General features: G+C 57.5%; 217 protein-coding genes, 3 tRNA genes, 1 pseudogene and 2 riboswitches (1 of these 223 cut by a window edge). Of the genes and pseudogenes, 102 read left to right on the top strand and 119 right to left on the bottom strand.

Annotated elements, in window-relative coordinates; all coding sequences use genetic code 11:
* The 3 genes in view from edd to ACR0CA_RS03775 are tightly spaced (at most 51 nt apart) and all read left to right on the top strand, a layout consistent with a single transcriptional unit that may run on beyond the window.
* On the top strand, positions 1-347 hold the end of the coding sequence (edd, locus tag ACR0CA_RS03785; protein ID WP_480548835.1) for a phosphogluconate dehydratase. 1,459 nt of this gene lie to the left of the window's left edge; the window shows 347 of its 1,806 coding nt (coding positions 1,460-1,806); the start codon falls outside the window, past its left edge; its stop codon occupies positions 345-347.
* A 3-nt stretch (positions 348-350) separates the two neighbouring features.
* Positions 351-983, top strand: coding sequence for a bifunctional 4-hydroxy-2-oxoglutarate aldolase/2-dehydro-3-deoxy-phosphogluconate aldolase (locus ACR0CA_RS03780; protein ID WP_480897481.1), 633 nt, complete (start codon positions 351-353; stop codon positions 981-983).
* A 51-nt stretch (positions 984-1,034) separates the two neighbouring features.
* Complete coding sequence (locus tag ACR0CA_RS03775; RefSeq protein ID WP_480897480.1) at positions 1,035-2,225, top strand: pyridoxal-phosphate-dependent aminotransferase family protein; 1,191 nt, start codon at positions 1,035-1,037, stop codon at positions 2,223-2,225.
* A 106-nt stretch (positions 2,226-2,331) separates the two neighbouring features.
* Here ACR0CA_RS03775 and ACR0CA_RS03770 read toward each other — a convergent pair whose 3' ends face one another.
* Positions 2,332-3,441 (bottom strand): pyridoxal phosphate-dependent aminotransferase, encoded by a 1,110-nt coding sequence (locus ACR0CA_RS03770; protein ID WP_480897479.1) that lies wholly within the window; start codon positions 3,439-3,441, stop codon positions 2,332-2,334.
* A gap of 95 nt (positions 3,442-3,536) precedes the next feature.
* On the opposite strand from ACR0CA_RS03770, the gene ACR0CA_RS03765 reads away from it, so the two are divergent.
* Together ACR0CA_RS03765 and ACR0CA_RS03760 are read left to right on the top strand one after the other, a co-directional pair.
* A complete protein-coding gene (locus tag ACR0CA_RS03765; protein ID WP_480897478.1) occupies positions 3,537-4,607 on the top strand; it encodes an SMP-30/gluconolactonase/LRE family protein in 1,071 nt (356 codons plus the stop codon).
* Positions 4,608-4,671: 64 nt separating this feature from the next.
* Positions 4,672-5,454: a crotonase/enoyl-CoA hydratase family protein gene (locus tag ACR0CA_RS03760; RefSeq protein WP_480897477.1), complete on the top strand. Its 783-nt coding sequence runs from the start codon at positions 4,672-4,674 to the stop codon at positions 5,452-5,454.
* On the opposite strand, the gene ACR0CA_RS03755 is transcribed toward ACR0CA_RS03760, so the two are convergent.
* From ACR0CA_RS03755 to ACR0CA_RS03745, 3 genes are all read right to left on the bottom strand, one after another.
* Positions 5,455-5,787: a DnaJ family domain-containing protein gene (locus ACR0CA_RS03755; protein ID WP_170790418.1), complete on the bottom strand. Its 333-nt coding sequence runs from the start codon at positions 5,785-5,787 to the stop codon at positions 5,455-5,457.
* Between the two features lie 93 nt (positions 5,788-5,880).
* Complete coding sequence (locus ACR0CA_RS03750; protein ID WP_480897476.1) at positions 5,881-9,033, bottom strand: valine--tRNA ligase; 3,153 nt, start codon at positions 9,031-9,033, stop codon at positions 5,881-5,883.
* A 78-nt stretch (positions 9,034-9,111) separates the two neighbouring features.
* The gene (locus ACR0CA_RS03745) at positions 9,112-9,801 is read right to left on the bottom strand and encodes a dienelactone hydrolase family protein (protein ID WP_480897475.1); all 690 of its coding nucleotides are present in this window, start codon (positions 9,799-9,801) and stop codon (positions 9,112-9,114) included.
* A gap of 158 nt (positions 9,802-9,959) precedes the next feature.
* Between ACR0CA_RS03745 and ACR0CA_RS03740 the strand changes: the two genes are divergently transcribed.
* The 3 genes from ACR0CA_RS03740 (at position 9,960) to ACR0CA_RS03730 (ending at position 15,429) form a co-directional block, all read left to right on the top strand.
* Positions 9,960-12,251 carry a xanthine dehydrogenase family protein molybdopterin-binding subunit gene (locus ACR0CA_RS03740; RefSeq protein ID WP_480897474.1) on the top strand — a complete coding sequence of 764 codons (2,292 nt, stop codon included), beginning with the start codon at positions 9,960-9,962 and terminating at the stop codon, positions 12,249-12,251.
* The gene (locus ACR0CA_RS03735; protein ID WP_480897473.1) at positions 12,229-13,305 is read left to right on the top strand and encodes a DUF2235 domain-containing protein; all 1,077 of its coding nucleotides are present in this window, start codon (positions 12,229-12,231) and stop codon (positions 13,303-13,305) included. The genes ACR0CA_RS03740 and ACR0CA_RS03735 overlap by 23 nt, the downstream gene beginning before the upstream one ends.
* Before the next feature lie 516 nt (positions 13,306-13,821).
* Complete coding sequence (locus ACR0CA_RS03730) at positions 13,822-15,429, top strand: BCCT family transporter (RefSeq protein WP_170770029.1); 1,608 nt, start codon at positions 13,822-13,824, stop codon at positions 15,427-15,429.
* 77 nt (positions 15,430-15,506) lie between these two features.
* Here the strand turns inward: ACR0CA_RS03730 and ACR0CA_RS03725 are convergent, their stop codons facing one another.
* Complete coding sequence (locus ACR0CA_RS03725; RefSeq protein ID WP_170770030.1) at positions 15,507-15,920, bottom strand: universal stress protein; 414 nt, start codon at positions 15,918-15,920, stop codon at positions 15,507-15,509.
* Between the two features lie 242 nt (positions 15,921-16,162).
* Positions 16,163-18,109: a DUF3604 domain-containing protein gene (locus tag ACR0CA_RS03720; protein ID WP_480897472.1), complete on the bottom strand. Its 1,947-nt coding sequence runs from the start codon at positions 18,107-18,109 to the stop codon at positions 16,163-16,165.
* A gap of 253 nt (positions 18,110-18,362) precedes the next feature.
* Here ACR0CA_RS03720 and ACR0CA_RS03715 point away from each other — a divergent pair, with 253 nt between their 5' ends.
* A complete protein-coding gene (locus ACR0CA_RS03715) occupies positions 18,363-19,799 on the top strand; it encodes an arylsulfatase (protein WP_480897471.1) in 1,437 nt (478 codons plus the stop codon).
* Between the two features lie 195 nt (positions 19,800-19,994).
* Here the strand turns inward: ACR0CA_RS03715 and ACR0CA_RS03710 are convergent, their stop codons facing one another.
* Positions 19,995-20,573, bottom strand: a complete 579-nt coding sequence (locus tag ACR0CA_RS03710) for a GcrA family cell cycle regulator (protein ID WP_170770617.1) — start codon at positions 20,571-20,573, stop codon at positions 19,995-19,997.
* 126 nt (positions 20,574-20,699) lie between these two features.
* Between ACR0CA_RS03710 and ACR0CA_RS03705 the strand changes: the two genes are divergently transcribed.
* Positions 20,700-21,503, top strand: a complete 804-nt coding sequence (locus ACR0CA_RS03705; RefSeq protein WP_170790423.1) for an ABC transporter permease — start codon at positions 20,700-20,702, stop codon at positions 21,501-21,503.
* Here the strand turns inward: ACR0CA_RS03705 and ACR0CA_RS03700 are convergent.
* A complete protein-coding gene (locus ACR0CA_RS03700) occupies positions 21,485-22,375 on the bottom strand; it encodes a DMT family transporter (protein WP_480897470.1) in 891 nt (296 codons plus the stop codon). The two genes, ACR0CA_RS03705 and ACR0CA_RS03700, sit on opposite strands and share 19 nt — an antisense overlap.
* A gap of 292 nt (positions 22,376-22,667) precedes the next feature.
* Here ACR0CA_RS03700 and ACR0CA_RS03695 point away from each other — a divergent pair, with 292 nt between their 5' ends.
* Positions 22,668-23,855, top strand: coding sequence for an acetylornithine transaminase (locus ACR0CA_RS03695; RefSeq protein ID WP_480897469.1), 1,188 nt, complete (start codon positions 22,668-22,670; stop codon positions 23,853-23,855).
* A gap of 111 nt (positions 23,856-23,966) precedes the next feature.
* Entirely contained in the window at positions 23,967-24,893 is a 927-nt protein-coding gene (gene argF / locus ACR0CA_RS03690) for an ornithine carbamoyltransferase (RefSeq protein ID WP_170782824.1), read from the top strand.
* Here argF (ACR0CA_RS03690) and ACR0CA_RS03685 read toward each other — a convergent pair.
* Both ACR0CA_RS03685 and ACR0CA_RS03680 read right to left on the bottom strand, forming a co-directional pair.
* Positions 24,890-25,489: a ferric reductase-like transmembrane domain-containing protein gene (locus ACR0CA_RS03685; protein WP_480897468.1), complete on the bottom strand. Its 600-nt coding sequence runs from the start codon at positions 25,487-25,489 to the stop codon at positions 24,890-24,892. The two genes, argF (ACR0CA_RS03690) and ACR0CA_RS03685, sit on opposite strands and share 4 nt — an antisense overlap.
* A complete protein-coding gene (locus ACR0CA_RS03680) occupies positions 25,490-25,969 on the bottom strand; it encodes a twin-arginine translocation pathway signal (RefSeq protein ID WP_480897467.1) in 480 nt (159 codons plus the stop codon). It abuts the gene before it with no gap.
* 292 nt (positions 25,970-26,261) lie between these two features.
* On the opposite strand from ACR0CA_RS03680, the gene ACR0CA_RS03675 reads away from it, so the two are divergent.
* Positions 26,262-27,224, top strand: a complete 963-nt coding sequence (locus tag ACR0CA_RS03675; protein ID WP_480897466.1) for a pirin family protein — start codon at positions 26,262-26,264, stop codon at positions 27,222-27,224.
* 66 nt (positions 27,225-27,290) lie between these two features.
* Positions 27,291-28,265, top strand: coding sequence for a 2-dehydropantoate 2-reductase (locus tag ACR0CA_RS03670; RefSeq protein ID WP_480874701.1), 975 nt, complete (start codon positions 27,291-27,293; stop codon positions 28,263-28,265).
* Here ACR0CA_RS03670 and ACR0CA_RS03665 read toward each other — a convergent pair.
* The 3 genes from ACR0CA_RS03665 to hrpB all read right to left on the bottom strand — a co-directional run bounded on the left by ACR0CA_RS03665 (position 28,262) and on the right by hrpB (position 32,813).
* Complete coding sequence (locus tag ACR0CA_RS03665; RefSeq protein WP_480897465.1) at positions 28,262-29,740, bottom strand: inorganic phosphate transporter; 1,479 nt, start codon at positions 29,738-29,740, stop codon at positions 28,262-28,264. The two genes, ACR0CA_RS03670 and ACR0CA_RS03665, sit on opposite strands and share 4 nt — an antisense overlap.
* A 92-nt stretch (positions 29,741-29,832) precedes the next feature.
* The gene (locus tag ACR0CA_RS03660) at positions 29,833-30,291 is read right to left on the bottom strand and encodes an NUDIX hydrolase (RefSeq protein ID WP_170770042.1); all 459 of its coding nucleotides are present in this window, start codon (positions 30,289-30,291) and stop codon (positions 29,833-29,835) included.
* An 89-nt stretch (positions 30,292-30,380) separates the two neighbouring features.
* A complete protein-coding gene (gene hrpB, locus ACR0CA_RS03655; RefSeq protein WP_480897464.1) occupies positions 30,381-32,813 on the bottom strand; it encodes an ATP-dependent helicase HrpB in 2,433 nt (810 codons plus the stop codon).
* A 265-nt stretch (positions 32,814-33,078) separates the two neighbouring features.
* Between hrpB and meaB the strand changes: the two genes are divergently transcribed.
* From meaB to ACR0CA_RS03635, 4 genes are all read left to right on the top strand, one after another.
* Entirely contained in the window at positions 33,079-34,050 is a 972-nt protein-coding gene (gene meaB / locus ACR0CA_RS03650; RefSeq protein ID WP_480897463.1) for a methylmalonyl Co-A mutase-associated GTPase MeaB, read from the top strand.
* A 231-nt stretch (positions 34,051-34,281) separates the two neighbouring features.
* A complete protein-coding gene (rpmB, locus tag ACR0CA_RS03645) occupies positions 34,282-34,569 on the top strand; it encodes a 50S ribosomal protein L28 (protein WP_170326827.1) in 288 nt (95 codons plus the stop codon).
* A gap of 432 nt (positions 34,570-35,001) precedes the next feature.
* Positions 35,002-35,319, top strand: coding sequence for a hypothetical protein (locus ACR0CA_RS03640; RefSeq protein WP_480897462.1), 318 nt, complete (start codon positions 35,002-35,004; stop codon positions 35,317-35,319).
* A gap of 44 nt (positions 35,320-35,363) precedes the next feature.
* On the top strand, positions 35,364-35,837 hold the full coding sequence (locus ACR0CA_RS03635; protein WP_480502743.1) for a copper chaperone PCu(A)C: 474 nt from the start codon (positions 35,364-35,366) through the stop codon (positions 35,835-35,837).
* Positions 35,838-35,913: 76 nt separating this feature from the next.
* Here the strand turns inward: ACR0CA_RS03635 and ACR0CA_RS03630 are convergent, their stop codons facing one another.
* On the bottom strand, positions 35,914-36,522 hold the full coding sequence (locus tag ACR0CA_RS03630; RefSeq protein WP_170782814.1) for an HdeD family acid-resistance protein: 609 nt from the start codon (positions 36,520-36,522) through the stop codon (positions 35,914-35,916).
* A 61-nt stretch (positions 36,523-36,583) separates the two neighbouring features.
* On the bottom strand, positions 36,584-37,279 hold the full coding sequence (locus ACR0CA_RS03625) for an NAD-dependent deacylase (RefSeq protein ID WP_480897461.1): 696 nt from the start codon (positions 37,277-37,279) through the stop codon (positions 36,584-36,586).
* Between the two features lie 28 nt (positions 37,280-37,307).
* Between ACR0CA_RS03625 and ACR0CA_RS03620 the strand changes: the two genes are divergently transcribed.
* Positions 37,308-37,751 carry a low molecular weight protein-tyrosine-phosphatase gene (locus tag ACR0CA_RS03620; protein WP_480897460.1) on the top strand — a complete coding sequence of 148 codons (444 nt, stop codon included), beginning with the start codon at positions 37,308-37,310 and terminating at the stop codon, positions 37,749-37,751.
* On the opposite strand, the gene ACR0CA_RS03615 is transcribed toward ACR0CA_RS03620, so the two are convergent.
* Entirely contained in the window at positions 37,748-38,689 is a 942-nt protein-coding gene (locus ACR0CA_RS03615; RefSeq protein ID WP_480897459.1) for a LysR family transcriptional regulator, read from the bottom strand. The two genes, ACR0CA_RS03620 and ACR0CA_RS03615, sit on opposite strands and share 4 nt — an antisense overlap.
* Before the next feature lie 66 nt (positions 38,690-38,755).
* On the bottom strand, positions 38,756-39,064 hold the full coding sequence (locus ACR0CA_RS03610) for a hypothetical protein (RefSeq protein ID WP_480494433.1): 309 nt from the start codon (positions 39,062-39,064) through the stop codon (positions 38,756-38,758).
* Positions 39,065-39,230: 166 nt separating this feature from the next.
* Between ACR0CA_RS03610 and ACR0CA_RS03605 the strand changes: the two genes are divergently transcribed.
* Positions 39,231-39,857, top strand: a complete 627-nt coding sequence (locus ACR0CA_RS03605; RefSeq protein ID WP_480897458.1) for an RNA ligase family protein — start codon at positions 39,231-39,233, stop codon at positions 39,855-39,857.
* 82 nt (positions 39,858-39,939) lie between these two features.
* Positions 39,940-41,739, top strand: coding sequence for a translation elongation factor 4 (lepA, locus tag ACR0CA_RS03600; protein ID WP_170355008.1), 1,800 nt, complete (start codon positions 39,940-39,942; stop codon positions 41,737-41,739).
* A 34-nt stretch (positions 41,740-41,773) separates the two neighbouring features.
* Here the strand turns inward: lepA and ACR0CA_RS03595 are convergent, their stop codons facing one another.
* A complete protein-coding gene (locus tag ACR0CA_RS03595; RefSeq protein ID WP_480897457.1) occupies positions 41,774-42,721 on the bottom strand; it encodes an aldo/keto reductase in 948 nt (315 codons plus the stop codon).
* Positions 42,722-42,912: 191 nt separating this feature from the next.
* Between ACR0CA_RS03595 and ACR0CA_RS03590 the strand changes: the two genes are divergently transcribed.
* Both ACR0CA_RS03590 and ACR0CA_RS03585 read left to right on the top strand, forming a co-directional pair.
* Complete coding sequence (locus ACR0CA_RS03590; RefSeq protein WP_237215608.1) at positions 42,913-43,227, top strand: hypothetical protein; 315 nt, start codon at positions 42,913-42,915, stop codon at positions 43,225-43,227.
* 116 nt (positions 43,228-43,343) lie between these two features.
* Positions 43,344-43,793, top strand: a complete 450-nt coding sequence (locus tag ACR0CA_RS03585; RefSeq protein WP_480897456.1) for a hypothetical protein — start codon at positions 43,344-43,346, stop codon at positions 43,791-43,793.
* 1,078 nt (positions 43,794-44,871) lie between these two features.
* On the opposite strand, the gene ACR0CA_RS03580 is transcribed toward ACR0CA_RS03585, so the two are convergent.
* From ACR0CA_RS03580 to ACR0CA_RS03565, 4 genes are all read right to left on the bottom strand, one after another.
* Positions 44,872-45,021, bottom strand: coding sequence for an entericidin A/B family lipoprotein (locus tag ACR0CA_RS03580; protein WP_480897455.1), 150 nt, complete (start codon positions 45,019-45,021; stop codon positions 44,872-44,874).
* Between the two features lie 62 nt (positions 45,022-45,083).
* Complete coding sequence (locus tag ACR0CA_RS03575) at positions 45,084-45,878, bottom strand: iron chelate uptake ABC transporter family permease subunit (RefSeq protein ID WP_170770052.1); 795 nt, start codon at positions 45,876-45,878, stop codon at positions 45,084-45,086.
* On the bottom strand, positions 45,878-46,621 hold the full coding sequence (locus ACR0CA_RS03570; RefSeq protein ID WP_480897454.1) for a metal ABC transporter ATP-binding protein: 744 nt from the start codon (positions 46,619-46,621) through the stop codon (positions 45,878-45,880). Before ACR0CA_RS03570 ends, ACR0CA_RS03575 begins: the two co-directional genes overlap by 1 nt.
* A complete protein-coding gene (locus tag ACR0CA_RS03565; protein ID WP_480502737.1) occupies positions 46,618-47,097 on the bottom strand; it encodes a Fur family transcriptional regulator in 480 nt (159 codons plus the stop codon). The genes ACR0CA_RS03570 and ACR0CA_RS03565 overlap by 4 nt, the downstream gene beginning before the upstream one ends.
* A 93-nt stretch (positions 47,098-47,190) precedes the next feature.
* Here ACR0CA_RS03565 and ACR0CA_RS03560 point away from each other — a divergent pair, with 93 nt between their 5' ends.
* Entirely contained in the window at positions 47,191-48,321 is a 1,131-nt protein-coding gene (locus tag ACR0CA_RS03560; protein ID WP_480897453.1) for a zinc ABC transporter substrate-binding protein, read from the top strand.
* 7 nt (positions 48,322-48,328) lie between these two features.
* On the opposite strand, the gene ACR0CA_RS03555 is transcribed toward ACR0CA_RS03560, so the two are convergent.
* Entirely contained in the window at positions 48,329-48,670 is a 342-nt protein-coding gene (locus tag ACR0CA_RS03555) for an ArsR/SmtB family transcription factor (protein WP_170790441.1), read from the bottom strand.
* Positions 48,671-48,990: 320 nt separating this feature from the next.
* Here ACR0CA_RS03555 and ACR0CA_RS03550 point away from each other — a divergent pair, with 320 nt between their 5' ends.
* From ACR0CA_RS03550 to ACR0CA_RS03525, 6 genes are all read left to right on the top strand, one after another.
* Positions 48,991-49,623, top strand: coding sequence for an ATP-dependent Clp protease proteolytic subunit (locus ACR0CA_RS03550; protein ID WP_170770057.1), 633 nt, complete (start codon positions 48,991-48,993; stop codon positions 49,621-49,623).
* Positions 49,624-49,758: 135 nt separating this feature from the next.
* Positions 49,759-51,024 (top strand): ATP-dependent Clp protease ATP-binding subunit ClpX, encoded by a 1,266-nt coding sequence (gene clpX / locus ACR0CA_RS03545; RefSeq protein WP_170770058.1) that lies wholly within the window; start codon positions 49,759-49,761, stop codon positions 51,022-51,024.
* 62 nt (positions 51,025-51,086) lie between these two features.
* The gene (locus ACR0CA_RS03540; protein ID WP_480548771.1) at positions 51,087-51,446 is read left to right on the top strand and encodes a RidA family protein; all 360 of its coding nucleotides are present in this window, start codon (positions 51,087-51,089) and stop codon (positions 51,444-51,446) included.
* A 79-nt stretch (positions 51,447-51,525) separates the two neighbouring features.
* The gene (locus tag ACR0CA_RS03535; protein WP_170770060.1) at positions 51,526-51,909 is read left to right on the top strand and encodes an NADH:ubiquinone oxidoreductase subunit NDUFA12; all 384 of its coding nucleotides are present in this window, start codon (positions 51,526-51,528) and stop codon (positions 51,907-51,909) included.
* A 12-nt stretch (positions 51,910-51,921) separates the two neighbouring features.
* Positions 51,922-52,371: an outer membrane lipid asymmetry maintenance protein MlaD gene (mlaD, locus tag ACR0CA_RS03530; RefSeq protein WP_170770061.1), complete on the top strand. Its 450-nt coding sequence runs from the start codon at positions 51,922-51,924 to the stop codon at positions 52,369-52,371.
* Positions 52,371-52,739: a DUF2155 domain-containing protein gene (locus tag ACR0CA_RS03525; protein ID WP_170770062.1), complete on the top strand. Its 369-nt coding sequence runs from the start codon at positions 52,371-52,373 to the stop codon at positions 52,737-52,739. The genes mlaD and ACR0CA_RS03525 overlap by 1 nt, the downstream gene beginning before the upstream one ends.
* On the opposite strand, the gene aat is transcribed toward ACR0CA_RS03525, so the two are convergent.
* From aat to ACR0CA_RS03505, 4 genes are all read right to left on the bottom strand, one after another.
* Entirely contained in the window at positions 52,694-53,326 is a 633-nt protein-coding gene (aat, locus tag ACR0CA_RS03520; RefSeq protein ID WP_480548769.1) for a leucyl/phenylalanyl-tRNA--protein transferase, read from the bottom strand. The two genes, ACR0CA_RS03525 and aat, sit on opposite strands and share 46 nt — an antisense overlap.
* A gap of 48 nt (positions 53,327-53,374) precedes the next feature.
* Positions 53,375-54,724, bottom strand: a complete 1,350-nt coding sequence (gene accC, locus ACR0CA_RS03515) for an acetyl-CoA carboxylase biotin carboxylase subunit (RefSeq protein WP_170782801.1) — start codon at positions 54,722-54,724, stop codon at positions 53,375-53,377.
* Between the two features lie 9 nt (positions 54,725-54,733).
* Positions 54,734-55,234 (bottom strand): acetyl-CoA carboxylase biotin carboxyl carrier protein, encoded by a 501-nt coding sequence (gene accB / locus ACR0CA_RS03510; protein ID WP_170770065.1) that lies wholly within the window; start codon positions 55,232-55,234, stop codon positions 54,734-54,736.
* 149 nt (positions 55,235-55,383) lie between these two features.
* Positions 55,384-55,920 (bottom strand): LuxR C-terminal-related transcriptional regulator, encoded by a 537-nt coding sequence (locus ACR0CA_RS03505; protein ID WP_170770066.1) that lies wholly within the window; start codon positions 55,918-55,920, stop codon positions 55,384-55,386.
* Positions 55,921-56,097: 177 nt separating this feature from the next.
* Here ACR0CA_RS03505 and ACR0CA_RS03500 point away from each other — a divergent pair, with 177 nt between their 5' ends.
* The 5 genes from ACR0CA_RS03500 (at position 56,098) to ACR0CA_RS03480 (ending at position 61,972) form a co-directional block, all read left to right on the top strand.
* Positions 56,098-57,393: a helix-turn-helix domain-containing protein gene (locus tag ACR0CA_RS03500; RefSeq protein WP_480548765.1), complete on the top strand. Its 1,296-nt coding sequence runs from the start codon at positions 56,098-56,100 to the stop codon at positions 57,391-57,393.
* 77 nt (positions 57,394-57,470) lie between these two features.
* A complete protein-coding gene (locus ACR0CA_RS03495; protein WP_170770068.1) occupies positions 57,471-57,851 on the top strand; it encodes a response regulator transcription factor in 381 nt (126 codons plus the stop codon).
* The gene (locus ACR0CA_RS03490; protein ID WP_170770069.1) at positions 57,848-58,159 is read left to right on the top strand and encodes a hypothetical protein; all 312 of its coding nucleotides are present in this window, start codon (positions 57,848-57,850) and stop codon (positions 58,157-58,159) included. The genes ACR0CA_RS03495 and ACR0CA_RS03490 overlap by 4 nt, the downstream gene beginning before the upstream one ends.
* Positions 58,147-60,825 (top strand): ATP-binding protein, encoded by a 2,679-nt coding sequence (locus ACR0CA_RS03485; RefSeq protein WP_170790447.1) that lies wholly within the window; start codon positions 58,147-58,149, stop codon positions 60,823-60,825. Before ACR0CA_RS03490 ends, ACR0CA_RS03485 begins: the two co-directional genes overlap by 13 nt.
* A 73-nt stretch (positions 60,826-60,898) precedes the next feature.
* Positions 60,899-61,972, top strand: a complete 1,074-nt coding sequence (locus tag ACR0CA_RS03480; RefSeq protein WP_170770071.1) for a FliM/FliN family flagellar motor C-terminal domain-containing protein — start codon at positions 60,899-60,901, stop codon at positions 61,970-61,972.
* A 9-nt stretch (positions 61,973-61,981) separates the two neighbouring features.
* Here ACR0CA_RS03480 and ACR0CA_RS03475 read toward each other — a convergent pair whose 3' ends face one another.
* From ACR0CA_RS03475 to ACR0CA_RS03460, 4 genes are read right to left on the bottom strand one after another with little or no spacing between them, the layout of a single operon-like run.
* Positions 61,982-62,413, bottom strand: coding sequence for a protein tyrosine phosphatase family protein (locus ACR0CA_RS03475; RefSeq protein WP_170790448.1), 432 nt, complete (start codon positions 62,411-62,413; stop codon positions 61,982-61,984).
* A 9-nt stretch (positions 62,414-62,422) separates the two neighbouring features.
* Positions 62,423-62,854, bottom strand: a complete 432-nt coding sequence (locus ACR0CA_RS03470; protein ID WP_170770073.1) for a DUF6691 family protein — start codon at positions 62,852-62,854, stop codon at positions 62,423-62,425.
* Positions 62,854-63,276: a YeeE/YedE family protein gene (locus ACR0CA_RS03465; RefSeq protein WP_170770074.1), complete on the bottom strand. Its 423-nt coding sequence runs from the start codon at positions 63,274-63,276 to the stop codon at positions 62,854-62,856. Before ACR0CA_RS03465 ends, ACR0CA_RS03470 begins: the two co-directional genes overlap by 1 nt.
* Positions 63,277-63,298: 22 nt before the next feature.
* Complete coding sequence (locus ACR0CA_RS03460) at positions 63,299-64,162, bottom strand: MBL fold metallo-hydrolase (RefSeq protein WP_170770075.1); 864 nt, start codon at positions 64,160-64,162, stop codon at positions 63,299-63,301.
* A gap of 244 nt (positions 64,163-64,406) precedes the next feature.
* On the opposite strand from ACR0CA_RS03460, the gene ACR0CA_RS03455 reads away from it, so the two are divergent.
* Positions 64,407-64,622: a hypothetical protein gene (locus ACR0CA_RS03455; RefSeq protein ID WP_170770076.1), complete on the top strand. Its 216-nt coding sequence runs from the start codon at positions 64,407-64,409 to the stop codon at positions 64,620-64,622.
* A 9-nt stretch (positions 64,623-64,631) separates the two neighbouring features.
* Here ACR0CA_RS03455 and ACR0CA_RS03450 read toward each other — a convergent pair whose 3' ends face one another.
* Positions 64,632-64,850 (bottom strand): hypothetical protein, encoded by a 219-nt coding sequence (locus tag ACR0CA_RS03450; RefSeq protein WP_170770077.1) that lies wholly within the window; start codon positions 64,848-64,850, stop codon positions 64,632-64,634.
* A gap of 163 nt (positions 64,851-65,013) precedes the next feature.
* Between ACR0CA_RS03450 and ACR0CA_RS03445 the strand changes: the two genes are divergently transcribed.
* Positions 65,014-65,283: a DUF2312 domain-containing protein gene (locus ACR0CA_RS03445; protein WP_170614681.1), complete on the top strand. Its 270-nt coding sequence runs from the start codon at positions 65,014-65,016 to the stop codon at positions 65,281-65,283.
* Between the two features lie 48 nt (positions 65,284-65,331).
* Here ACR0CA_RS03445 and ACR0CA_RS03440 read toward each other — a convergent pair whose 3' ends face one another.
* The gene (locus tag ACR0CA_RS03440) at positions 65,332-66,240 is read right to left on the bottom strand and encodes a hypothetical protein (RefSeq protein WP_170790451.1); all 909 of its coding nucleotides are present in this window, start codon (positions 66,238-66,240) and stop codon (positions 65,332-65,334) included.
* A gap of 163 nt (positions 66,241-66,403) precedes the next feature.
* Between ACR0CA_RS03440 and ACR0CA_RS03435 the strand changes: the two genes are divergently transcribed.
* The 6 genes from ACR0CA_RS03435 (at position 66,404) to ACR0CA_RS03410 (ending at position 71,265) form a co-directional block, all read left to right on the top strand.
* Positions 66,404-66,479: transfer RNA gene (locus ACR0CA_RS03435), tRNA-Thr, on the top strand.
* Positions 66,480-66,643: 164 nt separating this feature from the next.
* Positions 66,644-67,849: a tyrosine-type recombinase/integrase gene (locus tag ACR0CA_RS03430; RefSeq protein WP_108861800.1), complete on the top strand. Its 1,206-nt coding sequence runs from the start codon at positions 66,644-66,646 to the stop codon at positions 67,847-67,849.
* On the top strand, positions 67,842-68,861 hold the full coding sequence (locus ACR0CA_RS03425; RefSeq protein WP_480897452.1) for a hypothetical protein: 1,020 nt from the start codon (positions 67,842-67,844) through the stop codon (positions 68,859-68,861). Before ACR0CA_RS03430 ends, ACR0CA_RS03425 begins: the two co-directional genes overlap by 8 nt.
* Before the next feature lie 116 nt (positions 68,862-68,977).
* Entirely contained in the window at positions 68,978-69,178 is a 201-nt protein-coding gene (locus ACR0CA_RS03420; protein WP_170753919.1) for a helix-turn-helix transcriptional regulator, read from the top strand.
* Positions 69,179-69,238: 60 nt separating this feature from the next.
* Entirely contained in the window at positions 69,239-69,655 is a 417-nt protein-coding gene (locus ACR0CA_RS03415) for a helix-turn-helix transcriptional regulator (RefSeq protein WP_170753921.1), read from the top strand.
* Positions 69,652-71,265: a tyrosine-type recombinase/integrase gene (locus tag ACR0CA_RS03410; protein ID WP_480897451.1), complete on the top strand. Its 1,614-nt coding sequence runs from the start codon at positions 69,652-69,654 to the stop codon at positions 71,263-71,265. Before ACR0CA_RS03415 ends, ACR0CA_RS03410 begins: the two co-directional genes overlap by 4 nt.
* Positions 71,266-71,625: 360 nt before the next feature.
* On the opposite strand, the gene ACR0CA_RS03405 is transcribed toward ACR0CA_RS03410, so the two are convergent.
* Positions 71,626-74,670 (bottom strand): efflux RND transporter permease subunit, encoded by a 3,045-nt coding sequence (locus ACR0CA_RS03405; protein WP_480857769.1) that lies wholly within the window; start codon positions 74,668-74,670, stop codon positions 71,626-71,628.
* A gap of 3 nt (positions 74,671-74,673) precedes the next feature.
* On the bottom strand, positions 74,674-75,933 hold the full coding sequence (locus ACR0CA_RS03400) for an efflux RND transporter periplasmic adaptor subunit (RefSeq protein WP_480897450.1): 1,260 nt from the start codon (positions 75,931-75,933) through the stop codon (positions 74,674-74,676).
* Positions 75,934-76,378: 445 nt separating this feature from the next.
* On the opposite strand from ACR0CA_RS03400, the gene ACR0CA_RS03395 reads away from it, so the two are divergent.
* The 3 genes from ACR0CA_RS03395 (at position 76,379) to ppk2 (ending at position 80,384) form a co-directional block, all read left to right on the top strand.
* The gene (locus tag ACR0CA_RS03395; RefSeq protein WP_480897449.1) at positions 76,379-77,596 is read left to right on the top strand and encodes an MFS transporter; all 1,218 of its coding nucleotides are present in this window, start codon (positions 76,379-76,381) and stop codon (positions 77,594-77,596) included.
* A 261-nt stretch (positions 77,597-77,857) separates the two neighbouring features.
* Entirely contained in the window at positions 77,858-78,907 is a 1,050-nt protein-coding gene (locus tag ACR0CA_RS03390) for a patatin-like phospholipase family protein (protein WP_480897448.1), read from the top strand.
* A gap of 673 nt (positions 78,908-79,580) precedes the next feature.
* Entirely contained in the window at positions 79,581-80,384 is an 804-nt protein-coding gene (gene ppk2, locus ACR0CA_RS03385) for a polyphosphate kinase 2 (RefSeq protein WP_480897447.1), read from the top strand.
* Positions 80,385-80,519: 135 nt separating this feature from the next.
* Here ppk2 and ACR0CA_RS03380 read toward each other — a convergent pair whose 3' ends face one another.
* Positions 80,520-80,969 carry a hypothetical protein gene (locus tag ACR0CA_RS03380; RefSeq protein ID WP_480897446.1) on the bottom strand — a complete coding sequence of 150 codons (450 nt, stop codon included), beginning with the start codon at positions 80,967-80,969 and terminating at the stop codon, positions 80,520-80,522.
* 77 nt (positions 80,970-81,046) lie between these two features.
* Here ACR0CA_RS03380 and gltS point away from each other — a divergent pair, with 77 nt between their 5' ends.
* Positions 81,047-82,282, top strand: a complete 1,236-nt coding sequence (gene gltS, locus ACR0CA_RS03375) for a sodium/glutamate symporter (RefSeq protein WP_480897445.1) — start codon at positions 81,047-81,049, stop codon at positions 82,280-82,282.
* Between the two features lie 437 nt (positions 82,283-82,719).
* On the opposite strand, the gene ACR0CA_RS03370 is transcribed toward gltS, so the two are convergent.
* The gene (locus tag ACR0CA_RS03370) at positions 82,720-83,157 is read right to left on the bottom strand and encodes an ion channel (RefSeq protein ID WP_170355052.1); all 438 of its coding nucleotides are present in this window, start codon (positions 83,155-83,157) and stop codon (positions 82,720-82,722) included.
* Positions 83,158-83,494: 337 nt separating this feature from the next.
* Here ACR0CA_RS03370 and ACR0CA_RS03365 point away from each other — a divergent pair, with 337 nt between their 5' ends.
* Entirely contained in the window at positions 83,495-84,754 is a 1,260-nt protein-coding gene (locus tag ACR0CA_RS03365; RefSeq protein WP_480897444.1) for a BamA/TamA family outer membrane protein, read from the top strand.
* A gap of 393 nt (positions 84,755-85,147) precedes the next feature.
* Here ACR0CA_RS03365 and arcC read toward each other — a convergent pair whose 3' ends face one another.
* The 5 genes from arcC to ACR0CA_RS03340 are packed head-to-tail and all read right to left on the bottom strand — an operon-like array spanning position 85,148 to position 91,240.
* On the bottom strand, positions 85,148-86,086 hold the full coding sequence (gene arcC, locus ACR0CA_RS03360; protein WP_480897443.1) for a carbamate kinase: 939 nt from the start codon (positions 86,084-86,086) through the stop codon (positions 85,148-85,150).
* A gap of 3 nt (positions 86,087-86,089) precedes the next feature.
* Complete coding sequence (gene argF, locus ACR0CA_RS03355; protein WP_480897442.1) at positions 86,090-87,088, bottom strand: ornithine carbamoyltransferase; 999 nt, start codon at positions 87,086-87,088, stop codon at positions 86,090-86,092.
* A 55-nt stretch (positions 87,089-87,143) separates the two neighbouring features.
* Complete coding sequence (locus ACR0CA_RS03350; RefSeq protein WP_170782787.1) at positions 87,144-88,367, bottom strand: arginine deiminase; 1,224 nt, start codon at positions 88,365-88,367, stop codon at positions 87,144-87,146.
* Positions 88,364-89,743, bottom strand: coding sequence for an amino acid permease (locus ACR0CA_RS03345; RefSeq protein WP_170756249.1), 1,380 nt, complete (start codon positions 89,741-89,743; stop codon positions 88,364-88,366). The genes ACR0CA_RS03350 and ACR0CA_RS03345 overlap by 4 nt, the downstream gene beginning before the upstream one ends.
* Positions 89,744-89,752: 9 nt before the next feature.
* Positions 89,753-91,240: a YfcC family protein gene (locus ACR0CA_RS03340; protein WP_480897441.1), complete on the bottom strand. Its 1,488-nt coding sequence runs from the start codon at positions 91,238-91,240 to the stop codon at positions 89,753-89,755.
* Positions 91,241-91,427: 187 nt separating this feature from the next.
* Between ACR0CA_RS03340 and ACR0CA_RS03335 the strand changes: the two genes are divergently transcribed.
* The 4 genes from ACR0CA_RS03335 to ACR0CA_RS03320 all read left to right on the top strand — a co-directional run bounded on the left by ACR0CA_RS03335 (position 91,428) and on the right by ACR0CA_RS03320 (position 97,940).
* On the top strand, positions 91,428-94,166 hold the full coding sequence (locus ACR0CA_RS03335) for a cation-translocating P-type ATPase (protein ID WP_170752263.1): 2,739 nt from the start codon (positions 91,428-91,430) through the stop codon (positions 94,164-94,166).
* A 432-nt stretch (positions 94,167-94,598) separates the two neighbouring features.
* A complete protein-coding gene (locus tag ACR0CA_RS03330; protein WP_068340474.1) occupies positions 94,599-95,072 on the top strand; it encodes a phosphate-starvation-inducible PsiE family protein in 474 nt (157 codons plus the stop codon).
* Positions 95,073-95,175: 103 nt separating this feature from the next.
* Entirely contained in the window at positions 95,176-97,308 is a 2,133-nt protein-coding gene (locus ACR0CA_RS03325; protein WP_480897440.1) for an adenylate/guanylate cyclase domain-containing protein, read from the top strand.
* A gap of 272 nt (positions 97,309-97,580) precedes the next feature.
* Positions 97,581-97,940 (top strand): group I truncated hemoglobin, encoded by a 360-nt coding sequence (locus tag ACR0CA_RS03320; protein WP_480897439.1) that lies wholly within the window; start codon positions 97,581-97,583, stop codon positions 97,938-97,940.
* A gap of 114 nt (positions 97,941-98,054) precedes the next feature.
* On the opposite strand, the gene ACR0CA_RS03315 is transcribed toward ACR0CA_RS03320, so the two are convergent.
* From ACR0CA_RS03315 to ACR0CA_RS03300, 4 genes are all read right to left on the bottom strand, one after another.
* Positions 98,055-98,981 (bottom strand): DMT family transporter, encoded by a 927-nt coding sequence (locus tag ACR0CA_RS03315; protein ID WP_480897438.1) that lies wholly within the window; start codon positions 98,979-98,981, stop codon positions 98,055-98,057.
* 483 nt (positions 98,982-99,464) lie between these two features.
* Entirely contained in the window at positions 99,465-99,662 is a 198-nt protein-coding gene (locus tag ACR0CA_RS03310; RefSeq protein ID WP_480874651.1) for a tyrosine-type recombinase/integrase, read from the bottom strand.
* A 197-nt stretch (positions 99,663-99,859) separates the two neighbouring features.
* Positions 99,860-100,393 carry a hypothetical protein gene (locus ACR0CA_RS03305; RefSeq protein ID WP_480897437.1) on the bottom strand — a complete coding sequence of 178 codons (534 nt, stop codon included), beginning with the start codon at positions 100,391-100,393 and terminating at the stop codon, positions 99,860-99,862.
* A gap of 616 nt (positions 100,394-101,009) precedes the next feature.
* Positions 101,010-102,605 carry a GMC family oxidoreductase gene (locus ACR0CA_RS03300; protein ID WP_480874645.1) on the bottom strand — a complete coding sequence of 532 codons (1,596 nt, stop codon included), beginning with the start codon at positions 102,603-102,605 and terminating at the stop codon, positions 101,010-101,012.
* A gap of 107 nt (positions 102,606-102,712) precedes the next feature.
* Between ACR0CA_RS03300 and ACR0CA_RS03295 the strand changes: the two genes are divergently transcribed.
* From ACR0CA_RS03295 to ACR0CA_RS03280, 4 genes are all read left to right on the top strand, one after another.
* Positions 102,713-103,951: a TRAP transporter substrate-binding protein gene (locus ACR0CA_RS03295; protein ID WP_170770083.1), complete on the top strand. Its 1,239-nt coding sequence runs from the start codon at positions 102,713-102,715 to the stop codon at positions 103,949-103,951.
* Between the two features lie 67 nt (positions 103,952-104,018).
* A complete protein-coding gene (locus tag ACR0CA_RS03290; protein WP_170770084.1) occupies positions 104,019-104,684 on the top strand; it encodes a TRAP transporter small permease in 666 nt (221 codons plus the stop codon).
* The gene (locus ACR0CA_RS03285) at positions 104,684-106,042 is read left to right on the top strand and encodes a TRAP transporter large permease (protein WP_170770085.1); all 1,359 of its coding nucleotides are present in this window, start codon (positions 104,684-104,686) and stop codon (positions 106,040-106,042) included. Before ACR0CA_RS03290 ends, ACR0CA_RS03285 begins: the two co-directional genes overlap by 1 nt.
* A gap of 11 nt (positions 106,043-106,053) precedes the next feature.
* Positions 106,054-106,833: an IclR family transcriptional regulator gene (locus ACR0CA_RS03280; RefSeq protein WP_170788973.1), complete on the top strand. Its 780-nt coding sequence runs from the start codon at positions 106,054-106,056 to the stop codon at positions 106,831-106,833.
* A 236-nt stretch (positions 106,834-107,069) separates the two neighbouring features.
* Here the strand turns inward: ACR0CA_RS03280 and ACR0CA_RS03275 are convergent, their stop codons facing one another.
* Entirely contained in the window at positions 107,070-107,588 is a 519-nt protein-coding gene (locus tag ACR0CA_RS03275; RefSeq protein ID WP_480897436.1) for a Crp/Fnr family transcriptional regulator, read from the bottom strand.
* A 122-nt stretch (positions 107,589-107,710) separates the two neighbouring features.
* Here ACR0CA_RS03275 and ACR0CA_RS03270 point away from each other — a divergent pair, with 122 nt between their 5' ends.
* A complete protein-coding gene (locus ACR0CA_RS03270) occupies positions 107,711-108,301 on the top strand; it encodes a hypothetical protein (protein ID WP_480897435.1) in 591 nt (196 codons plus the stop codon).
* 147 nt (positions 108,302-108,448) lie between these two features.
* On the opposite strand, the gene ACR0CA_RS03265 is transcribed toward ACR0CA_RS03270, so the two are convergent.
* From ACR0CA_RS03265 to ACR0CA_RS03255, 3 genes and pseudogenes are all read right to left on the bottom strand, one after another.
* Positions 108,449-108,955, bottom strand: a complete 507-nt coding sequence (locus ACR0CA_RS03265) for a zinc-binding dehydrogenase (protein WP_480502894.1) — start codon at positions 108,953-108,955, stop codon at positions 108,449-108,451.
* A 138-nt stretch (positions 108,956-109,093) separates the two neighbouring features.
* A pseudogene (locus ACR0CA_RS03260) lies at positions 109,094-109,402 on the bottom strand (alcohol dehydrogenase catalytic domain-containing protein); the annotation flags it as partial.
* Positions 109,403-109,537: 135 nt separating this feature from the next.
* Entirely contained in the window at positions 109,538-110,410 is an 873-nt protein-coding gene (locus tag ACR0CA_RS03255) for a TauD/TfdA dioxygenase family protein (protein ID WP_480897434.1), read from the bottom strand.
* Positions 110,411-110,477: 67 nt separating this feature from the next.
* On the opposite strand from ACR0CA_RS03255, the gene ACR0CA_RS03250 reads away from it, so the two are divergent.
* A complete protein-coding gene (locus ACR0CA_RS03250) occupies positions 110,478-111,419 on the top strand; it encodes a LysR family transcriptional regulator (RefSeq protein WP_480897433.1) in 942 nt (313 codons plus the stop codon).
* Positions 111,420-111,552: 133 nt separating this feature from the next.
* On the opposite strand, the gene ACR0CA_RS03245 is transcribed toward ACR0CA_RS03250, so the two are convergent.
* On the bottom strand, positions 111,553-111,747 hold the full coding sequence (locus ACR0CA_RS03245) for a hypothetical protein (protein WP_214646781.1): 195 nt from the start codon (positions 111,745-111,747) through the stop codon (positions 111,553-111,555).
* 429 nt (positions 111,748-112,176) lie between these two features.
* Here ACR0CA_RS03245 and ACR0CA_RS03240 point away from each other — a divergent pair.
* A tRNA-Leu gene (locus ACR0CA_RS03240) sits at positions 112,177-112,262 on the top strand.
* A 398-nt stretch (positions 112,263-112,660) separates the two neighbouring features.
* On the opposite strand, the gene ACR0CA_RS03235 is transcribed toward ACR0CA_RS03240, so the two are convergent.
* Positions 112,661-113,170, bottom strand: coding sequence for a hypothetical protein (locus ACR0CA_RS03235; protein ID WP_170782774.1), 510 nt, complete (start codon positions 113,168-113,170; stop codon positions 112,661-112,663).
* Positions 113,151-113,900 (bottom strand): helix-turn-helix transcriptional regulator, encoded by a 750-nt coding sequence (locus ACR0CA_RS03230; RefSeq protein WP_237217234.1) that lies wholly within the window; start codon positions 113,898-113,900, stop codon positions 113,151-113,153. Before ACR0CA_RS03230 ends, ACR0CA_RS03235 begins: the two co-directional genes overlap by 20 nt.
* Before the next feature lie 595 nt (positions 113,901-114,495).
* Between ACR0CA_RS03230 and ACR0CA_RS03225 the strand changes: the two genes are divergently transcribed.
* From ACR0CA_RS03225 to ACR0CA_RS03200, 6 genes are all read left to right on the top strand, one after another.
* Complete coding sequence (locus tag ACR0CA_RS03225) at positions 114,496-116,895, top strand: CDK5RAP3 family protein (protein WP_170770099.1); 2,400 nt, start codon at positions 114,496-114,498, stop codon at positions 116,893-116,895.
* A 135-nt stretch (positions 116,896-117,030) separates the two neighbouring features.
* Positions 117,031-118,968, top strand: a complete 1,938-nt coding sequence (locus tag ACR0CA_RS03220) for a type I secretion protein (RefSeq protein WP_480897432.1) — start codon at positions 117,031-117,033, stop codon at positions 118,966-118,968.
* A 37-nt stretch (positions 118,969-119,005) separates the two neighbouring features.
* Positions 119,006-121,240: a type I secretion system permease/ATPase gene (locus tag ACR0CA_RS03215; protein WP_480897431.1), complete on the top strand. Its 2,235-nt coding sequence runs from the start codon at positions 119,006-119,008 to the stop codon at positions 121,238-121,240.
* Complete coding sequence (locus ACR0CA_RS03210) at positions 121,237-122,589, top strand: HlyD family type I secretion periplasmic adaptor subunit (RefSeq protein WP_170782772.1); 1,353 nt, start codon at positions 121,237-121,239, stop codon at positions 122,587-122,589. Before ACR0CA_RS03215 ends, ACR0CA_RS03210 begins: the two co-directional genes overlap by 4 nt.
* A gap of 80 nt (positions 122,590-122,669) precedes the next feature.
* The gene (locus ACR0CA_RS03205) at positions 122,670-123,047 is read left to right on the top strand and encodes a rhodanese-like domain-containing protein (protein WP_480897430.1); all 378 of its coding nucleotides are present in this window, start codon (positions 122,670-122,672) and stop codon (positions 123,045-123,047) included.
* Positions 123,048-123,135: 88 nt separating this feature from the next.
* Complete coding sequence (locus ACR0CA_RS03200; protein WP_480857735.1) at positions 123,136-123,324, top strand: hypothetical protein; 189 nt, start codon at positions 123,136-123,138, stop codon at positions 123,322-123,324.
* On the opposite strand, the gene ACR0CA_RS03195 is transcribed toward ACR0CA_RS03200, so the two are convergent.
* Entirely contained in the window at positions 123,325-124,125 is an 801-nt protein-coding gene (locus ACR0CA_RS03195) for an alpha/beta fold hydrolase (RefSeq protein WP_480897429.1), read from the bottom strand.
* 49 nt (positions 124,126-124,174) lie between these two features.
* On the opposite strand from ACR0CA_RS03195, the gene ACR0CA_RS03190 reads away from it, so the two are divergent.
* On the top strand, positions 124,175-124,549 hold the full coding sequence (locus ACR0CA_RS03190; RefSeq protein ID WP_170770121.1) for a hypothetical protein: 375 nt from the start codon (positions 124,175-124,177) through the stop codon (positions 124,547-124,549).
* Positions 124,550-124,598: 49 nt separating this feature from the next.
* Here ACR0CA_RS03190 and glyA read toward each other — a convergent pair whose 3' ends face one another.
* Positions 124,599-125,894 (bottom strand): serine hydroxymethyltransferase, encoded by a 1,296-nt coding sequence (glyA, locus tag ACR0CA_RS03185; RefSeq protein WP_480502698.1) that lies wholly within the window; start codon positions 125,892-125,894, stop codon positions 124,599-124,601.
* A 167-nt stretch (positions 125,895-126,061) separates the two neighbouring features.
* Here glyA and ACR0CA_RS03180 point away from each other — a divergent pair, with 167 nt between their 5' ends.
* Positions 126,062-126,823, top strand: a complete 762-nt coding sequence (locus ACR0CA_RS03180; protein WP_237215598.1) for an NAD kinase — start codon at positions 126,062-126,064, stop codon at positions 126,821-126,823.
* A gap of 259 nt (positions 126,824-127,082) precedes the next feature.
* On the opposite strand, the gene ACR0CA_RS03175 is transcribed toward ACR0CA_RS03180, so the two are convergent.
* The 3 genes from ACR0CA_RS03175 to ACR0CA_RS03165 form a co-directional block, all read right to left on the bottom strand.
* Positions 127,083-128,522, bottom strand: coding sequence for an amidase family protein (locus ACR0CA_RS03175; RefSeq protein ID WP_480897428.1), 1,440 nt, complete (start codon positions 128,520-128,522; stop codon positions 127,083-127,085).
* A 178-nt stretch (positions 128,523-128,700) separates the two neighbouring features.
* Positions 128,701-130,590, bottom strand: coding sequence for a propionate-CoA ligase PrpE (gene prpE / locus ACR0CA_RS03170; RefSeq protein ID WP_480897427.1), 1,890 nt, complete (start codon positions 130,588-130,590; stop codon positions 128,701-128,703).
* Positions 130,591-130,845: 255 nt separating this feature from the next.
* Positions 130,846-133,119, bottom strand: coding sequence for an NADP-dependent malic enzyme (locus ACR0CA_RS03165; protein WP_480857729.1), 2,274 nt, complete (start codon positions 133,117-133,119; stop codon positions 130,846-130,848).
* Between the two features lie 186 nt (positions 133,120-133,305).
* Between ACR0CA_RS03165 and ACR0CA_RS03160 the strand changes: the two genes are divergently transcribed.
* From ACR0CA_RS03160 to upp, 7 genes are all read left to right on the top strand, one after another.
* Complete coding sequence (locus ACR0CA_RS03160; RefSeq protein WP_170770132.1) at positions 133,306-133,989, top strand: hypothetical protein; 684 nt, start codon at positions 133,306-133,308, stop codon at positions 133,987-133,989.
* The gene (locus tag ACR0CA_RS03155; RefSeq protein WP_480897426.1) at positions 133,964-135,055 is read left to right on the top strand and encodes a cupin domain-containing protein; all 1,092 of its coding nucleotides are present in this window, start codon (positions 133,964-133,966) and stop codon (positions 135,053-135,055) included. Before ACR0CA_RS03160 ends, ACR0CA_RS03155 begins: the two co-directional genes overlap by 26 nt.
* A gap of 89 nt (positions 135,056-135,144) precedes the next feature.
* Complete coding sequence (locus ACR0CA_RS03150; RefSeq protein WP_480897425.1) at positions 135,145-135,531, top strand: cytidine deaminase; 387 nt, start codon at positions 135,145-135,147, stop codon at positions 135,529-135,531.
* A gap of 3 nt (positions 135,532-135,534) precedes the next feature.
* On the top strand, positions 135,535-136,842 hold the full coding sequence (locus ACR0CA_RS03145) for a thymidine phosphorylase (protein ID WP_480897424.1): 1,308 nt from the start codon (positions 135,535-135,537) through the stop codon (positions 136,840-136,842).
* The gene (locus tag ACR0CA_RS03140; protein WP_480897423.1) at positions 136,839-138,050 is read left to right on the top strand and encodes a phosphopentomutase; all 1,212 of its coding nucleotides are present in this window, start codon (positions 136,839-136,841) and stop codon (positions 138,048-138,050) included. Before ACR0CA_RS03145 ends, ACR0CA_RS03140 begins: the two co-directional genes overlap by 4 nt.
* Positions 138,047-139,033 (top strand): adenosine deaminase, encoded by a 987-nt coding sequence (locus tag ACR0CA_RS03135; protein ID WP_480897422.1) that lies wholly within the window; start codon positions 138,047-138,049, stop codon positions 139,031-139,033. The genes ACR0CA_RS03140 and ACR0CA_RS03135 overlap by 4 nt, the downstream gene beginning before the upstream one ends.
* Positions 139,030-139,662, top strand: a complete 633-nt coding sequence (gene upp, locus ACR0CA_RS03130) for a uracil phosphoribosyltransferase (RefSeq protein WP_170770144.1) — start codon at positions 139,030-139,032, stop codon at positions 139,660-139,662. Before ACR0CA_RS03135 ends, upp begins: the two co-directional genes overlap by 4 nt.
* 6 nt (positions 139,663-139,668) lie before the next feature.
* Here the strand turns inward: upp and ACR0CA_RS03125 are convergent, their stop codons facing one another.
* A complete protein-coding gene (locus tag ACR0CA_RS03125) occupies positions 139,669-140,682 on the bottom strand; it encodes a hypothetical protein (RefSeq protein ID WP_480897421.1) in 1,014 nt (337 codons plus the stop codon).
* Positions 140,683-140,837: 155 nt separating this feature from the next.
* Here ACR0CA_RS03125 and ACR0CA_RS03120 point away from each other — a divergent pair, with 155 nt between their 5' ends.
* The gene (locus ACR0CA_RS03120; RefSeq protein ID WP_480897420.1) at positions 140,838-141,773 is read left to right on the top strand and encodes a DMT family transporter; all 936 of its coding nucleotides are present in this window, start codon (positions 140,838-140,840) and stop codon (positions 141,771-141,773) included.
* Positions 141,770-142,417, top strand: coding sequence for a sulfotransferase family 2 domain-containing protein (locus ACR0CA_RS03115; protein ID WP_480897419.1), 648 nt, complete (start codon positions 141,770-141,772; stop codon positions 142,415-142,417). The genes ACR0CA_RS03120 and ACR0CA_RS03115 overlap by 4 nt, the downstream gene beginning before the upstream one ends.
* 79 nt (positions 142,418-142,496) lie before the next feature.
* Here the strand turns inward: ACR0CA_RS03115 and ACR0CA_RS03110 are convergent, their stop codons facing one another.
* The 8 genes from ACR0CA_RS03110 to ACR0CA_RS03075 all read right to left on the bottom strand — a co-directional run bounded on the left by ACR0CA_RS03110 (position 142,497) and on the right by ACR0CA_RS03075 (position 150,498).
* On the bottom strand, positions 142,497-144,698 hold the full coding sequence (locus tag ACR0CA_RS03110) for a 3-hydroxyacyl-CoA dehydrogenase NAD-binding domain-containing protein (protein WP_480897418.1): 2,202 nt from the start codon (positions 144,696-144,698) through the stop codon (positions 142,497-142,499).
* Entirely contained in the window at positions 144,691-145,179 is a 489-nt protein-coding gene (locus tag ACR0CA_RS03105) for a cupin domain-containing protein (protein ID WP_480548659.1), read from the bottom strand. Before ACR0CA_RS03105 ends, ACR0CA_RS03110 begins: the two co-directional genes overlap by 8 nt.
* Complete coding sequence (locus tag ACR0CA_RS03100; RefSeq protein ID WP_480897417.1) at positions 145,179-146,390, bottom strand: acetyl-CoA C-acetyltransferase; 1,212 nt, start codon at positions 146,388-146,390, stop codon at positions 145,179-145,181. Before ACR0CA_RS03100 ends, ACR0CA_RS03105 begins: the two co-directional genes overlap by 1 nt.
* Before the next feature lie 11 nt (positions 146,391-146,401).
* Entirely contained in the window at positions 146,402-147,040 is a 639-nt protein-coding gene (locus ACR0CA_RS03095; protein ID WP_480502685.1) for a glutathione S-transferase family protein, read from the bottom strand.
* A gap of 316 nt (positions 147,041-147,356) precedes the next feature.
* Positions 147,357-147,569, bottom strand: a complete 213-nt coding sequence (locus ACR0CA_RS03090; protein ID WP_170770159.1) for a hypothetical protein — start codon at positions 147,567-147,569, stop codon at positions 147,357-147,359.
* 54 nt (positions 147,570-147,623) lie between these two features.
* The gene (locus tag ACR0CA_RS03085) at positions 147,624-149,405 is read right to left on the bottom strand and encodes an acyl-CoA dehydrogenase C-terminal domain-containing protein (RefSeq protein WP_170788953.1); all 1,782 of its coding nucleotides are present in this window, start codon (positions 149,403-149,405) and stop codon (positions 147,624-147,626) included.
* 46 nt (positions 149,406-149,451) lie between these two features.
* Positions 149,452-149,853 carry a MerR family transcriptional regulator gene (locus ACR0CA_RS03080; RefSeq protein ID WP_170770163.1) on the bottom strand — a complete coding sequence of 134 codons (402 nt, stop codon included), beginning with the start codon at positions 149,851-149,853 and terminating at the stop codon, positions 149,452-149,454.
* Between the two features lie 276 nt (positions 149,854-150,129).
* Positions 150,130-150,498 carry a MerR family transcriptional regulator gene (locus tag ACR0CA_RS03075; protein WP_170770165.1) on the bottom strand — a complete coding sequence of 123 codons (369 nt, stop codon included), beginning with the start codon at positions 150,496-150,498 and terminating at the stop codon, positions 150,130-150,132.
* A gap of 113 nt (positions 150,499-150,611) precedes the next feature.
* Here ACR0CA_RS03075 and ACR0CA_RS03070 point away from each other — a divergent pair, with 113 nt between their 5' ends.
* Genes ACR0CA_RS03070 through ACR0CA_RS03060 form a run of 3 tightly spaced genes read left to right on the top strand, consistent with a single transcriptional unit; the run spans position 150,612 to position 152,871 of the window.
* Positions 150,612-151,031, top strand: coding sequence for a PaaI family thioesterase (locus ACR0CA_RS03070; protein WP_170770167.1), 420 nt, complete (start codon positions 150,612-150,614; stop codon positions 151,029-151,031).
* Positions 151,031-151,549 carry a PaaI family thioesterase gene (locus ACR0CA_RS03065; RefSeq protein WP_170782752.1) on the top strand — a complete coding sequence of 173 codons (519 nt, stop codon included), beginning with the start codon at positions 151,031-151,033 and terminating at the stop codon, positions 151,547-151,549. Before ACR0CA_RS03070 ends, ACR0CA_RS03065 begins: the two co-directional genes overlap by 1 nt.
* A 5-nt stretch (positions 151,550-151,554) precedes the next feature.
* Positions 151,555-152,871, top strand: coding sequence for an MATE family efflux transporter (locus tag ACR0CA_RS03060; protein WP_170788952.1), 1,317 nt, complete (start codon positions 151,555-151,557; stop codon positions 152,869-152,871).
* Here the strand turns inward: ACR0CA_RS03060 and arsC are convergent.
* Genes arsC through ACR0CA_RS03040 form a run of 4 tightly spaced genes read right to left on the bottom strand, consistent with a single transcriptional unit; the run spans position 152,868 to position 155,027 of the window.
* Entirely contained in the window at positions 152,868-153,209 is a 342-nt protein-coding gene (arsC, locus tag ACR0CA_RS03055) for an arsenate reductase (glutaredoxin) (RefSeq protein ID WP_480897416.1), read from the bottom strand. The two genes, ACR0CA_RS03060 and arsC, sit on opposite strands and share 4 nt — an antisense overlap.
* A complete protein-coding gene (locus ACR0CA_RS03050) occupies positions 153,206-154,264 on the bottom strand; it encodes a quinone-dependent dihydroorotate dehydrogenase (protein WP_480897415.1) in 1,059 nt (352 codons plus the stop codon). Before ACR0CA_RS03050 ends, arsC begins: the two co-directional genes overlap by 4 nt.
* Positions 154,261-154,692, bottom strand: coding sequence for a DUF1330 domain-containing protein (locus tag ACR0CA_RS03045; RefSeq protein ID WP_480897414.1), 432 nt, complete (start codon positions 154,690-154,692; stop codon positions 154,261-154,263). The genes ACR0CA_RS03050 and ACR0CA_RS03045 overlap by 4 nt, the downstream gene beginning before the upstream one ends.
* Positions 154,689-155,027 carry a DUF952 domain-containing protein gene (locus ACR0CA_RS03040; RefSeq protein WP_170770179.1) on the bottom strand — a complete coding sequence of 113 codons (339 nt, stop codon included), beginning with the start codon at positions 155,025-155,027 and terminating at the stop codon, positions 154,689-154,691. Before ACR0CA_RS03040 ends, ACR0CA_RS03045 begins: the two co-directional genes overlap by 4 nt.
* 108 nt (positions 155,028-155,135) lie before the next feature.
* On the opposite strand from ACR0CA_RS03040, the gene ACR0CA_RS03035 reads away from it, so the two are divergent.
* Positions 155,136-156,713 carry a bifunctional metallophosphatase/5'-nucleotidase gene (locus tag ACR0CA_RS03035; RefSeq protein ID WP_170788949.1) on the top strand — a complete coding sequence of 526 codons (1,578 nt, stop codon included), beginning with the start codon at positions 155,136-155,138 and terminating at the stop codon, positions 156,711-156,713.
* 61 nt (positions 156,714-156,774) lie between these two features.
* On the opposite strand, the gene ACR0CA_RS03030 is transcribed toward ACR0CA_RS03035, so the two are convergent.
* A complete protein-coding gene (locus tag ACR0CA_RS03030) occupies positions 156,775-158,427 on the bottom strand; it encodes a tetratricopeptide repeat-containing sulfotransferase family protein (RefSeq protein ID WP_170788948.1) in 1,653 nt (550 codons plus the stop codon).
* 45 nt (positions 158,428-158,472) lie between these two features.
* Here ACR0CA_RS03030 and ACR0CA_RS03025 point away from each other — a divergent pair, with 45 nt between their 5' ends.
* On the top strand, positions 158,473-159,138 hold the full coding sequence (locus ACR0CA_RS03025; RefSeq protein ID WP_170782744.1) for an SOS response-associated peptidase: 666 nt from the start codon (positions 158,473-158,475) through the stop codon (positions 159,136-159,138).
* A 44-nt stretch (positions 159,139-159,182) separates the two neighbouring features.
* Positions 159,183-160,235, top strand: coding sequence for a tRNA 2-selenouridine(34) synthase MnmH (gene mnmH, locus ACR0CA_RS03020; protein ID WP_480897413.1), 1,053 nt, complete (start codon positions 159,183-159,185; stop codon positions 160,233-160,235).
* Here mnmH and selD read toward each other — a convergent pair.
* From selD to ACR0CA_RS02985, 7 genes are read right to left on the bottom strand one after another with little or no spacing between them, the layout of a single operon-like run.
* The gene (gene selD, locus ACR0CA_RS03015) at positions 160,226-162,385 is read right to left on the bottom strand and encodes a selenide, water dikinase SelD (RefSeq protein ID WP_480897412.1); all 2,160 of its coding nucleotides are present in this window, start codon (positions 162,383-162,385) and stop codon (positions 160,226-160,228) included. The two genes, mnmH and selD, sit on opposite strands and share 10 nt — an antisense overlap.
* A gap of 5 nt (positions 162,386-162,390) precedes the next feature.
* Positions 162,391-162,777, bottom strand: a complete 387-nt coding sequence (locus ACR0CA_RS03010; protein ID WP_170770191.1) for a Na+/H+ antiporter subunit G — start codon at positions 162,775-162,777, stop codon at positions 162,391-162,393.
* Between the two features lie 7 nt (positions 162,778-162,784).
* On the bottom strand, positions 162,785-163,054 hold the full coding sequence (locus tag ACR0CA_RS03005; protein WP_170770632.1) for a K+/H+ antiporter subunit F: 270 nt from the start codon (positions 163,052-163,054) through the stop codon (positions 162,785-162,787).
* On the bottom strand, positions 163,054-163,554 hold the full coding sequence (locus ACR0CA_RS03000) for a Na+/H+ antiporter subunit E (RefSeq protein ID WP_174839409.1): 501 nt from the start codon (positions 163,552-163,554) through the stop codon (positions 163,054-163,056). Before ACR0CA_RS03000 ends, ACR0CA_RS03005 begins: the two co-directional genes overlap by 1 nt.
* Positions 163,551-165,095, bottom strand: a complete 1,545-nt coding sequence (locus ACR0CA_RS02995) for a monovalent cation/H+ antiporter subunit D (RefSeq protein ID WP_480897411.1) — start codon at positions 165,093-165,095, stop codon at positions 163,551-163,553. Before ACR0CA_RS02995 ends, ACR0CA_RS03000 begins: the two co-directional genes overlap by 4 nt.
* Positions 165,092-165,451, bottom strand: coding sequence for a Na+/H+ antiporter subunit C (locus ACR0CA_RS02990; RefSeq protein ID WP_170770195.1), 360 nt, complete (start codon positions 165,449-165,451; stop codon positions 165,092-165,094). The genes ACR0CA_RS02995 and ACR0CA_RS02990 overlap by 4 nt, the downstream gene beginning before the upstream one ends.
* Positions 165,451-168,321, bottom strand: coding sequence for a monovalent cation/H+ antiporter subunit A (locus ACR0CA_RS02985; RefSeq protein ID WP_480874564.1), 2,871 nt, complete (start codon positions 168,319-168,321; stop codon positions 165,451-165,453). Before ACR0CA_RS02985 ends, ACR0CA_RS02990 begins: the two co-directional genes overlap by 1 nt.
* Before the next feature lie 221 nt (positions 168,322-168,542).
* On the opposite strand from ACR0CA_RS02985, the gene ACR0CA_RS02980 reads away from it, so the two are divergent.
* The gene (locus tag ACR0CA_RS02980; protein ID WP_170770199.1) at positions 168,543-169,016 is read left to right on the top strand and encodes a rhodanese-like domain-containing protein; all 474 of its coding nucleotides are present in this window, start codon (positions 168,543-168,545) and stop codon (positions 169,014-169,016) included.
* Positions 169,013-169,837, top strand: coding sequence for a CE1 family esterase (locus tag ACR0CA_RS02975; protein ID WP_480897410.1), 825 nt, complete (start codon positions 169,013-169,015; stop codon positions 169,835-169,837). Before ACR0CA_RS02980 ends, ACR0CA_RS02975 begins: the two co-directional genes overlap by 4 nt.
* Here the strand turns inward: ACR0CA_RS02975 and mdoH are convergent, their stop codons facing one another.
* The 7 genes from mdoH to ACR0CA_RS02940 all read right to left on the bottom strand — a co-directional run bounded on the left by mdoH (position 169,838) and on the right by ACR0CA_RS02940 (position 179,330).
* A complete protein-coding gene (gene mdoH / locus ACR0CA_RS02970) occupies positions 169,838-171,706 on the bottom strand; it encodes a glucans biosynthesis glucosyltransferase MdoH (protein ID WP_480897409.1) in 1,869 nt (622 codons plus the stop codon).
* Positions 171,703-173,202, bottom strand: a complete 1,500-nt coding sequence (locus tag ACR0CA_RS02965) for an OpgD/OpgG family glucan biosynthesis protein (protein WP_480897408.1) — start codon at positions 173,200-173,202, stop codon at positions 171,703-171,705. Before ACR0CA_RS02965 ends, mdoH begins: the two co-directional genes overlap by 4 nt.
* The gene (locus tag ACR0CA_RS02960; protein WP_480897407.1) at positions 173,199-174,416 is read right to left on the bottom strand and encodes an OpgC family protein; all 1,218 of its coding nucleotides are present in this window, start codon (positions 174,414-174,416) and stop codon (positions 173,199-173,201) included. The genes ACR0CA_RS02965 and ACR0CA_RS02960 overlap by 4 nt, the downstream gene beginning before the upstream one ends.
* A 35-nt stretch (positions 174,417-174,451) precedes the next feature.
* Positions 174,452-175,822: a tetratricopeptide repeat protein gene (locus ACR0CA_RS02955; protein ID WP_480897406.1), complete on the bottom strand. Its 1,371-nt coding sequence runs from the start codon at positions 175,820-175,822 to the stop codon at positions 174,452-174,454.
* Between the two features lie 180 nt (positions 175,823-176,002).
* Entirely contained in the window at positions 176,003-177,187 is a 1,185-nt protein-coding gene (locus ACR0CA_RS02950) for a CaiB/BaiF CoA transferase family protein (RefSeq protein WP_480897405.1), read from the bottom strand.
* The gene (locus ACR0CA_RS02945) at positions 177,174-178,793 is read right to left on the bottom strand and encodes a thiamine pyrophosphate-binding protein (protein WP_480897404.1); all 1,620 of its coding nucleotides are present in this window, start codon (positions 178,791-178,793) and stop codon (positions 177,174-177,176) included. The genes ACR0CA_RS02950 and ACR0CA_RS02945 overlap by 14 nt, the downstream gene beginning before the upstream one ends.
* A gap of 78 nt (positions 178,794-178,871) precedes the next feature.
* Positions 178,872-179,330 carry a DUF302 domain-containing protein gene (locus ACR0CA_RS02940; RefSeq protein WP_170770214.1) on the bottom strand — a complete coding sequence of 153 codons (459 nt, stop codon included), beginning with the start codon at positions 179,328-179,330 and terminating at the stop codon, positions 178,872-178,874.
* Between the two features lie 127 nt (positions 179,331-179,457).
* Here ACR0CA_RS02940 and ACR0CA_RS02935 point away from each other — a divergent pair, with 127 nt between their 5' ends.
* Complete coding sequence (locus ACR0CA_RS02935; protein ID WP_480857669.1) at positions 179,458-179,814, top strand: DUF1636 family protein; 357 nt, start codon at positions 179,458-179,460, stop codon at positions 179,812-179,814.
* On the opposite strand, the gene ACR0CA_RS02930 is transcribed toward ACR0CA_RS02935, so the two are convergent.
* The 9 genes from ACR0CA_RS02930 to cbiE form a co-directional block, all read right to left on the bottom strand.
* A complete protein-coding gene (locus ACR0CA_RS02930) occupies positions 179,811-180,305 on the bottom strand; it encodes a hypothetical protein (protein ID WP_170752354.1) in 495 nt (164 codons plus the stop codon). The genes ACR0CA_RS02935 and ACR0CA_RS02930 overlap by 4 nt on opposite strands.
* Before the next feature lie 66 nt (positions 180,306-180,371).
* Positions 180,372-181,070, bottom strand: a complete 699-nt coding sequence (locus ACR0CA_RS02925; RefSeq protein WP_480897403.1) for a CbtA family protein — start codon at positions 181,068-181,070, stop codon at positions 180,372-180,374.
* Positions 181,071-181,074: 4 nt separating this feature from the next.
* On the bottom strand, positions 181,075-181,245 hold the full coding sequence (locus ACR0CA_RS02920; RefSeq protein ID WP_480897402.1) for a CbtB domain-containing protein: 171 nt from the start codon (positions 181,243-181,245) through the stop codon (positions 181,075-181,077).
* A 36-nt stretch (positions 181,246-181,281) separates the two neighbouring features.
* A riboswitch (cobalamin riboswitch) is annotated at positions 181,282-181,486 on the bottom strand.
* A 43-nt stretch (positions 181,487-181,529) separates the two neighbouring features.
* A complete protein-coding gene (gene cobF / locus ACR0CA_RS02915) occupies positions 181,530-182,273 on the bottom strand; it encodes a precorrin-6A synthase (deacetylating) (protein ID WP_480897401.1) in 744 nt (247 codons plus the stop codon).
* The gene (gene cobA / locus ACR0CA_RS02910) at positions 182,266-182,994 is read right to left on the bottom strand and encodes a uroporphyrinogen-III C-methyltransferase (RefSeq protein WP_480897400.1); all 729 of its coding nucleotides are present in this window, start codon (positions 182,992-182,994) and stop codon (positions 182,266-182,268) included. Before cobA ends, cobF begins: the two co-directional genes overlap by 8 nt.
* Complete coding sequence (locus ACR0CA_RS02905) at positions 182,991-184,319, bottom strand: cobyrinic acid a,c-diamide synthase CobB (protein WP_480897399.1); 1,329 nt, start codon at positions 184,317-184,319, stop codon at positions 182,991-182,993. The genes cobA and ACR0CA_RS02905 overlap by 4 nt, the downstream gene beginning before the upstream one ends.
* The gene (gene cobM, locus ACR0CA_RS02900; protein ID WP_480897398.1) at positions 184,312-185,106 is read right to left on the bottom strand and encodes a precorrin-4 C(11)-methyltransferase; all 795 of its coding nucleotides are present in this window, start codon (positions 185,104-185,106) and stop codon (positions 184,312-184,314) included. Before cobM ends, ACR0CA_RS02905 begins: the two co-directional genes overlap by 8 nt.
* The gene (locus ACR0CA_RS02895; RefSeq protein WP_170770228.1) at positions 185,103-185,471 is read right to left on the bottom strand and encodes a cobalamin biosynthesis protein; all 369 of its coding nucleotides are present in this window, start codon (positions 185,469-185,471) and stop codon (positions 185,103-185,105) included. Before ACR0CA_RS02895 ends, cobM begins: the two co-directional genes overlap by 4 nt.
* Positions 185,468-186,667 carry a precorrin-6y C5,15-methyltransferase (decarboxylating) subunit CbiE gene (gene cbiE / locus ACR0CA_RS02890; RefSeq protein WP_480897397.1) on the bottom strand — a complete coding sequence of 400 codons (1,200 nt, stop codon included), beginning with the start codon at positions 186,665-186,667 and terminating at the stop codon, positions 185,468-185,470. Before cbiE ends, ACR0CA_RS02895 begins: the two co-directional genes overlap by 4 nt.
* Here cbiE and ACR0CA_RS02885 point away from each other — a divergent pair.
* Positions 186,666-187,415: a cobalt-precorrin-6A reductase gene (locus ACR0CA_RS02885; protein ID WP_480897396.1), complete on the top strand. Its 750-nt coding sequence runs from the start codon at positions 186,666-186,668 to the stop codon at positions 187,413-187,415. The genes cbiE and ACR0CA_RS02885 overlap by 2 nt on opposite strands.
* Here ACR0CA_RS02885 and cobJ read toward each other — a convergent pair.
* From cobJ to ACR0CA_RS02850, 7 genes are read right to left on the bottom strand one after another with little or no spacing between them, the layout of a single operon-like run.
* Entirely contained in the window at positions 187,388-188,140 is a 753-nt protein-coding gene (cobJ, locus tag ACR0CA_RS02880; RefSeq protein WP_170770234.1) for a precorrin-3B C(17)-methyltransferase, read from the bottom strand. The two genes, ACR0CA_RS02885 and cobJ, sit on opposite strands and share 28 nt — an antisense overlap.
* Positions 188,137-188,862 carry a precorrin-2 C(20)-methyltransferase gene (locus ACR0CA_RS02875; protein ID WP_170770236.1) on the bottom strand — a complete coding sequence of 242 codons (726 nt, stop codon included), beginning with the start codon at positions 188,860-188,862 and terminating at the stop codon, positions 188,137-188,139. The genes cobJ and ACR0CA_RS02875 overlap by 4 nt, the downstream gene beginning before the upstream one ends.
* Positions 188,859-189,488 carry a precorrin-8X methylmutase gene (locus ACR0CA_RS02870; protein WP_480897395.1) on the bottom strand — a complete coding sequence of 210 codons (630 nt, stop codon included), beginning with the start codon at positions 189,486-189,488 and terminating at the stop codon, positions 188,859-188,861. The genes ACR0CA_RS02875 and ACR0CA_RS02870 overlap by 4 nt, the downstream gene beginning before the upstream one ends.
* Complete coding sequence (locus ACR0CA_RS02865) at positions 189,488-190,609, bottom strand: cobalamin biosynthesis protein CobG (protein WP_480897394.1); 1,122 nt, start codon at positions 190,607-190,609, stop codon at positions 189,488-189,490. The genes ACR0CA_RS02870 and ACR0CA_RS02865 overlap by 1 nt, the downstream gene beginning before the upstream one ends.
* Positions 190,606-193,899 carry a cobaltochelatase subunit CobN gene (gene cobN, locus ACR0CA_RS02860; RefSeq protein WP_480897393.1) on the bottom strand — a complete coding sequence of 1,098 codons (3,294 nt, stop codon included), beginning with the start codon at positions 193,897-193,899 and terminating at the stop codon, positions 190,606-190,608. The genes ACR0CA_RS02865 and cobN overlap by 4 nt, the downstream gene beginning before the upstream one ends.
* A 3-nt stretch (positions 193,900-193,902) precedes the next feature.
* Positions 193,903-194,958 carry a cobalamin biosynthesis protein CobW gene (gene cobW, locus ACR0CA_RS02855; RefSeq protein WP_480897392.1) on the bottom strand — a complete coding sequence of 352 codons (1,056 nt, stop codon included), beginning with the start codon at positions 194,956-194,958 and terminating at the stop codon, positions 193,903-193,905.
* A 1-nt stretch (position 194,959) separates the two neighbouring features.
* A complete protein-coding gene (locus ACR0CA_RS02850) occupies positions 194,960-195,334 on the bottom strand; it encodes a DUF1636 family protein (protein ID WP_170788921.1) in 375 nt (124 codons plus the stop codon).
* 85 nt (positions 195,335-195,419) lie between these two features.
* Positions 195,420-195,627, bottom strand: a riboswitch (cobalamin riboswitch).
* Positions 195,628-195,773: 146 nt separating this feature from the next.
* On the opposite strand from ACR0CA_RS02850, the gene ACR0CA_RS02845 reads away from it, so the two are divergent.
* Positions 195,774-196,730 (top strand): NAD(P)-dependent oxidoreductase, encoded by a 957-nt coding sequence (locus tag ACR0CA_RS02845; protein ID WP_480897391.1) that lies wholly within the window; start codon positions 195,774-195,776, stop codon positions 196,728-196,730.
* 201 nt (positions 196,731-196,931) lie between these two features.
* Here ACR0CA_RS02845 and ACR0CA_RS02840 read toward each other — a convergent pair whose 3' ends face one another.
* Entirely contained in the window at positions 196,932-197,342 is a 411-nt protein-coding gene (locus tag ACR0CA_RS02840) for a very short patch repair endonuclease (RefSeq protein WP_480897390.1), read from the bottom strand.
* A gap of 135 nt (positions 197,343-197,477) precedes the next feature.
* Between ACR0CA_RS02840 and ACR0CA_RS02835 the strand changes: the two genes are divergently transcribed.
* On the top strand, positions 197,478-198,689 hold the full coding sequence (locus ACR0CA_RS02835) for a DNA cytosine methyltransferase (protein ID WP_480897389.1): 1,212 nt from the start codon (positions 197,478-197,480) through the stop codon (positions 198,687-198,689).
* Here ACR0CA_RS02835 and ACR0CA_RS02830 read toward each other — a convergent pair.
* From ACR0CA_RS02830 to ACR0CA_RS02800, 7 genes are all read right to left on the bottom strand, one after another.
* The gene (locus ACR0CA_RS02830; protein ID WP_480897388.1) at positions 198,626-199,540 is read right to left on the bottom strand and encodes a NotI family restriction endonuclease; all 915 of its coding nucleotides are present in this window, start codon (positions 199,538-199,540) and stop codon (positions 198,626-198,628) included. The genes ACR0CA_RS02835 and ACR0CA_RS02830 overlap by 64 nt on opposite strands.
* A gap of 72 nt (positions 199,541-199,612) precedes the next feature.
* Positions 199,613-200,188: a tyrosine-type recombinase/integrase gene (locus ACR0CA_RS02825; protein ID WP_480897387.1), complete on the bottom strand. Its 576-nt coding sequence runs from the start codon at positions 200,186-200,188 to the stop codon at positions 199,613-199,615.
* 136 nt (positions 200,189-200,324) lie between these two features.
* The gene (locus tag ACR0CA_RS02820; RefSeq protein ID WP_170741129.1) at positions 200,325-200,663 is read right to left on the bottom strand and encodes a DUF6626 family protein; all 339 of its coding nucleotides are present in this window, start codon (positions 200,661-200,663) and stop codon (positions 200,325-200,327) included.
* A 73-nt stretch (positions 200,664-200,736) separates the two neighbouring features.
* Positions 200,737-200,886: a hypothetical protein gene (locus ACR0CA_RS02815; RefSeq protein WP_480897386.1), complete on the bottom strand. Its 150-nt coding sequence runs from the start codon at positions 200,884-200,886 to the stop codon at positions 200,737-200,739.
* A 406-nt stretch (positions 200,887-201,292) separates the two neighbouring features.
* Complete coding sequence (locus tag ACR0CA_RS02810; RefSeq protein ID WP_480897385.1) at positions 201,293-201,589, bottom strand: hypothetical protein; 297 nt, start codon at positions 201,587-201,589, stop codon at positions 201,293-201,295.
* A gap of 142 nt (positions 201,590-201,731) precedes the next feature.
* Positions 201,732-202,409: an AAA family ATPase gene (locus ACR0CA_RS02805; RefSeq protein WP_480897384.1), complete on the bottom strand. Its 678-nt coding sequence runs from the start codon at positions 202,407-202,409 to the stop codon at positions 201,732-201,734.
* 12 nt (positions 202,410-202,421) lie between these two features.
* A complete protein-coding gene (locus ACR0CA_RS02800; protein WP_480897383.1) occupies positions 202,422-203,240 on the bottom strand; it encodes a hypothetical protein in 819 nt (272 codons plus the stop codon).
* Positions 203,241-203,357: 117 nt separating this feature from the next.
* Between ACR0CA_RS02800 and ACR0CA_RS02795 the strand changes: the two genes are divergently transcribed.
* Positions 203,358-204,110, top strand: a complete 753-nt coding sequence (locus tag ACR0CA_RS02795) for a hypothetical protein (RefSeq protein ID WP_480897382.1) — start codon at positions 203,358-203,360, stop codon at positions 204,108-204,110.
* A 75-nt stretch (positions 204,111-204,185) separates the two neighbouring features.
* A complete protein-coding gene (locus ACR0CA_RS02790; RefSeq protein ID WP_480897381.1) occupies positions 204,186-204,605 on the top strand; it encodes a hypothetical protein in 420 nt (139 codons plus the stop codon).
* Positions 204,606-204,657: 52 nt separating this feature from the next.
* On the opposite strand, the gene ACR0CA_RS02785 is transcribed toward ACR0CA_RS02790, so the two are convergent.
* From ACR0CA_RS02785 to ACR0CA_RS02770, 4 genes are all read right to left on the bottom strand, one after another.
* Positions 204,658-205,392, bottom strand: a complete 735-nt coding sequence (locus ACR0CA_RS02785; protein ID WP_480897380.1) for a reverse transcriptase domain-containing protein — start codon at positions 205,390-205,392, stop codon at positions 204,658-204,660.
* A gap of 341 nt (positions 205,393-205,733) precedes the next feature.
* Complete coding sequence (locus ACR0CA_RS02780) at positions 205,734-207,149, bottom strand: tyrosine-type recombinase/integrase (RefSeq protein WP_480897379.1); 1,416 nt, start codon at positions 207,147-207,149, stop codon at positions 205,734-205,736.
* A 162-nt stretch (positions 207,150-207,311) separates the two neighbouring features.
* A tRNA-Cys gene (locus ACR0CA_RS02775) sits at positions 207,312-207,385 on the bottom strand.
* A gap of 43 nt (positions 207,386-207,428) precedes the next feature.
* Complete coding sequence (locus ACR0CA_RS02770) at positions 207,429-207,590, bottom strand: hypothetical protein (protein WP_480897378.1); 162 nt, start codon at positions 207,588-207,590, stop codon at positions 207,429-207,431.
* Between the two features lie 21 nt (positions 207,591-207,611).
* Between ACR0CA_RS02770 and ACR0CA_RS02765 the strand changes: the two genes are divergently transcribed.
* The 3 genes from ACR0CA_RS02765 (at position 207,612) to ACR0CA_RS02755 (ending at position 210,540) form a co-directional block, all read left to right on the top strand.
* On the top strand, positions 207,612-208,265 hold the full coding sequence (locus ACR0CA_RS02765; RefSeq protein ID WP_480897377.1) for a protein-L-isoaspartate O-methyltransferase family protein: 654 nt from the start codon (positions 207,612-207,614) through the stop codon (positions 208,263-208,265).
* A gap of 95 nt (positions 208,266-208,360) precedes the next feature.
* On the top strand, positions 208,361-209,779 hold the full coding sequence (locus ACR0CA_RS02760) for a TolC family outer membrane protein (RefSeq protein ID WP_170770252.1): 1,419 nt from the start codon (positions 208,361-208,363) through the stop codon (positions 209,777-209,779).
* A 74-nt stretch (positions 209,780-209,853) separates the two neighbouring features.
* Positions 209,854-210,540 (top strand): hypothetical protein, encoded by a 687-nt coding sequence (locus ACR0CA_RS02755; protein ID WP_480502654.1) that lies wholly within the window; start codon positions 209,854-209,856, stop codon positions 210,538-210,540.
* A gap of 3 nt (positions 210,541-210,543) precedes the next feature.
* On the opposite strand, the gene ACR0CA_RS02750 is transcribed toward ACR0CA_RS02755, so the two are convergent.
* Complete coding sequence (locus tag ACR0CA_RS02750; RefSeq protein WP_480897376.1) at positions 210,544-212,001, bottom strand: cobyric acid synthase; 1,458 nt, start codon at positions 211,999-212,001, stop codon at positions 210,544-210,546.
* A 62-nt stretch (positions 212,002-212,063) separates the two neighbouring features.
* Here ACR0CA_RS02750 and ACR0CA_RS02745 point away from each other — a divergent pair, with 62 nt between their 5' ends.
* A complete protein-coding gene (locus tag ACR0CA_RS02745) occupies positions 212,064-212,633 on the top strand; it encodes a cobalamin biosynthesis protein CobQ (protein WP_480897375.1) in 570 nt (189 codons plus the stop codon).
* Between the two features lie 72 nt (positions 212,634-212,705).
* Here the strand turns inward: ACR0CA_RS02745 and ACR0CA_RS02740 are convergent, their stop codons facing one another.
* Positions 212,706-213,026 carry a DUF6280 family protein gene (locus ACR0CA_RS02740; protein ID WP_037310273.1) on the bottom strand — a complete coding sequence of 107 codons (321 nt, stop codon included), beginning with the start codon at positions 213,024-213,026 and terminating at the stop codon, positions 212,706-212,708.
* 218 nt (positions 213,027-213,244) lie between these two features.
* On the opposite strand from ACR0CA_RS02740, the gene efp reads away from it, so the two are divergent.
* Positions 213,245-213,808, top strand: a complete 564-nt coding sequence (gene efp, locus ACR0CA_RS02735) for an elongation factor P (protein ID WP_170770260.1) — start codon at positions 213,245-213,247, stop codon at positions 213,806-213,808.
* A 52-nt stretch (positions 213,809-213,860) separates the two neighbouring features.
* Here efp and ACR0CA_RS02730 read toward each other — a convergent pair whose 3' ends face one another.
* Positions 213,861-214,805, bottom strand: coding sequence for an ABC transporter transmembrane domain-containing protein (locus ACR0CA_RS02730; RefSeq protein WP_170782710.1), 945 nt, complete (start codon positions 214,803-214,805; stop codon positions 213,861-213,863).
* Positions 214,806-214,909: 104 nt separating this feature from the next.
* Complete coding sequence (gene ygfZ / locus ACR0CA_RS02725; RefSeq protein ID WP_480897374.1) at positions 214,910-215,647, bottom strand: CAF17-like 4Fe-4S cluster assembly/insertion protein YgfZ; 738 nt, start codon at positions 215,645-215,647, stop codon at positions 214,910-214,912.
* Positions 215,648-215,720: 73 nt separating this feature from the next.
* Here ygfZ and ACR0CA_RS02720 point away from each other — a divergent pair, with 73 nt between their 5' ends.
* Complete coding sequence (locus ACR0CA_RS02720; RefSeq protein ID WP_480897373.1) at positions 215,721-216,395, top strand: TIGR04283 family arsenosugar biosynthesis glycosyltransferase; 675 nt, start codon at positions 215,721-215,723, stop codon at positions 216,393-216,395.
* A gap of 839 nt (positions 216,396-217,234) precedes the next feature.
* On the opposite strand, the gene ACR0CA_RS02715 is transcribed toward ACR0CA_RS02720, so the two are convergent.
* On the bottom strand, positions 217,235-218,104 hold the full coding sequence (locus tag ACR0CA_RS02715) for a MurR/RpiR family transcriptional regulator (RefSeq protein ID WP_170770268.1): 870 nt from the start codon (positions 218,102-218,104) through the stop codon (positions 217,235-217,237).
* 155 nt (positions 218,105-218,259) lie between these two features.
* On the opposite strand from ACR0CA_RS02715, the gene ACR0CA_RS02710 reads away from it, so the two are divergent.
* The 6 genes from ACR0CA_RS02710 (at position 218,260) to ACR0CA_RS02685 (ending at position 225,251) form a co-directional block, all read left to right on the top strand.
* Positions 218,260-219,015, top strand: a complete 756-nt coding sequence (locus ACR0CA_RS02710) for an N-formylglutamate amidohydrolase (RefSeq protein ID WP_170782707.1) — start codon at positions 218,260-218,262, stop codon at positions 219,013-219,015.
* Between the two features lie 8 nt (positions 219,016-219,023).
* Positions 219,024-219,596 (top strand): TRAP transporter small permease subunit, encoded by a 573-nt coding sequence (locus tag ACR0CA_RS02705; RefSeq protein ID WP_170788912.1) that lies wholly within the window; start codon positions 219,024-219,026, stop codon positions 219,594-219,596.
* A complete protein-coding gene (locus tag ACR0CA_RS02700) occupies positions 219,593-220,912 on the top strand; it encodes a TRAP transporter large permease (protein WP_480897372.1) in 1,320 nt (439 codons plus the stop codon). The genes ACR0CA_RS02705 and ACR0CA_RS02700 overlap by 4 nt, the downstream gene beginning before the upstream one ends.
* Positions 220,913-220,964: 52 nt before the next feature.
* On the top strand, positions 220,965-221,999 hold the full coding sequence (locus ACR0CA_RS02695; protein WP_170770277.1) for a TRAP transporter substrate-binding protein: 1,035 nt from the start codon (positions 220,965-220,967) through the stop codon (positions 221,997-221,999).
* A 148-nt stretch (positions 222,000-222,147) separates the two neighbouring features.
* Positions 222,148-223,833 carry a Na/Pi cotransporter family protein gene (locus ACR0CA_RS02690; protein ID WP_480897371.1) on the top strand — a complete coding sequence of 562 codons (1,686 nt, stop codon included), beginning with the start codon at positions 222,148-222,150 and terminating at the stop codon, positions 223,831-223,833.
* Between the two features lie 56 nt (positions 223,834-223,889).
* Complete coding sequence (locus ACR0CA_RS02685) at positions 223,890-225,251, top strand: glutamine synthetase family protein (RefSeq protein WP_170788909.1); 1,362 nt, start codon at positions 223,890-223,892, stop codon at positions 225,249-225,251.
* Positions 225,252-225,316: the final 65 nt, after the last annotated feature.

Below are 225,316 nucleotides of genomic sequence, written 5' to 3'. Positions count from 1 at the left end.
TGCATTCTCTGACGCCCATGCTGTCGATCCTGCAGGGCCGAGGCCAAAAGGTCGCGCTGGTCACCGATGGCCGCATGTCGGGCGCTTCCGGCAAGGTCCCCGCTGCGATCCATGTGGTCCCCGAGGCGCTGGATAGCGGCCCCATCGCCTGCCTGCAAGACGGCGATATCCTGCGGGTCGACGCAGTAAAAGGCGATTTGGAGATCCTGACGCCCGGCGTGCTGGATCGTAGACCCGTCACCGCCGACCTCAGCGCCAATCAGCACGGCGTGGGGCGGGACCTGTTCGGAGCCTTCCGCCAGAATGTCGGGTCCGCTGACACTGGCGCCAGCATTTTCGGAGTGTAAACCATGTCCAAAACCCAACGCACCCGCGAGATTTGCGCCCTGGCCCCGATCGTTCCGGTTCTGGTCGTCGATGATGCAGCCCGAGCCCGTCCGCTGGCAGAGGCTTTGGTTGCAGGCGGCCTCCCCGCGCTTGAGGTCACCCTGCGCACGCCTTCGGCGCTCAGCGCAATTCGTGCCATGGCGCAGGTGCCCGGTGGTGTGGTCGGCGCGGGAACACTGATCACCCCCGAAGACGTCCGCGCCGCGAAAGAGGCGGGTGCGCAGTTTGGTGTCTCACCGGGTGCAACCGACGCTTTGATCGCCGCCTGTGAGGCCGAGGGCTTGCCCTTGCTGCCGGGTGCGGCCACTGCCTCTGAGGCGATGCGCCTGTTTGAGCAGGGCTATGACATGCTGAAATTCTTCCCGGCCGAAGCGTCCGGTGGTGCCCCCGCGCTCAAAGCGATCGGCGCGCCGCTGCCGCAAATCACATTCTGCCCAACGGGTGGTGTGTCGCCGTCAAATGCACGCGATTACCTGTCTTTGTCGAATGTTGTTTGCGCAGGCGGTAGCTGGGTCGCGCCCAAACAGATGGTCATGGACGGCGACTGGACCGGCATCGAAAAACTTGCACGTGAGGCGTCGCAGCTGATGGATTGACGCCGCGCCGGTCGTCACTAAATTGGGCGTCAATTCAGACAGGTTGACCTCATGACAAACCACATTTCTCTCGCGCAAGGGCGCGAGTATCTGGCCATTCCGGGCCCATCTGTTATGCCTGACACCGTGTTGCAAGCGATGCATCGGCCGTCGCCCAATATCTATGATGGCGCACTGATCGAGATGATGCCCGACCTGACCCGCGACCTCAAGCGCGTGGCGCGAACCGAACACAACGTGGCGATCTACATCGCCAACGGTCACGGTACGTGGGAGGCGGCACTGTCCAACGTGATCGCTCGGGGTGAGGTGGTTCTGGCCCCAGCGTCCGGCCGGTTCACCTATGGCTGGGCCGAGATGGCCGAAGGCATAGGCGCCAAGCCGCAGTTGATTGATTTTGGGACCTCTTCGCCTTGGAATTTTAACCTCATCGCTGAAGCATTACGCGCTGACAAAACGCATGAGATCAAAGCCGTTTTGGCAGTGCATGTGGACACGTCGACTTCCGTACGCAACGATATTCCAGCATTGCGTGCCCTGCTGGATGACTTAGGCCATCCCGCTCTACTGATGGCCGATTGCATCGCATCGCTCGGGTGCGACCGGTTCGAAATGGACGCCTGGGGCGTCGATGTCATGGTCACCGCCTGCCAGAAAGGACTGATGACCCCTGCAGGAGTGGGCTTTGTCTTTTTCAACGAAAAAGCCGCCGCCAAACGCGCCACCATGCCCCGCGTCTCGCAATACTGGGATTGGGTGCCGCGCGCCCAGCCCGACCTGTTCTATCAGTATTTCGACGGCACCGCGCCGACCCATCATCTCTACGGCCTGCGCGCCGCGCTCGACCTGATCCACACCGAAGGGCTCGAACATGTTTGGGCGCGCCACGAGCGCCTTGCCACCGCCATCTGGACCGCCTGCGAGACATGGGCAGAAGGCGGCGCGCTGCACCTGAATGTAGCCGACCGCGCGCATCGCAGTCACGCAGTCACAGCGCTGCGCCTATCAGACGGACAGGGCACTCCGCTGCGCCATTTCACCGAGACCCAACTCGGCCTAACCCTAGGCATCGGCTTGGGGATGGAGGACTGGGACGGCTGCTTCCGCCTCGGCCACATGGGCCACGTCAACGCCCAAATGGTGATGGCGATGCTGGGCGGGGTCGAAACAGCCCTCGCAGCCCTGAACATCACGCGCGGTAAAGGCGCGCTCGAAGCCGCCGCAGCCACTCTCGCGGCCTAAAGCGCAGATCCGCCCTTCATCTGGCTAAAAATATCCTCGGGGGGAATCGCGCCCAAGCGCGATAGGGGGCAGACAGCCCCCCGCTCGCTCACCACACGAGCTCAGCTCAGGGAAAACGCGCCTGCGCCTCAGCCAGCGCCTTGGGCAAAGCTGATGCAAACGCATCCAGATCCTTCTCTGCACCGCAACTGATCCGTACGCATCGGTTCTGAGGCGCGGCAAACGGCATCCGCACGAAAATGCCCTGCGCAACCAGCGCGTCCAGCACCGCCTTGGCAAACTCCCCGTCACGCCCGCAATCAATGGCAACGAAATTGGTGGCCGAGGGCAGGGGCTCCAACCCGTGATCCCGCGCGATGACACCAATGCGGTCCCGTGCTACCGCAATGCGTTGCTGAACATGGGCCAGCCATTCATCATCCTGCAACGCCGCCAAGGCCCCCGCCTGCGCCGCGCGGTTCATTCCGAAATGATTGCGCACCTTGTTGAACGCTGAAATCAACGCCGGTGCCCCGATCCCATATCCAACCCGCGCGCCTGCCATGCCGTGAACTTTGGAAAAGGTACGCATGCGGATCAGGCGCGGGTCGTTTGCATCAATTGGGGCGGCGGTGCCCTCGGGGGCGCATTCTACATAAGCCTCGTCAAGAACCAGCACGCAGCCTGCGGGCAGTTTGTCCATCGCGGCGACTATATCTGCACCCCTGTGCCAACTGCCCATCGGATTGTCCGGGTTGGCTAGGTAAACCAGCTTTGCACCTACCTCAGCCGCCCTGGCAAACAGCGCCACGGGGTCCTCATGGTCATCTCTATAGGGCACCTTGTGGAGCACCCCTCCGAACCCGGCCACGTGGTAGTTGAAGGTAGGATAGGCCCCGTCCGAGGTCACAACAGCATCGCCCGGCCCGACAAATAGGCGCACCAGATACCCCAGCAGCCCGTCAATCCCCTCGCCCACAACGATATTCTCGGGCGCAACGTCATGGTGATCCGCCAAAGCATGGCGCAAGTCGTGGTTTTCGGGATCGCCATACATCCAGATCCCAGTCCGCGCCATCGCCTCGATCGCACGCGGGGAGGGGCCAAAGACGCTTTCATTGGCACCCAATCGCGCCAGAAAAGGCGCAACGCGCTGCCGCTCCTGCGTTTCAGGGCCGACAAAAGGCACGGTGGCGGGCAGGGATTGGGCAAGGGGGGTAAAGCGGAACTCTGTCATGAAGGCAGATAAACGTAAGGTCATCCGTCAGGCAAGCTTGCGCTGCGGGCAAAACACCCGCACCCTTGCCTCAATTTACAACGGAAGGAGCGCACATGCGCATCGCAATCGGTCTGATCCTAATTGGTCTCGCCTATCTGCTTTTTTGGCCGGTCGCAGTTGAGCCCGTCGTCTGGGACGCCCCAAAGGCCCCTGATTTTACGGGCGAATTCGCCGAAAACAACGCGCTGGATCGGCTTGAACTGATCTCCCTGCCCGACGGCGAGGAGGGCCCTGAAGACATTGCTGGTCTGCCTGATGGCACGGTCTTTACGACCACACAGTCCGGAGCGCTCTATCGCATTGATCAGGATGCGCCTCAGAAGGTCGACGATCTTGGCGGCCGACCGTTGGGCCTGAAGGCCGGTCCTGACGGAGCCCTCTATATCTCGGACAGCTATCGCGGACTGATGCGCTGGACCGGGCCGGGGAATTTGGAAACGCTGGTCTCTGAAATTGACGGCGCACCGGTGATCTACGCCAACAATCTGGATGTCGGGCGTGATGGCACGGTTTATTTCTCGAACTCGTCTGACCGTTTCGACCCCGAAACCATGGGGGGTACCAAACCCACTTCGGTTCTGACGATTTGGGAGCAATCGCCCACTGGCTATGTCGCCCGCTATTCCCCGGAGGGAGCCGTCGAAAAGATCGCCGAAGGTTTCGTTTATACCAATGGGGTCGCGCTGTCGCCTGACGAAGATTTTCTGCTGATTGCTGAGACCGGGCGCGCACGAGTGCACAGGCTGTGGCTGGCTGGACCCAAAGCGGGAACACAAGAGGTGTTTCTGGACAACCTGCCGGGCTATCCGGACAATATCAAAGCCCAGGGCGACGGCACCTATTGGCTGGCCTTCGCCAGCCCGCGCGTACCGACCGAGGCGCTGATGCCCTATCCGTTTCTGCGCAAGGTGATCTGGCGGTTGGGGCCGATGGTCCGGCCTGCCCCGATCCATCGGGGTATGGTGATCCGCTTCGACGGCGACGGGACGATCCTGCAAAATCTGCAAGACCCCGCTGGACGTTTGGGCATCACGACCGCAGGGCGGATTGTAGGTGATGACTTCTATGTCATGACACTGGATTCGCCGTGGTTCGGCCGAATGCCTGCCGAAAAGCTGCCCTAACGTTGATCTGGAACTTGGTGGCACTTGCAGGCATGCTTGCCTCAACCGGTAATGGGAGGTCCGCATGTCACGCGTATCCGTCGAATACAAAGATCACATCGCTCATGTCACGCTGACGCGCGGCGACAAGATGAACGCGTTGGATGACGCGATGATCAAGGCGATTTTGTCTGCGGGGCAAGAAGTGGCGGCCTCGGACGCGCGAGCGGTAGTGTTGTCGGGCGAAGGTAAGAGTTTCTGCGCCGGTCTGGATATGGCGAACTTTGCCAAGATGGCCCATATCGACCCGCGCGAATGGCTGATGGCCCGCAGTCACGAAGATGCCAACGAGATGCAGGAACTGGCTTTGATCTGGCGACGCCTGCCCATGCCGGTGATTTGCGCCATTCAGGGCGTGGCCTATGGCGGCGGGTTGCAGATTGCCTTGGGTGCGGATGTGCGCATCGCGCATCCTGACACCAAACTGGCCGTGATGGAGATGAAGTGGGGCATCATACCCGATATGGGCGGCATGGTGTTGCTGCCCAAGCTGGTCCGCTCGGACGTTCTGCGTCTGTTGACTTATACTGCGCGGCCTATCGGTGCGTCGCAGGCGGCGGATTGGGGTTTGGTGACGAAACTCTCTGACGATCCGCTGACCGAGGCCATAGCACTTGCCGAAGACATCGCGGGCCGCAGCCCGTCGGCCATCCGCGCGGCCAAGCGGCTGATCGATCTGGCCGAAACCCAGCCTCGCGCCGAGGTTCTGATGGCCGAATCCGCCGAACAGGTGGAGTTGATCGGCAAGCCCGAGCAGATGGAAGTCATCGCGGCCCAAATGCAAGGTCGCAAGCCCGTCTTCAAGTGATCAGCGCATAAATGCGCGCCGGGCGTCGCGGGCCATGTTATAGCGCATCTCAAGATCGGCGATGCGCGCCATCGCCCGTTTGCGCGCTTGCGGATCGCTCAGCGTAGCATAGTCCTGCCGGGCAGCGTCGAGTTGCTTCTTGATCGTGAATTCTTCAGGCAAAACACCGGCCTGCGCCATGATCCGATGCCCGGCGGCCAAAGCAGGATCGGTTTGCGCTTCGCCGGATCGGTCGGGCAGGGGGCGGCCTTCGCCTTCAAGGCCCTCTAGCTGCCCCTCGGCCTGCGCCTTTTGGATCTGGCGTTCGATGAGTTTTGCTAGCGACCCGAACATGGCACTATTCTAAAGGCTGTCTCTGAAACTGAAAACCCCGCCACGGGTGGTGCGGCGAGGTTTGGGATTTCCGTATATGGAACGAGAAGAAGATCAGGCTATTTCTTCCAAACGGGCCAGCGCCTCGTTCAGTTTAGCCTCTTCTTCTTCGCGGGCGGCTAGGTTGGCTTTGGCTTCTTCGACAACCTCTTCCGGGGCCGAGGCCACGAATTTGGGGTTGTTCAGACGCCCGCGCAGACCGCCCAGTTCCTTGGCCAGCTTGCCTTTGGCTTTTTCCAGCCGTTCCTTTTCGGCACCGATGTCAATGATATCCGCCAGCGGCAGGCCGAAGGACGCGCCGGGGGCGGCGATGGAAATCGTGCCTTTGGGCAGCGCATCGGCCTTGGTCAGGCTGTCGATCCGGGCCAGACGCTTGATCAGCGCCTCGTTGCGGTCCCATGCGGCTTGGCCGTGGGCGTCGATTTCTGTCACCAGCATCGGCACGTAGAGCCCCGCTGGAACCCGCATCTGGGCACGGGCCGAGCGGGTGTTTTCGATGACCGAGATCACCCAGTTCATCTCACGATCCGCATCGGCATCGACCAGTTCGGTGCCATATGTCGGCCAGTCGGCGTGGACGACCATTTTCGCGCGGTCGCCGGTCAGGCCCCAGAGTTCCTCGGTGATGAAGGGCATGATCGGGTGCAGCAGGACCATGCACTGATCCAGAACCCAGCGCATGGTGGCGCGGGTTTCGGCCTGCGCCTCGGCGTCATCGCCTTGCAGCAGGGGTTTCGACAATTCCACATACCAGTCGCAGACCTTGCCCCAGACAAAGGCATAAAGCCCGTTCGCGGCGTCGTTGAAGCGGTAGCTTTCCAGTGCCGCGTCAACCTCGGCCCGCACGCGGGCGGTTTCGCCGATGATCCAGCGGTTCACGGCGGCTTTGGGTTTCAGGTCGGCCACGTCCAGTTGCGGGACGGTGTCGGTGAAGACCTCGTTCATCTCGGCAAAGCGGACGGCGTTCCACAGCTTGGTGCCGAAGTTGCGATAGCCGGTGATGCGGTCGCGGGACAGTTTCAGGACGCCGCCGATGGCCGCCATCGAGGCGTTGGTGAAGCGCAGCGCGTCGGCACCGAATTCGTCCACGATCTCTAGCGGGTCGATGACGTTGCCGGTGGTCTTGGACATCTTCTTGCCCTTCTCGTCGCGGACGAGCGAGTGCAGGTAGACGGTGTGAAACGGGATTTCGTTCACCACGGCTAGTTGCATCATCATCATACGGGCGACCCAGAAAAACAGGATATCCGCGCCGGTGATCAGAACGTCGGTGGGGAAGTAGCGCTCCAATTCCTCGGTTTGCTCGGGCCAGCCGAGCGTGCCGATCGGCCAGAGGCCGGAGGAGAACCACGTGTCGAGCACGTCGGGGTCGCGCCACACCGGATAGACCAGCTTGGTCGGGTCTTGTTCGACCGCGTATTGGGCAAGACTTTCGGCGAACTGATGGATCGCTTCATGCTTGTCTACGACTTCGATGACCGTCGCGTGGCTCAAAGGGCTAGGAATGTTAGCGTTGTCGTCGAGGAATTTTTCAGTGACGGCCTCAAGGCTTGCGGCACATTCCATGACATTGCCACGATGCAGCATGCCGCCTTCGTTCAGCAAACGGCCCAATTCGACCAGATCAAGGTTGCCGTCGTTTTCGTCATCCTTGAAGTTCTCGGCCGACAGATCGAGCCCATACCAAACCGGAATCTGATGGCCCCACCACAGCTGACGCGAGATGCACCAGGGCTCGATGTTTTCGAGCCAGTGGTAATAGGTCTTTTCGCCCGACTCCGGGATGATCTTGACCGTGCCGTCCTTGACCGCATCCAGCGCAGGGCCGACTACCTTTTCGGCGTCGACGAACCACTGGTCAGTGAACATCGGCTCGATAACGACTTTCGAGCGGTCGCCGAAGGGCTGCATGATCGGTTTGCTCTCGACTAGCGGGACCAGCGCCGCCGGGTCGTCATCCTCGCCCAGCTTGGTGCCCAGACGCGGATCATCGGCGCGGGTCATCACGGCCAGACCGTCGGCGGTGATTTCTTCGACGACTTTCGCACGCGCTTCGAACCGATCGAGGCCGCGCAGGTGATCGGGGATCAGGTTGATCGCGTCGATCTCGTTCTCGGTGAATTCGCGACCACGCGCGTATTCCTGTGCCTTGTCGGCCTCATCGGCATAAGGCGCGCCATCGGCCCGCATCGCGCCTTTGGTGTCCATCAGGCGGTACATCGGAATGCCGCCGCGCTTGGCGACCATGTTGTCGTTGAAGTCATGCGCGCCGGTGATCTTTACCGCGCCCGAGCCGAAATCGGGATCGGGATACTCATCGGTGATGATCGGAATCTGGCGGCGATGTTCTTTCGGGCCAACCGGGATTTCGCATAGTTTCCCGATGATTGGGGCGTAACGCTCATCCGACGGATGAACCGCAACCGCGCCGTCTCCCAGCATGGTTTCGGGGCGGGTCGTGGCGATCGAGATATAGTCGCGCTCTTCCTCAAGCACGACGTTCCCGTCCTCGTCCTTTTCGACATAGGTATAGGTCTCGCCCCCGGCCAGCGGGTATTTGAAGTGCCACATATGGCCGGGCGTTTCGATATTCTCGACTTCCAAATCCGAGATCGCCGTCTCGAAATGCGGGTCCCAGTTGACCAGACGCTTGCCGCGATAGATCAGGCCCTTTTCGTACATATCGACGAAAACCTTGATGACCGCGTCGTGAAAATTCGCAGAATTTTCGTGGCCGGTACGCGGATCACGCGGTGCGCCCGCCATGGTAAAGGCGTTGCGCGACCAGTCACAGCTGGAGCCCAGCCTTTTAAGCTGTTCGATGATGGTGCCGCCGTATTCGCCTTTCCATTCCCAGACCTTGTCCAGAAACGCCTCGCGCCCCAGCTCACGTCGTCCGGGTTGCTGGGTATTGGCCAGCATCTTTTCCACCTGCATCTGGGTGGCGATACCGGCGTGGTCCTGTCCGGGCTGCCACAGCGTGTCGAAGCCGCGCATCCGGTGCCAGCGGGTCAGGATATCCTGCAGCGTGTTGTTAAACGCGTGCCCCACATGAAGCGCGCCCGTCACGTTGGGCGGCGGGATCATGATGGTAAAGCTTTCGTCGCGCGAACGGTTCGCGCCTGCCTTGAAGGCTCCGGCCTGTTCCCAGGCCTCGTAGATGCGGGCCTCGGCCTCGGCCGCGTTGAATGTCTTTTCCATCGCCATGGGGTGCGTCCTGCGTCATCAATCTTGGGTCAGCGATTGCAATAGCGAATGCGCGCAAGAAGGGGAAGGGTGCGTGTGCTATCCGGCCTGGGCAAATCGGGCACGGAAGTAGTCCTGCACCCTCTGATAAGCCGGTTCGTGGAAATCCAACGTCAGCAGAGAGTGATCCTTGCCCTCATATTCCTGCGTTTCAAGGTCGTCACCAAAGGCGTCTTGTAGCGCGCACATCAGCCGTTTCGGGGCCAGCTTGTCACCTGCATAACGCATCGCCAGCCCCGGACCTTTAGTCGCCATACCAGCACGGGCTTGTGCGACATCATCGGGGCTCATGTGCAGTTCATCGCCGCCGAAGATCGGCAGGGCGGGCTGGCTGGCGACGCCGCCCAGAACCGCGTCCTCAGCCATCAGGGTCAGAGCGAAACTGCCGGTCAGGCACATGCCGATGACACCCACGCCTGCTGCGTTGTCACGGGACTTTATCTCGGCCGCCAACGACCGCATCCAGCCTGCGATGGGGCTTTGGCGGCCTTTGAGGAACATGTTGAACTCGCGCCGGACGCAGAACAGTCGGGCCATGTTGCGGCCCATCGTGACTTTGCCATAGGTGCCGAACATATGCGGCAGGTAGACACGAAACCCCGCCCCGTTCAGGCGTTTGGCCAGATCCAGCGTTTCCGGCCCAATCCCGGGCAATTCCTGCAGGATCAGGATGGGTGGGCCTTCGCCCCCGGCATAAACGTCATGGGTTGCGGTCTTGCCGCTCGTCATCGCGGCAGAGAAAGGGAAAACGGTAACATGTGTCCAGGTCATGGGGTCTGAGGCTATCGGAATCCCGCAGAACTTAAAGTCCAAACCCCTGTCTTTTTCTGGACATCGCCCATAGGCGGGCTAGGGTCGCCTTCGGAACCGCGCAGGAGGGTCGCCCCATGGAAAAATTCGGCAGAAGCCAGCCCGTCAAACGGACCGAGGATCAGAGGTTTCTGACCGGGCAGGGGCACTACATGGATGACGTTGTACCAGAAGGTGCCCTGCACGCCGTGTTTGTCCGCTCGCAGGTGGCGCATGGGGTGATCACGGCGCTTGATCTGGGCGCGGCGCGCGCAGCTGATGGGGTTCGGTTGGTGATGACGCTGGAGGATTTGAAAGAGGCCGAGATCGACACCGTGATCAATGCGGCGACGGTCAAGAACCGGGACGGATCGCCCGCAGCAGCGCCTGCGCGTCACATGCTGTCGACCGACCGGGTGCGCTTTGTTGGCGAACCGATCGCGGTGGTTATTGCTGACACTCAAGCCCAGGCCCGTGACGCCGCCGAACTGGTCTTGGTCGAGATTGACGAACGCCCCGCCAAGCTGGACGTGGATGCGGGCGGAGAGACCTTGCACCCCGAAGCGCCGGATAATCGCGCATTTGACTGGGGTCTGGGCAACGAGGCCGCGACCGAGGCCGCGTTTCAGGCTGCGGCGCATACTGTATCGCTCAACGTGGTGGACAATCGGGTCATCATTGCCTCGATCGAGCCGCGCGGCTGTCAGGCCAACTGGGTCGATGGTCGCCTGCATTTTGCTTATGGCGGACAGGGGGTTTGGGCCATGCGCGCTCAACTGGCGCAAAAGCTGCGGGTTGAGCCTGAAGACATCCGCGTGACCACTCCGGATGTAGGTGGCGGCTTTGGTATGAAGGTGATGCCCTACCCGGAATATTTCTGCACTGCCGTTGCAGCGAAGAAGCTGGGCAAACCCGTGCACTGGATGTCCGACCGGTCCGAGGCGATGCTGTCCGACCATCATGGCCGCGACCTGACCTCGCTGGCCGAACTGGCCTTTGATGCCGATCACCGGATCACGGCCTATCGCGTTCACAGCAAGATCAATCTGGGTGCCTATAACAGCCATTTCGGGCAGGCGATTCAGACTAGCCTGTTTAGCAAAGTTTTGATGGGCGTTTACGACGTCCAGACGACCTATCTGCGGGTCGAAGGGTTCTTTACCAACACCACACAGGTCGATGCCTATCGCGGTGCGGGCCGCCCCGAGGCGATTTATGTGCTAGAGCGCGTCATGGACCGCGCCGCGCGCGAACTGGGCGTGGACCCGTGGGAACTGCGCCGCAAGAATTTCATCCGCCCCGAGGCGTTTCCCTACACCTCGGCCACCGGCGAGACCTATGATGTGGGCGACTTCAACATGATCCTGTCCCGCGCGGGCGAACAGACTGCGGGATTTGCCGCCCGCAAGGCCGCCGATGCCGAACGCGGCCTGATCCGCGGGCAGGGCCTATGTTACTATATCGAAAGTATTTTGGGGGACCCTTCCGAGAACGCGAAAGTGGAGTTCTGCGAGGATGGCACCGTGAAACTCTATGTCGGCACCCAATCGAACGGGCAGGGGCATGAGACGGTTTATGCCCATTTCCTGTCAGATCAGACCGGGATTCCGGTGGACCGGATCAATGTGGTGCAGGGCGACAGCGATCAACTTCCTCATGGTGGCGGCACTGGTGGGTCTCGGTCCGTTACGGTGCAAAGCACAGCCACACTGGCGACAATCGACGTCATGATCGCCGCATTCACGCCCTATCTGGCTGATAAGATGAGGGTGGAGGAAAGCGATGTGACATTCGATCACGAAACCTTTCGCGCGCCGGGGTCGAACCTGACGCCCACCCTGACCGAGGCCGCGGATATGGCCCGCGCCGATGGCCGTACTGATCTGCTGCAACATCACGCGCGCGCCAACCTGGATGCGCGCAGCTATCCCAATGGCGCACATGTTGCCGAAATCGTCATTGATTCTTACACCGGAGAAACCTGGGTCGACCGCTATACAGTGGTCGATGATTTTGGTAACCTTATCAACCCGATGCTGGCCGAAGGGCAAGTACATGGCGGTGTGGTCCAGGGGATCGGACAGGCGCTAACCGAGCGTGTTGTGCATGATGCGCAGGGGCAACTGCTCACGGCTTCGTTGATGGACTATGCCTTGCCGCGCGCCGCCGAGATACCCATGATTAAGTTTACCTCGGCGCCGGTTCCGTCAACTTCAAACCCGATGGGGATGAAGGGATGCGGTGAGGCAGGCACCGTGGGCGCGCTGGCCGCAGTGGCAAATGCGGTTCAGGATGCGCTCTGGGATCACGGGGTGCGACAGGCGGATATGCCTTTCACGCCTCAAAGAGTATGGGAGTTGCTGACGCATGAATCTGTCGCGGCTGAGTAGAAAGGTACTGGGATGGCTCGGACGGCCTCTGCGGTCCGAACACTCAGCCGAGTCGCGCCACCGTGAACCGATCAGCCACGTGATTATCCTCGACGGGACTATGTCAACGCTGGAACCGGGGTATGAGACCCACGCAGGCCAAACTCTACGTCTGTGTTGCGAGATGGGCAGCAAGGTCTCGGTTTTTTACGAAGCCGGGGTACAGTGGGACAACTGGAAGTCCTCGCTGGACGTGATGATGGGGCGGGGGATCAATCGCCAGATCAGGCGTGCTTACGGCTATCTGGCATCGCGCTACAAACCCGGCGACAGGATTTACTTCATCGGCTATTCGCGCGGGGCATACGGCGTGCGCAGCCTTGCCGGGGTGATCGATCTGATCGGGTTGCTCAAGGCCGAACACGCGACCGAGCGGAACATCAAGCAGGCCTATCGTCACTATGAGTGCAACGCTAACGGCAAGGCGGCGGCTGAATTCCGGCAAGCCTTCTGCCACGAGGATGTGGCGATTGAGATGGTCGGCGTCTGGGACACGGTAAAAGCGCTGGGCCTACGCCTTCCACTACTGTGGCGCTGGGCCGAAGAACGCCACGCCTTTCACAACCACCAGCTTGGCCCGGCCACCCGCCACGGCTATCACGCCATGGCGCTTGACGAGACCCGCGAAGTGTTCGAGCCGGTCTTGTGGAAATGTACCCCTGATTTCAAGGGCCATGTGGAACAAGTCTGGTTCCGGGGCACGCATGGGGATGTCGGCGGTCAATTGAACGGGTTCGAAGAGGCGCGCCCACTCAGCAACATCTCTCTGATCTGGATGCTGGACAAGGCCGAGATGCACGGCCTGCCACTGCCTGATGGGTGGCGCGACCGCTTCCCGACCGATACAGCTGCGCGGTCAGTGGGCACATGGCGCGGCTGGGGTAAGATTTTCCTGCTGCGCAAGCACCGGAAAGTGGGCAAGGACAGATCCGAGAGGCTGCACGTCTCGGTCTCGCCGGATGATCTGCCGGGCTGGGTACCGATGCCGGATTTGCCATCACATCCGGCGCAGTGAAGGGCTGACGATTTGCTAACGGCTCCAATGATCACCAACACTTCAAAGTCCGGTTCGAGCCCAAAGCAGACATCTTAGGGAAGCAGAATTGGAGTTTTCGTGGCAACGCCAAAAGCAAGCTACATTAATTCGCCAAAACTGCCCAACCGACAGTTGGGCTGCCCGAGGCAATCGAGCCAGCCGCGAAGATGCTGGGGCTTTCAGCCAGAAGTGGACTTAACCTAAGTGGGGGGCTGCGTTGCAGTTGATCTGGCTATACGGGCCACAGAAAACAATGTCATAAAGTCTTGCAGGTCTCGGCGTTTTCGCGCGAACGTCTGGGTCGGTGCGCGGCAAGTTGATCCTGTTGAATTTTTCGCATTTGTAAGCCGATTTGACCGGTCCCGTTCGAAATCTCTGCTGTGTTGGCCCTTGGAACACCGTCAATCGTGGCAGCTGCGTCTGACTGAATGTTGGACAGATTGCCGCAGGTTGTGCAACGCTAAGGCGCATGACACATGCGCTTAGGGAGGTAAAATGTCAGATACAAGTCAAAAAAAGATGCTCGACCCAGACCCTCGCGTCTGGGATTTCGAGACTGAATATGAACTCGGACAGGACAACATCAGACCGCTCGGGTTGGATATCCATAACCCTGTCTTCATCGTTTCTGGTTTGCTGATCCTAGGCTTCGTGATCGTGGCATTGGCCAATCAGGAAGCGGCCGCTGCATTTTTTGGCTGGCTTCGGCCGTGGCTGACCAGCACCTTTGATTGGTTTCTTGTGTTGTCGGTGAATGCGATCACCTTGTTCTGCCTGGCGCTCATTGTCTTGCCGGTCGGAAAGGTCAGAATTGGCGGAAAAGATGCGAAACCCGACTACTCGTATGCGGGTTGGATCGCAATGATGTTTGCCGCAGGAATCGGGATCGGTCTACTGTTCTTCGGTGTATTGGAGCCCGTGTACTACAACTTCTCGGAAGATGGGAATGCGCGCCCCTTAAACATCGACATCACCGAGCCCGGCAATGAGTATATCGGTGTTGTTGGTACGATCCATCACTGGGGTCTCGAAGGTTGGGCTGTGTACGCTGCAGTGGGACTGGCACTGGCGATTTTTGCATACAACTTGAACCTGCCGCTGACGCTTAGGTCGGCGTTCTTTCCGCTACTCGGTGAACGTGTCTGGGGCTTCTGGGGGCATGTCATCGACACGCTGGCCGTGTTTGCGACCCTCTTCGGACTAACCACCTCGTTGGGCCTCGGTGCGCAACAGGTTGCCGCAGGTTTGAATGAAGTGTTTGGCATCACGCCTTCGCCCACATTGACCGTCATCATCATTGTCGCGATCACGCTCATTGCGCTTGGTTCTGTTTTGTTGGGAATGGATGCCGGTGTGAAACGGCTATCTGAGATCAACATGATCATGGCTGTGGGGCTGTTTATTTTTGTGATCGCAATGACCGGGGTGGCGGCCGCAATTGCTCGTTACGTTTCAGTCATGGTAGACTATGTCACGCTGCTACCTGCGCTCTCCAATCCCTTTGGCAGAGAGGATACCAGCTTTTTCCATGGGTGGACTACGTTCTACTGGGCATGGTGGATTGCATGGTCTCCTTTCGTGGGAATGTTCATTGCCCGGATCTCTCGGGGTCGTACGGTGCGTGAGTTTGTTCTTTGTGCCCTTATTGCTCCTACGGCGGTCTGCGCATTGTGGATGTCCACTTTTGGAGGGGCTGCGATTGACATGCTGAACGCAGGTAGCGCTGAAGGCGTCAAAGCAACCGTCATCGACAGTTATGCGCCAGAGGGCGCCCTGTTTGGCTTCCTCAAGGAGTTGCCTCTGTACAATATCGTCGCCCCGATCTCGCTGATTTTGATTGTGATCTTCTTTGTCACGTCATCTGATTCAGGGTCGTTGGTTATCGATACTATCACCGCAGGTGGTAAACTGGATGCGCCCGTTGTTCAGCGTGTATGGTGGTGCACTTTGGAAGGTTTGGTTGCAATTGCGCTTCTTCTAGGCGGTGGATTGAACGCCCTCCAAGGGGCTGCCGTTTCAATGGGGATTCCGTTTACACTGGTGATCCTCATTATGTGTTACTGTCTGTGGCTGGCTCTGCGATCCGAGTACAAAAAGCTGTAACAAGCGGACTGAAACAATGATGGCTTCCTAAAAATGAGGGAGCCATCACTTCGATTTACCGAGGTTTTTTGATTCGGCTAGTGCCGAACAACAAAAACCGAGCAACTGGCATGTGTCACTACGTGGCTGGCGGTCGTTCCCAGCAGGTAATCCTGAATCTTTGGGTTGGCCGCCTCCATCACGATCATATCCACGTTGCGTTCATCGGCGAGCTTTACGATTTGCCGATGCACAGCACCGGTTCGAACAACAGTTTCTAATTCGACGCCTTCCGCCGGGTGATCTTTCACAAACTTCTCCAATTGCTCGCTCCAATAGCCAACAGAGTCGCGAATATTCAAGTTTCGCTCCATTTCTGGCGCAACTGTCACCACGAGAAGCCGCGCTTCTCTGCGCCTGGCCATTGCGATTGCTTCTTCGTAGGCGCTGTAGTCCAACCTGACGTGACGAAGGTTTAGCGGGCATAGGATTAATTTCGTATCACGTGGCATCTACAACATCCCGTTTCACGCATTTGGCCAATAAGTATTGAATGACTTTGCAAAGCGAACAGTCAAGAGCGACCGCGTTCCATAAATAGCAGGCGCTTTGTCCGCTAAGCAGTTTCTGATGTACTGCGCAACGAATGGCCGTGTCGCGTCTTAAGCGGACGTTCGCATGAACGCACTAGCCGAGTGTTGCTGCGACAGGAACTGCCGGGCTTTTGCCGTAACGATGACAGCTTAGGTATATTTCAGCCCCCGGGAGTATACCAAATTGGCGAAGTGTAAGCACGTTCCTGAGTTGACGTGGGCACCTCGGCAGGCAGTTCGTCTCCGAACCGAACAGCATCGTAAATTGTCCATCTCGGTGTGGGAATTTCCAAGACACGGGCATAGTAGAAAGCGCTCATAGAAGGATCGAAATCCGGGTCTTTCCAAACGGTGATCAGTTCCGGGGAACCTATTGAATTCGTAAACGTACCCGTTGCAACATCCACGGTGTTCCCCACCGCTGGCAGGTTGCCGTCCGCATCGCGTTCTCGGTCTCCCGACCAAGCCACGTCATAGACCCGCTCTTCAGATTCGCCGCTGGAATTTAGCCAACCTTTCACAATCTGAACACGGTCGAGATTGCCGGAGAACGGATCTTTCAGCGCAGCAACCAGGAAGGTTGGGGCGTCCGCGCCTTGTGTCGCGTCCGCGAGGTCCCCACCCATCGGAACGCCTTTTTCATATCCTATTTCTGCGGGCAATCGAGATCTTGCGTCAGCTTCCGTAAAATCCCAACCACCAAAGAAACGAACCGCGATGCGACTACCGGTTGTCCCGTATACTTCTTTCCGTTCCATGGCGTCGAAGATGGCTTCGCGTGTGTTGTCCTGAGCCCAAACCGCTGCATAGCCTGAGGCTGCCATTTCCCACCCGAGAATCCTCAAGGCATCGAACTCGCCAACGACATGCTGCCAACGGCCATGTTCCGGCTCGACGCCAGAGTGTTTGCCAAAGAAATTGTCTTCTTCCGCCGTTGCCAAAGCAGTATGGCTGTCGGTCGAGCCCACTACTCCGAACTTGTATGGATTGGTGCCGAGCTGAGCTTCTAGCTTGAGACCGTTCTTCAAGGCCTCGCGGGCGTATTCGTACTGAAGCATCCAGTCTTCTTTGAGTGTCGGACCCAGATTGGATTTGTCCCAGGTTTCATAGTCAGCGAACTCATCGTTCGGGCTGAGAAACGGGTGAGTTTCTCCATCACCTTTGATCTGGGTAATCTCATACATCGGCTCCCACTTGGCACGCCGCTCTGCGTAGTCTTCTGTCAAAGGCTCACCCGTTTCAGGGTTTGTCTCGACCGGAAACATCAAACCGTTGGAGACGTTGCCGTTGTGAGCAAGGGCCAGTACACGACCACCAGTCTCTAGTTCATAAGTTTCCATCCAGTCCCAAAGCCGTTCCGGATTAAATGTTTCCGCAGTTGTGAAGGGCAACATTTGCCGAGCGCGAATGGCATCATCCCGGTAGATCACATTGCGGTGGAGGTTGTTGCCAGCTTCGGTAGATGTCCACTCGTATCCGATGAACGCAGTGAATGTGCCAGGGTCATTGTGATGATCCGCAGTTTGCGTGAACTCGTCCCATACGGATTGCACAAACCTTCGATCTGCAACAGCCTCGGGAAGTGCCTCGCCGGTGATGCCAGCAAAGGTTTCAATAACTTCCATAGTGGCGCCAAGTGCAACGTCTCCGCCCGCATTAAGCCGTTCGCTCCAGTCTCTGAGCGTTGCATCGCGCATCAGTGTGGAGTTTCCCGCGATGATTTCATTCATTGCACCCATGGCGTCAGAATGATCGGATACAACAAGCCAGTCGAGCGGGCGCGATAACTTCACACGGAGGCCATGTGATGTGGTGACTTCCTCACCACGTGCAAACCTATAGGCATCGTCGGGGCTAAGAATAACGCCAAATCCGCGGGCATCGAGTGAATTTGATGTGTGCAGGTGAGTGTCACCCCACAGCGGGCGTGTAGGAAAGTCTCGACCTGCATAGGGTGAGAAATCGGCGGGTGCGGGTTCACGCATATCATCAACCGATATGGTCATCTCTCCGACTAGCCCACCTTGTGCGGCCTCTTGAGCATGTGAAGAGCTTGTTATGAATGCTGCGGAAACTATTGCTGTCGATGTCGTTAGAAAAAACTTCATATGAACCTCCCAGCCGAGCTGAATGCCAGCTTATGGCAACATCTGAGTCGGTTGTTCGTCAAGGAAAGCAACGGTTTTTCTTTGTTGAGCAAAAGAGAGCCTGAGGGAGATTCGACCAAAACCGGACCGCAGCTTCGCCCGCAATTCTGACGCTCTACCACTGTGAGAAAATACCGCAACGAGTGGCCGTTCTTGACGACTGGCAGCTTCGTTCGACAGTCTTGAGTCCGTGAGCTTAATTGGAGATGTTGTTATGAAGTGGTTGTCCCGCACATTCCTACTGTCCTTATCTCTTCTATTTGCCGAGGCCGCTTCGGCTCAAGAAAAACCTAACATCGTATTCATATTTCTAGATAATTTTGGGTGGGGCGAACCCGGGTTCAATGGAGGTGGCATAATCCGTGGTACTGCGACTCCCGAGATGGACGCCCTCGCTGCGGAAGGACTACGACTCACGAACTTCAACGTAGAAAGCCAGTGCACGCCGTCCCGCGCAGCGACCATGACAGGACGGTATGGCATCCGAAGTGGCAACCATACGGTCCCACTGGGAGGTGGCGTTTACGGTCTGACCCAATGGGAAATCACGATGGCCGAGATGCTGAAGGATGTAGGATACAGCACGGCCATGTACGGGAAATGGCACCTTGGATGGACCGAAGGGCGCTATCCAACGAATCAAGGATTCGATGAGTTTTACGGCGTTGAGACCACTGACGTTACAGTCTGGCGCACGCTTCCGGGTTTTGCCGATGCCAACATGGAAGAGCCGGTTGTGATGCAAGGTGTTGCTGGCGAGCCAGCAACCATCGCTCAAGATTACGATCTGGACTATCGCGGCGAAATAGATGGCGACCTGACGAAAAAGGCCATCGAGTTTATCGAAGCAAAGAGTACCGAAGACGCGCCGTTTTTCATCTATCTTGCTTATACTCAGACCCACTATCCAAACATCGTGTCCGAGGAGTTCGAAGGCGCCACTGGAAACGGCGTCTGGGCCGACATTCTGTTTCAAACAGATAGCTATATCGGGCGCATTGTTGATGCGATTGAGGCAGCAGGCGTTTCCGACGACACCGTGGTGATATTTACTGCTGACAACGGCCCCGAAGCTCTTCCGGTTGGGAACGCCAACGTCTCGCCAGTTCCTGCGGTACATGGTACGGCCGGACCTTGGCGCGGTACTCTATTCACCAGCCTCGAAGGAAGTATGCGTGTACCCTTTGCAATCAAGTGGCCGGGAAAGATCCCTGCCGGTTCTGAAAGCAACGATGTTGTCCACTCAATGGATCTCTATCCGACACTTGCGGCTTTCGCAGGGGGCAAGGTACCTGATGACAGAGCCTTTGACGGTGTCGACCAGTCAAAGTTCTTTCTTGGTGACCAACCAAACTCAAACCGAGAAGGCGTGATCGTCTACATGGGTGAGCAGATATTCGGCGTAAAATGGAAGGATTGGAAAGTTCTTTTCAAAGAGAATACGACTGCTTTTGGTGCAACGGAGTCTTTCGACACACCAAGGGTCTACAACCTTTTGAATGATCCACACGAGCGTGAAAGCGTACTCTTCCCGCACACTTGGGCAGCCGAAAAGGCGCTGCCGCAGTTGCAAGAGCACCTCGCTACATTCGAGAAGTTTCCTCCGATCCCCCCGGGAACGCCGGATCCCTATGAACCACCCAATGACTGAGTGACGGCTTTGTCCGCCCAGCCGACGCTCGGACCCAAATCACCCTCGCAGCTTTCAGCGAGGGTGTTTTCCTTGTGAGGGCTCGTTGCGCCTTGCGTAGTTCTTGAATTTACAACACTTCCAGTAGGAGGCTTCACGAAACGCCTCCACTCTTTTCAAGCTCTACAATGTGTATTTAGGTTCCGGTGTTCCCAATCACCGCCTACGATCGCGGCGCGAGCTCATGGGTTGGAAGGCCACGCCCACATGCGCCTCGCAATAAGGCTTACCGGCCTCAACCGGCAGGCCGCAGAACCAGAAATCCTCGGTTGCGGGGTCGCCGACGGGCCATTTGCAGGTTTTCTCAGTCAGTTCCATCAGCGTCAGCTTCTTGGCCTTTTTCTCGACCTCGTTGACCTTGGCCAGAGCCTCGGGGCTGATTTCGTTGGCCGAAGGCTGCGGCGGCAGCGGTTGACCGGCCGGGATGATCTGGCGGCGGGCGGGCACGGCGGGCTTCGCCTCGGCCGTCGGAGCGGGTGCGGGGCGCGCGGGTTCGGTCTTGGGCGCAGGTTTCGGTTTGGCCTCGGCCTTGGGCGCAGCGGGGGCCGGTTTTTCCTTCGGTTCGGCCTTGGCCGGGGTCGCGCCGGTTGCGCGGTTCGACAGGCCCAGACGGTGAACCTTGCCGATCACCGCATTGCGGGTCACGCCGCCCAGTTCTTTGGCGATCTGGCTGGCCGACTGGCCCTCGCCCCACATCTTTTTCAGCAGTTCTACACGCTCGTCAGTCCAGGACATCATTTGCCTTTCAAAAGCGGAAAGCGGCCCCGGATTCGGGCCGCCTTGGGAAATCATCTCAGCGCCCTATTCTAATCACTGCCGCCCGAGTTACAAGCGGTTCTCGAATCAGCTATGGGGTGGGTCATGCAGAATCTGATCGAACAGGACGCGCGCCGCTTTGGGGCGGTGAATTGGATGGGCCTTTTCACCCTGGCGCAACGCGAAACGCTTCGGTTCATGGGGGTGTGGACACAGACCCTTTTAGCCCCTTTGGTAACGGCGGGCCTGTTTCTGCTGATCTTCAACATCGCCATCGGCCCCAGCCGTTCGGACGTTATGGGTGTGCCGTTCCTAACCTTTCTAGCGCCCGGGATCATGATGATGACCGTGATCCAGAACGCTTTTGCCAATACGTCTTCGTCGATGGTGATCGCCAAGGTGCAGGGCAACATTGTCGATACGCTGATGCCGCCCTTGTCGCCGCTGGAGATCCTGTTGGGTTATCTGGCAGGCGGGATTGCGCGGGGCGTTCTGATCGCGCTGGTGGTCGCCATAGCTTTGGCCCTGGTGTTGGGTATCGTGCCGCAAAACCCACTTATCGCGTTGATTTTTGTGGTGCTGGGCGGGGCTTTCATGGGTGCACTTGGCCTGTTCGCCGGGATTTTCGCCAATAAATTCGACCAGATGGCGGCGATTACCAATTTTATCGTCACGCCACTGGCATTCCTGTCGGGCACATTTTACTCGGTAGAGGCTCTACCACCCGTATTGAACCGCCTGAGCCACGTGAACCCGGTTTTCTATCTGATCGACGGGCTGCGATATGGGATGATCGGGGTGTCCGATAGCTCTGCGTGGCTGGGGATGGTTATCTGCGCAGGCGCAACCCTTTTGGTTGGCGCGGCGACCTGGCAGATGTTGCGAACAGGTTATCGGCTCAAGGCCTGACGCTGCCGTCCTTCGCGCCAGACGAGGATCAGACCTCCGGTCAGGATGATCGTGGCGCCCAGCGTGCTAATCCAATCAGGCACAACGCGAAAAATGGCGAAATCATAGAACGCGGCAAAGATGAGCGTGACATAGCTGATCGGTGCCACAAATGACGCATCTGCCCGCGCCATGCCGTTGACGAAACAGGCCTGTGCACAGGCCATCAGCACTCCGATTCCGGCCAGCGCCGCCCATTGCTGCGAGGTGGGCATCTGGAACACGAAGCTGACCGCGACCGAGGCGATGGTCAGACCCATTGCATTGTTGATCAGCAGAATCTGGATGGGAATCTCTCGGCCCGAGAGCTTCTTGATGAAAATCAGCTCCATCCCGATCACCACGGCAGCTGTCAGCGCCAGCAACGCAGCGGGTTGAAAACTGTCGGGGGTGGGGCGCAGCAAGATCAAAGCTCCGGCCAAAGCGACCGCTGCTGCAAGCCAGCGCCACGGGCCGATGGTTTCCCGTAGCAATGGAATTGCTAGCACCATGGCGAAAACCGGGTTCAGGAAGGATATCGCAGTGGCATCGGCGAGCGGGATAAACGCGACCGAAGCGAACATCAGTGTGATCCCCAACCAGCCAAAGCTGGTGCGCCCGATATGCAGCCCCCAATGCGGGCGGCTCAGGCGCGGGCGCAGAATGCCAACTGCGCTGACAATGACCATAAACGCGAACATAAACCGCCCGTGGCTGATCTGCATCGGGTGCAGGGCTGGGCCCAACTCATCTGTTCCCAACGCCTTGGCCAGCAGAGTTGTCCCGGCAAGAAGCGCGCTGGCTGCAATGATCAGTAAGGCCGCGAACGGCGGGTTATGGCGGGCGGGTGTCATGGGCCAGCGGTGCGCCAAGGAGCTTCAAATAGCAAGGGACAAGTTCACCTTTGGACGGAAATTCGACCACGCGTCCATTTCGGGGTTCCCAGTTGGTGCAGACCTCGCTATACGCGCTTGCATGATCAAGACTGCACATATCCTGCGCCTCCGACGTCGACGCATCACTGCGTAACCGGCCTGTTTGATCTATTGCGCGCTGTAATTCCGCGCAAACTCCACCAAATCTGTTGACGAATAGGGCCTTCGTGTTTCACTCACGAGGCTCAACTGATCCAAAAAGGATGATCCCATGATCCCGTCCGTTCTGCCGACCTATAATCGCGCGCCTTTGACCTTCGTGAAAGGTGAGGGCGCCTGGCTGACCGAGGCGGATGGCCGACGTTTCCTTGATCTTGGCGCCGGGATCGCCGTGAACGCGCTGGGCCATGCGCATCCGGCGCTGGTGAACGCGTTGTCCGAACAGGCGCATGCGCTGTGGCACGTGTCGAACCTCTACCACATTCCCCAGCAGCAGGCCTTGGCCGACAAGCTGGTGGAACATACCTTTGCCGATACGGTGTTTTTCACCAACTCGGGCACGGAATCTTGCGAACTGGCCGTGAAGATGGCCCGCAAGCATTTCTATGACAAAGGCGAGCCAGAACGGGTCGAGATCATCACCTTCGACGGCTCGTTCCACGGTCGGTCTTCGGCTGGGATCGCAGCGGCAGGGTCCGAGAAGATGACCAAGGGCTTTGGCCCGCTGCTGCCTGGCTTCGTGCACCTGACATTTGGCGATCTGGACGGTGTGACCAACGCCGTCACCGAGAAAACCGCCGCGATTCTGATCGAACCGGTGCAGGGCGAGGGCGGTATCCGCCCTGTCCCCGATGCGGAAATGAAAGCGCTGCGCCAGATCTGCGACGACAATGGCCTGCTGCTGATCCTTGACGAAGTGCAATGCGGCGTGGGCCGAACCGGCAAGCTCTTCGCCCACGAATGGGCTGGGATCACGCCGGATATCATGATGGTTGCCAAAGGCATAGGCGGAGGGTTCCCCCTGGGCGCCGTCCTGGCCACCGAAGACGCCGCCAACGGCATGACCGCAGGCACTCATGGATCGACCTATGGCGGCAACCCGCTGGGCTGCGCCGTGGGCTGCGCAGTGATTGACCAAGTGGCAACCCCTGCCTTCCTCGAAGGTGTGAACCGCAAGGCGGGCCTTCTGCGTCAGAAACTCGAAGGGCTGATTGCCGACCACCCGGATGTTTTCGAAGAGGTGCGCGGCACTGGTCTGATGCTGGGTCTGAAATGTAAGCCCACCAATATCGACGTGGTGAATGCGGGCTATGACAATGAGGTCATCACCGTCCCTGCTGCCGACAATGTGATCCGCCTGTTGCCACCGCTGACCCTGACCGAGGACGATATCGCGCAAGCCATGATCCGCCTGGAAAAAGCAGCGCAGCAGGTCCAGGCCAATCTGACCACTGCCTGATCCTTCTTATGTTCAAAAATACCTCGGGGGCCGCCATTCGGGCGCCATTGGTTCAAGATCCAATGACGACGGGCAGCGCCCCCGGCAACCAAAAGCCAAAAGCGAAACGAAATGAACCATTTTCTCGACATTCACAAAACCGAAGCAAGCGACCTGCGGGCTATGATCGACCAAGCCGGCGCAATGAAACAGGCGCGCCTTGGCCGCCCCAAAGCCGCCGTTGATGATGAACAACCCCTCAAGGATCGGATGGTTGCTCTGATCTTCGAAAAACCCTCGACCCGGACGCGCGTGTCTTTCGATGTCGGCGTGCGCCAAATGGGCGGTCAAACGATGGTGCTGTCCGGCAAAGACATGCAACTGGGTCACGGAGAAACCATCGCCGACACCGCGCGCGTGCTGTCGCGCTATGTCGACATGATAATGATCCGCACCTTTGACGAGACGATCCTTACGGAAATGGCCGAATTCTCGGACGTGCCGGTCATCAACGGCCTGACCGACCGCACCCATCCCTGTCAGATCATGGCCGATGTCCTGACATTTGAAGAACATCGCGGGCCGATCGCAGGCAAAAAGGTGGTCTGGACCGGCGACGGCAACAATGTCTGCGCATCCTTTCTTCATGCGGCCGGTCAATTTGGCTTCGACTTCACATTCACAGGCCCTCCACAGCTTGACCCCGAAGAAGAGTTCATGGGATTCGCCCGCCAAAAAGGGTCGCAGATCGTGATCGAGCGTGATCCGTTCAAAGCCGTCCAAGGCGCCGATCTGGTGGTAGCCGACACGTGGGTCTCGATGCATGACAGCCAGTCTGCCAAGGAACGCCGCCACAACCTTCTGCGCCCCTATCAGGTCAATACCGAACTGATGTCACATGCTAAGCCGGACGCGCTGTTCATGCATTGCCTGCCGGCCCACCGCGAAGAAGAGGCGACATCCGAGGTCATGGACGGCCCGAACTCGGTGATCTTTGACGAGGCCGAAAACCGTCTGCACGCGCAAAAGGCTGTGATGCGCTGGTGTCTGGGCGTCTAACGCCTGCGCAGGTCCCATACACGCAATCTGGCGAGCGTCCAAACGCTCGTCACCAGAACCAAACCACATAGGGCGGCTTTGGTCACAACCTCCATCGTGCCTTCAATCAGGAGCGCATGAGCGACGGTCCCGGCAATTGTCACAGAGGCTAAAACGGTGTGCAAAAGCCGCCAGATGCGAAACCGCAGGGCCAGCCGCTGCCTCAAAACGCCCAACCCACAAGCCACGAATGCAGTCCACATGGCGATGACGCCCCACACTGAGAATGGAGTGGGTGATGTGAAGGTCAAAGCATCTATAACATCCGGCGGGCTGGTGATCCACAACCCGGCGACGTGGATGATGATGGCACCGATCAAAATCAGGCCAACCCAGCGGTGCAGGCGGCGGCTGAGAAGTGGCGTTACTCCCGGTAGAGCTTTTGAGGCCAATAGCGGCTGCAACAACAATAAGCTCAGCGACAGCGCCCCCGCGAAACCTGCAACGATGTAGATAGGACTTCGCCAGGCCAGATAGGGGCTGAAGCCAGCAGCAATGACTGGCACCAAAAGCGCAACAAACAAGGCCACCCAGACCAATGCGGTGCGACGAGCCACTTAGATAGGTTGCAACACGAAATGCGCCGCAAGGGTTTTGTCCCGTGCACTGGACATCACAGGGCGTAGGAAAACCGTCTCGAATTCGCCGCTATCATAGGCCAGATGCCCATGCGGTTGCCCAAAAGCAGGCACGATCTGTGGCATCTCCAGCCGGAACGCACCTTCCGCGTCGGTTAAGGTTGCGCCGTGGCTTTGGGGGTCGCGCTCATGACCTTCGGTTGTGTGCGCCCAGATTTGAATGCGTTGACCGGGCAGAGGGGCACCGTCACCTGCGCGGCGCACGGTACCCGTCATCCAGAACCCGCCGCCACCAATCCGTTTGACCACAGGAGCGCCGGGGCGATAGTTGTTCGATCCTCCGCGCATCGACGGCGTCGGCGCCAACCCTTTGGCGCGAGCAGGAACCAAAAGGCCCGAGGCCAACACAGCCCCGCCTCCTGCGATCAGAGAACGACGATTGAGGGGCGAACCGGTCATGCAATCCTCCTGCGGTTTGACGCTAGATATAAAATAGCACGATCTCAGCTTATTCCGAGGAGGATATGCGAATTGTGAAGTGGCTCGAGGATGCGGGGGCCACTTCTGGGCGTTCGGAGCAGGGTTTCTTTGCCGCGACTAAACGAATGGTATGTGATAACATAATTGCAATGAAATGATGTAGCTCGCAATGCGCACTATTTATGTGCAAAAATTGCAGTATGAATGATGTTTTTTGGGGTATATGTTGCATCCACGAACAGAGCCTACGTTTGCAACTGAGGACACCGGAATGAGTTGGAACCCCACCCACAGCCCCGAATGCCAGTCTGAGAGCGCCGCGCTTGAAACACTGATCATTCCTCGGGCTCGCGATCTCGGCGGGTTTGAGGTGCGACGGGCGCTGCCTTCGGTAAAACGTCAGCTTGTCGGACCATTTATTTTCTTCGACCAGATGGGCCCGGCGGAATTTATCACCGATGGTGGCATTGACGTGCGCCCGCACCCGCATATTGGGCTGGGTACCGTGACTTACCTGTATCAGGGTGAATTCGAACATCGCGACAGTCTGGGCACCCATCAGATGATCTATCCAGGCGAGGTGAACTGGATGGTAGCGGGGCGCGGTGTGACCCATTCGGAACGCACAAGCGCCGAAACACGCGGCAAAAAGCACAGTCTGTTCGGCATCCAGACCTGGATCGCACTGCCGGACCAGCACGAGGATATGTCCCCCGATTTCGAACATCACAAGCAAGGTGCGTTGCCGCATATTCAGGACACAGGGGTCAGTGCGAGGCTCATCCTTGGATCGGCCTATGGCGCGTCCAGCCCCGTAAACATGCTGTCCGAAACTTTTTATCTGGATGTTCAACTTGACCCCGGCGCGGCCATTCCCTTGCCCGACGATCACGAGGATAGGGGCGTCTACGTGACGCAGGGCTCGATCGAGGTTGCAGGCGACGTTTTCGAAGCCGGCCGCATGATGGTGTTCCGGCCAGGCGATCGCCTTTCGGTCAGGGCAGGACCAGCAGGGGCGCGGCTGATGCTGTTAGGGGGCGCAACATTGGGGCAAGATCGGTATATCTGGTGGAATTTTGTCTCATCCTCGAAGGAAAAGATCGAGACCGCCACGCGGGAATGGCAGGCCGCCGATTGGGCGAAGGGTGCTTTTCAACTGCCCCCCGGAGATGACGCCGAATATATCGAGATTTCTGAACAGCTTGCACGCACGAAGCCCAGATTGGCGCGGTGACGGCACGTCACGTGACCTTGCCCCAGTGGCCTATCCCGGCAATTCTTGTCTGAAGGGGAGGGCGCCATGAAAATCGCCATAGCGGGTGCAGGCAGTATCGGGTGTTATTGCGGCGGGTTGCTTGCTAGTGCCGGTCACGAGGTCACTCTGTTGGGGCGTGCCCGCGTTTTGGACCCGATCCGGCAACATGGCCTGACCCTGACGGATTTTGCCGGGCAGAACCGGCACATTGACACTTTGACCCTAGCCGAGGATCCGGTGTGCATGGCAGATGCCGAGGTGGTCATCGTCACCGTCAAATCCGGAGCGACGGCAGATATGGCTGCGCTGATTGGGCAATATGCGCCGCAGTCGGTAGTGCTGTCCTGGCAAAACGGGATCGAGAATGCGCGTGTACTGCGCGCTGCCTTGCCCGATCAGGATGTCCGCGCCGGAATGGTGCCGTTCAACGTTGTTCCAATGGAGGGCGGGCGGTTTCACCGGGCCACCTCGGGCGAGATTGTCATCCAATCCGGCGCAGGAGGTTTGGGGCAGGCGCTGGGATCTGCGGAATTGCCTGTTGTCGAAAGCGACAGGATCGAGGCCGTTCAGTGGGGCAAGCTGGTCATCAACCTCAACAATGCGCTGAACGCCTTGTCCGGGATGACGTTGAAACAGCAGTTGATGGACCGGAACTGGCGTCAGCTCATGGCCGACCAAATGGCCGAGGCTCTGGCTGTTCTCAGGGCTGCGGATCATCCCGTTGCATCGACCACACCGTTGCCTGCTTGGGCTATCCCGCATGTTCTTCGCCTGCCGACGCCGTTGTTTTCAAAAATTGCGGCGCGGATGCTGACGATAGATCCTAATGCGCGCACCTCTATGGCATATGACCTGATGGCCGGGCGCGTTACCGAGATCGACAGCCTGCAAGGCGAGATTATCCGCCTCGGAGTGCAGCATGGCGTGGCGACGCCGTATTGCGCGGGTGTGCAGGCTTTGATCGAAGAGGCGCAGGATCAGCCTTTATCCGTTGATCAGGTCAGGCGCGCTGTGGATTAGTGGAAGGCCGTCAGAAGGCCGAAGATCATCGCCGACATGACGGCCGAGGCGGGTACTGTCACCATCCACGCCCCAAGGATCGTCATGAAATGCGACCGGCGGACAAGCTTGCGGCGTTGGCGTTCCTCGCGGGCACGTCGTTGTTCAGGCGGGCGCTGTTGGTTGGACTTTTTCCAGCGGCGATCTGTCTCCCATTCGCGGAAGAAACCCACCCCGAATACTGCGCCGATAGCGATATGGGTGGTGCTCACGGGTAAGCCCAGCCAACTGGCCAGAATGACGGTCAGAGCTGTGGCGAGGGCGATGCAAAAGGCACGCATCGGGTTCAGTTTCGTGATCTGGGTACCCACCATGCGGATCAGGCGCGGGCCGAACAGGAATAAACCGAAAGAGATTCCAAACGCGCCGATCAGCATGATCCATTGCGGCACGGCTACAGTGGCCGCAAGGTCGTGGAATTCGGACACGTGGACGATCCCGACCAAAGGGCCAATCGCGTTCGCCACGTCATTTGCCCCATGCGCGAAGCTGAGGAAAATGGCAGCGATGATCAGAGGAAGGCCAAACAGAGATTTCATCGCCCGGCGGCGGTTCTCTATGTTGCGGGTCCGCCTGTGCACCCATGGGATCGTAAGTCGCCAGAAAACAAGCCCCAAACCTCCACCGGCGCTCAATGCGATGACAGGATCAACTTGGACGACCCGCTCTAACCCTTTTACCGCCATATAGGTCGCAAAAGCACCTGCCATCAGCCCCACCAAAATAGGAACCCAGCGGCGCGCGGCGGTGATTTTGTCGTCCTGGCGCAGAATGCGCGCGCGGATAAAAGCCAGGAACATGGCGGCGACCGCGCCGCCAATCACGGGCGAGACCATCCAACTGAGTGCTATGGTGCCGACGGTGCTCCAGTTCACGGCGCTCAGACCTGCGGCTGCGACGCCTGCGCCGACCACGCCCCCAACGACCGAATGCGTGGTCGAAACCGGGGCCCTCACCCAAGTGGCGATATTGACCCACAACGCCGCAGACATCAGGGCCGCCAACATGGCCCAGATAAAGTGCGCTTCTGTTGTGACCGAAGCCGGATGTACGATATCGCGCGAAATAGTCGTCACGACATCACCCCCGGCCAGCAGCGCACCTGCGCTTTCGGCGATGGCGGCGATTGTGATGGCGACACCCATCGGCAACGCGTTGGCGCCCACGGCGGGGCCCATGTTGTTGGCGACATCGTTGGCACCCACATTGATCGCCATATAGGCGCCGAATACGGCGGCTGCGACCACAACCAGACGCCCGTTGGCCTGCCCAAACAACACTGCAGCGGTCAATCCCGCCAACACCACAAAGGCCAACGCAACGCCGGAGGCCAGCAGCGGGCGCGCAACGAACGCATTCGCGTGTTCTATACGCGAAATGCGGTGCAGGTCGCTGTCCAGCGCCTTCCATCGGCTGTTGGTGTGGATTTCAGTCATTGGGTTTTGCAAGTGGTTGCGGGCTAGCGCAGGCCGATACAAGGTTCGGGCCTGCTATTCAACCTTCTGCCCTTTCAGGGCTTGCGAATGTGTTAATACCGACGAAGAAGCGCACGCAATTCGGGCTCATTCACCCGCTCTGCCGCCTCGGACGGGCGAACCCAGTGCCGCTCGCGCTGGCCGAGCTCCGGGAACTCGTCCGCCAACTCCTCTACCTCAATTCGGTACACGCTGGTCAGAACCGGAAGCAAAGATCCGTCGTTTAGCTTTTTGTCATATGTATAGCGCCCCACCGGGTCCCGGTGGATATGTGCGGCCTGAACGCCGGCCTCTTCCCATGCCTCTTGCGCAGCCGTTTCCGCACCGTCTTTGCCATCCATGGGCCAGCCCTTTGGGATGATCCAGCGACCGGTGTCGCGGCTGGTGATCAGTAGCACCTCGATCCCACTATCGGTCTGGCGCGTGCACAACGCTGCGACCTGCACCCTGCGGGGACGCAGGAACAAGGGGCGAAGGATCTCCTCCCAGGTATTTCGCAACCAATGTGACATGTATTTTTTACGCCGGCCTGCCCGAGCGCCTCCTCAAGCGGTCAAATAACAACGAAAGAAGATATATTCAATAAACCGGAGGGGCAGGCCTAATTACGTCGTTTCGCACGCAAGGTTGGGTCGGCCTGTGTGGGGTCTTCGGGCCAGGGGTGTTTGGGGTATTGCGCGCGCATGTCCTTTCGGACATCAGCGTAGGAGCCCGCCCAGAACCCCGGCAGGTCGCGTGTGATCTGAATGGGGCGTTGGGCCGGGGACAGCAGGGTGATCTTCAGCGGTTCGCCTCCGACAACCGGATGGCGCGTGACACCGAACAGTTCCTGCAACCGGACCGAGATTTCCGGGATCGCCCCGCCATAATCAATCGGTACCTTGCGGCCCAACGGCGTCTGAAACGCGCCCGGCGCACGTCGGTCCAGTTCCTGCGTCTGGGTCCAGTCTAGCCGTGCACGCAGGGCAGGCAGCAGATCAAACCGCTTCCAGTCCTCGGCCGAACGCACGCCCGACAGCATGGGCAGCAGCCAGTCCTCTAGAGTGTTCGTCAGCCCCTCGGCTGAGAAATCGGGCAGGTTGGCACCTTCGGCGCGGACAAGTTCAACCCGCGCCGCCAGCCGGGCGGAGGCCCCTTCGAGCCGCAAGCCGAGGTCGCGGACACCGTCCAACATCGCCAGTGCCAAGGTTTCGTCGGGCACGTCCTTCCAGATACGGTCATCCAAGGTGATCGCGCCCAGCCGTTCCTGCCTGCGGGCGATGACGCGGCGGTCGCGTTTGGACCACGCACAACTTTCGACCCAGGCGATCTGATCCGCGAAGAGATCACGGATTTCACGTTCCGAGATCTGCGCAGCCATGCGCACGCGCGCCTCGCGCGGATCGCCGTCGGTGTCGGTGACAACCAGATAGGGGGCTGCGGCCAGGGTGTCCGTGCTGTCCAGTACCACTCCCTTGCCACCCGACAAGACATAGCGCGGCTCATCGCCTTTGCGGCTTTGGCCGATGCGGTCGGGATAGGCCAGCGCGGCCATGGCGGCGGGGCTCAGGTCGGATGGGCTGCCCTTTCTGCGCAGCCGCTTGGCTTCGGCCTTGATGCGATCAAGCGCACCCGTATTTACTTGCCAGACGCGGTCGCGTTGAAAAGTGCGCAGGTCACGCAAGGCCTCATACCGCAACAACATATCAACAGGCGCGCCACGCAGTGGGTCGCGCTCGGCCATCAACGCGGCCAGAGGGGCGGCGTCCGGCCCGGCACGTTCCAGCATATGTCCTAGCCTTGGGTGCAGGGGCAGGGCGGCCAGCGCGCGACCGTGATCGGTGATCCGCCCCTTGCGGTCCAGTGCGTCCAGCATGGTCAGCAAGGCGCGGGCCTCAGACATCGTGCCTTCGGGCGGAGGGGTCAGAAAGGCCAGATCGCCCGGTTCCGCCCCCCAAAGCGCCAGTTCCAGCGCCAGACCGGTCAGGTCGGCTGCCTCGATCTCGGCCGGAGGGTAAGCGGCCAGCGCGCCGTCTTCGCCCTTAGACCACAGGCGATAGCAAACGCCTTCAGCCACGCGTCCGGCACGGCCCGTGCGTTGGGTTGCCTCGGCGCGTGTGACCCGTTCCGTTACCAGCCGCGACATGCCTGATCCCGGATCAAACCGCGCCCTCCGTGCCTGTCCCATATCGACCACAACGCGGATGTCGGGAATGGTTAGAGAGGTTTCGGCAATCGACGTGGCCAGAACGACCTTGCGCCCCGTCTCGACCGGACCAATCGCCTTGCGTTGGGCGGCGAAGGGCATCGCGCCGAATAGGGGGCGCACAACACACACATCGGGCAAGCGCCCGGCCAAGGCGTTTTCGGCGCGGCGAATCTCGCCCTCGCCTGGCAGGAAAACCAACATCCCGCCGGTTGTTTCGCGTTCGGCCTGCACCACCAGATCGACCAGAGCATCCAGCCGTCGCGCCTTCGTGCCCAAAGGATGGTCCAGCCAGCGTGTTTCAACCGGAAAGCTGCGGCCGGACGAGGTTACTAGTGGCGCGTTCATCAACCGCCCGACAGGTTCGGCGTCCAACGTGGCAGACATGGCCAAAAGGATCAGATCGTCGCGCAACGCGCTTGTCACCTCAAGGCAAAGCGCCAGTCCAAAATCGGCATTAATGGACCGTTCGTGGAATTCGTCAAAGATCACCGCGCCAACGCCGGGCAGGTCGGGTTCGGATTGTAGCATCCTGGTCAGGATGCCTTCGGTCACGACCTCGATCCGGGTGTTGGCCGACACCTTCGCTTCGCCCCGTACCCGGTAGCCCACCGTCTGCCCCGCACGTTCGCCCAGCGTTTCGGCCATGCGTTCCGCTGCCGAACGGGCGGCCAGACGGCGCGGTTCCAGCATCACGATCTTGCCGTCACACAAACCCGCCTCGAGCATCGCCAGAGGGACCCGGGTCGTCTTACCCGCGCCCGGAGGCGCTTGCAGTACGGCCCGCCCTGCGGATTTTAGGGCAGCCAGCAGTCCAGGAATGGCGTCGTCGATTGGTAGTCGAGTCATGCAGGCTTTATCCGCCAAGCGCCGGGCGGCGTCCAGTTCCTCTGCACCGGTTTCGTCAGAGGAGAGGACTATCTCGCACGCCTTTACCCAAAGCGGGTCCGCACGCTGGGCCTGAGCAGCGACGGTGAGGGGGACAAAAACCAATCGCCAGGGTCACAAAAACAGCGCAGCGTGTTGGCATCCAGCGGGTTCTTCGCACAGTCCGGTCTGGACAAATCGGCTGTGGCGACGGCAAGTAGTGGAGCCGCAGGAGGTTGGGACGAAAATGGACATAGACAACCTGAGTGACAGGATTTTGGACGGAGACCGGCGTGCGCTGGCCCGCGCGATCACTTTGGTCGAAAGCGGCCGTGCTGACCACCGGGCGCAGGCGGGTGAACTATTGGCGCGTCTGGCCAATTCCGGGCGGCAGGCGCTGCGCATCGGGCTGTCGGGCACGCCGGGCGTTGGCAAATCCACATTTATCGAAAGCTTCGGCATGATGTTGATCGGGCAGGGGCTGCGCGTTGCTGTTCTTGCGGTCGATCCCAGCTCGGCCCGGTCCGGCGGGTCCATTTTAGGCGACAAGACCCGGATGGAGCGTCTGAGCCGCGAACGCGCCGCCTTTATCCGCCCGTCCCCAAGCCAAAGCCATCTGGGTGGTGTGGCCCGTCGCACCCGCGAGGCCATCGCCCTGTGCGAGGCCGCAGGGTTCGACGTGGTTCTGATTGAGACCGTTGGCGTGGGGCAATCCGAAACCGTGGTGTCCGAGATGTCGGACTTGTTCCTGCTCTTGCTTGCACCGGCGGGCGGGGACGAGTTGCAGGGGGTCAAGCGCGGCATCATGGAAATGGCGGATATGATTCTGGTCAACAAGGCGGATGGGGACCTCAAGGCTACTGCAACCCGTACCTGCGCAGATTATGCGGGAGCATTGCGGCTGTTGCGCAAGCGCCCGCAGGACCCTGAGGGCTTTCCCAAGGCAATGACGGTTTCAGCCGTCGAAGAACACGGGTTGGAACAGGCTTGGGTCGAGATGCAGGCGCTTAGCCAATGGCGCCGTGAAACAGGTCAATGGGCAGCGAACCGGTCCGATCAAGCCTGTTTCTGGTTCGATCAGGAGGTGCGCCATGCCCTGCTGGCCAGGCTGGAAACGTCCGAGGCCAAAGCTGAAATGGCATCGTTGAATGCCAAAGTCGCGCAAGGGGTGCTCAGCCCGGCTGCTGCTGCGCAACAGATGCTGTCTCATCTGGCTTAGGGGGCTGGTTAGTGTGGTGTTTTTTTTTGAATTTTCCTGACAAAACCATGATGTGACGGGTGCGCCCCGGCGTCATGCAGCAAAGTCAAAGAATTCCGTCGATCCGTCTTGACCCTCTCGGCGATTCCCACTACACGCATCCAACCAGTTTTCGGGCGCGACTTCGGGTTGTGCCCCTAGTGATTTGGCCGAGGGCGTTTTGCCTGGCCTCCAGAAACAAAGGAAGAAACCATGTCGCGCCGTTGCGAACTGACCGGAAAAGGCCCGATGACTGGCAACAATGTCAGCCACGCCAAAAACAGAACTCGTCGTCGTTTCCTGCCCAACCTAAACGACGTCACCTTGCAGTCCGAAGCTCTGGGCCGTGGCGTGAAGCTGCGCATCTCGGCGGCTGCGCTGCGCTCGGTCGACCACCGCGGTGGTCTGGACGCGTTCCTGGCCAAAGCTAAGGACGAAGAGCTGTCGGCCAACGCGCTGAAAGTGAAAAAAGAAATCGCTAAGGCACAGGCCTCCGCCTAAGCTTTTTCCGATCTGCGAATTTTGGCCCTGCACCTGTCCGGTGTGGGGTCTTTTCGTTTGTAGTCAGGGCATTACGAGAAAAGCACTTCCAGCGTGACAATGTTCACATACAGTTGGCTGACGTAGGGTTAAGCTTAGTCATATTCATCTGGCGGAGTTCACTCTCATGTCTTTCAAATCCTACGATTTTCTTGCCCTGTTGACCGGTTTTTTCGGCAATACCTTTGGGACAGGTTTTCGGATGCAACGTCAGGTGAACCGGCTGCATACGAGCTTGACCAAAGGGTCCGTAAAACGACCGGAACTGGACCGCTGACTGTTCATTTCAAACCAAGGGCTTCTAGCGCTGCCGATTGTGCTTGAAGCCCGCTTTCCCTCGGGCTTATACCGTGGGTCAGAGTGAGACCCGTTCTGAAATATCTCTTGCCTTACATGCTTTCGCTGCTGGTTGTCCTGACCGGTCAGAGCGTTGCGGCCTCGCGCGGGGTGGACGCCGCTGTAGGGCAGATGGTGCTGTGTACGGGCACAGGGCCGGTGGTCGTCTATATGGACGCCGAAGGACAACCGACGCAACCGCCGCACTATTGTCCGGACTATGCGCTGACATTGCTGGGGGCGATTGACGCGCCGCATGTGGACGTTCCGCCTGCGCCGCGCCCCAAGGTTGCCGTGCCGGCACGCACACGCGGAAATCTGATCGCGGCACCCCGTCCACGTCATCCGGCGCGCGCGCCTCCGGCCCGGATTTGATCGCAAACTCAGTTCGTTCAAATACCCAAGTCAGGAGAGGCGCAATGCCCTTTTCATCCAAATTCACGGCGGTGCTGGCCGCCGTTACCTTTGCCTCCGCCGCTATGGCGCAGGACACTATCACGGTCGAGGATGCCTATGCGCGGTCGGCAGGCAAAGCAGCCAAGGCCGGGGCGGCCTTTATGGTGATCCAAAACAGTGGTGATGCCGAGGACCGGCTGATCGGTGTGCAATCCGATGCGGCGGCACGGGTCGAGTTGCATACCCATGAGATCGATGAAAACGGCGTTGCCAAGATGATCCATGTTGAGGAAGGCTTTGTGATCCCGGCGGGCGAGTCGCATATGCTGAAACGCGGCGGCGACCATGTGATGTTCATGGGACTTGCCGCTCCGTTCGAACAAGGTGAGACGGTTCCTGTGACGCTGATCTTCGAAAAAGCCGGTGAGGTCGTGATCGAGGTTCCCGTCGATTTGGAACGTCACGATACGGGCGGCCACGGGTCGCATTCCAACTAGGCCTACGCCTGTCTTCAGGCCGCGATGCGGCCGTCATCCATGCGTCAGGCCGGGTAAAACCCGGCCTGTTTGCGCCTTAGCGGTTAACGACACGCGGGGCGACCCGGTCATGGGCGCGTTTGAAGCGCGCTGCCAGAAAGAACATGACGGCAGAGAAGGCCAGGGCTGAGAAGGCGATCGCCCAGCCAAGCGCGACCATACCACTACCGGGCCAAAACAACAGGACCAGCCCGATGATTAGGGCAACGATCCCCGAATTGCGAACAGTCCCCGCATCTGGGTTGCGTTCGGGCATTTGTCGCCACGCCATCAGCGCGCCGATCCCCACGATCAGCGCCCATGCGCCTAGCAGGAAAAAGGTCAAGCGCGCGACGCCTTCGGGCCAGATCAGTAGTACCAGACCGATCAGCAGCGCGCCGACGCCAACACCGCCGATCAGGCCGCGCCGCCCGAACCCCAGCAGGGTGAGGCCGCCATCCAATACCAGCAACACCCCCACCAGCCGCAGCAGCAGTGCGATACTACCCGTGGGCCAGAACAGCGCTGCAATTCCCAGCGCGCCTGCCAGAAGGCCGCGCAGCAGGAAGGTCCACCACAGATTGGCCAGTTGATCGCCCAGCGCATCGCGGCTGTCCATGCTGTGTGCCTCAAGGATCTCTGGCTGGGGGTTGTTCGGGTCGGTCATTGGGGCCTCCGGTATTGGCAGGGTTATTCAGCCCCAAAATAAATCGTTTTTCAACCGCAGGTTAGGATTGGGTCAGCAATCCGTCGACCCACTGCGGCACGATCTGAGTGGCTGGGCCCAGAATGACTTCATCATACCGCGAGGCGCCATCCGAGGGATCAAGGTTTAGTTCAACCGTTCGCGCTCCGGCCAAGGCAGCTTCGTGTACGAATGCAGATGCCGGGTAGACCTGACCTGACGTGCCGATTGATGCAAAAACGGTCGCCCCTGCCAAGTGGTCGTAAATGAGGTCCATGTGATACGGCATCTCGCCGAACCAGACCACGTCGGGTCGGGCAGAGGGGGCGGTGCAGGCCGGGCAAACCTCGCCCACGGACATCTCGGGTGGGGCAGTCCAGCGATGATCGCAAGTGGCACAGAGTGCTCCTGCAAGCGTGCCGTGCATGTGCAGGACGTTTTCGGCCCCGCCAGCCTCGTGCAGGTTGTCAACATTCTGGGTGACGATCACAACCTCCGACGGAAAGTCGCGTTGCAGGCGGGCGAGCGCCAGATGGGCGGCGTTGGGCTGCGCTTTGGCAGCCTGAATACGGCGGGCGTTGTAAAAGCCGTGAACCAACGCTGGATCACGTGCAAAGCCCTCGGGCGTGGCGACGTCTTCGATCCGGTGCTGGGACCACAGACCGCCTTCGTCGCGAAATGTGCCCAAACCGCTTTCGGCGGAAATCCCGGCACCTGTCAGAATGACGATCTTTCCCATCTTTGCCTCACGCGCTACACCTTGCCTCATGAGCCACCGTATCCTGTTTGTCTGTCTGGGCAATATCTGCCGTTCTCCTGCCGCCGAAGGTGCTTTTCGTACCCGTGCGCCCCATTTTGTCACCGACAGTGCCGGGACCTCGGGCTGGCATATCGGTGATCCGCCTTATGGGGCGATGCAAAAAGCGGCGCGGGCGCGCGGGATTAAGCTGGACGATCTACGGGCGCGGCAATTCGTGGCCGAGGATTTCCACCGGTTCGATCTGATCATCGGGATGGATGCCGACAATATCGCGAATATCGAGCATCTGCGCCCTGCGGGAAGTGACACTCCGGTTCGTTTGCTGACCGATTTTGCTCCGCAAACTGGTGCGGACCATGTGCCTGATCCCTACTATACCCGCGATTTTGATGGAGCCTTGGACCTGATTGAAGCAGCCGTTGAAGGCCTTGAGGCGCATCTGCGGGGTTAGCCCATCACCTTGAGCCTGTCTGACAGCCACGGCAGTTGCGATAGCGCCGGGTCCACGATCTGGCTGCGCATCAGGCGGCGCATCATATCGGCCACCTCTTGCGGGACCTGATCGGACCAATCGGTGCGGGTGAACAGGGAAATCATCCTCGAGAAGTCCCCAAACGGGGCTGGGTGCGCCTCTAGGCTGTCATGGAACCGGGCGGCGCGCATGAACCCCAAGGGCGTGGTGATGGCCCAGCCGAGGCCACGCGCGACCATTGCCATCAGCGCAAGATGCGAGCCGATCTCGAACCGTTCCTCGAACTCTAGCTTCTGGCGGGCCAGATGTGCCTCGATCTGGCGGCTGATAAGCTGTTCACGGGCGTAGCGCAGAAACGGAAGCGTCTGCACCGCATCCTGCGCTCCTTTGGGAGTGACCAGAATGAACGGATCCTGCACTAGGGGGTATTCGGCTACGCCTTCAAGCACTTCACCGGAATGCGCTGATACAGCCATGTGCAGGCGCTGGGCTTCTAGGTCGGCGAACAGGTCAAGACTGGGCAGGGTGATCAGCTTGAACTTCGAACGCGTCAGGCTGTCGGCCAGCAATGTCGCCAGTCTGGGTGTCAGGTCATTGTCGAAATCGTCGATCAGCCCGATGGACAGGGTAGTCAGATGGCCCAGATCCATCACGGTCAACTCGCTCTGGGCCATTTGTAACTCGGCCAAGACGGTTTCGGCGCGTGCCAGAAAGCTGCGCCCAGCCTGCGTCAGCCGCATCGGGCGACGTCCATGGTCGACCAGTTCGGTGCCCAACGCATTTTCCAGATTGCGCAATTGCTGGCTGACCGATGGCTGGCTGAGCCCGGTGATCTCGGCCGCCTGCGCCACCGAACCGGTGCGCGCTAAGGCCTCGAACACTTCAAGGCCCCGCAAAGTCAGCCCTTTCATCACCATAGCACACCCCTTTTGCTGCGCCTTTTCTGAGGCGCAGGACGGGTCAGGTCAAGGATGCTGAGGTATTTAGCTACAGATCGCCTGCGCCATCTGGCCGAAATTCTGATACCGATCCCACAACGCATCATCGCGCGCGGTGCGCGACATCTTCAGCTCTTGCGCCTGATGTGGGTCAGCGAACCATTTCGAGACGGTCTTCTGATCGCTGCGCGTCAGTGCCTGATCGGCCACGCGCTGAATGCAGGTGCACCGATCCCGTGTCGCTGCCGACCGGTCCGATGCCAGACACGCCCGCTTGATTTGCGCGGCCTCAACAGCCAACGGAGAGCTTGCCACGGACGCAGCACAGAATGCGATTAGGAAGAACTTTTTCATGCTCATGCCTCGTTTTTGCCTGCCCGGAGGGATCTTGCGCCCCTCTCGGCTTTCGACAGAGTATGAATCAAACTGGATTCGGGATCAATCAGGCGTTGCAAAATTGTGATTGCGCAGTGGAACAAAGTCGCATTTGCTAAGGCAAACCATCGGATTTGAAACTAAAATGCTTAAGAAATACGGCCGCACATTCCATTTGCCGCAATCCCCCGGGGCCACCAGCGATGACAAGATCATGCGCAGTGTCGGCGGGTTGATTGCCGCAAATGAGGTTGTCTTTACCGAGAAAATGGACGGTGAGAATACGACAATCCACAGTCAGGGCTGCCATCCGCGCAGCCTTGATGCCCGATACCATCCGTCGCGCGATTGGATGAAAGCCTTTGCGGCTGGAATCTCGCCTCAACTGGCCGGGGATGAGCGCATAGTTGGCGAATATCTCTTTGCGCGCCACTCTATAGCGTACCGCGCGTTGCCATCCTATTTTCTGGGTTTTGCGTGGATTAAGCAGGAGGAGGTTCAGGCCTGGGACGCGACTCTCTTGCGCTTTGCCGAACTTGGGATCGCATCCGTCCCAGAACTGTATCGCGGGCGGTATTCGGATCAGGTTGTCAGCACGGTTCTTTCCGATCTTGATCTGGAGAGGCAAGAGGGTTTCGTCGTTCGAGACTTTGCAGCATTCCCAGAGCGGGATATGCCAACGCACCTGGCGAAATACGTGCGCGAAGACCATGTGCAAAGCGACACGCATTGGATGAATGCCGAACTGATCAAAAACGAGTTGGCTTCATAAGCAACAGACCCGGAAACAAAGGGGTTTACCGGGTGCGGTCCCACCTTGACCAGCGCCCGTTTTCGAACCATATCCCGTCGCTATGACAGACCTCGCTCATATCCGCAATTTCTCCATCGTCGCGCATATCGACCATGGCAAATCCACCCTTGCTGACCGGCTCATCCAAGAGACCGGAACGGTCAAGGATCGCGACATGAAGGAACAGCTGCTCGACAGCATGGATATCGAGCGCGAGCGGGGCATAACCATCAAGGCCAACACGGTCCGTATCGACTATACCGCCGACAATGGCGAGGCATATGTGCTGAACCTGATCGATACCCCCGGCCACGTGGATTTTGCCTATGAGGTCTCACGGTCCATGCGTGCGGTCGAAGGGTCTCTGCTGGTTGTGGACTCGACCCAAGGGGTCGAAGCGCAGACGCTGGCGAATGTCTATCAAGCCATCGACGCCGATCATGAGATCGTGCCAGTGCTGAACAAGATCGACCTGCCCGCGTCCGACTGTGACCGCGTGGCCGAACAGATCGAGGACGTGATCGGCATCGACGCGACCGACGCCATTCAGGTCAGCGCCAAGACGGGGCAGGGCATCCACGAGACGTTGGAAGCCATCGTGCAGCAACTGCCCGCACCACAAGGCAATCTGGACGCGCCGCTCAAGGCGATGCTGGTCGACTCGTGGTACGACGCATATCTGGGCGTGATCGTCCTGGTCCGCATCATGGACGGCACGCTGAAAAAGGGGATGCGGGTCAAGTTCATGTCGAACGGGACCCTCCATCATGTGGACCGCGTCGGAGTCTTTCGCCCCGAGATGGAGATGGTCGACAGCCTAGGCCCCGGTGAGATCGGCTTTCTCACCGCGTCGATCAAACAGGTCCGCGACACCCGCGTCGGGGATACCATCACCAATGACCGCAACGGGACTGAGGACGCGCTGGACGGCTTCAAACCCGCGCAGCCGGTGGTGTTCTGCGGCCTCTTCCCCGTCGACAGTTCCGAATTCGAAGACCTGCGCGATGCGATCGACAAGCTGGCGCTGAACGACGCTTCGTTCTCGTTCGAAATGGAGACCTCGGCCGCGCTGGGCTTTGGCTTCCGCTGCGGCTTTCTGGGCCTGTTGCACCTTGAGGTCATCCGCGACCGGATCGAACGTGAATATGATATCGAGCTCATCACCACCGCGCCGTCGGTGATCTATCACGTCTACATGAAAGACGGCGAGATGATCGAGCTGCACAACCCTGCCGACATGCCCGACCCCTCGAAGGTCGACCATATCGAGGAACCGCGCATCAAGGCGACCATTCTGGTGCCCGACGAATACCTCGGCGACGTGCTGAAACTGTGCCAGGACCGCCGTGGTATCCAGCTGGACCTGACCTATGCGGGCAGCCGCGCCATGGTCGTCTATGACCTGCCGCTGAACGAGGTCGTCTTTGACTTCTACGATCGCCTGAAATCGGTGACCAAGGGCTACGCATCCTTCGACTACCAGATGACCGGCTATACAGAGGACAATCTGGTCAAGATGTCGGTGCTGGTGAATGACGAACCCGTCGATGCGCTCTCGACCATGGTCCACCGCGACCGGGCCGAGATGCGGGGCCGGGCGATGTGCGAAAAGCTCAAGGACCTGATCCCGCGCCATATGTTCAAAATCCCGATCCAGGCCGCCATCGGAGGCAAGGTCATCGCCCGCGAGACCCTCTCGGCCCTGCGCAAGGACGTGACCGCCAAGTGTTACGGAGGCGACGCCACCCGGAAACGCAAACTGCTGGATAAGCAGAAGGCGGGGAAAAAGAAGATGCGCCAGTTCGGGAAGGTCGATATCCCGCAGGAGGCGTTTATTTCAGCGCTCAAAATGGACAGCTAAGGCTGTCCATTTCTTCCTCTTGGTTTGTCTAAGTTTATGCGGATTCTGGATCGGCGTCCGATTGTCCGAGGTCGGTGAGTTCAGTCCAGACCGCCTCAGGTATGTCCCAATCGGCCCACTCAAGCGTTTGGTTTACATGCTGGGGCCACGTCACCCCGCAAACTGTTGAAGCAATGTTTGCATCTCGAAGCGAGTATTGCAGCGCCAGCGCGCCCATTGGAATGTCGTATCGGGCACAGATATCTTCGACCGCGCGCACAGGCGCGAGCATTTCTTCTGTTGCTGGCCGGTAAACGTAAAAGTGGTGAACCGCGCTACCTCTTGCCAGAATTCCTCCCGCGTAGGGTGCTGCATTTAAGACGGTGACACCCTTGGAAACGGCTTGTTCGATTAGGGGCGAAGCATTCACGTTTACAAGTGTGTGCCGGTTATGCGTCATCACGACATCGAAGTCCCAGTCGCGCAACATAGGCGACAGAACGTCCAGCCGTCCGCCGGCCAAACCAACGGCAGTTGCAAGGCCTTCCTCTTTGATTTTGAACAATTCGTCCAGCGCACCTCCGCTGCGCGTGATCTCTGACATATCACCAGCGTATTCCGGGTCGTGGAGGTGAAGGATGTCGACGCTGTCTACGCCGAGTGCCATCAGGCTTTGCTCTAACGACCGCCTGGCTTGGGTAGCGTCGAACACGCTCGTCTCCATGTCGCGGTCGATTTTCGTGGACAATACACAACCTTCTGGCAAACCGCCGAGTTCACGAATTACGCTCCCAATGCGGTCTTCACTTCGGCCCATAGCATAGCCGCGTGCGGTATCGATAAACCCGTCGGGGCGGGTAAGTATTTTGCGCAAGGTTTCTCGCGCCCTATTCTCATCAACTTCGTAACCATAGATTTGCGGAATGCTACCTATTCCTGTTGACCCAAAACCAATTCGAGGAATTCGCACCCCGGTTAGACCGATTTCGTGAAACGTCGTCATGGCTCCCCTCCTTTAAAATTCGAATCAGAATATATGAATATTCTGCGGGGCCGTTATGCACTTCAAGCTTGAGGGCTGAGTAAAATCACTTGAAATCCAAACAGGATATCCGGATCTGTGATCCAGCTCACAGCCCAACTTTTTAAAACTTGCTAGTGTTGACCTAGCGGCAACTTCGGCAGGAGGCCCCTATGTCCATGGTCCCCATAATCGCCCTCGGATCGGCAGGTCTCTATTCCATTGCCATGATCTCGATGAAGTTCTGGTGGAAAATCCCCGGCCTCGGCCTTAGCCTGTTGATCGTGGCAACCCTGCTGGCCGCCGCAACGCTGGAGCTTGCCGCGCTGCGCGAGGAGCGGTTGGGCATCATCTATACCGGCATTCTGGGGGCCGAGGTTGTGCTGATCGCCATCGCCTCGTTCTTCTTGTTCGGTGAAGACTTCTCGATGCGGGAAGGGGTCGGGATTGCCTTAGTTGTCGCCGGAACCGCCTTGGCGTGGGCCTGATTAACCGCAATCTAAACCCTTCATGAAGCTTCCTTCACAAATGTTGTAACGTGTCCGCCTCCTCCCAATCTGTTGAGCAGGCCAGCATCGGCCCGGACACAAACGGAGGAGAGACCATGACCAGATTTATAACTGCCGGAGCAGCCGCTTTGGCCACGAGCCTCAGCCTTGCCACCGCAGCCGCAGCCGATACGCCGGACCTGCGCGGGACGTGGACGGGCAGCTATACCGCCGTCGGGCCGAACCGGACCTCGACTGGGGACGCGCCTCGGTTCAACAACGCCGAGTGGGTTCTGGATATCCAAAAGCAGCAGGACAATGTGTTTTGGGGGCCCAGTAAGTGGCGTCCGAATGCGGCTCAGACCTGGCGGGTGATGGACGCGACTGGCACCATCAGTCTGGATGACCCGACCCGGATCAGCATCGTCGAAAGCTCGGCCAACCCCGAGATCGGTGTGAATGCGCTGATTGATGCCCGGTATGAGGACGGCAAAATTTACGCGGATTTCCGTAGCCTGCGTCGTGGAACGACCTACAGCACCGTTCTGGAACGGCAGGTGAACTGAAGCGACCCTGACTCGGACGGGCTGTAGGGGGTACCGGCTGCTAAGGTATGCCGCGGCGTAGTAGGTAATTCCGGCCGGGTCAGGGCGCTTCTCAGGACTACCCGTCTCCGCAGGGAGGAGGCGGTTCGGGCGGCGGCGCGCCCCACATGCAACAGGCTTTTGGTCCTTTCCGCCAGATACGCGGCGTCTCTTGGCGGCAGGGGATTGGGCCCGCGACCTTCAGCGCGGTGTTGCAGTGGTTCGATGCTGTCGCCCGAGCTCTCTGGTTATTCAGGTCGAATTGCGCGGTTTGATTCGGATTGGCAACGTGATTCTGCCTCTGCACCTTCAGGAAACCCATTTGCGGGTGCAGAAACGGGTGCGAAGGAGGCCATTTTTCACAGACGGGAGTTTTCCGTACTCAACAGCCCCTCGCGGCTGGGTTTCCAGACTTGTCCACAAATTCATCCCTGCGGATATCAACACTTTATCCACGGCTAATTTTCATGCTGCGGTGCTATTTTCTTGCCGGACTGCGGATCGGATGTAACAGTTTCGTTATCGCCAAGGCCTTTAGGGGTCACGGCGGGACGCAAAGGCCAAAGGGGCTACGCGGATGATGGGGAACTTTCGGGTTTTTCTGTGATCGCAGCGGGTTACCGACTGGTTTCAAGGTGGTCCGGGCATCATGGCCGGACCGTTTCGAAACCTTATCAGATGGTTAATGCGGGCTGTGACGCGCTTTCACGAGCGTGGCACGGTGGTCGCGGTTCCTGCGGGGGCCGAGACAACTGGAACGGTGCGTCCCTCGGGTGTGCCGAACCGGCAAGGCGTCAGGAGTGTTCCGCAAGGGCACATGCAAAGACCGCGTCTGCGCACCTGACGCCTTTTCCTTTTCCCAGGCTATTGGGCAATCAGACTGCCACTTACCTTTCGCCAAATGCGAGAAGGGGTTCTTGTGTGACCACAAGAACCCCAACGTCCTGTCAGATATGCAATGCCGCGTCTATGCACCTGTGGCTCTATTATAGCCACGATATGCTGGATCATTCAACAATATATTGAGGGCGGCAAAGTTCTTGCCCCAAAATGGAGGGGATCAGATGTTTTCCTGAACGTCGCTTGCCGTGTTGGTAATTGCGTCCCCGGCTTTCTCGATATCCCGACCAACGCCTTTTGCAGTTTCGCAGGCGGTCAGGGCCAGCAGGGTCAGTCCAATCAGAGCGGTGCGGATCATCTGTGTCTCCATAGGTGTTTGCTACGCCGTGCCTAGCAGTTTTTCAAAAGCGAAACCAGCGTTTTGCAGCGGAATCAGTCCTTGCGGATGAAAGGGCCAAAAAGCGCGGTCAGCAGGAAGATTATTGCGGCGGCACAGACGATGCTGGGACCCGCCGGTGTGTCGGCCAGATAGGCACCGCCGAGCCCACCCAAAGCGGCGAGGGATCCGATCACGGCGGCGAAAACAGCCATGCTTTCCGGGGTTTTGACCAGCGACCGCGCCCCGGCTGCCGGAATGACCAACAGTGCGGCGATCAGCAGGATGCCAACCACTTTGATTGCGACTGCAACGGCCAGCGCCATGGCGAGGGTCAGCCAAAGCTCCTCGCGTTTGGGGTCGATGCCTGATGCATAGGCCAGATCGGGGTTCAGCGTGGCGACCAGCAAAGCAGACCACCTGAGTGTCATCACTGTCAGGATCAGCGCTCCTCCGATCCAGATGGTGGCAAGGTCCCCTTTGGTCACGGCCAGAATGTCGCCAAACAGAAAAGCGTTCAGGTCAAGACGTACATCTGACAACAGCGCCACCGTCACCAGACCTGCCGCCAGCGCGGTATGGGCGATAACGCCCAGCAATGTGTCCATGGCAAAGCCTTTGCCGCGCAGCAACGTTACGGCCAACCCCATGGCAAGGGCCGAGGCCAGGATTGCGGGCAGAAGCGGAAGCGAGAAAGCAAGCGACAGCGCGACCCCAAGGACCGAGGCATGGGCCGTGGCTTCTCCCATATAAGCCATTCGGCGCCAAACGACGAAACAACCCAAAGGGGCTGCGGCAATCGCCACGCCAACACCAGCCAGCGCTGCGCGCACCATGAAGTCATCCAGCATCAATGTGCCTCATCATGCGAGTGATCATGGTCGTGCGAATGGCTGTGCTGATGCTGGTAGAGCGCCATGGTCCCCTTAGTGCCACTGCCGAAAAGCGCACGGTATTCAGGCGCATCAGCAACCGTTCGCGGCGACCCTTCACAGCAGATATGTCCGTTCAGGCACAGAACCCGGTCCGAGGCCGCCATGACCACGTGCAGATCGTGACTGACCATGACGACTGCGCAGCCGATATCGCGGCGCACCTGCTCGATCCTTTGGTAAAAGGCCGCGGCGCCCGGTTGATCCAACCCTTGCGTGGCCTCATCCAGCAGAAGCACTTGGGGTTTCTCCAAAAGGGCGCGGGCCAGAAGGACACGCTGGAACTGCCCGCCGGACAGATTGGTCATTTGCCGGTTTCTGAGATCCGGTACACCAGCCAATTCAAGGGCCTGAACAGCCTCTTTTGCCGGGACCCGTCGGGGTAGGCCGAGGAAACGCTGAACGGTCATCGGCAGGGCCGCATCCAACGCCAATTTCTGAGGGACATATCCAATGCTCAGGTTTGGCGCACGGTGGACTGTTCCTTCTGCTGGCGGGATCGCACCGATCATGGCGCGCAACAAGGTTGACTTGCCCGATCCGTTAGGACCGACAATCGTCACGATCTCAGCCTCGGACACCGATGCGTTGACGTTTCCCAGAATTGTGCGCCCATCCACCCGGATCGTCAGGTCCTTGAGAGTGATCAGTGGGGTCGTCACGCCTGTGTTCCAATACATTCCGGGCACAGGCCCTCAGCCTCGACCACGACGCGTTCGATTTGAAAGCCGGATGTGTTTGCGGCAACGCCCAGACGGCCCTGCGTCAGTTCGGTTTCGGTTTCGGCGACCGCTTTGCAAGATCGGCAAATCAGAAAGGCTGGTACGTGATCATGGGTGGGGTGCGCGCATGCTGCATAGGCATTGAGCTGCTCAATGCGGTGGACAAAGCCGTGTTGCACCAGAAAATCCAGTGCCCGATAGGCCACGGGGGGTTGTGACCCCATGCCTTCCGCAGCCAGCACGGCCAGGATGTCATAAGCACCCATAGCCTTGTGTTTTTCCAGCAAAATCTCAAGAACCCGCCGTCGAACTGGCGTAAATTGCAAACGTTTTGCTTTGCATTTCGCCTCAGCTTGGGCGAGAGCGGTATGAACGCAATGGGCGTGATCGTGCTGTCTGAAACCGACGGTGCTCATCCGGTGCTCCGAATTATTTTTGGCTTGATATGTTATAACGTCGGGCATATCAAGCGACCAAGAAATGTAATAACATATCACTCGAGGGTAAATATGCGACGGTCAGTTCTTTGTGCTGTGGGCTCTGTGTTGGCAAGTCAGGCGGTCGCCGAGCCGCCTAAAGTAGCGACGGATATTGCGCCTGTTCATTCGTTGGTCGCGCAGGTCATGAACGGTGTTGGAGAGCCGGCGCTGATCATCCCGGCCGGATCTTCGCCGCATAACCACGCCATGCGCCCATCCGAGGCGCGGGCGTTACAATCTGCCGATGTCGTGTTCTGGGTCGGCGAAGAGCTAACACCATGGATGGAGAAGCCGCTGGCTGCGCTATCGGGCGATGCGCGCCTCGTCACGTTGTTGGATTCGGAAGGTACAGTGCTGTATGAATTCCGCGACGTGGTTGCAGATGTTCACGACGATCATGATGACCATGCGGGCCACGATGGTCACGATTCGCATGATGAACACGAAGAACATGACGATCACGCCGGGCATGACGATCACAAAGATCATGAAGAACATGTGGGGCATGACGATCATGACGATCATGACGGTCATGCCAAAGATGATGAGCACGCGGCGCATGAAGATCATGATGACCACGCCAGCCAAGACGAAGATCATGACGAGCACGCAGGCCATGATGACCATGGTCACGATCATCAAGGCGTCGACCCGCACGCTTGGCTCGACCCTGCAAACGGGCGTGTTTGGGTCCGTGTCATTGCTGAGGCGCTGGCCACGTCAGACCCTGAGAACGCCGCCATTTACAGGGAAAATGCAGAGCGCGCCAAAGCGGAGCTGCTTGAGTTGGAAGCCCAGATCGCTACTGAAATCGCTGGGATGCAGGATCACCGGTTTATTACGTTCCACGACGCCTATCAGTATTTCGAAAACCGCTTTGGACTGCAAACATCTGGCTCCGTAAGTCTCGGCGACGCGTCCAACCCTGGGCCTGCGCGACTGGCCGCGCTGCAAGAGAAGGTAGCAGAGGATTCAATCCAATGTGCCTTCGCCGAACCTCAATACGACACGCGCCTTGTCGAGACAGCGATCGAAGGTTCTGGGGCCGGAGTTTATGAATTGGACCCGCTTGGCGTCGACGTCACCCCCGGAACCGATCATTACTCGGCGATGCTATTGGGGATGGCGCAGGGTTACGTGAATTGTGCCAGCGGGTCCTGAGCCGCGCTCAGGCTGCTTCTTCGGTGCAAAACAGCTCGTAAACAAGTTCCAGCATCCGGCGGGGGCGATCATCTGCCAAACGGTAGAAGATCGCCTTGCCCTCGCGTCGGGGCGCGACCAGCCCCTCAAGACGCAGGCGAGACAGTTGTTGGGACACTGCGGCTTGTCGCGCCGACAAAAGTTCTTCCAGTTCGGTGACCGATTTTTCGCCGGAGACCAAATGGCACAAGATCATCAGCCGCCCTTCGTGGCTAATGGCTTTCAGGAAGTTCGACGCGTCCGTTGCGTTCCCCGCGATCTGCTCGAGGTTCTGAGGTGACATATCCTGTGAAATCTGGGGCAGTGCCATTTATATTTTCCTTGTGGGCCCGGTCGACGGGCGAGTGTTTTAAATTTTCAATGATCTCCGCTGTGCGGAGGCCGTCTGCCTGTATTTTGACCAATTGCCCCCATATGCATGAATCAAAATGACGTGATGGGATGATGCTTGCACATGATTGTGAGGCTCTGTGTGCAAGATGCGTGTTTTTCGAGTCCGAACGGTCTCATTTGCACAAGAAGATACAGAAGTCTTTGGCCCCCCTTGCAGCCCCTCAGTGGCAGCACTAAGACTCGGGTAACGTTTCTTCGGGTATTGTCCCGATCCATAGCAAAGCAGGCAGGTTCCGTATGTTCGATCCCGTTGATACCTATATGAATACGCTCGTCCCCATGGTGGTCGAACAGACAAGCCGTGGTGAACGCGCCTATGATATTTTCTCGCGCCTTCTGAAAGAGCGGATCATTTTCATCAACGGCCCGATCCATGACGGGATGAGCCATTTGATCGTGGCCCAGTTGCTGCATCTTGAGGCCGAGAACCCGAACAAGGAAATCTCGATCTACATTAATTCGCCCGGCGGCGTTGTGACCAGCGGTTTGTCGATCTACGACACAATGCAGTATATCAAGCCGAAATGTTCGACATTGGTGATCGGTCAGGCGGCCTCGATGGGGTCGGTTCTGCTGGCCGGGGGCGAGAAGGGGATGCGCTTTTCGCTGCCCAACAGCCGGATCATGGTGCACCAGCCCAGCGGTGGTTATCAGGGTCAGGCCAGCGATATCATGATCCACGCGGCCGAGACGCAAAAGCTGAAGGATCGTCTGTATGACATTTACGTGCGCCATACAGGACAGACAAAAAAGGCGGTTGAAAAGGCGCTGGACCGTGACAATTTCATGAGCCCGGAAGAAGCAAAAGAATGGGGCCATATCGACGAAATCGTCGAAAATCGTGCAAAAATGGACGGGGACGACGCGTAGGAATCTGTGCCCGTGTTGACCACGTTGGGTACATTTTTGAGATTGTAGCCGCCCCGGTGGTGGCCTAAGCTGCACCAACAAGCGGCAAACGCGGCCCCGGGCGGGGCCGCAGAGACGAAGCCCGAAAGGTATAACATGGCGACGAATTCAGGCGGCGACGGCAAAAATACGCTCTATTGCAGCTTTTGCGGCAAGAGCCAGCATGAGGTGCGCAAGCTGATTGCCGGACCCACAGTATTCATCTGTGACGAATGCGTCGAACTGTGCATGGACATCATCCGCGAAGAGACCAAGGCCAGTGGCCTGAAGTCCAGCGACGGGGTCCCGACGCCCAAGGATATCTGCGAGGTTCTAGACGATTACGTGATCGGTCAGGCCACCGCCAAGCGCGTTCTGTCGGTTGCGGTTCACAATCACTACAAACGTCTAAACCATGCTCAGAAAGCGGGCAGCGATATTGAGCTGGCGAAGTCCAACATTCTGCTGATCGGCCCGACCGGCTGCGGCAAGACGCTGCTGGCCCAGACGCTGGCGCGTATTCTGGATGTGCCCTTCACCATGGCGGATGCGACGACCCTGACCGAAGCCGGGTATGTGGGCGAGGATGTCGAGAACATCATTCTGAAACTGCTGCAAGCGTCGGAATACAATGTCGAGCGTGCGCAACGCGGCATCGTCTATATTGACGAAGTCGACAAGATCACGCGCAAGTCCGAAAACCCCTCGATCACCCGCGACGTTTCGGGTGAGGGCGTGCAGCAAGCGCTGCTGAAACTGATGGAAGGCACAGTGGCCAGCGTTCCGCCGCAGGGCGGACGCAAGCATCCGCAGCAGGAATTCCTGCAGGTGGACACCACGAATATCCTGTTCATCTGCGGTGGCGCATTTGCGGGTCTGGACAAGATCATCGCGCAGCGCGGCAAAGGTTCGGCCATGGGCTTTGGTGCTGATGTGCGTGACAATGATGACCGGGGCGTGGGCGAGATTTTCAAAGATCTTGAGCCCGAAGATCTGTTGAAATTCGGCTTGATCCCGGAATTCGTTGGCCGTCTGCCGGTTCTGGCAACGCTTGAGGATCTGGACGAGGATGCTCTGGTTACGATCCTGACCAAGCCCAAGAACGCGCTGGTCAAGCAATACCAGCGTCTGTTCGAGCTGGAAGATGCCGAGCTGGCCTTTACCGATGACGCACTTAAGGCGATTGCCAAGAAGGCGATCGAACGGAAAACCGGGGCACGTGGTCTGCGCTCGATCCTGGAAGATATCCTGCTGGATACGATGTTCGAACTTCCAGGTCTTAAAAACGTGACCGAAGTTGTGGTCAACGAAGAGGCCGTGACCTCAGAGTCGCAACCGCTCATCATCTATGCGGATGCAGCGGAATCTGCGTCAGCCGGGTAAACCGCTTAATTTCAAACACATACGGCGCGGTTTTCCGCGCCGTTTTCTTGTGAGGCGCAGGAATGATCAAACGTATTTCGTCCGGTGGTGAGTTTGAAGCCAAACTCGGATATTGCCGGGCTGTTGTTGCAGGTGGCTGGGTCCATGTTGCGGGCACAGTCGGGCAAGGCAATGACGTGGTCGAGCAGTGCCGTTCGGCGTTGACGATCATTGAAAAGGCGCTGGCCGAGGCCGGAGCTGGGTTTGCTGACGTGGTCCGCGTGACGTACATGTTGCCTGACAAGGCCGAGTTCGAACCCTGCTGGCCAATCCTGAGCGAGACATTCGGCGCGAACCCACCGGCGGCAACGATGATCGAATGTGGGTTGATCGACCCGAAATACCGGATTGAAATCGAAGTGGCCGCATATCTGCCGGAATGACAGGTGTGATCCTTGTGAGACTGGACCTTGGCGCGCCTTTGGTCCATATCTGCGGAAACAGAATTGCCGGAGGCAGCCCATGGGTATCCTGAACAATCTCTTGCGAGCCGTGACTTGGTGGAACGGGGCGACCTTGAACACGCAGATTTATACTGCACGCAAGGGTGAGAAGGTTGGCGAAGATGACCAGGGTAACGTCTTTTATCGCAACGCCGATGACAGCAAGCGCTGGGTGATCTTCAATGGTGAGGCCGAAGCCAGCCGCATTGATCCTGACTGGCACGGTTGGCTGCACCGCACGTGGGATGAACCACCGACCGACAAGCCGCTGGCCCATAAATCATGGGAAAAACCGCATCAGGAAAACCTGACGGGCTCGGCGCTGGCATATGCACCGGCTGGGTCGCTGCGCCGCCCGGACCCGATTGAACGTTCCGATTACGAGGCCTGGAGCCCCGAATAAACGAGGCAATTTATGTCGAGCTATAACGTAACCGAAGTCCTAGTTGGCGGCGCTGTTTTAGCCTGTGCCGTTGCGTTTGGCATCTATGCCAGCCAATCCACCGGCCTGTCGCAGGGCGGTACAGGGTACGAACTGGGGGCCTCGTTCCGGTCGCTGGAGGGCGTGGGCGTAGGGACAGATGTGCGCCTTGCCGGGGTTAAAATCGGAACTGTGACGGGGGTAACCCTGAATTCCGATACCTACCGCGCAGATACAACCTTTTCGATATCGGACGGCATTCTGGTGCCTGATGACAGCGCGATCGTGATTTCCTCCGAAGGGCTGCTGGGCGGCAACTTCGTTGAGGTAATGCCTGGTGGTTCGCCCTTTTATTTTGAGCCGGGTGACGAAGTTACCGACACGCAGGGCGCGGTCAGCCTGATCTCTTTGCTGGTTAAATTCGTTGCCGGGGACGGCAGCTGATGCGACGCGCAGCCCTTGTCGCGGCATTGTTGACCGCAACGGGCGTTTCGGCCCAGCAAAAGGTCCAATCCGGGCCGGGCGCGATGTTGCGCGGGTTGGACAAAGTCAGCGGCCAGACCGTGGATATCCAGATGCAAAATGGTCAGACCGAGGCAATCTTTGGTCTGGATGTCGCCTTGGGCGACTGCCGATATCCGGCCGAGAACCCGACAGGTGATGCTTTTGCCTATCTGACAATTTGGGAAAATGGCAAGACGGATCAACTGTTTGACGGTTGGATGATTGCGACAGCTCCGGCGTTGAACGCCCTGGATCACGCGCGCTATGACGTCTGGGTCATCCGTTGTATCACGCCTTCGGCGGATTGATCCAAAGCCGTGGCAAAGTCCGCCTCAAGGTTGATCGCCTCTTCCAGTTCCTGCCGATATTGCGCGCGCGGTATCTCAATCGCGCCCAGCGAGGCCAAGTGCGCCGTCAGAAACTGCGTGTCAAACAGCTGAAACCCGGTTCTGCGCAGCCGGTCGATCAGATAGGCTAACGCGATTTTCGACGCGTCCGTACGGCGGGAAAACATGCTCTCACCAAAGAAAGCTGCGCCAAGGGTCACGCCATAGACGCCGCCAACCAACGCGGATTCGTCCCACACCTCCAGCGAATGCGCATGGCCCGAGCGGTGAAGCTGTTGGTAGAGCAGGTGCAATTCGCTATTGATCCATGTATCTGCGCGGTCGGCACAGCCATCGACCACCGAAGCGAAGTCTTGATTGATGCTGATCGAGAATCCGCATTTGCGCATCCGCCGCGCCAGACTGCGAGAAATGTGAAACCCGTCCAGCGGAAACACGCCGCGAAACTTGGGATCGACCCAGAACAACTCCGGGTCGTCGCGGTGCTCGGCCATCGGAAAAATGCCGACGGAATAGCCATGTAGCAAAAGTTCCGGCGAGAGGCTCATGCAGGACATCCCGCGGTCGAAAGGCCAAGGCCCTTCGACCGGGTTGTGTTAATCGGCCATGTTCTCCGCAAGCCAGTGCTCCAGCCAGTGGATGTTGTAGTCACCGCTGTGAAGATCAGGCTCTTGCAGCAAGGCGTGGAACAGAGGCACGGTGGTGTCGATCCCGTCCACGATCAGCTCGCCCAAGGCACGTTCCAGACGCGCTAGCGCCTCGGCCCGGTCGCGGCCCTGTACGATCAGCTTGGCAATCAACGAGTCGTAGTAGGGCGGGATCGAATAGCCGTCATAGAGCGCCGAATCCATCCGTACGCCCAGACCACCCGGCGCGTGATACGCTGTGATCTTGCCGGGGCAGGGCGAGAAGTTGGGCAGCTTTTCCGCGTTGATCCGAACTTCGATGGCGTGGCCATTGATCTCCAGATCGTCTTGACCAAACGACATGTCTTCGCCGGCCGCCACGCGGATTTGCTCGCGCACTAGATCGACGCCGAAAATGCCCTCGGTCACCGGGTGTTCCACCTGCAGGCGGGTGTTCATTTCGATGAAATAGAACTCGCCGTTTTCGTACAGGAACTCGATTGTACCCGCGCCGATATAGTTGATCTTGGCCACCGCGTCCGCGCAGACCTTGCCGATCTTGGCGCGTTCCTCGGGGGTGATGCATGGCCCGGGGGCCTCTTCAAACACTTTCTGGTGGCGGCGCTGCAGGGAACAATCGCGTTCGCCCAGATGGACGGCATTGCCCTTGCCATCACCAAAGACCTGAATCTCGATATGGCGGGGCGTGGTCAGGTATTTCTCGATATAGACCTCGTCATTGCCAAAGGCAGCCTTGCCTTCGGCACGGGCGGTCATGAAGGCGCTTTCCATCTCATCCGCGTTCATCGCGACTTTCATGCCGCGTCCGCCGCCGCCGGCGGTGGCTTTGATGATGACGGGATAGCCGAATTCCTCGCCGATACGTTTGGCGTCTTCCAGCGTAGGAACGCCACCGTCGGAACCCGGAACGCACGGCACGCCAAGTTCCTTCATCGTGTCCTTTGCGGTGATCTTGTCACCCATGACGCGGATATGCTCGGCGGTCGGGCCGATGAAAGTTATGCCATGATCTTCCACGATCTGCACGAACTCGGCGTTCTCGGAAAGGAAGCCATAGCCGGGATGGATCGCCTGTGCGCCGGTGATCTCGCAGGCCGAGATGATGGCGGGCACGGACAGATAGCTTTGCGGGCTTGGCGGAGGGCCGATGCAAACCGATTCATCCGCCATGCGCACATGCATCGCGTCGCTGTCGGCTGTCGAATGCACGGCGACCGTCTTAATCCCCATCTCGCGCGCGGCGCGGATGACGCGCAGGGCGATCTCGCCTCGATTGGCAATCAGGATTTTGTCGAACATAGGCCCGCCTTACTCAACGATGACCAGAGGCGTGCCGAATTCCACAGCGTCGCCGTCGCCCACCAAAATACGCTTGATGGTGCCGGATTTCGGCGCATGGATGTGGTTCATGGTTTTCATCGCTTCCACGATCAGCAGCGTGTCGCCCTCGGACACCGACGCACCGACCGAGATAAAGGCAGGCGCGCCCGGTTCGGGCTGCATGTAAACGGTGCCCACCATGGGCGAGGTTACGGCACCGGGGTGGCTGGCGGGGTCTTCGGCTGCCGCAGGGGCTTCGGCTGGAGCAGCAGCAGGTGCGGCTGCTGGGGCAGCAGCGGGGGCTGCTGCCGGGACGGCAACCTGAACAGGAGCGGCTGCGGCTTGGTTCATGCGGCTGACGCGCACGTTCAGGCTGTCTTCTTCGCCATATTCGCGTTTGACCTGCAACTCGGTCAGGTCGTTTTCGCGTAGCAATTCGGCAAGAGCCTTGATGAATGCCACATCCGCTTCGTGTTTAGTGTCTGTCATGAGTGTCCTCGACGGTTCCCCTTGGCCCGTCTGTGAGTTGCGGGCTTTGATCTGATTACGCAGCGTTATAATCTATGCGTCCAGCCATGAAAAGCGCGTCTCGGCCTGTCTGAACCGGGTTTGGTTAAGTTTTCGGTAGGGAAATAAACCTAGAGCGGCATTCCAGAAAGTTTCGCTACCAATTCCGGTAGTTTTCGCGCTCCGAATTTCTCCAGCAGCCGGGCACGGTAGGCCTCGATGGTGCGGTAACTCAGGCCCAGTTCCACGCCGATTTCCTTGGCCGACAGGCCACGGCAGGACAGGATCGCGACCTCGCGCTCGCGCGTGGTCAACTCGACCAAGGGGCGTTCTTCCGAGATGTCGGAAAAACTCCAGATTCCATGCCGGAATGGGTCGTCCGGCGTTAGGGACCGACCGCGTGCACGGCACCAGAACAGGTCGCCATTGCGCCGCCGCATGACCCGTTCGTCCGTGTAATATCCTGTGTCACGCATCACTTGAAGGCTGCGCGCGCCAATCCGTTCCCAATCCGCGACCGAGGGGTAAAGGTGCAGCAGAGGCATGTTGCGGTACTCGAATTCTTCCCCGCCAAAGGTGCGGGCGAATTGCAAGTTGCACCGTCGGATGATCCGGTTCTCCAGCTCGACAAGGCCGATTGGGGCATATTCGAAGGCGGGGTCGCTCATCCCGCTATGGTGCCGGGATTTTAGTGGGATGAGAAGGGGGAAGGCCGGGAATATGTTCCTGGCTTGACCTGTGATTTTGTTAAGGTTGTAAAGATGGTGGGAAAATTTGACTATAAGTAATAGAAATATATCAAAAGTTCCGAAAATTCCACGGACAATGACAGGGAAAGTGCAGCTATGAGGGACGCGCTGACAGGAAGTCGAATCCGCGAAAGGCGTCAGATCGCTGGTCTACGTCAGGCCGAACTGGCGCGCCGTGTGGGTATTTCGGCTTCTTACCTGAACCTGATCGAACATAATCGCCGCCGGATCGGGGGGAAATTGCTGGTCGATATTGCGGCGGCTCTGTCGGTTGAGCCTTCGGTCTTGACGCAGGGGATCGAAGCCACCCTAATCTCGGCCCTGCGTGAGGCTGCGGTAGACGCAGTTGGTCAGCAGGCTGAGGTTGATGCGCTTGAGGAATTTGCTGGGCGGTTTCCCGGTTGGGCGGGGGTTCTGGCGCAGATGCACCGCCGGGTGGTTTCGCTGGAACGCACCGTTGAAACCCTGTCCGACCGTCTGACCCATGACCCGCATTTGGCGGCGTCGATGCACGAGGTGCTGTCGACCGCCGCCGCGATTCGGTCCACAGCCGCCATTCTGGCTGAAACACATGAGATTGAGCCTGAATGGCAGGATCGATTCCACCGCAACCTTCACCAGGATGCGGAGAGGTTGGCAGATAGCTCCAAATCGCTGGTGGCTTACCTGGACGACACCGAAACCACCGATGATCGGAGCGGGGTGCCGCTGGAAGATGTTGAGGCGTTCTTTGAACGTCACGACCATCATTTCCCCGAGATCGAGGCTGGTGCGGACCCTGCAGACTTGGACCTGAGCGGTTTTGATTCGACGGCGGCCCGGACTGTGACCCGCGGGTTTCTGGACGTCTATGCAACCGATGCACGTGCTATGCCTTTGGACGCGGTGAAAGCGGTGCTGGACGGTGCAGAGCCAGACCCGCTGAAACTGGCTGCTCAATTCAACGTGGATATCGCGACCGTCCTGCGGCGACTTGCGGCTTTGCCCGAAGGCGTGCTGCGGCGACCGACAGGGCTGGTTATTTGCGATGCATCCGGCAGCATCCTGTTCACCAAATCCGTTCCGGGCTTCGCAATGCCCCGATTTGGCGAGGCCTGCCCCCTTTGGCCCCTGTTTCAGGCGCTAAATCGCCCTCTGGTTCCGATCCGTCGCCGGATCGTGCAGCTTGGTCGCTCGGCTGCCGAGTTCGATTGCTTTGCCTACGCGTGGCCGCAAGGGGTCGCAGGCTACGATGATGCGCCTGTTTACCATTCGGTCATGTTGGTCCGGTCGGTTGAAGAGGGTCAGCCCAGTGATCAGGCCGTCGCACGTGTAGGTCCCAGTTGCCGGGTGTGCCCCAACGATGATTGCGCGTCGCGCCGCGAACCATCGATTCTGAGCGAAGGTTTTTGACAGTTTCCCGACAGACGGCGTAAGCTGGCGCTGACGGTTTGTGGATGGATGATCCGTCTCGGGGAGGAATACGACAAATGAGCCGCAAGGTTCTGTTGATTGAGGATGAGCCCAACATTGCCGAGGCCATTCGGTTCCTGTTGACGCGTGAGGGTTGGCAGGTCGAAACGCACTCGGAAGGGACGGACGCGATCGAGGTGATCCAGGGCGCACAGCCTGATCTGGTGATTCTTGATGTCATGTTGCCGGGCAAAAGTGGCATGGACATTCTGCGTGACCTGCGCGAACTGGACGATATGCGCAGCTTGCCGGTTTTGATGCTGACCGCACGCGGGCAATCGCGCGACCGCGAGATGGCTGAAAATGCTGGGGTCAGCCGCTTTATGACTAAGCCGTTTTCCAATGCCGAGGTGCTGACAGCCGTACGCGACTTGCACGCTCAGGCCACGCAATCATGAGCAACGGCGGGGATCGACAGCCTCCGGGCGTTCGGCCTTCGCTGTTTCTGGAACGCCAGAGTTACCGCCGCCGCCGGCTGATGGACGCCGCGCGACTGCTTCCGATTCTGGGGGCCGCGCTGATCGCCATTCCGTTGCTTTGGCCGGAATCCGAAGGCGACAACGGTGTGCCCCTGTCCTCGGCCATGTTCTACATTTTCTTTTGCTGGGGCCTGCTGATCGGGGTCAGCTTGATCTTTGGCTTCGCAGCTAGGCGCAGCGCTAGCCGAGATGACGCCGAATCGGATGCGGACAAATGGCAACGCTGAACGTTCTAATCCTTGTTTGTCTGGGCTATGTCGTGCTGTTGTTTGGCGTCGCTTTTGCGGCGGACCGGTTGGCGGCGGCAGGCAAGGGTGCGTGGTTGCGCTCACCTCTGATCTATACGCTGTCTCTGTCAATCTATTGTACTGCCTGGACTTTTTACGGCGCTGTAGGCAATGCTGCCCGCTCGGGGCTGGAATTCGTTACGATCTATCTTGGCCCCACGCTGGTGATGATCAGCTGGTGGTGGGGTTTACGCAAACTGGTGCGGGTGGGGCGCAGTCAGCGGGTGACGTCAATCGCCGACCTGATCTCGTCCCGGTATGGCAAGTCGAACACGCTGGCAATCGGCGTGACCATACTGGCTGTGCTAGGCGGCACGCCTTATATCGCGCTGCAACTGCAATCCATCACACTGTCCTTTTCGATCTTTGCCGAGGCCGACCCCACAGGGCTTTACCGCGAAGGATCAAGCGTGTTTTGGGTTGCGGCAGGGCTGGCTGTTTTCGCCATTTTGTTTGGAACGCGAAATCTGGACGCCAACGAGCGCCACCACGGCGTGGTCACTGCAATTGCGGTTGAATCCGTCGTCAAACTTTTTGCGCTTCTGGCGGTGGGCATCTTTGTCGTCTGGGGCATTGCCGGCGGTGTCGCGCCAATGATGGACCGTATTGATGCCTCGGAGATAGGTCAGTGGAACGTCGATGCCGGTCGCTGGACAACCTTTGTCTTTCTGTCCGCCGCGGCCTTTGTTTGTCTGCCCCGCATGTTTCAGGTCATGGTCGTTGAGAACGCAGATGAAGCGCATCTGAGGACTGCCGCCTGGGCCTTTCCGCTGTATCTTCTGTTGATGAGCCTGTTCGTGGTGCCGATCGCCGTGGTCGGGCTTGACCTGTTGCCCGACGGCTCGAACCCCGATCTGTTTGTGCTGACGGTGCCGCTGTCGCAGGGCAATGAATGGCTGGCCATGCTGTCATTTATCGGAGGATTTTCGTCGGCCACATCCATGGTGATCGTCACCGCCATGGCGCTGTCGACTATGGTGTCGAACCATTTGGTCATGCCCATTTGGCTTAGCACGCAGGAAGGGGGCGGACCTGTCTCGGGCGATGTGCGCAACGTTGTTTTGATGGCGCGACGCGTGTCTATCGCGGTGATCATGGCGTTTGGGTACTATTATTACCGATTGTCAGGAGGAGGAGCGGCGCTTGCGTCAATCGGGTTGGTGGCTTTTGCCGGAATTTCGCAAATCTTACCCGCTTTGGTCGGCGGGTTGTTCTGGAGAGGGGCCACGCGGACGGGCGCGCTTGTGGGGCTGACGACCGGGTTTCTGCTTTGGATATATACGTTGTTGCTGCCCGGAATGGGCGGTGTCCTGATGACCGACAGCGTCTTGCAGCACGGACCTTTCGGGCTGGGCTGGTTACGCCCGCAGGCGCTGTTCGGGATCGAGGGCATGGATCCAATGGTCCACGCGGTGATGTGGTCGCTGTCGTTGAACACGGTGGCGTTCTGCGTGGCTTCGCTGCTGAGCTTTCCCAGCCCGCTGGAACGGTTGCAGGGCGCGCAATTCGTCAATGTATTTGACCATTCCGTTGCCCCACGTGGCTGGAGTGGATCGGTCGCACAAAGCGAAGACCTGATGATCATGACCCAGCGGATTCTGGGGGCCGGTCCTGCGCAGGAATTCTTTCAGGCCGAAGCCCAGCAACAGGGTGGCCGCACGCGCCTACCCGAGCCGACACCTGCCTTTCTGGAGCGGCTGGAACGGGAACTTAGCGGTTCGGTCGGGGCGGCGACGGCCCACGCGATGATCGGTCAGATCGTGGGAGGCTCGTCGGTTTCGGTCGAAGACCTGCTGGCGGTGGCCGACGAATCGGCGCAATTGTTGGAATATTCCAGCCAGCTTGAGGTGAAGTCAGCCGAACTCAGCCGCACTGCACGGCAACTGCGCGAGGCCAATACCAAGCTGACCCAAATCTCAGAGCAGAAAGACAGTTTCCTCAGCCAGGTCAGCCATGAATTGCGCACCCCCATGACCTCGATCCGGGCGTTTTCCGAGATCATGCGCGACACGGACGGGCTGAGCGTTCAGGAACAGACGCGCTATGCCGCCATCATCCATGACGAGGCGCTGCGCCTGACGCGGCTGCTGGACGATTTGTTGGACCTCAGCGTTCTGGAAAGCGGTCGGGTCAGTTTGAACATGGGTGGCGATACGCTGCGGTCCGTGCTGGATCGGGCTGTTTCCAGCGCTTTGGCCGGAGGAAGCCATACTTTGACCGTTCGGCGTTCAATCGCGTCTGAACGCCTGCCGCTCCATACCGATCTTGATCGTCTGGGGCAGGTCTTCATCAATCTGATCACGAACGCCCAGAAGTATTGCGACGCGGATGAGCCGGTTCTGACGATTTCCGCCCATGATGTAGGGGGACAAGTCGTGGTCGATTTCACCGATAACGGCAGCGGCATTCCTCCCGAGGCGCAGTCGATGGTGTTCGAGAAATTCGCTCGGATCGGCGGTGACAAAGCCGGCGGGGCGGGATTGGGTCTGGCGATCTGCCGGGAAATCATGCAGCGCCTTGGCGGAGAGATTACCTACTTGCCCGGTCAAGGCGGCGCAGCGTTCCGCGTTCGCGTGCCGTTGGCCTATCGGCAGGCCGCGCAATAGCTTTTTTGTAAAGACATTGGTAACCGCCGCTGGGTTAGACCAGAGAAGATGAAGTAATTTGGCGGTTTAGGCTATGGCACAACCGGTCAACGCGGTGTTGGCGCGCAAACTCTCGGTCGGGCAAGAAGGGCAGGGGGATGGCCCTCGTTCTGCCCTGCGCGCTTTTCGGCTGGGGTTTGCCCGCGCCGCGGGGGATCGGTTGAACTTACCTCTTTCAGTCATCGGGGCGAAGCAGTCAGCAAGATCTCCGGATGTACTGGGCGATTTTGCAGGCGACGATTGGTTGTTGTTGCGCTTCTCAGATCCCGATGGGGTCGCGGCAGCGGTATGTATGGATATCGGGGTGGTATCGGCCATCCTTCAGGTGCAAACGATCGGAGAGGTCATGCCTGACCCTCCTTCCGGTCGTTCGTTCACAGACACGGATGCCGCCATGGTCGCGCCAATGGTCGAAGAGGCACTGCGTCGCGCCGATGCTTTAGCCGATCCCACTGGCGGCCAGCCTGGCCTAACCGGTTATGAATTCAAAGCCCGTCTTGCTGATATGCGATCGTTGTCCCTGGCCATGGTTGAGGACGCATATTTGACCTTTGATCTGACGGTCGAATTGAGTGGCGGGTTGCGTCAGGGCCATATTGCACTGCTTTTGCCCGAGCGGGCGGGCACGGATGCTGAAATTGTGCCCGAAGACCCCTCGGGGCCGAGCCTGGAGCAGGCAACCGGGGTTGTGCGGGCCGAATTGAACACGGTGATTTGCCGAATGACCCTGCCGCTGGCTGCATTGTCGGGGCTCTCGGCGGGCGATGTATTGCCGCTTACCGGCTCCCGGTTGGATCGGGCCGAGGTTCTGACCATAGATCGCACCCGTGCCGCGGTCGGACGATTGGGCCAATGTGGCGGGATGCGAGCAGTGCGGTTAAATGAATATGCGCCACTGCCAGCACTGGCCAATACCGAAGAGTTTCTGGAAGCCCGGTTGGCCACCGAGCAACCTCACCACACAGAAACAGCGAGGCAAGAAGGTCAGCCCTCGATAAAGGCGCCCGATCTGACAGCAGAGACACTGGAATTCAACGACTCTGATCAGATCGCCGCCGAAATTTCCAAACTCGCTGGTTTGGAAAACAACCCGGATGCATTTGGGTAAAGCGGTAGATCAGTCTGTCGAGCCGCGAATTTGGTCCAGCGTCGGGCGCAGGTTCTCCAGTGCGTAACCCGCCTTGGTTGTGGCCTCTAGAATGTCATCGGTGCTCATCCGGTCACATTGTCCCAAGGCCCAGACAACCGAGCATCGCGTGCCAGAGGCGCAATAGGCCAGAACCGGCCCGGTGCAGTTTTCGGCAAGGTCACGCTGACGGGTCACGTTTTCCGGCGTCATCGTCTGGTGGGTCAGTTCCAGAACCTCATATTCCAGCCCTGCCGCCCGAACAGCCTGACCGATTGCGTCAGACTGCATATCGACCGGCACCTCAGTATTCGGGCGGTTGCAGATAACCTTCACGAAACCTGCATCGACAATGGCTGGGACATCCTCGACCGTGATTTGCGGCGAGACGGCGTAGCGGGGGGTGATGGGGCGAATCTCCATCCTGTTTGATTAGGCCGCGTTGGCCGCCCTGTCCAGTTTCGACCCCACGGCAGGGGCCGCATACATCCCCGCAATCATCGCAAGAAGGAACACAATCCCGCCAACTCCCCCATATGAGATCGACGCAATGGCCGGTCCAGGGCACAGGCCCGACAGCCCCCAACCCATCCCGAACATAACCGAGCCGATGATCAGGTTGCGGTCAAGCTCGGGAGCGGATGGGGCCGGAAACGTCCCGCCAGTCAACGGGCGGCGGTGCTCGGCCAGTCGCCAGGCAAAGAACATGGGCACGATCGCGCCGCCCATCACAAAGGCCAGCGTCGGGTCCCAATTTCCGAAAATGTCCAACCAACCCTGAACTTTGGTGGTGTCGGTCATGCCCGACAAAAGCAGCCCCGCGCCGAAAAGGGACCCTGCAAGGAGGGAAATCACCATACGCATCAGATCAACCCCAGCAGGTGGCGCAGGAACACCAAGATTACGGCACCGGCGCCAATATAAATTACCGTCGCCACGATGCCGCGCAGCGAAAACCGGGAGATGCCGCAAACCCCATGCCCCGACGTGCAGCCATTGGCGATCCGAGTGCCGACCCCAACCAGCAGGCCCGCAATAATGACGACCGAGAGATTGCCTGTCAGATGTGTCGCGGGCGCGGGAGATAGAAGCAGGCTGAGAATCAGGGGCATTCCGACAAGTCCTGCGATAAAGGCCAGTCGCTCTTTTGTACGGTCCGAGCCGTCGATCAGCCCGCCTAAAATACCGCTGGCCCCCATGATGCGACCGTTACCCAACAGGTAAATGGCAGCGCCCATCCCGATCATCAGGCCGCCGCCAAATCCCCAAATCCATTCCGTTTGCATTGTTTGCCCTTTCGACGGATCGTTACAGCTTGTTCAGTGGAACCTTCAGAAAAACATCGCCTTTTTCGTCCGCTGGTGGCATCTGGCCGGCCCGCATGTTGACTTGAAGGGAAGGAAGGATCAGACGCGGCATTCCCAGGGTAGCATCGCGCGCATCCCGCATCTCGACGAATTCTTCGATCGGGCGGCCCTGACCGATATGCACGTTCAGCGCCTTTTGTTCGCCCACGGTGGTTTCCCACGCGAACTCATCGCGGCCGGGGGCTTTGTAGTCGTGACCAACAAAGATCCGAGTCTCGTCGGGCAGGGAAAGGATCTTTTGAATCGAGTCATATAAGACCTCCGAGGACCCACCGGGAAAGTCACAGCGCGCGGTTCCGAAATCGGGCATGAACAGGGTATCGCCGACAAAAGCCGCATCGCCGATCACATAGGTCATGCAAGCCGGAGTGTGGCCGGGCGTATGCAGGACATCACCCCGCATCTGGCCGATGTGAAAACTGTCGCCTTGGCGGAACAGGGCGTCGAATTGGCTGCCATCGCGCTGAAACTCCGTCCCTTCGTTGAAGATTTTGCCGAAGGTTTCCTGAATGGTGACGATCTGGTCGCCGATGCCAATTTTCCCACCCAGTTCCTGCTGAAGGTAAGGCGCAGCCGACAGGTGGTCGGCATGGACATGACTTTCCAAAATCCATTCGACCTTCAGCCCGTTGGCGCGGACATGGCTGATGATCTCGTCGGCTGAACTGGTGCTCGTGCGACCCGAGGCATGGTCGAAATCCAGAACGCTGTCGATAATCGCGCAGGCTGTGCCTTCGGGTTCTTGCACCAGATAAGACACCGTGAATGTATCGGTGTCGAAAAATGCCTTGACCTTGGGTGTCATCTTGCCCTCCGCTTGTCTTTCTCTTTATATAGTAAGTCTGGAATATATCGCAATCAAGCTTGCGTGACTTGATGCCTGTCAAGGCAGATTAGCCGGAAATCGACTAGACTTTAACCGTTCCGCAATTCGCCGCCGATTTTGCCTTACGCAACGGCAAGTTTATGCGCGACCGCGGGCGTGGATCAGCTAGTCTTAAAACAGTTACCTATATGGGTGTAGTCAGACAGCATTTGGGAGGATGACGATGTCTACAAGCAATTTGTATTCCGAAGCCGCACAACTGGAAGAAAAGTTGCAGGGTGCCTGTCTGGAAACTCGTCTGGCCTTGCAGCCTAGCGTTACAAAGGTAATCGATCGGATGCGCCAGCAGGGCGTTCACGTGCCATCGCGGCTGCGTCGCCTGGATGCGGCCCTTTGCGAAGATGCAATGGAAGCGCAGTTCGACAACTTGCCAGTATGACATACAGGTTTAGCTAAACGAAATTCCCAGGATCACCAGCATCAGGCCCAGGACCGACAAAAACAGGGATGCCAGATTCCACGGCAGAACCCCCTGAACAACGGCGCGCAGTTCATCATCAGACAGGCCCGATTTGCGGGCCTTCATCACGCGCAGGATACACCAGACCAGCCCCAGGAGACCGGCAAGCGACAGGGCGGCTCCGCCCCAGGTGATGAGTTCGAACATTTGGCCTCGCAATCTTTTGCTGATGCGCATTGCGCTTACCGGATCGCATTGTGGCGCACAAGCCCGGCCTGCGATTGACCGCTTGCGGCGCCGGCGGGTGCGATGTATCCGGCATATTGCCGCTGCCACCGCGGCCGGACCGCAACCTCTGGGAGAGACGTAGATGGAAGATATGACCGAAGACCAGGCCACCGCCAATTACCGCGTGACCGCCGGAGAACTGCGCCAATTTATCGAGCGGTTCGAGCGTCTGGATGCCGAGAAAAAAGACATCGCAGAGCAGCAGAAAGAGGTTATGGCCGAAGCCAAGGCCCGCGGCTACGACACCAAGGTGATGCGCAAGGTCATTGCCCTGCGTAAACGCGACAAGGACGACATCGCCGAGGAAGAGGCGGTCCTTGAAATGTACAAAGAAGCGCTTGGCATGAGCTAAAGGCCCTTTGCAAACGCCCACACCCGGCGTTTGCCCATCCCTCAATACCTAGAGGGGCGCGTTGCGCGGGCTCAGAACCTGAACCCCGCTCATATTTGCCAACCGAGCTACGTCCTGTTCGTACAGCTCCGAGAATGCATCAACGATTTCTGCGTTCCATCCGGGAAGCTCAAGCTCCTCTTCAAGCCTGTCCGTTTCGGCGTGTTCCTCAAAAATGTGGAACAACTGGACCTGAAGGGCTTCAGGATCGTTGGCTTCAGTGTCCAAGGCTGCCTGCGCCAGAACTTGCCCCTCTGCAGTCAACAACGACAAGATCAGGTCATATTCTCCGGTAAGGGCTGCGGTTTCGGGTATCCCGCTGACTTGGCGCACAACATTGCCCCAGATGAGGGGGGTGTCTTCGTTGCACCAAAGCGTAATCTTCACATCCGGGGCGAGATCACGAATATCCTCGATCATGCCAATCCAGCTCAGACAGCTTAGATCTGTTGTGCGCAGAATCTCTTCGCGATCTGGGTCGGGCAGGGCCATCAGCAGTTTCGGGATGAAACTGCCTGGATTTCTAAGGGCGAAATACAGATTTATAGGTTCTTCTGGAAAGGCCTGCTGCAACAGCGCCATCCTGCGCCCGGCATCGGGATAAAGTTGGCCGTCGCGCAGAAGATTCCCCTGATCACCCACGAAATTGTCGTTCAGGAAAATGGCACGCTTGGTCGCCGCGTCCACAGGCAAGGCCAGTCGCATTTTCTTGATTGCGTCAGGTGACAGAGTTCGAATATCTGGCCCGCCGAAATTCGGTTTGAAATACTGACGATACCGACGAGGGCCAAAGAACCGCGCGCCACACTCGCTGAGCAACGCACCATTCGCCTGAAGCGACCTTTGCAGCCGCCCCTGATCCGTAAAAGCGGCCCCAGCGTGGATCGCAAACTGCATATCCGGCTCTCGTCCCTGCATCTTCTTGCCTCGTTTGTCGGGTTACAGGTTGCAACCCGCGCAGTCAAACCCGCCTCAACTAACCCTTCGCTTGCCTCGCCAACGACGAAACAAGAATTTCCCTAAGTTGCGGTGAAATTTCGGGCTTGCAGTCGCGCGGCAGAGAAAGTAATCGACACCTAGTGCCCCTATAGCTCAGCTGGTAGAGCAACTGATTTGTAATCAGTAGGTCCGCGGTTCGAGTCCGTGTGGGGGCACCACTTTAACATCCAGTTGCGTTCGATTTTGACTGATAGTAGCTTGTAGTTGCAGGATTTCTACTTTCGGATTGTCCGATGTTGTCCTGCCACGTGCGCTGTAATCTGCCCCCAAATGGGGTACCAAATTGGGGTACGTGCCACACGGTGACTGGAAGGTACCCCCAATGCCTGTTTTGAGCGACGCACGGATTCGGGCTCTGAAACCTAGGGAGAAGCCCTACAAGCAGGCCGATTTTGACGGGCTTTATTTGCTGGTGAAGCCGAACGGTTCGAAACTCTGGCGCTTCAAGTATCGTTGGTTCCAAAAGGAAAAGCTGCTGGCGCTGGGCAAGTATCCAGAAGTGACACTGGCCGATGCGCGACGGAAACGGGACGACGCCCGCAGCCTGATCGCAAATGGCGAAGATCCTTCCAGCGTGCGCAAAGACAAAAAAGCCAGAGAAGAGGCAGAGAACAACGCTACCTTCTCCAAGTTGGCGGCAGAACTGCTGGAAAAGAAGCGCAGCGAAGGCCGTGCCGAAGCAACGCTGACAAAGACCGCCTGGTTTCACCGGCTACTTTCCGCAGACATCGGGAAAATGCCGATCACGCAAATAACAGCACGGGATATTCTGGTTCCGCTGCAGAAGATGGAAAAAAAGGGCAATCACGAAACCGCCGTACGGATGCGGTCTGCTGCCGGGGCCGTCTTTCGCTATGCCATCGCCCTGGGACTCGCGGATAACGATCCGACCTATGGTTTGAAGGATGCCCTGATCAGGCCCCAAGTACAGCACCGCGCGGCAATCACTGATCCGGCGCAGGTCGGTGCATTGCTCCGGGCTATCGACGGGTTTGCTGGTCAAAGAACTACGCGCCTCGCGTTGCAACTGCTCGCATTGACTGCCCTGCGCCCCGGAGAGTTGCGAATGGCGGAGTGGGATGAGATCGACGAGGCCAGAATGGCGTGGACCGTTCCGGCACATCGCGCCAAGATGCGGCGGCCTCACACAATACCGCTTTCCCGCCAAACCTTCGATCACTTGAAGGAACTGCGCGACCTGACGGGTTGGGGCAAGTTGCTCTTTCCATCGGTACGTTCATCCAAGCGCTGCATGAGCGACAATACTTTGAATGCCGCGCTGCGCCGCATGGGATACGAGAAGGACGAGATGACGGCGCATGGCTTTCGGGCAATGTTTTCCACACTGGCCAATGAGTCCGGCCGCTGGCATCCGGACGCCATTGAGCGAGCCCTCGCCCATGTGGAAAAGAACGAAATCCGCCGGGCATATGCACGCGGAACACACTGGGATGAGCGAGTTGATTTGACACAGTGGTGGGCAGATCAACTTGATAAGATGAAGAAGGAAAAACTGGGACATGATTGAATGTGAACAAGCCCCGGTAAAACCTACCGAACAATTGATCCAAACTTGGGTCTATCAGAGCAGTTGGTCCCTCAAAGACGCGGTCCTACTTGCGTTGGGCATTTCGCCGGATGATGCCGGAGCCGCAAAGGAGCTGGATGACCACAGTGCGCTACTAACTAGAACGAAGCGGTCGGGTGAACGATTTGGCGCGCCTGTTTTTTGGCTTTGGTGGGCAGAGCGCAACAACCTACCGTTCCATGCAGATTGGTGGCTAGCCATCACACCGGAACGCCCGATCGTATTTGACGGTCAGCATTTTGCGCATCGAAGGAAGGAAATTCTTTCCCCTGAATACGCTGGGCAGGAACGGATTCTGATCGGGGAATGGATCCGAAAACCTTATTGGACAGCCCGCGAGGCAATCGATTTGTCGCTGAACTTTAAGCCATTCCGCACAGAAAGCTGGCGCGGTCACGCCCCGGAAACCGGAGAGACGATACGTGAGCGTGACGACAGGTTCCTGATATTGGAAAGGGCGTTAGAGATCGGGGAAATCAGTGAGAAGGCGCCTGCAAAGGACTATCTGCTTTGGCTGGCGAAAAGGGGGTATTATGTGTCCTTAGCGTGGCGGCGTGCCGTGGGGATGCCGCCTCACGATGGCCAGCATCCGGATTCCGTTGCCGAGAAAGCGGAAATCATCGCGGAGAACGAAAAACTTCGAGATATGCTGCGAGCGAAAGATGAGCGCCTGTCTGCTTTGGACGCAAAGCTTGAGGCCTCTTCCTCCCCCGAAAACAGCCGGGCGCAAAAGTCTGCAAGCACTACACGGATCGCAACGCTTCAAAAAGCCCTCATTGCATGCGCAGTGGACGGTCACAGTTATACGCCCATCCAAAAACGCTCTGACGTGCCGAAGCAGATTGCGGACAAAGCTGCTGAACTTGGCTGCGGGGTGGATCAGCAAACGGTTCGTAGGCTTCTAAAGGAGGCAAGTGAATTGCACGTCAACAGCAACTATTGGAGCGACTGAACCCTTAAAAATATAATTCACATCGTGGATCCACGATCGGACTTCGTGGATAATCGCTGCACAAGACCGGACCTCGTCAGCCTTGGACCATCTGTAACAAACATAGATGGACTACGATGCAATTTGACGATCTTCCCAACGAAGCGCTGCTGCGCGAAAAGCAGATCCTGCACCCTCACGGTCCCGTGCCTGTATCCCGTTCGACGTGGTGGGCAGGCGTCCGTGCTGGGCGCTTCCCTCAGCCTGTACGTCTCGGGCCTCGCACAACAGCTTGGCGTGTTGGTGATATCCGCGAACTCTTGCGGGAGGGCGCTTAATGCACCAGCTCCCGAACCTTTCTCTTTCCCATAACTGGGCATCTCTGAATGGGGGTGCCGATGGCTAAATTCAGCTACAATTCTGCTATAGGGGATCTGTTCGCAGATCCCTCTACTGCCGGTTCGCAACCGCCTGCGTATGACACCAATCAAGGCGGGGTTCAGACTCAAGTTCAGCTTCATTCCAATCCGCCCGCTCTGACGCCAGTGCAGGTTGCTGCATTGGAGGCGATAGAAGCTGAAAACCTCGGCGAAGACGAACGCTATCTCAAAGACGTTGAAGTGGCTAAACGCTTCGGTATCGCTCGCCAAACAGTTTGGAAACGCGTGGAGCTTGGTGTTCTACCGGCACCGATCAAGCTGCCTCCAAACAGCAGTCGCTGGCGCCTATCCAGCCTGCTCGCATTTGAGAAAAAACTGGCTGAAGCATCACACCAAACCAAGAAGAAAAGTCGCAAGTCAGGGCGCAAAATATGACACGGGCCCACTACAAGGTGAAGGTCTGCCAAGACCAAGTCTATTCGGTAGATGAACTGTGTAAAATCTACAATGTTCGCCGCAATGCCATCACCGACTGGATGAAATCCGGCCTGCGGAAATCAGACGATCTGCGTCCTTTTATTTTTCGTGGGGCTGAGCTGCAACGCTACCACAATGGCCAGAAGCGCAAACCGCTCGCTAAACTGAAACAGGGTGAGTTCAATTGTTTGAGCTGCGGCAGCGCATGTTATCCCGCTCCACAGTCGATCTCGCTGATGACAACCTCCAGTCATAGGTACATGGCGGTGGGCGTCTGCGCTACCTGCGATGCCCAGGTAACAAAGTTACTGAAAGCGTCAGAATACGACAGAATAGAAAAATGCCTTATGTCGGGTACCAGCCTGGCTCTGATAGACGAAAGTAATTGTGAGATCCCAGCTGATACCGGGAATAAACCCGGCTTTCGCGAGACGGTTTGGTACCCGACAAACGATCGGATCGTGCATGAGTGGCAAATCTATGCTGGGCGCTTTGAGACTTCGACCAAACGCGCCCATCTGCGGAGCATCCGCATGCTGGAGGTTTTCCTAGGAGGCAAAGCCTTCGACAAGGTCACGCCAAAGGACGCCGCAGACTTTCGTGATCATTTGGTTAATCTTGGCCAAACGCTCAAAGAGCATGGTGGTTTGAGTAATTCTACCATCCGGCACCACGCGTCGCAGGTTCGCCAGTTCTTCGAATGGCTCCGGCTTCAGGACGGCTACAAGCGTTTGAGTCAAAACATCCCACTCTATCTGGAGCTTCCAAAGGCGGTACACGCCAAAACCCTGCCGCGTGATGATCGCGACTATCTGACGATCGAGCAGGCGGAAAAGATGTTGGAGAAGATGCCTGATCGCACGATTGCGGAGCGCCGTGATCGCGCCATGGTGGCTTGTGCTTATGCCAGTGGGTTACGCGCCGCAGCGCTCACTACGCTGAGACTGAAACATATTGACCTTTGTAAAGGGGAGCTGGTTCAGGACGCCTTAGAAATGCGCGCAAAGAATGGGAAGAGCTTTCGCAGTGTTTTCTTCCCGCGTACTGAAGCCTTCCAAGAGGTTTTCGTAAGCTGGCTTTCGGAGCTAATGGTAATGGGCTTCACCCAAGACGACGCTGTCTTCCCTGAGCTTGCACATCTGAAACAACGAGGATCAGAGATCAGCCCCGTACCCCCGATGAAATCCTCCTCAGCCGTGAGCTGCGCCTTTGATCTCGCCACCTCCCAGATCGGACGCAAATGCACACCGCACTCTGTTCGTGATACGCTCAAGGCGCTTGGGGATGAGCTTTGCACCTCTCCCAAAGACCGTAAAGCCTGGTCCCTAAATCTTGGCCATACGAACGAAAAAATCACTGAAATCTACTATGGAAAAATGTCGGACCATCAACGTCGCAGCATTATCGAGGGGCTTTCTACTGGTGGTTTGCTAACCGCCAAGGAAAACGCGATGGTGCTCGACTTCTATGAAAGCCGCTTCGAACGGGGCAGTGACGAGTACAACATGGCAAAACGTTTGGCCGAAAGGCGTGCGGCTGCCCGCGATGGAGATGAGGTGCTGGAGTAGGGGGCATTTACCGCGCTGAACACGAGCGGCGGAGATGCGCAGAAGGTAGACTTCGGAAATCTACGAGAACAGCGCAAAAAATTTCTTTCACCAAACGCCGAACATGCTGAGACGGGGTTAGGCAAACTTACCGCTCACAATGTTCCAAAAGAATCTCTGTGAGGAACTAAGAATCCTTCAGGATTGCGTAATAAATTAGGTTCCGCACTTTTAGTCGGGGTTTTCTGCAGGTTTGGAAAGGTCGTGCGAATTGAAGGTGGGATCCAAATCAGTTCGTACATGCAAAAGGACGCACTTAAAGCCCGGAACATGCCGAAAGCGCAAGGTGTTTGGCAGAGGTGGGGATTTTTAGGTTAGTGATTAAGCCGCTGTTTCGTCCTCATTTATTCTAAAAAAAATTGAGTACAGAGTCGGCACCACTATCAGCGTAAGAACGGTTGCAAAACTCAAACCGCAGATGATCACCACTGCGAGTGACTCGAAAAACGGATCCCACAGCAAAGGCATTACTCCAAGTACAGTAGTAAGTACTCCCAGTGACACTGGGCGGACGCGTAGAACGGCTGAGTCAACAACAGCCAGCAATCGAGGTTTTCCACCGGCAATCTGAGTATCGGTTTCGTCAATAAGGACGATAGCGTTTTTGATTAACATCCCTGTTAGAGACAAAATACCCAGTATTGCCATAAATTCGAGTGGCGTTCTGGTTGCCGCGAGCCCCCAGACGACTCCAATGAGAGCCAGAGGTACTGTCAACCATATGATCAGTGGTTGTCGGACTGCGTTAAATAAGAAGAAAACTACGACAATCATCGCTCCGAACCCAAGCGGCATAGTCGAAGCTAAACCGTCGTTCGCACTTTGCGAGTCCCCGTACTCACCTCTCCATTCAAGAGAATACCCACTTGGCAATTTTATTGCCTCTACAAGTGGTCGGACTTGAGCGAAAAGGTCGCCTGAGAGTACTTCTGGTGCGTTATCGGCTTGTGCGGTGATTGCAAGCTTTCGGTCGATGCGCCTAAGGTTCCCAGCTTCGAAAACAAGGTCAAATCGGTCTACAACTTGGGATATTGGAATATACCCTCCGGCTACATCGCTATAAACTTGAATGTTTTTTAGGTCACTGATATTGCTTCGGGCTGCTTCGAACGGGCGCATAACTATGTCCAATAAGTTGTCGCCTTCGCGATAAATCCCTATCGGCGCCCCTACTTGATGCCAGTAAACTGCCCTGGAAATTTCCGCTTGGGTGAGACCGAGCCTGCGGGCGTTTTCCGTGTCAATAACTGGTCGAATTACCGGCTTTTGTTCGCGCCAGTCGTCTTTTATCGCGATGGCTCCATTTTCAGCGAATATCAGTTTTGCCTGTTCGGCGAGTTCCCGAAGCACAACGGGATCGGGTCCAGAAAATTCAGCTTCGACTTTCGATCCACCACCGGGGCCCAGTACAAACTTCCAAACTTTTGCATATGAGTCAGCGTAGTTTTGGTCAATCCATGACTGAATTTCAGGCTGTAACGCATCGATCTGCCGGTAATCCTCTACGTCCACCAAAATTTGACCATAGGCGGGGTTCTGGTCTTCACTGTCGTATACCAACATGAAGCGTAAATGCCCGCTGCCCACGGACAGATTAGTAGAGTTGACACCTGGCAGAGTTAAGAGATGCGCTTCAATCTCTCGCATGTCCTGACTGGTTTGTTCAATGTCGGTTCCCTCTGGCAAAAAGTAATCCACAACAAATTGCGCCCTAGTGCTGTTGGGAAAGAAGCCCGGCGGTACCAGCGCAAACCCTGCGATCGCAGAGAGAAAGAGCGCAACAACAAGCCCCACAGTCAGGTACCGGAACCGGATCGCATACGCGAGGAGAGCACGATAGGCACGGAGAATTGCATTCTCTGCAGGCGGTTTTTCCGAGGTTGGTTTCAGCAGCAGAGTGCAAAAATAGGGCGTGAGCCAAATCGCTACCAACCACGAAAAAAGCAACGAGATAGAAATGGTCCAGAAGAGGCTTCCGGCGTATTCTCCAGTGTTGTCCGGTGAAAAGCCAATTGGGGAAAACGCCAAAAGTCCTACAACTGTTCCTCCGAGCAGCGGCCATTTGGTTTGATTTACGACAGAGATAGCAGCGTCGCTGGTGGCTTCGCCGCGTTGAACTCGGACCAACGTACCTTCGACAACGACAATAGCGTTATCAACCAGCATGCCGAGCGCAATGATCAGCGCGCCTAGTGAAATCCTTTGCATGTCGAGCCCCAGGAGCTGCATGCCGGCAAGCGTGCCTGCGACTGTGACCAACAGAATACCTCCCATGAGTATTCCGGATCTTAACCCCATAAAAATTAGCAATATGCCTACAACGATGATGAGCGCCAGAACCACGTTCATGACAAAGTCGTTGATCGATTCTTTTACCGAAGCAGACTGATCAGAGATTGGCAAAATCTGGATTCCGATTGGCCTTAGGTTCTCCAGCTCGTTTATCCGTTGCTTCACGGCTTCGCCCATGTTCACAACGTTTCCGCCCAGGCTATTCGATATTCCAATTCCAATTGCAGGCTGACCGTCCCGAAAAAGTAGGGGGCTTGCGGGTTCAACGTAACCGCGCGACACGGTTGCGATATCTGAAAGTCGAAATGATGCACCACTACTCGGCACAGAAACGACTAGGTCTTTGATAGCGTCAATTGAGGCTACTGCCGCCGACGGACGTATCTCTATTCGTCGCGAGTTGGACTTTATGGAACCCGCGGGCGCTACGAGGTTTTGTCCCTCCAGAACTTGCCCAATTTGCTGCGGTGATATTCCAAGTTCTATTAACCTTGCTGGTGCATACTCTACAAAGATTGCTTCATTCTGTTCACCACTTAAGACCACCTTGGAAACACCGCTGACGGCAACCAACTCCCTCTGGAGCTCCTTCGCGTACTCGTGGAGCTCGGCTATTGAATAGCCATCGCCAACAATCGCAAAATATAAGGCATACACATCGCCGAAATCATCGTAGACCTGAGATTGGAGCGCGTTCGGCGGCAGGCTTGTTTGAGCGTCAAGAATCTTTGCGCGCAATTGGGCAAATCTTGCATGGAGTGACGGAAAATCAGGTGTCGTGGGGATTGTAAACTCGACCGTCACAGTGCTGAGTCCGGGTGATGAAACTGACTTCACCTCTTTTACCCCGGAGAGCTCTTGTAGAGCATTCTCAATAACCTCAGTGACTTCTTCGGCGACTTCTTCTGCAGTGGCACCCGGATAAGGTGTTATGACCTGAGCTTGCCTTATTATGAACTCAGGATCTTCGAAACGAGGAAGAGTTAAGTATGCAAAATAGCCAGCCACCAAAATGAGAATAGTCACCAACGCGGAAATTAGACGCTTCTCAATTGCAAACCTTGCGAGATCCATTTGCTACTCACCAACTTTTGAAATCGGGCGAACTACCATGTCTTCCTGCAGTTCGCTCAAGCCTGCAGTTACAATCATTTGCCCTTCTTCAAGGCCAGTTTTTACGAACACGAAGTCTTCAGATATTTCTCCCAATTCAACGGGTCGACGCTTGACAGTGCTGTTGGATCCATCCAATAGCCAGACATAAGGGGAACCGTCGGGGCTTGCCGCTAAAGCTGAAAGTGGAACCACAACATGTGTGTCGCTTTGCCCGTCCGCCCTAATAATCACGCGCGCTACCATCCCAGGCAGTACAATCAAGTCTTCAGGCGGGGTTACTGATAGACGACCTCGATAGGTTTGTGTTGCTGCGTCTGCTTGCGTAGTAAACTCGACAAGGTCTGCGTTCATTTCTACGCCCGGCAACGAGTCGAACGTAACCATGCTAACAACATTGTCGAAGCCAATTGACGACATTGCGATTATGTCAGCGCCGGGCAAGTCATAGCTTACATCTACAGTCGATAGATCTTGGATTAAGGCGATGGTTTCACCGGCTTGAACATTACGAAAATTGTCCACGTTGCGCTTGGCAATCGTTCCGTCGAACGGCGCTCGAAGCGTAGCATCGGAAAGATCGTTTTTTGCCGATTGAATTTGTGTTTTAAGGCCACGGATCGCCGCTTCTGCAGCAATTATTTCTTCTGGCCGTCCACCGATACGACCAATTGTAAGCTGCTCTTCTCGTGACACCAGTTCAGCTTCTGCCAGACGAAAGGCAGCTTCACGTTGTTGGTACTGCGCAGTAGGAATTACCCCCCTCTCCAAAAGCTGAGCTGAGCGGATGTAGTCTTCCCGAGCTTGGTCTCTTTGGGCTTGAGCTGCCTCAACCGAGGCTTCTAGAGCTGTAATTTCTTCAGGGCGTGCACCTGACCTCAGCACAATTAAATTCGCCTCGGCCTCTTCGAGTTGGCTGTTAAGCCTTTCTACCTCGACTTCAAAGTCTCGGGTGTCTAGTTGGGCAACAACGTCTTCCTGCATGACACTGCTAGAGGCCCTAATTGGCAGCTCTGTAATTCGTCCACTGACTCTAAAAGAGAGTTCAACTTCCTTCGACGGATAGACAATTGCAGGATAAATCCTTTCAAAATCAGATGAGGCTTTAAGAACAGTGAAGACTTTTGCTGGTCTTATCATTGTGGGAGCGTCTTGTGCTGCTGCCACGATGGGTAAAGCACCAAGTAAAACAACCGCCAATGCCCCTCGGAAAATCAAATGCATAGTTTTTCACCTGCTTTTAAGATGCTCGCTCGTTGAGCGCACCCAAGGGGCCCACCAAGCTTCGCGAGAAAAGAGATCGCTTGAACCAACTCTGCCCGCACCTGCAGATTTTCACAAATTGGGCCGAGCCAAAATGGCTCGGCGAGAGCTTCAGGGAAGTGGACAGATTTTATTGTTGTATTATAAAGCGTAAGCGAAATATCCGACCAAAAAACTAAATTCGCGAAAGCCTGAAGGTCCACCGTAGTGCCCAGCGATTTTCGATTTCAGTAGAACTCGGTGTTAAGATCTTTAACGAGTAGCGTTGTTTGCTGGAAGATACCGCGCGTCTACCTGAGTAGAAGCGAGAAGTAGGAAAAACTTACCGAGCCTCGGTGCAACTTGGAGCTAGGGTGCATTGGCAATCAGAAACCAAGTTCTCAATCTTCAATCACTCTTCGTTGCAATGGCTGCTGTTCAGCTGGCCACTGCTGGATCTGGTACTTTGGTTCCACTCGCGTTTTCTGAAATTGGGGCGTCTCAAGAAGCCGCTTCGTTTGCGGCGTCCGCATACTCTGCAGGGTTTTTAGTCGGGTGTTTTGTTGTCGCCAGATCGATTGCTGATATTGGCCACATCCGTGCATTTGCTTCTGGCGCAGCTATCACGATAGCGGTGGCCATACTTTTTTCTGTTTCCACCAACACACCATTTCTTGTCTTTTTGCGGTTCCTCTCCGGTTTGGCCACCGCAGGGCTTTTTTCGATCGGTGACACGTGGATCAATGAAACTGCGGAGGAAAAGACCCGGGGAAGAGTTCTCGCAGTCTATGCGATAATAGTCGGCGTAGTCGCCGTGTTCAGTCAGTTTTTAGTTTTTGTAGTGCCCGGGGATATTCGAGAGGTATTCGTCTACGTCGCTTTGTTTTACTGCATTTCGATTGTGGTCATCTCGACTACTCGCTCATCTCCTCCCAATAATGAAACCACGGTACCCATTCGAATACGCGGTTTATTTAAGGACGCCCCAGCCGCAGTCTTGGGCGTATTCGCCATGGGTATGGTGTCTACAACTTTGTTGAGCGTTGTCCCCTATAATGCTGCTCAGCTAGGGGTCGAAATAATCGATGTGGCCCTTATGGTAGCCCTCATTTATCTCGGGCGTGTCCTTTTTCAGTTTCCGCTTGGATGGCTATCCGACAAGATGGACCGTCGGAAAGTAATCTTGATAGCTACGGTAACCGCAACAGTAGTTCTTCTTCTTATGGCGGTTCTGGTCGACGTGGACTACGACCACAGCGTCAATTCATTCGACTACAACTCAATCGGCTTCGTAATCCTTTGCATTATTCTGATGCTACTAGGTGGAAGTTTGCTCACTCAATATTCTTTGCTTGTGGCGCACGCGTTGGACAGAACGGTTCCTGTCTACGTCTCTTCGGCAGCGGTAACTATGCTATTGGTTTGGACTCTCGGATCGATAAGCGGCCCCTTGATAGCCAACTTAGTTACCACTTTTTTTGGTGACATCGCGCTTTATTGGGTAAATTTTGCGGTCATGTTTTGCTTTGCACTGTATTTGGGGCAAAGGATTTGGTCAGTTGAACCCGTGTCACGAGCCGAGCAGACTTTTCACACTGAAGTCTTGCCAACCAGTACGGAAATGGCTCCTACCGAGAAACGTTAGCGCAATAATAAATTTGTGCTTGTTTGGCATGCTATACTTGAACGCAACCAAAAAGACTGCGACGCTCAATGCGCTCCCAGAGCTGGAACGACGATCAAGAGTTATGGTCCAGAAAAAAGTTGCTGGCCCGTGTGTTAGTTTAACCCAATGGAGCTAGTGGTGGAGAAGACGGGACGCGGGCATCGGAGTAAGCTGACTATTTTGCTACTGCTGCTTCTCCAACTGGGATGCTCAAATATATCTAGGAACCCAGTAAGCGAATTGGATCTAGAGAGTCCACAAGTTCCGGGCATCGAAGGTGCTCGTTATTGGGCCGATGTTGCTCCAGTCAATATCAGTGAACTGCTGGAAACAGCTCAACGTCAAAGGCGAACATCTGGGTTATCTTCAGATTATACACTAACACTATCGGGCGGAGGCGAAGATGGAGCCTTTGCTGCCGGCATTTTGAATGCATGGAGCGAATCCGGCACGCGCCCAGAATTTATGGTCGTTACCGGAGTTTCAACCGGTGCTTTGGCAGCGCCGTTCGCCTTCCTGGGTTCTGACTATGACGATGAGCTCAAAGAGTTGTACGGTGGGTTACCACCGTCCCGGATATTCAGAGGACGACTTATAACTGGTATCCTAAGTGGTTCTTCTGTCAAAAGCTCTGACCCATTAAAACAACTTATACAGTCTTACATAACGGACGATTTTCTAGCGCAAATTGCCAAAGAACATGGTCGCGGACGGCGTCTGTTGGTTCAGACAGTAAGCCTGGATGCACAAAGGCCAGTACTTTGGGATATGGGTGCAATCGCTAACAGCAATTCAGCGAATGCAAAAAAGGTATTCGCCGATGTAATACTCGCCTCTGCGGCAATTCCGGGCGTTTTCCCTCCGGTTTTAATTGATGTTGAGACTGATGAAGGTGTCCGGGATGAACTTCACGTTGATGGTGGTGTATATTCTCAAACCGCCTACGTGCCTGGATGGGATATCCCAAGGAAATATGCTCGCGGTGGCAAGCTGTATGCAATCCGAAACGGCAAAGTTGAGCCAGAACTTAGAGTTATTGAACCGGGGGTCTTCCAAGTGTCTGCACGCTCGCTTTCTACGCTAATCAAGGCGCAAGGCGTAGATGATCTTACGATTGCGTACAAACTAAGTCTGCAGCGAGACGCCGAATACCAAGCCACTTGGATTGGAACTGATTTCGAATATCCTCTAGCTGAGCCGTTTGATCCAGAGTACATGCAAGCGCTATTTGACTATGGTTATCAGCGTTTTAACTCTGCGACCCTTTGGAGCGATCGTCCGCCTCGGTAAGCACGATTACTTTATTGGCGCCAAAGAGATCGTTGCTTCAGTTGGCTTGTCAGGTAAATCATAATCATTAATGTATGCACTTATGTCGATGAGTGAAACTGAGCGCAACCGGTTACGACTTTGGCGCCGCTGGCAAGTCACGTTTGATCATTTTAAGTATCCGCCCCCTATGCAGAGGGTGCATCAAGCACTTGTTATTCATCCTCAACCGTGGACAACTCGCGGTTTGGCTAAATATACTAATTTGCCTCAGACAAGCGTGAGACGGCAGCTGACTTTCCTGGCGAACCCGAACGTGCAACGTGTAGACGATGGGTTTCAAATCACAGAGTTGGGATTGGCTTTGAACTGGACTGTGCATCGCGAACTGACAAAGTTCGTTCGAGGCGGGCACCGATTTAGCCAAGAGCTAATTTCCGCACACAAGCGGTCAACTGGTGCGAATGGTGTGGGCGGGGCCGACTACGAATGGCTTGCTACGCATATCTGGTGGCCAGTAATTGAGGCGCCGGAAATTCTGGACGCGTAGGTTGTTTAATAGTTTGGATTGGCAACGCCTTAAAGCTTGAACGAGTGGCTGTCAGTTGTTCGTAGACTTAAGCGCTTATGTGGTTGCAAAGACTGCAGGAAACGAACTCACAATAACTCTAACTCAATTACCTAAAATTGTTTAATGGGGGCAAAGGACGTGGCGGCAAAGAAAAAAATCTCTAAGAAGTCCTATGAGACAGAATTGAAGAGATTGCAGGTGGAGCTTTGCCACCTCCAAGGATGGGTGCAACGCACTAAAGCAAGAGTTGTTGTAGTATTCGAAGGGCGCGACGCTGCAGGAAAAGGCGGCGTCATCAAACGTATTACCGAGCGTGTGAGCCCACGAGTTTTTCGGGTCGTTGCGCTTCCTGCACCAAGCGACCGACAAAAGTCCCAAGTCTATGTCCAGAGGTATTTTGAACATCTTCCTGCAGGAGGCGAAATCGTCCTGTTCGACCGAAGTTGGTACAATCGCGCGGGAGTGGAACGGGTCATGGGTTTCTGTACCAACAAAGAATATGAGAACTTTTTGACCGATGCGCCCGGTTTTGAGCGATACCTTGTCAGGGAAGGTATCATACTTTTGAAATATTTTTTTGATGTTACTAGAGAGGTTCAGCAGGAGCGCTTCAAGGACCGCATGATCGATCCTAGAAAACACTGGAAACTAAGCCCGATGGACGTGGAGTCCTGGGCACGTTGGTGGGACTACACAGAAGCATATGAGAGAATGATATCGGAGACAGACAGTGTACATGCGCCTTGGTTCCGCGTTCCCGCAGACAACAAACGCCTAGCAAGGCTGAACTGCATTTCACACTTACTTCAGTCGATCCCGTATAATGAAGAGCCCTTTGTGCTTCCGGAATTGCCCAATCGCCGCGAACACAGGAAAGGTGCTCCGAAGTCCATTTCGTTCAAACATACTGTTCCGCAAAAATACTAAACGGGCTTTGAGTCGGAACACATCCTTTCACACTCCATTGGATTGCCCGTTTTTTATACCGCTTCACGTCCAAAGGATCACCCACCTAATAAGACAGAAAGTTTTGTCACAAGACTTTAGTTGATCGTCGTTTGTTCACTTAAAGCAGTGTTCGAAAAATTCGTCTATCTCACCTGATTGTAAAATTTCGGCTTCTTCTTCACTGTATGAATCCGGTACTTTTCCAGTGGTTCGATAGCGGACGTATTTATGTGCATAAACTAGGATAATTCCCTGCGCTAATTCATAGAATACTCTACTTTCGTTTTCATCTACTTCGACACCTTGTCTCATTATTTCATAAACACAATTTTCGGTGCCTGTTAGGATCGTCTCTTCGCCTAAGAATAAGTAAGAATGTGTCTTTTCATCTGCTGTAACTGGAACACCAGCTACACTGCAAAGGGCGATGCTGATAGCGCTTTTGATCAATTTTTTCACGTTGATAGCCCTTCTATTCTTCATAAATTGGCTTTTTTGTAAGTATCGGCCCAGTCTAGCAGCAGGATCGTTTTGTTGCACCCTTGTTCGATCATGCTCTACCATCGGACCATAATTTCCGGTTGCACCTGTGCAGCTTGTTCAAGACCGCATGGTGGTGCGGCGAAGTTAGGAGTCTGTTCATGGCAGAACCGATCGTGGTGGACAGTTTTATTGCTGTGACTCTTGGCATCGTTGTGTACTTTCTAGGATCAAGGCTCACAGAGCAGTTTGGGTTTTTGCGCAAGTACTCAATCCCCGAGCCGGTTTCAGGTGGCTTACTGGCGGCACTAGTGACACTAGGCGTGGTAACTGTGACTGGGCGAGAAGTAGTTTATGATCTGGCGTCGCGCGACTCTTTGCTGATCTACTTCTTCACCACAATTGGTCTTAATGCGAAGTTCTCAGACCTAGTTAAAGGCGGCCCACTTCTCGGCCTCATGCTTGTTTTGACCATTGGGTATATGTTTATCCAGAATGGAATAGGCATTCTCGGAGCTTCACTATTTGGCTTGCCATCTCAGGCCGGTGTGATGATGGGGACAACGTCTCTCATCGGTGGTCATGGTACAGCCATAGCGTGGGGCCCAGTTGTTGAAGAGCAATACGCTGTAGCGGGGGCGGCGGAGCTTGGCATCGCCGCTGCAACGATCGGATTAATAATGGCAAGTCTAATTGGCGGACCAGTCGCCAGCTACTTGATTGCGCGTGACCGGCTCGAACCAAGCGCGAAAGAGAAAACATCGATTTCCAGTTCCAATCAAGACGCTATTGAGGTGATAGCTTCTACTGATCCAACCGGTGGCCCGACGAATCCTGGAATGATGAGAGCTATTCTTTGGACGCATCTAGCAATTGTGATTGGCTTCATTGCAGATGAGTCGCTGGAATTAACCGGAGCAAACCTGCCGCTCTTCGTGCCATGCCTTCTTTCCGGTATTTTACTTGCAAACCTGACGCCGAGAGTTTTTCCGAAGATCAAGACACCAACGGGTACCGCCTCGTTGAAACTATTACAGGACTTCTCGTTAGCAGTGTTTCTTTCAATGTCTCTAATGAGTATGCAGCTTTGGACTTTGGCGGGTTCCGCTGGTGTTTTAGCCGTCACTATGACGCTTCAAGCTGCGGCTGCGGCAGCTTTCATCATATTCGTTGTCTATCGAACGATGGGGCGAAACTATTTTGCTGGCGTGATGTCTGCAGGTTTCGCTGGTTTCGCTCTTGGAGCTACACCAACGGCCATAGCCAACATGACGGCTGTGACGCATAAATATGGCCCGTCTCCGCTTGCCTTCATTGTACTTCCGCTGGTTTCAGCTTTTTTTGTCGATATTGCCAATGCATTTATTATCCAATTGTTCGTCTCGAACTTACCTTAGATTCAGGCTCAATTGAGTTTCATAGCCAGAAGTCGACCCCTGCAGCCAAAGCGATAGCGGAGAAGAACGTCGTTGGTTACCAATCGTATCGGCTATCGACACGCCATCAAAAAATCATCTCGATAAGGCTTCGGCGTTACAACGACGCTTGTCGGATTGAGCGGATATTTTGCTTTGCTTTTTTCCTGGGATACAGACGTGTATCCATTTTCTTCTCAATCTGCTGTGTAGGTCGTGCCCGAATTTAGTTCAACTGTAAAGCTACTATCATCATTTGGGCACTTCATGCTGACGCGGACCTATTATTTAGCGGCGTTAGTCGGGCAAGCTACGTTTCAAGAGGGGGTTAACGAGCCCAATCGAAGGTCGCTCAAACACATTTAGCAGCAGAGTTTATCGAGTTGGGAAAACTCCTGCTGGCCCCCAACAGCAATTTACTAGTCTTTCAAGCCGCGCTGCATCCTTCCCACGTGGCGAAAAATGTCGGTGAGCATTGCCGTCATCAAACCAAACATGAAAAAACCGTTTGCACCAGTCATCCCGCCAAGCAACCTCTGGTGCTGTGGGACGACTACATCGCCAATACCCAAGGTCGTATATGCTACCAATGAGTAGTATACCGCCTCTTCCAGCGTGCTGAATACTGACATCTGCAAAAAAACTAGGGCCCACAACCAAACGCCAAATGTGGTCACGCTCATTATGCAAACCACGACCATGATCAATACTACCACGAATGACATAAATCGGTTGTCCGAATGGCGAAGCCACGGCTCCATTTTTTCAAGTACTTCATTGAGAACGCCCCACATTATCGCGCCTGTCATAATTGAGAACAGCGTGATAACTGAGCCCAGCAACAATTGACCAATCACGAGACTTTCTCCTTTGCCGTTTCTTGTACCGGTGCCGCCAAGGCAAAAGTTGCTTCGCACAGAGGTCCGCGCGCGGCACATGATTTTAAAGGTCGAAGGCGGTAACCCAAAGATTTCGAGTGCGGCTTATTTTTCCAGAACCAACTTTCTGCGTATCGCGAAGTGGCATTCGTCAGTTTTTGAATTGTCACACCGAAACATTCTTTTACCGGTAGCGCTTAAAATCATTATCAAAATCTTTCGACCTTTTATATTCTAAAATACGAATGAAAAGGGGGCTTTAGACTTGATTTCTGAGGTGCCAAAGCCATGCGATTGCAGACCGAACGCGGTCGCCATGCAACTTTTGGCCTTGTTTCTTATGTCTAGCGCTTTAACGCCTTCGGTGTTGGCTGAGGAAGTTGAGGACTATTCCGGTCTCAGACTCAGCCTTCCATTTGCCTTTTATAATGAAACATTTGGTCTGAGCGCAGGCTGGGTAGAAGGACGGGTAGGTTACCTGCAACCTCAGGCCAGGATACTTGGCACCATTATTGCCGGTGACAGTGGCTCAGCAACTGGTTTTCTTGCTGCGGAAGACTTACAGGTTCCTCGATGGAAACGCCTCTTTATCGATCCCATATTTTCTCTCGGTTATTACAACGACGCAGACACATATGTAGACGGCAATCCGGATTTCGCAGGGGAGCGAGCTGGAACGAATGACTCGAACAAAGACAACTTTGTCACAGGAAGCGGTTCGGACGTGTTTTCGCGAGTCCGGTTCAAGTACCTTTTGCCGATAGGTCACGGGCGCAATCAAGTTGTTCCTGACTACAGTATACGCGATGGCTTCTTGGTTTCCGGCGCGACAGGTGGATCGTCTCTGAACCCATTTGAAAGTGGGCGAAGCTTTTTTGAGATAAGGCCGTTTCACAGAGCGTTGGTGAGCGACGGAGATGATTTCGACGGCGAGTTACGAACGAATGGTCTTGATTTCGTCTACTTCTGGGATAACCGTGACTTTCCGGTGAACCCCACGAAAGGCGTTGGCCTCAAGCTGCAATACTCAAGGGATTTCGGCTGGTTTGACAGCACAGATTCCTGGACTGTGATGCAGGCTGAATTTGATGCCTATCACGATTTTGGTGAGTCTGCGTGGTTTCGTAGTCGTGTGCTTGCATTCGATTTCTGGACTGCAGACACACCGTCATGGAGTGAAAATGGTGGAGTTATCTCCAATCGTCCTCCTCCTTACACTGGAGCCACGCTTGGAGGTTTGTTTCGTATGCGCGGCTTTCCGGAAGAGAGATTCAATGATCGTTCTGCCATCTACTATTCTGCGGAACTTCGCATGACCCCGTATTGGAATCCATTCGACCAATGGCCCGCCGCCCAAGAATTGCTGGGTGTTGAGTGGGTGCAGGTTGTTCCATTTGGTGAGATGGGCCGCGTCGCAGGCAGTTACGATCTTGGCGAACTGCATTCTGACATGAAATGGAGCGCTGGTATTGGGTTGCGCGCATGGGTTCAAGGCTTTGTAGTCAGAGCAGATACCGCATTTTCTGACGAAGGTGTTAGGCTGCAGATGATGATTGGACAACCATTTCAGTTTTGAAATGAACGCAGTTTCCTTCAGCCCAAAATAACTTTTTCTAAGCTCTGGAAATCTTGGAAACCAATTTTCGAAGTGCTAATTGTGAAGGTAGTGGTATGTGTCACATCAATAGCTTGAGTGCGAGTGTTAAATACAATTGCTAGCCATGCACTCCCGTCTGCCAATGCATCCTCTTGTAAGGAACGCCTGTAAAGTCGCTTAAATCCAGCGCCATTCAAGCCAGCTACAAGCTTTAGTCGACCCTGCTCATCTGTTGAGTTTTTGGCACTTCAATAGTCGCCATCTGGAAGACGGAACTGTATTTCTTAGGAACCACTTTAGTGGATCAGCTCAGAGGGACATGTTCACAACAAAGAAGGCTTCGAGCAGAACTTTCTTGTCCGGCCCATTGTATCAGTGAAACTTGGTCTCTCCCGCGCTCTCAGAAACCGTTGTTCCTTTTTCTCCACGCACTGCCGCAGGGACATCTGCGAGGGCGCAAATGATCGCGCGACCGCCCGAGGATCGCACAAAGTCTTGTGCAGCCTGGACCTTGGGGCCCATTGACCCGGCGGGGAAATCGTACTCATCCAATGAATCCGGAGTGATCGATCTAATACCTGTTTGTTCAGGCGTTCCCCAGTTCAAGAACACGGCTTCTGCATCTGTAGCGATTACAAAGAAATCTGCGCCTAGGTTTTGCGCCAGAAGACAAGAGGCAAAATCCTTGTCGATGACCGCTTCAACGCCCACTAGTTTTCGGTCAGCGTCCCTTTCGTACATGGTTGGAATACCCCCGCCGCCTGCCGCGATGACGGTCGCGCCGTTTTCCAGTATCCACCGTATCGGCTCGACCTGAAAAATGCGTTTTGGCTTGGGCGATGGAACAACACGACGCCAATAGTCCCCGTCCGGCTTGACGGTCCAGCCTTTCTCTGCGGCCTCTTTCTTTGCTTCGGCTTCGGAATAGACCTGCCCGATGAACTTGGTCGGGTTGTCAAAGGCCGGGTCGTCCGGATCCACTTCGATCATTGTCAGCAAGGTGGCGATGTGGTGTTCAAACGGCAGGATGTTCCCAAGCTCCTGCTCGATCATATAGCCGATCATGCCCATCGTTTCGCCGACCAAAACGTCCAGCGGGTACTCCTCGACATCCGTATACATGATCTCTTGCAGAGCCAGCATTCCGACTTGCGGGCCATTGCCATGAGTGATGACGGTTTCGTGCGCTTCGCAGAGCGGGGCGAGGGCTTCGGCGGCAATCTTCGCGTTCTTGCGCTGATTGTCCGCTGTCATCGCCTCACCCCGTTTGAGAAGCGCGTTGCCGCCGAGTGCTACAACAACGCGTCCCATGGTTCAGGCTCCCAATGTGGCGACGAGGATCGCCTTGATGGTGTGCATCCGGTTTTCGGCTTGCTCGAACGCTATGTTCATGTCGCTTTCGAACACTTCCTCGGTCACTTCCATCTCGGTGATACCGAACTGTTCGTGAATGTCCTGACCGACCTTGGTCTCCAGATTGTGGAAGGCGGGCAGGCAGTGCATGAACTTGACGGCTGGATTACCGGTTTTCTTCATCAGATCCATGTTGACCTGATAAGGGCTCAGCAGCTTGATCCGCTCAGCCCAGACTTCTTTAGGCTCACCCATCGACACCCAGACGTCGGTATGAATGAAGTCCGCGCCCTCTACGGCCGAGGTATCGTCGGTGATGGTCACACGTGCGCCGGTCTTTTCAGCCCGCTCCATCGCCAAGTCGCGCACATCGTCTTGGGGCTGGGTTTCTTTCGGAGAAATCATCCGGACGTCGCAGCCCATGATCGCGCCCAACATCAGTAGCGAGTTGCCCATGTTCGACCGACAGTCGCCCGAATAGGCATAGACAATGTCCTTGCGGGGCTTGTCGGCATGCTCGATCATGGTTTGCATATCCGCGAGCATCTGTGTTGGATGCCAATCGTCTGTAAGGCCATTGTAGACCGGGACGCCAGCATAGTCTGACAACGTCTCAACCATATCCTGACCCGCTCCGCGAAATTCAATTCCGTCGAACATGCGGCCCAAAACGCGGGCTGTGTCTTTCATCGACTCCTTGTGCCCGATTTGCGATCCCGATGGATCGAGATACGTAATGTTCGCACCCTGATCGTAGGCGGCCACTTCAAAGGCGCAGCGGGTACGGGTCGAAGTCTTTTCAAAGATCAGGCAGATGTTCTTGCCGGTCAGCGAGGGCTGTTCGGCGCGGGCGTATTTGGCGCGTTTCAGATCGCGGGCCAGATCCAGCAGATACAGCATTTCACGCTGGCTGAAATCGGCGATTTTCAGATAGCTACGGCCTTTGAGATTGAATGCCATTTTGTCTCTCCCTAACAAAAATCAGTCGGCGCAGGGGGCTGCACCCGTAGTAAATTCAATAGGCGGGGTCGCGGTCGATCGGGCAGGTCATGCAGTGGCCACCGCCGCGACCACGCCCTAGTTCCTGACCCGAGATTTCGATCACCTCGACGCCGGCTGCGCGCATCTTGCCGTTCGTAAACGTGTTGCGCGCATAGCCAACGACAACACCGGGCGAGAGGGCCACGACGTTATTCCCGTCATCCCATTGCTCGCGTTCGGCTTGGAACTCATTGCCACCGGTCGAGATGACATCAAGTGAGTTCAGCCCAAGGGCTTCTTTATAGACGTCGAACAGGTGCCCTTCTTCGACCCTTGCATCGAACAGTTTCTTGTCGTCTGGGCGAAGTGAAATGCACGTGATCTGATCCGCGACTTCCGTGAATGCAGTCACTTTGTCGTGGTCAAGACAAGTGAAGACAGTATCCAGATGCATGGCCGCGCGGCTTTTAGGCATCGCGCATGCGACAACTCTCTCTGCCCCACCTTTTTGGAATAGTGCCTGCGCAAGAAGGGTAACAGCTTGACTCGTCGTTCGTTCACCCATCCCGATAAAAACGGTTCCTTTACCTACAGGCTGTACGTCGCCGCCTTCGACTGAGGCATTAGCAAAATCTTCATCGCTATCGCCCCACCAGATATCAAACTCGGATTCCTTAAACATCGGATGGAATTTATACACCGCACGCATCATTAAGGTCTCAGGTTTGCGAGCGGGCCAAAACATCGGGTTCGTTGTCACACCGTTGAATATCCAACACGAAGGATCTCGTTGGAAAAGAGCGTTCGGCACAGCGGGTAATACGAACTCACTTTGGGTGATCAAATCGTCGAATTTTGGGTCAATGGTCCCCTTGGGTAATTCCGCGAATATGATTCCCCCAAGCATGTGGCGCGCGAGATCTGCAGCTTTCATCTCGTCCAGCCAAGCTCTCATCTCAACAGACACACCAAGGCCAACAATTTTTGGAATGATCAATCGGTCAAGCATGAAAGACCTAGCGCTACTATCACTAAGCACTTCAGCCAATAGATCCTGGATGTCATAGACCTCGACCCCGCGTTCACGCATGAGCGAACAGAACTCGGCATGGTCCTTTCGAGCTTGCTCGACCCATATGACGTCGTCGAACAGCAACTCTTCGCAATTTCTCGGTGTCAGTCGATCATGTGCAAGCGATGGGCGCGAGACGATAACCTTGTTGAGCTTTCCGATCTCGGAATGAACGCCGAGCTTCATGGCAAATCTCCTTTCGAGGCAACAGTTGTCTGAATATCTTCGTCGTCGTTGGCCTGGCTCCAGCGGACCCAAACATGGATTGGCACGCCCATAAGCAACAGGACGGAGCCAACCAAAACGGTTTCAGCGCCGGAGCCGATGAAGGCCCAGACCGAATAAATGAACCCAAGCGCGCCCAGAACGACGACCTTGGCCAATTCCGGGCCATGCAGGACCTGCCCGCCTTTCAGCCGGATCATAATCTCCGCCACAGAGCAGATGGCATAGGGCAACAGGCTGGCGACAACGGCGAGCAAAATGACAAAGTTGAATGCGGCGACCAGCCCTTGCGCATAGTTCATGATAATCAAAACCGAGGCCAACGCGTTCGACAGGATTAACGCATTAGCAGGCGTTCCAAATTTGGATTTTTGGCCCAAGGCTGCGGGGAAGACGCGATCCAAAGCGGCACCGTAAGGGACCTGGCCACTGAGCAGCGTAAAGCCGTTCAAAGTGCCAAAGGTCGAAATCACCGCGCCCACAGCAACAAGGACGCCGCCAACGGGACCAAACATCACCTCACCGACGGCTGCCAGAGGTGCGGCGGAAACAGCAAGCAGCTCGGCAGGAATGACGCCCATCGAAACGGCGGTTACCGAGATATAGACGCTTGCGGCGATAATCACGCCGATCACGGTGGCGCGCGGGATGGTCTTTTCCGGCTCGATAACATCGCCAGAGGGAACCGTCGCAGATTCAAGGCCCAGGTAGGCCCAAAGCGTCAGAGCAGCCGCGGCAGAAATCGCCGTAAACGCCGTGGTGCCGCTTTGGTTGACCGGAACATAGTTCTCGGTGTTGATCCAGAAGATACCCAATGTGCCAATCAATATAAGCGGCGCGAGTTTGAGCACGGTGGTCACGATCTGAACCAAACCAGCGCCTTCGACCCCACGGATGTTGACCAAGGTGAGCGTCCAGATTGCAACCAACGCAGTCGAGAGGCCGTACATTGGCACTTCGATGATAATCGGGAACAGGAATCCCAGATATCCCACCAACGCGACAGCGACGGCGGCGTTCCCGGTCCAAAGCGCGATCCAGTACCCCCAGGCAATAATGAAGCCTGCAAAGTCTCCGAATGCTTCCTGCGAATAGGCGTAGGGGCCACCAGGTTTTGAAACGACCCGCGACAAGCGTCCGAAAATGATCGCGAGAACCAACGCCCCAGCCGACGTTAAAACCCAGCCGCCAATTGCAATTGGTCCAAACGGTGCAAGCGATGCCGGCAGTAAAAACACACCTGACCCGATCATGTTTCCAACGACCAGAGCGATACAAGCCGTCAGCCCTAGGGCACCGGATGTCGATGTTGTCTCTGTGGCGGAGCGATCGGTCATTGCGACGGCTCAGTTCGATGTTGTGTCTGAAGTCTCGGTTGTGGGCCCGTCGATCCCCGGATCAGTGATGGCCCCAACGGTGAGTGCCGCGCAGATGATCACGGCAAGTATAACGAGCAGCGGGAAAACAAAGCGTAGCCACCGGTCATAGGAGACACGGCCAATGGCTAGCCCACCCATGACGACGGCAAATGTCGGGTTGAACAGGTTCACCCATCCGTTTGCCGACTGGTATGCTGTAACCACAAGGTCACGACCGACGCCCGCAAAGTCTGCCAGTGGCGCCATGATCGGCATCGAAAGCGTGGCCAGCCCTGACGAGGACGGCACCAGGAATGACATCAAGATCTGAATACCAAACATCGCGTTGATAAAGGCGAACTCGCTCAGCCCCGAGACAAACCCCTCGGCTGCAGCAAGGATCGTGTCGGTAATTTTGCCCGCGTCCATAATGACGACAACACCACGCGCGACGCCAATAATCAGGGCCACGCCCAGCAAATCGCGCGCTCCATCCACGAAGGTTTCCACAAAGGTCCCTTCGTCCATTCTGGACCCCTCATCCGCTTTTCCGACCCACCAGACGATGATGGACATCACAAGGAAGAGACCGGACATTTCGGCCATCCACCACCCCAACGCGACAACACCATAGATCATGATAGCGAAGGTAATCCCGAACAGGAGCAAGATGGTGGAACGGGTTCGAGTCAACTCTGGCAAAGCGTCATCGCCGGCCGACCCTTTGAGAAAATGTCTTCTGTTTTCCTCGGCTTGATCGGCAACCACAGATGCAGAAGGATCGGCCTTTACTCGCTTTGCGTATCTCATGACAAAAGCGATACCAGCTGCCAGACAGAGAATGAGGATAATGAACCTCAAAACGATGCCAGTCGTAAATGGAATACCAGCGCCTTGCGAAGCTACGACTGTTGCAAACGCGTTGAAGGTCGAGCCAAGAGTGCCGATTCCAGCACCTAGCATGATCACAGCAACACCGGTCAGTGAATCATATCCCGCGCGTATGAATACCGGAATTATAAGAGCATAAAACGCCAGTGTTTCCTCAGCCATGCCGTAGCTTGTGCCGCCAAAGGCAAAGGCGATCATCAGAATCGGGATCATTAAAATCTCGCGGCCTTCAAGCCTATGCAGCAACCAACCAATGCCAGCATCGATAGCCCCTGTTTTGGTAACGACCATCAGGAAGCCACCGATAACCAAAACGAAGAGCGCAACGTCTATTGCTGCACTTGAAGAGCTTCCGAGAAGCCCAGGGTCATACATCCCAGCAATTGGTGCGAGAATTACCGAAGTTAGTCCCTGAGGGTTAGACTCGACTTCGTGATAGGTGCCCGGAACAGGAGCTTCGCTGCCCAGAGCTTCGTTCATCTGACGGTCATACTCACCGGCTGGAATAACCCAAGTTAGCACCGCGACAATAGCGATCAGAGCAAACAAGATTGTGAATGCAGTAGGAAACTTGAATTTGGACATAACTAACTCTCGCGTTGAAGGTACAGCGACGCAAAAAAACGAGCATGTATTTAGATTCGTTTCAATTTTTGGCGAGCCAAAATGGCTCAATGGAAAGTGAAAAATCGAGGGCAGGAAGTAGACTAGCAGTGATTCGCGCTGTGTTTGCGCGAAAATTTGCACCCACGTTGTAATGAAAGGGGCTTCTATGCAGCATGCTTTCCATGCCACGGATGACCGAAAAACACTTCCGACAGCTCCTTGGGTGATCGAGAAAACTGCGTTAACCGAAACACTAGCTGTAGATCCTAAACACGGTTTGAGCTCGGAAACCGCAAAGGAACGCCTCTCCCGATACGGTCTGAACCGTCTATCCGAAACCGAGGCTGAACCGGCGTGGAAAATGCTGCTCGTTCAATTTAAGAGCCCACTCCTAATAATCCTTATGGTGGGGGCGGTTATTTCGGCTTTCACCGGACATTGGATCGACGCCGTGGCGATCTTCGTGATCGCGATCTTCAATGCCTTCATCTCGTTTTGGCAAGAGTTCAAGGCAGAACAATCACTCGCCGCACTTCGCGAGATGTCAGCACCTCAGGCTTTGGTAAGAAGGGATGGTGACCAGGTTCAAATAGCCGCTTCTGATCTGGTCCCCGGCGACATATTGATAGTTAAAACAGGCGATATCCTTGCCGCTGACATTCGCTTTCTCCAAGCCAACAGAATGCAGGTTGATGAAGCTGCACTAACCGGAGAGTCCGAACCTGTGGACAAACATGATCGCAAGATCAACGACCAGGAGGTCGTTCTTGCCGACCGTCTCAACATGGGCTTCATGAGCACCCTTGTCACTGGTGGAACCGGCGAAGGCGTCGTGGTTGGAACTGGCATGAGAACCGAGGTTGGCCATATCGCGGATCTGATGTCAGCAGCCAAGGAACCAAAGACGCCGCTGCAGCTCAAAATCGAAGCACTTTCGAAGGTACTTATTATCGCGGCCCTTATCGTCGTGGCTATCGTCATTGGTATCGGCGTTATAAACGGCATGGACCTCGCTGAAATGCTAAATACCGCGATTTCTCTGTCAGTAGCAGCCATTCCAGAAGGCCTACCAACTGTCGTCACAATACTTTTGACGCTCGGATCTCAGAACATGGCTTCGAATAACGCTCTAGCCCGAAAACTGTCTTCGGTGGAAACGTTGGGCGCCACTTCTGTTATCTGCTCGGACAAAACTGGAACTCTTACACAAAACCAAATGCAGGTGATGCGCATTTGGGCGGGGGGTGAAACCTGGGAGGTAAGTGGCGCTGGCTTTGATACGTCAGGGGAATTTCTAGACTCGAAAAACGAAGCCACAAAGGTCGAAGAGGGGACACCGCTATGGCCTGTGCTGATGATCTCAGCTTTTTGCAATGATGCCCGGCTGATTGGTGAAGGTGCTGAGACCTCAGTGCAAGGTAACCCGACTGAAGGTGCGCTTCTGGTCGCTGCGGCAAAGGCTGGAATTGATGTCGAAGAACTGAGGGCTCGTCGGAGCGAGGCTCTTCAATCCTTTCCATTTGATTCAACAAGAAAAATGATGTCCGTCTTCGCACAGCTTCCCGACGGGCGGACTGTTTTGGTCGCAAAAGGGGCGCCTGACGTGATTTTGTCGCGAGCGGTTAAGGTCCGTATCGGCGAGGAGGAGCGGCAAATAACGCCTGAACTACGAGCTGATATAGAAGATGTCATTGACAGCTTTGGCGAGCGGGCTCTCAGAACTTTGGCGGTGGCGTATCGCGAAGTTTCCCCAGACGAACTGGATCACGACAACCCCGAACAGGAAATCGTGCTCGCCGGTATCCATGGTATTATGGATCCCCCCCGACAAGAAGTGCCGCATGCCGTAGCAGAAGCCACTGGTGCCGGAATCCGTACGGTTATGATTACTGGTGATCACGCCGTCACCGCCAAGGCTATAGCCGAGCAAATCGGTGTACTGTCGGGTTCACAGCAAGCCGTATTCACGGGTGCTGAGCTCGATCAAATGAAAGATGAAGATTTAAATAACGCTGTGAAGAACGCAGCTGTGTTTGCGCGCGTGACGCCTGAGCACAAACTTCGCATCGTCAAAGCACTTCAGACCAATGGTGAAGTGGCCGCGATGACTGGAGATGGCGTGAACGATGCGCCAGCGCTTCGCGCGGCTGACATCGGTGTCGCCATGGGGATTACCGGAACACAGGTTGCCAAGGACAGCGCCGCGTTGATTCTTCTGGATGATAACTTCACGACTATTGTCACGGCCGTTCGTGAGGGCCGTAGAATCTTTGACAACCTACTGAAATTCGTCCGGCAAGCTCTGACTGCCAACGTTGCGGAAGTTACCACTATACTTTTCGCTTTCCTGCTAATGGGCGCAGACCCCCTCCTTCCGATCACACCGCTTATGATCCTCTGGGTGAACTTGGTTTCAGATGGCTTACCCGCACTGGCGCTGGGATTTGAAAAAAGCGAGCCGGATCTAATGAGACGCCCGCCACGCCCGCGCGACGAGGACATGTTTGGCGGCGGAATGAAAGAGCGGATTCTGATTAGGGGCAGCGCATTGGGACTTCTGACCTACTACGTATTTCAAGAGTTTCTCGAACGCGGCGCCTCTCTGGAGCACGCGCAAACAGCAGCCTTCATGACCCTCATATTTGCCCAAATTTGGCATGTCTTTGACGCGCGAACTACAACGACGCTTTACCGTAAGTCGCCCCTTGGCAACACCATACTGCTGGGCGCAGTTGGCATTTCAATCGGTTTATCGTTGTTGGCAATTTATTCCGCTCCGGGCCATTTCGTTCTGGGCACGGTTCCGCTGCCTCTTTCACATCTGCTGGGAACGTTCTTTGTCGCGGCGCTTCCGACACTCGTGCTTTCTGGCTTAAAGGAAATGTTCAACCTTAAATTCGTTTAAGCGGAATGAGTGTGGTTAAAATGGCTAATCCAAAAATAGTGGTCACGTGTTTTACTTGGAAAGGAGGATCTTACTAAACTTGTAGACGGAGGGATTTAATCTTTTTGGCTTCTCGGATTAGTTTGCGGCGCGTTTTGAAGCGAACTCAGGAATAGTCATCGGCTTCTGCGGATTGCAAGTCGCGCCATAAACAGATCGAGGTTTCTTTTGTGGTTGGCCGTGTGGATTTCGGATTTTTTTCAACGGGGCTAGCGAGCCAGTCCTGCGGGAAAAAAAGACATTTGGCGCTAGAGTGACGCTGAAAATCGTCGAGGTAAGCTCGGCTGAAATGAAACACTGATAGCTTAGGATATTTCCGTTGGGGAGCAAGCGATGGTGGCGCAGAGAACGCCCGCTTGGCGTCCTGAAGTAGCAAAGAGGGGGAGGTGATAAATGGAACACAAGGATCCATTTGTAGAAAAACTTCAGGTCGTAATTCGGTTCGCCGTCCGTATTCTGGCCGTAATGATGGTTCTGGTTATACTACTTGGCGTCTTGGATGTGGCCTGGACCCTTTATCAGAAACTAATCAATCAGCCTGTCTTCATCCTGACAATCTCTGAAATATTAGCGACTTTTGGCGCCTTCATGGCGGTGCTAATCGCTATCGAAATATTCGTAAACATCACAATTTATCTTCGTGACGATGTAATCCATGTGAAGATAGTGGTTGCGACGGCGCTCATGGCCGTCGCGCGGAAGGTCATTATACTCGATACAGAAAAAACTAGCGGACTGGATTTGGTCGGCTTGGCTCTTCTAGTGATTGCTTGTTCACTCGCCTATTGGCTGGTTCACGATATGCCGTCCTTTAGCGTTCGGTTTGGGCGAACCAAAAGCGCTGAAGAAGCCAAGGAAGAACAATAGTGCCAGTACTTTTCTGTCCTCAGGGGGAAATTCACTCAAGATACTCATTTGTGTGGCGACGAGTGGGTGGACATCTATTACTACATTTTGACTAATTGAGGGTATGAAAGTACGTCTTCATATCGGCGTTGCGACGTTATTCACGTTCCTCACCTTAGCCGTAACAACATTGCTTGTTGCCATTCTCTATTTTGGCAACAAAGAACTCGCCATTCGTACCGCGAATGAGCGGATGACCGAGGCCAGAAATCAGTCAGTCGAAGAGATGCTAACCGTAATACGAGGAGCGGGAAATGTCGTATCTTCTGCGTCCGTCTTTCTTTCTAAGTTTACGGAGTATGCTGGCTCAAGTGCAGGTTTGGAAGTGCTCTATTCGCAGATGCAGGGTAATGAGCACTACTATGGTTTATATTTTGGAGAGGAAAAATCCGGCGACTTTTTCCAAAACATAAACTTGCCAAAATATTGGAAAACCTTTGGACCGAGCGCTTTGCCAGTGCCGAAAGGAGTAGACCGCGTCCAACGTATAATCGCCGATCAATCTGGCGAGCGTGTCGAAACTTACTTTTGGTCCAATGCCAGTTCGCTGCCCACACCATTTCTTAGTGGAACCACTGTCTACGATCCTCGAACGCGCCCTTGGTATCGCGGGGCGTTGGAGCAAAGCGATATTTATGTTTCACCGCTTTATCAGTTTGAGAGCACAGGACGTCTGGGTGCAACGTTCTCAAAAACCGTGGTCGACAACGAAGGTAAATTGCTTGGCGTCGTCGCGCTCGACATAACAATATCGGCACTTTCGCAAATCCTAGACGATATCAGGATTGGCGATCATGGTTTGGTTTTCATGCTAGATCGCGAAGGTCGCCTACTTTCGTACACCAGCACGCGATCCAAAGGTGGAGAGCCGCGCTTCGTGAGTTCCAATACGAATGGGTCAATTGAAGGCAGTAGCAAAATTATTGACAGTGTCATTGATGAATGGCGAGCAAACCAGCAGGATTTTTTTCGCATAGCTCCAGCATCCGATGGAAGAAGCTATATCGCATCTGTGATGCCAATCCCTGAAGTCTTCGGTGCCCAACCTACGCTCGGGCTTATAGTGCCGGAAGATGAGTTTATCGGAGACATAAAAAGAAATACGACCCGTGCTATGCAATTCGGCGTACTTGCTTTGACCCTGGCCGTCGCATTTACCTTTGTTGTCGCTCGTCTGTTGAGCAAAAATCTTGTGCGCGTGGCAGCTGAAGCAAGAAAAGTCAGTAACTTTGAACTAAGTGAGGACTTGAACCTGAAATCAAATATTCAGGAAGTTGCCGAACTCGAAACAGCGATTGCAAGTATGAAAGCTGGATTGTCGAGTTTCGGTGCGTTCGTACCAAAGGAGCTGGTGCGCTCTATCCTTTCAAAAGCAGAGAGAATTAGCGTTGGGGGAGAGTCGCGCGACGTTACCCTGATGTTCGCCGACCTTAAAGGGTTTACGCGCCAGACCGAGGGACTTGAACCAGAAGTTCTGATGCCTGCTTTGTCCGAGTATTTCGAAGCAATGGAAAAAGAGATATCTGGTAATCAGGGTACAGTGGATAAGTACATTGGAGATGCCATTATGGCTCTATGGAACGCTCCGCTCGATGATACTGATCACCCTGTTCACGCTTGCCGAGCAGCTTTGGCGTGTTTGCAGGCTGAGGCGAGTCTCAATTCTGATAATGGAGCGTTACCGTTGCGTCCGTTGCAAACACGTTTCGGCCTACACACAGGTCGCGTAGTTGTCGGCAACGTTGGGTCTCTTTCGAGATTGCAATACACAGCACTGGGTGCTGCCGTAAATTTTGCTTCCAGACTGGAGGGGTTGAACAAAGTTTACGGTACAAGGATTCTCGTGTCGTCAGATGTGGCCGTTCATGTCGAGAGCATGTTTTTGCTGCGCGAAGTTGACCATGTTGTGCCTGCCGGAACTAGTTTTCCTAGTCGTATCTTTGAACTAATCGCGGAAAAAGATGATGAGAGTGGCTTTCTGGCAAGCGTAGCCAAGAAACGCGAACTCGAAGAATGGCGTGTATGCTATGACTTGTATCAGTCTGGAAAATGGGCCGATGCATTAGAAGCCCTCCAGACGCATCGAGAAATTGCAACTAACAAGCTTGTTGTAGATGTCTTTATCGAACGTTGCAGCCGTTTCGCGTTTAAACTACCGGCCGCTTGGGATGGCGTTTACCGTTTCGAGAAGAAATGAATTTGCAGCGCATGAAACAACCATCCTGATGGGTCTCAGGCCAATGATGCGCTTACAATCAAAATGGGCCGGTCAAATCCGACTAACCAAAAAACGGACATTGCTTCAGGTAACGGCGTTCGTCGGTTGTGAGCTGAAAAAAGACATCGCATTTGGTGATGGATTCCGATGAAAAAAATCGCCTAAATGCTATAGATTTGGCGCCAATCAGTGCGGCATGCTAGCATTCGCAAGAGATCGAGGTTTGAGGTGAGCCAGACACGGGGGGCACCATGTCAAAGACGCTATATGAACGTCTGGGAGGAACGGGTGGTATTCGGCGAATAGTCGACGTTCTGGTGGACAATCACTCTAAAAACCCAGTTGTCGCTGCACGATTTGCGGGAACTGATATGGAACACCTCAAACAAATGGCAGGAGACTTCTTCATAACTGGTTCTGGCGGGCCTGAGATATATACAGGCAAGGATATGGTTGCAGCGCATCAGCACATGAACATCAGCGGAGATGAATTTGTCGCTGTTCTGGACGACGCCATGAACGCCCTAAAGGCCAACAACGTCGGCCAACGGGAACAAGAAGAGGTCTTATACATTCTATATAGCTTCAAGGACCAAGTTGTAGGTATCTGAATTTCGCCACAACCGGGTAGAGTCGGCAATCTTCAAAATCTTCAATCAAAGCTTGTTTTCCCCGCATGGTGGTCGTTCGCGAAATTTAGACCAAAGTCTTCCTTGAGCCCAGTACTACCGCTTCGGTGATTTTGCGAGCACGGTAGATACGGTGCGCGTCTTTCTACTTCTTGTGATCGCGATCGCGCCCAGCACTAAGGCGCATGCCAAAGCTTGAGGTAAAGAGATGGCTTCGCCAAAAGCAAGATATCCCACGGCAAACATCGTGGGTAATTCGATGCTTCCGACGACCGCAGTTTGGGAAGCCCCAATAACAGGTGAGCATATTGTGTAGATAAGCTGGGGCACGAAAGCGGTAACCAGACCAATACCAACAATGAAAAGCCAATCGGACTGTTCCATTGGGAGAAGCTCTCCAACCTCAGCACCAAGGATGAGCGGTGCGAGGCCCAGTACAGACCCCAGAGAAACTGACGCGATACGTGCCAAGGGCGCGATACGTGACAACCTGTGTACCAGGATGCAAATTCCGAAACCAAACCCAAATGGGGCGGCAAGGGATAGCAGCAGCGTTGGTAGGTGTTCCGCAGCCACTGACGTAGGTGAGCCAGCAATGACAGCTGCCACCACAATCAGACCAGCGGCCAACATGGCGCGTCGCGTGGGTGCGTCGCCAAACACAGCCCAAGCAATAACTAAGGTGAACACCGGATAGGTCATGTAAAGCACACCCACTGTCGATGCGGGTAGCTTCTCCAGCGCTGTTACATATCCGATCCAACCAAGCCCCATTACGGCTCCGGCGGAGAGACCCCAAGTGATCTCTCGCCATTCTTTTCGGTGCACGATGAGAACGGGAAGCAGAAGAAGAGCCGCAACAATGTAGCGGTAGAATGCGACCGCATAGGGTGCTACACCCTGTTCGGTCAAGCTTCGGCTGAAGTAGGGAACCAGCCCGAAACAGATTGAAGCAAAAAGAACACCAACAACCGCAAAAGCGTAAGGGATGGGCGTTCGATTTCGCGCAGATGCTGTGGCCATAATCTGGAGCTATCACGCATTTGCATCTTCGTCTTTAGAGATTCTAAGAATGACTGCTTTGTTCGCACAGCGGTCACTAAAGCATGCATCTGCGATTGATCAGATTATATACTTCAATGTTCAAACCTATAAAGCTGGCTCGTTGCCTGATTGATCCCAAAGCTCGTGTCATACTAACGACTATTTTTTTTGAGGGCGTAGCTTTGTTCGAGGTCAAAATTGACTTCTAAATGGTGAATCGTCGTCGCAAGTACACTGCAAGTGCAGGCGAGGCAATTTTGCCACTGGGGGTACTATTCGGGGTATCGTATGGTATGTGTTTATGTTTTATACTTTAAAAATATATATTTACTTTGGTTTGTGTATTCCGTGTGGGCACCAGAAAATTTCCTAAAAAACTAAGTCTTAACACCTATCAGGGTGATTTGACCCAGTGCAGTAAGTCCAGAATGGGTCGGAATTTGGGACGCTTTCGGTTTTGCCTTAGGCTGCGTTTAGCAACTCGCGCGCTTTGTCTGACGTGGTCAGATTCGCGAACTTGGCGGTTTTTTGTGTCGGAGTGACCGTCGAGTGACCTAAGAGATGAGACACTTCCTCAGGTCGCATACCTTTGTTCAGCATCCGAGTTGCATAGGTATCCCTGCAGGAGTGAATTGTTGCCGCTCCTTTCTCCGCCAACACACGGGCACTGGAGGCGCAGTTGTCCGTTAGGCTTGCCGCTTGGGTTTGACGGCCCGGTCCATTGAGACGAAAGGTTTTGGTTGCTCAGGGAGCCTTGTAAAAAACGTCGTAGAGCCGGTCGCTGATTGGGACTAACACGGACTTCTTGGTTTTGTGGCCCCGGTTGCCGATCGCTCTGTTTTCCAGATCATATCTGCTTACTCGACCAGAATGGCTTCAATCAGCCTTAAACCTTTATTTTTTAGGTAGTCGAACAGATCGGCCGCCTTCTGATATGCGGCGTTTCCCTCAGATGCCTTGGCGTTGGGAAACTGGGGAATGGCATTTTCTTTGGTTTCAGAAAAAACTTGGCATTTCACTAAGCCACGGTCGAATTCAGTATCCAGGTCAGGGTTCACCTTGTTCTTCTTTTTGCAAAAGTTGTTCACTCGCTTGAGAAAGCGAAGTTCGACTTTAGTCGTGTTTGCCGTCATACCTTCTGCCCGACGTGCCATCCTTAGGTGATCCACGTCGCCACCGGTCCAAGGAGAAAGAGGACGGTCCGGATCAAGCGACCAGTGGCCGTGGAAGACCTTGGTCAGCCCTAGCATTTGATGCATGTTGTATTGGTAGCTGTCCTTGGTCCGGCTTTGGACACTGGCCACCGTGAGCGCGGAGGCGTCTCGGAGCGTTATCTCCGGCTTCTCGCCATGTTGGCGAATGTCCATAACCTTGTTGTATTCCGCCGGCATGACGCGTTTAGCAACAGCCTAGTCTTTGCGCTTGGTACTGGCCTTGTACTCTTTGCCGCCGATCATGAACTTGTCGAAGTACGGGCTGTCATTGGTTTGAAGATATTCATTGGGCTCTTTCTTTAGACACAAAGAAGACCCAGCGCATCCGAACTTGGGCACGCTAAATCGATCCGCTTTGCGCTGGGCATGCAGAGGTCAGGTCTTCAGGTGTGGATTTTGGTTTGGGTTGTTGGTTCTGCTGGTTCAGCAAGTTTTTCAGTTGTCCCTTGTGCAAGGCATCCAAGAAGTTCGCTACTTCCCGGCTGCTCAGGTTGCCAAGAGCGACCAATGCATGTCGGGATGTTATTCTTGGGTTCAAAGACGCACCCAGATATAGCGATCCAAATTGAGAGGTTCGTCAAGTGTTACCCATAGGTTCGAAGGTACTGCCACATTGCCAAGTTCCATTTGCTTGATCATAGTGTGGTGTTCGTCGCCCAATGCCTTGGCCAAAGCCTTTAGAGTGTATCCCTTTTTCAGTCGGACATCTTTGAGACGCGCAGCCAAGTTGCTTCGGTTGGGGCCACCCGCTGTCGCCGTGCTCCTGTCCGAAGTGATCGCACGTGCCGAGTGGTCAGGCATCCGCAAGTATTAAATCGCTCGCCTTTTCACCGATCATGATCGCAGGTGCGTTGGTGTTTCCGCTGACGATTTCTGGCATGATCGAGCAATCAGCGACCCGCAGATTTTCTATTCCGTTGACTTTCAGTTTGGGGTCTACGACTGCATCGCCCGACGCGCCCATCGCGCAAGTGCCCGTCGGATGGTAAATCGAAACAGAATTCGACCGTGCCCAGTCCAGTGTGCCTTCGTAATCATCGCAGGATAGCTGCGCGTCAGGCCGGAACTCTTCCGAAATTTTTGACGCTAATGGGTTATGTCGTGCAATCCTTCGAGCGATGTTCACACCGTCCACGATCGTCCGGCAGTCGGTTTCCGTAGACAGGTAATTCGGGAAGATTTTGACATATTCAGATGGATCGGGCCCATTTAAATGCAGCTCGCCTCGGCTTTCCGGGCGCAATTGGCAAACCGACATGGTAAAGGCAGAAAACGGGTGTACCCCCTCGCCAGGACTGTCCGCCGACCACGGCTGGACGTGGAACTGGATATCGGGCGTTTGCACTTCGGGGCGCGTTTTCAGAAACCCGGTGGCAAGGCTAGCGGCCATGGTCATGGGACCTGCGCGGAACAACGCATATTTTAGCGCAATCCGGGCCTGATTGAACAGGCTACGCACTTCGTCATTCAGCGTGGGCTCGTTGCATTTGAATACAAGTCGCGCCTGCAGGTGATCCTGCAAACCTTTGCCAACGCGAGGCAACGCGTGGATCGGCTCAATCCCGTTGTCCTTCAAGTGATCGGGATCACCAATGCCCGATAGCATCAATATCTGCGGCGAGTTGATTGCTCCGCCGGACAGAATGATCTCGCGACGAACGGTGATTTTCTGCACAGCTCCAGATCGGTCGCGATATTCCAGTCCGGTCGCTTTTTTGCCGTTAAATGTGACGTGCGACACCATAGCGTGGGTGATGATATTCAGATTGGTGCGGTCGCGGACCGGCTTGAGATAAGCCACCGCAGCGCTGCACCTGCGACCGTTGCGCGTCGTCAGTTGAAAATACCCGACGCCTTCTTGTTCCGCACCGTTGTAGTCCGGGTTGAACGGATAGCCCGCGGATTGCGCAGCGGCGACCCAGGCGTCGCAGATCGGACGTTGTATACGCATATTCGATACTGACAGCGGGCCGCCTGTGCCGTGAAAGGCATCCTCGCCGCGTTCCTGATCTTCGCTGCGTTTGAATAGGGGCAGCAAATCTTCCCATCCCCAGCCGACATTGCCCATCTGGCGCCAGCGGTCGTAGTCCTCTTTTTGTCCGCGTACATAAAGGAGACCGTTTAGCGAGGATGATCCACCCAGTACTTTGCCGCGCGGCCAGTCGATGGAACGACCGTTCAACCCTGGGTCGGGTTCGGTGCGGTAGCACCAGTCGACCGACGGATTGTGCATGGTTTTGAAATACCCAACAGGGATGTGAATCCACGGGTTCGTATCTGGCCCGCCCGCTTCAAGCAGGGCGACTTTGGTGTTGGGATCAGCGCTTAGGCGGTTGGCAATGACACAGCCAGAGGACCCCGCCCCGACAACCGCATAATCCACTTCCATGACCGTCTCCTCCCAAAGTCGTCAAAAAACTCTATGCAAATTGCCAGAACTATACTAGCATTTTTTGATACAAAACGTCTCAATAATTGTGAAACGGGAGGATAGCAATGGAGATCGGACGGAAACTGAGTGGCATTTCACGGCGGGATTTCTTCCGTGTGGCAGGGCGCTATGGCATGAGCTCGACTCTGCTGGCAGCTGGTGGGTTCGGCGGCGCGATGAGCCTCGCCAATCTGGCGCAAGCCGCTGAGTCAAATTATGAAAAGAGGTTTTCGAAGGAGCCCAAACACACGCTGAAATTCGGTGCGGCCGGCTTCAATACCCGCAACCTTTTGATCGAACGGGCCGGTGCCATCGAGTTCGCGCGCGACCTCGAAGAGCGTACAGACGGTGAGATTCGCATCGAGTTCATCGGCGACAACCAGATCTGCGGTCAGCTGAGCTGCGTCGAGAAGACTCAGCAGGGAATCGTCGACATTTATGCCGCTTCAACCCAGAACTCGGCAGGCGGCGCGCCGTATTTGAACGTGTTGGACTATGCCTATATGTTCCCCAGCCGCGCAGCGCAGTATCATTTCTTTTACAGCCCCGCCAGTCAGCGCATCTTACGAGACCCCCTTGAGAAGCGCCATGGGCTGAAGTTCTTGTTCACCCATTGTGAACTGCGTGGCCTTCAGATGGGTTCTAACTTTGCAGACAAACCAACTGTTACAAAGCTGGAAGAGCTGTTCGGTACTAAGAACCGCGTGACCGGCACACAACTTGGTCGGATCGCAATGCAGCTGCTGAACCTGAACCCAGTGCCTGTCGCGTGGGAAGAGACGTTGGATGCGTTGAAAACTGGTCTGATCGATGGGGCCGAGACTTGGGCCTCTGCCGTGGCTTATGCCAACATGGCCCCAGTTGTGTCACAGTCGGTGAACCTCAAGTTCTTCTGTGGTACCGAACACACCTCGATGTCAGCAAAAGTGTTCGACAGCCTGAGCGGAGAGCTTCAGGATGCCGTCATGGAATCCTCGTACTTCACACAAGCGCTCATTCAAGGTGCGAACGAGGCTGCGTTGCTGAACACCGTGGGCTTCTCGGACCCGCAACTGCCGAACACGATCTTTGCCGAAAACGGTGTACGGGCCGCGTTCCTGGCTGATGATCAGATCAAATTGGCCGAAGAAATGTGTGCGCCAAACTACAACCCTGAACCCTGGGCGCAATGGCGTGAGCGTCTGAACAACTGGGCGGGTGGCATCGATACCTATCAGGAAATCTACGACATCGCGCGCGAGATTCCGGCGGATATGCTGCCTGAGAATGTCGAACCCCGCCGTTGGTGGATGGGCACTGCCTAATTAAACTGAACGAACCGGTCCTTTCGCGGGCCGGTTCCACTAAACACCGACTGGGAGGACGGGGTTCATGTCGCTGTGGGCAGATATTGGGGCAATTTTCAGCGCCTTACTCAGCCGGGATTCATTCGAGATTCAAACCGCACTGCGGTCTGACGCGGCTTGGGTAGTCGGAACGGTGGTCGCCGCGCTCGGCGGTTTGCTAATCATGATGATCTACCGAAAAGTACCGTTCATCGAGCGCCAGCTTGAACGCTCGGTCATGGTGTACTCCTATCTGGCCATCGCGCTGATCATCTTTTGGGGTGTTATTGACAGGTTTGTGTTCAACGATCAGGAACCGTGGTCGACGACCATCCCGCCGTTGTTGTTCATGGTGATGGCTTGGTTTGGCGCGTCTTACAACGTGCGCCTGCGTACACATCTGAGCTTTACTGAATTTCGCACGGGGATGCCGCGCGGCGCGCAGCTGGCCTGTCTGATATTGGACGCTGTTCTTTGGTTCATTTTCGCAGTCATTGTCATCGTGACAACGACACGTCTGGTGGCGCTTTCGGCTTCGAATTTTCAGATCGTGCTCGGAACCGACAACATCATGCAATGGTGGTTCCTTCTGGCCGCGCCGCTGTCGTTCTTCCTAATGGTTGGGCGGGTGTTTCAGAACCTGGCAGATGATTTTGACAACTGGAAAACAGGTAAGCCACTGCTTCAGCAGGCGGTGATAGGATCGGACTGATGGCGGACGGAACCTGGGTAACTCTGATCTCGATAGGGGTCACTTTTCTGTTCATGCTGGGCGTGCCGGTTCTGCTGGTCATCAGCTATTGGGTGATCGGCTGTTCTTTTGTCCTTGGCCTGACGCTGGACAATATGGGAGCGGAACTCTTGAACGTGTTCAACAAGGGCTTCGCCCTGTTGGCGATGCCATTGTTCATTCTGACCGGTGACCTGATCAACAAATCCGGTATTGCGCGCCGGCTAAGCGACTTTGCCTATGCCTGTCTGGGCTGGATACGCGGCGGGCTTGCGATGGCCTCGCTGGGGGCGTGCGGGTTGTTCGCGGCGATTTCCGGCTCAAACTCGGCCACCACCGCGACGATCGGGTCGATGCTGCACCCGGAAATGGTCAAGGGCGGTTATGACGAGCGCTTTAGTGCCGCAACCGCTGCGGCGGGTGGTACGGTCGGCATCATCATACCGCCGTCGATTATTTTCATCGTCTACGGGTTCCTGATGAACCTGCCAATCTCCGAGCTGTTCGTGGCCGGCATTCTGCCCGGCGCGCTGATGGTGATGGGCATGCAACTGGCCTGTTGGATCATCTGCCGCATCAACGGTTGGGGCTATCTGATCCCGTTGCAACTTAACCGCATCCTGAAAACCGCCTTTGGCGCTTGGCTTGGGTTCTTTGCCATCGGCCTAGTACTGTGGGGCATCTACACCGGCAAGTTTTCACCCACCGAAGCCGCCGGCGTGACTGTCGGATTCTGTGTGATTGCCGGGCTGGTCAGCTATCCGATTAACCGCATCATGGGCGCGCGCAACAATATTCCGCCGACCGAGAAAACCTATGCCGAGATGTTCGTAGTTGAAGGGTTTACCATCCCCGAGATCCCCTCGATCGTGATCCGATCTGCGCAGATCACTGGTATCCTTGCACCGCTGATTGCCGTGTCTGTCGTGATGCAGCAAATCCTGTCGTTGCTGGGGGCGCAGCAGACGATCGGTGACTTTGTCACCTCAATGGGCGGGTACCACGCCGTGTTGTTTACCTCGATGGTGATCGTATTCTTTTCCGGCATGGTGTTGGAAAGCCTACCTGTCACGATCATTCTTGCCCCGATACTGGCCCCCATAGCAGCGTCTGTTGGCGTCGATCCAATCCATTTCTCGGTGATCTTTCTGGTCGGGGCATCCATCGGTTTCATCACCCCGCCCTATGGATTGAACTTGTACGTGGCGTCCGGCGTGACCGGCGTGCCCTATTTCAGATTGTTGCGCTACACGGTGCCGTATCTAGTGGCTTTGCTATCAGTTTGGATACTGGTGTCACTGGTACCTGATCTGGCCTTGATCCTGCTGCCAAACAACTAGAATGTACCGGGATGGCCTATACTGATGCACCCGAAAAAGAAACTCAGATACCGACAAATCTGCGCCTATTGGTGATCCTTGAGGAAATCGCCCGGCGTGGGGTCGCGGTAAAGCCATCGGATTTAATCGAAACTCTGGGCTTGGCAAAACCGACGATCCATCGCCTGCTGCAAACCGCCGAAGCCGAAGGGTTTCTGCAGCGCGATCTGGATGGGCGGTCTTTCGGACCGGGGCCTCGCCTGCGCCAGCTTTCCGTGAATACAGTGTCATCGGAACATCTTCGTACCGCGCGACTAGCAATTTTGCGCAGCGTGGCGGATGAGATCGGCGAAACGTGCAATCTGGCGATCCCCGACCGCGAAGGGATGATCTATCTTGACCGGGTCGAGACAAAGTGGCCTTTGCGCATTCAATTGCCGATCGGGACGCAAGTGCCGTTTCACTGCACCGCTAGCGGCAAGATGTACTTGTCGACGCTTAGGCAACAAGTTCTGGACGGTTATCTGGCCGCTGGAAGGCTGGACGCCCAGACGCCGCATACACTGACCGAACCGGAGGCATTGCGGGCCGAAATGCACCGGATTTCTGCCAGAAATTATTCGACTGATGACGAAGAATTCATGTCCGGCATGACCGCTGTTGCCGTGCCAATTCAGGACGAGACGGGCAGGTTGGTCGCCACTTTGTCGGTTCATGCCCCAACGCAACGTCATGAACTGCAAGGGTTGCTCGAATTCCTTCCTGTCCTGAATGGTGGAGCCGAAAAGTTGTCGAACCTTCTTTGTTCCTGATTGGCTCTTTGCAGTGCTGTAGCAAATTTTTTTGCCTACACCGGTATTGTTCGCGCCCCTATCTATTTTCCAGATATCAACAACCTTCACCCGCTTACGCGGGCTCAAGGAAAGTCGGTTATTTGAATGTATATCGCCTCTGAGAGTCCCAATAGTTCAGCCGAGTTGCCTTGTTGGGTTTCCGTAGGCGACGGCAGAATTCTCCAAATCGTGAGTTCCGCCCTTCTTTTTGCTCTCTACCTAGCGCGTAGACGGCTCATCGTGACAGGCGTGATCCCCAAAAAGGATGCTATCAACGAATGAGTGAAAATGTCTTCATAGCTGGGGAATGCTTGGCGGAACCAGTTCAGCCGCTCCGCCCCGCCAAGAGCGGCGAGACACCATTCGCGTTCCGCCTTTTCACTCAATGCGTCTCGTAGAATACCATTTGCCCAGTTTCGGATTGGTTCAGACTCAATCATCAGGTTCGTAAGCCGATCAGTATTGATCCAATAAAGCGAAGCGTCTTTGGTTGCCTCGATGGACACAAGGGACACTCCATCCCGCGTTCGCGCGATATTCGGCGTGACAACGCAAGGACCTACATGGAGCCCAACGCATACTTCCTTGCCTTCTTGGTCACAAATGCTGCTGGCTAGGCACCCATCCAAAAGAATGAACTCATCTGATTCAGGTTGTTCTTGGTGGGCAAGGCGTGCGCCCTTGTTCAAACGCTTACTTCTCCACTGAGACGCAAAACCGTCTGCAGAACTCATATCAGGCAGGTCAGGAGACTGTGCGAGAAATTTCCGTAGATCCATCTTGGTTTGCCTTATCAAATGATAATGCGTGTGGCTTCACCCAAGGGCAACTTGGCACAGATCAAGGAGTTCCCAAAATGATTCACACAATTCTTTCAAGGTACATCGGTTTTGCCGCCGTTGGCTGCGGGTTGATTGCTTTAGTCATCTACGTGCTGATGATCAGCGTCACGCTTGCTCACATCGAAGCTGTCTCGGGGCACGTCCCATTCGACATGCGTCCGCTCGGCTACACTCCCAAAGACGCCGCGTCGCTTCTTGAAGCCTTAAGAGCGGAAGGGCGCGAGTATTATCTCAGTTACCAGCTCTCTCTGGATACATTTTACCCGGCTATGCTCGCGCTGACTTTGATAACCACGTTTAGCTGGTTCGGGCGACGTATGCCCGACAGCAAGCTTGTTCGCTCTGGCATAATTCTCTCGGTTGGCTGCGCCTTGTTTGACTATTTCGAAAACATTGGAATCGCGGCCATGATTTGGAGTTGGCCAGAGGTATCAAGTGCACTGGTGTATGCCGCCAGTACAGCCACAATTGTTAAATCGGCCCTGACAACTTTGGCTGTACTGCTTTCGCTTCTGACTGGGTTTCTCTGGGCGCGTCTCCCCAAAGCGGACCTTTGTCCCCAGGCGGACAATGGCGACTTCGTCCGCACAGCGGACGCTCACTGAATTCTGCTGAACGTCTGCACCGAGCCCAAAGCAGGCGCTCATTGCATTACCCTGAACAGCCAGTTTGCGTGAGTATCTGAATTTGCGAAGGGGCGCACGATGACAGAGAGAATGACTGAATAAATACCTATCAGGCGTTTGCGCTGATCACGGCTGAAACCTTGTGATAACAGCGGTTCCTGGGGAAGTTGGTCCATTCATTGCGCGAAGTTCATTGCTGGCCTCTTCCAATCGGACCTCTCTGGCGACCATTGGCTGGATATCTACTTCGCCACGCTCGATCATTCCTAGAAGGCGTGGGTATTTCCACGAAGGCATACCACGAGTGCCGAAAAACGAGAGTTGTTTGGAATAGATTGCACGCATGTTTACCTGCATCTGGCCGTCGCCCGAAGGCATACCAATTTGCACGTGTCGACCAAGGATGGCGAGACACTCTAAGGATGCGTTCGTCGTTGTTTCGATCCCCAGCGCTTCTATGGAAACCTGTGCTCCTCCATCCGTGATATCTAGGATCGCTGCTGCGGCGTCTTCTTTGCTGGCATTTACTGTAGCGTCTGCACCGTTAAGCTTTGCATGCTCAAGTTTCTCATCGACCACATCCACTACGACAACTCGGCATCCAAGCATTTTTGCCAATAGAAGAACGGACAAGCCAATACCTCCTGTACCGTGGACAGCCACCCATTCACCAGCTGCGACATCTGCGCGGTCTGTCAAAGCATGCCAAGCAGTGGTTACACGACACCCGAGCCCTGCCGCCAAGGAAGGAGAGAGCGTTTCTGGCAAGTGAACCAAGTTATGGTCAAACGGCACAGCGACATATTCTGCGTAGGCACCTGGCGTTCCAAATCCTGGAACGATTTGTTTACCACAAGTGTTTGATACGCCTGTTTGACAAGCGTTGCAGCTGCCGCAACCCAAGATGAATGGCGCTATGAGGCGGTCACCAACACTGTGCTTCGCTTGAGGCCCTGCCTCTACCACAGTTCCACAATATTCGTGCCCTAAGATGGAGCCATTTTGAACTTTGGGGTGCGCGCCAGACCATCCATGGTAATCCGAGCGACATACTCCACAGGCTGCGACCTCCAGGACCACTCCATTGTCTGGGCAGGTTGGATCCGGGACCGTCTCAATCGAAAGATCTTCACAAAACTTTCTTACGACTGCAGCTCGCACTTATCGCTCCTAAAGATTCGGTTTCTTTGATCCAGCAATTCGGTTCGGTCGAGTCTAAACAGGCCTATCGCCTTTCACGGTCACACGTCGCCCTTTTCTCTCAGCGGGCCAATAGTCCCAGATCGCACGATGCATACAGCACCGGTTGTCCCAAAAGGCCATGTCGTTAAGTGACCACCTGAACCGGATTTGATAGTTGATCTGTTCCGCATGCTCGAAAAGCATGTTGAGGATCGCGTCGCTTTCCTTTTCCGACAAGCCCAAAATCTTTGTTGTAAATGTTCGATTCACAAACAGCGACTTTCGGCCCGTTTCCGGATGGGTCCTAACGATCGGATGAACTGCTTCGGGACAGTCAATTTCGCTGTCTTTTTGCCCCCGGTCGCTATAGCGGCCTTTGTAGATATGCTCGGAACTATGAAGTGCAGATAACCCGTTGATCATATCTTTTATCGGTTCCGAAAGATCATCGTAGGCCGCATACATATCACTGAACATGGTATCCCCGCCACAGGGTGGTGCAACATGGATTTGCAGCATAGTTCCAAGGGGCGGTGTCACATCGCAAGAGACGTCAGAGTGCCAGAACTCACCGTTTGCTACCTTGGAATTCTTAGTTGCATGTATTTCGAAAATCTCCGGATACCCGTCCATCGTTGGGGCTGCGGGGTGTGCGTGAAGCGGCCCAAAGCGTTTCCCAAATTCAATGTGCTGCGCAGGTGGTATTTCCTTCTGCTCTTTGAAGAACAGCACCTGGTAGGTGTGAAAAGCGTCGCAGATCTCTGCAAACTGGTCGTCAGGCACAGGCCGGCTTAGGTCGACTCCGTAGATCTCAGCCCCGAGGTTTGGAGCGAAGGGTTTGGCGACGATGGAAGTATAGGCGTTGGATTTGGGAGCAACCATAAGCACCTCTGGGTTTGGTTTCATAAGGCGTGCTGTGTGCATGGTACACATCAAAAAAAATGAACAAAAACGAAAAAACTTTGACTAATAAGTGAAAAAATTTTCAAATAATGAACACGGTTTTAGTGCTAGCGAGGTTATCGGGATGAGTATTCGGGCACTGCGAACTCTAATCGCAGTTCATCGACATGGTAACTTCCGTGCCGCGTCTGAGGCGGAGCATCTAACTCCGTCGGCGGTCAGTCACCAGATGCGGAATCTGGAGGTCGCGTTGGGGCTCGAACTATTTGACCGATCATCCAAGTCGCCCAAACTTACTCATACCGGGCTAACGTTCGTCGGAGAGGCTGCTGCGGTGGTGGCCGCATATGACGGTTTGGCGGACAGGGTGAAGTCGAACAACGAACTCTCTGGTGAAATAACTTTGGGGGCCGTTCCAACGACCCTGACTGGATTAGTGCCAACTGCGTTGGCGAGGCTAAAGTCCGTGCATCCGGACATCCTTGTACGGATTGTTCCAGGTTTGACCAATCAGCTTTTGCTACAGTTGGACCGCGGGCAGATTCAAGCGGCGATCATTTCCCGACCAGATGTTCTGCCAAACACATTGGAATTCTCAGAAATTGTATCTGAAAAATTGGTCCTGCTTGTCTCGGAAAACACCCCAGATTTACCTTCGAGAGAATTGCTTGGTGCGTCACCGTTTATTCGCTTTACGCGTGATGCGGTTGTAGGAAGGCAAATCGAGACTTGGCTGCAAAGAAAGGGCATTGAAGTCAAAGACGCGATGGAGCTTGAGAGTCTTGAAGCAATCTCCAGTATGGTGGCCGCTGAACTTGGCGTGTCAATCATACCAGACAACCGTTTAACGACATATGACCATCTGCGGCTCAAAAGGATCCCCCTTGAACAGAAGGGACCAGAACGCATTGTTGGCTTGGCAAGTATGACGGCATCGCCTCACACCAAAATGATCGACGCAGTTACAGCGGCGCTATTGGAAGCAGCAGATAGTCAACGGGTTTGTATGTGAGTTGGCACTCCAGTAGGTATCCACAAGATGTTTTCGACCAATTGAACTAAGAAAACTGGGAGTCAAAACTGGGCTTGGGTCAGTCATTAGTATGCAACGTGGAGAAAAACGGCTTCGAGCCCATATCGAATACTCATCCGATGTCGTTTTCCCAGACCAGATTTGGGAAGGTGAGTGTGGTCGTCATAACGCCTGCCGTGCTGGCACTAGCGAATTCCTTTTGTTTGTCTGTGAGGAACAGTGAGATAAAGAAACCCGCCATGCTGGCCACGCCGATACCGATGATGCCTGGAAAGTTCGTGTCACCAGCGTCGGGCACGCCTACCATGTGGTATTGAATGTAGCGTGTCAGGAAGACAGCGAATACCCCCAGAAAGAACGCCCCGACGAAGGCTCCGGGATAGGCGAGGCGTTGCCAGATTGTATTTGTGCGAAGTTGGGGTGCCAGGCTGGCGGCCTCTTGGCGCGATGTTCGATGCCAGCGATCCAGTCTGGAAAGGACTTTTGTTCTGCACTCGTAACTTGCCCGAAAATCGAAAATGATATCCCTTAAGGGTGGTCCCCGTCCTAGAGATTGGCAATTTATGTGTAATCCTTGCGTGCGAATTTTAACCAGCCTTTGACGATTGGCAACGATCGCTCCGGTTGTCAGCCCTCCGTGAATCAGAATTCAAGTGGTTGTCGTTGAAACGGATTGTGTTTGCAGCGTTATCCGCTTAGTGATTTCCTCAGCCCAATTGGGAGCGGAATACGCCGTGCGGGCGTGATGGAATGGTAGACATATCAGACTTAAAATCTGAAGGGCTTATGCCCGTGTGGGTTCGAGTCCCACCGCCCGCACCAAGTATTTCACAGCCGATGTTGTTTGGCGTGCAACCCGTTCCACAGTCGTTGCTTTTGGTAGAATCGCTACGCGGTGTCAGCTGCCCGTGACGGCGTGCCTGTTCACTGCTTACACAACCTCTACGCAACAAAGCCATACAAGGCTTCTGTTCTCAGGCTCAAGTTAGGCGCGCACTGGGGGGCTAGATAAAAAGGAAGCCTACAAGCAGCCCGGTTGCGACCCATATCAAAGTGGTAGAAGTTGTCAGAACATAGTTGAACATCGAAAGACCCTGATCGGGTAGCAAGATAATGTCGCAGTTAAAGCGACACTCGCCACTATAGATCAAGTCAGGTGAACGTGAAGGAAATGGCCTGTTTATGTTCTGTTAAACCTGACCACCCGCACCACGTCGCCTTTAGACCGGAAAGCCTAACCTTGTGATCAACTGCCAGATATCGCGGTTGGCGTCCGAGAGTTTTTTCACTACGCTTTCAATCTCGGTCAGCGCTGCGGCGTCAACGGTGTCTTCGCGTCCCAGCTTGATGTCGGTTTTCCGGTCTGAAATCCGCATAAGAATCGTCTTGGGATTTCCACTGTCAGGGTCGAAGGAATAGATGCAGTGATTGTACTTGTTGCGAATGCCCGAAAGTTTCGACAAGCGCTGGGTGTGCTCCAGAATCGCATCCCTCAGATCGGGGGGGCGACCGTCCATCTTTGCCAGCCGTTCCACCAGATCAATGCGTGCACGGGTGGTGTTGAGGGTCAGAAAAATGATGACCGCGACATCCTTGTTGGTTCCGCTCAGCCCGGCGATCAGGTGGATCAGCAGGCTTTCTGTATTGGTCCACATATAGTTCAGCTTGCCGACCAAAAGGATAAGACGGTCAAAGCGGGTTTCGAAATCCTCAGTCGCTGGCAAGTTCATGGGCTTCGTCCGGGGCGACTTCGAAAAAGAACTGTGCGGCGGCGGTTCTGTTGCTGACGCCGATCTTTCCGGCGACATTGTGCATGTGCAACTTCACCGTGTGTTCGGTTATACCAAGATTGGCCGCGATGATCTTGTTACTGTGCCCTTTTGATACCTGTTGCAGGACCTGCTTTTCCCTCCGGGTCAGTTTGGAATAAAGCGGGTGCGGCTCAGGCGCGGCAGGCGTAGAGCCTGCGTGCTGCTTGGGTGGGCTTTGCAAGTTGGAGACGCTGTCTGCAAGAAAGCCGGGCAGGTATAGTTCCTCATGCAGCAACAATCGAAGGATCGCGCGCCAGACATCGGGACCGACATTCATTGGCAGAAAACCGATATCTCCATGGCGAGTCCGGTCCCATTGCTCAAACAGAAAGCGGGCGGATTCCTCTTTTCGATAGGCGTAGGCCAAGCTGCCGCTGCCCACGCAATCGCGATAATGTCTGGGACGGGCCAGAAGATCTTCCAGAATCATCTGATCGACGATCACGATCCTACCGGGGCCGGTGGTAGGGTCGCCATATGTCGGCAGGGCTGAGATTGAATCGTAGCGGTGTGTGGTGACACCAAACTCTGTTTCAACACCCGTTAGGGTCTGGTCCGAGTAGAAAAGCTCTTTACCAATAAAATTTACCGAGAATTCGTCAAAACCAAATTGGTTTTGCGCAGCATTTTCCCGAAACGGAATGCTCATCATTCCCCCCTTGTCAAAACCTGCACCGCTAAGCGGCGAAATAGCAAACTGGCACTTCGAATAATATTAACCGAACATTAACGCACTTTCGGTGCAGGCTATAGGGAAAAGTGCAAATTTCCTGGTTGCACGGTCGTTAACGCGCAAACAGTTCTAGAACTTAAGTTTAGGATCAGGGGCGTTTCACCCGCTTAAGTAGAGGCAATTTAACGAGTTTTCTCGATATGCGATTAGCTAAAAATTCAGCAGCCGAAAAAGTCGCGCATTGTTCGTGATTTGGAAATAATCAATCCGAATCAGGTGATTACCCGTTCTAGTGCTTCCGGCTAGCTATTCAGGCCAGTTTCCTCCTGCAACCATGGAACGGCTCCAATTAACGGGGCGAAAGATCCGAACGTGTCTGCGAATCGCGCATTTCCGCGAACGTCTTGGCAGATGCAGGACCGGCTAAGCCGGGGAAAGGAGGGTGGAGGACAATCTCACTGTGAAATACGCATCCGCGCGGGTTTTGCGCGAGTGCGCTGTTTGTTTCAACCGCGCCCGTAACCGTTTTTGAAAGAGTGACGGTCAGTGCGCTTAATAAGTGGAAATTGATATGTCAAAACGTCAACAACCCCATAACAGCATTACCGATATTGACGAGGTGAACGTGGATACGATCATCGCGCCAATCGACGCAGATATCCATGTGGATGACGCCTATGTTGATGCTGACCTGACGTCGCAAGAGACGGATGTCGACAATGATGTCGACAACGAACAGGGCCAGGGTCAGGACCAGGCGCAAGCTCAGGCGACGTCTGTTGAAAATGGTCAGGGTCAAGACCAAGCCCAAGGCCAGGATCAGGGCCAGGGCCAAGATCAAGGTCAGGGTCAGTCGCAAAGCAATGGCGACAATGACAACTCGAACAGCAACTCGGTCACGATCGACTTCGGTGACGGAGAAGGCTTGCCGAAAGACAATGACACTGTCGATATTGACGCGTCAGGTTCGGCTGAGCTGGGCGATGTCATCACCGTTGCAGGCGATATGGACTATGACCCGGGCGACGACCTGAATCTGGACATCGACCTGAGCGGTGAAGGCAATGACATGTCTTCGATCAGCAGCCAGGTCGCAAACTTGTCCGACAATGACCATCTGGGCTCGGCCGCCGTTCGCAACGAAGGCGAATTTGACCAGAGCGGCAATGCTCATGGTGGCACCGCGACGGCTCATGAAGGCATCGGCTCTTCAACCGATGGTGGCAACTCTGGCAGCGGTGGCAGCACCGATGGCGGCGCGGCAAGTGCCCAAACCCATGGCGCTGACGCGCTGGCCTTTGGTGGTCTGACCGGCAACGCGGATGGTACAGGCGTTGGTGGTGACGGCGGCTCGACCGGTTCAGCATCCAACATCGGCCTGGGTGTCGGTGTGTCGGGTGCCGAGTCCAACGGCAGCAGCAGTGGCGGCGAAGGCGGAGACGCCGGTAGTATCTCTGGAGCAAGCAACACAGGTTCATCCGACACCGACGCAGACGGCACCAGCGGTGAAGGCGGAGACGCAAGCTCGTTTGGGCTGGGTCTGGGTCTGGGCCTGTCGAATGCCGACAATGATGGCCAGTCTTCCGGTGGCAACAATGCTTCGGTCGCAGAGGCGCTTGGCGCGGGTCTTGGCGCGAACGACTCGTCCGCGCAAGGCGCAGCCGGTGGCGACGGTGATGCGGATGCGGATGGTCAGGCCGGCAATGGCAGCAGCAGCGACACCGACGCCAACGATGCGGCGGCCGGAAATGTCGGTCTGGGTCTGGCTGGCAGCTTGGCAGGCAGCGACGCTGATGCCGATGGTGGCGAAGGCGCAGGCGCCGAAGGCTCTGGGGCCCAGGGCAACGGCGCAGAAGGCATGGGCGGTACCGGTGATGCTGGCAACGGCACGGGTGGTGCAGGCACGGGTGCTGAAGGCACTGGTGGCACTTCCGGTCAGGTCGATGCAGCGCTTGCAGCTCTGAACCAGCAAAACGGTCTGTCCGGGCTGAACGCAGGTCAGGCCGGTGCCGGCAACGGCGGTGGCGACACCAATGGCGGCAATCCGGGAACTGGCGGTGACGGAACCGGCGCGTTTGGATCTGGCGGCGACGGAACCGGAGGCTTTGGCTCGGGTGGCGACGGCACCGGCGGCTTCGGCTCGGGTGGCGATGGCACCGGCGGTAGCGCGACAGGCGGTACAGCCGGAGCAAACGCCGGCGCGCAGGGTGTCGGCGATCAGGCGACAACCGGTCCGAACATCACCCAGTCTCCGGGTGACGTGAACGGGTCGGCCAGCAACTCGCAGAACACCAGTGGCGATGGCGGAGCAGGTGGCACAAACGACACCGACGGCTCGGCCAGCGGCACCGGAACCGGCACCTCGACCGCCGATGGTTTCGGCGGCGGTGGCGGCGCGATCCAGCAAGGCGCGACGTCGGATGGTTCGGGCACCGGTTCGGCCGATGCGATGAACACGGCCGGAGACGGTGGTCTGGTGGATGTGTTTGCGCAGGCAGACACAGATGGCTCGGCGGACAGTCTTGCCGAATCCATTGCCGGATACGGTGGTGACGCGTCTTCGGACAATGATGCCACCTCTGATGCATCCGGTTCGACGGACGGGTCGGCGACCTCAGGCTTTGGCGGCGGCGGCGGCGCCGGGGCCGGTATGGGCGGCACCAGCGGTGAAGCAATCGGTTGGGCGACTACCGGCCACACAGCTGGTGGGATAGTCACTGGTGGCGATGCTTCGGGTGCGAACTCAGGCGCAGGTGGCACCGGTGGCAACGCGGGTGTCTGGGGCTCGAACAATGCTGGTGACGGCATCGTATCGGGTGAATCCTATGCTTCGTCTGCCGCAGTTGTGGACACCACGGCCTTCAACCAGTCGATCGTCATGGGTGCCAACGTGCTTGGCAACTCGGTCGATACGACCATGGTTGGTGGATCGATGACTTCGTCCTACTCCAGCGACGATACCGACGTATAAGCCGGTGTCCCAGCCGAAGATCGGCTAAACCCCCACGATCTCCGGCAAAAACATGCTGAGGCCGCATGGTGCGGCCTCAGCCCAACTTAACCCAAAACGGAAATTTCTGGCCGGGATGGGGAAAGGAACAGTGTTATGTCGCTCGACAGTATCAGTGAAACGATTGCTCATTTTATTGGAACATTTGAACTTACCAGCGAACAGGCCCGATGGCGGGATCAGTATGACGAATTTGTCGCATTCAGGCGCAAGGCGGAACTGGAAGAGCTTGAAGATGCGACCGTCATCAAGGTCAAGGCGGGGTTGAAGCTGGATCCGGGGAAATATGATGCCCTGCCATTCAGAACGGATGCGCCACAGGCTGATATAGCCCCTGCACCCGTGCAGGCGATGTCCGTGGCGGCCCCGGTTCCGGGTTTCGGTCTGGTGCCGAATGCCGATGATTTCATTTCCGACGTGCAGCTTCCGGCGATCTCATTTCAGACCGTAGTTCTGCAACCGCAATTGATCCCCGAGCTGATCGGGTCGGCCGTGACCTATACCGTTCAAACTCTGCGTCTAAGCGACAATGACACCCTTGGACAGGCCGAGTTCCGCGATGTCGAAACCTTGATGGCGCAGGGCGACGCCTTGGCGGCGGTTGCGGAGTCGCTGCACGCGGTATCGGCCCCGTCTCTGAATATCGCCGATTATCAGTCGGTTGAACACATTCAAGCCCTCGTCGAAGAGGTACAGCAGACCATCGAGGTCGAAGGCGCGACGGTGCATCAGTTCCAGGGCGAAGACGCGATGGGTACCATCGTGAACGGCGAACATGTCGATGAGGCCCCTGACTGGAGCGAGCTTCTGCCGCAGCATCATCAACCCGATGAGGACCAGACAGAGGATCTGCCCGAAGAACTTCTTCCCGCCGAGTGGGACCAGTCCGAAGACTCGGAATTTGGCGAAGGGCATACCGTATCCACCGGTGGCAATCTGGCCGTCAACGAAGTTGCCGTCACAGTGGCCTGGGTCGACGCGCCAGTGATCGCGGTGGGCGGGCAATCGGTCAACGTGACCGTCGTCAGTCAGGTTGCGGTAGTGTCGGACATTGACACCGGCGATGCCGGTGCGCAAAGCGACACGATGGTGGTTCAAACCTCGACCATCACCGTTGAAGGCAACGAGGCCCATTGGCTGGATGACAACGTCGCGGCCGAGGGGCAGGATCCTCTGGTCGCTGTGACCTGGATTGCGGGCGATCTGGTGGTCACGAATTTCATCCAGCAAGAAATCGACGCCACCGATATCGACCACATCGAAACCGAGATCACCGCATCGTCCAGCCTTTACGTGATGGGTGACAATGTTCTGATCAACGTAACCGAGATTCTGCAACTTGGCAGCTCTTACGACGTGATCCTGATCGGCGGGGACATGATTTCGGTGGATATCGGTCACCAGACAATCGTGTTCCTCGATGATGACGAGATCAACGGTGGCATTCCGGATGAGGATGATGACAATCTTGTTGTCAATCAGGTGGCGCTGACCACGATGGGTGAGGACACGCATGAGGAGTTGGACGCCAGCTTGGCGGGTGTTCTGCCGCTTGAGGAAATGGACACCGAAGCGCTGGAAGACGCCTTGCTGAACAACCCGGACTTTGCGGGGATGGAACAGATCCGGGTCCTCAAAATCGACGGCGATCTGGTGCAGGTTAACGCGATTGAACAGATCACGATCCTGCAAGATCAGGACGACATCAACCTTAACGGGGAAGCCGGTGCAGTGGCTTCTGCGTTGGGGGCTGGAAATGCGGTTCTGAATACCGCGGGTGTGGTAAAAGCCGGCGTCGATTCCGTGGTCATGACCGGTGAGGGCGAATATTCCGACCTCGTGCTGCATCAGGCCAGTCTGATCGACACGCCGGACGATGATCTGGATGTTGAGATCGGAAATGATGCCATCGCTGCCCTTATTGACACGGTGGATGGACCCGGAAACTCGGAAAACGCGCCGGGCCACAACAAGATGACCCCGTCCGAGATGGCCGAAAGCTTCGATGATGGTCTGCAAACCATGCTGGCCTGATTTCCCTGTTGGATACGAGTGTTTCGAAAGTTTGAGTATGTCGATTTTGTTCTCGTCGCGCCGATCCCTGTTCGCCAGCCCACTGGACGGACGCGGTGGTGGTGGCCCGACCAAGGCCCCTGCAGATGACCCCGTGACCAAACCCGCCAAAATGGCGAGCTTGCGGTTAAGCCAGGATCTGCGTGTGCATAATCCGGTGACGTTTCCACCCAAGGCCCCAAAAGTCTCTGAACCGCAACCTTCACCAAAGGGCACGCAAAGTGCTCAAGAAACGACATTCCTCCGTCACGCCGAGAAATCCCTTCGGCGTGACGTTCCGCAGCCCGTCAACGACAAACTCCAGAAGGGCCGCGAAGCTGGGGTGGCCGATGCCAAAGGCCCCGATCCGGAAACCGCCAGGGAGAAGACCGACCGGACGCCCCCCCCGGATCGCTCAAAAGGCGGTGGACAATTGGGAACCACGATCGAGGCCAAGGCGAACCAACCTCTGCCGCTCCGGAAAGAGGGCGGTGGGGATGGCAAAGGGCCACCCCAGACCTTTCACAAACGCACTCCGCCCGAGGACTTTCAGCAGACGCTGCGAATTTCGATGCGGGCAATCTTGCGCAATCTGGCTTTTGTGCTGGTGCTGACTTGCGCAACCAACATCCTGATCCTGGCCATCCCGATCTACCTGTTTCAGATCAGCGACCGCGTATTGACCAGCCGGTCTCTGGACACGTTGATCATGCTGACCGCGATTGTGGCCGGGGCGGTGATCTTTCAATCAGCCTTTGATGCGGTGCGCCGATTCATGCTGATGCGCACAGCGGTCGAGGTAAACGCCCGGTTGGGTGCGCCCATCCTCAGCGCGGCGGCCCATGCCTCGCTGCATGGGACCGGACGGGAATATCAGACGCTGGGCGATTTGCAGCAGGTCCGTGGATTTCTGGTGTCGGGCACGTTGATCTCATTTCTGGACGTGCCGTTCGCGCCCTTGTTCATCCTGATGATATTCCTTGTGCACCCGCAACTTGGCACAATCGTGATCGTGACTGCGCTGCTACTGATGATCATCGCTCTGATCAACCAGCGCATGACCGCCAAGCCCTTTGCCGAGGCGAACCGGGCTCAGTCCATGGCCAACCAGCATCTGGATTCGATGGCGCGCAACAGTCAGATCATCAACGCTTTGGCGATGATCCCCGAGGCGGTGCGCATTTGGGGCCGCGACACCGCGCAGTCGCTGACATGGCAGGTGCGGGCGCAGGATCGGAACGTCATCTTTGCTGCGATTTCGCGCGCGGTGCGCTTACTTACACAAATCGCAATTCTGGGCTGGGGCGCGTATCTTGCCCTGCAAGGTGAGATCACCGGCGGCATGGTCATTGCAGCCTCGATCATCGCCGGGCGCGCCTTTGCCCCGATTGAAGGATCCATCGAAGGGTGGAACACCTTCCTGCTGACCCGCGCTGCCTTTGGTCGGATCAAGACCCTTTTGACCAAGTCCGAGTTGCAATACGAAAAGCTGCGCCTGCCGCGCCCCGAAGGCCGGTTGGATGTCGAACGGCTTCTTTACGTGCCCGGCGGGACCAAACGCGTGGTGCTGAACGGGATCGGGTTTTCGCTCAATCCCGGTGAGACACTGGCCATTATCGGCAATTCCGGGGCGGGCAAGACGACGCTGGGCAAGACACTGGTGGGCTCGATCCTGCCAACGTCGGGCAGCGTGCGACTGGACCTGATGGATATCCGCAACTGGGACCCGCGCCAATTCGGTGAGAGTATAGGTTATTTGCCGCAGGACGTGCAGCTGTTTCCCGGCAGCATCAAGGACAATATCGGCCGCATGCGTGAGGACGCGACGGATGAGCAAATCCACGACGCCGCCGTGCTGGCCGATGTGCACAACATGATCGCCACGCTGCCTCAAGGGTATGAGACTGTTGTCGCCGCCGATGGCTCTCCGCTGTCCGGCGGTCAAAAGCAGCGCATCGCGCTAGCGCGCGCGTTCTTTGGTAACCCACGTATGGTGGTTCTGGACGAGCCGAACTCGAACCTGGACGTGGCCGGGGATCAGGCTTTGGCACGGGCGATTGCGCAGGCCAAGGCGAACAAGATCACGGTGGTGGTGATCACGCAAAAGCCGACTTTGCTGAATGCGGTCGACAAGATCATGCTGTTGACCGACGGGCGGGTCGCCCTGTTCGGTCAGCGCGAACAGGTGCTGCAACAGCTGAACGGGCCGCGTAAACAGCCCGGTATCGAAGGCCAGAAGGGGAATGCGACATGAATGATCTGGTGCCCGTCAACAATGATCCCAAAGACCCCGAGGTGTGGTATGCCGAGGTTCCACGCTCGATCAGCAAATTCGTTGTCGTCGGAATGGTGCTGCTGGTTGTCTGTTTCGGCGGGTTCGGCGTGTGGTCCTTTCGCGCGCCCTTGGCTGCCGCCGTGATTGCGCAGGGCAGCTTTGTCGCCACTGGACGCAACAAGATCGTGCAGCATCTGGAAGGCGGCATCATCGAAGATATCAAGGTCATCGAAGGTCAATCGGTGCAGGCCGGGGAGGTCCTGATGACATTGGACCAGACCTCTGCCGAGGCCAATGAGCGTGAGCTGTTCATCCGTAAAATCCGCCTTCAGGCGATGAGCCAGCGCCTGTTGGCCGAGTATGAAGAACGCGAGCGGCTGGAATTTTCGCCCGATCTGATCAAGGCCACCGATGACGTCGAGGTGATGACGATCCTAGACGGCCAGAAGATCAGCTTTGACGTCTCGCGCAAGACCCTGCTGAACGATATAGCTCTGCTTCAGCGCAATATGGAAGCGCTGCGCATCCGCTCCAGCGGGTTTGAGGCGCAGTTGGACAGTATGCGGGTGCGCTCGGCCATTTTGCAGGAAGAGTATGAGACCAAAGAGGCGCTGTTTGAAAAGGGTTTGGTCCGCAAAGGCGAGCTAAACACGATCCGCCGCGTGCAGGCCGAGGCCGATGGTCAGCAGGCGCGGTTGGCGGCTGAGACCGCCGAGGTCAACCAGATGATGCTGAAATACGAAGAACAGATCACCCGAACGCGGTCGGCCTACCGCGAGGCGGCATTGGACGAGCTGGGCGTGATCGAGGCCGATCTGGAAAGTGTCCGCGAAAAAGCCCGTCAGGCCCGCAGTGTTCTGGACCGCGCCGTTGTGCGCGCACCGGTTACGGGCACAGTCGTGCGGCTGCATTATCACACGCCGGGCGGGGTGATCGAAACAGGTGAACCCATCGCCGAAATCCTGCCCGCCGACGCCCCCCTGATCATCGAGGCTCAAATCCCGCGAACCGAGATCGACAGCGTCGTGACGGGACAGGACGCCACCGTGCGATTGGTCGCCCTGAACCAGCGCACGACTCCGGTGCTGAGCGGCGAGGTCTTTTATGTCTCGGCCGATGCCCTGCTCGAGGACTCGGCGGGTGCCCCGCAAGAGGTCTATTTGGCCCGAATCTCGCTGCCGCCGGAGGAGATTGACCGCGTGCGCGGCTTTATCCCCACGCCGGGGATGCCAGCCGAGATCATGATTCAGACCGAGGAACGCACTTTCGCGGCCTATATCGCCAAGCCGGTGACAGACAGCATGTCGCGTGCCTTCCGCGAACATTGATCGCCCGTGTAGGGCGATCCCACTACACCTTCCATTTTTCGCATGTTACCCTGTCGGCAGCACCAACAGGAGAGATACAGATGCCCTTGACCCTGAAAGAGATGATGGAAGCCGCCAATGCCAGCGTGGAGCGGATCGACATGGCCCGCGCCGCCGAGATTCTGGGGCAGGGCGGTTTACTGCTGGATGTCCGCGACGGGGCCGAGTTGCAGAAGACGGGCCGTGCCAGCGGTGCGCATCATATCTCTCGCGGGTCGCTTGAATTCAGCGCAGATGAGGCGCTGAAGTCCCATGACCCTGAGTTGCGTAAGGATCGCCCCATTGTTTTGTATTGCGCTGCCGGGGGACGTGCTGCCCTAGCGGGCAAATTACTCAAGGATATGGGCTATGCTCAGGTCTACAATTTGGGTGGCTTTTCCGATTGGGTGAACGCAGGCGGTGAAGTGTCAGAAGAATAGAAAAATTTTTCACCTGACACATGTCAAGGTCTGCGGGAGTGTACCGCGTTACAGTTGTGGTCAGTTACATAACAAAGGGCAACTGACCATGTTACGTCTTGCGACAACTCTTTATGCCATGATTTCCACTGCACTGGCCGGAACGGCTGTGATCGCGGTTCTGGTTGCGGGCACGAATTCCGTGGCCACCATCGTATTGGCAGCGGCATTGGGATTTGCGTTGGCGGCACCGGTCTCGTGGCGGGTAGCCCGAAACCTGTATAACGACGCAGCCTGATCAGGCGTTCAGGAACGCCCGGACCGATGCCTCGAACTCGCGCGGTTTTTCAGCGTGTAGCCAATGGCCTGCGCCGGGGATCTTGGCAAAGCGCGCGGTCGGGAACAGGGCCCGGATCGCAGGGCGGTGTTCGGGCAGGACATAATCCGACGCGCCCCCCGACAGAAACAGGGTCGGTTTGGTGCATGTGCCGGTGATGTCAGGAAAGCTCATGATCTTGGGCATCTCGGCGGCCAAAACGTCCAGGTTCAGCAGCCAGCGTTGGCCCTTGATGTCCAGCGACTGGGTGAAAAAGCTTTGCAGGGCTTTCTCAACCCCCTGATCGGCCAGCTGCTGTTCGGCGTCCGAGCGGCGCGTGACCTGCGTTAGATCAACTGCGCGCATCGCCTCGATGAACTTGATCTGGCTGTGGGTATAGGTCACGGGTGCGATGTCGGCGACCACTAGCTTGTGCAGTTTCTCACCATGCAGCAAGGCCAGTGCCATGGCCGCCTTGCCGCCCATCGAATGCCCCACCACATCGGCCTGTCCGCCGAAATGGTCAATCACCTCGGCCAGATCATCCGCCATGCTTGGGTAATCATGCTGCTGGGTCCACGCGCTGTTGGAATGGTTGCGCATATCGACGGCAACGACTTGCCGCTCATCCGATAATCTGCGCGCAATTACGCCCCAGTTGCGGCCAGAGCCATAGAGCCCATGGGCAATCAGCAACGGGGGGTTTGAAGTTGGCTCACCATGAACAATCGTATTCAGCATGACCGAGTGATACCCGTCACCGGTCCAAACAACCAGCCCCATTGTCGTGCTGGCGCCACCCGGATATGGTGCCGCGTCAGGAGGCCCCAATATGGCGCAAAACCCCGATATTCAAACTCAAATCGCGCAGACCGTGCAGCTGTTGCGCGACAAGCTGGGTGTGCGGGATAAGACGCTGACGGCCTCGGTCAGAAAGGCCAAACGTCAATTGCCCCGACGCATCTATAAGCAGGCGCTGCTTTTGGCGAATGCCGAACAGATGGCGGCCCATCCCAAGCTGAGGCTGGTGCTGGATACGCCCAAACTGGCTCGCGCGTCAGAAGAGGTGCAGGATCATCTGACCGGCATCAATTTGGCCGACCGCAGGTTGGGCTGGTTTCTGGGGATGTTGGGTGGGTTGGCTTTCAACCTGCTGGCGTTGTTGGTTCTGCTGCTGGTGTTTTTGCGCTGGCAGGGCTTCATATGAAAAACGGCGCCGCTTGGGGCGCCGTTCAGCCTGTTGATATCCTGAAAAATTACAGGTTCGGGTAGATCGGGAAGCGGGCGCACAGCTCGGCCACTTCGGCTTTGACCTTGGCTTCGACCTCGGCATTTCCGTCTTCGCCATTGGCGGCCAGACCGTCGACCACTTCGATGATCCAGTCCGCGATCTGGCGGAACTCGACCTCGCCAAAGCCGCGGGTGGTCCCGGCGGGGCTGCCCAGACGGATACCGCTAGTGATGGTCGGTTTTTCCGGATCAAACGGCACACCGTTCTTGTTGCAGGTGATGTGCGCACGACCCAAGGCCTTTTCGGTCGCGTTGCCCTTGACGCCTTTAGGGCGCAGGTCAACCAGAACCACATGGGTGTCGGTGCCGTGCGTAACTGTGTCCAGACCGCCTTTGATCAACTGATCAGACAGCGCCTGTGCGTTGTTGATGACCTGCTGGATGTAGGTCTTGAACTCGGGGCGCAGCGCCTCACCAAAGGCAACGGCTTTACCAGCGATGACATGCATCAGCGGACCGCCCTGAATGCCGGGGAAGATGGCCGAGTTCACTTTCTTGGCGATCGCCTCGTCGTTGGTCAGGATCATGCCGCCGCGTGGGCCGCGCAGGGTCTTGTGGGTAGTGGTGGTCGCGACATGTGCGTGCGGGAAGGGGCTTGGGTGCTCGCCTGCGGCAACCAGACCGGCAAAGTGTGCCATGTCGACGTGCAGATAGGCGCCGACCATATCGGCAATCTCGCGCATGCGGGCAAAGTCGATCCGGCGCGGAATGGCGGAACCACCGGCGATGATCAGCTTGGGCTGATGCTCTTTCGCCAGCGCTTCGACCTGATCGTAGTCCAGCATGTTGTCCTGCTGGCGTACGCCGTATTGAACAGCCTTGAACCACTTGCCCGACTGGTTGGGGGCCGCGCCGTGGGTCAGGTGGCCACCTGCATCCAGGCTCATGCCCAGAATGGTGTCGCCGGGTTGGATCAGTGCTTGGAACACGCCTTGGTTGGCCTGCGAGCCCGAGTTGGGCTGCACGTTGGCGAATTCACAATTGAAGAGCTGCTTGGCGCGGTCGATGGCCAGGTTCTCGGCTATGTCGACGAACTGGCACCCGCCATAGTAGCGGCGACCGGGGTAGCCCTCGGCGTATTTGTTGGTCATCACCGAACCCTGAGCTTCCATCACGGCGGCAGAGACGATGTTCTCGGATGCGATCAGCTCGATCTCGTCGCGCTGACGGCCCAGCTCGGATGTGATCGAGCCGAACAGCTCGGGGTCACGATCCGCGAGAGACTGGGTGAAAAAACCTGTGTCACGAAGGTTGGCGTTCATTGGGGGCTCCGCATGGCTGGAATTATCTTGCGGATTTCCTATCGGAAACGGCAGATATGCAAAAGCTGTAAAGCGACGATTTGGCCCGCTGCGGCGTCAAGACTGGCCTATCGGGGAAAGGTATGGTTGTTTCGGAACCAAATGTTCAGCACCGGAAACTGCAACCGATGATTCAGAGAATCGCTTTCCTCGCCAGCGACGCCAAGGTGGCCCAGACCGCCCGTGATGCGCTGGTTCGGCGCTATGGCAATGCGGCCCCGCGCGACGCGGATGTGGTCGTCGCTTTGGGCGGTGACGGTTTCATGCTGCACACGCTGCATAACATGCAGCATCTGGATACGCCTGTTTACGGTATGAATCGGGGCACGATCGGCTTTCTGATGAACGAGTTTCACGAGGCAGATCTGATGGAACGCCTCGCCGATGCAGAAGAAGAAGTCATCAATCCGCTGGCCATGCGCGCCATGGATCAATCCGGCAAGATGCATGAGGCTTTGGCGATCAACGAGGTGTCGCTGCTGCGGGCCGGTCCGCAGGCCGCCCGGCTGAGGATTAGCGTGGATGGGCGTGTTCGCATGGATGAACTGGTGTGCGACGGGGCGCTTTTGTCTACGCCAGCGGGGTCGACGGCTTATAACTACTCGGCACATGGGCCAATCCTGCCGATAGGATCGGATGTGCTGGCATTGACCGCCATTGCCGCCTTTCGCCCCCGACGTTGGCGCGGGGCCTTGCTGCCCAAGATCGCAAAAGTGCGGTTCGATGTTCTGGACGCTGACAAACGCCCGGTGATGGCAGATGCCGATTCGATCTCATTCCCGGATATCGACTGGGTTGAGATTCGGTCTGAGCCTTCAATTCAGCATCGCATCCTGTTCGATCCCGGCCACGGGCTGGAAGAGCGGCTGATTTCTGAGCAATTCACGTAGTTTCCACAGTCGACCACGGTTTTTTCGCGCTTATGTGAACCAGTTCACAGGAGTTTGATTAACCTCGGGTTAATGTGAACTTGCCCGGAGACACATCCAAGGCGGGAGTGAGTGGCCGCCGACGGTGTTTTCGAAATGACCGCGCAGTTTAGGCGCTGACAAGGGTAGGTGGTGCTACGCTTGTTATCGGATCTCCGGGCATATTTTAGAAAGTGGACCCCGGGCACAAAACCCCGGGGTCAATTTCTTTTGTCGGGGGTTATTCTGCGGAACCCATCTTATCCCACAGTGGCAGACACATCTGCCCAACGCGTGCCTCAATGGCCGCGGCTGCATCAACCGCCATGTCCTCACGCCAGCGCGGGGCTGCGATCTGAACATTGATCGGCTGCGGCCCTGCTGGCAAATCAGCCAACCGCGCAGGAACGCAGGCTGCGGGCAACCCGAGGAAGTTCATCGCATAGGAATAAACCGCGCAACCCAGCACCTCATGCACGCCTTCAGGGCCTTCTGTATCGCGGTCTGGTTTGAAGAATGGTTGCGGCAGGAAGGGCGACAGAACCAATGGGTAGTCCTGCATGAACAGAGACCATTCGCGCGCATAATGCGTGCGCTTGGCCAGCATCTCAATCAGCTCTGTACCGGTGATCGGCGGGAATTCCTGAAAATACACGTCGAATATATCGCGGATGGTCTGCGACCCCGCTGCCTCGATATCAGATTTCAACAGGGTCAGCACTTCGCCCATCAAAGCGCGGTATCCGTTGCGCCCACAATCAAAGACATCAGGCGGATTGACCTCCTTTACCGCATATCCTGCGTCAATCAACGCGTCGCGGGCAGAGACCATGGCCTTTTCGACTTCTGGATGCAGATCATAGCCGAACGTGTTCTTAGTAAAAGCAACCTTGATAGGTCCGTCATAGGCGGCTCCACGCCATGGCATCGGCACATGGAACGGATCGCGCGGGTCGGCGGCGATCAGGCTGGGCATCGACAGGTGCAGATCGGTGGCCGAACGGGTGATCATCCCCTGCACCGACATGGATTGTGCTAACAGGCCGCGTTCCACCTTTTGGCTCGGGTTCCACGCAGGCACGCGGCCCAATCCCGGCTTTACGGTCACGGCCCCGTTTGCCGCCGCCGGAAACCGCAGACTACCGCCAATATCATTGCCATGCGCCAAGGCCCCGATCCCAGCCATCACCGCCGAGCCGGCCCCGCCCGAGGACCCACCAGGCGAGATATGCCGCCCCCAGGGGTTATGTGTGCGGCCGTGCAGCTCGTTGTCGGTATCGGCGCGAAAGGAAAACTCCGGCGTATTCGTGCGCCCTAGGACGACGGCGCCAGCATTTTGCAGGTTTCGCACTATGGGCGCATCGTCCGGCGCGATCACGTCTTTCAAAGCCACGACCCCATTCGTGGTCGCGTGTCCTTTTTGGTCGACATTGATTTTGATCGTCACGGGCACACCGTGCAGCGGACCGGGCTCCGTGCCCGCAGCCACGGCCTGATCCAGCGTATGCGCGTGCGTCAATGCCTCAGTGCTCAGGTCTTCGACCACGGCATTCAGGGCTGGATTGACTTGATGCAGCCGGTCAATCGAAGACTGAACGGCCTCCACCGCGCTGATCTGCTTGCTGCGGGTCTGCTTCGCCAAGTCCGTGGCGCTTAGTCGCCAGAAGTCATTGTCGCTCATGCTCGTCCTCCGGGGTTCAACCTGAGGCGGAAGACGGCCGATGGCAAGAGGTTCAGTCCCATTTCGGGGATCCTCTTTCATCTGGCCAGAAATATCCCGGAGCGCGAGGCAGAGCCTCGCATTCGCGCGTCTGCGCAAATCGGGCGCGCCGACAGGCGCACCCTTGAGTTTCCCGTTGTTATTGTGCGTAGCCGATGGTCTTCAGCGCGTCCGTGATCTCGTCCAGAATGGCGGGATCGTCGATGGTAGCAGGCATTTTGTAGTCTGCACCATCGGCAATCGACACCATGGTCCCCCGCAGGATCTTGCCTGAACGCGTCTTGGGTAGGCGGTCCACCACAACAGCCTGTTTGAACGCCGCAACCGGACCGATCTTTTCGCGCACCAGCTTGACCACATCCTGCACGACCTCAGCATGATCGCGGTCGCAGCCTGCGTTCAGGCACAGGAAACCAACCGGCATCTGGCCCTTCAACTGGTCGGTTACTCCGATCACAGCGCATTCGGCAACGTCGGGATGGGCGGCCAGAACCTCCTCCATGCCCCCCGTGGACAGGCGGTGGCCCGCAACGTTGATCACATCATCCGTGCGCGCCATGATGTACAGATATCCGTCCTCATCAATCATGCCTGCATCGCCGGTCTCATAGTAACCGGGGAAATGATTGAGGTACGAGCTTTTGAATCGCTCTTCCGCATTCCACAACGTCGGCAACGTACCTGGGGGCAGGGGCAACTTCACCGCAATCGCGCCCAACTCGCCGGGTTTCATCGGATGGCCGCCTTCGTCCAGGATCTGCACGTCATAGCCCGGCATTGGCTTCGCTGGCGAGCCCAACTTGGTCGGCAGTTCCTCGATCCCCAGCGGGTTGCCAGCGATGGTCCAGCCGGTTTCAGTCTGCCACCAATGGTCGATCACCGGCACTTTCAACGCGTCCTGCGCCCAGACGATCGTGTCCGGGTCTGCCCGTTCTCCAGCCAGGTAAAGCGCGCCCAAATGGGACAGGTCGAAATTGGCGATCAACTCACCTTGCGGATCCTCGCGTTTAACCGCGCGGATCGCCGTCGGGGCAGTGAAAAAGCTTTTGACTTTGTGTTCGGAAATCACGCGCCAGAAGGTCCCCGCATCCGGGGTACCCACGGGTTTGCCTTCGAACACGATGGTGGTGTTGCCATGGATCAGGGGCGCGTAACAGATGTAGGAGTGCCCAACGACCCATCCCACGTCGGATGCCGCCCAAAACACGTCACCAGGGTCGACATTGTAGATATTCTTCATCGTCCAGTTCAACGCGACCAGATGGCCTGCCGTGGGGCGCACGACACCTTTGGGTGAACCGGTCGTGCCCGAGGTGTAAAGGATATAGGCAGGATCATTACCATCGACCGGGACACATTCAGCCGGTTCGACGCCGTACTGGAAGCCGTGCCAGTTAAAGTCGCGCCCTTCGACCAGCTGGGCGACTTCCTGTTCGCGCTGGAAAATAACGCAGAAATCGGGTTTGTGCTCTGCCAGATCAATCGCGCCGTCCAGCAGGGGTTTGTAGTGAACCACGCGGCCCGGCTCCATCCCGCAGGAGGCGGCGATGATCGCTTTGGGTTTGGCGTCGTCGATCCGCACGGCCAGTTCGTTGCTGGCAAAGCCACCGAATACCACCGAATGCACCGCGCCCAGACGTGCACAGGCCAGCATCGCCTCAAGCGCCTCGGGGATCATTGGCATATAGATGATAACCCGGTCGCCCTTTTCGACACCCTTGGCCCGAAGTGCGCCTGCCAAATTGGCTACGCGGTTGCGCAGCTCGACATAGGAAATCTCGCGCTTGGTATGCGTGATCGGGCTGTCATAGATGATTGCAGTCTGCTCGCCCCGTCCGTTTTCGACATGGCGGTCGACAGCGTTCCAGCAGGTGTTTACGCGGGCGTCCGAGAACCACTCGTATAGCGGCGCGTTGTCATCGAACAATGCTTTGGTCGGGGGGCTTACCCAGTCGATGCCCTTTGCGGCCTCCATCCAGAAGCCCTCGGGGTCGGATTTCCAGCCTTCGTAAACGTCCTGATATGCCACGGTGTTCTCCTCCGTCAATTCCTGGGCATGTGTGTAAGGGGCAGGGCGGCCACAGGACAAGCAAGCGGCGTGACGGAGCGTCACTTTATCGCAAAAAGTTTGCAGAATTCGCCGAATTGACTTGCAAATTTTTGCAAATGCACGACTGCGTGAGGGTTATCTGGCGATTGATGGGTAAATTTGCAAATCTGCAAATTCAGGCGTGCAAACAGATAGGGAATCGGCCGGACGCCGTTTCAGACGTCCGGCCGCAGTTTATCCGTAGTGCGTGACCGGCGTGCCGGCGATGGCGGCCATGTTCAAAAGCCCTCGTGCGGTGATCGAGGGCGTCACGATATGCGCTTTGTTGCCCATCCCCATCAGGATCGGCCCGACCTCCAGCCCGTCGGCCTTCATCTTCAGAATGTTCCGCACACCGCTGGCTGCGTCCGCATGAGCAAAAATCAGCACATTGGCCGAACCTTTCAGGCGCGAATTGGGGAAGATCCGCCCGCGCAGTTCTGGGTCCAGTGCCAGATCCAAGTTCATCTCGCCCTCATAGGTAAAGTCACGCGGCTCGGAATCCAGAATATCCAGCGCGGCCCGCAGGCGTTTGCCGGACCCTTCGGACTGGTTGCCAAACTGCGATTGCGAGCAGAATGCGATCTTGGGCTCTAGCCCAAAGCGGCGCACGTGACGGGCGGCCCCAATGGTGCTTTCGGCGAGTTCCTCGGGCGAGGGCAGTTGCCGCACATGAGTGTCGGCGATGAACAACGGCCCGTCTTCCAAGATCATCAACGAAAGAGCACCATGCGGGCGCAGGTCGCCGTCCGCCAACACTTGTTCCACATAGTTCAGGTGCCAGCGATATTCGCCGAAGGTGCCGCAGATCATACTGTCGGCGTCGCCCCGTTGCACCGCGATGGCGGCAATTGCGGTGTTGTTTGTCCGCATGATGGCCTTGGCCAGATCAGGCGTGACGCCGCGGCGCTGCATGAGCTGGTGGTAGGACGTCCAATAGTCGTAGTATCGCGGATCGTTTTCCGGGTTCACGATCTGAAAATCCGCACCTGGCCGCACCGTCAAACCCAACCTTTCACAGCGGGCCCCGATCACGTCTGGTCGACCGATCAGAATGGGGGTCTCGGTGGTTTCTTCCAGAATAGCCTGAGCAGCCCGCAACACCCGTTCGTCTTCACCCTCGGCAAAGACGATCTTGCGGGAAGCGGCTGCGGCGGCCTCGAAAACCGGGCGCATGATTAGGGCGGATTTGAAAACGGTCTGGTTCAGCTGTTCCTTGTACGCCTCGATATCTTCGATGGGACGCTTGGCAACGCCGCTGTCCATTGCGGCCTTGGCCACGGACGAGGACACAACCCCCACAAGGCGCGGATCAAAGGGTTTGGGGATCAGATAGTCCGGCCCAAAGGTCAACTGTTCCCCTTTATAGGCGGCTGCGGCCTCGGCACTGGTAGTAGCGCGCGCCATCTCGGCGATGCCGTCCACGCAAGCGATTTGCATCTCGTCGTTGATCTCGGTTGCGCCTACATCCAGCGCGCCCCGGAAGATGAAAGGAAAGCATAGGACGTTGTTGACCTGATTTGGAAAGTCACTGCGGCCTGTGGCGATGATTGCATCCGGGGCCACTTCGCGCGCGGCGTCGGGCAGGATTTCCGGCGTCGGGTTGGCCAACGCGAAGATGATCGGGCGGCTAGACATTTTCGCGACCATTTCGGGCTTGAGCACATTCGGCCCGCTGAGGCCCAGAAACAGGTCCGCGTCGCCGATCACATCATCCAATGTACGCAGGTCGGATTTCTGCGCAAACTGATCCTTGTGCGGATTCATATCCTCGGCGCGGCCCTCGTAGACCAGCCCGTGAATATCGCACAGCCAGATATTCTCGCGCTTGACACCCAGTTTGACCAACATGGACAGACAGGCAATCCCGGCCGCCCCGCCGCCGGTCGAGACGACTTTGATATCTTCGAACGATTTGCCGGCAACGTGCAGCGCGTTCTTGGCCGCAGCGCCCACGACAATGGCGGTGCCGTGCTGGTCGTCGTGAAAAACGGGGATGTTCATCCGCTCGCGGCAGATTTTCTCGACGATGAAACAGTCGGGGGCCTTGATATCTTCAAGGTTGATCGCGCCAAAGGTCGGTTCCAGCGCGCAGACGATATCAGCCAGCTTCTCGGGGTCGGGCTGGTCGACCTCGATATCGAAACAGTCGATACCGGCGAATTTCTTGAACAGAACGGCCTTGCCCTCCATCACTGGCTTCGAGGCCAGCGCACCGATATTGCCCAGCCCCAGAACAGCAGTGCCATTCGAGACCACTGCAACAAGATTGCCGCGCGCGGTGTAAAGCTCGGCATTGTGCGGGTCGGCCTTGATTTCCAGGCTGGCTTCGGCCACGCCGGGCGAATAGGCGCGGGCCAGATCGCGGCCATTGGCCATGGGCTTTGTGGCCTTGATCTCAAGCTTTCCGGGTTTGGGATGGGCGTGGTAATCAAGCGCGGCCTGCCGCAGGCTGGGTGTGTCCGACATCGACAAATCAACTCCGTTCCAAGATTTGGTTGATCGTTAAACCATTTTCCGAGGCTTGGCTACGTTGCGTCATTTCATTGCGGGTTTCCGACCTCATGGGGGTGCTGGTTGAATTCTGCCACGAAACATTTACGGTCTGCCGCGTTCGTGAACCCCAATGAATACGCGCAGCGATGAAGGTCTGATATGAGCTTGAAAGACGAACGCAACCCCGGCTTGGTCCTGCACGGATCGTTCGGTGTGCAATCCGTGGGGCTGCGGGCGGTGCTGGCTGTGATGGCCTGGATTCTGGTCGTGATTTCGATCTGGCCTGTTCAGGCTTCGGCCTTCAACCAAGAAGGCGGGCTGATCGAAACCGGATCGGCATTCGCGCTGATGATGGCTGGGGTGATTGCGCTTTATCGCTATCGTGGCGTGTCGCGTTTGTATATTGGCGTTGTCTGTCTTCTGCTGGCCGAGCGCGAGCTTGAGGCAGATATCTACGCCATTGGCACTTGGCAGCATACGATCCTCAGCGGGTTGGATACAGCGCTGGACATGACCCTTGTGCGTTTGGTGCTGGTTGCAATCGTGCTTGGCGGGCTGGTCTGGCATGGCATTCCGTCTGGCTGGCGCGCGTTCAAAGCCCGCGCGCCTTTTTTGCTGGTGTTTTTCCTGGCGGGCATGTCGGCGGTGGTCGCGCAATTGCTCGAAGAGGTGTCCGGGATGATGGGTTCGGATATTTCGCAAACCATGATGCTGCGCCTGTTTGTGCTCGAAGAAACGCTTGAGATGTTCTTTTCGATTGGCATTCTGGCCGCTGTTCTGATCGGATGGCCGAAAGCCAAGACCGAAGAGACAGTGAATGACCAACAACCAGACCAAAGCTGAGATTCGCCTGCCCACGCAGGAGCTGCGCGACGATATCCCGTTTTATACCAAGGTGCTGGGGATGCGGATGGATATGATTTATCCCGCCGATGACCCTCGGGTGGCGGTGTTTTCCGGCCACGGGCTGCGGCTGCGGATTGAAAAGGACGCGTCGGAAAGCGCCGGCACGTTGCGCATCCTGACCGATGACCCCGATAGCTTTGCCGACGGGCAGCGCAGCCTAGTGGCCCCGAACGGCACAAAGGTCGAGATTGATGAGTTGAATCCGCCCATGGTCATGCCCGACACCGTCCATTCCTTCGTGGTGCGCAGGCTCAAGGATCAGGCCCCGTGGATCATTGGCCGTGCCGGGATGCATTACCGCGATCTGGTGCCCGACCGGCTGGGCGGGTCCATCATTGCTAGCCATATCCGCATTCCCGACGGTGGACCGGTGCCGGACATGGTGCATTTCCACAAGGTCGGGTTCCAACTGATCTTCTGCATCCATGGCTGGGTGGATGTGGTCTATGAGGATCAAGGCGAAAAGATGCGCCTGACGGCGGGTGATTGCTTTATCCAGCCACCCGAAATCCGTCACCGCGTGCTTGAGGCATCGGACAATGTGCAGGTGATCGAGATCGGCGTGCCTGCCGAGCACGTCACCGAGATTGATCACGACATGGATCTACCCACCCCGCACCACCGCCCCGATCGTGAATGGCAGGGTCAAAAATTCGTCTTCAATCAGGCTGAGGGCGCGGATTGGGTGCCGTTCCGTCTGCCGGGATATATCTGCCGCGACACCACGATTGCGCAAAACACCAAGGGCGTGGCCGGGGTGCAAGTGGTGCGCAAAGGGCAGGGTGATCCGCAATGGGCCGCCCATGACACAGATATCCATTTCACCTTTGTCATGAACGGCGCGGTCACACTAGAGGGTGAAGGGCGTGAGCCGTACCCGCTGGAACAGGGCGACGCGTTTGTGATCCCTCCGGGGATGTGGACGCGCCTGTCGGACCCGTCGGATGATGTGGAGCTGCTTGAGGTCACACTGCCCGGTACGTTCAATACGCGGCTGGGATAAGAATTGCGGCGTGCGGGGCTTCACCTTGGCGCGCCGTTTCACTAGAACAGTATTTTTCTGACCAGATGATCAAAAATCGGGGAATCGCCATGAACCTGAAAGACACAGCCCTCTTAGTTCGCGAAAACGCATATGCACCCTATTCGAACTTCAAGGTCGGGGCGGCGGTCCGGTCGGCAAGCGGCACCGTCTATTCCGGCTGCAACGTGGAAAACGTGGCCTATCCCGAAGGCACCTGCGCCGAGGCCGGGGCGATTGCCGCCATGGTCGCCGCAGGCGAGCAGGAACTGACCGAGGTTTATGTGGTTGCCTCATCGCCTCAGCCCGTGCCGCCCTGCGGGGGGTGCCGTCAGAAACTGGCTGAGTTCGGCAAGCGTGAGGTCAAGGTGACACTGGCCTCGGTCGAAGGGTCTGAGATGGAAACCACCATTGGCGACCTGCTGCCGGGGGCCTTTGGCGCCTCGCATATGGAGTGAGCCATGGACGCCCGTTCGATCAATGCCAAGCTGCGTCGCGGTCAGGTGCCCACGGCCGAGGAACTGCGCTGGTTTGCGCAAGGTTTGGCCGATGGCGGCGTTAGTGACGCGCAGGCTGGGGCCTTTGCCATGGCCGTTTGTATGGGCGGTCTGGGCGCGCAGGGCCGCGCTGACCTGACGGTTGCAATGCGCGACAGCGGCGACGTTCTGACATGGGACGTGGATGGCCCGGTGATCGACAAGCACTCGACCGGCGGGGTGGGCGACAGCGTCAGCCTCGTGCTTGCGCCTGCACTGGCCGAGATGGGAGCTTATGTCCCGATGATCTCGGGTCGTGGGTTGGGCCATACCGGCGGGACGCTGGACAAACTCGAGTCGATTCCGGGCGTGACCACTCAGATCAGCGAAGATCGTCTGGCGCAGATCTTGCGCGAAACGGGTGCCGCCATCGTTGGCGCAACGGGGCAGATCGCCCCTGCGGACAAGCGGCTATATGCAATCCGCGATGTGACGGCGACTGTGGAAAGCCTGGACCTGATCACCGCGTCGATCCTGTCCAAGAAGCTGGCCGCCAGCCCTGATGCTCTGGTGCTGGATGTCAAGGTGGGCAGCGGCGCGTTTATGAAAACCCGCGAAGATGCGCGCAATCTGGCACAGGCCCTGACCCAGACGGCGAATGCTGCGGGGTGCCGAACCTCGGCAGTGATCACGGATATGAATCAACCTCTGGCCCCGGCGCTGGGCAATGCGTTGGAGATTTGCGAGGTCATGAGGGCCATGACCTGTGGCCACATCACGCCCTTGGCCGAGATCTCGGCCGAGTTGGGCTGCGTGCTGCTGGTGGATGCCGGGATGTGCGCAACCGTGGATGAAGGTCGCGAGAAACTGGCCGAAATTATCCGCTCTGGCCGCGCGGCCGAAAGGTTCGGGCGCATGATGGCCGCCGTTGGCGCGCCACTGCATTTCGTCGACAACTGGTCGCGGTACTTGCCCGAGGCCAGCGTGATCCTTGAAGTCCCTGCGCCAAGTGCGGGCTATGTGACCGCGATGGACGGTGAGGCGCTGGGTCTGGCCGTTGTCGCGCTGGGCGGTGGGCGGCAAGTTGAGAGCGACCTGATTGACCCTGCCGTTGGCATCTCGGACATCGTGCGGCTGGGTGATAAGCTGGACAAGGGTGCGCCGTTGGCCGTGATCCACGCCGCCCGCGAAGACGCGGCGCAACAGGCGGCGCAGGCCGTCCTGCAAGCGATCAGTCTCGGGCCGGACAGCCCCGCGCTGCCGGGGATCGTGCATGAAAGGATCACCGCATGACCCGCGCGTTTCTGGTCGTGATGGACTCGGTCGGCATCGGCGGCGCGCCGGATGCGGATCGTTTTTTCAACGGCGATGTGCCTGATACCGGGGCTAACACGCTGGCCCATATCGCACAGGCCTGCGCTGAGGGGCGGGCCGAGGATGGGCGCTCGGGCCCGCTGCACCTGCCCAATCTGGAGGCGTTGGGGCTGGGGGTGGCGACCCGTCTGGCCTCGGGCGCGGATACGCCGGGGCTGCGGGCGGAACCGACCGGCCTATGGGGCTGCGCGCGGGAACATTCGCCGGGCAAGGACACGCCCTCGGGCCATTGGGAACTGGCGGGGCTGCCGGTGCCATGGGATTGGCACTATTTTCCGGACACGCGCCCGTCTTTCCCCGCCGATCTAAGCCGCGCTGCGGCTCAGGCTGCGGGAACCGATGGCATACTGGGCAATTGCCACGCCTCTGGCACGGCGATCATCGCCGATCTGGGCGCCGAACATCTGCGCACCGGCTGGCCGATTTGCTACACATCCGCCGACAGCGTGTTCCAGATCGCGGCGCATGAGGAGCATTTCGGCCTCGACCGCTTGTTGGAAATGTGCCGAACTCTGGCCCCGCGCTTGCACGAGATGAAAGTGGGCCGGGTCATCGCGCGGCCATTCGTGGGCACGCCAGAACAAGGCTTTACGCGCACCACCAATCGCAAGGATTTCGCCATCCTGCCACCTGCGCCGGTTCTGACCAACTGGGCGCAGGATGCCGGGCGGCGTGTTCATGCGGTGGGTAAGATCGGCGATATCTTCTCGATGCAGGGGATCGACACGCTGCGCAAAGGCTCGGATGCGGACCTGATGCGCCACCTCTCCGATCTGGTCGACGAGGCGGAAGAGGGCAGCCTGACCTTCGCCAATTTCGTGGAGTTCGACAGCCTCTACGGCCACCGCCGCGACATCAGCGGCTATGCGCGCGCGCTGGAATGGTTCGACCGTGAGATCGGCGCAATAATCGCCCACCTGCGCCCCGGCGACCTGATGCTGCTGACCGCCGACCACGGCAATGACCCCAGCTGGATCGGCACCGACCATACGCGCGAGCAGGTTCCGGTGCTGATCGCCGGGCGAGGCGCGGGTCAGATCGGCGCGGTCAATTTCGCCGACATTGCGGCCAGCATCGCACATCACCTGAACATCCCGGCGCAGGGGCCGGGGCGGAGTTTTCTATGAGCGTCGCAGACCTTCCCAAAATCGAATTGCACCTGCACCACGAAGGCGCGGCCCCGCCCGCCTTTATCCGGCAGTTGGCCCATGAAAAGCGTATCGACCTGAGCGGGATTTTCAAACCCGACGGCAGCTATGATTTCCGCGATTTCGCCCATTTCCTCAGCGTGTATGAGGCCGCCTGCGAAGTACTGAAATCGCCCGAGGATTTCCGCCGCCTGACACTGGCCATCCTCGAAGAAAGCGCGGCGAACGGAGTGGTCTATTCGGAAACCTTCCTCAGCCCCGATTTCTGCGGCGGCGGAGACCTGCACGCCTGGCGTGACTACCTGACCGCCATTCAGGACGCGGCGGATGAGGCGGAACGAAAATACGACATCACCTTGCGCGGCGTCGTGACCTGCGTGCGCCATTTCGGTCCTGAAAAGGCTAAACTCAGCGCCTATTGCGCGGCGGAAACGGCGGGCGAGTGGATCACTGGGTTTGGTATGGGTGGCAATGAATCCGTGGGCGCTCAGGGCGACTATGCATGGGCCTTCGATTGCGCGCGCGAGGCGGGTTTGCGATTGACGACCCATGCCGGAGAGTTCGGCGGCCCCGAAAGCGTACGCGATGCCATTCGCGATCTGGACGTGGAGCGTGTGGGCCATGGCGTACGCGCCATCGAAGACCCTGACCTGATCCGCGAGATCATCGACCGCGACATCACGTTTGAAGTCTGCCCCGGCTCAAATGTGGTACTGGGGCTTTTCCCCGAATTCGCGGCCCATCCGATTGCAAAACTGCGGGATGCCGGTGTCAAAGTCACGGTTTCCACCGATGACCCTCCGTTTTTCCACACTACAATGCGGCGGGAATATGAGATGCTGGCGCAAGCCTTCGGCTGGCAGGCCGAGGATTTCGCGGCCCTGAATGAAACCGCCCTTGCGGCCGCCTTTTGCGATGACAAGACCCGTGAACGGGTCAAGACAAGACTGGAGAGAACATGAGCGAACACCTGACCGTCGTTGACCACCCGTTGGTGCAGCACAAACTGACGCTCATGCGGGACAAGGGCACTTCGACCGCCGAATTTCGGCAGTTGCTGCGTGAGATCACGCTGCTGCTGGCTTATGAGATCACGCGCGAAATGCCGTTGACCACCCGTCATATTGAAACCCCGATGGAGGAAATGGACGCCCCTATCCTAGCGGGCAAGAAACTGGCGCTGGTGTCGATCCTGCGGGCCGGAAACGGGATGCTGGACGGGGTGCTGGAGCTGATCCCTTCGGCCCGTGTGGGTTTTGTCGGCCTCTACCGCGATGAGGAAACGCTCAAGCCCGTGCAGTATTACTTCAAAGCGCCCGAAGGGTTGAAGGACCGTCTGGTCATTGCCGTTGATCCGATGCTGGCCACCGGCAACAGTTCAGCCGCGGCGATAGATCTGCTGAAGGAGGCTGGCGCCACTGATATTCGCTTCCTTTGCTTGTTGGCCGCGCCCGAAGGGGTCGCACGCATGAAAGAGGCGCACCCGGATGTGCATATCGTCACGGCCTCGCTGGATCGCGAGCTGAATTCCAAGGGCTACATCATGCCGGGGCTGGGCGATGCGGGCGACCGGATGTTTGGCACCAAGTAAGCTGGTCTAACCGCCGCAGATATTTTGCAGCCGGACCCAATCGCGGTCCGGCAGAACCTGCTGCTGAGGACGTCCGGCCATAGGGTCAGCCTCGATCAACCCCAGCACGGTTTCGCCGGTCACATCCATGGCATAAGCAAACGGGGTCGAGGGCAGGGCGGTCTGCGCGAACATTTCCAGCAACACGTCATCAGGTAGGGACGGACGGGGTTCGGACAGAACCTCTTCGGTATAAGCATCGACGATGCCCGGTGTCAGCTCTCCGGTCGTCAGCAGGCGAAAGGCGGTTGCAGCACCTGTGCGGTTCAGCAGATCGTCCAGCGGGTCCTGTTCCTGTGACCGGGCGCGTTCGGCGACGATATAGCCGGCGGCGACCGAAGGGTCCTCGTGATCTTCGACCAACGCGCGGTTTAGCAGGATAATGCCGCCCGGCAGGCTGAGGCTCGTTTGTACCCCCGCAGGCAGTATGATCACTTCGCGTACGCCGGTGCGTGTTGCCAACTGTTTCAGCGCGTCCTGTGCGTCGACCGAGGCGCAGGCGCGGCCTGACACGCGCTCGATCCGTTCAAGAATTGCGTCGCCGATATCGTGGCGTTTGATCTCGGGCACCACAGCGACCACGTGGTTTTGCACGGCGGCGGGCACCCAGAACACCAAAAGGGCCGCCACGGCGGCGGCAACACCGGCGACGCTGAGCCAGCGCAATCGCCCCGGATGCGGACGGCTGCGGTCAATGGCCCGTTGCAGGCGGTCGATTGCCTCGATCATGGTGGTCTCGGTTTCGGCCAGCTCCAGCGTTTCGTCCGGGTCGCCATCGGGGTTGTATATAGCTGGATACGCGCCGGGGTTCTGCCGCTCCAACGCAGCCAGCGACCAATGGGTCAGCGCGTTGTCGTTGAAATCCGAGATTGTCATCGTGGCTTCGCCAATTGACACCACGACCTCGCGCCGCTGCACATCGGGCGATGGGCGCCACAGACCGGTTGCTTCGATCCGCTGGTACTGTTTAAGGGCCGTCATCACGGGTGAGGTCTGCTCATTCTTGATTGGCGGCAGTTTAGCACGCAAAAATCCAGCGGCGCAAACCTGTTGCGCGATGTCGGGGAATTGTGCTGGATGTGACGACGCATCCGGGCGCAGGCGTGCCCCGGTCGGTTTCTTCTATAGGGTCAAACATGTCGTCTGGTGCGCAAACTTCTCCGATCCTGGCCTCGGTTCTGATGGTCAGCGCAATGGCGATCATCGGGGTGATCGACAACGTAGTGATCCTGCTGGCCGACACGGTCGGGCTGTGGCAGTTCCACCTGAGCCGGTCCACTCTGATGCTGCCGTTGATCATCGGATTGTCCTTGTTGGGATTCGGGCGCTTGCGTCCCGTCCGGCTGGGTCCAGTGATGCTACGCAGTGTGCTGGTCACGCTGGCCATGCTGTTCTATTTCACCTCGCTGGCGCTGATGCCGATTGCACAGGCGCTGGCAGGTCTGTTCACCTCTCCGATTTTCGTGCTGCTGATTTCGACGCTTGCAATGGGGCAGAGGATCGGGCCATGGCGCATTCTGGCCGTCCTTTTGGGGTTCGCTGGGATTCTATGCGTGCTGCAACCCAATCCGCAGGATTTTGATGCTCGCACCCTGCTGCCGGTGGCCGGAGGGCTGTTCTACGCCCTCAGCGCCATCATCACGCGCAGCCATTGCGCGGGTGAAAGCACAGTCGCGCTGTTGGCGGCGATGGTGATCACACTGGGGTTGACGGGATTGATCGGAGTGGGGGTTCTAACCCTCTTTCCCATGATATCGCCCCCAGGGCCCGACGGGTTTGTCACGCGTGGCTGGGTGTGGCAGATGCAAGACGCTGTGCCATGGATCATCGTGCAGGCTGTCGGATCAACAATCGCGGTTTTCATGCTGATCAAAGCCTATCAGGTAGGCGAGCCATCCTATGTTGCAGTGTTCGAATACTCGGTCATGATTTTCGGCCCACTGTTTGCGTGGGTCGCCTTTGGTCAGTCCATCGGGCTGATGCAGATCGGAGGGATTGGTCTGATCGCGACCGCCGGAGCGCTGCTGGGCTGGCGGGCTGGTCGCGCGCCCGCCGAGCAGGCGGCGGCATGATCATCTCAAATGGCCGTAGATACGTGTTTGTCCACATCCCCAAAACCGGGGGAACGTCGCTGTCTCTGGCGTTAGAGGCGCGGGCTATGAAGGATGATATCCTTATAGGCGATACACCCAAGGCCCTACGGCGGCGCAAGCGGCAGAAGGCTTTGACAGGCGTTGGCGCTTTGACGAAACACGCACCGCTTTCTGCGCTGGATGGGCTGATGACACCGGTTGCGTTGCGCGGCATGTTCACGTTCACGCTGGTGCGCAACCCTTGGGACAGGATGGTCAGCTACTATCATTGGCTCAGAACCCAAAAGTTTGACCACCGGGATGTCACCTTGGCGCAAACCCTTTCATTTCAGGATTTCGTCTTGCACCCGCAGATTGCACGATCCTTCGCAGCCAATCCCGCAAGGCGCTATATGACGCTGACCGACGGAACCGAACATTGCAGTGCCTTCATCCGGCTGGAGTATTTTGACCGAGACGCCGCCCCGCTATTCGACCATTTGGGATTTCGGGTGGCATTGCCCCTGAGCAACAGGTCCGAGCGGGCACCGGATTATCGCAGTTACTTTTGCGCCAAGACACGTGCGGCTGTGGCCGAGGCTTGCGCCGAGGATGTCGACAGGTTTGGGTATCGCTTTGATTAGCAGTACGTTCCGTTTGGAATCTTGAAAAAGTGCAAATGGGAAAGCTGGCGCAGGGGGGCTGCGCCAGCTTCTTTGACTTTTAGGCCGCTTTGGCTTCGGGGTCGAAACGCCCGTAGAAGCTTTGACCCATCTCCGCCATTTCCCGCAGCAGCGGCGGGCAGGTGAAGCGTTCACCGTAGGCTTCGGTCAACTGATCGCAACGTTCAGCCGCATAAGGTGTGCCGATGATGTCCAGCCAGCTCAGCGGGCCACCGGACCACGGCGCAAAGCCCCAACCCAGGATGGCGCCCACATCGCCTTCGCGGATGTCTTCCAGAACACCTTCCTCCAACGCGCGGACAGCTTCCAACACCTGCGCGAACATCAGGCGTTCCTGTACTTCGATCAGGTCGGGCTGCTCTTCGGCATGCGGGTATTTCTCGGCCAGGCCGGTCCAGTATGCGACGCGTTTGCCCTTTTCGTCATAGTCGAAGAAGCCTGCATTGGCCTTGCGGCCCAGACGGCCTTCGCCTTCCATCCAGAAGATCAGGTCATCGGCGGGGCTTTCGGGATAGGCGTTGCCCATCGCAGCTTTGGTCGCCCGCGCGATCTTGGCACCCAGATCAATCGAGGTTTCGTCATTCAACTGGATCGGCCCAACGGGGAAGCCCAGCTGACGCGCGGCATTGTCGATCAGCACCGGGCTGACGCCTTCGGTGATCATCCGTAGACCTTCGTTGATGTAAGGGATGATGCAGCGGTTGGCGTAGAAGAAGCGTGCATCGTTGACCACAATCGGCGTCTTGCGGATCTGGCGCACATAGTCCAGCGCCTTGGCAACCGCACGATCGCCGGTTTCCTTGCCCTTGATGATCTCAACCAGGAACATCTTCTCAACCGGCGAGAAGAAGTGAATGCCTATGAACTGTTCGGGCCGAACGCTGGCCTTGGCCAGATCGGTGATCGGCAGGGTCGAGGTGTTCGAGGCAAAAATGCAATCCTCGGGGATGATCGCCTCGACCTTTTGGGTCATCTCGGCCTTGACGGAAGGGTCTTCGAACACGGCTTCGATGATCAGGTCGCAGCCTTTCAGGTGGTCCAGATTGGGCGTTGCGGTGATGCGCGACAACATCGCCTGTTTCTTGTCTTCGGTGACTTTGCCGCGCTTCATGCCCTTGTCCAGATAAGCCTCGGTATAGGCTTTGCCTTTATCGGCAGCCGCCTGATCACGATCGACCAGAACAACTTCCATCCCGGCCTGGGCCGAGACCAGCGCGATGCCCGCACCCATCATGCCCGCACCCAGAACGCCGATCTTCTTGACCGACTGATCCGGCACACCGGCTGGACGTACTGCGCCTTTCTCAAGCGCTTCTTTGTTCAGGAACAGCGACCGGATCATGGCACCCGAGGACGGGTTCATCAGGACTGAGGTGAACCAGCGCGCTTCGATCTTCAGCGCGGTGTCGAAGTCAACCAGAGCCCCCTCATAAACTGCACTCAGCAACGCCTTGGCCGCCGGGAAAGCGCCTTGGGTCTTGCCGTGTACCATCGCCGAGGCGCCAACGAAGTTCATGAAACCTGCAGGGTGGTACGGCGCACCGCCGGGCATTTTATAGCCCTTGGCATCCCACGGCTTGACCAGATCGGTGTCTTTCGCGTTCAGCACCCATTCCTTTGCGGCTGCCACCGGATCTGCAGCGATCTCATCGATATAGCCTGCGCCTTTGGCCTTTTTGACGTCCAGCATCTTGCCTTCCAGCAGCAGCGGTGCCGCTGCAATCGCGCCCACCTTGCGGACCATCCGCGTGGTGCCGCCCGCGCCGGGGAAGATGCCGACCATGATCTCGGGCAGGCCATATTTCGCCTTGGGGTTCTCGGCAGCGAAAATGCGATGCGTGGACAGAGGCAACTCCATGCCGATGCCTGCGGCAGTGCCGGGCAGGGCGGTTGCGATCGGCTTGCCGCCTTTCTTGGTCTTGGGGTCCATGCCGGCCAGCTCGATCTTGCGCAGAAGGGCGTGCATTTGCATCGTGCCGTCAAACAGACCTTTGGCCGGGTTGTCGCCTGCCTGTTCCTTCATCACAGCCAGCAGGTTCAGGTCCATGCCGCCCGCAAACGACCCTTCTTTGCCCGAGGTCAGGACGATCCCCTTGACCTCCTCATCCGCCAGCGCCTGATCGATCAGGTCGCTCAGCTGGGCCAGCCCGTCAAAGGACATTACGTTCATCGTCTTACCTGGAACGTCCCAGGTGATCGTGGCGACGCCGTCTGCGTCTTTGGTCAGAGTGAAATCAGTCATTGTCATCTCCAATCTGGTCAGCCGTCAGCGGGCTGCCGTCTTTCCGGGTGAAGGCCTCGCCGTCGGCGTCATCCTTCACCATCATGTCGATATCGCTGTAAAAGCCGGTCTCGGTCGGGGTCCGCGTGCCCACCACCAGAAAGGTCGCGGGCGCGTTGGTTTTGTTCACAAGGTGGTGGCCGTTGGGCTCACCTGCGGGCCAGGCCGCGCAGTCACCGGGCTGCATCTCATGCTCACCATCGTCGTCGATCAATGTGCAGGTGCCGGAAAGCACAATGGCGAACTCGTCCTGCTCCATGTGGTAGTGCCGCAGCGAGGACATCCCCGCAGGCTCCAACCGTACGATGTTGACCCCGTATTGGGTCAGACCGCCCGTATCCCCCAGCCGCTGAATGAAACGACCTGCGGTCGCCTCGGCCAGCTTACCGGGATAAGACGATCCCCCAATAAACGGGATCTGAGAGAGATCCAGCTTGGGCATCAGACCCGCTCGATGATAGTCGCGGCACCCATGCCCGACGCGATGCAGAGCGTGGCCAGGCCGGTTTCTTTGTCCTGACGCTCCAGTTCGTCTAGCAGGGTGCCGATGATCATCGCGCCGGTTGCACCCAACGGGTGGCCCATCGCGATCGAGCCGCCGTTGACGTTCACCAGCTCGGGGTCCACATCAAATGCCTGCTGGAACCGCAGTACGACCGACGCGAAGGCTTCGTTCACTTCGAACAGGTCGAAATCCGAAATCTGCATGCCGTTGTCGGCCAGGATTTTCTGGGTCACCGGAACCGGGCCAGTCAGCATGATCGTCGGGTCTAGACCGATCTTGGCAGTGGCCTTGATCCGTGCGCGCGGTTTGATGCCGTGCTTTTCACCGAATTCCTTGTTGCCGATCAGAACGGCCGCAGCCCCGTCCACGATGCCCGAGCTGTTGCCCGCGTGGTGGATGTGGTTGATCTTTTCCAGGTGCGGGTATTTCAGCAGGGCGACCTTGTCGAAGCCCGGCATCTGCTCGCCCATCATCTGGAAGGCTGGGTTCAGGCTGCCGAGGCTCTGCATGTCAGTGCCGGGGCGCATGTATTCGTCGCGGTCCAGAATGGTCAGGCCGTTGCCGTCCTTGACCGGAATGATCGATTTTTCAAAGCGACCTTCGTTCCAGGCTTGCGCCGCGCGGCGCTGCGATTCCATCGCCAACTGGTCCGCCTGATCGCGGCTGAAGCCGTATTCGGTGGCGATGATGTCCGAGGAAATACCCTGCGGTACAAAATAGGTATCCATCGCCAGGGTAGGGTCAACGGCAATAGCCGCGCCGTCCGATCCCATGGGTACACGGCCCATCATCTCGACGCCGCCGGCGATATAGCCGTCACCGGCACCGCCTTTGATCTGGTTTGCGGCCAAGTTCACGGCTTCCATGCCGGAAGCGCAGAAGCGGTTGATGGCCAGACCCGGGATCGATTCATCCAGATCCGAGGCCAGCACGGCCGAGCGCGCCAAACAACCGCCTTGCTCCATCACCTGCGTGACGTTGCCCCAGATCACGTCCTCGACGGCGTGACCTTCCAGGTTGTTGCGCTCTTTCATGGCGTTAAGGGCGACGGCGGACAGTCGCACCGAGGTTACCTCGTGCAGGCTGCCATCCTTGCGGCCCTTGCCACGCGGGGTGCGCAGGGCGTCATAGATATAGGCTTCGGTCATGGGTCTTCTCCTCAAGCTCGATCCGACGGATTGCCGGGCATCAGGTCATAGGGGTGTTTCCAGCCGGGCTGTTCGCTGAGGCGCGTCAGCCAGGCGTCGATATGGGGCCAGTCGGCACGGTCAAAGCCGAATGGTTCAGGGTAGTACAGGTATCCGCAGCAGCTGAGGTCGGCGTTGGTCACGCCGTCGCCCACGATCCAGTCGCGGCCCTCAAGGTGGGTATTCAGAATTTCGTAAGCGGCCTTCAGGCGTCCTTGGTTGAACGCAATGACATCTGGGTTGCGGTGCTCTTCGGGCAGGAAATTGCACAAAAACCGGGTCATCCCCGCATTCGAGCTGAGCTTGTGATTGTCCCACAGGACCCAGCGAAAGATATCGTAGTTTTCGTCGCGGTCCTTGCCACCGAACTTGCCTGACTTTTCAGTGATATAAGCCTGAATGGCCCCGGATTGGCTTGTGCGAAAATCGCCATCGGTCAGGACTGGCACCTCGCCCATTTCATTGACCTCGGCGCGATATTCGGGGGTGCGCGATACGCCTTTGAAAAAGTCCACAAAAACGGGTTCCCATTCCAGGCCCGACATCTCAAGCGCAAGCGCGGCTTTGTAAGAATTTCCGCTTTCTCCGAAGCAATGCAGTTTGATGGTCATGTGCGCGCCCCTCCCGTGGCGTGTGCGGCTATGTCGATATTTCCGAATTTTTGAAGAGAAGAAGTCCGCAGGGTTTTCCCTTCTGCGTAACGGTTCTTTAACGTCAAAGCGGCCTTTTCATGCGTGCGGTACAGGCCGCCGAGCCGATGTCCGCACGATGAAAAGCCTCGCCGTCCTGACTGCGTGCCCAAAGGTGCGATCATAACCCGGATGGCGGGGGGGAAGCGTGCGTTTGCCTTCTTCTCGCTCCAAATACGTCCGCCGGAGGCGGACAGAGTATCTGCGATTTGCCAAAGTTGTCTGGTCCCCGCATCATTCACCGTTTTCGCGCCTCTAGTTCCGAGTTGAAGATGCGCAACTTATGCGTCAGGTTGTCGTGATCAATCACGCTGTTGAAATTTTCGAATAGAAACGACAGTGCCTCACCTTCATCCAACCCGGCTTCGGCAGCGAAACCGCGCAGTTTGCGATAGCCATCTTCGGTCATTGCAACCGGAAACCGGCGGGTCAGGCGAAAGCGTTTGGGCATGTCGGTCCTTTGCGAAGTCCGGCTGCAAGACAAAATCCTGCAGCCGGTTTTGGATCAGAAGTTCGCCGCATCCAGAGCCATGACAGTGTCAGCACCGGTCTGGATACGCGCCAGATGCAGGCCGGTGGCCGGCAGGCGACGCGCCATGTAGAACTGGCCGGTGGCAATCTTTGTCTGGTAGAACTCGGTATCCGACGCCCCGCCGTCAAGGGCCGCATAGGCTGCTTTTGCCATTTGCGCCCACATCAAGCCCAGGCAGACATGGCCGAACATGTGCATGAAGTCGTTCGAACCAGCCAGTGCGTGGTTGGGGTTCTTTGCACCGTTCTGCATGAAGTACATGCCAGCCGCCTGCAGATCCTTGGACGCCGCCTTGAGCGGTTCGATGAACGCCTTGTCAAAGGCTTCGTTCTGGCCACCGTTTTCCTTGCAGAAATTCTTGACGATGTCGAAGAAGGCCATGACGTGCTTGCCGCCATCGGTAGCAAGCTTACGACCCACCAGATCCAGCGCCTGAACGCCGTTTGCACCTTCGTAGATCATGGCGATACGGGCGTCGCGGGTGTATTGCGACATGCCCCATTCCTCGATGTAGCCGTGGCCGCCGTAAACCTGCTGAGCTTTGACAGTCATGTCATAGCCTTCGTCAGTCAGGAAGCCTTTGATGACCGGTGTCAGCAGCGAGATCAGGCCGTCTGCATCTGCATCGCCGGAACGATGTGCTTGGTCGATCAGTGTGGCACCCCACAAGATGAAGGCGCGCGCACCTTCGGTAAAGCTTTTCTGATCCATCAGGCTACGGCGAATATCAGGGTGTACGATCAGCGGATCGGCCGGGCCATCGGGGTTTTTCGCTCCGGTCACGTCACGGCCCTGCAGGCGGTCCTTGGCGTATTCGACAGCGTTCTGATAGGCGGCCTCGGCTTGTGCCAGACCTTGCATACCCACACCCAGACGCGCTTCGTTCATCATGGTGAACATGGCGCGCATACCTTTGTGCAGATCGCCCAGCAAAAAGCCGGTGGCTTCGTCATAGTTCATCACACAGGTCGAGTTGCCGTGGATGCCCATTTTCTCTTCGACCTTGCCGACCGAAACGCCGTTGCGTTCGCCCAGCGAGCCGTCTTCGTTGACCATGAACTTGGGCACGATGAACAGCGAGACACCCTTGATGCCCTCGGGGCCGCCGGGGATTTTGGCCAGAACCAGGTGGATGATGTTGTCGGCCATGTCGTGATCACCGGCCGAGATAAAGATCTTCTGACCTGACACCTTATAGCTGCCGTCGTCCTGCGGTTCAGCCTTGGTGCGCATCAGGCCCAGATCGGTGCCGCAATGCGGTTCGGTCAGGTTCATTGTGCCCGTCCATTCACAGCTGACCATGTTGGGCAGATAGGTGGCCTTCTGCTCGTCGGTGCCGTGGGCGAGAATGGCCGAAGCCGCGCCGTGGGTCAGACCCTGATACATGGTGAAGGCTTGGTTGGCGGACTGAAAGAACTCGCCCACCGCGCTACCCAGGACATAAGGCATGTTCTGACCGCCGAATTCCTCGGGCATATCCAAGCCGGTCCAGCCGCCTTCTTTCATCTGCTCGAAACCGTCTTTGAAGCCGGTCGGCGTGTAGACGACTCCGTTTTCGTGGCGCACACCTTCGGTGTCACCCACAACGTTCAGCGGGTGCAGGACGTTGGTTGCGATTTTGCCGGCTTCCTCAAGAACGGCACCGGTGAATTCGGCTTCCAATTCGTCGTAACCGGGGATTTTCGACCCCGAAACGTTGAGGACTTCGTGCAGAATGAACTGCATGTCTTTTGTTGGCGCGTTATAGACGGGCATAAGAAGCTCCCTTTAATCTCAAATGTCCGGAGGTGGGGCCGCAGGGCTACTCGGCGGCTTTCTTTTCGTTCTTCATCGAGGCGATCACTTTCTCGCCCCAACGCAACTGTTCCTTCAGATCGTCGATGGCCTGCGTCAGTTCTTCGCGGCGGGCCTCCATATCGGTCAGACGCTCGCGGGCGATCTCAAACGTGCGGGTCATCTGCGTCATCTGCTGATCCCCCACATGATACAGATCCAGAAGTTGCCGGATTTCTTCTAGGCTAAAGCCAAAGCGCTTGCCGCGCAGAATCAGTTTCAGGCGCGCCCGGTCGCGTTTGGTGAACAGGCGTTTTTGCCCCTCGCGGATCGGGAACAAAAGTTCTTTGGCCTCGTAAAACCGCAATGTGCGCGGCGTGACGTCATAGGTCTCGCACATTTCACGAATGGTCATCAGATCTTCGGTCATGGTTTCAGCACTCTTGTCACTGGCGTCTATCAAGTACAGTTGCGCAGTCGATGCGCCACTTACAACACGGAGATGACGTTCACGTAATGCAAACGCTACGTCACAACTTTAGTTGACGTAACTTCCGTTTGCGTCAAGTCCGTTTGAGGGTGAAATCCCCAACGTCACGTCACGTTATTTTCAGATTTCGACAGCTGGCCAACACCCAATTGAAACGGGAATTGCAACAGCAATCCCTTTTGCGGGGCTTCAAGAGGGCCGCAATAGGCGTTGAGGTCAATCCAGCGACCTGGCGGTCTGATCGCGCATGGTTTTCAGAGCGTCGATCGCCTCATCCAGTTGCTGCTTTTGCTTGTGTAGTTCAACTAATTGGACATCGGCCAAGTCGACAAAAGCCTTCATCTGCGCCTGGTTGCCCTGATCTTCGTATATCAGCAGCCATTGGCGGATGTCTTCCAAGGGAAAGCCGTATTTGCGCCCCCGCATGATCAGCGTCATGCGGGCGCATTCGCGTGGACCATAGAATCGCGCACGGCCTTCGCGGTCGGGTTGCAACAGCTCGATATACTCATAATAGCGCAGGGTGCGCGGTGTCACATCGAACTGGGCGCACATCTCTTTGAATGACAAACGGTCGTCGGGCATTCCTGATCTCCTCTGGCGCAGCCTATGACCTACGCCTGACAAGCGCAACAGGTGGGCTTGCTCTTTTGCGGGCCACGCGCTCATAAAGGGAGAAACCAAGAAGGTACAAATAGATGGTCGACAAAGCTGCTATCGCGCGTCAGTTCATCGAGGCGATCCCACATGCCAGGGCGCTGGGCATGACGCTGACTGAAATCGGTAACGGAGAGGCTGCGATTACAATGCCCTATAACGTGGAATTGGTGGGCGATCCGCGCACTGGGGTCATCCATGGCGGCGCTGTATTTGCCGTTCTGGACACCTGTTGCGGCGCCGCTGTCATGAGCCACCCGTCCGCGCCCGGTGGCACGGCGACCATCGATTTGCGCATCGATTATATGCGCGCGGCAACTCCGGGTCAGACCATCACCACGCGCGCGACCTGCTACCACATCACCCGTAACGTGGCCTTCGTACGCGCGACCGCGATGGACGAAAATCAGGACCTGCCGGTGGCCACGGCCTCGGGCTCTTTCACGGTGGAGGGGCTCTGATGGCGCGCAAACGTCCCGAACCCGTACAAGTAGTCAAACAGCGCCGGGACGCGGCGCTGAACGCGATTGTCGATGGAGTGCCTTATATCCGGTTCATGGATTTCAGCTTTGATCGGCGTGGGGATGAGCTGACCGGGGTGTTGAACTATGACGAAAAGCTCATCGGAAATCCGATCCTTCCCGCCCTGCATGGGGGCGTCACCGCAGCCTTCCTTGAGGTCACGGCCGTGATCACCTTGAGTTGGGAGTATTTCCTGCCCAGCATCGAGAGCGGTGAGCTGGATGCCGAGCAGATCGCGCGGGATGAGACGATCCGCTTTCCCAAAACCGTGGATTTCACGGTCGACTATCTGCGATCCGGTCTGCCGCGCGATGCCTATGCGCGGGCTATCATCAGCCGGTCGGGGCGTCGCTATGCCTCGGTCCGGGTCGAAGCATGGCAGGACAATCATGCGCGCCCCTTTGCGCAGGCCACGGGTCATTTCCTGATGCCACAACCTATGACCAAGGGTAGCTAGCATCCATGCAGGACGCTTCGGCGCCAATAACGCATGGACGGGTGCTGAAGATTGCCCTTCCTATCGTGTTGTCAAACGCCACCGTTCCGATTTTGGGCGCGGTCGATACCGGCGTTGTGGGCCAGATGGGGCAGGCGGCCCCCATCGGAGCCGTCGGCATGGGCGCGGTGATCCTGTCAGCGATTTACTGGATTTTCGGGTTCTTGCGCATGGGCACGACCGGTCTTGCAGCGCAGGCGCGCGGCGCAGGCGATACAGCCGAGACCGGTGCGCTGTTGATGCGCGGCCTACTGCTGGGCGGTGCCGCTGGTCTTGTATTCATCGCTACGCAAGTATGGGTGTTCTGGGGGGCCTTCGCGCTGTCCCCGGCCAGTCCCGAGGTCGAGTCCCTGACCCGCGCATACCTTGAAATTCGTATCTGGGGCGCGCCCGCGACGATTGCGCTTTATGCTGTGACCGGGTGGTTGATTGCTATCGAACGCACCCGTGGCGTGTTCCTTCTTCAGATCTGGATGAACGGGCTGAACATCCTGTTAGACCTTTGGTTTGTTTTGGGGCTGGGCTGGGGTGTCGAAGGCGTCGCCATCGCCACTTTGATCGCCGAGTGGACTGGTCTGGCGTTGGGTCTGTGGCTGTGTCGCAGCGCGTTCGGCGGCAATCAGTGGCGCGACTGGCCCCGCATATTCAACGCCGCGCGTTTGCGTCGGATGGTGCAGGTGAATGCGGATATCATGATCCGGTCGGTCCTGTTGACGGGCTCATTCACCACCTTCCTGTTTGTGGGGTCCGATCTGGGCGATGTTAATCTGGCGGCCAATCAGGTCCTACTGCAGTTTCTGGAGATCACGGCTTTTGCGCTGGACGGATTCGCCTTTTCAGCCGAGGCGCTGGTGGGCGGCGCAGTGGGTGCGCGGGACCGGTATCAAGTGCGGCGGGCTTCGGTCTTGGCATCGCAGTGGGGTGTGGGCGGAGCCTTTGCCTTGGGCGCAGTGTTCTACCTTGCCGGGCCTGCGCTGATCGACCTGATGTCCACCTCGCCCGAGGTCCGTCTGGCTGCGCGAGAATACCTGATCTGGGCGGCGCTGGCCCCGGTGATCGGGGTTGCAAGCTGGATGTTTGACGGCATCTATATCGGGGCAACCTGGACGCGGGATATGCGCAACGCGATGATCCAGTCGGTTGCGATCTATGTGGTCGCCCTGTTCTTACTGGTGCCGACGCTGGGCAATCACGGCCTTTGGGCCGCGTTGATGGTTCTGAACATTGCGCGGGGATTGACCTTGGGATGGCGTTATCCCCGGCTTGAGGCTCAGATCGCTTAAAGCAGGTCCAGCAGTTTCTCGGGCGGGCGTCCGATGGCGGCCTTGTCGCCATTGATCGCCAGAGGGCGCTCGATCAGGATCGGGTGTTTCGCCATGGCCGTGATCAATGCGTTCTCTGACGTGGTTTTGGTCAGCCCGAGTTCCTTGAACTGTTTCTCCCCTGTCCGCATCATGTCGATGGCGGGTACGTTCAAAAGGGCCAGTGTTGCGCGCAACTCATCCGCCGAGGGCGCGTCTTCAAGGTATTTCCGCACCTCGACCTGCGCGCCTTTTTCCTCAAGCAACGCCAGCCCCGCGCGGGATTTGGAACAGCGGGGGTTGTGCCAATAGTTGATCATAACCAGTCCTCTCGTTTGCTGCCCACGGCTTGCGCGGCCGTGTCGAACCCGTCGCGCGCCAGAAGTTTATCCAACCCCTGCGTGATTTCAGCGGCCAATGAGATGCCGCCATAAACCATCGCCGTGTAGAACTGCACGGCAGAGGCTCCGGCGCAAATCTTGGCATAGGCCTGTTCCGCCGTGCTGATCCCACCAACACCGATCAGAGGGATTTGACCTTCTGTCAACTGGCTCAGCCGGGCTAATACGCGGGTGGATTTCTCGAACAGAGGTGCGCCGGACAGACCTCCGGCCTGATCCTTATGCACACTTCGCAGCCCGTCGCGGGACAGGGTGGTATTGGTGGCGATCACCGCATCCACGCCGGTTTCCCGAGCGACATCAGCAATGTCTTGCAATTCGTCTTCGGTCAGATCGGGGGCGATCTTCAGGAAGACAGGCAGGGGACGGGGCAGGGCATCGCGGGTTTCGATCACTCCGCCTAGCAACGCACTGAGCGCAGCCTTGCCCTGCAGGTCGCGCAGTTTCTCGGTGTTAGGGGACGAGACATTGACCGTCGCGAAATCCAGATGTACCGCGCAATGGGCCAGCACCTTGGCAAAGTCGCCGGGGCGGTCGTCGCTGTCCTTGTTCGCACCCAGGTTCAGGCCGATCACAGCGTCTTTGGGGCGATCCGCCAGACGAGTGGCCATGACCTCCATGCCTTCGTTGTTGAAGCCAAAGCGGTTGATGGCGGCCTTGTCTTCGGACAGGCGAAACAGGCGTGGTTTGGGGTTGCCGGGCTGCGGGCATGGGGTCACGGCACCGACCTCGATAAACCCGAAGCCCACGCGGGACAGAGGTGTCAGAACCTCGCCGTTCTTGTCGAAACCAGCGGCCAGCCCAACCGGGTTGGGCAGATCAAGCCCAGCCACCTGTGTGCGCAACCGGGACGAGGTCACAGGACCGGGCGCGGGGGCTAGCCCCGCTCTCAACGCCTTGATCGACATCCCATGCGCGGCTTCCGGATCCATCCGGTGCAGGGCGGCAAGGCCCAGTTTCTCGGTCAGTTTCATCCGAAGCTCTCTCTGCCTTGGGTCGGCGCGCAACGGATAAGCCGCGACGTGTCCACCGCTGCCTGACGATGCACGACCGCTTTTTGGTGATCCGGGTCCGTGACCATTTCCATGAACGCATGAGCGGTGGGATAGCTGGCGATAAAGACTGCGTCCCAAACCTCGTCCTGCGGGCCGATCAGGGTTGTTTGAAACGCGCCGCTCCATAGAATATGTGCGCCGATACGAGCGATGATCGGGGCGGTGTCGCTCCCGTAGTTGCGATAGGCCTGCGCGCCGGTCAGACCGGCAGCGGCCAGATCGTGGTCATCCGGGTACGCGGCCTTGGCGCGGAATTTCACCAGATTGAGCATCTCGATCGGATGATCGCGGTCCAGATCCTTGAACGCCGCGAACTGCGCGCGATCTGGGTCGACGTAGCGGGTCATTCCATCTCCTCGGGGAACTGGTGGGCCTGTCCGTCAAAAGGCAAAGGCTTGGCCCAATGCACATCCGTCATCCTGATCTGCCGGTAGAGATGCGGAAACAGCGCGCCCCCGCGCGAGACCTCCCATTTCAGGTCGTCGCCCATCGCGTCGGCGTCGCAGGCCAACAGGGTCAGACCGTCGATCCCGGCGAAATGCTTGGCCGCTGTCTCGGCTGCTTGCTCGGCCGTCGAAAAATGGACATAGCCATCCGCCACATCAATCGGAGCACCATCCGTCGCCCCATCGGACTGCAACGCGGCCCATTCGTCGGCCCGGAAAATCTTGTAAATCAGCATGGGGCCGTGATGCCCCGCACGGCGGGTAGAATCAAGCTGGATTTCCCCCTTTGACTCTTTGCGCGGCACGGCGCACGATCACGACAAATAACAATTGGGAGTTTGAACATGTTCACCCGCTTACTGACATCGGTCGCCGTTCTGGGCCTGACAGCAGGCATGGCAGCAGCCGAATATAAGCTGACGATCCTGCATACCAACGATTTCCACGCCCGGTTCGAACCGATCAACAAATATGACAGCGGCTGCAGCGCCGAAGACAATGCCGAAGGCGAGTGCTTTGGTGGCTCGGCCCGTTTGGTAACGGCAGTGAACGATGCCCGTGGCCGTGCCGAGAACTCGATCCTTGTGGATGGCGGAGACCAATTTCAGGGGTCCCTGTTCTATACCTATTACAAGGGCAAGGTCGCGGCTGAGTTCATGAACAAGCTGGGTTATGACGCGATGACCGTGGGCAACCACGAATTCGACGACGGGCCCGAGGTTCTGCGCGGTTTCATCGACTCGGTCGATTTTCCAGTGCTGATGTCGAACGCCGATGTCAAAGACGAAGAGCTGCTGACCGACAAGATCAAGAAATCGACCGTGATTGAAGTGGGCGGCGAGAAGATCGGCCTGATCGGCCTGACGCCGGAAGACACCCATGATCTGGCCTCACCTGGCCCGAACATAACCTTCTCGGACCCGGTCCCGGCGGTGCAGGCCGAAGTTGACAGACTGACCGGCGAGGGGGTGAACAAGATCATCGTACTCAGCCATTCGGGCTTTGGCGTGGACCAACGCGTGGCCAGTGAAACAACTGGTGTCGATGTGATCGTGGGGGGACATTCCAACACGTATCTGTCCAACGTCTCGGACAAGGCGGCGGGTCCCTATCCAACCGTGGTGAACGGGGTCCAGATCGTTCAGGCCTATGCCTATGGCAAATTCCTGGGTGAGCTGAACGTGACCTTCGATGACGACGGCAATGTGGTCGAAGCCGCGGGCGAGCCGCTGATCATGGACAACACAGTGACCGAGGATCAGTCGGCGCTGGATCGCATCGCGGAACTGGCCGTGCCGCTGGACGAGATTCGCAACAAGGTTGTGGCAAGTGCTGCTGACGCGATTGAGGGCGACCGCGCTGTCTGCCGAGTGCAAGAATGCCAGATGGGCAATCTTGTAGCCGATGCCATGCTGGCCCGTGTTGCCGATCAGGGTGTGCAGATTGCAATTGCAAACTCGGGTGGTTTGCGTGCCTCGATTGATCCGGGTGACGTGACCATGGGCGAAGTGCTGACCGTGCTGCCGTTCCAGAACACGCTCTCGACCTTCCAGATCAGCGGTCAGGGCGTCATTGATGCGCTGGAAAACGGTGTGAGCCAGGTGGAAGAGGTCAAGGGCCGTTTCCCGCAAGTGGCCGGTATGACGTTCACATGGGATCCTGCGGTTGCGCCGAATGAAGGGCGTATCAGCGATGTGATGGTAGCCAAGGACGGGGGCTTTGTCCCGATTGACCCGGCGGCGACCTATCTTGTCGTGACCAACAACTATGTCCGTAATGGCGGCGACGGCTATGACATGTTCGAAGGCGATGACAAGAACGCCTATGATTATGGCCCGGACCTGGCTGACGTGACGGCCGAATATCTGGCCGCCAACGCGCCGTACACCCCGTATCTGGACGGGCGCATTAAGCAGAAATGACACCTTAGGTGCAGAAAACTGATAGGCCGCATCGTACGGATGCGGCCTTTTTTTATTGGGATCAGTCGAATTCGTACTCAGGCCAAAGCGCGGGATCGATACCGTCCAGCATTGGCTGAAGATGGTGCCTGACGCTGCGCCATCCGCCGACAGATTTGGTGGAGATTTTGTTACGCACCTGGTCGATGCTGGCCGTTCTAACCTGTTTTTTGTTCTCTTCCGGATGCATCATCGCATCGGACCATTCGATGCCGCAGAACGCAGCGACCTTCTTGCTGTAGGTCTCGGGATCGGCCACGAGTTTTTCGTAAGGAACGGTCAGGATGCGATCCCCGAACACTTTTTCCCAATGCGCCATATAGCGCCGGTACAGGTTGGCCGTGTGTGCAATAGCCTTTTGGTTTGACGCATAGCGCATCCCGCCTGCGGGAAAGCGCCGGATCCATTTCGACAGCCCTACATCGCGTGGATCGCGCTGCATGTTGATCACCCGCGCATTCGGGAAGGCGGACAGCAAATAGCCCACACGTTGGAAATTATGGGGCATCTTGTCGACAAAGGCTATGGACCCTTCAGGGATCGGAGGCATCAGTTTGCGAAATTCCTGCGCGAACTGAGCGGCAGATGCCGTATCGAAGGTATCCTTGCCTTGCCAGAAGTTAACCGAGAGGTCGGACCCGAGCATAAGTTCACCACAACCAGCAATGTTGGGGTCTGAACTCAGCATCATCTCCATCAAGGTCGTGCCTGAACGCGGTTGGCCGACGACGAATATTGGCAAGGGTCCTTCGCTTACGTCATTTGCCAATATTTGATTGCCTTCAGAAAATTGACGTGTGACCGTGCCCAGTTTTTCCTCTTCGGATTCAAAATTATATGGATTGGAATCGTGCTGAACCGCGTTGGCCTTTTCGAATTGCGGCATGGCCGCGTCCAAGCCATCGATTTTGTGTGTCAGATGCGCCTTGGCAAATTCCAATTCGGATAGCTTGTGTTCCGATCTCTCAATCGCGCTTTCAACGTTTTTGAGCAAGCTTCCGGCTTCCGCACCACCTACCATCGTAGAAAGTTGCAGCAACGAATTGATGTGGTCCGGGTTTTCGTTCAGAATCCGCTCCAGGATAGCCTTGGTTCCCGCCTTGTCACCGCCTTGATGCAAGTTGACTGCCTTTAGTAACGCGACTTTGTGGCTTTCCGGTGCGATCCGGTAGGCATGGTTAATATCGTTTGAACTGTCCTCGTCGAACCCGACCCGCCCATAGGCCCGCGCCCGTGTCGAAAGAAGGTCGACATTGTCAGGGTCTGCGGCCAGCTTTTTGGTTGTGTGATCAATGATCTGACGCCAGTTGTTACCTTTCAGGTAAATTTCATCCAGAACGCGGTTGAGCTCTTTGTTGTTGGGAAAGATCTCAAGTTTCTGTTCGGCATAATCCAGCGCTTTTGGAATCTGGCCGGTTTGCATCAACGCATTGGCCAAATTCTCTACGAATTGCGGGTCTTGCGGCTTCATCCGCGCGGCTTCCACGAAATGCGGGATCGACTTCCTATATTGCTTCATTTCGGTCAGGACAAAGCCTGCGATGGCGTGAAAATCGCTGTCTTTTGGAAACTTCTTCAATCCCAGTTGAGCTTTTTTTAGCGCCTGGTGCGGCTTGCCGGTCTCCAGCGCTGACAAAGCCTTGCTTTTAAGGGTATTGGCTGTTTGGTTTTGCATATGACCCGGTGCCTGTAAGAAGGAAATATAGGTGGTTCATTACCCATGTGCGGACGGTTTGCAATAACTCTTCCCAATGATGCGATGGCTCAGCTTTTTGCCGCGCGGCCGTCCAACAGCTTGCCGGCTGTGCCCAATTTCAATGTTTGCCCCACAAATCAGGTACATGTGGTGCGCGCGAGCGAAAACGGGCGAACCCTGGATCCGATGCGCTGGGGGTTCCTGCCACATTGGTACAAGACCGAAACCGCTGGGCCCCTGCTGATCAACGCGCGTGCCGAGACCCTGGCCGAGAAACCGGCCTTTCGCGCGGCTTGCCGCGAAAGGCGCTGTCTGATCTTGGCGACGGGGTTTTATGAATGGACCAAGACCGAACAAGGCAACAGGTTGCCATGGTATATTCATCGCCTCGATCATGCGCCCATCGCCTTTGCTGGTGTTTGGCAGAACTGGGGCGCCGAGGAAGCCCGGCAGCCGACCTGCGCCATCGTCACGACCTCGGCCAATGACACTCTGAGTGCGATCCACCATCGAATGCCGCTGATCCTTGAGCCACAGGACTGGCCCTTGTGGCTGGGTGAGGCAGGGAAAGGTGCCGCCCGTCTGATGGTACCGGGGCCTGAGGGCTTGCTGAGCTATTACCGGGTCGATCCCGCCGTGAACTCCAACCGGGCCAGCGGAGCGAGCCTGATCGAGCCCGTCGCAGGTTGAGCGTTCTTCTTTGCAATCCAGCTTGCGCGCGATAGACCTTTGACATGGTTTTGAAATTTTACAGCCTTCCTGACCTTTATGCGCATGGGTTTGACACCGTGATCGACGTGCGCAGCCCTGCCGAATACGCCGAAGATCACCTTCCGGGCGCGATCAGCTTGCCGGTTCTGGACAATGAAGAACGCGCGCGGGTCGGGACGATCTATGTGCAACAAAGCCCATTTCTGGCCCGCAAGTTGGGTGCAGCGCTGGTGTTTCGCAATGCCGCCAACCATATCGAAAACAGCCTGGCGCATCATGAGGGCGGGTGGAAACCTCTGGTCTATTGCTGGCGCGGTGGGCAACGCTCGGGCTCATTCACCTGGATGCTGCAACAGATCGGTTGGCGGGCCGAAGTGGTCGAGGGCGGCTATCGCACCTATCGCCGGTTGGTGAACCGGTATCTCTACGAGGACCCTCTGCCGCATCGTCTCTTCGCGCTGGATGGCTACACCGGAACTGCCAAGACTGAATTGCTGGCCCGTCTGAACATCCGCGGTGTTCAGGTGCTGGACCTGGAAGGGTTGGCCAATCACCGCGGCTCGCTGCTTGGGGAACAGCCCGGAGGTCAACCTAGTCAGAAAGCATTTGAATCCGCGCTTGCGGCGGCGCTCTGCGCCCTTGATCCCGCACATCCCGTGGTGGTCGAGGCGGAATCTTCCAAGATCGGGTCTTTGATCCTGCCGCCCTCACTGTGGACCGCGTTATGTGCCGCGCCGCGCATTCACATTTGCGCACCGCTTGAGGCGCGCTCGGCTTATCTGGTGCGGGCCTATGATGATATTTTATCTGACACAGCTCGATTGCGGGACAGGCTGTTTCCGCTCCGGTCTCATCGCGGGCATGAGGTGGTCGACGGTTGGCTTACCCTGATCGAGGCGGGCGACAAGCTGGCGTTGACGCAGGCTTTGATGCAGCAACACTATGACCCGGCCTATGCGAAATCCAGCCGTGCCCGGAAGGCGGATGTGATTGCGCGGGTTGATGTGCCGACGCTGGATGCCAAGGGGTTGGAGCAAGTCGCTTCTCAGGTGCAGACGGTTCTGGATCAGTCCTGAAGGCCCAGCCCTGCGGCTTCGGTCATATGGCCGATCACCACAGCTGGATATCCGGCTTTGTGCAACCGTTCGCAAAGACTGTGAGCCTGATCTGCCGCGACCGCGGCCAAAAGTCCGCCTGCGGTTTGCGGATCGAACAACAGATCGGCCTTTCCACCGGACGGCAGATCCAGTGCGATGGAACGATTTTCGTCGAAAATCGTGGACCGAACCCCCAGCTTGGCCAAGTCGAGCGCGCCGGTCATCAACGGAATCGCATCCAGATCCAGTGTTGCGCCACATCCCGAGGCCTGACACATGTCCATGAGATGCCCCGCCAGCCCAAACCCGGTGACATCCGTCATCGCGTGGGCATCGGCCAGAATCCGAGACGCTTCAGCTTGCGGGTGGGTCATCTGTTCATAGGCTTTGGCGATCCAGTCCCCGTCGGCTTGGCCGGCCATTTCAGCAGCCATCAGAACGCCGCTGCCCAGTGGTTTGGTCAGGATCAAACCATCGCCCGCATGCGCCCCGGACAAGGTGATCGGCGCGCGCGCACACAGTCCGGTCATGGTAAACCCGATGGTCATCTCATCCCCCATCGAGCTGTGCCCGCCCACGATCTCGGCCCCGGCTTCGCGGATGACCTCACTGGCAGTTGTTATGATCTCGGCCATCGTTCTGCGCTGCAATTCAGGCGTCATGCGGGGTAGGATGATGGTCGCCGTAGCGGCCTGTGGTGCAGCGCCCATTGCCCAGATATCACCCAAGGCGTGAACGGCGGCGATGCGTGTCATCTGTACTGGATCATCTGTGACGCTGCGCAGATGGTCCGAGGTGATGACCTGCCGCACGCCACCAGTATGAACCAGGGCGGCATCGTCGCCGGGCAGGGAATGAATGTCTTCTCGCTGTACCTCGGGCAGGTGTTTCAATGCAGCGTGAAGCGCACTGCGCCCGACTTTGGCACCGCAACCGCCACACATGGGTTTGTTGCCCAACGCTTCATGTAGACCGCTGGCGTGAAGCCGTGGCACCGCAGGCGGTTCCATCTGGGGCAGGTGGCGAAACTTGTTCATAAAGGTCTGATCAATGTGGTTTTTCCAACGCCACATCAAAGGGCCACTGAACGAGGTTCCAAGACGTTCACCCAAGGCTGATTTCTCGCCCAGCGAGATTAGTTTCAGATAGTCTTTCTGCGGCTGATACCTGTGCATCCGGCCCGCCCCGAGCATGGCCCGCAGGTTGTTGAACAGGATCGGTGCCTCGCGCACCGCGTAAACGCCCGCTTTGGGGCGCGGGTTTTCGGACAGATGCGCGCAATCTCCGGCGGCGAAAATCGCGGGATCGCTGGACTGGAGGAAGCCGTTCACCCGGATAAAACCATCCTGCATCTCCAGCCCGGTATCGGCCATCCAGGCATAAGGGCGCGCTCCGGCTGCGCCTGTCACGAAACTGGCAGGGATTTGGCGGCCATCTTCCAGCACGACGGTTTCGCTGGTGATCTTTGCAATGGTCGCGCCTTCGATCACGTCAACCCCAAGCCCCTCCATGGCCTTGCGGATGGTTGCAGCGGCCTTGTCCGCTGTCGCCGTCAACGCCTGCGCATTGTCGATCAACGTGACCTGCGCCACACGTCCCTTGGCGCGCAGGGCGTGGGCCATGGCCATCACCAACTCAACCCCGGCCACTCCGCCGCCAATCACAACGACCGAAGCAGGGCCCGTGCGTTCAAGATATTCGCCCCATCTGGCGGCAAACGGACCCAGAGGTTTAGCGGGCACCGCGTGATCAGAAAATCCGGGCAGGGCGGGCATGTCCGAGGTGATGCCAATGTTAACCGAGGCCACGTCAAACGCCACGGGAGGGCGGCCTGGTACGCGCACGCAACGGGTATCTAGATCTATTCCCTCGACCTTGCCCAAAATGACCCGCGCGCCAGCGAACCGGGCCAGCCTCACCAGATCAATATCCAGTTCTGCGCGTTGGTAATGCCCGGCCACAAACCCCGGCAACATGCCGGAATACGGCGCGGTGGGGCCGGGGTTGATCACGGTCACGCGTGCGCCGGGCAAAGGATTCATGCCCCATTTGCGCAGCAGCAGCGCGTGCGTATGGCCGCCGCCGACAAGAACCAGATCGCGGGTCAGGGGCAACGGAGAAGTATGCATCAGGGTCAGTTCGCTGTGTGGTCAGGGACGTCCTCGACCTGCTCGACCGCGTGGGTGGCCCAAAGCTCGTCCTCGCCCGCATCCGGCAGATCGCTTGGCTTTTCATGGCGATGAATATGCCATTTGGCAATGAACAGGGCCGTGATCGGCGCGGTCAGGAACAAAAAGAGCGTGATCAGAAGCTCGTGCAGCGAGAGCTTGCCTTCGAGCAGAACCGAATGGCCGATCGACGCCAGCAGCACCCCGCCTACGCCCAGCGTGGTGGCCTTAGTGGGTGCATGCAGGCGCGACATCGGGTCCTTCAGCTTGATCATCCCATAGGACCCGACAAAGCCGAAGATGCCAGAAACGACCAGAAAGAAAGCAATCAGAATTTCGAAGATAATCGTCATGCCGCCCTCACTCGATGATATTGCCGCGCAGCATGAAGCGCGCATAGGCTACGGTCGAGACAAAACCCAGCATGGCAATGATCATGGCGGATTCGAAAAAGATCTCGGTCCCCAATGCAAGCCCGTACAGGATCATCAGCGCGATAGTGTTGATCACCATCGTGTCCAGCGCCAGAACGCGGGTGCCGACCCCCTCGGCCGAGATGATCCGGTAGAGACACAGCATGATCGCCGCGCCGAAACAGGCGAAAGCGAACCAGATGGCATAGGTGACAATCATTCGAAAATCTCCTTCAGGCGGCGCTCATAGCGTTGCTTGATCTCGTCACGTACTGCCTCGGGGTCGGGCGCGTCGAGGCAGTGAACCAGCAAGTTATGGCCTTGTGCGGACAGATCGCAGCTGACTGTGCCGGGCGTCATGGTGATCGTTCCGGCCAGAACGGTGATCGCCTCGGGGGTGCGCAGTTCCAATGGGATCGAGACCCAGTTGGGTTGCCGGTCGGCGTCGCGTTTGAACAGGATGATCCTAGCCACGGTGATATTGGCGATCACGATGTCCCACAGCACGACCAGCATGTATTCGGCGATCATCGGCCAGTTGCGCAGTTTCGGCCGGTCGGGCCAATAGGGCTGGGTGACAAAGGGGATGATGATCCCCAGCAACAACCCGAACACCACCGAGTTGAGCGAGCCGGTATTGGCCAGCAGCACCCAAACCACCGTCAGCAGGAAGGTCAGGTGCGGGTGCGGGAATATCCGGTGCAGCAATCTGATCATCCGTTCTCTCCCAATACGGCAGCGATATAGTTTTCTGGGGTAAAGAGCTGCTCAGCCGTGTTGCTGGCATATTTCAGCGCCGGACCCGCAAAGAGTGTCAGCAGGACCAGACCCAGAACTGCCGCAAAGACCGATGTAAAGGCCAGTCCGGGGTGGGGCTCGGGGGCAGGGCTGGCCAGCGCCTCTTCTTCTTTTTCAAGGTCGGTTGCAGGATTGTGCTGGATGTCGTGGCTTTTCCAGAAGATTACCGTACCCGCGCGGGCCAATCCGACGATTGTCACGAAGGACCCGATCAGGACAACCGCCCAGATCGCGTTGGCGTCAGGCGCATCTCGCGCGGCATCCAGCACCAGCAACTTGCCGATAAAGCCTGACAGGGGTGGCATCCCAGCCAGGGCGATGGCCCCTACAAAGAACAGGGCCGAGATCAGCCCGCCCTGCGGCATCGGCGCGGTGGGAGCGATGGACCCGCCGCGGCGTTCGACCACCATATCCGCGATCAGGAACAGCAGCGCCGTGGCAAGGGTCGAGTGGTAGATGTAATACAGCGCCGCAGCCGTAGCGGTCTCGGTAAACAAAGAGATTGCGATCAACAATGTCCCCATCGAGGCGATGGCGCAGAACGCCACCATCCGCGCGATATGCTGTGCGCCCAAAATGCCGATGGTCCCAATGGCCAGTGTCACCAGAGCCGCTGGTTGCAGCCAAGAGCCCACCAGGCCTTGGGTGGCCTCAACCTCGGGACCGAAGCCCAGCGTGTACATCCGCAGGATCGAATAGGCCCCAACCTTGGTCATGATCGCAAACAGTGCGGCCACCGGTAACGGCGCGTTGGCATAGCTGGCAGGCAACCAGAAGTGCAGCGGAAGAACGGCGGCCTTGATACAAAAGACCAGTAGAAGCAGCACTGCGCCGACCCGCAGCAAGGCCGTATCTTCGGCAGGCAGTTCAGCCACGCGCACCGCCATATCGGCCATGTTCAGCGTGCCTGTGACGGCATAAAGCGTACCCAGAGCAAACAGAAACAGGGTAGAGCCCAGCAGGTTATAGGCCACATATTGCACGCCTGCTTTCAGGCGGGTTGCGCCGCCTCCATGCGTCATCAATCCGTATGAGGCGATCAGCAGCACCTCGAAAAACACGAAAAGGTTAAAGGCGTCGCCGGTCAGGAAGGCTCCGCACACACCCATGAGCTGGAAGTGAAACAGGGCGTGGAAATGTTTGCCCCGGTCGTCCCAGCCCGAGGCGATGGCGTAGAGCACGATAGGCAGGGCCAACAGCGAGGTCAGTAGCACCATCATCGCAGAAAGCCGGTCCAGTACCAAAACGATGCCGAATGGCGCAGGCCAGTTGCCCAACTCATAGACCAGAATATCTCCGCCAGCGGCCTGCGCGGTGATGGTCAGGGCAATACCCAATAGGCCCACCACACCAGCGACCGAGAAGATGCGTTGCAGGTCCAGATGATAGCGCAGGACCATGATGATGAACGGGGCCAGGATCGCGGGCAGAACGATCGGAGCGACGATCCAGTGGTTCATGCGTCTTCTCCCGGCGCATCGGTATTGTTTTGTCCACGCATGTCGATGTGATCATCCTTGGCCGACAGATAGGCCGAGAGGGCAATCATCACGATCACTGCCGTCATCCCGAACGAAATTACGATGGCCGTCAGCACCAGCGCCTGCGGCAGCGGGTCGGTGTAGGGCACGTCCTTGTATTTGTTCAGCACCGCAGGTGCATCCAGCGCCAACCGGCCTGTGGCAAACAGGAACACGTTCACCGCATAGGTCAGCAGGGAAAGGCCCAGGATGACGGGAAAGGTTCGGCGGCGCAGGATCAGGAAGATCCCGGCAGCGGTCATGACGCCTACGGCTGAGGCTACGAGCGCTTCCATCAGGCCTGCTCCTTCTCGTTATCGTCTTTTGTGTCGCGGTCCCGCAGCGGGTTGATATCCATCGGGAATTCCTGCGCCATGCCCGGCTGCCACGCAAAGCGCGACAGGCTGTCCAGCGCCAGCATCACCGCGCCAAGCACGGCGAGGAACACGCCAGTGTCAAACAGGATAGCTGTGGCCCATTCGAACTCTTCCAGCGGCGGCCAGTGGATATAACCGAAATCGCTGGTCAGGAACGGACGCTCATTGAACCATGCACCGATCCCTGTTGCAGCGGCGATCAGCACGCCCCACCCGATAGACCCATGGTAGTAGAACCTCTGCCGTTCAATGGCCCAGGTATAGCCGCTGGCCATGTATTGCATCAGATAGGCAATGGCGACAATCAGACCGGCGATGAACCCGCCGCCGGGCTGATTGTGCCCACGGAAAAAGATGTATGCCCCCACCATTAGCGCGATCGGCATCATCATCCGGGTCACGACGACCATCATCAGCGGATGCGAGTCCCCCGACTGTGGCCAATGTGGTTTGCGGTTCAGCAGATAGGCGCGCACATTCGTGCCCAGAACGGACTCGGTCAGGGCAAAGATGATCAGGGCGGCGATGCCCAGCACGATAATCTCGCCGAACGTATCAAAGCCTCGGAAATCCACGAGGATTACGTTCACCACATTGGTGCCGCCTCCGCCCTTGTACGAATTGGCCAGGTGGAAATCCGAGATCGTGGGGAAGGCAAAATCCCGCAACATCAGCGCATAGATCAGGGCACCGGATCCGATACCCGCTACGACCGAGATCGCTGCATCCCGCCAGCGCCGCGCGGCACTGCTGTCCCAAGGCGTATCGGTGGGCAGAAAGTTCAGCGACAGCAGCAACAGGATCATCGTTACCACCTCGACCGAGATCTGTGTCAGCGCAAGGTCGGGGGCCGACAGATAGTTGAAGGCCATCGAAACGATCAGACCAACGACACCGATCAATACAAGCGACAATAGGCGGTTGCGGTGGAACCACATGATGGCCAGGGTGGCTCCCACCAGACAAATCCAGCCGATCACTGGGATCACCTGCAGCGGCAGGGGATCGCGCGTCTGCGCGCCGATAGAACCGGTCGCATAGGCGTAGTACCCAAGCCCCACGGTAAAGGCGATCAGGATGATGGCATAGCGGCTGATCACGCCATTATGCAGTGTGTCGGTGATCCAGCGGCTTGCCGAAGTCAGCGCACTGATCACGGCCTCGAATATGGTTTTCGCCTCGGGGCGGGGCAGGGCGTTCCAGAATTGCTCACCCCGGCGGTGCTGGGACAGCAGGAACAGGCCACCCAGTGTGGCGACAACCGACATGTAAAGCGCGGGCGTAAACCCGTGCCACAGTTTCAGCGAGTAATAGGGCGGCTTGCCACCGCCATAGACCGCATCCGACACAACCGCGACCAGCGGGCCGACGATAGCGTTGGAATAAAGGCCGATGAGCACGACCAGCACGACCAGAAACGCCGGGGCCAGCCACAGCCCGACCGGAGGGTCATGCGGATGATGCGGATAGTCGTGACGCTCGGGGCCAAGAAACACGTGGCTGATGAAGCGGAATGAATAGGCTGCCGAGAACACTGCAGCCAACAGGGCTAGACCCGGCACCAGATAGTGCGAATGCAGCCAGGTGGTGTGGACGGTTTCTTCCAGCATCATCTCTTTCGACAGGAACCCGTTCAGGGGCGGCAGACCCGCCATGGACAGCGCTGCGATAGTGCCGATGGTAAAGCTGATCGGCATCAGGTGGCGCAGCCCGCCCAGTTTTTTTATATCCCGGGTTCCGGTCTCGTGATCGACGATCCCGGCGGTCATGAACAGCGCAGCCTTGAATGTCGCGTGGTTGATGATGTGGAACACGGCGGCGACAGCGGCAAACTTGGTGCCAAAGCCCAGCAGCATGGTGATCAGGCCCAGATGTGACACGGTTGAAAAGGCCAGCAGCGCCTTGAGGTCGTCTTTGAACAGCGCAATCACCGCACCGATCAACATGGTCACCAAACCGGTGGTCGCCACGATATAGAACCACGCATCCGTGCCCGCCAGAACTGGCCACATCCGCGCCATCAGGAACAACCCGGCCTTCACCATGGTTGCCGAGTGCAGATAGGCCGACACAGGTGTCGGAGCCGCCATTGCGTGCGGCAGCCAAAAGTGGAACGGGAACTGCGCCGACTTGGTGAAACAGCCCAGCAGAATCAGGATCAGAGCGGGCAGATAATAGGGCGACGCCTGAATCATCTCCTTGTTGTGAAGGATTACGCTCAGGTCGTAAGACCCCACGATATTGCCCAGAATCAGCATCCCCGCGATCATGGCCAGCCCGCCAGAACCGGTCACGGCCAGTGCCATGCGCGCGCCCTGACGGCCCTCAGGCAGGTGTTTCCAATAGCCGATCAACAAGAATGAGCTTAGAGACGTAAGTTCCCAGAAAATAAGAAGAAGTAAAATGTTGTCAGAAAGAACGATCCCCACCATCGCGCCCTGAAACAGCAGCAGATAGGTGTAAAACTGTCCCATCGGGTCCTCGCGCGACAGGTAGAACCGCGCATATAGGATGATCAGCAGTCCGATCCCCAAGATCAGCAGGGCAAACAGAAAACTCAGCCCGTCCATCATGAAATTCGCGTTCAGGCCCAGGATGGGGATCCAGTCGAACCGGGCGGTCACGACCTCGCCGCGCATGATCGTGGGGATATGGATCAAGACGCCCATCAGTGCCAGGAATGTGGTGAGGCCCGCAGCCGAAGCAGCTGCATTTCGTCCTGCCCTGATCAGTAGAGCTGGAAATACAGCGCCAAGAAAGGGAAGGGCCGCGATGAGGAATAGGGACAAGTGCGATACTCCGGTCTGGGCGGTCAAGATAACCCTGATTTTGTAAGGATAATTTTCGAACTGTCCAGCTATTGCAAGTACCGCTGTTTGACCTACTGATGTCGCCAAATTGCGGTTTTTGAAAAAATCCTGACATGAACTTGATCCGGCTCTCTGAATTGAACGCGGATTTGCGGTGTTCAATATGGTAATACGTATCTGACCACACAGGAGGGCACGACGTGCCAGACAAGACGATCCGCACCCGCAGGTGGATTCTTTTCGGCGGCGGGGCCGCCGTTGCAGCGGGTTTTGCGATCCGGGAATACCGGTTGATCCCGCCCAGCTATGCGGGTGGGCATCTCAGTGTGCAGGCGGCGCATGAACAGGCCGTGTCGGGCGACGTGCTGTTGCTGGATATTCGAACCCCGCGCGAGTGGGATGCGACAGGCGTGGGTGAGGGTGCCTATCCATTGGACATGCGCCGTGATGATTTTGTTCAGGCGCTGGATCAACTGACCGACGGCGACAGGTCTGCGCCTATTGCTCTGATCTGCGCGCGCGGGGTTCGGTCCGCGCGGCTCAGCAACCGGCTGAGCGAAGCAGGCTTTACCAATATCATCGATGTACCCGAAGGGATGCTAGGCTCGGCCGCAGGGCCCGGTTGGGTCCGGTCGGGGTTGCCGGTTGGAACTTATGAGGAGGCCGTTCAATGATCCGCGCCGCCATGCTGGCTGTCGTGGCCGCAATCGCCGGGCAGTCGGCCCATGCCGCCTGCGCTGATCAGGACGGTGCCTGTAGCACTGAAATGGGCGAATACCACATCGAACTGCCTAAGGCGGAAAATCCGCCGCTGGTCGTTTTCCTGCACGGCTATGGCGGCAGCGGAACCGGTACGATGAAGAACCGCGGCATGGTCAAACCCTTGTTGTCGCGAGGCTATGCGGTGATGGCGCCCGAGGGGCTTGAGCGCGCCAATCGCCCCGGTGTCAAAAGCTGGAACTTCTATCCCGGCTTCGGCGACAGGGATGAAACCGCCTTCCTGACCGAGGTTGTTCAGGACGCCGCTGACAAGTTCGGGATTGATGCCGAGCGCGTTATTCTGGGTGGTTTCTCGGCCGGTGGGTTCATGGTCAACTATCTGGCCTGCGATGCGCCCGAGACGTTTTCGGCTTATGTGCCCGTATCAGGCGGGTTCTGGCGACCTCACCCTGAGGCCTGCGAAGGGCCGATCCGTATGTTTCACACCCATGGCTGGACCGACAATGTGGTCCCGCTCGAAGGGCGTTTGCTGGGCGGTGGCCGGTTCCATCAGGGCGATATCTTTGCCGGGCTGGAAATCTGGCGCATCGCCAATGGCTGCGTCGACACCAAACCCAGCGGGTTTTCGACGACCGGCCCTTTTATGCGCCGGTATTGGAGCGGCTGTGCAGATGGCAGTGCACTGGAGTTTGCGCTGTTCCCTGGAGGGCACACAGTGCCCAAAGGGTGGGCGGACATGATGGTGGACTGGTACGAAGGCCTGCCCGGCGGCTGATCACTCTGCCGGGGTCATCACGCCTTTACCTTCGATCAAGCGCTTCAACTCGTCTCTGTGACGGCGGGCCGAGCGTGTGATCGCGGGTTCCTTAACATCCTCTTTCATCCCGACCATGCGGCGCGCAGGGCCCGAAGACACTCCGCTGAGTGCAGAAAGCGGGATCGCGAAGGCCAGGCTGATCGCTATCGGGGCCAGCCAGACCGAGACCAGCCCGGACAGGATGCCGACACTCAACGCTACGCCGCTGACGGTTTCCAGAGCATGGCACAGGATCAGAGTGCGCAGCCCATAGCTGCCCCCGTCGCGCGCCTGTGGGGACCAGCCCTTTTGAACACCGAATGCGGTGCGGAACACAGCGATCATCTGTTGCACCATCAGGATCGGCGCGTAGAGGATCGACAGAATGACCTCGGACAAAAACGAAGTCAGGAATTTGAAGCCGCCGCCAAAATCCGAATAGCGCACACCGCTGAGCGGCAGGGCTAGAACGCCCAGCACCTTGGGGGCCAGCAACATGGCATACATAACGAGAATGATCAGCACATGGCGGGTTTCCGACATCTCGGGCCATTGCGGGAACAGTGGATTGTCGGGGCTGAAATAATACAGGACCGAGGCGTCCTCACCCTGACCGATCAGCGCCCACATAACCAGCAGAGCAAACCACAAGGGCGACATCAGATACCCGACCGCACCATGGAACATGTGGAAGCGGGACACCGCGCGGAACCCGGTCGAGCCCAGCAGTTTCAGGTGTTGCAGATTGCCCTGACACCAGCGCCGGTCCCGCAGCGCGTGGTCGATCAGCGTAGGGGGCGTCTCTTCATACGACCCGCGAATGCGTGGCAGAAACCGCACGGCCCACCCGGCGCGGCGCAGTAGTCCGGCCTCAACAAAATCGTGGCTCATGATCAGCTTTTCCTGACCATTGAAGGCGCGCAGCTTGGGCAGCCCCGCGCTGGAAGCAAAGGCACGGGTGCGGATGATGGCGTTGTGGCCCCAATAATTGCCTTCTTGCCCGCACCAACGGGCCAGACCTTCGGCAAAGGCGATGCCGTAGACGCCGTTGGCAAATTGCTGCATCCGGGCAAAGACCGATTGCGCGCCGATCAGCTGCGGGTAGCTCTGGATCAGACCGGCTCCGGGGTCACGCGCCAAGGCGTCGGTTAGGCGGGTGATGGCACGGCCGGTCATCAGACTGTCGGCGTCCAACACCAGCATCGCATCCCAATCAGCCCCCCAGCGGCTGACCCAATCGGCGATATTGCCCACTTTGCGGTCAATGTTTTCAGGACGACGGCGGTAATACAACTCAAGTCCTGGCGCTAGGGTTGTGCGCAGCGCCTCGACGCTGTCTTGTTCCTGCGCGGCGATCTCGGGGTCGCGCGTGTCGGACAGGATGAACATGGCATAGTGATGCTGACCACCGCGCTTACTCAGATCCTCCAGCATGGTGCGGGCATTGCCCAGCACGTTCCACGGCACCTCGTTGTAGACGGGCGTCAAGAGCGCCACGCGCAGGGGCTGAGGGCGGCCTTCGCGTTTGGGCTGTTCCTGCCGCGACAAGGATACCATACCCAGGAGCACGGTGCAGACCGTGAAAGAAATCCAGAAAAAGTTAAACGAGATCAACGCCAGCAGGATGCCTTCGATCAGGTTGATCCCTTCGGCCCCGAACCAGTCGGACATCACCCAAAGCAGCCCCAGAGTGGCCGCCATCGCAGGCGAAAAGGCCAGCGCACGCCAGAACCCGGCCGAGGCGCGCTTGCCATTCGGTACCTGTGCATCCCGAAACCCGGCGCTGAAATCCTGCGCGGGCATCGCCAGAGGGGCCTCAGACGGCATGATATGCAGATCGCGGCTCATGAGGTCCAACGGTAGAGCCACACCTCAGAGGCTGGCTGTTTGTCCTTCAGAAGCTGCGCGCGCAGCTCCACGTGGTTCCGCTCGCCCGGCTGGAACGAGAATGCCAGCCGCAAGCCGCCGGTATCGGGATTGCGTTGCAGCACGCCGTCTGAGGTTTCGGCATGGGGTGAGTCCACAAAAATAGTCATCGCTTCGGGGTCATCGAACAGGTCGGAGGCCTCAAAATCGACTACTGCCAGACGTCCGTCGCCGAAGGTATTGTCGCCCATCGCGGTGTTGATCACCCGTGGCATGGGCGTGCGCTGGGGTTCTTCGCCCCAGATCAAACGATAGGACATGTCGATCTGGCTGCCGGCGGCATAGGGCTCGGCCGGGCGCCAATAGGCGACGATGTTGTCGTAGATTTCCTGATCCGCCGGAATCTCGACCAGCGTCACGGTGCCTTTCCCCCAATCGCCCTTGGGTTCGACCCACAGGCCGGGGCGCTTGTGATAGTTCGCCTCAAGATCCGCATAGTCCGAGAACTTGCGTTTCCGTTGCATCAGGCCAAAGCCACGTGGGTTCGTATCCACGAACGACGAGATCTGCAGGCGGGTGGGGTTGGCCAAAGGCCGCCACAGCACCTCACCTGCGCCGTTGCGAACCATCAAGCCATCGCTGTCATGAACGGCGGGGCGGAAATCGTCAAACCGGCTGTGGTTGGTCTGGTCGAACAGGAACATCGAAGTGCCGGGCGCGATGCCCACATGGGGCAGCTCTTCGCGGGGGAAGAGCGTTGCTTCGACATCCATGATGCAGTCGGCCCCGGCGGTGACGTTGAACCGATAGGCCCCGGTCACGCTGGGGCTGTCCATCAGCGCGTGGACGACCATGTTGCGCTGGCCGGGTTTGGGTCGTTCCAGCCAAAAGCGGATGAATTCGGGAAATTCCTCACCATCCGGGTCCCCTGTTTTTAGGGCCAGACCACGCGCGGACAGCCCGTAAACCTCGTGCAGACCAATAGCGCGGAAATAGCTGGCGCCTTGCCAGACGCAGAACTCATCGGTCTTACCGGGGCGGTGCATTTCGGTGCGCAGGCGCAAGCCAGAGAACCCCAGCGTGTCGTCGATGGGCAGGGTCGGCACGTCTTCGGATTTGTCGAACATCGACAGATCGAACGTAACCGGGGTGGTCATCCCGTCCTCGACCGTTGAAACCTTAACAGTGCGCGGGAAGTACAGGCCTGGCGTAAAGAAATCTACGTTGAACGGCGTCTGGGTTTCATACCACAGCGCACGGTCCAGCCGGAATCGGATCGAGCGATACTGTTGATACGTCAGGTCCTGCCATTCCTGCGGAACCATTTCACGCTCGGCATAGGGTTGGCTGGCCAGTTCACGGGCCAGCGCGATCACATCGTTGCGGTCAAAGGGGACCTCGCCCCCGGCTGCAAAGGTGGCCGGAGCGAAAGCAAGCGCCGAAGTTGAGGCCAGAAATGCGCGACGTGTGAAATTCATTTTTTAGACTTCCATGGCTGTGACTTGAACCAACCGGCCAGATAGGCCACGCCGATGATCATAGCAAAGCCAATAATGTTGGCGATGAAAACGCTGGCAACATCTCGCCCACTCAGGTCCAGCCCAACGCCGATCAGGCGCGCTGCTGCCATGGAAAAGACGAAAACCGCCAGCGATTGCTGCCCGACCTTGGTTATAACGGTCAGCAGGAATTCCCACACTTTCGCCGCTGCACCCTGACCGGTTGCGATCAGGCGATGGCCATGCTCACCCGCGACGACCCAGCCCAGATAGGCCAGCGAGAGGAAGTGGACATAGCGCAGCAGGCCAAACTCGGTCTTGCCCCGCAGTTCCGAGGTCAAGGGCCAGCCCTTGCGCAGCACGGCACCCAATTCAGGCGCGGCATTGTTGATCCAGGTAAAGACCTTCCAAGATCCAAACGGGGCCGACAGGATCAGGAACAGCACGGCAGCCCAGATCAGGGTTTTCGATACGGGCGGGGCGGGGATCCACCCGCGCATGAAGGCAAAGCCGGTAAAGAACAGCAACTGCCAGCCGAAGGGGTTGAAGAACCACTGACGGTCCGACCAAGGCTCGGCCGGTAGGGCCAGCGCGCCAGTTTGTGCCACCAGCCAAATCGCAATCGACGTGGCGGCCACGGCCCAGAACCCGACGCGATAGAGGCCCATGTAAACGGGCATCAGCGCCAAAACCACCAGATACATTGGCAGGATGTCAAAGTAGTTCGGCACGTATGTCAGCGTGAACAGACCGACCATCTGCTGCGCGGGATCGTTGAAGAAGTGCTGGAGGTTCAGTGAGGAAATGTATGTTTTCTCGAAGAAACCCGTCTGGTCCAGCGCCGCCATCGACATGGCCACAAAGAAAAACAGGCAGATATGCGCCCAGTAGACCTGCCAGATGCGGAACGCCACGCGAGCCGTTCCCATCCACCAACCCTTGCGGGCAAAGGCCCCACCAAACGCAATGGCCGAGGCCATCCCCGAGCAGAATACGAAAATCTCGGTTGCATCCGAATAGCCGAACCGCGCTGGAATCCATCTGGCCCAGGGGTCGTTCGGGATGTGTGCGATCAGGATGATGAACATCGCGATGCCGCGATAGAAATCCAGCCGTGGGTCGCGCACGCGGGCAGGGGCGGCTACTTGAGCTGCCGCAGGCGCAAAATCAGAAGCGGGCGATGCTGTCGCCATACGTGTTCTGTCCTTCTTTGGTCTTTTTGTTTTTGTTATTCAGCCGGAACGCTTTGTGCGTCTCCGTCATCGCGTGCCGCGTCGATCAATGCGCGGCGCGCAAGGGCGTAATTGTCCTCGCCACCGGCTCGTTTTGCGCGGCGGTCATCCAGGATGCGCTCGACTGCATCCAGACGCCCGGCGCGCAGGCCGGAATCAATTGTGATGCGCTCGAATACATCACGTTGCGCGTGACTGCCACCTGCAAGTTGCATTCCATCACGTGCTGTAGAAAGGAAATCAAAGGCTTGGCCGTACAGGCCGTCGCCAAATGCTTCCAACCCTTTGGCTGCTGCAACGCCCGGATCGGACATGCGGATCGGGGTGTCGCCTTGATTACGCTGGGCGTCTTTCTGGATGCGTTTCAGCATCTTTCCGGTCGCCTCGTCCCGGTTATCGCCAGTGAGGGCCAGGAGATAGTGCAGGTCGGCAAAGATCAGGCAGCCGTCTTCGGTGCGATTGGCGCTCAGGTCGGCCAGTTCTTCCCAGCGATTGCCAACATTTACCCCCTCAAGCTCCAGACGGGACAACAACGAGGTCGCGTTCGAGATATCGCGGTAATCGTCGGTCTTGTCCTGACGGATGTAGTTGTCATACAGCTCCATCACCTGATCGACCTGACCCAGATCCAGATGCATCAGCGCTTTGTGCCACCAGACGTGATAGCGGAAGTTGTTGCAATGCGCCCAAGCGTCCTCGCGCCCGGCCAGCCAATCCAGACCCAACTGTGCGTTACCGGTCATCTCATGCACGTGGGCCACCGCGTGTAGGCCCCATGCGTCATCTGACACCATCCACAGCGCCTGACGGCCTGCAATCTCGGCCTTCTCATAGGCGCCGGTTTCTTCCAGCGCGAAAGAATGGCAGCCCAACAGATATCCACGGCCCGCGTGATCAGGCTCATACGCCGGCATCACACGTTCGATCGAGCGACGCATGCCTTCGGCGTCGCCCAGAACAAAGCGGGTGGCATGGCTAAGCTTCATCGCCAGCGAGTCTTGCGGATGGGCGCGCAGGATTTCCTCGAATTTCTGAACGGCTTGCGAGGGCAGATCGGACAGATACAGCTCCAGCGCTTGTACATAAAGGCGTTCGCGTGAGGTTACCGGTTGACGCTCCATCGCGGCATTGGCCGCGGCCAGAGCTTCGATGGCGACTGGCATCATCTCGCGGCGGCCCAACAGAACCATGAACAGACCTTTGATCGCATGGCCCAGGGCAAAATCGGGCTCAAGCTCAAGAACTTTTCCCAGATGCTGAGGCGTCACCGCCGCATGCGCCATGAACCCGAGCAGCACGCCATCCCATGCCTCGGCGCTTGCCGAATGGCTCAGGGTGTTCATCTGTCCGAAAACGTCTTGTTTCATGCTCGTGGTCCGATCCGTTGAGAATTAGTACATTATTCGACTTACCAGAGACTCTAGTCGGGTCGTATCAGTATCGACCGACCTCTCGAATTGGTGAAATGCTGTGTGTGCAAAACGTGAAAAAAACCGCCGATTCAACGGCATGTTTCAGCAACATGCCGCCGAATTAGGCATTGTGTTTCAGTCTTCAAACGGGTTTTCGGCGTTCAGAACGGCCTGAGTGTCCGCGCCAAAGGTCGGTGGAGCACTGCGATATGTTACAGGCGTTTTGGACAGTTTCAGTGGATTTCCGATCAGATTCACCTGTGCCGGGTCGGCTTGCATGGCGATCTGCATCTGCCTTGCGGCGACCTGATCTGTGGCAAAAACCTGATCCAACGTCTGCACCGGGCCCACAGGCACTTTGCGCGCCTCAAGCTCGGCAATGACGGTTTCAGTGTCATAGTTTTGCACGGCTGGGCGCAGAATTGCATTCAGCGCATCACGATGTTCCAGACGTGATGGGTTGGTCGCAAAACGGGGATCGTCCGCTAGGGCAGGCTGCCCGATGAAGTCACAGAACCGTCTAAATTGGCTGTCGTTGCCAACCGCCAGGATCACGTGCCCGTCCGCCGTTTGATAGACGTCATAGGGCACGATATTCGGGTGCCCATTTCCGCGCCGTTGAGGGACGTTGCCAGAGGTCAGGTAATTCACGCCCTCATTGATCAGCCACGCAATTTGCGCGTCGACCAGCGCAAGGTCGATCTGCTGGCCCTCACCTGTTTGATCCCGGTGACGTAGCGCGGCCAGAATACCGACGGTCGCGTACATGCCGCACATCACGTCAGCGATGCCCACGCCCACCTTCATCGGCGCGCCTTCGGGGTCGCCGGTCAGCGACATGATCCCGCCATAGCCCTGCGCCATCAGGTCATACCCGGGTTTCGGTGCGTTCGGCCCATCCTGCCCATAGCCCGAGATCGAGCAATAAACGAGGCTGGGAAATTCCTGCGACAAGGTTTTGTAATCCAAGCCGTATTTCGCCAGCCCGCCGGGTTTGAAGTTCTCGATCAGAATGTCCGCGTGCGAGGCGATGCGTCGGATTTCCGCCTGACCCTCGGGGGTGGTGATGTCGATGGCCACAGATTTCTTGTTGCGGTTGGCCGACATGAAATAAGCGCTTAGGTCCGATGCATTCCCATCCGCGTCCGTCACATAAGGTGGACCCCATTGCCGCGTGTCATCGCCGCCGGTTGCTGGGTTTTCGATCTTGATCACGTTTGCGCCCAGATCGCCCAGCAATTGCGTGCAGGTCGGTCCTGCCAGAATGCGGGACAGGTCCAGAACCTTGATGCCCTTCAGCGGCCCCTCAGATCCGGCCATCATAGCCTCCACGGTCGATCTCGGCGGCGATGACGGTAAAGCCGTCGGCCTTGACCGCCGCATCCAGCGCCGCGCGCAGTTCTTCGCGGTTGCGCACCGTGTGGCCGTTGCCGCCGAACGCGCGGCCCATGGCGGCAAAGTCGTGGCGGTCGAAATCTACGCCCGTATTGCCCATCTGGCGCTGGCGCTGTTTCAGCTCGATCAGCGCAAGGCTTGCATCGACAAAGACCAGAAAGATTGGGTTTCCCCCCATCTCGGCTGCTGTCGAAAGCTCTCCGGCAACCATCAGGAACCCGGCATCACCCGAGAAGCTGATCACCGGGCGGTCGGGTTCGGCCAGTTTCAGGCCAATCGCCATCGGCACGGCACAGCCCATGGTACACAGGGCCGAGGACTGGATCAGCCCGCGTTCCTCGGAGCAATCCCACATTTGGCTCAGCAGGATGCGATGCGCGCCGCTGTCGGCTGTCGCCAGCGTGTTGGCGGGCAGGGCAGCGCGGGTTTCAGCGATAACCGCCGCGGGACCCCAGTCGTCATCCGTGGGAAACGCCTGCGCCAAAGCGGCTTTGACTTGCGCGGGTTCGCCACCCAGCCATGTCTTGCGCGACGGGGTGCCTTTGGCAATGGCCTCCAGCGTCTCGCCCGTATGCGCGACCAAATTCAGCCCCGCCTGATGCATGTAATGGTCATTGGGCACAGCCGAGACGTCGATCACGCGCTTTTCCGCTGGGTCCCAGATCTCACGCCAGCCGGGGCGCATTTCGATCGGGTCGTAGCCCAGACACAGCACCAAATCGGCCTGTTCGACCAGCGGAACCAGATGTTTGTCAGCCAGCGGCGAAAGGCCCGCGCCGCCCAGACACAGAGGGTGATCCTCGGGGACTACGCCCTTGGCCTTGTAGGTCGTCACAAATGGGATGTCGAAATGCTCCAGAAATGCCTGCACCACGTTGCGCGAGTCGTCATAGAGAACATCCAGCCCGACAATTGCGATGGGCCGTTCGGCCTGCGACACCCAACGGCGGGCTTTCTCGACGCAGTCGCCCGCAGGGGATACAGTGGCGATCTTCGCGCGGCGGCGCGGTTTCACGCCCGACACGCGGGTATCCGCGACCGAGATCGGCACGTCGATATGCACCGGACCGGGGCGCGGCTGATTGGCCAACGTCACCGCCTTATCGGCAATAATGTCTGCGCCTTTGGCGGTCAGTGTAAACGTCCTCTTGGTGATCGAGCGATAGACCTGCGCGTGATCCATCACCTGATGGGTGTAGGTCAGCGCTTCATCGGCATCGACGCATCCGGTCAGAACGATCATGGGCACACGGTCTTGCAAAGCATTGGCGACCACGTTGATCCCGTTCATCGCGCCGGGGCCAAGGGTGGCGACCAGAATGGCGGGCGCGCCGTCGCGGTGATGCACGGCCTCGGCCATGAAACCGGCGGCGTTTTCATGCTTGGCCAGGTGAAAGGTGATCCCGGCCTTTTCCAGCGCATCGACAAGGGTCAGAACCTCACCACCGGGCATTCCAAAGGCGTGGCGACATCCGGCCTCGTACAAACGTTGGGCCAGAAGGTCCGCTGCGCGGGGCGAGAGGTCTTGCATAAGTCATGCTCCGAAAAACTGTTTCACAGCAGATTGCGGAGGACAGCCCCGGACGCAAGGCGGATCACGTCAGTGTGACTATTTGACTGCTGTTTCAGCCACAGCCTGAAACTTGCCATCCAGTTCCTCGGCGATCTCGCGCAGGGGGTCTCCGCCCTCATAGACATAGGGCGCGAAGACAAAGCTGGGAGTCTTGTAGGATAGGGTGGCGGTGCCGTCCTCGTTTTCGGTGACATAAAAGCGGATCGGTGCCTCGATCATCGCGTTCACTGATGTTTCCAGCACGCGCACCGCATAGTCGTTGTTGAAGGCACCAATGACCCGATTGCCGGGGATAGTGATCCCGCGCGATGCGGCGGCGTTGGTCGGGCCTGCCTGCGTGACGACGATCAGACCATTGGCTTTGATGGCATCCTTGGTGTCGGCAACCAACGCGTCGTAACTTTTGTCGGTTGCGTAGCTGGCCCAGCCCGACAGGGGCTCGTCTGACAAAGCAGGGGTCGCTATCAGGGCAATCGCAGTCCAAAGGGCTTTCATCTGGGCCTCCTGTTTCGGGGTTGCGACAGTGATGCCAGAAAGCGGGACAGGGCGCACTCACAATCTTGTGCGTTTTCCCGATTGCGCCGGCAGTTGGAAACCCTCAGAAACAGGCAAATGCCACCCGATGAGTTCCGAATTGGATCAGATGCGCCTGTTGATATGTTCGTCCTGTGCCGGTGCCCGCGATTGCGGAGCCGAGGTCAAAGCTGTCGAATCCGCCCTGACCCGCGCGGGGATTGAGGGGCGGGTTTCGGTCGATCAGCACGCCTGTTTCAGCGGATGTGCAGAACCCGTGGCCATCGCGCTGCAGGCCGATGGCGGGGCAACATATGTGTTTTCAGGGGTCGATGTCGCCTCGGACGCCGATGATATCGTGGCGACCTGCCGGACCTATCTGGAAAGCCCCAAAGGCTGGATCGAAGACGCCCGGCCTTGCGGGCGGCTCCGGATGTGTTTGCGGGCGCGTATCCCGGCGCTTTAGTCGACCTGTAGTGTGACCGCCGCGCTGACGGGGATGTTGTCGACCATCAGCGGGCTGTGGCTGTTTGCGTTCAGAGAGACCGAGACTTCGACCTCGCCCTGCGGCAGATGGTCGATATGCATCCAGTTACCGTACAGCCGGGCCAGTTTCTCTCCATTTACGTAGACATGTGCATGCCCCTCGCCGTCGACATCGGTCTTTGAGGCATTTTGTGGTGAGAACCGAAAGTTCTGCGGCATGACATGCAGGTTCCAGCCCGCCATAGGATCGGGCGTAAGAGCGATCTCAAGCCCCGGAGCATCAGCGCCAGCAGGCAGGTTGATGGCAGTCGAATGATCGTGTGCGGCTGCCTCGGCGTGAGATGAACTGTGATGTGCAGGATCGCCATGGTCATGGCCGTCGAAAGTAACGCCATTTGCAGCCGCAACCACAAATCCTGCACCACTGCCAAAAACTATGCCGATTGCAAACAGGGCAAGTGAGCGTGCCATTTTATGTTCCTTGATGGTAGTAGCAAACACGCCGAGCTGGTCTCGGCGTGTTCATAAGCGTGCTTGTCAGGCCGCAGCTTCGGCACGCTGGCTTTCATATCGCCAGAAGTACCCGGCGAATGCCCCGACCAGAACCCAGGCTACCAGTCCGATGCCAAAAGCGCGTGCGGCAAACAGCGCGCCGATCTCGGTCGGAACGGGGCCGGTGAACACGTCCGGCTCGGGCGCGCCGATCAGATGTGGGGCCAACAGCAGGGCGGCTGCGATCACATAGCTGATCAGGGTGCCGCCAAAGGCAATCAGCCACATGGCAACACCTGCTGCTGCGACGGTCGCAAACCACCAGATTTGACGCGCAGCGACATCGGCTGCTGCCACGCCGGGCACTTCTGGCGCGAGCGAGAATCCGGGTGCGAGGTGCACGGCAACGAACCCCGCAAGCCCCCACAAAACGCCGGTGCGCCCGTCAATCTTGTGGCCGTTGCCCTCAGCCACGGACATCAGCGCAATCATCATCAGCGCATAACCGGTATAGATAAACATCGTGAAAATAACGCTCAGCGCATCGCGGAACAGGTCCGAGAACATTCCCGGCAGCTCGGGGTGAGCACTTACGACGTCACCGCCGAAATGGACCAATTCGCCTGATTCATACAGTTCCGCGTGCAGCAACACAGGTTGCACAAAGACCAACTGCAGCAAGGCGGCAATCAGCCCCGCTGCAGCACCAGCGAACAACGCGCTGGTCAGGATACGGCTAAACATGGGTTTAGTGGCAGGGGAAGCCGGTCGCGTGGCGCACATCGTGGGCTGCGTCATGCAGGGCCGCGGCCTGAACGTGGCCGGTCAGCGTGATGACGCCAAGGCCCAGAACCACAGCGAACATAACCGGCAGGATACCAATGCGTGAGGTCGATGCGGTTGTTGCTTGAGTTGCCATTTTTAGTTCTCCTTTACCGTCGCACCCGACGGTTGGTGTTTTCATTCGTGCCTGGCAGGTCTCCTGGCTCGCGGGTCGATGCCTCTGTTCGCCTTCCCCCTGAAACTCAGGAGTGGCTGGTTGAACAGGGCTCACCGCTTACAGTCGCGGGGGCGGCTGTGGATTTGATCAACTCGGATCGCACCACATTCCCTCTTAGCTCGTCGCTGTGAACGACGGGACCAGACAGGTTCATCTAGCCTTCAAACCCCGCGCGGCGCAATCGTCATTCGCGACCAATTTGGTCAGTTCACGCACTTTTTGAGAAGATAGATATCCATGATCCACCCGTGATCGGCGCGCGCAGCTGCACGGGTGTCCAGAATCTGCTGCGCAACCTCAGCCAAGGGCCCCTTGATCAGAATTTCCTCTTTCATGCCCACGTACGCCCCCCACCAGATGTCATAATCTGCCATCTGAAGATGTTGGAACGAGCACTCACCATCCAGCATTACCGCCACGTTTGACGCACCGTCCGGCCACCCTTCGTCGCGAATCCGCCGCCCCGTGGTCACGATGTAGGGGGCACCCAGATCGTTGATCGGAATCACGTGGGCAGCCGTCAACGCCTGCAGCGCTGTAATGCCAGGGATCACCCGCGTTTCCGGCTGAGGGTCCAGCCGCTCTGCAATCCGCAGTGAACTGTCATAGAGCGATGGATCGCCCCAGATCAGCAGCGCAACATGCTGCACGCCCGGATGGGCGGCAATTGCCTCGCGCCAGCGCAGGGCGATGGCGTCGTGCCATTCATCCACTCCGCGCAGATACCCGTCATCAGACCGGCGCTTGGGGATGTCGAAATAGGCGATCTGCGGCGGCGTGTCGGTGACCTGCGCAATGATTTCTTCGCGCAGCCCGGCCAGATCGGCCTTGTTCTCGCCCTTGCGAGGGATCAGGATCAGGTCCGCCGCGCGGATCGCCTGCGCGCCCTGAAAGGTCACGTGGTCAGGGTTTCCGGTGCCGATGCCGATCAAGGTCAGGTCAAACATCGTCAAGCTCTGCCAGCGGGCCATAAAGGATCAGCGCAGGGGCGGTGCCGATTTCATCCGCCAGTTTCTCGGACAGCGCGCCTACAGTACTGAGATGCAGCTTTTGTTCGGGGGTCGAGACGGATTCGGCCATTAGTGCTGGCGTCTCCAGCGGGAGACCATGGGCGTGCAACGTTTCGACCAGCAGGGGAAAGGTGCGCTTGCCCATGAAGACGACCGTGGTCGCATCGGGGTCGGCCAGCGCAGGCAGGTTGAGGTCCTCGGGCAGTTTGCCGCTGACATCATGGCCGGTGACAAACTGTACTCGCCGCGCGGTTAGCCTTCGGGTCAGCGGGATGCCAGCCGCCGCCGCTGCCGCCACGGCCGAGGGGATGCCGGGGATGATCTCGTATTCGATCCCAGCCGCGCGCAGGGCGACCAGTTCTTCTTCCAGACGTCCGAACATGCCGCCATCGCCGGACTTCAACCGCACGACCCGCTGCCCGGTTTGCGCATATTCCACCAGCAACCGGCTGACATGGTCCTGCTTGGGCGAGGGGCGGCCCGCCCGTTTGCCCACGCCCACCAGATCGGCATCCTCGCGCGCATGGGTTAAGATCGGCCCGCTGCTGAGGTCATCAAACAGCACCGCATCCGCCTTTTGCATCCGGTCCACGGCCTTTAGCGTCAACAACTCCGGATCGCCCGGACCCGACCCGATGAACGAGACAAACCCACTCATACTGAGGCCTCCGCGATCAGGTGAAAGAACGTGCCGGTCACATTGCCGCGCACCGATCCGGTCTGAGGCCCTTCGGCGCCTTCTGCGTCAAACACGCGGGCCAAGGGCGCGTCGGGTTGTTCAATAATCGAGGAATAGTGGAACTCATGCCCCCGCAGGCCCGTGCCTACGGCAAAGCCGGGCATGGGGGCCAGCAGCTCGGCCCGGCGATACCCCAGATTGAACTTGCGCTTCTCGTAAGATGTCACCAGCCCCAACAACCCGGCCATCTGATGCGAGACACCCTCTTTATCGATCAGAGCCTGTCCCAGCGCCATATACCCCCCGCATTCCCCATGAACGGGCTTGGTCTGCGCATGTCTCCGCAACCCCTCCTGAAAACTCGATGCAGCGGCCAGAGTGCCTGCATGCAGTTCAGGATATCCGCCCGGCAACCAAACCAGATCGGCATCCGCAGCCGGGGCTTCATTGGCCAAGGGCGAGAAGGGCAACACCTCGGCCCCTGCCGCGCGCCAACCTTCCAGCAAATGCGGATAGGTGAAGGAAAACGCTGCATCGCGGGCCAGTGCGATCCGTTGCGCCGGGGGCCGCGGCAGCGCGGCGGACGATGGCCCATTCGGGCCTGAGGATGCCGCCCGCTTGATCGCCTCAAGATCGACATGCTCGCGCAGGAACTCGGCATAGCCCACAATTGCGCTTTCCAGATCGGGATGTTCAACCGCCTGGATCAGGCCCAGATGCCGCTCGGGCAGGGTCAGGTCTCCACGACGGGGCAGCACGCCCAGAACCGGCAGGCCCGCGCGTTCCATTCCCAACCGCGTCAACCGCTCGTGCCGGGGGCTGGCGCAGCGGTTTAGAATCACGCCCGCAAAGGGCAGATCGGGGTTATACATCTTGAACCCCAAAGCCGTCGCCGCCGCCGATTGCGCCTGACCGCCCACATCCAGCACCAGCACCACCGGCCAACCCATCCGTAACGCGGTTTCCGCACTGGACCCATGACCCAGTTCACCGGGCTTGGCGACGCCGTCGTACAGCCCCATTGAGCCCTCGGCGACCACGATATCCGCGCCTTCGGCCTGTGCAGAAATGGCGTCCAACAGAGGCTCTCCCATGGCCCAGCTGTCCAAATTGAACGAGGCACGCCCCGCAGCCGCCCGGTGAAAGGCCGGGTCGATATAATCTGGTCCGCTTTTAAAAGGCTGAACGGTCAGCCCATCCTCGGCCAGCGCACGTAATAAGCCCAGCATGACCGTGGTCTTGCCGGTGCCCGAGGACGGTGCAGAAATCAGAAGGCCCGGAGGGTTAGTCATCGCGTCATTCATCCTCGGGGCTCCAGCTGGACCACGGGCTGTCGGCGCTTTGCGGGCGATAGCGGCGGTCGTAATCCTTGGAATACAGACAGCTTTCGTCGAACCCTTCCCCCGCAAGCGCTGGGCCGACCATGATCAGCGCGGTGCGGGCGATGCCGTCGTCCAGCGCGTCTTTCAGCGTCTCCAGCGTTGCACGGATGATGCGTTCATCGGGCCAGCTGGCGCGATAGACAACGGCCACCGGGCAATCGGCCCCATAGGCCGGGGTCAGGTCGGCGATGACCTTGTCTAAATTGCCGATCGACAGGTGAATGGCCAGCGTTGCGCCGGTGCGGGCGAAGTTCTCAAGCGTCTCACCCTCGGGCATCGAAGACGCGCGGCCCGGCGTGCGGGTCAGCACCACCGATTGCGCGAGGCCGGGTAGTGTCAGTTCCGTGCCCAAGGCCGCGGCTGCCGCGGCAAAGGACGGCACGCCGGGCGTGACGCTGACCGGGATACCCATCTCTTTCAACCGGCGGATTTGTTCGCCCATGGCGGACCAGACCGACAGATCGCCTGAATGCAGTCGGGCCACATCTTGACCAGCCTGATGAGCGGCGTCGATCTCGGCCATGATCTGATCCAGATCCATCGGCGCGGTGTTGATGATCTTGGCTCCCTCGGGGCAGTGGCCAAGGATTTCCTCGGGCACCAGCGAGCCCGCATAGAGGCACACGGGACAGGACGCGATGATATCGCGCCCGCGCAGGGTCAGCAGGTCGGGAGCGCCCGGTCCGGCGCCGATGAAATGAACGGTCATTTTTGTCCTCCGATGGCAATAGCGCAAGTGGCCAGCCGGTCGTCTGATATCTGTCGGGGTGAAAGCAGCCGCGCGCCAGATCCAGCGGCGGCAAGGGCGGATGCTTCGGCCACGCTGCCGGTGCCATAACTGGCGCGGCTGCGGGGCGAGCAGGTGAGCGTGCGCTGCCCGGCCAGATCGGCGGGCGCGATGAAATGCAGGGGCAGGGCGGTTACGGCTGCGAATTCTGCCAGCGCAGCATGGCCCTCTTTGTCCGCGACGGTCGCCAAGGCGCTGACGGGGTGGTCAGAGGCGGCAGCCGCAAAGGCCGCGCGCAGACTGTCCACCGTCGCGGTGGAGGAAAAGCCAAGGCCCGCGACGATCATAGCGTGACGCTCCACTGCACCACCGGATAGCCGGATTTCCAACCCCGGCGCGGCCCCAATGGCGCAGCCTGCGCCAATTCAATCCGCAAAAGATCGCCGCCGCGTTTCTCATGCCACTGCGCCAGCAACGCCTCGCTCTCCAGTGTCACTGCATTGGCGACTAAGCGGGTACCAGCGGGCAAAGTGGCATACAGCCAGTCCAGCAGCGCGGCGCTTAGACCTCCACCGATGAACACCACATCCGGCAGGGACGACCCGTCCAGCGCATCGGGCGCAGTGCCGTGGATGATGGTCAGCCGATCCTGACCCAGCGCATCGGCATTGCGACGAATCCGCTCGGCCCGGTCCGCGCGGGGTTCAATCGTGGTGGCCGTGAGGGTCGGATCGCACATCAACCACTCGATACTGATCGAGCCGGTGCCGCCTCCGATATCCCACAGATGCTCACCGCGATGCGGGGCCAGCGCCGACAGGGTCAGTGCCCGAATAGGGCGTTTGGTGATCTGGCCGTCGGTCTCGAAAATCTCATCCGGCTTGCCCGAAGACTTAGGCAGCGCGCGACCCTCGCCTGCGACTTCAAGCGCGACGCAGACCGGGTGATCGAACCCGCCCAGCAGCGCCTCGGTCAGGGACACACTGCGGGAACGTTCACGAGGGCCGCCGAGCGCCTCCATCACGTGCAGGCGGGTGTCGGCAAAGCCGGTTTCGGTCAGGTAGGTCGCCAGTTCCGTCACCGCAGCCCCGTTGCGCAGCAACAGAATGGCGCGCAGGCCTGGCGACAGATGCGGTCGCAGCCGCGTCAGGGGGGCGGCGTGCAGGCCGAAAGTCAGCGTCGCCTCCAGCGGCCAGCCCAGCCGCGCGGCAGCCAAGGAAAAGGTCGACTGGCCGGGCAGGGCGGTCCATTCCCCAGCCTCGAAATTGCGCGCGATGACCGATCCGGCACCAAACCAGAACGGATCGCCCGAGGCCAGCACGACAGTGGGCCGCCCCCGGAACCCCGTCAGCACGGGCAGACCATCGGCAAAGGGCACCGGCCATTCGACCCTCTGGGCCGTACTATCGGGGATCAGCGACAGATGGCGCGGCGGACCCATGATGATTTCGGCGCGCTCCAGCACTTGACGGCTTGCGGGCGACAGGCCATCAAGCCCATCCTCACCCAGACCCAGAACGGTCAGCCACGGAGCTTCATGCATGACACACCTCCTGATCCTTGGCGGCACGACCGAGGCCAACGCCCTGGCTATAACCGTGGCCGAACGGGGCATCCAAGCGACCTATTCCTATGCGGGCCGCGTTGATAACCCGCGCCCGCAGCCGTTGCCGATGCGCGTGGGCGGGTTCGGAGGCGTGGACGGCCTGACCACCTACCTGCGCGATCACGCGATCACCCACGTGATCGACGCCACGCACCCCTTTGCCGCCCAGATGAGCGCCAACGCGGTGGCCGCCTGCCATAAGGCCGACGTGCCTCTGGCCGCGCTGACCCGCCCGGCATGGGTGGAACAGGATGGGGACGACTGGCAGCATGTTCCGGATATCGACGGCGCGGTGGCCGCCCTGTCCGGCGCGCCACAGCGGGTGTTTCTGGCCGTGGGCCGGATGCATCTTGAGGAGTTCGCCCCCCAGCCTCAGCATCGTTACTTGTTGCGGCTGGTCGATGAACCGGGTGCTCTGCCGTTGCCGAACTGCGACGTGGTTGTCTCGCGCGGGCCATTCACTCTGGCCGACGATCAGGCGCTGATGCAGCGCCATGGGATCCAGTTGGTCGTGTCCAAGAACGCAGGCGGCCTTGGCGCGCGCGCCAAGCTGGACGCGGCGCGGGCGCTGGGCCTGCCGGTGCTGATGATCGACCGTCCGGCCCTGCCGCAGCGGGTCGAATTGTCGAGCGTTGCTCAGGTTCTGGACTGGCTGGCTCATTCTGGCGTGAACCTCGGCGTGTAGACGATGGGCGCGCCGTCGCGTTCGATCACGCGGGTGCGGGACGAGCCGACGATGACCACCGTCTGCATATCTGCCATCTCGGGTGTGGCCTCGGCCAGTGTCGAAATCCGAATGGCTTCATCGGCGCGGGATACGGCGCGGGCAAACAGGATCAGCCGTTCGGGCTCGCATTCTTCTCGCAGGATCTCCAGCGTCTTTACAAAGCCTTCCGGGCGAGACTTCGAGCGCGGATTGTAGAACGCCATCGAGAAATCCGCCTGCGCGGCCAGCCGCAGACGCTTTTCGATCAGAGACCATGGTTTGAGGTTGTCACTCAGGTTGATGGCGCAGAAATCATGTCCCATCGGCGCGCCCGCACGGGCCGAGGCCGCCAACATCGCCGTGATCCCCGGTAGCACATCAATCTGGATATTGCGCCACTCGGACGGGCCATCTTCTAGCGCCTCAAACACAGCCGCCGCCATCGCAAACACGCCGGGATCGCCCGAGGACACAACGACCACGCGTTTGCCCTCAGCCGCCATTTGCAGCGCGTGCTGCGAGCGGTCGATCTCGACGCGGTTGTCACTGGAGTGCAGTGTCAGGCCGGGGCGCTCGGCCACGCGGGCCACGTAGGGAATATAGCCGACCACATCTGTGGCCTCGGCCAAAGCGGCAGTCACCTCGGGCGTCACCAGCGCATCAGCCCCTGGTCCAAGACCGGCGATCTTGACCCAGCCGCTCATGGCCTGCGCCCCTGACCGTGCACGATGATGATCGAGAAATAGGGTGTGACCTTTTCACAAGCCTCAGACAGTTTCGTCACCGTCTGGTTCGGCATTTGCGCAAATTCCACGATCCACGCGCGGTCATAGAGGCCGGCCGTTTTCAGCGCGCGTTTCACCTTGTCGATATTGCGCCCGATCTTCATCACGACCAGCGCGTCTGTCTGTGCCATGCGCTGCGCCAGATCGTCCTCGGGCAGAGTACCCACCAGTACGGTCAGCACGTCATCACCCCAGGTGATCGGGTCTCCGGTCGCTGTCCACGCGCCCGACATGCCGGTGATGGCAGGCACGACTTCGACATCAGATTCGTCGCGTAACCGGTTGTAAAGATGCATGAAAGAGCCGTAGAAAAACGGATCGCCCTCGCACAAGACCACCACGTCTTCGCCCTGTTCGGACAGAGCCTTCAGATGCGCGGCGCAGTCTTCGTAAAACGCCGAGAGCAGCTCGTTATAGCGCGGATCGCTCACTGGGATCTCGGTTGTGACCGGGTACTCCATCGGGAATTCGACGGCATCTTCGGGTATCATCCCATTGACGATCTTGCGCGCCTGTCCACTGCGGCCGGGCTTGCGGAAAAACGCCACATGACGCGCGTTGCGCAATAGGCGGTCGGCCCGGACGCTCATCAGGTCGGGATCGCCGGGGCCGAGGCCCACGCCATAGATTGTGCCGCTCATTCCGCGCGGCTCGCGATGGCGTTGATGGCGGCGACGGTGATGGCGCTGCCGCCCAGGCGGCCCTTGACGATGCAGGAGGGCACTGGCTGTGCCTCCCACAGGGCGTCTTTGGATTCGACCGCGCCGACAAAGCCCACGGGGCAGCCGATGATGGCGGCGGGGCGTGGGCAGTCGGGGTCTTCCAGCATGTTCAGCAGATGGAACAGCGCAGTAGGTGCGTTGCCAATGGCGACAACGGCGCCTTCCAGATGTGGGCGCCACAGCTCCAGCGCGGCAGCCGAGCGCGTGTTGCTCATCTCAGCGGCCAAGGGGCGCACACGTTCGTCATGCAGGGTGCAAATCACCTCATTGTCAGCGGGCAGACGGAACCGGGTCACGCCCTCGCTGACCATGCGCGCATCGCACAGGATGGGTGCGCCGGCTTCCATTGCAGTGCGGGCGGCGGCCACAAAACCGGGCGAGAAATGCACGAACTCTTCCAGCCCCACCATGCCGGCGGCGTGGATCATGCGGACGGCGACCTGTTCCTCGTCGGCGTCGAACCGGGCAAGATCAGCCTCGGACCGGATGGTGGCAAAGCTTTCCTTATAGATCGCAGCGCCATCGGTTTCATAAGTATAGGGCATCAGGTGAAGTCCATATTCATCAGTGTTTCTTCGGTCAGGCCGGTCTGGCAGGGCTCATCCCCCGCGCGGCCCTGTTTGACAAGATCAAATCGTCCGGCATTGCCGATCAGCGTCACATCGGCCAGGCCCATGCGCGCGCATCCTTTGGCGCAGCCCGAGACATGCAGGCTGCCATTGATACGCGCGGCAAGCAGGCGCGCGATCCCCCGGGTCTCCACTTGCGCCTGCGGGCAATATGGCGCGCCGGGGCAGGCGTCGGTGGTCATCAGCGGGTCGGTGCCGTCTGTGACAAAGGCCGGGGCGGGTATCGCCGCCCCGCCTTCCAACAGGATCAAGCGCCACGAGGTGACGCGCAGGGCATCGGCCCCGCTTTGCGCGATCAGGCCTTTCAGGGCGCGCGCAGGCAGTTGCCCAAAGGCTGCACCATAGAGCGCCCCCTGATCGCAGAGACCGGGTTGCAGCGGCGCGCCAACAGATCCCGGAACTGCGCCCTGCCACTCCGGCGGCAAGTCCGCGACCACGCGGGCCATGCGCCTGCTCTCAGGCGTGTAGTTTTGGGAGAACCATGCGGCCAAGGCGATCAGCAGGTCGATGGCTTCCGATTCCTGGACCAAACGTCCGGTGTTTGCCCCATTGGCACGCAAGATCAAACCCTCAGGGCTTATTTCCAGCCGGATGTCGGCTGAATCCCCCGCCAGCAGGCGCTCAGGTCCGGTGTCGATGGCAAAGCCGAACTTGGCGGGCAGGGCGGGTAGTTCGGCCAGCCGGTCAATAAGCTCTTGCGATAGCCGAGCGGTCAGGTCTCCGGCTTGGTACAGAGGTGAGACCAGAATGTTGCGGCGCACCTCGATCCCCGGCTCTGCATCCAGCAGGTTCAGCGCGGCCAGTTCGGCCAACATGGGCTGATGATCGCCCTCAGCCACGCCCCGCAATTGAAGATTGGCGCGGTTGGTCAGGTCGATGGTGCCATTGCCAAAACGCTCGGCCAGATCGCACAGACCCATGGCCTGCTCAGCTGTCAGACGGGCCAGCCTCGGCCGCACCCGCACCACCAGCCCGTCGCCCGACATCATCGGGCGGTGCGCACCGGGGCACCAGCCCTGAACGATGGGCGCACTCATCGCAGCCCCTCCAGATCGGCGCGAATCGAGTTGCGGCGCGTGTTCCACAACCCCGCCTCAAGCAAGGCGCGGAACCGGTCCTGCATGGCCTGATGCGCCTTGGGGTTGGCCTCGGCCAGAAAGGCGTCGACCTCGGCGTCGCCCAGCGTGGCATCGTGGTAGAGGTCGAACAGATGCGGTGCGACGGTGCCCGACAAATGCGCGAACGAGGCCATGTGATCCAGCGTTGCGGCGATCTCGGCCGCGCCCCGGAACCCGTGGCGTTGCATCCCGGCGATCCAGCCGGGGTTGGCAGCGCGGGCGTGGACCACGCGGCTGATTTCCTCGGGCAGGGTCCGCGCGCGCGGGGTGTCGGGGTTGGTGTTGTCCAGATGATACAGCTGCGCCGAGCCGCCTGTGATTTTTTTGGCGGCGGCAAATCCGGCTTCATGCGTGGCGTAATCATTGGCCAGTAGCAGGTCGGTCTCGGTCAAATCCTGCAGGTGGACGAAACTGTCGGCGTTGGCGACGCGCTGGGTGATGCCGTCCTTGTCCTGCGCGACATGCTCGCCTTCCAAGGCATAAGAGCTGGCGTCCAGCCATGCCGCACCCGCCTGCACGCGCGCCTCGTCGGTGTAAATTTCGGACAATTGTGTCATGTTCACGCCATAGCTGCCGGGGGCTGGGCCATAGACGCGGGCGGCGGGTTCCTGACCGGCATAGGGGTTCCAGTCGGCCGCCTCATCGCGCGCCGACAAGGCCCGGATCGCCTGACCGTATAGCGCCGATAGCGTCGGAAAAACGTCGCGGAACAGGCCCGAGACCCGCAGCGTCACATCCAGACGCGGGCGGCTGAGGTCGGTGATGGGCAGAACCTCGATGCCTGAGACCCGCTCTGACCCCTTGTCCCAGACGGGTTTGACGCCCAGCAGGTGCAGCGCCATGGCGAATTCCTCACCCGCCGTGCGCATAGTGGCCGAGCCCCAGAGGTCAACGATCAGCCCTTTGGGATAGTCGCCTTCCTCTTGCAGGTGACGCCGCACCAGTTCTTCGGCCAGTTTCACGCCTTGGCTATAGGCCGCGCGCGTGGGCACGGATCGCGGGTCGGTGGTATAAAGGTTCCGCCCGGTAGGCAGTACGTCCGAGCGGCCACGATAGGGCGAACCGGATGGCCCGGCCTCGATCCGCTTTCCGGCTAGTGCGTCGATTAGGGCGTTGCGTTCAGACTGGGCGGAAGGCGCGGGGTCGAAATTGCCGGTCACTTCTGGCACCCGGCCAAAGATGTGCAGCCCGTCGCCGAACTGGCTTTCCTTGATGTCACAGACAAAGCGGTCGATGCGGGTGATCGCCTCGGCGGTGCAGGTGGCCTGATCCAGACCCAGATCGCTTTCCAGCCCGATGGCCTGAGCCTCATTCCGGATATCCTCTTGCAAACGGTCGCGGCGCTTGGGGTCCAGACCATCGGCGTTCGAGAATTCGTCCAGCAGGGACTCCAGCCGTACCATCCGATCCGGTGTACCGCTTTCTCTCAAAGCGGGCGGGATGTGGCCCAGCGTGACGGCTCCGATCCGACGCTTGGCTTGCGCGGCCTCGCCGGGGTCATTGACGATGAAAGGGTAGATCACCGGCAGATCGCGGATAAGCGCTTCGGGCCAGCAATCGGCTGAGAGCGCGACGGATTTGCCGGGCAGCCATTCCAACGTGCCATGGGCACCGATATGGATCAGCGCGTCGGTGCGCAGGCTTTTGCGCAGCCACAGGTAGAAGGCGACATAGCTGTGGCGCGGGGTGCGCGACAGGTCGTGATAATCGTCATCGCGCAGCTCGGGCGTGCCGCGTTCAGGTTGCAGCGCGACCAGAGCTTTGCCCCGGCGCAGCGCGGTGAAGTGGAAGGCACCATCCGCGAAAGCGGGATCACTCTCGGGCGCACCCCAGATGGTTTGCAGGTCGGTGCGTAGCTGTTCGGGCAGGTCGGCCAGCGCGGCTTGGTAATCGGTAAGGGGCCATGCGATCCGCGCGTCCAACAGAGTTTCAGAAATCGGTTCGGCAGAGGCGGTGTCATAGTCCTCGGCCTGTAGGTCGGACAGCATTGCCTCGGCCGAGGCCAGCGCGTCGAGGCCCACCGCATGGGCCATCTGCCAGTCCTTGCCCGGATAAGTGGACAGCACCAGCGCGGGCACTTGATCGGCTTTGGGTTTGTCCTGAAGGTTCAGCCAGCCGGTGACACGGTCGAGGATGGCCTCGATCCGTTCCTCCTCGGCCCGGTGGGCAAAGCGGGAATATTCCAGATGCGGGTCGCGTTTGCCCGGCTCCTTGAACGAGGCGATGCCCGCTGAAATCCGCCCGTCCACCTCGGGCAGCACCACATGCATGGCGAGGTCGGCGGGGGAGAGGCCGCGTTCCGCCTCGGCCCACGCCTTGCGGCGCGAAGTGGCCAGTGCGACCTGGAAGACGGGCACATTTGCAGCGTCCAAAGGCGAGGTACCCGACGCGCTTTTGCCCGAGAAGGACGTGGCGTTGATGATCGCGGACGGGGCCAGCGATACGATGGTGTCGCGCAGCCAGTCGGCGGCGGATGGCACTTTCAGGGAAGGGGCGAACAGGCCCACGGCCTGAAAGCCGCGCGCGCGCAGGCTACGGATCAGGGCGGCCACGGGGGCTGTGTCGGCCGAGGTCAGGTAAGCGCGGTAGAAACTGACCACGACGCGTTTTGAGTCACCGGAAAACGCCTGTTCCGCCGGAATCACTCCGCGATCGGGGCACCATGCGCCGCAGTCGGGCAGGGATTTAGCCCCCATCACCGGACCCGCATAGAGCCCCGCTGCCAGTGCCATCTGTGCCAAAGCGGCTTGTGCTGCAACCACGCCGCCGGTGTCACACAGGTGCGCTAAGCGGCGCAGGGTGGAGACGGGCAGGGTGGAATACTCATCCAGTCGCGTATCCTCGCGCCCGTCGGCGGGCAGCACGGCCACAGCAATCCCTTTGGTCTGCGCAAGCGATAGAACCTGCTGCAGTCCGTAGGACCAATAGGGCACTCCGCCGATCAGACGGATCAGGATGCCTTTAGCGCCCTCCAACGTCTGTTCCACATAGGTGTCAACGGACAGAGGGTGTTTCAGCGCCGTCAGATTGGCCAGTCGCAGGGTCGGCATCCGACCGTCAGGCCCGCCACCGCGGTGCCAGCCTGCCGCGAAAGCACCAAGGTCGCTGTCCGAGAACGACAGTACCACCAAATCCGCCGGGCTCTGGCCCAGATCGGTTGGGGTTTCGGATTCCTCTAACCCGTGGCTTTCGCGGAAGACGACGTGCATGGTTTACTCGGCAGCCTCGGTGACGCCCGCGAGGATGTCGCGGATTTCAGCCTCTTTGATATCGTCATGCTCGGCGATCACCACCAGACGCGAGCGGCGCTCTTCGCCGGGCTCCCACGGACGGTCATACTGGTGACGCACACGCGCGCCGACGGCTTGAACCAGCAGGCGCATTGGCTTGCCCTGAACAGCGGCATAGCCTTTGACGCGCAGGATGTTCAGCTCGGTCGCCAGGCGTTCGATCTTTGCAACCAGATCCAGCGGGTCGGTTTGATCCGGCAATTCGACGATGATGCTTTCGAAATCATCATGCTCGTGATCGTGATGACCGTCATGATGCGAAGGCCGCGCATCCATGTCATCCTCGGCGGCGGCCTCAAGACCCAACACGACGCGCACGTCCACCACACCTTCGGCCACTTCGACCACGGGCAGAGGACGCGGGGCCTCGGCGGCGATGATCTCTTTGGCTTTGACGACACCTTCGGGGCCGGCCAGATCAGGCTTGGTCAGCAGGATGATATCGGCGCAGGAGATCTGATCCTCGAACACCTCGGACAGAGGCGTTTCGTGGTCGATGGAGTCGTCGGCCAGACGCTGGGCATCCACCGCCGCGACATTCGGGGCAAAGCGACCGGCGGCAACGGCCTCGGCGTCGGCCAGCGCGATCACGCCGTCAACGGTGATCTTGGATCGGATATCGGGCCAGTCGAACGCTTTCAGAAGCGGTTTCGGCAGCGCAAGGCCCGAGGTTTCGATCAGGATATGCTCGGGGCGCGGCTCCAGCGCCATCAGCGCCTCGATCGTGGGGATGAAATCATCGGCCACGGTGCAGCAAATGCAGCCATTGGCCAGTTCCATGATGTTTTCCGCCGGGCAATCGGGAATGGCGCAGGACTTCAGGATATCGCCATCCACGCCGACATCGCCGAATTCATTAACCACAACGGCCAGACGCTTGCCCTGCGGGTTCTGCATCAGGTGCCGCACCAGCGTGGTTTTACCCGAGCCCAGAAAGCCGGTGATCACAGTAACGGGGAGTTTTTCGAGGGTGGACATGTCAGGCTCCAATCGGGGGAATGCGCGAGGCGCAGTTTTTGCGGAAATGTTCGGGGCGCTCGCGCCATTTGACCAAGCCGTCTTCGGTGGCCAGATACTTGGTCGCGCCGTCGACGATCACGTCGACATGATCGACCTCGTTCAGGTTCTCATAAACAAAGGTCCAGCGCTCGGGTCCGCCGCGCAGAACGATGGAACAGCCCTGATCGCAATTCGACAGGCACTCGACGGCTCTCAGCGTTACGCCTTCGGGCAGATCGGCCTGTTCCAGCGCCTTGTGCAACAACGTGCCGGGGCGGTCTGCGTCATCTTCAACAGGTAGGCCGCGGCGGCAGGTGGTGCAAACCAGCAGCTCGACCGGAGCGGTCTCGGTCATGTCTCTCATCCCCCCAAATCCTCATCGTGGGGGACGGGGTTTCAAGCGGGTCGCATTTGACCCGACACCGGAACACCCCGTCCGGTTTCAATCGCGGGTGCTGGCAGGTCTCCCGGCTTGCGGATGTCAGGGCAATTGCCCTGTCGGATGTCCCGCCTTCCCGGCCTGTTTGGCCAGTGGCTTGGGCACCCTCTCCGGTCACGGTCGCGGGGGCGGCTGCGTTTGGCGGATGATCCGTTGACGCATTCCCTTTTCATCCTCGTGCAGAGGACACCAACGGATCGGACATGCGGCACCGGGCAGGGGCTTGTCAAGCGAGTCGCAAGCATCTGTGAAGCAACGGTGGAAAAGCGACCTGTAAGCGTCGCTGGGCGGCATGACGAAGCCCGCAACCCCGTGCTGCCATGACCGAAACGGCGCAAACAGGGAGACGTGTCGCATGAGAGTGGGCTTTATCGGACTGGGCAATGTGGGCGGCAAACTGTCCGGGTCTTTGCTGCGCAACGGGATCGACCTGACGGTGCACGATCTGAACCCTGATCTGGTCGCGGGCTTCGTGGCGCAGGGGGCCAAGGCCGCCAAAAGCCCGGCCCAGCTGATGCGCGATTGCGACGCGGTGATCACCTGTCTGCCATCGCCTGCTGCCTCGGACGCCGTGATGCAGGAGATGCTGCCCGAGGTCGGCCCCGGCAAGATCTGGATGGAGATGTCCACCACCGACGAGGCCGAGGTCAAGCGGCTGGGTGCGCAGGTCATCGAACGCGGAGGGGCGGCAGTCGACTGCCCCGTCTCGGGCGGGTGCCATAGGGCGGCGACGGGCAATATCTCGATCTTCGCGGGCTGCGACCGCGCGACGTTCGAACGTATCCTACCCTTTCTGACCACGATGGGCCGCCGCGTGCTGCACACGGGCGAGTTGGGCTCGGCCTCGGTGCTTAAGGTGCTGACCAACTACCTGGCGACGGCAAACCTGATTACCTGCGCCGAAGCGCTCGTGACCGCCAAGGCCGCCGGGATGGACTTGAACACGACTTATGAGGCGATCAAGATTTCATCAGGTACTTCCTTTGTGCATGAGACCGAAAGCCAGGTGATCCTGAACGGATCACGCGACATTTCCTTTACGATGGACCTTGTGAAAAAGGATATCGGGCTGTTTCAGGACGTCGCTGACCGCGCCGGTGTACCGCTGGAGATCAACCCGGTCATGATCCAGATTTTCGAGGACGGAATTGCCCGCTATGGTGAACGTGAAATGTCTCCCAACATCATCCGACGTCTGGAGGACGCAACCGGTCTAGATATCACAGCCTCCGGTTTTCCGCCCGAGATGGAGGACGACGAACCGGAAGAGCCCGGATACGAGGTCATCCCTCAGGGGCGTGGGGCCGAATGACGCAAGCCGCGCGTCAGTGGAATAGTCTGTTTTGTAGAGAGAGTGGAGGCGAGTACCGGAATCGAACCGGTGTACACGGATTTGCAAGAGATATGCACAGTAAAAAACCATTATAATTAAGCTTGTTAAGCCACAGAAATCTTTGTTGTGTATGGAGATGTGTACAATATTCATTATTGGCGCGTATTTTGCGTCCTCAGCTTATTCAGATCGCCTATCTAGCAAATCAATCAAAGCTGCAGCAATCGTTTCATCAGATTTCGTCTCACATTCCCATACGACGATTGGAGCCCATCCAAGTTCTCTAATTTCTTGTAGGTTCTTAGTGTCTCTAGCGAGGTTGCGTTCAAACTTTTCTTGCCAGAAGTCCGCTCTTGTCTTGGGAGTGCTAGCTTTGCGGCAGCCAGAGTGTCTGTGCCAGAAGCAACCATGCACAAACACAACTGACTTGTATTTTGGTAGGACTATATCAGGCTTTCCTGGCAATGATTTGACATGGATACGGAATCTAAATCCATGGCGGTGCAGCCATTTTCTAACCCGAATCTCAGGACCAGTGTTCACACTACCCACGCTGCGCATTATTTTTCGTCTGATTGGGTCTGTCGCCATGAAGGTGGTCGCAGTGTTCAATGAACTCAAAGGGTTGTGAGGAGGGCAATAGGTTTTAGCATTTCCGACGCAACATATCGGTTGCTCCTTTGTTCGAATACCATATGATGGCAAGACGAGCAGGAGTGGTAGTTTATGAAGCCATCGTCAATAGATTTGTTTGCTGGTGTAGGGGGCCTGACGTTGGGCTTCAGAGCGGCTGGTATCCATACTAGTCATGCGGTCGACATTGAGGCAAGTTGTGCAGAAGTATTTCCGCGCAATTTTCCAGAAGTTGAGTTTATTGAAAGAAGCGTTGCAGAGTTTACAGATCTCGAAATTGAGGCACTGGCCCCAAATGGAATTGATGTGGTTGCTGGCGGCCCTCCGTGCCAAGGATTCAGTTTGATAGGCCTACGTGATCCTGACGATGAACGCAGCAAGCTCGTTTTCGAATTTCGGAGATTTGTTAATATTTTAAGGCCCAAATACTTCGTGATGGAAAATGTTCCTGGCATGCTTTCTGCAGAAGGTGGACGTTGGGTAGAGGAACTAATCAAGCAGCTTGGTGGTGACGGGTATACCGTCTCTGACCCTACAATCCTCAATGCTAGTGAGTTTGGTGTTCCACAAGAGCGGAAGAGAGTATTCTTGCTTGGAACTCGAAAAGATATTAGCGCGCATTTGGAAGCGCCTGTTCCAACGCACTGGTCGCCAAGGACCAAAAACAGCGGAAAAAATGGAATAAATGGCCGTGTTCCTTTTGTAACTGTGCGGGATGCAATTGGAGACTTGCCAGATATTGAAAAACACAATCATCTGATTGAAGAACATACAGTCGCTTATGATAAGGATCCGCATTCAGAATACGCAAGAATGATGCGAGGGGTGGGTAACTTTAAAAACTTTTTTGGAGTTCCACCTTCAGATTGGGATTCGTCAGTGTGTTCGAACTGTAAGAGGATTGTGCACGGAGAAGTTCTTCGTAGTAGGTTTATGGAAACGCCACAGGGTGTAACCGTTCCAGTTAGCCGCTTGTTCAAGCTGAAGTGGGACGATGTAGCAAACACCCTCAGGGCAGGAACGCCTTCTAGTCGTGGTTCTTACTCATCACCAAGGCCAGTGCATCCAGAGGAACCCAGATGTGTTTCAGTTCGTGAGGGAGCTCGACTGCAGGGTTTTCCAGATTGGTTCAATTTCCATCCAACGAAATGGCACGGATTTCGGCAAGTTGGAAATTCAGTGAGTCCCATTGTTGCTAAAGCGGTTGGTGAAAAGATTGTGGAAGCACTCGCAAGGGCGGATCACACTTCAGTGAACTTTCCTTCTGAAAACCGTGAATCAATTGCCGCGGCCACTTTTTCATAATCCGTGTGTTGTAGCCCAGGATTGCTGATGAGAGCCATTGATAGGCCAACCATATCCGTAGACAGCGTTTCCGTGAGTTCAATTGCAAACCCGTTCTGGTCCTCAACCAGGCTGTAGGAATGGATATGAATGAAGTCAGAAGGGTCTTGTTGGTGAAAATGTGCGTCAACGTTGTAAGCAGCTCTCAAGTGCTCCAAAAAATGGTCTTGAATAACTAGTACAGTATTCTTTCGCCACCGTGCGATCTGACGGGCTTTGTGTAGTAGTTGAACTAGAATTTTTTTAGAAGCGTCTTTTTCGTTCAAAGAGAAACTGTAATCATCCTTAAAAGATCCATCTAGGTAATCGTTTCTCGCATCCCAAATTGGTCCGCTTCCTCCAGTCCCGCACGCTTGAACTTCAATCCCTACAAAATCAATAACGGTTTCTTGATCATCAAGCGCAGTGAGACCAAAATCCAAACTACCTTCGGAAGAGATCGAAAGCTCTCTAACTACACGGTACTGGGGGCTTGGGTTTAAGAACCTTTTGCAGTCATTGAATATAGTTGCGTTTTGAAGAAACCTACTTGGACATACCATCCAATCTTGGACAACGCCGCCTTTCTTCGTCTTGCGAACACTGCAATTTCCAATAAGGGGGTTGGGCTTGGCTTTCCTTATTTTATCGCAGTTTGTGCCGCCGCCTGTATGGCTGTACAAACCAGAAACAGTTGCTTTGAACGGGCAAATTGCATCTTTGAATGGAATATCAGCGGTTTCAGATCGCAAGTCTGCCCAAGGCGAAGTGCCTTGGTTGCATGGTGTAAGAGTAGACTGCCCAAAGAGTTCAAGGGGGCCATTTTTTAGCATAACAAACCGTGCTTTAAGACATCATTCACGGTCAAGTTCTACTATTGCGCGAGGGAATGCAACCCTATGAAGTCATTGAACTAGTTCAATTGCATTGCGCAGTTTGCTCTCATTGAAGTCGATGTATTTTTGAGTGGTTGTAATGTTCTTATGTCGTGCTAGCGCCTGTATTACCCGCACATTCACTCCCTTGTCCGCAAGCTCCGTCAAAAACTGCCTGCGTCCGCTATGTGAGCTCGCGCCCTTGATGCCTGCCGCCGCATAAAATTTGGCAAACAGGTTCACAATAGTCTGGGGGCTAAATCCACCGCGCTTTGCGCTGAAAAACAATGGTGCGTCAAGTTTTCTAACGTGGCGTGGATAGGCCGTTGCATACTCAGAAAGCGCCCTGTTCAGCCGTTTGCTGACGAGAACTGCGCTTGCTTCATCGCCCTTGGTTTGTTCCGCCGCAAGAAAAACTGTGTCGCGCGGGTTGCCGCTGTCGTCAAAAACGTCGCCAACCTTCAATCCTGCAATCTCACACGCACGCAATCCCGCAAGAAAGCTGAACGAGAAAATGGTGCGGTTGCGGGCGCTGTAGCGGTGGGCATCAATCACGGCGTAAACGCGTTTCTGTTCCGCTTGTGTCAGCAGCTTTGCTTGTTTCATGTCTCAGCCTAAATGTGTGGTTTCACTGTAATCCATTATAAAACCACACATTTTGCCAAACGATCGAAAAAGGCGTTGTGACTAAGCCCTTTAAATCAATAGCTGTTCAGTGAAGAAGTTAGATATTATTGGAAACCTAACATTTTGCTGGGAATGCTTCGTTGCCCGCGATTGCCGCGATCTTGTGACGTTCAAGCAGATAGGCTTCTAGTTCATCCTTTACACCGTTGAGCACACGAAGGTCGCTGTCAGCTATGCTTCCAAGTTTCTTACGGCTCATGTGGGCAAAGGCGATTTTGACCTTTGTTTTATTCAGGCAGTTGATTGCCGTAGGGATTGAGAAGTCGCTTTGCTTTGTCTTCTGTACAGCAAACCAGCTTTTGCTGCGCCAACACCAATCTGTGCTGAACTGCTCCGCAGATTGCACAAACGAGTGCTCATGAAGTTCCGCAAATATTTGTTCCATCAATGACATTTGAAATCTCCTTAAGTCTAATACGATGACCTCTTTGCCACCGTACTTTGCTGCTGCTTCGCATCAGCAGCCGCTACAGCAAATCGTTTCGCTGCCGCTTCACATTTGCCGCATCAGCATTTTTGAGTAGAGCGATGCTTACAAAGTCATGCTTGGAAAATGGTTTCTTTGATGAGGCTTTTCCTAGAGCCAATGGATCAAGCCTGTCATTGTCGTGATCCATTGACGCAACTTTTCCTGTCGCGTTTTTGGCTACACTCACCAAACCACATGGGAAGAGCAGGTTTTGCGATCATCTCTTTACTGGGCTTCAACGCACGCGCTGGGGCTGGTGTAGCGAAGCTGGTCCAGCGCGATGACGGGTACTGCAATGCAGCTTGTCTTTCCGTCTCACTAAAATTCACGCTTCAATTGCGCTACCACCATTACGACGACAAAAATTTTGTCAGGTTCATTCCTGCATCTTTAAGGCACCCCTTTGGGGCGTCTGTCGAAGCGCATAACTGACAATGCGATTGCTTACCGTCACACAGCAGAACGGATTCACAGCACGATTGCGACTGGCGTGCTAACCTTGAGGTCAGTTTGTAGGGCAGGCGGCATGTGCCTTAGCCTGTTAAAGGTATTTATCATCTGCGCGCAGACGGCGCGTGATTTCCAGAGTATTTTGGCTTTTTCGGTTTTGTCGGCTCTGCAACACGCACGGGTTTAACAGGTGGCTTGGGGTCTGTTGCTGTTTCTCGCCCTTTTGCTTTACGTCGTTGGGTTGTCCTGCCGCTTTCGTTCAATTCTGTGCTCAGTTTCTGGATGTATTGGCTCGTTAGGTCCAAGAGCGCGCCTGCAATCGCCAGCCGTTCTGCGGTGCTGTTGGCGCGATGTAATTTTTGTAAGCGTTGAAGCGAACATTTTAGGTCATCAAATTTCATCTCGTTCTCCCGCTTGTATTTAGCTTTAGCGAGCTAAGGAGTATTGAGAGAGCAAGCGGTGTTTGAGCGGGGAAGCGTGTTAACACGCTTGATGCGAGGCGCTGAAATAGAAAAAAGCCCCAGCAATGCTGAGGCTTCTTAGTTATTTGACGATGCGTAGGGTTGAACATGGCGGGTGCGTTGTAGGTTCAGCGAGCATCAATGCCATGGGCACAATTTCACGCCAACTGCCGTCGCTGGTCCTGATGATCTCGTCAATTTCGTCTGTGCTCAGTTGCCGCCCTTCGTTGCGTAAGATGCGCTGCACGCGGGTGCGGATGGCTTTAGGGTCAGCCGCATTGAAATTGACTTTTACGCAGCGGCTGAGCATTCCTTTGTCTAGCTTGTCCAAGTAGTTTGTAGTCAAAACACAAACGATGTTGGGTGTGTTTAAAAACGCTTTCAGTGCGCGCTGAGCATCATCAGTTAAGTTGTCCACTTCGTCAAAAATGAAGTAGTGAAACGAGCTGGCGTTAAACGAAACTGTCCTTACCTTTGCTTCGCATGACTTTAAGATCGTGCTGATATTCTCAGTTTTTTGGCAAGAAACAAAACGTGGCTGTTCAGCGAGTTCCTCGCCGCTTCGCGCTTGTTCGAATTCGCGGCAAAAGATGTGTGCGTAGGTTGTCTTGCCTGTGCCGTACGTGCCGTAAAAGCACAAAGCAGTTTTGCCAGTCTCTGGGAACGGGTACCTGCCACTGAGAAGCGCATCTATTTGGTTTTCGGCGGTTTTGTTTGCGAAGATCATTTCAGCAGTAGATTGAGGTGCAGTGTTTGTCATTGTTAAAGCTCCTTACGCCGCTTGCTTTTCAACATCGTGCTTTTCATCATGGACGCGCTTGTTAAACCCGCTGCTTTGCTTATCAGCAGTCGCTTCCTCAGCCTCGCGCTTAGCAGTTTTCTTCGCCGCCTTTGCTTTAGTGCTGTAGAGATTTGAAAGCGCGCCAGAGACAACAGTTTTGCCTGCAATGCGTTCTTTGCTCACTTCGTCCTCGAAAACGACGTGCTTTACTTCAACATTGCCGCGTGCATTCAGCTTGCCAACAAGCACGACATATTGCCCTGTTGCGTCAGTTGCGTATTGCGCAATTTCATCGCATGCAATCTCTACAATGTTGTTGGCATCATCAGCAATGCGGCGACCTTCAACGGCGCGCTGTTTTGGCGTCTTGGTATTCTTAGCAAGTGCAGCACGAATTTCTTCGATGCCGCCACGATCAGAAATGTAGCTTGCAATTGCGTTGCCTGTGCCAATTCCTTCTTGTGCTGCGCAGCTCAATACACGCGCATAGGTGTTAACACGGCGGCTGTCAGCATTGCCGTCGAAGAAGACAAGCTTAGTGGCGAGTTGAATGAAGGTGGGCGTTTTGGCAGTTGGGATTTTGCGGTTTTGTACTTCGCTCAGCAGCCAGTCGTATTTGTCTGCATCAACGTCATTGCCGTCTTTAGCTTCCAAGTAAAGCGTATAAATGGCTCCCAGAAGTTCATATAGGCGCTCATTGGCAGTCGCATAAACTGTTGTCTGCCATTCTTCGCGTTCTGCGAAAAGCGTGTTAACACGATTCTGGAATGCAGTGAGCAGGGTTTCATTGAGATCAGTTGTCTTAGTCATCTTGTTTCCTTACATTTTTAAGAAATCACGCTTATCAACAAGCGATGACTAAGTTATAGCTCAGGCAGCCACTATTAACTTCATGCAGGGATTTATAACTTCAATGGTTGTTAACGAATGAGAAGATATTTTATCTCGCCGCACCCAACTTTTGGCAGGACAGAGATACCTGCTGCATTCAAGGTCGAATCATCGCCGTATTATTGGTGGTGGCACGCGTTGACGCTAAATGAAGGGTACATTGCGGCTTGCGAGAATAGTGGCTTAGGCTTTGACCTTGTTTACAAGGATTTTGGCGACGTTCGCTACCAAGGTAATCGCCACGCAGCATTTAAGGTTTGGTGGAATGAGCGTGTTAACACGCTTGAGGACCGTGGTGCGTATTTGTTTGCAGAGCCAGTATTGCCAGGCAAATCCGTTTCGATCGTTACGGACGTTGATGTGGCGGAAGGAGCAATAGCTGACCCTCAGCGTCTACTTGTGAACATCCCGCTTGATGCGCAGCGGAAGCACATTGAATGGCGCCTCAACAATATACTGAAGAAACACCTAAAGCCTGAATCTGGACGTGTTGTGAAGTCTGTGCGTAAGAGCAAGGCTCGCTACAGTTTGGAAAAGCCAGTAGTGCCAGACGCACTCAAAAAGACCTTTGACCTTTATGATGCAAAGCGAGCTGCGATAGCGCAGGGAGAAAAGATCAGCAATTTTGAATTGGCGAAGCGTGCTAGGATCAGGGTGCAAGAGCGCGAAAAGGAAGGCGAGATCAACACTGTTGAAAACTACCGCCGCACAGTGTCCGCCACTGTTTCACGCTATATCAAGCAGGCTGAACGAATGATTGAAAATGCTGGGCAAGGTGTTTTTCCCTAGCCGTGCAGTTTCTGAATTAGATCGCTTTCTTCGCAGAAGGCAGCAGACATATTAGGCAACTATAGGAGCCATGATATGTCTGTACTATCCAAACTCACTGTCAAATCCGTCACTCGTGCCAGCAAGCAAGATCCTGTTCAACTACGCCGCCGCAAACTTGTCGCCGCAATCGAAGAGCAGGTGAACGTGGCTGCTGCTGCGGTAAACGGCGAAACCTATGAGGTGACGCGCAAGACATGGATCAAGAACGAGCAAGGCGAAAAAGTACTCGTGGACAAACTACGCAAAGTGCGTCCGTGGTTTTTTGAACAAGACGGCGGCTGGTACGTGCAGTGCAAATACGGAAACAAGGCGCTGAAAATTGGCAGCGGAAACGCAGTCTTTGTGAAAGCGCTGAAGGATATTGCTGACGCGCTGAACACGTTGAAGGCTGCGACGGAAGTTGGAGAGTTGGACGAAGCCATAGCCGTCGCTTCCAAACGCAAGTCCAGCTAACGGTCTAGATCGAAACGTACCTAAGGACGTCGTACGTTTGTGCGGCGTTTTTTTAAATGTTCCCGTGCTCTACACTTTGACAGTAGTTTTCAAACCCAGCGAGACTCGCTGGCGTAGGTGGACTGGCGTGGAATTCAGCAATGCGATCTGGCGTCACTGACGTCTTGCCGTTCCGCAAGCTACAGTTAAAGACTGTCAGATCGCTGCAAGGTTCCACACACTTTGCTTTGTTGGTATTCAATCCCGCTTCAACTATTGCTTGCATCAATTCATTGTAGCGCGATACCAACTGAGCGGGGTCATTAGATGATAAAGATATGTCGTCAACGTATACTGCGACTGTTGTATCTGCGCTTATTCGTTGAAGTGCGCTCCCAACTTCTGAGACATCCATGACCAGCGTAGCAAGTATTGGCGATTGTACGAAGCCATAGGGTAGGGCGTAGCGAGGACTTCCATAAGGATTCCTAACACATGCCCATTTGCCGTAGTGTGCGGGCCGTGAAACAGCGACTTTTCGTAGCGCACGAACTACACGATTGCGCGCGATTGAGTAGAAGAAATTTTCACTGTCAACTTTGCAGAAATAAGTGTTTTCGCGATGCGAATGTATGGCAGCCACGTGGCCACCAGCTCTCAAATGAAAGTAATAGTCAGGAAATAAATGCGCATTCTCAACGCGCTGTTTGACGTCTTCACCAATTTTACGGCCAAGATCAGATGGCGCAAATACAGGTTTTCCGTTTAAGCGGAATGAATGCGTATAGTTCTCGAATTTGACGGGCATAGTTGACGACCTTACTCACAAGTTCTGCGGCCTCGTTGGCGATGCGAAGTAGTAGGAATACTACCAGCAGCCACGGGCGCAGCTTGTGAGCAAGGTGGTTGAGTTTAGACGTGTATTTCATCGTAACTCTCCTTCATGCATAACCAACGGCAACCTGCAGCTTCATTCACACGAAGCCGCCAACTAAGAGATCAAATGGATAATCTCAAAGCTAATACTCAAGTTTACCTAAAGGGAAACTATAGGTATCAGCCAATGTAAGCTGCGGGCTATCGCCGTTGACGAGTGGAAGCTATTTCGCGGAGAAGTTGAGCGCAAGGCAAAAAATTAGCAGCTTGGTGTTACCCATTCAGTATCCGCAGCAAAGTTTCGCCCTCTATCAAGTCATCATTCTTTGCCGCCAGCGCCTTCATCGCAATTTCTTCTGTCACCACGTAGTTCTGTCGTTCAACGCCTAAAGCCGCCAACAGCCCTGTTTCATCCAGTTTGCCCGCTGCAAGCATATTGAACGCAGTAGCCACCACGCCCCCGCCATTTGCCGCCGCTTCCTTCTTTGGGCTTTTTCGCATGTCGCGCCCGCTGTGCATTTCAGCATTCAAAATAGGGCTAAACTTGCTGTAGTGCTTATCAATCATCGTAGTGCCAGTGCCCATTTGTTTGCTCAGTGCATGTGTGCTGATGCCGCGCTTCAAGTCCCGCGTCGCATAGTAGTGCCGCAAGCTGTACAGAGTGCGGGATTTGCCATCCGCGCCCACTTTCAAACCCAAGTTATCCAGCAGTGCATTAAACGCACGACTCAAACTGGCATTGTTGGCGACCGCACCTAAACGCGTCGTGAATACATGCTCGTTGGATTTGGCTGCGATGAGCTGAGCGAAGCTGTCGTAGCTGAGAGCGGGGTTCAGCTTGCTTTGCCTGTCCAAGTAGCCTTCCACTGTGTCTCGCGCCACTGCGCTTCTCTTTCGCGTTTTCCCGTCTACGTTCACCACCAAGTAGCGCTCGCCGTCATTCTCCTGCCATTCAATGTTGCGCCAACGTAGCGGCAAAGCCTCTGTGCCGTGTCGCACGCCAGTGTTTGCCAGAAACAGCACGTAGTTTCGCAGCACTTCGCGCGTTGCAATCGCTTTCTTGTCTTTCGTCTTTTTGTGCCAACTGCGCAGCGCCGTATAAATCTTCTTGTACTCTGCGTCCGTGAAGCTGCCTCTGCTTTCGCTTTTGACACCTTTGTTAAGCAGAGTGGGGCGCATGGATTTTACGATCCAGCCGTGCAGTTCTGCTTCATCAAGCACTCTGTTCAGTGCTGCATTGTGATTGTTGATGCCGCTTTGGGAGAACGGCTTTTTGTTGGTCTCAGTACGCCACGCGTCAAAAGCCGTCAGCGCAGCCAAATCTATCTTCGCTACGTCAGTGTTTCCAAAATACGGGATGAGCCAAATACGCAGCGCTGAGAAGTAATCCTTGTAAGCTTGCTTGCCGCCGCCCTCATCAAGTTCACGCTGCATTCGCGCAATCGCATACTCAGCTACGTGCTTGAATTTGCGGGTTTGAGCGGGGAGGTGATTTTTGATGCGCGCTTTGGTCTCATGGTACAACTCAATTGCGCGTTCTTTAGCTTCCTCCAAGTCGTCCGTCTTTGTGCTTTTCACAACACGTTTGCCGTTGTCCAAAGTCAGCCGCACGTACCAGTTTTCGCTGCCCTGGCGCTTGTCCAGCTTGAGTTTTTTGTGCACATTTACAGTGGTAACGCCGTAGCTCATCGCGTGCTGCTTCGCCTAGTTGTCTGTTTTTTCTCAGTATACGGCAAAAGGTCTTAAAATGCAGTCGAATCTGCACGCGGACTGTGTACGAATTGTGTACGGATCGTAGCGAACTAGATCTTGTGTTAATTTTTTGGGATTTGCGGGAAAACCACAATATGTTGGAGGCGAGTACCGGAATCGAACCGGTGTACACGGATTTGCAATCCGCTGCGTCACCACTCCGCCAACTCGCCTTTTCAAGTAAAATCAAATACTTGCTGTGGTGTGACAGGCGTTTTAACAGCTTTCTTCTGGGGCGTCCAGAGGGTTGCGGCGAAAATTCAGCAAGCGCAGGCGTGCCATATCGGAAACAGGTTCACTTTCTTGTTCTGCAACAAAAGTTTCGATGCCTGAGCCGTTGCCGGTTTTATCCGGATATGGCACAAGCCCAGCATCCAAGGGAATAGAACGAGCGATCCAATGACAGATTTCGCAGCCCGGCGCCGCACTATGGTCGATACGCAAATCCGGCCTTCTGATGTCACGAAATTTCCGATTATCGATGCGATGCTTAGCGTCAGGCGTGAAAACTTCGTGCCCGATGCGCAGCGCGAGGCAGCATATGTTGAAGGGCTGCTTGATCTGGGGAACGGTCGCTGCCTGCTGGAGCCTCGGACGCTTGCCAAAATGTTGGATGCGCTGAATATTTCCAATTATGAGGTCGTGCTCGATATCGCGCCGGCGATGGGGTATTCTACTGCTGTTGCCGCAAAGATGGCGCAGCTTGTGGTTGCGGTGGAAGAGGATGAAGAACTCGCCACCGAGGCCCAAACCGTTTTGATGGAAGCAGACGCAGATAACGCAATCGTGCATGTCGGGCCTTTGGAGCAGGGTGCAACCGAACATGGCCCCTACGATGTCATCCTGATTCAGGGCGGGGTCGAGCATGTGCCTGACGCGTTGCTCGCGCAGCTCAAGGATCATGGCCGGATCGCATGCCTTTTCATGGATGGTGAATTGGGAACTGTTCGGATCGGCCACAAATCCGGCGAACGCGTGACTTGGCGCCACGCGTTTAATGCCAATGCCCCGGTTTTGCGCGCTTTTTCCACAGATCGTGTATTTTCGCTATAATTCCGGGACAGATTGTCCTGCCACCTTGATTAGTTGAACATAAACGCGCAAACTGTCCGCAGGGCTGCGTAATTTTGGTTTGAGAGGATTTCGTGATGAGTTCTACGGCGGGAGGAAAACTGGTCAAGGCGTTGGCGCTGACGGCTGGTATCGCGCTTAGTGTTGTGCCAGGTCGGGGCGCATGGGCAGACAATCTGACAGACGCGTTCATTGGTGCTTATAACACCAGCGGGCTGTTGGAACAAAACCGGGCCTTGCTGCGTGCTGCCGACGAAGATGTGGCGATCGCATTGGCCGCGCTGCGTCCGATCATCAACTTTGCCGCTCAGGTCAGCCAGGATTATACCCGCTCGACCATTGACGATGTGACGGTCCGAAATGAACCATCTACGTTCTTTGCTGGTCTGACGCTTAGTCAGCTGATCTACGATGGTGGCTTTTCGGTTCTGGGCAAGCAATCGGCGCAAGAAATCGTTCTGTCCACACGTCAAAGCCTGATTGATGTGGAACAGGCCGTGCTGTTCCGAGCCGTAAATGCTTATTTGGCCGTTGTTCTTCAGGAAGAAACCGTTCAGATTCAATTGAACGATGTGGAAGTTTCTGCCGAGGAACTCCGCGCTTCGCAGGACCGTTTCGATGTGGGCGAGGTGACGCGCACGGACGTGGCGCTGTCGCAGGCGCAGCTTGCTAGCGCTCAGGCGGAACTGTCCGTTGCGCGCGGGAACCTGAGCACGGCGCAGGCCGAATACGTTAACGCCGTAGGTAAAGCGCCGGGCGCGACGGCTGGTCAGCCCAGCCTGCCCAACCTGCCGCGGTCAGAGGCGGAGGCGATTGCCCTGGCTCAACGCAACCACCCGGCGATCCTGTCATCTCAGCATGAGGTTCGTGCCTTTGATCTGGCCGTTCTTCAGCAGCGTGCAAACCTTGGCCCGAATGTTACTTTGAACGCGGATGCCGGGATTACCGAAAGCTACGACAACGACGATTCAATCGAAGACGCGACGGTCGCTTTGACCTTCACTCAGCCGATCTATGCTGGTGGCGCCTTGGCCGCGCAGGTCCGTCGTGCAATGGCGACCCGTGACGCGTCCCGCGCGAACCTGCTAAACGTACAGAAAGATATCACGCAAGGCGTTTCCGTGGCTTATGCCAACTTCCAGGCTGCATCGGCCAGCCTGCGCGCTTCGACCGAGCAGGTGCGAGCTTCTCAAGTGGCCTTTGACGGCATCCGGGAAGAGGCGACCTTGGGCGCTCGGACGACGCTGGATGTTCTGAACGCACAACAAGACCTGCTGGATGCGCAGCTCAATGAGGTTGCATCGCGCACCGAACGGTCGCTGGCTGCCTATCAGTTGTTGCAGGCGCAAGGTCTTTTGACGGCCGAGCGTTTGGGGCTGGCCGTGCAAATCTATGACCCGACGCTGTATTACAATCTGGTCAAGAAAGCACCGGCACAGGTTAGCAAGCAGAGCAAGGATCTGGATCGGGTACTCAAGGCCCTGCGCCGCGACTAACCCAGGACACAGTCTGTTGTGAGGGCCGAAGTGTTTGGCTACACTCGATTCTGAGGAAAGAGTGGTAGAGAAGAATGACGGATAAAGTCGTAGACGGGAGAGTAGAGGACGTTTTGTCCTCTATCAAACGCCTGGTCGGTGAAGAAGGCCGCAAAATCCCCGATCTCGTTCCGTCTTCTTTGGCACGAAAGCCCGGTAGATTGGTTTTGACGGACGCACTGAGAGTCGGGGATAATGAGGACGGTAAACCCATTGCAGACCCGGTGGTGGATGCGTCAGTCAAACCTATGGTTCTGCGCGCCCGGGATGCAGTAGAGAGTGAGGCGTCGCAACCCGTCCCAACCCCAGAGAAAGTTCCGAGTTTCAGCCTGAGTTCCAAGATAGAAGCGCTGGAGGCGGCGATTGCCCGCACCGAGGATCAGTGGGAACCCGACGGTGATAGCGATGACGCCTATTCTGGAACTCCGACCCGTGCTTTGGGTTGGAGCGTCGGGAACGAAGCCAAAGAGGATGAAGTGGTGGAAGAGGGGCTCTCGGACACCAAAGCAACCTTCATCCGTGACCCTGAGGTCATCGCGGCGACCGAGGCTGAAGAACAGCCTGAACCTCCTGCGATGGATGAAGACGCGTTGCGCCAGCTTATCGCGCAGGTCGTGCGGGAAGAGCTTCAGGGCGTGCTGGGCGAACGCTTCACCCGCAACGTGCGAAAAATGGTCCGGCGCGAGATTTATCGGGCTTTGGCTGAGCTGGAATCCAGCTAGACGCTAGGCCCGGCAGGGCTGTTGCGCCAGTTCCAAAAGCTGATCCAAATCCATATGCTGCTCAAGATGGTCGGCCAATGCGTCCAGCGTCTCGTCCACGCCGTCCTCGTAATTGATCTCTGAGACAGCCCCCAATTCCGACAGGTAACGCGCGCGGAACGCATCGGACGAAAATATCCCGTGCAGATAGCTGCCGCGAATACGTCCAGTTTTGTCTGCGGCACCCTCGGGCCGACCTTCAACCTCCAGCCAAGCGCGGGCGCAGTCGGGGCCCTCGGTCCGGCCCATATGGATTTCATAGCCTGACACCGGTTCTTTGCCGGGAACCGCATGCGCCTGCCGCAACGTGACCTGCTTCTGGCCAGCCATGATGGTATCGACGTCCAGCAAGCCCAGCCCATCGACTGTTCCTGGTCGACCATCGACGCCGCCGGGATCGGAGATGGTATTGCCCAGCATCTGATACCCGCCACACAGGCCCAAAACATGACCACCGCGCCGCACATGGCCATAGAGGTCCACATCCCACCCCTGCGCCCGGAAATAGATCAGGTCGCCGATAGTGGATTTACTGCCTGGCAGCAGCACAAGGTCAGCATCGCCGGGCAGGGGGCGCCCCGCAGGGACGATCTCGACCGTGATGCCTGGTTCAGCCGAGAGCGGGTCCAGATCGTCAAAATTGGCCATCCGCTCAAGTTGCGGCACCACCACTTTGCAGGTCCCGCCCTCGTGAGAGCGGATGTCCATCATATCCTCGGCAGGCAGTTTCCATGCGTCGTTGAACCACGGCACGACACCCACGCAGGCCCAACCGGTCCGCGCTGCGATATCGTCACGCCCTTCATCGAAAAGGGATACATCGCCTTTGAAGCGGTTCACCGCAAAGCCCTTGATCATCGCTAGATCGCTGGCTTCTAGCACTGCCTGCGTGCCTACAATCTGTGCGATTACACCGCCGCGGTGAATGTCGCCGACCAGCACGACCGGCACACCTGCGGCGCAGGCAAAGCCCATATTGGCAATATCTCCCTTACGCAGGTTGGTTTCAGCCGGACTGCCTGCGCCCTCGACCAGAACCAGATCGGCATCCGCACAGAGCCGGTCAAAGCTTTCCAGCGCAGCCCCCAGCAGCTTGGATTTGTCCTTGCGGTAGTCACCCGCCTTCATCGTTCCAGCCCGCTGCCCCTGCACGATGATCTGCGCCCCCGTGTCGGTTTCGGGTTTGAGCAGAATCGGGTTCATATCCGTATGCGTCGGCCTGTTCGCTGCCCACGCCTGAAGCGCCTGCGCGCGCCCGATCTCGCCGCCGTTTTCGGTTACGGCGGCGTTGTTTGACATGTTCTGCGGCTTGAACGGAGCCACGCGCAGCCCGCGTCGTGTATAGGCGCGAGCCAGCCCGGCCACCAAAACCGATTTACCCACATTGCTGCCGGTACCCTGAATCATGATGGCGCGAACCATGCTTGTTCTCCTATAACCTGACGGGCACATGACCCGATTTGATGGCAGAGGAAAAGCCCCCGATGAACACGCCAGCCCATCTTTTGATCGGAGCCGCCGCCTTTGCGCGCCCGTCCTATGGCCGAACTCTGCGTGCCGTTCTGATTGGGTCGGTGCTGCCGGACCTGTCGCTCTATCTGATGGCGGGGGTGTCGCTGTTCATTCTGAACATCCCCGAGCAGGTGGTGTTCGGGCAGCTTTATTATTCCGACGCGTGGCAGACCGTTTTTGCCATCGACAACTCGTTTCTAGTCTGGGGGCTGGCACTGGCCATCGGGGTATTGCTGGGCGCGCGTTTGCTGGTGCTGGGCGCCTCGGCCGGGTTGCTGCATCTGGGTACCGATTTTCTGCTGCATGCAGGGGATGGACGGGCGCAGTTTTGGCCGCTGAGCAATTGGGTCTTTCACAGCCCGATCAGCTATTGGGACAGCGCCCATCACGCACAATGGGTCGTGCTTGTGTCGATTACAGCCTGCGCGGTGTCATATATCGCGCTGTGGCGGCGCGGGTTGACCCTTCCGACAAAGATCTTCTTCGCAGCTTTGCTTGCAGCCGAAGTCTGGGTCGCTCGGCAGTGGCTGTTGTTTTTCTGACGTTGGTTTAGCCAAAAGAAAAGCGCGCTCTGGCAGTCAGAGCGCGCTTTTTCTCAAAGGCAGCAGTTCAGATCAGGCGGCTTCGGCCTGCTGAGCAGCGTTACGGCGTTCGCTTTCCTCGCGCGACAGCGCGACCGAGGTGCGCACACCGCGCCCCACGAATTCCATCAGGCCGCTGACAACCCGCTCATTGGGGTCGATACCCGCGCAGGACAGCACCTCGCGGCCATCGCGAGAGCGGGCCCAGCGGGCGATTTGTTCGGGGCCATTGCCGTATTTCTTGTCATCGGCAATTGCATCATCCAGCGCAGCCAGAACGACGGCTGCAAAAAGTTTGCGCGCACGGTTGCCTTGCTCATTGTTAAAGGCGGTGCCGTCAACGAAATCTCTCATCTCGTCTTCCTTGTTGTTCTTGCTCTTGCATTTTCGGCGTGACGGTCCTTATGACCTATAAAGTGTGATTCGGATACAGCTAATATGCATAGTTGCGTTGCGTCACTCGCATAGCTTGCTGCATGTGCAGCACTAGGTCTCGTTGTCTTGCCAGGTGTGGTCACGCCAGATATAGGAAGCGCAACTGACGCATCAACCGTTTGTGAAGGATTTATGTCATGCCCAAGATAAATGGGAACGAAATTCGCCCCGGCAATGTGCTTGAGCATAATGACGGCCTGTGGGCAGCCGTAAAAGTCGATCACGTAAAGCCCGGAAAAGGCGGTGCTTTTGCACAGGTCGAACTGCGTAACCTGCGCAACGGGTCGAAATTGAACGAACGGTTCCGCTCGGCGGACAAGGTCGAGCGTGTGCGGCTGGAACAGAAGGATCAGCAGTTCCTCTACGAATCCGACGGCATGCTGGTGTTCATGGATTCCGAGACCTATGAGCAGATCGAACTGCCATCGGAACTGCTGGGCGAACGTCGCCCGTTTCTGCAGGACGGCATGACCATTGTGGTTGAGTTCTACGAAGCGGAGGCCCTGAACGCCACGCTGCCCCAGAAAGTGACCTGCAAGATCGTCGAAACCGAGCCTGTCGTCAAAGGTCAGACCGCTGCGAACTCGTTCAAACCGGCCATTCTGGACAATGGCGTCAAGGTCATGGTGCCGCCCTTCATCGGTCAGGATGAGATGATCGTAGTGAACACCGAGACTATGGAATATTCCGAGCGCGCGTAAGCTGCACTGAAATCACCAAGAGGCCGCGTTAGCCAAGGCTACGCGGCCTTTTTTATGTGCGGCGCTTGATACGGCGGTATTGCTCGGGGTGGGGGCCGAACAGTTCCAGCATCAGCTCATACTTGATGCGGTTGGCGCTGACCTGGCGGTAGAAGGCGATCAGAAACGCGGTCGGTCCCTGGATCCGGGCCAGCCCGCTTGTTGCGGCAACCACGGTGCCGACATCGGTGCGCCCTTGCAGAACCAGCCAACCGCCCAGCATCAGTATGCCAACGGTGCCTGCGCCGTTGATGACGCTGAGCAGGAATTTGGCAGACAGCTTCCAGAGAAACATCCGGCGGCGGGTTTCATAGATGTCGTCGAACTGCGCCTCGACCTCACGCGCAGCGGCGTCGATCTGGGCCGAAGTCAGCCGGTCCGTGGCGCTGCGCAGAATGCGCACGCGTTCAGCCACAAAGACATTCACTTTGCGTTGCGACACCAGCACGATGACGATCTGCGGCACGATCATCGAAAAAGCGATCAGTCCCAGCCCCGGCTGTGTGGAGGAAATATATCCTATCACGCTGATCAACGTTCCGATTTGCACGACCGGGTCGGAAAACGCACCACCTGCGAATTTGCCGAGCTCTTCCGCTTCGGCCGAGATGGCGGTGGTCATGGTCCCCTTGCGCACGTCTTCGCCCGTTTCGTTCAGATCAGCAGACCTGACCAGCAGCCGCTGACGGATAAGGCGGATCATGTCTTCGCCCAGCGTGCCCGAGCGGTATCCCAGCACCCATTTCAACCCGAGGCTCAGCAGGATAACCCCCATCATCCCCGCGCCCAGCAACATCAGGTGATCGGCATCAATATTGGCCGAGGTCAGGTGGTTGACGATATCGCGTTGAAATTCCAGTGGGACGGCGGCAAGGGCGGCCACCGCAATGGACAGGGCGATCAGGATGATCTGTCGCCCGGCGCTGGCGCGCCAGATCGCTCTGTATAGCTTGAACATACCCGCACCCGTGTTGGTCCCGTCGGCATTGTGACAGCGCCAGGGTAGGGGTGGCAATCTTTACTCGCGGTGACGGGGATCAGCCGTGCCGATTGCGCAACAATTCAACCGCTTAGCCGAACCGTCGCTGCGTCGGCCTGCATATCGCCGGTTGCGCGATCCAGCCGCAGATACGCGATGGCAGCGCCGCCCGACTGAGTGAACAACGTCCCAACAGGTTTGCCACCTGCGTTGATTTCCGTTCCGACCGGGGCGCTGCCGTCGATCAGCACCCTGCGCAGACCTTTGCGCAACTCGGTCTTGTGCTTCATGCGGGCGGTGACCTCTTGCCCGACATAACAGCCCTTCTTGAAATCGACGCCGTTAAGCGCTTCGAACCCGGATTCGAGGATGTAGCTGTCTGGGGTCAGCTCAACGCCCGTCTCAGGGATGCAATTTCGCACACGGATGGCGTCCCAATCGGTGCCGTCGTCGCTTTCAGAAGCAGCGCTATACGTCCGCCAGCCCATGTCATTGTGGCGTGGGTCGGGCAGGGCGCCGTCGGGCGCAGGGCCGGTGCCGCGTTGCAGATTCAACCCGCTGTCCGCGATCGTGACGTCCGCGCGCAGCTTGTACATGCTCAGACGCTTGACCAGCCCGTCCGCCAGAGTTTCTGCCACGTCCAGCAAGACAGCGTCGCCCCGACGCGTCAGAAAGAAATCGGCAAGGTATTTGCCCTGCGGCGTCAGCAGCGCTGCATAGACCAACCCGCCCTCCATCCCGGCGATATCGTTTGTCACCAGCCCTTGCAGGAAACTGTCAGTGTCCGCGCCACTCAGGCGCAGGATGCGGCGATTGGGCATGGGGGTGTCCTCGTGCTTTCCCTCGGCTTCGTGATATAGGAGTTCGCGCCGACAAGACCAGAGGGTAATCCACGTGCCAGCACCGATCTCGATCGTCATCCCAACCCTGAACGCGGCTCAGACCTTACCCGCAACGCTTGAGGCGTTGATGGAAGGGCTGCATACCGGCCTGATCAGGGAGTTGATCGTTTCGGACGGTGGATCGACGGACCAAACCCTAGAGATCTCGGATGAGGCCGGGGCTGAAATCGTGTCCTGTGCCGCGTCGCGCGGTGGTCAGTTGCGCCGGGGGTGTACCGAGGCCAAGGGCGAGTGGCTGCTGGTTCTGCACGCCGATACCGTATTGCAGCAGGGCTGGACCAAAGTGGTTGGGGATCATCTGCGATATGGCACCCCGGGGGTCTTCCGGCTGGCGTTTTCTGCCTCGGGTTTTGCACCGACATGGGTGGCGGGTTGGGCCAACCTGCGCAGCCGGATATTTGGCTTGCCCTATGGCGATCAGGGGTTGCTGGTTCCGCGCCGCCTGTATGAAAAGGCGGGAGGGTTCCCGGATCAGCCATTGATGGAGGACGTGGCGTTGGTGCGTCGCCTTGGCCGCATCACTCTGTTGCCGGTCCGGGCCTTTACGAGTGCGGACCGATACCAGAAGGCGGGTTGGCTGCGTCGAGGGACGCGGAACCTTTGGACTCTGACACGGTATTTTCTTGGCGCGGACCCGGAGCGGCTGGCTCAGGCGTATCGGCGCTGAAGGCGGTGCGTAGTTCTACAAGCGATTTGCCCAGACGGAACGGTGCAGCAAAGCTGACCAGACATAGGGCAATGATCTGCAACACCAATATATGCGCGTTGGCTTGTAGATATTCCCATTCGTCCTTCAACTTCCCGACTTGCGCAATCAGATCCTCGTAGCTTCGGGCAAGGATCAGATAGTCACCGGCAATCGCAGGCACCTTGCGGCGCATATTGTCGATGGCAATCTGGGTTTTGTCGTCCACGGTCGTAAAAACCAGAAATTGGTCGATATCGAAAGCGCTGGCTTTTTCGGCCATCGCGCGTGCGTCGTCCATTTCGTCCTTGGCCTGACGTCCGAACAGGAAGTGCAGTCCTTGCAGCGGCGCGACCTCGTTGGTCACGGCGATAAACAGGGGCAGGTCAGCGTTGCTGGCCGTAGACGCTGACAGGAATTCCACCTTTTCGCACAGAACGCCAATGTCATCATCATAGGCCGGGTCGCAAAACCGCAGGCGAAAGCGGGCAGCGTCTCGGTCAAAGGCCAGTGTAGCGGCATAGGCCACGTCGATTTGTCGGTCGAGACGAGAACTGTCTGCAGTGTAAAGACCTGCCAAAACGGCAACCAATGCGCCGATGCCACCCAACACGACCCAGACCAGATCGGCCAGTTTCCACGCTCGATGCCCCGCAGGTTTGCGGAACAGAAACCCGGTGCCTACGAGTCCGATCAGAAAAAACAGGATCAGAAGCGGCAGTTGATTATCGGCGACAAAACTCATGCCCATAAAGTGAACGCGCGGCCCCGCAGTGGCAACACTGATCACGGGCAGTTGTAAATTATAGCAATTTCAGATGTTAAGAACCCGAGTTTTGACCGAACTTGCGGAACAGCTTGGTACGGTCAAAGGCGGCCTCAAGTTCGTCGGTGCGGTCTTTGACCGAATCCCAAAGGCGTTCCTGAACCTCGGCGATGGCGCACTCCATCAGCGTCAGGATCGACGCCATCGAATCCCACGCTGACGGTACCGCAATCCGTGCGGCAAAGGTATGTTTGGCCAGTCGGTGAATGGGCGAGCGCCACTGGTCTGTGAACAGCACAATCTCGGCCCCGCGTTCCTGACAGAGCTGCCCGATCAACATGGTTGAGTTCTCGTAGCGCCGCACGTCCAGCGCGATTAGGACATCATCCTTGCGTACATCCAGCAGATCATGTGTCCACGACGCAGCCACCGGTAACATTCGGACGTCGGGACGGATCATTTGCAAATGCAGGTACAGGTACTGCGCCATTGTACCTGTGATGCGTCCTCCGGTGATGAAAATACGTCGGTTGGGATCGGATAACAGGTTGCAAAAACTGTCAAACTCGGCTGGATCGACCTCATCAATCGTGCGCTTTTGGTTGGCGAGGGATTGCTGGGAGTAGCGGTTGAGGATGTGTTCTTCGGGCAGATCGTTTTGCCAGACATCACGCTTGGCGATGGGGCCCGAGATCATCTCTTTTACTTCGCCCCGCAGGGCGGCCTGAAATTGCGGATAGCCGTCAAATCCGGTCTTTTGCAGCATCCGTGCCACCGTGGTGGTCGAGACCGAGGCGGTGCTGGCCAGTTCAGTAATGCTGCCCAAGCCTGCCATGGGATAGTCATCCAGGAGCACACTGACAAGTTGCCGTTCCGAAGGCGTCATCTTGTCCCGATGGGCCAGCAGCCTGTCCGTCACCCGCACTAAACGATCCTCCTGTATGCGACAAAGGCATAATGTGAATAATTTTTCATCAAGATCAAGTCTGGAGAAAATTGTACAGGAAAATTATTGACAGGTGATCGACGTGTGTGGAAATTTTTCCACAAAGAAGATTCTGGGAATCGCGGGGCGATAGGTTGGATTTCGGCACAGTTGTTCACACTGACTTGGCAGGCAACGCCCCGAAGGTGGTGTTGGTCTGCGAACACGCGTCGAACCGCATCCCTGCGTTTCTGGGCGACATGGGCCTAGGCGCCGAGGCGCGCGACAGTCACATCGCATGGGACCCCGGCGCATTGGCCGTGGCCCGGATGATGTCTGCCGAACTCTCGGCACCGCTGGTTCATGGTGGTGTGTCGCGGCTGGTCTATGACTGCAACCGCCCCCCCGAAGCGCCGGGCGCCATGCCCGTCCGGAGCGAGGACTACGACATCCCCGCAAATGCCCAGATGTCGGATGAAGAAAGGCAGGCCCGTGTCCACGGGGTCTATGACCCGTTTCGACAAGCCTTGTCGGCTGTGATTGACCGCAACCGCGCCTCACTGGAGTTGCTGGTGACGATCCATAGCTTCACGCCAATTTATCACGGACAAAAACGTCAGGTCGAGCTTGGCATACTGCACGGAGTCGATGATCGGTTTGCCGCCGCGATGATGGCAACGAAAGCCGTTGAGAACCCGTATATCACGCGACTGAACGAGCCGTATTCGGCCAAGGACGGCGTGGCCCACACATTGGATGTGCAGGCATTGCCCAATGGTTTGCTGAACGTGATGATCGAAATCCGCAACGACTTGATCCGCACGCCTCAGCAGCACGCAACCGTCACCAACTGCCTTGTACCGTGGATCAAGCGGACCTTGGCGACCTTCGAAGAAAGGGCGGCCGAGTGATCCGGGCGATGAGCATATATGTCCGAGTCGTTGACGCGATCAACTACCGGATCGGGCGGGTGATGATGTGGGGCCTGTTCGCGATGATGGGCATCCTGCTGTGGTCGTCGATCTCGAAAACCTTCTTTCTGCCGTCGCTGTGGACCCTGGAAATGGCGCAATTTGCCATGGTGACCTATTACATCATGGGCGGGCCGTATTCGATCCAGCTGGGTTCGAACGTACGGATGGACCTGTTTTATCACAACTGGAGTCACAAGAAGAAAGCGTGGTTCGACGCCTTCACCGTGCTGCTGTTGATTCTGTATCTGGGCGTGCTGTTCTATGGCGGCTTGGGCTCAACTGCCTATAGCCTTGGGTATTGGGGCACGGAACCCGTGGCTTATTTCACTGGTCTTCTGACCGGCAGTGAAGAGGTTGGGCGGCTCGAGCGTTCCTCGACCGCGTGGCGACCTTATATCTGGCCGATCAAATCGATCATGACGCTGGGCTTCTTCCTGATGCTGCTGCAGGCGATATCGGAATTCTTCAAAGACATAGCCCGGATCAAAGGGCAGGAAATCGGGGTCGCTCGGGCATGAGCCAGGAATATATCGCCATTTTCATGTTCGCCTCGATGATGCTGATGCTTTTCACAGGTCAGCGCGTCTTTGGCGCAATCGGAGCGGTTGCTACCGTTGCCGCGCTGGCCCTGTGGGGAACAGGCGGGCAGGACATTACATTTTCAGCCGCCATGAAGCTGATGAAGTGGTATCCACTGCTAACGCTGCCGATGTTCATCTTCATGGGCTACGTGTTGTCAGAAAGCCGTCTGGCCGATGACCTCTATCGGATGTTCCATGTTTGGATGGGGCCGGTGAATGGCGGGTTGGCAATTGGTACGATTGGCCTGATGGTGCTGGTTTCGGCCATGAACGGGCTCAGCGTGGCGGGGATGGCGATTGGCGCGACCATTGCGCTGCCGGAATTGCTGCGGCGGGGCTACGACAAGACGATGGTGACGGGGGTCATTCAGGCGGGGTCCAGTCTGGGAATTCTTGTGCCGCCTTCGGTGGTTCTGGTGCTCTATGCGATGATCGCGCGGCAGCCGGTAGGGCAGTTATGGCTGGCAGGGATCGTGCCCGGCCTGCTGATGGCAGGAATGTTCATTCTGTATATCTGGATCCGCTGCCGCATTCAGCCGCATCTGGGCCCCGCAATGGAAGATGCGCATGAGGTCCCGCGGGCCGAGAAAATCCGCCTGCTGGGCGCGGGTGCGCTGCCGCTGATCATCTTTGCCGCTATGATGGTGCCCTTTGTGAATGGCTGGACCTCGCTGGTCGAAAGCTCGGCCATCGGGGCGCTGACGGCGCTGGTCGTGTCGGTGCTGAAACGGCGCATGACGTGGAAGATTTTCGAGGATTGCACCAAGCAGACGTTGGCGATTTCATGCATGTTTATGTGGATCATCCTTGCCGCCCTTGGCTTTGGCGCAGTGTTCGACGGGCTGGGTGCGGTGAAGGCCATCGACAACCTGTTCACCGATCAACTTGGCCTGTCGCCATGGATGATTTTGATCCTGATGCAGCTCAGCTTTATCGTGATGGGCACGTTTTTGGACGACACGGCGATGCTGGTGATCGTAGCCCCACTCTATGTGCCACTGGTGGGGGCGCTGGGCTTTGACCTGATCTGGTACGGGGTGCTGTATACGATCACCACACAGATCGCATATATGACGCCGCCCTTCGGCTATAACCTGTTTTTGATGCGCGCGATGGCCCCGCCCGAGATCACGCTGCGCGACATCTACCGCTCGATCTTCCCGTTTGTGGCGGTGATGGTGCTGGCGCTGACGATTATCATGATCTTCCCGGAACTGGCCTTGTGGCTGCCCGGATATGTTTACGGAAACTAACAAGAATGCCGATGAAAAGGCACGAGAAGAACTGCAACAGAGAGGAAATGACATGACAACAAGACGTAAGTTTCTGCAAACCGCCGGGGTGGGCGTTGCCGCTGCCCCTCTGGCCGCGCCCGCGCTGGCGCAGAGCACGATCACATGGCGGATGCAGACCTATGCCGGTCCAGCTTTGGCGGCCCATGTGATCGACCCGGCCATCGAGATGTTCAACAAGATCGCTGGTGACCGGATGCAGATCGAGCTGTTCTATGCTGATCAGCTGGTCCCGACCGGAGAGTTGTTCCGCGCCATGCAGCGCGGCACCATCGATGCGGTGCAATCGGATGATGACTCGATGGCATCTCCTACCGAAGTCACCGTGTTCGGCGGATATTTCCCGTTTGCCTCGCGCTACTCGCTGGACGTGCCGGTGCTGTTCAACCAGTACGGCCTGAACGAGATCTGGGATGAGGAATATTCCAAGGTCGGCGTCAAGCATATCAGCGCGGGCGCTTGGGATCCCTGCCACTTTGCCACCAAAGACCCGATCAACAGCCTCGCCGATCTGCAGGGCAAACGCGTCTTTACCTTCCCAACGGCGGGCCGCTTCCTGAGCCAATTCGGCGTTGTGCCGGTCACTCTGCCGTGGGAAGACATCGAGGTCGCGGTGCAAACCGGCGAGTTGGACGGCATCGCTTGGTCGGGCATCACAGAAGACTACACCGTGGGTTGGGCTGATGTGACCAACTATTTCCTGACCAACAACATCTCGGGCGCATGGGCAGGATCGTTCTTTGCCAATATGGACCGCTGGAACGAACTGCCGGAAGACCTGCAGACCCTGTTCCGCGTTTGCTGCGACCAATCGCACTACTATCGCCAGTGGTGGTATTGGGGTGGCGAGGCCAGCCTGCGCGTGAATGGCGATAAGATGGAACTGACCTCAATCCCGGACGCCGAATGGGCGCAGGTCGAAGAAGCAGCCGTTGCCTTCTGGGATGAAATCGCAGCCGAGTCCGAGACCAAAGCCAAGGTTGTCGAGATCTTCAAGCAGTATAACGCCGACATGCTCAAGGCCGGACGGCCTTATCGCTACGGCTAATTTCAATGCGATTACGGCGCGCGGCCTCGGTCGCGTGCCGGTATTGGACCTCTGGAACCCCGATCCCCGATGCTAGGCTTGCCTCTGAAACAGACAAGAACACTCTGGTCGCGCCTTGGCGTGAACCGGGTCAGAGGGGTATAGGCCAATGGCTATTGCGGGGTTCCTGATCGAGATTTTTGCGGCGACCATGTTGCTGCTGTTTGCGGTGCGGCTGGTCCGTACGGGCATCGAAAGACGCTTTGGCGCATTGTTCCAGTCGCTGTTGACGCGACACTCGAACACCTTTGTTGCGGGTGCGGCCGGAATGGTTCTGGCAACGATCCTGCAAAGCTCGGCTGCGGTTACAGTTTTGCTGACCGGTTTTGCCGCGGCAGGCATGGTCAGCTTTGGCCTTGCGTTGGCCGGGGTGCTGGGCGCGGATCTGGGTGCAGCGCTTGTCATTCAGGTTCTATCTTATGATTTGGGTTGGCTGCAGCCCGTGCTGCTGGCGCTGGGCGGGTGGCTGTACCTCAAGTCCGACCGCGCCAATGTGCGGCTGATAGGGCGCATTGTTCTGGGCATCGCGTTCATTCTGGTTTCATTGCAGTTCTTGCGCGATGCGGTTGATCCGATCCGCGAGAGCGCCTTTTTGCCCGCCATCGCGGGCTATCTGGAAAGCGACTATTTCAGCGCCTTTATCGTGGGCGCGGTATTGGCCTTTGTCATGCACAGTTCGGTTGCGACGATCCTGATGTGCGTGACACTGGTTCAGATCGGAGCCATCCCTTTTGCTGCCGGGCTGTCGCTGGTTCTTGGGGCCAATCTGGGCTCGGCCTTTATTCCGATCTGGCTGACCCGTGACCTTACGGTTTCCGCGCGTCGTATTCCACTGGCCAACCTTCTGCTACGCGGCAGCGCGGCGCTGGTGATGCTGATTGTGGTCAACGTGACCGGCACGCATCAGACGTTGATGGTCGCAGGGGCAGGGCAGTCGTTGATCTTGGCCCATATCGGGTTCAACCTTGCCGTTTTTGTGCTGGCCACAGGGTTTGTGAACTGGATGGAGCGTCCGGTGACACTGCTGCTGCCCGAGCCCGAGGTTAAGGCGCACGCGATGGACCACTTCTCGGACGCGCTTAGCCCACTGAACGATCCAAGCGCGTCGGGGGCGAACGTTGCGATGTCCTCGGTCCGGCATGAGCTGTTGCAGATGGTCACACAGGTTGAGCGCATGTTCCGCCCGGTTCTGGATATTTATGAGCAGGACGACAGCGATGCGATCTCGGCCCTGTGGCAGCAGGATGAACGGGTGAATGCACAGCTGACCGAAATCCGACGCTTTGTCGCCCGAATGCCGCGCCAAAACATGAGCAAGGCGCAGATCAAGGCGGCGCGCGGCCTGGTCGAATACGCGATCCGGCTTGAGGCGGCGGGCGACGTGGTGTCAAACCGCATGACCCGAACCGCGCAGATCAAACACACTGAACGCACCGAGTTTTCGGCGCAAGGCTGGAAGGAACTCAAGGACCTGCACGCGGCTGTACTGGCCAGTTTCTCGCTGGCTCGTCATGTGCTGCTGGTGAATGATGTGGACTGCGCCCGCCGTCTGGTGCTGGACAAGGCCGAGGTCAAGCGCCTATCGCGGAACAGTCGTAAGGCGCATTTGAAACGGCTTGAGAGGGGGCAGACCGAGAGCTTTGCCTCAAGTGATCTGCATCTTGAGACGTTGCGCGCCATGCGTGACCTGCACGGGCATATCGCCGCCATCGCCTATCCGATCCTCTACCAAAGCGGGCAGGTGCTGGAGACACGTCTGGTGATGGAAATGGATAGCGAAACGGTCGAGGACTAGGGCCGCTGGGAATAATTTGGGACGACGGTCCCAGAAGATGACAAAGGATGAACGGGATGGGCAATGAAGCAAGATTGAACGATCTCAAAGCCAAGGCCGAAGCTGGTGAGGTCGACACCGTGCTGGTCTGCATGGTCGACATGCAGGGGCGTCTGATGGGTAAGCGGTTCCACGCGGGTCATTTCGTGGCGGGCGCTTGGGAAGAAACCCATTGCTGCAACTATCTGTTGGCCACCGACCTCGAGATGGCGACGCCCGATGGCTATGCTGCCACCAGCTGGGAACGCGGATATGGCGACTATGTGATGAAGCCTGACCTAAGTACTTTGCGCCCGGTTCCGTGGCTTGAGGGCACCGCCATGGTGATGTGCGATGTGTTGGATCACCATACGCATGAGGAAGTGCCCCACGCGCCTCGGTCCATCCTGAAAAAGCAGGTGAACCGGCTTAAGGCCATGGGCTATGACGCCATGTGCGCCACCGAGCTGGAGTTTTTCCTGTTCGAGAAGAGCTTTGACCAGATCCGCAAGGAAGGGTTTCGCGATCTGGAGCCGATCTCGGGCTATAACGAAGACTATCACATCCTGCAGACCACCAAGGAAGAGCATGTGATGCGCCCGATCCGCAATCATCTGTGGAACGCCGGGATTCCGGTCGAAAACTCGAAAGGTGAGGCTGAGACCGGGCAGGAAGAGCTGAACATCAAATACGCCCCCGCGATGGACACGGCCGAGTATCACTCGATTGCCAAGAACGCAGTGAAAGAAATCGCGTGGCAGCATGGCCATGCGGCGACGTTCCTGCCGAAATGGCATCATGAGAAAGTGGGAAGCTCGTCCCACGTGCATCAGTCGCTTTGGGCAGATGGGGTGCCAATCTTTTTCGACGAAAAAGATCCGCTCGGGATGTCTGATGTCATGAAGAACTACATGGCGGGTTTGCTGAAATACGCCGCCGACTACACCTATTTCATGGCTCCCTACATCAACAGTTACAAGCGGTTCATGAAGGGCACGTTTGCGCCAACGCGGATCATCTGGTCGGTGGACAACCGCACGGCGGGGTTCCGTCTGTGCGGGGATGGCACCAAGGCAGTTCGGGTGGAGTGCCGTATTCCGGGCTCGGACACGAACCCGTATCTGGCGATGGCAGGGATGCTGGCCGCTGGGATTGCCGGGATCGAGGAAGCGCTGGAATTGCAGCCCCCGACACAGGGAGACGTCTATCAGGGCGAAACGGGCATGATCCCCGGCAACTTGCGCGCGGCGCGGGATGCGTTGCATGGGTCGGCCATGTTGCGCGCGGCCATGGGGGATGATGTGGTCGATCACTATGCCCGTGCGGCGGAGGTCGAGATCGAAGAGTTCGAGCGTGTAGTGACGGATTGGGAAATTGCGCGCGGGTTTGAGCGGGCTTAGAGGGCGGGAGCGAGGGGCCAGCCCCTCGCGCTCCCCGGGATATTTTGGGCCAGATGAAGCAGGGA

This window comes from Ruegeria sp. F12 (assembly GCF_056533885.1).
The sequence above is the reverse complement of the archived record's forward strand: the minus strand, read 5'-3'. Positions and strand labels throughout refer to the sequence as shown.

Bases quoted from the DNA above. Each gene is read 5' to 3' on its own strand.
- ACR0CA_RS03780 (WP_480897481.1), top strand. From the start codon at position 351: ATGTCCAAAACCCAACGCACCCGCGAGATTTGCGCCCTGGCCCCGATC.
- ACR0CA_RS03775 (WP_480897480.1), top strand. From the start codon at position 1,035: ATGACAAACCACATTTCTCTCGCGCAAGGGCGCGAGTATCTGGCCATT.
- ACR0CA_RS03770 (WP_480897479.1), bottom strand. From the start codon at position 3,441: ATGACAGAGTTCCGCTTTACCCCCCTTGCCCAATCCCTGCCCGCCACC.
- ACR0CA_RS03765 (WP_480897478.1), top strand. From the start codon at position 3,537: ATGCGCATCGCAATCGGTCTGATCCTAATTGGTCTCGCCTATCTGCTT.
- ACR0CA_RS03760 (WP_480897477.1), top strand. From the start codon at position 4,672: ATGTCACGCGTATCCGTCGAATACAAAGATCACATCGCTCATGTCACG.
- ACR0CA_RS03755 (WP_170790418.1), bottom strand. From the start codon at position 5,787: ATGTTCGGGTCGCTAGCAAAACTCATCGAACGCCAGATCCAAAAGGCG.
- ACR0CA_RS03750 (WP_480897476.1), bottom strand. From the start codon at position 9,033: ATGGCGATGGAAAAGACATTCAACGCGGCCGAGGCCGAGGCCCGCATC.
- ACR0CA_RS03745 (WP_480897475.1), bottom strand. From the start codon at position 9,801: ATGACGAGCGGCAAGACCGCAACCCATGACGTTTATGCCGGGGGCGAA.
- ACR0CA_RS03740 (WP_480897474.1), top strand. From the start codon at position 9,960: ATGGAAAAATTCGGCAGAAGCCAGCCCGTCAAACGGACCGAGGATCAG.
- ACR0CA_RS03735 (WP_480897473.1), top strand. From the start codon at position 12,229: ATGAATCTGTCGCGGCTGAGTAGAAAGGTACTGGGATGGCTCGGACGG.
- ACR0CA_RS03730 (WP_170770029.1), top strand. From the start codon at position 13,822: ATGTCAGATACAAGTCAAAAAAAGATGCTCGACCCAGACCCTCGCGTC.
- ACR0CA_RS03725 (WP_170770030.1), bottom strand. From the start codon at position 15,920: ATGCCACGTGATACGAAATTAATCCTATGCCCGCTAAACCTTCGTCAC.
- ACR0CA_RS03720 (WP_480897472.1), bottom strand. From the start codon at position 18,109: ATGAAGTTTTTTCTAACGACATCGACAGCAATAGTTTCCGCAGCATTC.
- ACR0CA_RS03715 (WP_480897471.1), top strand. From the start codon at position 18,363: ATGAAGTGGTTGTCCCGCACATTCCTACTGTCCTTATCTCTTCTATTT.
- ACR0CA_RS03710 (WP_170770617.1), bottom strand. From the start codon at position 20,573: ATGTCCTGGACTGACGAGCGTGTAGAACTGCTGAAAAAGATGTGGGGC.
- ACR0CA_RS03705 (WP_170790423.1), top strand. From the start codon at position 20,700: ATGCAGAATCTGATCGAACAGGACGCGCGCCGCTTTGGGGCGGTGAAT.
- ACR0CA_RS03700 (WP_480897470.1), bottom strand. From the start codon at position 22,375: ATGACACCCGCCCGCCATAACCCGCCGTTCGCGGCCTTACTGATCATT.
- ACR0CA_RS03695 (WP_480897469.1), top strand. From the start codon at position 22,668: ATGATCCCGTCCGTTCTGCCGACCTATAATCGCGCGCCTTTGACCTTC.
- argF (WP_170782824.1), top strand. From the start codon at position 23,967: ATGAACCATTTTCTCGACATTCACAAAACCGAAGCAAGCGACCTGCGG.
- ACR0CA_RS03680 (WP_480897467.1), bottom strand. From the start codon at position 25,969: ATGACCGGTTCGCCCCTCAATCGTCGTTCTCTGATCGCAGGAGGCGGG.
- ACR0CA_RS03675 (WP_480897466.1), top strand. From the start codon at position 26,262: ATGAGTTGGAACCCCACCCACAGCCCCGAATGCCAGTCTGAGAGCGCC.
- ACR0CA_RS03670 (WP_480874701.1), top strand. From the start codon at position 27,291: ATGAAAATCGCCATAGCGGGTGCAGGCAGTATCGGGTGTTATTGCGGC.
- ACR0CA_RS03665 (WP_480897465.1), bottom strand. From the start codon at position 29,740: ATGACTGAAATCCACACCAACAGCCGATGGAAGGCGCTGGACAGCGAC.
- ACR0CA_RS03660 (WP_170770042.1), bottom strand. From the start codon at position 30,291: ATGTCACATTGGTTGCGAAATACCTGGGAGGAGATCCTTCGCCCCTTG.
- hrpB (WP_480897464.1), bottom strand. From the start codon at position 32,813: ATGACTCGACTACCAATCGACGACGCCATTCCTGGACTGCTGGCTGCC.
- meaB (WP_480897463.1), top strand. From the start codon at position 33,079: ATGGACATAGACAACCTGAGTGACAGGATTTTGGACGGAGACCGGCGT.
- rpmB (WP_170326827.1), top strand. From the start codon at position 34,282: ATGTCGCGCCGTTGCGAACTGACCGGAAAAGGCCCGATGACTGGCAAC.
- ACR0CA_RS03640 (WP_480897462.1), top strand. From the start codon at position 35,002: ATGCTTTCGCTGCTGGTTGTCCTGACCGGTCAGAGCGTTGCGGCCTCG.
- ACR0CA_RS03635 (WP_480502743.1), top strand. From the start codon at position 35,364: ATGCCCTTTTCATCCAAATTCACGGCGGTGCTGGCCGCCGTTACCTTT.
- ACR0CA_RS03630 (WP_170782814.1), bottom strand. From the start codon at position 36,522: ATGACCGACCCGAACAACCCCCAGCCAGAGATCCTTGAGGCACACAGC.
- ACR0CA_RS03625 (WP_480897461.1), bottom strand. From the start codon at position 37,279: ATGGGAAAGATCGTCATTCTGACAGGTGCCGGGATTTCCGCCGAAAGC.
- ACR0CA_RS03620 (WP_480897460.1), top strand. From the start codon at position 37,308: ATGAGCCACCGTATCCTGTTTGTCTGTCTGGGCAATATCTGCCGTTCT.
- ACR0CA_RS03615 (WP_480897459.1), bottom strand. From the start codon at position 38,689: ATGGTGATGAAAGGGCTGACTTTGCGGGGCCTTGAAGTGTTCGAGGCC.
- ACR0CA_RS03610 (WP_480494433.1), bottom strand. From the start codon at position 39,064: ATGAAAAAGTTCTTCCTAATCGCATTCTGTGCTGCGTCCGTGGCAAGC.
- ACR0CA_RS03605 (WP_480897458.1), top strand. From the start codon at position 39,231: ATGCTTAAGAAATACGGCCGCACATTCCATTTGCCGCAATCCCCCGGG.
- lepA (WP_170355008.1), top strand. From the start codon at position 39,940: ATGACAGACCTCGCTCATATCCGCAATTTCTCCATCGTCGCGCATATC.
- ACR0CA_RS03595 (WP_480897457.1), bottom strand. From the start codon at position 42,721: ATGACGACGTTTCACGAAATCGGTCTAACCGGGGTGCGAATTCCTCGA.
- ACR0CA_RS03590 (WP_237215608.1), top strand. From the start codon at position 42,913: ATGTCCATGGTCCCCATAATCGCCCTCGGATCGGCAGGTCTCTATTCC.
- ACR0CA_RS03585 (WP_480897456.1), top strand. From the start codon at position 43,344: ATGACCAGATTTATAACTGCCGGAGCAGCCGCTTTGGCCACGAGCCTC.
- ACR0CA_RS03580 (WP_480897455.1), bottom strand. From the start codon at position 45,021: ATGGAGACACAGATGATCCGCACCGCTCTGATTGGACTGACCCTGCTG.
- ACR0CA_RS03575 (WP_170770052.1), bottom strand. From the start codon at position 45,878: ATGCTGGATGACTTCATGGTGCGCGCAGCGCTGGCTGGTGTTGGCGTG.
- ACR0CA_RS03565 (WP_480502737.1), bottom strand. From the start codon at position 47,097: ATGAGCACCGTCGGTTTCAGACAGCACGATCACGCCCATTGCGTTCAT.
- ACR0CA_RS03560 (WP_480897453.1), top strand. From the start codon at position 47,191: ATGCGACGGTCAGTTCTTTGTGCTGTGGGCTCTGTGTTGGCAAGTCAG.
- ACR0CA_RS03555 (WP_170790441.1), bottom strand. From the start codon at position 48,670: ATGGCACTGCCCCAGATTTCACAGGATATGTCACCTCAGAACCTCGAG.
- ACR0CA_RS03550 (WP_170770057.1), top strand. From the start codon at position 48,991: ATGTTCGATCCCGTTGATACCTATATGAATACGCTCGTCCCCATGGTG.
- clpX (WP_170770058.1), top strand. From the start codon at position 49,759: ATGGCGACGAATTCAGGCGGCGACGGCAAAAATACGCTCTATTGCAGC.
- ACR0CA_RS03540 (WP_480548771.1), top strand. From the start codon at position 51,087: ATGATCAAACGTATTTCGTCCGGTGGTGAGTTTGAAGCCAAACTCGGA.
- ACR0CA_RS03535 (WP_170770060.1), top strand. From the start codon at position 51,526: ATGGGTATCCTGAACAATCTCTTGCGAGCCGTGACTTGGTGGAACGGG.
- mlaD (WP_170770061.1), top strand. From the start codon at position 51,922: ATGTCGAGCTATAACGTAACCGAAGTCCTAGTTGGCGGCGCTGTTTTA.
- ACR0CA_RS03525 (WP_170770062.1), top strand. From the start codon at position 52,371: ATGCGACGCGCAGCCCTTGTCGCGGCATTGTTGACCGCAACGGGCGTT.
- aat (WP_480548769.1), bottom strand. From the start codon at position 53,326: ATGAGCCTCTCGCCGGAACTTTTGCTACATGGCTATTCCGTCGGCATT.
- accC (WP_170782801.1), bottom strand. From the start codon at position 54,724: ATGTTCGACAAAATCCTGATTGCCAATCGAGGCGAGATCGCCCTGCGC.
- accB (WP_170770065.1), bottom strand. From the start codon at position 55,234: ATGACAGACACTAAACACGAAGCGGATGTGGCATTCATCAAGGCTCTT.
- ACR0CA_RS03505 (WP_170770066.1), bottom strand. From the start codon at position 55,920: ATGAGCGACCCCGCCTTCGAATATGCCCCAATCGGCCTTGTCGAGCTG.
- ACR0CA_RS03500 (WP_480548765.1), top strand. From the start codon at position 56,098: ATGAGGGACGCGCTGACAGGAAGTCGAATCCGCGAAAGGCGTCAGATC.
- ACR0CA_RS03495 (WP_170770068.1), top strand. From the start codon at position 57,471: ATGAGCCGCAAGGTTCTGTTGATTGAGGATGAGCCCAACATTGCCGAG.
- ACR0CA_RS03490 (WP_170770069.1), top strand. From the start codon at position 57,848: ATGAGCAACGGCGGGGATCGACAGCCTCCGGGCGTTCGGCCTTCGCTG.
- ACR0CA_RS03485 (WP_170790447.1), top strand. From the start codon at position 58,147: ATGGCAACGCTGAACGTTCTAATCCTTGTTTGTCTGGGCTATGTCGTG.
- ACR0CA_RS03480 (WP_170770071.1), top strand. From the start codon at position 60,899: ATGGCACAACCGGTCAACGCGGTGTTGGCGCGCAAACTCTCGGTCGGG.
- ACR0CA_RS03475 (WP_170790448.1), bottom strand. From the start codon at position 62,413: ATGGAGATTCGCCCCATCACCCCCCGCTACGCCGTCTCGCCGCAAATC.
- ACR0CA_RS03470 (WP_170770073.1), bottom strand. From the start codon at position 62,854: ATGCGTATGGTGATTTCCCTCCTTGCAGGGTCCCTTTTCGGCGCGGGG.
- ACR0CA_RS03465 (WP_170770074.1), bottom strand. From the start codon at position 63,276: ATGCAAACGGAATGGATTTGGGGATTTGGCGGCGGCCTGATGATCGGG.
- ACR0CA_RS03460 (WP_170770075.1), bottom strand. From the start codon at position 64,162: ATGACACCCAAGGTCAAGGCATTTTTCGACACCGATACATTCACGGTG.
- ACR0CA_RS03455 (WP_170770076.1), top strand. From the start codon at position 64,407: ATGTCTACAAGCAATTTGTATTCCGAAGCCGCACAACTGGAAGAAAAG.
- ACR0CA_RS03450 (WP_170770077.1), bottom strand. From the start codon at position 64,850: ATGTTCGAACTCATCACCTGGGGCGGAGCCGCCCTGTCGCTTGCCGGT.
- ACR0CA_RS03445 (WP_170614681.1), top strand. From the start codon at position 65,014: ATGGAAGATATGACCGAAGACCAGGCCACCGCCAATTACCGCGTGACC.
- ACR0CA_RS03440 (WP_170790451.1), bottom strand. From the start codon at position 66,240: ATGCAGGGACGAGAGCCGGATATGCAGTTTGCGATCCACGCTGGGGCC.
- ACR0CA_RS03430 (WP_108861800.1), top strand. From the start codon at position 66,644: ATGCCTGTTTTGAGCGACGCACGGATTCGGGCTCTGAAACCTAGGGAG.
- ACR0CA_RS03425 (WP_480897452.1), top strand. From the start codon at position 67,842: ATGATTGAATGTGAACAAGCCCCGGTAAAACCTACCGAACAATTGATC.
- ACR0CA_RS03420 (WP_170753919.1), top strand. From the start codon at position 68,978: ATGCAATTTGACGATCTTCCCAACGAAGCGCTGCTGCGCGAAAAGCAG.
- ACR0CA_RS03415 (WP_170753921.1), top strand. From the start codon at position 69,239: ATGGCTAAATTCAGCTACAATTCTGCTATAGGGGATCTGTTCGCAGAT.
- ACR0CA_RS03410 (WP_480897451.1), top strand. From the start codon at position 69,652: ATGACACGGGCCCACTACAAGGTGAAGGTCTGCCAAGACCAAGTCTAT.
- ACR0CA_RS03405 (WP_480857769.1), bottom strand. From the start codon at position 74,670: ATGGATCTCGCAAGGTTTGCAATTGAGAAGCGTCTAATTTCCGCGTTG.
- ACR0CA_RS03400 (WP_480897450.1), bottom strand. From the start codon at position 75,933: ATGCATTTGATTTTCCGAGGGGCATTGGCGGTTGTTTTACTTGGTGCT.
- ACR0CA_RS03395 (WP_480897449.1), top strand. From the start codon at position 76,379: ATGGCTGCTGTTCAGCTGGCCACTGCTGGATCTGGTACTTTGGTTCCA.
- ppk2 (WP_480897447.1), top strand. From the start codon at position 79,581: ATGGGGGCAAAGGACGTGGCGGCAAAGAAAAAAATCTCTAAGAAGTCC.
- ACR0CA_RS03380 (WP_480897446.1), bottom strand. From the start codon at position 80,969: ATGGTAGAGCATGATCGAACAAGGGTGCAACAAAACGATCCTGCTGCT.
- gltS (WP_480897445.1), top strand. From the start codon at position 81,047: ATGGCAGAACCGATCGTGGTGGACAGTTTTATTGCTGTGACTCTTGGC.
- ACR0CA_RS03365 (WP_480897444.1), top strand. From the start codon at position 83,495: ATGCAACTTTTGGCCTTGTTTCTTATGTCTAGCGCTTTAACGCCTTCG.
- arcC (WP_480897443.1), bottom strand. From the start codon at position 86,086: ATGGGACGCGTTGTTGTAGCACTCGGCGGCAACGCGCTTCTCAAACGG.
- argF (WP_480897442.1), bottom strand. From the start codon at position 87,088: ATGGCATTCAATCTCAAAGGCCGTAGCTATCTGAAAATCGCCGATTTC.
- ACR0CA_RS03350 (WP_170782787.1), bottom strand. From the start codon at position 88,367: ATGAAGCTCGGCGTTCATTCCGAGATCGGAAAGCTCAACAAGGTTATC.
- ACR0CA_RS03345 (WP_170756249.1), bottom strand. From the start codon at position 89,743: ATGACCGATCGCTCCGCCACAGAGACAACATCGACATCCGGTGCCCTA.
- ACR0CA_RS03340 (WP_480897441.1), bottom strand. From the start codon at position 91,240: ATGTCCAAATTCAAGTTTCCTACTGCATTCACAATCTTGTTTGCTCTG.
- ACR0CA_RS03335 (WP_170752263.1), top strand. From the start codon at position 91,428: ATGCAGCATGCTTTCCATGCCACGGATGACCGAAAAACACTTCCGACA.
- ACR0CA_RS03330 (WP_068340474.1), top strand. From the start codon at position 94,599: ATGGAACACAAGGATCCATTTGTAGAAAAACTTCAGGTCGTAATTCGG.
- ACR0CA_RS03325 (WP_480897440.1), top strand. From the start codon at position 95,176: ATGAAAGTACGTCTTCATATCGGCGTTGCGACGTTATTCACGTTCCTC.
- ACR0CA_RS03320 (WP_480897439.1), top strand. From the start codon at position 97,581: ATGTCAAAGACGCTATATGAACGTCTGGGAGGAACGGGTGGTATTCGG.
- ACR0CA_RS03315 (WP_480897438.1), bottom strand. From the start codon at position 98,981: ATGGCCACAGCATCTGCGCGAAATCGAACGCCCATCCCTTACGCTTTT.
- ACR0CA_RS03305 (WP_480897437.1), bottom strand. From the start codon at position 100,393: ATGCCGGCGGAATACAACAAGGTTATGGACATTCGCCAACATGGCGAG.
- ACR0CA_RS03300 (WP_480874645.1), bottom strand. From the start codon at position 102,605: ATGGAAGTGGATTATGCGGTTGTCGGGGCGGGGTCCTCTGGCTGTGTC.
- ACR0CA_RS03295 (WP_170770083.1), top strand. From the start codon at position 102,713: ATGGAGATCGGACGGAAACTGAGTGGCATTTCACGGCGGGATTTCTTC.
- ACR0CA_RS03290 (WP_170770084.1), top strand. From the start codon at position 104,019: ATGTCGCTGTGGGCAGATATTGGGGCAATTTTCAGCGCCTTACTCAGC.
- ACR0CA_RS03285 (WP_170770085.1), top strand. From the start codon at position 104,684: ATGGCGGACGGAACCTGGGTAACTCTGATCTCGATAGGGGTCACTTTT.
- ACR0CA_RS03280 (WP_170788973.1), top strand. From the start codon at position 106,054: ATGGCCTATACTGATGCACCCGAAAAAGAAACTCAGATACCGACAAAT.
- ACR0CA_RS03275 (WP_480897436.1), bottom strand. From the start codon at position 107,588: ATGAGTTCTGCAGACGGTTTTGCGTCTCAGTGGAGAAGTAAGCGTTTG.
- ACR0CA_RS03270 (WP_480897435.1), top strand. From the start codon at position 107,711: ATGATTCACACAATTCTTTCAAGGTACATCGGTTTTGCCGCCGTTGGC.
- ACR0CA_RS03255 (WP_480897434.1), bottom strand. From the start codon at position 110,410: ATGAAACCAAACCCAGAGGTGCTTATGGTTGCTCCCAAATCCAACGCC.
- ACR0CA_RS03245 (WP_214646781.1), bottom strand. From the start codon at position 111,747: ATGGTAGGCGTGCCCGACGCTGGTGACACGAACTTTCCAGGCATCATC.
- ACR0CA_RS03235 (WP_170782774.1), bottom strand. From the start codon at position 113,170: ATGAACTTGCCAGCGACTGAGGATTTCGAAACCCGCTTTGACCGTCTT.
- ACR0CA_RS03230 (WP_237217234.1), bottom strand. From the start codon at position 113,900: ATGAGCATTCCGTTTCGGGAAAATGCTGCGCAAAACCAATTTGGTTTT.
- ACR0CA_RS03225 (WP_170770099.1), top strand. From the start codon at position 114,496: ATGTCAAAACGTCAACAACCCCATAACAGCATTACCGATATTGACGAG.
- ACR0CA_RS03220 (WP_480897432.1), top strand. From the start codon at position 117,031: ATGTCGCTCGACAGTATCAGTGAAACGATTGCTCATTTTATTGGAACA.
- ACR0CA_RS03215 (WP_480897431.1), top strand. From the start codon at position 119,006: ATGTCGATTTTGTTCTCGTCGCGCCGATCCCTGTTCGCCAGCCCACTG.
- ACR0CA_RS03210 (WP_170782772.1), top strand. From the start codon at position 121,237: ATGAATGATCTGGTGCCCGTCAACAATGATCCCAAAGACCCCGAGGTG.
- ACR0CA_RS03205 (WP_480897430.1), top strand. From the start codon at position 122,670: ATGCCCTTGACCCTGAAAGAGATGATGGAAGCCGCCAATGCCAGCGTG.
- ACR0CA_RS03200 (WP_480857735.1), top strand. From the start codon at position 123,136: ATGTTACGTCTTGCGACAACTCTTTATGCCATGATTTCCACTGCACTG.
- ACR0CA_RS03195 (WP_480897429.1), bottom strand. From the start codon at position 124,125: ATGGGGCTGGTTGTTTGGACCGGTGACGGGTATCACTCGGTCATGCTG.
- ACR0CA_RS03190 (WP_170770121.1), top strand. From the start codon at position 124,175: ATGGCGCAAAACCCCGATATTCAAACTCAAATCGCGCAGACCGTGCAG.
- glyA (WP_480502698.1), bottom strand. From the start codon at position 125,894: ATGAACGCCAACCTTCGTGACACAGGTTTTTTCACCCAGTCTCTCGCG.
- ACR0CA_RS03180 (WP_237215598.1), top strand. From the start codon at position 126,062: ATGATTCAGAGAATCGCTTTCCTCGCCAGCGACGCCAAGGTGGCCCAG.
- ACR0CA_RS03175 (WP_480897428.1), bottom strand. From the start codon at position 128,522: ATGAGCGACAATGACTTCTGGCGACTAAGCGCCACGGACTTGGCGAAG.
- ACR0CA_RS03165 (WP_480857729.1), bottom strand. From the start codon at position 133,119: ATGTCGGACACACCCAGCCTGCGGCAGGCCGCGCTTGATTACCACGCC.
- ACR0CA_RS03160 (WP_170770132.1), top strand. From the start codon at position 133,306: ATGAGCTTGAAAGACGAACGCAACCCCGGCTTGGTCCTGCACGGATCG.
- ACR0CA_RS03155 (WP_480897426.1), top strand. From the start codon at position 133,964: ATGACCAACAACCAGACCAAAGCTGAGATTCGCCTGCCCACGCAGGAG.
- ACR0CA_RS03150 (WP_480897425.1), top strand. From the start codon at position 135,145: ATGAACCTGAAAGACACAGCCCTCTTAGTTCGCGAAAACGCATATGCA.
- ACR0CA_RS03145 (WP_480897424.1), top strand. From the start codon at position 135,535: ATGGACGCCCGTTCGATCAATGCCAAGCTGCGTCGCGGTCAGGTGCCC.
- ACR0CA_RS03140 (WP_480897423.1), top strand. From the start codon at position 136,839: ATGACCCGCGCGTTTCTGGTCGTGATGGACTCGGTCGGCATCGGCGGC.
- ACR0CA_RS03135 (WP_480897422.1), top strand. From the start codon at position 138,047: ATGAGCGTCGCAGACCTTCCCAAAATCGAATTGCACCTGCACCACGAA.
- upp (WP_170770144.1), top strand. From the start codon at position 139,030: ATGAGCGAACACCTGACCGTCGTTGACCACCCGTTGGTGCAGCACAAA.
- ACR0CA_RS03125 (WP_480897421.1), bottom strand. From the start codon at position 140,682: ATGACGGCCCTTAAACAGTACCAGCGGATCGAAGCAACCGGTCTGTGG.
- ACR0CA_RS03120 (WP_480897420.1), top strand. From the start codon at position 140,838: ATGTCGTCTGGTGCGCAAACTTCTCCGATCCTGGCCTCGGTTCTGATG.
- ACR0CA_RS03115 (WP_480897419.1), top strand. From the start codon at position 141,770: ATGATCATCTCAAATGGCCGTAGATACGTGTTTGTCCACATCCCCAAA.
- ACR0CA_RS03110 (WP_480897418.1), bottom strand. From the start codon at position 144,698: ATGACTGATTTCACTCTGACCAAAGACGCAGACGGCGTCGCCACGATC.
- ACR0CA_RS03105 (WP_480548659.1), bottom strand. From the start codon at position 145,179: ATGCCCAAGCTGGATCTCTCTCAGATCCCGTTTATTGGGGGATCGTCT.
- ACR0CA_RS03100 (WP_480897417.1), bottom strand. From the start codon at position 146,390: ATGACCGAAGCCTATATCTATGACGCCCTGCGCACCCCGCGTGGCAAG.
- ACR0CA_RS03095 (WP_480502685.1), bottom strand. From the start codon at position 147,040: ATGACCATCAAACTGCATTGCTTCGGAGAAAGCGGAAATTCTTACAAA.
- ACR0CA_RS03090 (WP_170770159.1), bottom strand. From the start codon at position 147,569: ATGCCCAAACGCTTTCGCCTGACCCGCCGGTTTCCGGTTGCAATGACC.
- ACR0CA_RS03085 (WP_170788953.1), bottom strand. From the start codon at position 149,405: ATGCCCGTCTATAACGCGCCAACAAAAGACATGCAGTTCATTCTGCAC.
- ACR0CA_RS03080 (WP_170770163.1), bottom strand. From the start codon at position 149,853: ATGACCGAAGATCTGATGACCATTCGTGAAATGTGCGAGACCTATGAC.
- ACR0CA_RS03075 (WP_170770165.1), bottom strand. From the start codon at position 150,498: ATGCCCGACGACCGTTTGTCATTCAAAGAGATGTGCGCCCAGTTCGAT.
- ACR0CA_RS03070 (WP_170770167.1), top strand. From the start codon at position 150,612: ATGGTCGACAAAGCTGCTATCGCGCGTCAGTTCATCGAGGCGATCCCA.
- ACR0CA_RS03065 (WP_170782752.1), top strand. From the start codon at position 151,031: ATGGCGCGCAAACGTCCCGAACCCGTACAAGTAGTCAAACAGCGCCGG.
- ACR0CA_RS03060 (WP_170788952.1), top strand. From the start codon at position 151,555: ATGCAGGACGCTTCGGCGCCAATAACGCATGGACGGGTGCTGAAGATT.
- arsC (WP_480897416.1), bottom strand. From the start codon at position 153,209: ATGATCAACTATTGGCACAACCCCCGCTGTTCCAAATCCCGCGCGGGG.
- ACR0CA_RS03050 (WP_480897415.1), bottom strand. From the start codon at position 154,264: ATGAAACTGACCGAGAAACTGGGCCTTGCCGCCCTGCACCGGATGGAT.
- ACR0CA_RS03045 (WP_480897414.1), bottom strand. From the start codon at position 154,692: ATGACCCGCTACGTCGACCCAGATCGCGCGCAGTTCGCGGCGTTCAAG.
- ACR0CA_RS03040 (WP_170770179.1), bottom strand. From the start codon at position 155,027: ATGCTGATTTACAAGATTTTCCGGGCCGACGAATGGGCCGCGTTGCAG.
- ACR0CA_RS03035 (WP_170788949.1), top strand. From the start codon at position 155,136: ATGTTCACCCGCTTACTGACATCGGTCGCCGTTCTGGGCCTGACAGCA.
- ACR0CA_RS03030 (WP_170788948.1), bottom strand. From the start codon at position 158,427: ATGCAAAACCAAACAGCCAATACCCTTAAAAGCAAGGCTTTGTCAGCG.
- ACR0CA_RS03025 (WP_170782744.1), top strand. From the start codon at position 158,473: ATGTGCGGACGGTTTGCAATAACTCTTCCCAATGATGCGATGGCTCAG.
- mnmH (WP_480897413.1), top strand. From the start codon at position 159,183: ATGGTTTTGAAATTTTACAGCCTTCCTGACCTTTATGCGCATGGGTTT.
- selD (WP_480897412.1), bottom strand. From the start codon at position 162,385: ATGCATACTTCTCCGTTGCCCCTGACCCGCGATCTGGTTCTTGTCGGC.
- ACR0CA_RS03010 (WP_170770191.1), bottom strand. From the start codon at position 162,777: ATGACGATTATCTTCGAAATTCTGATTGCTTTCTTTCTGGTCGTTTCT.
- ACR0CA_RS03000 (WP_174839409.1), bottom strand. From the start codon at position 163,554: ATGATCAGATTGCTGCACCGGATATTCCCGCACCCGCACCTGACCTTC.
- ACR0CA_RS02995 (WP_480897411.1), bottom strand. From the start codon at position 165,095: ATGAACCACTGGATCGTCGCTCCGATCGTTCTGCCCGCGATCCTGGCC.
- ACR0CA_RS02990 (WP_170770195.1), bottom strand. From the start codon at position 165,451: ATGGAAGCGCTCGTAGCCTCAGCCGTAGGCGTCATGACCGCTGCCGGG.
- ACR0CA_RS02975 (WP_480897410.1), top strand. From the start codon at position 169,013: ATGATCCGCGCCGCCATGCTGGCTGTCGTGGCCGCAATCGCCGGGCAG.
- mdoH (WP_480897409.1), bottom strand. From the start codon at position 171,706: ATGAGCCGCGATCTGCATATCATGCCGTCTGAGGCCCCTCTGGCGATG.
- ACR0CA_RS02965 (WP_480897408.1), bottom strand. From the start codon at position 173,202: ATGAATTTCACACGTCGCGCATTTCTGGCCTCAACTTCGGCGCTTGCT.
- ACR0CA_RS02960 (WP_480897407.1), bottom strand. From the start codon at position 174,416: ATGGCGACAGCATCGCCCGCTTCTGATTTTGCGCCTGCGGCAGCTCAA.
- ACR0CA_RS02955 (WP_480897406.1), bottom strand. From the start codon at position 175,822: ATGAAACAAGACGTTTTCGGACAGATGAACACCCTGAGCCATTCGGCA.
- ACR0CA_RS02950 (WP_480897405.1), bottom strand. From the start codon at position 177,187: ATGGCCGGATCTGAGGGGCCGCTGAAGGGCATCAAGGTTCTGGACCTG.
- ACR0CA_RS02945 (WP_480897404.1), bottom strand. From the start codon at position 178,793: ATGCAAGACCTCTCGCCCCGCGCAGCGGACCTTCTGGCCCAACGTTTG.
- ACR0CA_RS02940 (WP_170770214.1), bottom strand. From the start codon at position 179,330: ATGAAAGCCCTTTGGACTGCGATTGCCCTGATAGCGACCCCTGCTTTG.
- ACR0CA_RS02935 (WP_480857669.1), top strand. From the start codon at position 179,458: ATGAGTTCCGAATTGGATCAGATGCGCCTGTTGATATGTTCGTCCTGT.
- ACR0CA_RS02930 (WP_170752354.1), bottom strand. From the start codon at position 180,305: ATGGCACGCTCACTTGCCCTGTTTGCAATCGGCATAGTTTTTGGCAGT.
- ACR0CA_RS02925 (WP_480897403.1), bottom strand. From the start codon at position 181,070: ATGTTTAGCCGTATCCTGACCAGCGCGTTGTTCGCTGGTGCTGCAGCG.
- ACR0CA_RS02920 (WP_480897402.1), bottom strand. From the start codon at position 181,245: ATGGCAACTCAAGCAACAACCGCATCGACCTCACGCATTGGTATCCTG.
- cobF (WP_480897401.1), bottom strand. From the start codon at position 182,273: ATGTTTGACCTGACCTTGATCGGCATCGGCACCGGAAACCCTGACCAC.
- cobA (WP_480897400.1), bottom strand. From the start codon at position 182,994: ATGAGTGGGTTTGTCTCGTTCATCGGGTCGGGTCCGGGCGATCCGGAG.
- ACR0CA_RS02905 (WP_480897399.1), bottom strand. From the start codon at position 184,319: ATGAATGACGCGATGACTAACCCTCCGGGCCTTCTGATTTCTGCACCG.
- cobM (WP_480897398.1), bottom strand. From the start codon at position 185,106: ATGACCGTTCATTTCATCGGCGCCGGACCGGGCGCTCCCGACCTGCTG.
- ACR0CA_RS02895 (WP_170770228.1), bottom strand. From the start codon at position 185,471: ATGATCGTCGCGGGCCTTGGCTTTTCCTCCACCGCGACGGTGGACAGT.
- ACR0CA_RS02885 (WP_480897396.1), top strand. From the start codon at position 186,666: ATGACACACCTCCTGATCCTTGGCGGCACGACCGAGGCCAACGCCCTG.
- cbiE (WP_480897397.1), bottom strand. From the start codon at position 186,667: ATGCATGAAGCTCCGTGGCTGACCGTTCTGGGTCTGGGTGAGGATGGG.
- cobJ (WP_170770234.1), bottom strand. From the start codon at position 188,140: ATGAGCGGCTGGGTCAAGATCGCCGGTCTTGGACCAGGGGCTGATGCG.
- ACR0CA_RS02875 (WP_170770236.1), bottom strand. From the start codon at position 188,862: ATGAGCGGCACAATCTATGGCGTGGGCCTCGGCCCCGGCGATCCCGAC.
- ACR0CA_RS02870 (WP_480897395.1), bottom strand. From the start codon at position 189,488: ATGCCCTATACTTATGAAACCGATGGCGCTGCGATCTATAAGGAAAGC.
- ACR0CA_RS02865 (WP_480897394.1), bottom strand. From the start codon at position 190,609: ATGAGTGCGCCCATCGTTCAGGGCTGGTGCCCCGGTGCGCACCGCCCG.
- cobN (WP_480897393.1), bottom strand. From the start codon at position 193,899: ATGCACGTCGTCTTCCGCGAAAGCCACGGGTTAGAGGAATCCGAAACC.
- cobW (WP_480897392.1), bottom strand. From the start codon at position 194,958: ATGTCCACCCTCGAAAAACTCCCCGTTACTGTGATCACCGGCTTTCTG.
- ACR0CA_RS02850 (WP_170788921.1), bottom strand. From the start codon at position 195,334: ATGACCGAGACCGCTCCGGTCGAGCTGCTGGTTTGCACCACCTGCCGC.
- ACR0CA_RS02845 (WP_480897391.1), top strand. From the start codon at position 195,774: ATGAGAGTGGGCTTTATCGGACTGGGCAATGTGGGCGGCAAACTGTCC.
- ACR0CA_RS02840 (WP_480897390.1), bottom strand. From the start codon at position 197,342: ATGGCGACAGACCCAATCAGACGAAAAATAATGCGCAGCGTGGGTAGT.
- ACR0CA_RS02835 (WP_480897389.1), top strand. From the start codon at position 197,478: ATGAAGCCATCGTCAATAGATTTGTTTGCTGGTGTAGGGGGCCTGACG.
- ACR0CA_RS02830 (WP_480897388.1), bottom strand. From the start codon at position 199,540: ATGCTAAAAAATGGCCCCCTTGAACTCTTTGGGCAGTCTACTCTTACA.
- ACR0CA_RS02825 (WP_480897387.1), bottom strand. From the start codon at position 200,188: ATGAAACAAGCAAAGCTGCTGACACAAGCGGAACAGAAACGCGTTTAC.
- ACR0CA_RS02820 (WP_170741129.1), bottom strand. From the start codon at position 200,663: ATGTCATTGATGGAACAAATATTTGCGGAACTTCATGAGCACTCGTTT.
- ACR0CA_RS02815 (WP_480897386.1), bottom strand. From the start codon at position 200,886: ATGGATCACGACAATGACAGGCTTGATCCATTGGCTCTAGGAAAAGCC.
- ACR0CA_RS02810 (WP_480897385.1), bottom strand. From the start codon at position 201,589: ATGAAATTTGATGACCTAAAATGTTCGCTTCAACGCTTACAAAAATTA.
- ACR0CA_RS02805 (WP_480897384.1), bottom strand. From the start codon at position 202,409: ATGACAAACACTGCACCTCAATCTACTGCTGAAATGATCTTCGCAAAC.
- ACR0CA_RS02800 (WP_480897383.1), bottom strand. From the start codon at position 203,240: ATGACTAAGACAACTGATCTCAATGAAACCCTGCTCACTGCATTCCAG.
- ACR0CA_RS02795 (WP_480897382.1), top strand. From the start codon at position 203,358: ATGAGAAGATATTTTATCTCGCCGCACCCAACTTTTGGCAGGACAGAG.
- ACR0CA_RS02790 (WP_480897381.1), top strand. From the start codon at position 204,186: ATGTCTGTACTATCCAAACTCACTGTCAAATCCGTCACTCGTGCCAGC.
- ACR0CA_RS02785 (WP_480897380.1), bottom strand. From the start codon at position 205,392: ATGCCCGTCAAATTCGAGAACTATACGCATTCATTCCGCTTAAACGGA.
- ACR0CA_RS02780 (WP_480897379.1), bottom strand. From the start codon at position 207,149: ATGAGCTACGGCGTTACCACTGTAAATGTGCACAAAAAACTCAAGCTG.
- ACR0CA_RS02765 (WP_480897377.1), top strand. From the start codon at position 207,612: ATGACAGATTTCGCAGCCCGGCGCCGCACTATGGTCGATACGCAAATC.
- ACR0CA_RS02760 (WP_170770252.1), top strand. From the start codon at position 208,361: ATGAGTTCTACGGCGGGAGGAAAACTGGTCAAGGCGTTGGCGCTGACG.
- ACR0CA_RS02755 (WP_480502654.1), top strand. From the start codon at position 209,854: ATGACGGATAAAGTCGTAGACGGGAGAGTAGAGGACGTTTTGTCCTCT.
- ACR0CA_RS02750 (WP_480897376.1), bottom strand. From the start codon at position 212,001: ATGGTTCGCGCCATCATGATTCAGGGTACCGGCAGCAATGTGGGTAAA.
- ACR0CA_RS02745 (WP_480897375.1), top strand. From the start codon at position 212,064: ATGAACACGCCAGCCCATCTTTTGATCGGAGCCGCCGCCTTTGCGCGC.
- ACR0CA_RS02740 (WP_037310273.1), bottom strand. From the start codon at position 213,026: ATGAGAGATTTCGTTGACGGCACCGCCTTTAACAATGAGCAAGGCAAC.
- efp (WP_170770260.1), top strand. From the start codon at position 213,245: ATGCCCAAGATAAATGGGAACGAAATTCGCCCCGGCAATGTGCTTGAG.
- ACR0CA_RS02730 (WP_170782710.1), bottom strand. From the start codon at position 214,805: ATGTTCAAGCTATACAGAGCGATCTGGCGCGCCAGCGCCGGGCGACAG.
- ygfZ (WP_480897374.1), bottom strand. From the start codon at position 215,647: ATGCCCAATCGCCGCATCCTGCGCCTGAGTGGCGCGGACACTGACAGT.
- ACR0CA_RS02705 (WP_170788912.1), top strand. From the start codon at position 219,024: ATGAGCATATATGTCCGAGTCGTTGACGCGATCAACTACCGGATCGGG.
- ACR0CA_RS02700 (WP_480897372.1), top strand. From the start codon at position 219,593: ATGAGCCAGGAATATATCGCCATTTTCATGTTCGCCTCGATGATGCTG.
- ACR0CA_RS02695 (WP_170770277.1), top strand. From the start codon at position 220,965: ATGACAACAAGACGTAAGTTTCTGCAAACCGCCGGGGTGGGCGTTGCC.
- ACR0CA_RS02690 (WP_480897371.1), top strand. From the start codon at position 222,148: ATGGCTATTGCGGGGTTCCTGATCGAGATTTTTGCGGCGACCATGTTG.
- ACR0CA_RS02685 (WP_170788909.1), top strand. From the start codon at position 223,890: ATGGGCAATGAAGCAAGATTGAACGATCTCAAAGCCAAGGCCGAAGCT.